The sequence below is a fragment of the Pseudomonas marincola genome (genome assembly GCF_900116605.1).
Lineage (GTDB): Bacteria > Pseudomonadota > Gammaproteobacteria > Pseudomonadales > Pseudomonadaceae > Aquipseudomonas > Aquipseudomonas marincola.
The window spans coordinates 74,121-304,806 of the sequence record NZ_FPBC01000005.1 but is presented as its reverse complement, the minus strand read 5'-3'; the positions used below and the strand labels follow the sequence as shown (position 1 = coordinate 304,806).

General features: G+C 57.3%; 217 protein-coding genes and 6 pseudogenes (2 of these 223 only partly in view). 111 read left to right on the top strand and 112 right to left on the bottom strand.

Going from position 1 to position 230,686, the window contains the following annotated elements; translation table 11 throughout:
- The 6 genes from BM395_RS10905 to BM395_RS10880 all read right to left on the bottom strand — a co-directional run.
- Positions 1-8 carry the start of an IclR family transcriptional regulator domain-containing protein gene (locus BM395_RS10905; RefSeq protein WP_090511690.1) on the bottom strand. Its footprint begins 835 nt before the window's first position, so 8 of the gene's 843 nt are visible here — the first part of the coding sequence; its start codon is at positions 6-8; the stop codon falls past the left edge of the window.
- Positions 9-216: 208 nt separating this feature from the next.
- Positions 217-1,377, bottom strand: a complete 1,161-nt coding sequence (gene zapE / locus BM395_RS10900) for a cell division protein ZapE (RefSeq protein WP_090511687.1) — start codon at positions 1,375-1,377, stop codon at positions 217-219.
- Positions 1,307-1,912: a protocatechuate 3,4-dioxygenase subunit alpha gene (pcaG, locus tag BM395_RS10895; RefSeq protein ID WP_090511685.1), complete on the bottom strand. Its 606-nt coding sequence runs from the start codon at positions 1,910-1,912 to the stop codon at positions 1,307-1,309. Before pcaG ends, zapE begins: the two co-directional genes overlap by 71 nt.
- A 12-nt stretch (positions 1,913-1,924) precedes the next feature.
- Positions 1,925-2,641, bottom strand: a complete 717-nt coding sequence (pcaH, locus tag BM395_RS10890) for a protocatechuate 3,4-dioxygenase subunit beta (protein WP_069899761.1) — start codon at positions 2,639-2,641, stop codon at positions 1,925-1,927.
- A gap of 126 nt (positions 2,642-2,767) precedes the next feature.
- The gene (gene pcaQ / locus BM395_RS10885) at positions 2,768-3,700 is read right to left on the bottom strand and encodes a pca operon transcription factor PcaQ (RefSeq protein ID WP_090511683.1); all 933 of its coding nucleotides are present in this window, start codon (positions 3,698-3,700) and stop codon (positions 2,768-2,770) included.
- A 12-nt stretch (positions 3,701-3,712) separates the two neighbouring features.
- Positions 3,713-4,582 (bottom strand): helix-turn-helix domain-containing protein, encoded by an 870-nt coding sequence (locus BM395_RS10880; RefSeq protein ID WP_069899763.1) that lies wholly within the window; start codon positions 4,580-4,582, stop codon positions 3,713-3,715.
- 140 nt (positions 4,583-4,722) lie between these two features.
- Here BM395_RS10880 and pobA point away from each other — a divergent pair, with 140 nt between their 5' ends.
- Together pobA and BM395_RS10870 are read left to right on the top strand one after the other, a co-directional pair.
- Positions 4,723-5,907 (top strand): 4-hydroxybenzoate 3-monooxygenase, encoded by a 1,185-nt coding sequence (gene pobA / locus BM395_RS10875; RefSeq protein WP_090511681.1) that lies wholly within the window; start codon positions 4,723-4,725, stop codon positions 5,905-5,907.
- Positions 5,908-6,259: 352 nt separating this feature from the next.
- The gene (locus tag BM395_RS10870; RefSeq protein ID WP_090511678.1) at positions 6,260-7,717 is read left to right on the top strand and encodes an MDR family MFS transporter; all 1,458 of its coding nucleotides are present in this window, start codon (positions 6,260-6,262) and stop codon (positions 7,715-7,717) included.
- Between the two features lie 228 nt (positions 7,718-7,945).
- Here BM395_RS10870 and BM395_RS10865 read toward each other — a convergent pair whose 3' ends face one another.
- The 16 genes from BM395_RS10865 to BM395_RS10790 all read right to left on the bottom strand — a co-directional run bounded on the left by BM395_RS10865 (position 7,946) and on the right by BM395_RS10790 (position 26,225).
- The gene (locus BM395_RS10865) at positions 7,946-8,803 is read right to left on the bottom strand and encodes a cache domain-containing protein (RefSeq protein WP_090511675.1); all 858 of its coding nucleotides are present in this window, start codon (positions 8,801-8,803) and stop codon (positions 7,946-7,948) included.
- 75 nt (positions 8,804-8,878) lie between these two features.
- Positions 8,879-10,531, bottom strand: coding sequence for an arylsulfatase (locus BM395_RS10860; protein ID WP_090511673.1), 1,653 nt, complete (start codon positions 10,529-10,531; stop codon positions 8,879-8,881).
- A 50-nt stretch (positions 10,532-10,581) separates the two neighbouring features.
- A complete protein-coding gene (locus BM395_RS10855) occupies positions 10,582-11,367 on the bottom strand; it encodes a cyclase family protein (protein WP_090511670.1) in 786 nt (261 codons plus the stop codon).
- Complete coding sequence (locus BM395_RS10850) at positions 11,354-12,364, bottom strand: NAD-dependent epimerase/dehydratase family protein (protein WP_090511668.1); 1,011 nt, start codon at positions 12,362-12,364, stop codon at positions 11,354-11,356. The genes BM395_RS10855 and BM395_RS10850 overlap by 14 nt, the downstream gene beginning before the upstream one ends.
- Before the next feature lie 10 nt (positions 12,365-12,374).
- A complete protein-coding gene (locus tag BM395_RS10845) occupies positions 12,375-13,355 on the bottom strand; it encodes a fumarylacetoacetate hydrolase family protein (protein WP_090511665.1) in 981 nt (326 codons plus the stop codon).
- Entirely contained in the window at positions 13,352-13,933 is a 582-nt protein-coding gene (locus tag BM395_RS10840) for a cupin domain-containing protein (protein WP_090511662.1), read from the bottom strand. The genes BM395_RS10845 and BM395_RS10840 overlap by 4 nt, the downstream gene beginning before the upstream one ends.
- 14 nt (positions 13,934-13,947) lie before the next feature.
- Entirely contained in the window at positions 13,948-14,724 is a 777-nt protein-coding gene (locus BM395_RS10835; RefSeq protein ID WP_090511660.1) for an SDR family NAD(P)-dependent oxidoreductase, read from the bottom strand.
- Positions 14,721-15,311: a malonic semialdehyde reductase gene (locus tag BM395_RS10830; RefSeq protein ID WP_090511657.1), complete on the bottom strand. Its 591-nt coding sequence runs from the start codon at positions 15,309-15,311 to the stop codon at positions 14,721-14,723. The genes BM395_RS10835 and BM395_RS10830 overlap by 4 nt, the downstream gene beginning before the upstream one ends.
- A 54-nt stretch (positions 15,312-15,365) precedes the next feature.
- Positions 15,366-16,580 carry an MFS transporter gene (locus tag BM395_RS10825; protein ID WP_090511655.1) on the bottom strand — a complete coding sequence of 405 codons (1,215 nt, stop codon included), beginning with the start codon at positions 16,578-16,580 and terminating at the stop codon, positions 15,366-15,368.
- Positions 16,581-16,727: 147 nt separating this feature from the next.
- The gene (locus BM395_RS10820) at positions 16,728-19,205 is read right to left on the bottom strand and encodes an efflux RND transporter permease subunit (protein ID WP_090511653.1); all 2,478 of its coding nucleotides are present in this window, start codon (positions 19,203-19,205) and stop codon (positions 16,728-16,730) included.
- 4 nt (positions 19,206-19,209) lie between these two features.
- Positions 19,210-20,376: a WD40/YVTN/BNR-like repeat-containing protein gene (locus BM395_RS10815; RefSeq protein WP_090511652.1), complete on the bottom strand. Its 1,167-nt coding sequence runs from the start codon at positions 20,374-20,376 to the stop codon at positions 19,210-19,212.
- 69 nt (positions 20,377-20,445) lie between these two features.
- Entirely contained in the window at positions 20,446-21,819 is a 1,374-nt protein-coding gene (locus BM395_RS10810; RefSeq protein ID WP_090511650.1) for a DUF1329 domain-containing protein, read from the bottom strand.
- A 12-nt stretch (positions 21,820-21,831) separates the two neighbouring features.
- Positions 21,832-23,493 carry a DUF1302 domain-containing protein gene (locus BM395_RS10805; protein WP_090511648.1) on the bottom strand — a complete coding sequence of 554 codons (1,662 nt, stop codon included), beginning with the start codon at positions 23,491-23,493 and terminating at the stop codon, positions 21,832-21,834.
- Between the two features lie 120 nt (positions 23,494-23,613).
- A complete protein-coding gene (locus BM395_RS10800; RefSeq protein WP_090511793.1) occupies positions 23,614-24,738 on the bottom strand; it encodes an FAD-dependent oxidoreductase in 1,125 nt (374 codons plus the stop codon).
- A 175-nt stretch (positions 24,739-24,913) separates the two neighbouring features.
- Positions 24,914-25,276 (bottom strand): Rieske (2Fe-2S) protein, encoded by a 363-nt coding sequence (locus BM395_RS10795; protein WP_090511646.1) that lies wholly within the window; start codon positions 25,274-25,276, stop codon positions 24,914-24,916.
- Positions 25,277-25,283: 7 nt separating this feature from the next.
- Positions 25,284-26,225, bottom strand: coding sequence for a VOC family protein (locus tag BM395_RS10790; RefSeq protein WP_090511644.1), 942 nt, complete (start codon positions 26,223-26,225; stop codon positions 25,284-25,286).
- 289 nt (positions 26,226-26,514) lie between these two features.
- Here BM395_RS10790 and BM395_RS10785 point away from each other — a divergent pair, with 289 nt between their 5' ends.
- The gene (locus BM395_RS10785; RefSeq protein WP_090511643.1) at positions 26,515-27,438 is read left to right on the top strand and encodes a LysR family transcriptional regulator; all 924 of its coding nucleotides are present in this window, start codon (positions 26,515-26,517) and stop codon (positions 27,436-27,438) included.
- A 384-nt stretch (positions 27,439-27,822) separates the two neighbouring features.
- Positions 27,823-28,980: an alpha/beta hydrolase family protein gene (locus BM395_RS10780; RefSeq protein ID WP_090511640.1), complete on the top strand. Its 1,158-nt coding sequence runs from the start codon at positions 27,823-27,825 to the stop codon at positions 28,978-28,980.
- Between the two features lie 72 nt (positions 28,981-29,052).
- Here the strand turns inward: BM395_RS10780 and BM395_RS10775 are convergent, their stop codons facing one another.
- Positions 29,053-29,430, bottom strand: coding sequence for a nuclear transport factor 2 family protein (locus tag BM395_RS10775; protein ID WP_090511637.1), 378 nt, complete (start codon positions 29,428-29,430; stop codon positions 29,053-29,055).
- Positions 29,431-29,700: 270 nt separating this feature from the next.
- Here BM395_RS10775 and BM395_RS10770 point away from each other — a divergent pair, with 270 nt between their 5' ends.
- A complete protein-coding gene (locus BM395_RS10770) occupies positions 29,701-31,050 on the top strand; it encodes a metal-dependent hydrolase family protein (protein ID WP_090511635.1) in 1,350 nt (449 codons plus the stop codon).
- An 8-nt stretch (positions 31,051-31,058) separates the two neighbouring features.
- On the top strand, positions 31,059-31,502 hold the full coding sequence (locus tag BM395_RS10765; protein WP_090511791.1) for a GlcG/HbpS family heme-binding protein: 444 nt from the start codon (positions 31,059-31,061) through the stop codon (positions 31,500-31,502).
- Here the strand turns inward: BM395_RS10765 and BM395_RS10760 are convergent.
- A complete protein-coding gene (locus BM395_RS10760; protein WP_090511633.1) occupies positions 31,422-32,423 on the bottom strand; it encodes a LysR family transcriptional regulator in 1,002 nt (333 codons plus the stop codon). The two genes, BM395_RS10765 and BM395_RS10760, sit on opposite strands and share 81 nt — an antisense overlap.
- 482 nt (positions 32,424-32,905) lie before the next feature.
- Between BM395_RS10760 and BM395_RS10755 the strand changes: the two are divergent.
- Both BM395_RS10755 and BM395_RS10750 read left to right on the top strand, forming a co-directional pair.
- Positions 32,906-33,967 (top strand): annotated as a pseudogene (locus tag BM395_RS10755) (HlyD family secretion protein).
- Positions 33,957-35,015, top strand: a complete 1,059-nt coding sequence (locus BM395_RS10750) for a DUF2955 domain-containing protein (RefSeq protein WP_090511630.1) — start codon at positions 33,957-33,959, stop codon at positions 35,013-35,015. The pseudogene BM395_RS10755 and the gene BM395_RS10750 overlap by 11 nt, the downstream one beginning before the upstream one ends.
- Positions 35,016-35,152: 137 nt before the next feature.
- Here BM395_RS10750 and BM395_RS10745 read toward each other — a convergent pair whose 3' ends face one another.
- The gene (locus BM395_RS10745; RefSeq protein WP_244528970.1) at positions 35,153-36,730 is read right to left on the bottom strand and encodes a BCCT family transporter; all 1,578 of its coding nucleotides are present in this window, start codon (positions 36,728-36,730) and stop codon (positions 35,153-35,155) included.
- Between the two features lie 370 nt (positions 36,731-37,100).
- Between BM395_RS10745 and BM395_RS10740 the strand changes: the two genes are divergently transcribed.
- The 8 genes from BM395_RS10740 to BM395_RS10705 all read left to right on the top strand — a co-directional run bounded on the left by BM395_RS10740 (position 37,101) and on the right by BM395_RS10705 (position 43,899).
- The gene (locus BM395_RS10740; protein WP_090511625.1) at positions 37,101-37,691 is read left to right on the top strand and encodes an amino acid synthesis family protein; all 591 of its coding nucleotides are present in this window, start codon (positions 37,101-37,103) and stop codon (positions 37,689-37,691) included.
- A gap of 30 nt (positions 37,692-37,721) precedes the next feature.
- Positions 37,722-38,552, top strand: a complete 831-nt coding sequence (locus BM395_RS10735; protein ID WP_090511622.1) for an alpha/beta fold hydrolase — start codon at positions 37,722-37,724, stop codon at positions 38,550-38,552.
- Positions 38,549-40,030: an aldehyde dehydrogenase gene (locus BM395_RS10730; protein ID WP_090511620.1), complete on the top strand. Its 1,482-nt coding sequence runs from the start codon at positions 38,549-38,551 to the stop codon at positions 40,028-40,030. Before BM395_RS10735 ends, BM395_RS10730 begins: the two co-directional genes overlap by 4 nt.
- 34 nt (positions 40,031-40,064) lie before the next feature.
- Entirely contained in the window at positions 40,065-40,550 is a 486-nt protein-coding gene (locus tag BM395_RS10725; protein ID WP_090511617.1) for a flavin reductase family protein, read from the top strand.
- 72 nt (positions 40,551-40,622) lie between these two features.
- Positions 40,623-42,074 (top strand): NAD-dependent succinate-semialdehyde dehydrogenase, encoded by a 1,452-nt coding sequence (locus BM395_RS10720; protein ID WP_090511615.1) that lies wholly within the window; start codon positions 40,623-40,625, stop codon positions 42,072-42,074.
- Between the two features lie 23 nt (positions 42,075-42,097).
- Positions 42,098-42,487 (top strand): carboxymuconolactone decarboxylase family protein, encoded by a 390-nt coding sequence (locus tag BM395_RS10715; protein ID WP_090511612.1) that lies wholly within the window; start codon positions 42,098-42,100, stop codon positions 42,485-42,487.
- Between the two features lie 91 nt (positions 42,488-42,578).
- Entirely contained in the window at positions 42,579-43,331 is a 753-nt protein-coding gene (locus BM395_RS10710; RefSeq protein ID WP_090511608.1) for a GntR family transcriptional regulator, read from the top strand.
- A gap of 4 nt (positions 43,332-43,335) precedes the next feature.
- Positions 43,336-43,899: an NUDIX hydrolase gene (locus BM395_RS10705; RefSeq protein WP_090511605.1), complete on the top strand. Its 564-nt coding sequence runs from the start codon at positions 43,336-43,338 to the stop codon at positions 43,897-43,899.
- 30 nt (positions 43,900-43,929) lie between these two features.
- Here BM395_RS10705 and BM395_RS10700 read toward each other — a convergent pair whose 3' ends face one another.
- Positions 43,930-44,223, bottom strand: coding sequence for a DUF1330 domain-containing protein (locus BM395_RS10700; protein ID WP_090511601.1), 294 nt, complete (start codon positions 44,221-44,223; stop codon positions 43,930-43,932).
- Positions 44,224-44,314: 91 nt separating this feature from the next.
- On the opposite strand from BM395_RS10700, the gene ribBA reads away from it, so the two are divergent.
- From ribBA to BM395_RS10665, 7 genes and pseudogenes are all read left to right on the top strand, one after another.
- Positions 44,315-45,424 (top strand): bifunctional 3,4-dihydroxy-2-butanone-4-phosphate synthase/GTP cyclohydrolase II, encoded by a 1,110-nt coding sequence (gene ribBA / locus BM395_RS10695; protein ID WP_090511599.1) that lies wholly within the window; start codon positions 44,315-44,317, stop codon positions 45,422-45,424.
- 316 nt (positions 45,425-45,740) lie between these two features.
- Positions 45,741-46,766: an ABC transporter substrate-binding protein gene (locus BM395_RS10690; protein WP_090511595.1), complete on the top strand. Its 1,026-nt coding sequence runs from the start codon at positions 45,741-45,743 to the stop codon at positions 46,764-46,766.
- 70 nt (positions 46,767-46,836) lie between these two features.
- A pseudogene (locus tag BM395_RS10685) lies at positions 46,837-47,670 on the top strand (ABC transporter permease); the annotation flags it as partial.
- Positions 47,671-47,676: 6 nt separating this feature from the next.
- On the top strand, positions 47,677-48,486 hold the full coding sequence (locus BM395_RS10680) for an ABC transporter permease (protein WP_090511593.1): 810 nt from the start codon (positions 47,677-47,679) through the stop codon (positions 48,484-48,486).
- A 17-nt stretch (positions 48,487-48,503) separates the two neighbouring features.
- Entirely contained in the window at positions 48,504-49,658 is a 1,155-nt protein-coding gene (locus tag BM395_RS10675) for an ABC transporter ATP-binding protein (RefSeq protein WP_090511590.1), read from the top strand.
- Between the two features lie 305 nt (positions 49,659-49,963).
- Complete coding sequence (locus BM395_RS10670) at positions 49,964-50,449, top strand: flavin reductase family protein (RefSeq protein WP_090511588.1); 486 nt, start codon at positions 49,964-49,966, stop codon at positions 50,447-50,449.
- Between the two features lie 215 nt (positions 50,450-50,664).
- Positions 50,665-51,708 (top strand): LLM class flavin-dependent oxidoreductase, encoded by a 1,044-nt coding sequence (locus BM395_RS10665; RefSeq protein WP_090511586.1) that lies wholly within the window; start codon positions 50,665-50,667, stop codon positions 51,706-51,708.
- A gap of 68 nt (positions 51,709-51,776) precedes the next feature.
- On the opposite strand, the gene BM395_RS10660 is transcribed toward BM395_RS10665, so the two are convergent.
- The 3 genes from BM395_RS10660 to BM395_RS10650 are packed head-to-tail and all read right to left on the bottom strand — an operon-like array spanning position 51,777 to position 54,339.
- Positions 51,777-52,562 (bottom strand): PAS domain-containing protein, encoded by a 786-nt coding sequence (locus BM395_RS10660; RefSeq protein ID WP_090511583.1) that lies wholly within the window; start codon positions 52,560-52,562, stop codon positions 51,777-51,779.
- Complete coding sequence (locus BM395_RS10655) at positions 52,559-53,227, bottom strand: response regulator (RefSeq protein WP_090511581.1); 669 nt, start codon at positions 53,225-53,227, stop codon at positions 52,559-52,561. The genes BM395_RS10660 and BM395_RS10655 overlap by 4 nt, the downstream gene beginning before the upstream one ends.
- Positions 53,224-54,339: an ATP-binding protein gene (locus BM395_RS10650; protein WP_090511578.1), complete on the bottom strand. Its 1,116-nt coding sequence runs from the start codon at positions 54,337-54,339 to the stop codon at positions 53,224-53,226. Before BM395_RS10650 ends, BM395_RS10655 begins: the two co-directional genes overlap by 4 nt.
- A 334-nt stretch (positions 54,340-54,673) precedes the next feature.
- Here BM395_RS10650 and BM395_RS10645 point away from each other — a divergent pair, with 334 nt between their 5' ends.
- The 7 genes and pseudogenes from BM395_RS10645 to BM395_RS10625 all read left to right on the top strand — a co-directional run bounded on the left by BM395_RS10645 (position 54,674) and on the right by BM395_RS10625 (position 62,013).
- A complete protein-coding gene (locus tag BM395_RS10645; RefSeq protein ID WP_090511576.1) occupies positions 54,674-56,038 on the top strand; it encodes an NAD(P)-binding domain-containing protein in 1,365 nt (454 codons plus the stop codon).
- Between the two features lie 48 nt (positions 56,039-56,086).
- A complete protein-coding gene (locus tag BM395_RS10640; protein ID WP_090511786.1) occupies positions 56,087-58,432 on the top strand; it encodes a trimethylamine N-oxide demethylase in 2,346 nt (781 codons plus the stop codon).
- A gap of 45 nt (positions 58,433-58,477) precedes the next feature.
- Positions 58,478-59,206, top strand: a pseudogene (locus BM395_RS10635) (PAS domain-containing protein); the annotation flags it as partial.
- Positions 59,189-59,452 (top strand): annotated as a pseudogene (locus BM395_RS23720) (methyl-accepting chemotaxis protein); the annotation flags it as partial. The pseudogenes BM395_RS10635 and BM395_RS23720, both read left to right, overlap by 18 nt.
- A 261-nt stretch (positions 59,453-59,713) precedes the next feature.
- Complete coding sequence (locus tag BM395_RS10630) at positions 59,714-61,087, top strand: ammonium transporter (RefSeq protein ID WP_090511571.1); 1,374 nt, start codon at positions 59,714-59,716, stop codon at positions 61,085-61,087.
- Between the two features lie 51 nt (positions 61,088-61,138).
- Entirely contained in the window at positions 61,139-61,312 is a 174-nt protein-coding gene (locus tag BM395_RS23345; RefSeq protein WP_170860584.1) for a hypothetical protein, read from the top strand.
- Between the two features lie 47 nt (positions 61,313-61,359).
- Positions 61,360-62,013, top strand: a complete 654-nt coding sequence (locus BM395_RS10625) for a B3/B4 domain-containing protein (RefSeq protein WP_090511568.1) — start codon at positions 61,360-61,362, stop codon at positions 62,011-62,013.
- Positions 62,014-62,098: 85 nt separating this feature from the next.
- Here BM395_RS10625 and BM395_RS10620 read toward each other — a convergent pair whose 3' ends face one another.
- The 9 genes from BM395_RS10620 to glnT all read right to left on the bottom strand — a co-directional run bounded on the left by BM395_RS10620 (position 62,099) and on the right by glnT (position 71,016).
- Positions 62,099-62,446, bottom strand: a complete 348-nt coding sequence (locus BM395_RS10620; RefSeq protein ID WP_090511565.1) for a DMT family transporter — start codon at positions 62,444-62,446, stop codon at positions 62,099-62,101.
- A 153-nt stretch (positions 62,447-62,599) separates the two neighbouring features.
- Positions 62,600-63,733, bottom strand: coding sequence for an aminomethyl transferase family protein (locus BM395_RS10615; RefSeq protein ID WP_090511563.1), 1,134 nt, complete (start codon positions 63,731-63,733; stop codon positions 62,600-62,602).
- A gap of 57 nt (positions 63,734-63,790) precedes the next feature.
- Complete coding sequence (locus tag BM395_RS10610) at positions 63,791-64,816, bottom strand: heme-dependent oxidative N-demethylase family protein (protein ID WP_090511560.1); 1,026 nt, start codon at positions 64,814-64,816, stop codon at positions 63,791-63,793.
- A gap of 9 nt (positions 64,817-64,825) precedes the next feature.
- On the bottom strand, positions 64,826-65,770 hold the full coding sequence (locus BM395_RS10605) for a PDR/VanB family oxidoreductase (RefSeq protein WP_090511558.1): 945 nt from the start codon (positions 65,768-65,770) through the stop codon (positions 64,826-64,828).
- Complete coding sequence (locus tag BM395_RS10600; protein WP_090511555.1) at positions 65,767-66,327, bottom strand: dimethylamine monooxygenase subunit DmmA family protein; 561 nt, start codon at positions 66,325-66,327, stop codon at positions 65,767-65,769. Before BM395_RS10600 ends, BM395_RS10605 begins: the two co-directional genes overlap by 4 nt.
- Before the next feature lie 357 nt (positions 66,328-66,684).
- Positions 66,685-68,007 (bottom strand): FMN-binding glutamate synthase family protein, encoded by a 1,323-nt coding sequence (locus BM395_RS10595; RefSeq protein WP_090511552.1) that lies wholly within the window; start codon positions 68,005-68,007, stop codon positions 66,685-66,687.
- Positions 68,008-68,017: 10 nt separating this feature from the next.
- Positions 68,018-68,701 (bottom strand): GltB/FmdC/FwdC-like GXGXG domain-containing protein, encoded by a 684-nt coding sequence (locus BM395_RS10590; RefSeq protein WP_090511549.1) that lies wholly within the window; start codon positions 68,699-68,701, stop codon positions 68,018-68,020.
- A 14-nt stretch (positions 68,702-68,715) separates the two neighbouring features.
- Positions 68,716-69,621 carry a class II glutamine amidotransferase gene (locus BM395_RS10585; protein ID WP_090511548.1) on the bottom strand — a complete coding sequence of 302 codons (906 nt, stop codon included), beginning with the start codon at positions 69,619-69,621 and terminating at the stop codon, positions 68,716-68,718.
- 60 nt (positions 69,622-69,681) lie between these two features.
- A complete protein-coding gene (gene glnT, locus BM395_RS10580) occupies positions 69,682-71,016 on the bottom strand; it encodes a type III glutamate--ammonia ligase (protein WP_090511545.1) in 1,335 nt (444 codons plus the stop codon).
- Positions 71,017-71,256: 240 nt separating this feature from the next.
- Between glnT and BM395_RS10575 the strand changes: the two genes are divergently transcribed.
- From BM395_RS10575 to BM395_RS10535, 8 genes are all read left to right on the top strand, one after another.
- Positions 71,257-71,856 (top strand): helix-turn-helix domain-containing protein, encoded by a 600-nt coding sequence (locus BM395_RS10575; RefSeq protein WP_090511543.1) that lies wholly within the window; start codon positions 71,257-71,259, stop codon positions 71,854-71,856.
- A gap of 608 nt (positions 71,857-72,464) precedes the next feature.
- Complete coding sequence (gene purU, locus BM395_RS10565; RefSeq protein WP_090511783.1) at positions 72,465-73,331, top strand: formyltetrahydrofolate deformylase; 867 nt, start codon at positions 72,465-72,467, stop codon at positions 73,329-73,331.
- Positions 73,328-74,251: a bifunctional methylenetetrahydrofolate dehydrogenase/methenyltetrahydrofolate cyclohydrolase FolD gene (folD, locus tag BM395_RS10560; protein WP_090511538.1), complete on the top strand. Its 924-nt coding sequence runs from the start codon at positions 73,328-73,330 to the stop codon at positions 74,249-74,251. Before purU ends, folD begins: the two co-directional genes overlap by 4 nt.
- Positions 74,233-75,474 carry an FAD-dependent oxidoreductase gene (locus BM395_RS10555; RefSeq protein WP_090511535.1) on the top strand — a complete coding sequence of 414 codons (1,242 nt, stop codon included), beginning with the start codon at positions 74,233-74,235 and terminating at the stop codon, positions 75,472-75,474. Before folD ends, BM395_RS10555 begins: the two co-directional genes overlap by 19 nt.
- A gap of 10 nt (positions 75,475-75,484) precedes the next feature.
- Positions 75,485-75,793, top strand: a complete 309-nt coding sequence (locus BM395_RS10550; protein ID WP_090511533.1) for a sarcosine oxidase subunit delta — start codon at positions 75,485-75,487, stop codon at positions 75,791-75,793.
- Positions 75,790-78,696 (top strand): 2Fe-2S iron-sulfur cluster-binding protein, encoded by a 2,907-nt coding sequence (locus BM395_RS10545; protein WP_090511530.1) that lies wholly within the window; start codon positions 75,790-75,792, stop codon positions 78,694-78,696. The genes BM395_RS10550 and BM395_RS10545 overlap by 4 nt, the downstream gene beginning before the upstream one ends.
- Positions 78,697-78,776: 80 nt before the next feature.
- Complete coding sequence (locus tag BM395_RS10540) at positions 78,777-79,379, top strand: sarcosine oxidase subunit gamma (protein WP_483153951.1); 603 nt, start codon at positions 78,777-78,779, stop codon at positions 79,377-79,379.
- A gap of 66 nt (positions 79,380-79,445) precedes the next feature.
- Entirely contained in the window at positions 79,446-80,255 is an 810-nt protein-coding gene (locus tag BM395_RS10535) for an IclR family transcriptional regulator (protein ID WP_090511526.1), read from the top strand.
- Positions 80,256-80,462: 207 nt separating this feature from the next.
- Here BM395_RS10535 and BM395_RS10530 read toward each other — a convergent pair whose 3' ends face one another.
- The 12 genes and pseudogenes from BM395_RS10530 to BM395_RS10480 all read right to left on the bottom strand — a co-directional run bounded on the left by BM395_RS10530 (position 80,463) and on the right by BM395_RS10480 (position 94,455).
- Complete coding sequence (locus tag BM395_RS10530) at positions 80,463-82,016, bottom strand: BCCT family transporter (protein WP_090511524.1); 1,554 nt, start codon at positions 82,014-82,016, stop codon at positions 80,463-80,465.
- Between the two features lie 435 nt (positions 82,017-82,451).
- Positions 82,452-83,699, bottom strand: a complete 1,248-nt coding sequence (locus BM395_RS10525) for a M24 family metallopeptidase (protein WP_090511521.1) — start codon at positions 83,697-83,699, stop codon at positions 82,452-82,454.
- 16 nt (positions 83,700-83,715) lie between these two features.
- Complete coding sequence (locus BM395_RS10520) at positions 83,716-85,005, bottom strand: MFS transporter (protein WP_170860583.1); 1,290 nt, start codon at positions 85,003-85,005, stop codon at positions 83,716-83,718.
- Positions 85,006-85,082: 77 nt separating this feature from the next.
- Positions 85,083-85,469 (bottom strand): cupin domain-containing protein, encoded by a 387-nt coding sequence (locus BM395_RS10515; RefSeq protein WP_069899792.1) that lies wholly within the window; start codon positions 85,467-85,469, stop codon positions 85,083-85,085.
- Positions 85,466-86,797 carry an NAD(P)/FAD-dependent oxidoreductase gene (locus BM395_RS10510; RefSeq protein ID WP_069899793.1) on the bottom strand — a complete coding sequence of 444 codons (1,332 nt, stop codon included), beginning with the start codon at positions 86,795-86,797 and terminating at the stop codon, positions 85,466-85,468. Before BM395_RS10510 ends, BM395_RS10515 begins: the two co-directional genes overlap by 4 nt.
- 10 nt (positions 86,798-86,807) lie before the next feature.
- Positions 86,808-88,040 (bottom strand): FAD-dependent oxidoreductase, encoded by a 1,233-nt coding sequence (locus BM395_RS10505; RefSeq protein ID WP_244528972.1) that lies wholly within the window; start codon positions 88,038-88,040, stop codon positions 86,808-86,810.
- Positions 88,029-88,190 (bottom strand): annotated as a pseudogene (locus BM395_RS23600) (rubredoxin); the annotation flags it as partial. The gene BM395_RS10505 and the pseudogene BM395_RS23600, both read right to left, overlap by 12 nt.
- Before the next feature lie 11 nt (positions 88,191-88,201).
- Positions 88,202-89,647 carry an aldehyde dehydrogenase family protein gene (locus BM395_RS10500; protein ID WP_090511516.1) on the bottom strand — a complete coding sequence of 482 codons (1,446 nt, stop codon included), beginning with the start codon at positions 89,645-89,647 and terminating at the stop codon, positions 88,202-88,204.
- 10 nt (positions 89,648-89,657) lie between these two features.
- Positions 89,658-90,848, bottom strand: coding sequence for an aromatic ring-hydroxylating oxygenase subunit alpha (locus BM395_RS10495; RefSeq protein WP_090511510.1), 1,191 nt, complete (start codon positions 90,846-90,848; stop codon positions 89,658-89,660).
- A gap of 324 nt (positions 90,849-91,172) precedes the next feature.
- On the bottom strand, positions 91,173-92,102 hold the full coding sequence (locus BM395_RS10490) for a LysR substrate-binding domain-containing protein (RefSeq protein ID WP_069899797.1): 930 nt from the start codon (positions 92,100-92,102) through the stop codon (positions 91,173-91,175).
- A gap of 341 nt (positions 92,103-92,443) precedes the next feature.
- The gene (locus BM395_RS10485) at positions 92,444-93,397 is read right to left on the bottom strand and encodes a PDR/VanB family oxidoreductase (RefSeq protein ID WP_090511508.1); all 954 of its coding nucleotides are present in this window, start codon (positions 93,395-93,397) and stop codon (positions 92,444-92,446) included.
- Positions 93,394-94,455: an aromatic ring-hydroxylating oxygenase subunit alpha gene (locus tag BM395_RS10480; protein WP_090511505.1), complete on the bottom strand. Its 1,062-nt coding sequence runs from the start codon at positions 94,453-94,455 to the stop codon at positions 93,394-93,396. The genes BM395_RS10485 and BM395_RS10480 overlap by 4 nt, the downstream gene beginning before the upstream one ends.
- Before the next feature lie 210 nt (positions 94,456-94,665).
- On the opposite strand from BM395_RS10480, the gene BM395_RS10475 reads away from it, so the two are divergent.
- The gene (locus tag BM395_RS10475) at positions 94,666-95,367 is read left to right on the top strand and encodes a GntR family transcriptional regulator (protein ID WP_090511503.1); all 702 of its coding nucleotides are present in this window, start codon (positions 94,666-94,668) and stop codon (positions 95,365-95,367) included.
- A 136-nt stretch (positions 95,368-95,503) separates the two neighbouring features.
- Here BM395_RS10475 and BM395_RS10470 read toward each other — a convergent pair whose 3' ends face one another.
- Together BM395_RS10470 and BM395_RS10465 are read right to left on the bottom strand one after the other, a co-directional pair.
- Entirely contained in the window at positions 95,504-96,850 is a 1,347-nt protein-coding gene (locus tag BM395_RS10470; protein WP_212633020.1) for a glutamine synthetase family protein, read from the bottom strand.
- A gap of 56 nt (positions 96,851-96,906) precedes the next feature.
- A complete protein-coding gene (locus BM395_RS10465) occupies positions 96,907-98,292 on the bottom strand; it encodes an aspartate aminotransferase family protein (protein ID WP_425287603.1) in 1,386 nt (461 codons plus the stop codon).
- 586 nt (positions 98,293-98,878) lie between these two features.
- On the opposite strand from BM395_RS10465, the gene BM395_RS10460 reads away from it, so the two are divergent.
- Positions 98,879-99,565 carry a GntR family transcriptional regulator gene (locus BM395_RS10460; RefSeq protein WP_090511494.1) on the top strand — a complete coding sequence of 229 codons (687 nt, stop codon included), beginning with the start codon at positions 98,879-98,881 and terminating at the stop codon, positions 99,563-99,565.
- A 17-nt stretch (positions 99,566-99,582) separates the two neighbouring features.
- On the opposite strand, the gene BM395_RS10455 is transcribed toward BM395_RS10460, so the two are convergent.
- A complete protein-coding gene (locus BM395_RS10455) occupies positions 99,583-100,563 on the bottom strand; it encodes a GlxA family transcriptional regulator (protein WP_090511491.1) in 981 nt (326 codons plus the stop codon).
- Between the two features lie 102 nt (positions 100,564-100,665).
- Between BM395_RS10455 and BM395_RS10450 the strand changes: the two genes are divergently transcribed.
- A complete protein-coding gene (locus tag BM395_RS10450) occupies positions 100,666-101,214 on the top strand; it encodes a cysteine hydrolase family protein (protein ID WP_069899805.1) in 549 nt (182 codons plus the stop codon).
- Between the two features lie 113 nt (positions 101,215-101,327).
- Here BM395_RS10450 and BM395_RS10445 read toward each other — a convergent pair whose 3' ends face one another.
- The 8 genes from BM395_RS10445 to hpaC form a co-directional block, all read right to left on the bottom strand.
- Positions 101,328-101,972 carry a DUF1826 domain-containing protein gene (locus tag BM395_RS10445; RefSeq protein WP_090511488.1) on the bottom strand — a complete coding sequence of 215 codons (645 nt, stop codon included), beginning with the start codon at positions 101,970-101,972 and terminating at the stop codon, positions 101,328-101,330.
- Positions 101,972-103,180 (bottom strand): zinc metallochaperone GTPase ZigA, encoded by a 1,209-nt coding sequence (gene zigA, locus BM395_RS10440; RefSeq protein ID WP_090511486.1) that lies wholly within the window; start codon positions 103,178-103,180, stop codon positions 101,972-101,974. The genes BM395_RS10445 and zigA overlap by 1 nt, the downstream gene beginning before the upstream one ends.
- Before the next feature lie 451 nt (positions 103,181-103,631).
- Positions 103,632-104,000 carry a cytochrome c3 family protein gene (locus tag BM395_RS10435; RefSeq protein ID WP_090511483.1) on the bottom strand — a complete coding sequence of 123 codons (369 nt, stop codon included), beginning with the start codon at positions 103,998-104,000 and terminating at the stop codon, positions 103,632-103,634.
- Complete coding sequence (locus BM395_RS10430; protein WP_090511480.1) at positions 103,997-104,707, bottom strand: ferric reductase-like transmembrane domain-containing protein; 711 nt, start codon at positions 104,705-104,707, stop codon at positions 103,997-103,999. Before BM395_RS10430 ends, BM395_RS10435 begins: the two co-directional genes overlap by 4 nt.
- Positions 104,708-104,925: 218 nt before the next feature.
- On the bottom strand, positions 104,926-105,858 hold the full coding sequence (catA, locus tag BM395_RS10425) for a catechol 1,2-dioxygenase (protein WP_090511477.1): 933 nt from the start codon (positions 105,856-105,858) through the stop codon (positions 104,926-104,928).
- A gap of 40 nt (positions 105,859-105,898) precedes the next feature.
- Complete coding sequence (gene catC / locus BM395_RS10420; protein ID WP_090511474.1) at positions 105,899-106,189, bottom strand: muconolactone Delta-isomerase; 291 nt, start codon at positions 106,187-106,189, stop codon at positions 105,899-105,901.
- Positions 106,190-106,206: 17 nt separating this feature from the next.
- Positions 106,207-107,328, bottom strand: a complete 1,122-nt coding sequence (locus BM395_RS10415) for a muconate cycloisomerase family protein (RefSeq protein WP_090511472.1) — start codon at positions 107,326-107,328, stop codon at positions 106,207-106,209.
- 20 nt (positions 107,329-107,348) lie between these two features.
- On the bottom strand, positions 107,349-107,870 hold the full coding sequence (gene hpaC, locus BM395_RS10410; protein WP_090511469.1) for a 4-hydroxyphenylacetate 3-monooxygenase, reductase component: 522 nt from the start codon (positions 107,868-107,870) through the stop codon (positions 107,349-107,351).
- Positions 107,871-108,150: 280 nt separating this feature from the next.
- Between hpaC and BM395_RS10405 the strand changes: the two genes are divergently transcribed.
- On the top strand, positions 108,151-108,804 hold the full coding sequence (locus BM395_RS10405; protein ID WP_090511466.1) for a response regulator transcription factor: 654 nt from the start codon (positions 108,151-108,153) through the stop codon (positions 108,802-108,804).
- 110 nt (positions 108,805-108,914) lie between these two features.
- Here BM395_RS10405 and BM395_RS10400 read toward each other — a convergent pair whose 3' ends face one another.
- The 8 genes from BM395_RS10400 to BM395_RS10365 all read right to left on the bottom strand — a co-directional run bounded on the left by BM395_RS10400 (position 108,915) and on the right by BM395_RS10365 (position 115,698).
- Positions 108,915-109,868, bottom strand: a complete 954-nt coding sequence (locus tag BM395_RS10400) for a PDR/VanB family oxidoreductase (protein ID WP_090511463.1) — start codon at positions 109,866-109,868, stop codon at positions 108,915-108,917.
- A 68-nt stretch (positions 109,869-109,936) separates the two neighbouring features.
- A complete protein-coding gene (locus BM395_RS10395; RefSeq protein WP_090511460.1) occupies positions 109,937-110,677 on the bottom strand; it encodes an SDR family NAD(P)-dependent oxidoreductase in 741 nt (246 codons plus the stop codon).
- Positions 110,678-110,687: 10 nt separating this feature from the next.
- Positions 110,688-111,188: an aromatic-ring-hydroxylating dioxygenase subunit beta gene (locus BM395_RS10390; protein WP_090511458.1), complete on the bottom strand. Its 501-nt coding sequence runs from the start codon at positions 111,186-111,188 to the stop codon at positions 110,688-110,690.
- On the bottom strand, positions 111,181-112,467 hold the full coding sequence (locus BM395_RS10385; RefSeq protein WP_090511455.1) for an aromatic ring-hydroxylating oxygenase subunit alpha: 1,287 nt from the start codon (positions 112,465-112,467) through the stop codon (positions 111,181-111,183). Before BM395_RS10385 ends, BM395_RS10390 begins: the two co-directional genes overlap by 8 nt.
- 10 nt (positions 112,468-112,477) lie before the next feature.
- Positions 112,478-113,620, bottom strand: coding sequence for an amidase (locus BM395_RS10380; RefSeq protein WP_090511452.1), 1,143 nt, complete (start codon positions 113,618-113,620; stop codon positions 112,478-112,480).
- On the bottom strand, positions 113,617-114,111 hold the full coding sequence (locus tag BM395_RS10375) for a nuclear transport factor 2 family protein (protein WP_090511449.1): 495 nt from the start codon (positions 114,109-114,111) through the stop codon (positions 113,617-113,619). Before BM395_RS10375 ends, BM395_RS10380 begins: the two co-directional genes overlap by 4 nt.
- Before the next feature lie 3 nt (positions 114,112-114,114).
- Positions 114,115-114,483 (bottom strand): hypothetical protein, encoded by a 369-nt coding sequence (locus tag BM395_RS10370; RefSeq protein WP_090511446.1) that lies wholly within the window; start codon positions 114,481-114,483, stop codon positions 114,115-114,117.
- A gap of 45 nt (positions 114,484-114,528) precedes the next feature.
- Entirely contained in the window at positions 114,529-115,698 is a 1,170-nt protein-coding gene (locus tag BM395_RS10365) for an acyl-CoA dehydrogenase family protein (protein WP_090511443.1), read from the bottom strand.
- Between the two features lie 239 nt (positions 115,699-115,937).
- On the opposite strand from BM395_RS10365, the gene BM395_RS10360 reads away from it, so the two are divergent.
- Together BM395_RS10360 and BM395_RS10355 are read left to right on the top strand one after the other, a co-directional pair.
- Positions 115,938-117,416 (top strand): PAS domain S-box protein, encoded by a 1,479-nt coding sequence (locus BM395_RS10360; RefSeq protein WP_090511441.1) that lies wholly within the window; start codon positions 115,938-115,940, stop codon positions 117,414-117,416.
- A gap of 213 nt (positions 117,417-117,629) precedes the next feature.
- Positions 117,630-118,955: an alginate export family protein gene (locus BM395_RS10355; RefSeq protein WP_090511438.1), complete on the top strand. Its 1,326-nt coding sequence runs from the start codon at positions 117,630-117,632 to the stop codon at positions 118,953-118,955.
- Between the two features lie 158 nt (positions 118,956-119,113).
- Here the strand turns inward: BM395_RS10355 and BM395_RS23340 are convergent, their stop codons facing one another.
- From BM395_RS23340 to BM395_RS10340, 3 genes are all read right to left on the bottom strand, one after another.
- Positions 119,114-119,536 (bottom strand): hypothetical protein, encoded by a 423-nt coding sequence (locus BM395_RS23340; protein ID WP_090511435.1) that lies wholly within the window; start codon positions 119,534-119,536, stop codon positions 119,114-119,116.
- A gap of 96 nt (positions 119,537-119,632) precedes the next feature.
- Positions 119,633-121,192, bottom strand: coding sequence for a sulfatase-like hydrolase/transferase (locus tag BM395_RS10345; protein WP_090511431.1), 1,560 nt, complete (start codon positions 121,190-121,192; stop codon positions 119,633-119,635).
- Between the two features lie 10 nt (positions 121,193-121,202).
- Complete coding sequence (locus BM395_RS10340; RefSeq protein ID WP_090511428.1) at positions 121,203-122,525, bottom strand: OprD family outer membrane porin; 1,323 nt, start codon at positions 122,523-122,525, stop codon at positions 121,203-121,205.
- Between the two features lie 352 nt (positions 122,526-122,877).
- Between BM395_RS10340 and BM395_RS10335 the strand changes: the two genes are divergently transcribed.
- Complete coding sequence (locus BM395_RS10335; protein WP_090511425.1) at positions 122,878-123,378, top strand: MarR family winged helix-turn-helix transcriptional regulator; 501 nt, start codon at positions 122,878-122,880, stop codon at positions 123,376-123,378.
- Positions 123,379-123,402: 24 nt separating this feature from the next.
- Here BM395_RS10335 and BM395_RS10330 read toward each other — a convergent pair whose 3' ends face one another.
- Positions 123,403-124,731, bottom strand: coding sequence for an MFS transporter (locus tag BM395_RS10330; RefSeq protein ID WP_090511421.1), 1,329 nt, complete (start codon positions 124,729-124,731; stop codon positions 123,403-123,405).
- A 414-nt stretch (positions 124,732-125,145) separates the two neighbouring features.
- On the opposite strand from BM395_RS10330, the gene BM395_RS10325 reads away from it, so the two are divergent.
- From BM395_RS10325 to BM395_RS10305, 5 genes are read left to right on the top strand one after another with little or no spacing between them, the layout of a single operon-like run.
- Entirely contained in the window at positions 125,146-126,297 is a 1,152-nt protein-coding gene (locus tag BM395_RS10325; RefSeq protein WP_090511418.1) for an amine dehydrogenase large subunit, read from the top strand.
- An 11-nt stretch (positions 126,298-126,308) separates the two neighbouring features.
- Positions 126,309-126,848 carry a MauE/DoxX family redox-associated membrane protein gene (locus tag BM395_RS10320; protein ID WP_090511415.1) on the top strand — a complete coding sequence of 180 codons (540 nt, stop codon included), beginning with the start codon at positions 126,309-126,311 and terminating at the stop codon, positions 126,846-126,848.
- Positions 126,849-126,851: 3 nt separating this feature from the next.
- Positions 126,852-127,466: a methylamine dehydrogenase accessory protein MauD gene (gene mauD, locus BM395_RS10315; protein WP_090511411.1), complete on the top strand. Its 615-nt coding sequence runs from the start codon at positions 126,852-126,854 to the stop codon at positions 127,464-127,466.
- 18 nt (positions 127,467-127,484) lie between these two features.
- Complete coding sequence (locus BM395_RS10310; RefSeq protein WP_090511406.1) at positions 127,485-128,006, top strand: methylamine dehydrogenase light chain; 522 nt, start codon at positions 127,485-127,487, stop codon at positions 128,004-128,006.
- Positions 128,007-128,013: 7 nt separating this feature from the next.
- Entirely contained in the window at positions 128,014-128,535 is a 522-nt protein-coding gene (locus tag BM395_RS10305) for a cytochrome c family protein (RefSeq protein WP_090511403.1), read from the top strand.
- 298 nt (positions 128,536-128,833) lie between these two features.
- Here the strand turns inward: BM395_RS10305 and BM395_RS10300 are convergent, their stop codons facing one another.
- From BM395_RS10300 to paaN, 6 genes are all read right to left on the bottom strand, one after another.
- Positions 128,834-130,321, bottom strand: coding sequence for an aldehyde dehydrogenase family protein (locus tag BM395_RS10300; protein ID WP_090511400.1), 1,488 nt, complete (start codon positions 130,319-130,321; stop codon positions 128,834-128,836).
- Positions 130,322-130,434: 113 nt separating this feature from the next.
- Positions 130,435-130,833, bottom strand: coding sequence for a c-type cytochrome (locus tag BM395_RS10295; protein ID WP_090511397.1), 399 nt, complete (start codon positions 130,831-130,833; stop codon positions 130,435-130,437).
- 304 nt (positions 130,834-131,137) lie between these two features.
- Positions 131,138-132,055 (bottom strand): transcriptional regulator FeaR, encoded by a 918-nt coding sequence (gene feaR, locus BM395_RS10290; RefSeq protein WP_090511394.1) that lies wholly within the window; start codon positions 132,053-132,055, stop codon positions 131,138-131,140.
- A gap of 107 nt (positions 132,056-132,162) precedes the next feature.
- Positions 132,163-133,086 (bottom strand): phenylacetic acid degradation operon negative regulatory protein PaaX, encoded by a 924-nt coding sequence (gene paaX, locus BM395_RS10285; protein ID WP_090511778.1) that lies wholly within the window; start codon positions 133,084-133,086, stop codon positions 132,163-132,165.
- A gap of 79 nt (positions 133,087-133,165) precedes the next feature.
- Positions 133,166-133,762: a phenylacetic acid degradation protein PaaY gene (gene paaY / locus BM395_RS10280; RefSeq protein ID WP_090511390.1), complete on the bottom strand. Its 597-nt coding sequence runs from the start codon at positions 133,760-133,762 to the stop codon at positions 133,166-133,168.
- The gene (gene paaN, locus BM395_RS10275) at positions 133,749-135,458 is read right to left on the bottom strand and encodes a phenylacetic acid degradation protein PaaN (RefSeq protein WP_090511386.1); all 1,710 of its coding nucleotides are present in this window, start codon (positions 135,456-135,458) and stop codon (positions 133,749-133,751) included. Before paaN ends, paaY begins: the two co-directional genes overlap by 14 nt.
- A gap of 357 nt (positions 135,459-135,815) precedes the next feature.
- Between paaN and paaF the strand changes: the two genes are divergently transcribed.
- The 12 genes from paaF to paaZ all read left to right on the top strand — a co-directional run bounded on the left by paaF (position 135,816) and on the right by paaZ (position 148,098).
- Positions 135,816-136,589 (top strand): 2,3-dehydroadipyl-CoA hydratase PaaF, encoded by a 774-nt coding sequence (gene paaF, locus BM395_RS10265; protein WP_090511381.1) that lies wholly within the window; start codon positions 135,816-135,818, stop codon positions 136,587-136,589.
- A gap of 40 nt (positions 136,590-136,629) precedes the next feature.
- A complete protein-coding gene (paaG, locus tag BM395_RS10260) occupies positions 136,630-137,421 on the top strand; it encodes a 2-(1,2-epoxy-1,2-dihydrophenyl)acetyl-CoA isomerase PaaG (protein WP_090511379.1) in 792 nt (263 codons plus the stop codon).
- A gap of 2 nt (positions 137,422-137,423) precedes the next feature.
- Complete coding sequence (paaH, locus tag BM395_RS10255) at positions 137,424-138,941, top strand: 3-hydroxyacyl-CoA dehydrogenase PaaH (RefSeq protein WP_090511376.1); 1,518 nt, start codon at positions 137,424-137,426, stop codon at positions 138,939-138,941.
- Positions 138,934-139,383: a hydroxyphenylacetyl-CoA thioesterase PaaI gene (gene paaI / locus BM395_RS10250; protein WP_090511371.1), complete on the top strand. Its 450-nt coding sequence runs from the start codon at positions 138,934-138,936 to the stop codon at positions 139,381-139,383. The genes paaH and paaI overlap by 8 nt, the downstream gene beginning before the upstream one ends.
- The gene (gene pcaF / locus BM395_RS10245) at positions 139,376-140,581 is read left to right on the top strand and encodes a 3-oxoadipyl-CoA thiolase (RefSeq protein ID WP_090511368.1); all 1,206 of its coding nucleotides are present in this window, start codon (positions 139,376-139,378) and stop codon (positions 140,579-140,581) included. Before paaI ends, pcaF begins: the two co-directional genes overlap by 8 nt.
- Before the next feature lie 96 nt (positions 140,582-140,677).
- Positions 140,678-141,988, top strand: coding sequence for a phenylacetate--CoA ligase PaaK (gene paaK / locus BM395_RS10240; RefSeq protein WP_090511366.1), 1,311 nt, complete (start codon positions 140,678-140,680; stop codon positions 141,986-141,988).
- A gap of 222 nt (positions 141,989-142,210) precedes the next feature.
- On the top strand, positions 142,211-143,203 hold the full coding sequence (gene paaA / locus BM395_RS10235; protein ID WP_090511363.1) for a 1,2-phenylacetyl-CoA epoxidase subunit PaaA: 993 nt from the start codon (positions 142,211-142,213) through the stop codon (positions 143,201-143,203).
- Positions 143,204-143,226: 23 nt separating this feature from the next.
- Positions 143,227-143,508: a 1,2-phenylacetyl-CoA epoxidase subunit PaaB gene (gene paaB, locus BM395_RS10230; RefSeq protein WP_090511361.1), complete on the top strand. Its 282-nt coding sequence runs from the start codon at positions 143,227-143,229 to the stop codon at positions 143,506-143,508.
- A gap of 8 nt (positions 143,509-143,516) precedes the next feature.
- The gene (gene paaC, locus BM395_RS10225) at positions 143,517-144,272 is read left to right on the top strand and encodes a 1,2-phenylacetyl-CoA epoxidase subunit PaaC (protein ID WP_090511358.1); all 756 of its coding nucleotides are present in this window, start codon (positions 143,517-143,519) and stop codon (positions 144,270-144,272) included.
- Entirely contained in the window at positions 144,259-144,792 is a 534-nt protein-coding gene (gene paaD, locus BM395_RS10220; protein ID WP_090511356.1) for a 1,2-phenylacetyl-CoA epoxidase subunit PaaD, read from the top strand. The genes paaC and paaD overlap by 14 nt, the downstream gene beginning before the upstream one ends.
- 25 nt (positions 144,793-144,817) lie before the next feature.
- Complete coding sequence (gene paaE / locus BM395_RS10215; RefSeq protein WP_090511353.1) at positions 144,818-145,894, top strand: 1,2-phenylacetyl-CoA epoxidase subunit PaaE; 1,077 nt, start codon at positions 144,818-144,820, stop codon at positions 145,892-145,894.
- Between the two features lie 146 nt (positions 145,895-146,040).
- Complete coding sequence (gene paaZ, locus BM395_RS10210; RefSeq protein WP_090511350.1) at positions 146,041-148,098, top strand: phenylacetic acid degradation bifunctional protein PaaZ; 2,058 nt, start codon at positions 146,041-146,043, stop codon at positions 148,096-148,098.
- A 213-nt stretch (positions 148,099-148,311) separates the two neighbouring features.
- On the opposite strand, the gene nirD is transcribed toward paaZ, so the two are convergent.
- From nirD to BM395_RS10185, 5 genes are all read right to left on the bottom strand, one after another.
- Positions 148,312-148,704 (bottom strand): nitrite reductase small subunit NirD, encoded by a 393-nt coding sequence (nirD, locus tag BM395_RS10205; protein WP_090511347.1) that lies wholly within the window; start codon positions 148,702-148,704, stop codon positions 148,312-148,314.
- Positions 148,704-151,265 carry a nitrite reductase large subunit NirB gene (nirB, locus tag BM395_RS10200; RefSeq protein ID WP_090511345.1) on the bottom strand — a complete coding sequence of 854 codons (2,562 nt, stop codon included), beginning with the start codon at positions 151,263-151,265 and terminating at the stop codon, positions 148,704-148,706. The genes nirD and nirB overlap by 1 nt, the downstream gene beginning before the upstream one ends.
- A 382-nt stretch (positions 151,266-151,647) precedes the next feature.
- Complete coding sequence (locus tag BM395_RS10195) at positions 151,648-153,375, bottom strand: bifunctional protein-serine/threonine kinase/phosphatase (RefSeq protein WP_090511342.1); 1,728 nt, start codon at positions 153,373-153,375, stop codon at positions 151,648-151,650.
- A 49-nt stretch (positions 153,376-153,424) separates the two neighbouring features.
- Positions 153,425-154,237, bottom strand: a complete 813-nt coding sequence (locus BM395_RS10190) for a formate/nitrite transporter family protein (protein WP_090511339.1) — start codon at positions 154,235-154,237, stop codon at positions 153,425-153,427.
- 321 nt (positions 154,238-154,558) lie between these two features.
- The gene (locus BM395_RS10185; RefSeq protein WP_090511336.1) at positions 154,559-154,903 is read right to left on the bottom strand and encodes a hypothetical protein; all 345 of its coding nucleotides are present in this window, start codon (positions 154,901-154,903) and stop codon (positions 154,559-154,561) included.
- Positions 154,904-155,144: 241 nt separating this feature from the next.
- Between BM395_RS10185 and BM395_RS10180 the strand changes: the two genes are divergently transcribed.
- Together BM395_RS10180 and BM395_RS10175 are read left to right on the top strand one after the other, a co-directional pair.
- A complete protein-coding gene (locus BM395_RS10180; protein WP_090511333.1) occupies positions 155,145-156,230 on the top strand; it encodes an HNH endonuclease in 1,086 nt (361 codons plus the stop codon).
- 343 nt (positions 156,231-156,573) lie between these two features.
- Positions 156,574-157,278, top strand: a complete 705-nt coding sequence (locus BM395_RS10175) for a hypothetical protein (protein WP_090511330.1) — start codon at positions 156,574-156,576, stop codon at positions 157,276-157,278.
- Between the two features lie 191 nt (positions 157,279-157,469).
- On the opposite strand, the pseudogene BM395_RS23840 reads toward BM395_RS10175, so the two are convergent.
- Positions 157,470-157,604, bottom strand: a pseudogene (locus tag BM395_RS23840) (site-specific integrase); the annotation flags it as partial.
- A 116-nt stretch (positions 157,605-157,720) separates the two neighbouring features.
- On the opposite strand from BM395_RS23840, the gene dusA reads away from it, so the two are divergent.
- Positions 157,721-158,734 carry a tRNA dihydrouridine(20/20a) synthase DusA gene (gene dusA / locus BM395_RS10165; RefSeq protein ID WP_090511325.1) on the top strand — a complete coding sequence of 338 codons (1,014 nt, stop codon included), beginning with the start codon at positions 157,721-157,723 and terminating at the stop codon, positions 158,732-158,734.
- Between the two features lie 54 nt (positions 158,735-158,788).
- On the top strand, positions 158,789-159,709 hold the full coding sequence (gene tal / locus BM395_RS10160) for a transaldolase (protein WP_069899813.1): 921 nt from the start codon (positions 158,789-158,791) through the stop codon (positions 159,707-159,709).
- Positions 159,710-159,756: 47 nt separating this feature from the next.
- On the opposite strand, the gene rssC is transcribed toward tal, so the two are convergent.
- Positions 159,757-160,239, bottom strand: a complete 483-nt coding sequence (rssC, locus tag BM395_RS10155) for an anti-sigma factor antagonist RssC (RefSeq protein ID WP_090511776.1) — start codon at positions 160,237-160,239, stop codon at positions 159,757-159,759.
- An 8-nt stretch (positions 160,240-160,247) separates the two neighbouring features.
- Positions 160,248-161,432: a two-component system response regulator RssB gene (rssB, locus tag BM395_RS10150; protein WP_090511321.1), complete on the bottom strand. Its 1,185-nt coding sequence runs from the start codon at positions 161,430-161,432 to the stop codon at positions 160,248-160,250.
- Positions 161,433-161,660: 228 nt separating this feature from the next.
- Here rssB and BM395_RS10145 point away from each other — a divergent pair, with 228 nt between their 5' ends.
- Entirely contained in the window at positions 161,661-161,960 is a 300-nt protein-coding gene (locus BM395_RS10145; protein ID WP_090511318.1) for a PilZ domain-containing protein, read from the top strand.
- A gap of 22 nt (positions 161,961-161,982) precedes the next feature.
- On the opposite strand, the gene BM395_RS10140 is transcribed toward BM395_RS10145, so the two are convergent.
- Positions 161,983-162,219, bottom strand: a complete 237-nt coding sequence (locus BM395_RS10140; RefSeq protein WP_069899817.1) for a DUF3820 family protein — start codon at positions 162,217-162,219, stop codon at positions 161,983-161,985.
- A gap of 188 nt (positions 162,220-162,407) precedes the next feature.
- Between BM395_RS10140 and BM395_RS10135 the strand changes: the two genes are divergently transcribed.
- Positions 162,408-162,776, top strand: coding sequence for a glutaredoxin domain-containing protein (locus BM395_RS10135; RefSeq protein ID WP_069899818.1), 369 nt, complete (start codon positions 162,408-162,410; stop codon positions 162,774-162,776).
- 104 nt (positions 162,777-162,880) lie between these two features.
- Here the strand turns inward: BM395_RS10135 and BM395_RS10130 are convergent, their stop codons facing one another.
- The gene (locus BM395_RS10130) at positions 162,881-163,408 is read right to left on the bottom strand and encodes a cupredoxin domain-containing protein (protein WP_244528969.1); all 528 of its coding nucleotides are present in this window, start codon (positions 163,406-163,408) and stop codon (positions 162,881-162,883) included.
- A gap of 108 nt (positions 163,409-163,516) precedes the next feature.
- Between BM395_RS10130 and BM395_RS23335 the strand changes: the two genes are divergently transcribed.
- The gene (locus tag BM395_RS23335) at positions 163,517-163,678 is read left to right on the top strand and encodes a hypothetical protein (RefSeq protein ID WP_170860582.1); all 162 of its coding nucleotides are present in this window, start codon (positions 163,517-163,519) and stop codon (positions 163,676-163,678) included.
- 197 nt (positions 163,679-163,875) lie between these two features.
- Here the strand turns inward: BM395_RS23335 and BM395_RS10125 are convergent, their stop codons facing one another.
- Entirely contained in the window at positions 163,876-164,478 is a 603-nt protein-coding gene (locus BM395_RS10125; protein WP_090511315.1) for a glutathione S-transferase family protein, read from the bottom strand.
- A gap of 95 nt (positions 164,479-164,573) precedes the next feature.
- Positions 164,574-165,740, bottom strand: coding sequence for an aminotransferase-like domain-containing protein (locus BM395_RS10120; protein WP_069899820.1), 1,167 nt, complete (start codon positions 165,738-165,740; stop codon positions 164,574-164,576).
- An 82-nt stretch (positions 165,741-165,822) separates the two neighbouring features.
- On the opposite strand from BM395_RS10120, the gene BM395_RS10115 reads away from it, so the two are divergent.
- The 3 genes from BM395_RS10115 to BM395_RS10105 all read left to right on the top strand — a co-directional run bounded on the left by BM395_RS10115 (position 165,823) and on the right by BM395_RS10105 (position 168,192).
- The gene (locus BM395_RS10115; RefSeq protein WP_069899821.1) at positions 165,823-166,257 is read left to right on the top strand and encodes a MarR family winged helix-turn-helix transcriptional regulator; all 435 of its coding nucleotides are present in this window, start codon (positions 165,823-165,825) and stop codon (positions 166,255-166,257) included.
- Positions 166,258-166,378: 121 nt separating this feature from the next.
- On the top strand, positions 166,379-166,993 hold the full coding sequence (locus BM395_RS10110) for a LysE family translocator (RefSeq protein ID WP_090511309.1): 615 nt from the start codon (positions 166,379-166,381) through the stop codon (positions 166,991-166,993).
- Positions 166,993-168,192 carry a benzoate/H(+) symporter BenE family transporter gene (locus tag BM395_RS10105; protein ID WP_090511306.1) on the top strand — a complete coding sequence of 400 codons (1,200 nt, stop codon included), beginning with the start codon at positions 166,993-166,995 and terminating at the stop codon, positions 168,190-168,192. Before BM395_RS10110 ends, BM395_RS10105 begins: the two co-directional genes overlap by 1 nt.
- A gap of 6 nt (positions 168,193-168,198) precedes the next feature.
- Here BM395_RS10105 and BM395_RS10100 read toward each other — a convergent pair whose 3' ends face one another.
- Positions 168,199-169,683, bottom strand: coding sequence for an MltF family protein (locus BM395_RS10100; protein WP_090511302.1), 1,485 nt, complete (start codon positions 169,681-169,683; stop codon positions 168,199-168,201).
- Positions 169,684-169,806: 123 nt separating this feature from the next.
- The gene (locus BM395_RS10095) at positions 169,807-170,568 is read right to left on the bottom strand and encodes an SDR family oxidoreductase (RefSeq protein WP_090511300.1); all 762 of its coding nucleotides are present in this window, start codon (positions 170,566-170,568) and stop codon (positions 169,807-169,809) included.
- 264 nt (positions 170,569-170,832) lie between these two features.
- Between BM395_RS10095 and BM395_RS10090 the strand changes: the two genes are divergently transcribed.
- Positions 170,833-171,837 (top strand): NADP-dependent oxidoreductase, encoded by a 1,005-nt coding sequence (locus BM395_RS10090; RefSeq protein WP_090511297.1) that lies wholly within the window; start codon positions 170,833-170,835, stop codon positions 171,835-171,837.
- Between the two features lie 74 nt (positions 171,838-171,911).
- Here the strand turns inward: BM395_RS10090 and BM395_RS10085 are convergent, their stop codons facing one another.
- The 3 genes from BM395_RS10085 to BM395_RS10075 all read right to left on the bottom strand — a co-directional run bounded on the left by BM395_RS10085 (position 171,912) and on the right by BM395_RS10075 (position 174,536).
- Positions 171,912-172,691 carry an ABC transporter permease gene (locus tag BM395_RS10085; RefSeq protein ID WP_069899883.1) on the bottom strand — a complete coding sequence of 260 codons (780 nt, stop codon included), beginning with the start codon at positions 172,689-172,691 and terminating at the stop codon, positions 171,912-171,914.
- Between the two features lie 11 nt (positions 172,692-172,702).
- Positions 172,703-173,635: an ABC transporter ATP-binding protein gene (locus BM395_RS10080; protein ID WP_090511294.1), complete on the bottom strand. Its 933-nt coding sequence runs from the start codon at positions 173,633-173,635 to the stop codon at positions 172,703-172,705.
- Positions 173,636-173,867: 232 nt separating this feature from the next.
- On the bottom strand, positions 173,868-174,536 hold the full coding sequence (locus tag BM395_RS10075; RefSeq protein WP_090511291.1) for a transglutaminase-like domain-containing protein: 669 nt from the start codon (positions 174,534-174,536) through the stop codon (positions 173,868-173,870).
- 155 nt (positions 174,537-174,691) lie between these two features.
- Between BM395_RS10075 and BM395_RS10070 the strand changes: the two genes are divergently transcribed.
- From BM395_RS10070 to BM395_RS10050, 5 genes are all read left to right on the top strand, one after another.
- Positions 174,692-177,139, top strand: coding sequence for an acyl-CoA dehydrogenase (locus BM395_RS10070; protein WP_090511289.1), 2,448 nt, complete (start codon positions 174,692-174,694; stop codon positions 177,137-177,139).
- 107 nt (positions 177,140-177,246) lie between these two features.
- Entirely contained in the window at positions 177,247-177,657 is a 411-nt protein-coding gene (locus tag BM395_RS10065) for a PA2817 family protein (RefSeq protein WP_069899830.1), read from the top strand.
- 128 nt (positions 177,658-177,785) lie between these two features.
- Entirely contained in the window at positions 177,786-178,469 is a 684-nt protein-coding gene (gene pcrP / locus BM395_RS10060) for an HAD superfamily inactivated hydrolase PcrP (protein WP_425287602.1), read from the top strand.
- On the top strand, positions 178,466-179,029 hold the full coding sequence (locus tag BM395_RS10055) for a phosphonate degradation HD-domain oxygenase (protein ID WP_090511283.1): 564 nt from the start codon (positions 178,466-178,468) through the stop codon (positions 179,027-179,029). The genes pcrP and BM395_RS10055 overlap by 4 nt, the downstream gene beginning before the upstream one ends.
- A gap of 136 nt (positions 179,030-179,165) precedes the next feature.
- Positions 179,166-179,432, top strand: coding sequence for a DUF4404 family protein (locus BM395_RS10050; RefSeq protein ID WP_069899833.1), 267 nt, complete (start codon positions 179,166-179,168; stop codon positions 179,430-179,432).
- 37 nt (positions 179,433-179,469) lie between these two features.
- Here BM395_RS10050 and BM395_RS10045 read toward each other — a convergent pair whose 3' ends face one another.
- A complete protein-coding gene (locus tag BM395_RS10045; RefSeq protein ID WP_244528968.1) occupies positions 179,470-180,177 on the bottom strand; it encodes an alpha/beta family hydrolase in 708 nt (235 codons plus the stop codon).
- 521 nt (positions 180,178-180,698) lie between these two features.
- Here BM395_RS10045 and ccoN point away from each other — a divergent pair.
- The 12 genes from ccoN (at position 180,699) to BM395_RS09985 (ending at position 192,499) form a co-directional block, all read left to right on the top strand.
- Positions 180,699-182,141 (top strand): cytochrome-c oxidase, cbb3-type subunit I, encoded by a 1,443-nt coding sequence (ccoN, locus tag BM395_RS10040; RefSeq protein ID WP_069899835.1) that lies wholly within the window; start codon positions 180,699-180,701, stop codon positions 182,139-182,141.
- Positions 182,141-182,749: a cytochrome-c oxidase, cbb3-type subunit II gene (gene ccoO / locus BM395_RS10035; RefSeq protein ID WP_069899836.1), complete on the top strand. Its 609-nt coding sequence runs from the start codon at positions 182,141-182,143 to the stop codon at positions 182,747-182,749. Before ccoN ends, ccoO begins: the two co-directional genes overlap by 1 nt.
- Before the next feature lie 6 nt (positions 182,750-182,755).
- The gene (locus BM395_RS10030) at positions 182,756-182,944 is read left to right on the top strand and encodes a CcoQ/FixQ family Cbb3-type cytochrome c oxidase assembly chaperone (protein WP_069899837.1); all 189 of its coding nucleotides are present in this window, start codon (positions 182,756-182,758) and stop codon (positions 182,942-182,944) included.
- On the top strand, positions 182,941-183,939 hold the full coding sequence (gene ccoP / locus BM395_RS10025; protein ID WP_090511281.1) for a cytochrome-c oxidase, cbb3-type subunit III: 999 nt from the start codon (positions 182,941-182,943) through the stop codon (positions 183,937-183,939). Before BM395_RS10030 ends, ccoP begins: the two co-directional genes overlap by 4 nt.
- Positions 183,940-184,079: 140 nt before the next feature.
- The gene (gene ccoG, locus BM395_RS10020; protein ID WP_090511768.1) at positions 184,080-185,492 is read left to right on the top strand and encodes a cytochrome c oxidase accessory protein CcoG; all 1,413 of its coding nucleotides are present in this window, start codon (positions 184,080-184,082) and stop codon (positions 185,490-185,492) included.
- A gap of 19 nt (positions 185,493-185,511) precedes the next feature.
- The gene (locus BM395_RS10015; RefSeq protein ID WP_069899839.1) at positions 185,512-186,018 is read left to right on the top strand and encodes a FixH family protein; all 507 of its coding nucleotides are present in this window, start codon (positions 185,512-185,514) and stop codon (positions 186,016-186,018) included.
- Positions 186,019-186,121: 103 nt separating this feature from the next.
- Complete coding sequence (locus BM395_RS10010; protein WP_090511278.1) at positions 186,122-188,521, top strand: heavy metal translocating P-type ATPase; 2,400 nt, start codon at positions 186,122-186,124, stop codon at positions 188,519-188,521.
- Positions 188,522-188,549: 28 nt separating this feature from the next.
- Positions 188,550-188,777: a cbb3-type cytochrome oxidase assembly protein CcoS gene (gene ccoS, locus BM395_RS10005; protein WP_090511276.1), complete on the top strand. Its 228-nt coding sequence runs from the start codon at positions 188,550-188,552 to the stop codon at positions 188,775-188,777.
- Entirely contained in the window at positions 188,770-189,453 is a 684-nt protein-coding gene (locus BM395_RS10000) for a sulfite exporter TauE/SafE family protein (protein ID WP_090511271.1), read from the top strand. The genes ccoS and BM395_RS10000 overlap by 8 nt, the downstream gene beginning before the upstream one ends.
- Positions 189,454-189,571: 118 nt before the next feature.
- Positions 189,572-190,954 (top strand): oxygen-independent coproporphyrinogen III oxidase, encoded by a 1,383-nt coding sequence (gene hemN, locus BM395_RS09995; RefSeq protein WP_069899843.1) that lies wholly within the window; start codon positions 189,572-189,574, stop codon positions 190,952-190,954.
- A gap of 195 nt (positions 190,955-191,149) precedes the next feature.
- Entirely contained in the window at positions 191,150-191,884 is a 735-nt protein-coding gene (fnr, locus tag BM395_RS09990; RefSeq protein ID WP_069899844.1) for a fumarate/nitrate reduction transcriptional regulator Fnr, read from the top strand.
- Positions 191,885-191,950: 66 nt separating this feature from the next.
- Entirely contained in the window at positions 191,951-192,499 is a 549-nt protein-coding gene (locus BM395_RS09985; protein ID WP_090511269.1) for an adenine phosphoribosyltransferase, read from the top strand.
- Between the two features lie 88 nt (positions 192,500-192,587).
- On the opposite strand, the gene BM395_RS09980 is transcribed toward BM395_RS09985, so the two are convergent.
- From BM395_RS09980 to dnaX, 4 genes are all read right to left on the bottom strand, one after another.
- A complete protein-coding gene (locus BM395_RS09980; RefSeq protein ID WP_090511266.1) occupies positions 192,588-193,736 on the bottom strand; it encodes an acyl-CoA dehydrogenase family protein in 1,149 nt (382 codons plus the stop codon).
- Between the two features lie 176 nt (positions 193,737-193,912).
- Positions 193,913-194,512 (bottom strand): recombination mediator RecR, encoded by a 600-nt coding sequence (recR, locus tag BM395_RS09975; RefSeq protein WP_069899847.1) that lies wholly within the window; start codon positions 194,510-194,512, stop codon positions 193,913-193,915.
- 150 nt (positions 194,513-194,662) lie between these two features.
- The gene (locus BM395_RS09970) at positions 194,663-194,989 is read right to left on the bottom strand and encodes a YbaB/EbfC family nucleoid-associated protein (protein WP_069899848.1); all 327 of its coding nucleotides are present in this window, start codon (positions 194,987-194,989) and stop codon (positions 194,663-194,665) included.
- Between the two features lie 16 nt (positions 194,990-195,005).
- Complete coding sequence (gene dnaX, locus BM395_RS09965; protein ID WP_090511264.1) at positions 195,006-197,093, bottom strand: DNA polymerase III subunit gamma/tau; 2,088 nt, start codon at positions 197,091-197,093, stop codon at positions 195,006-195,008.
- A gap of 474 nt (positions 197,094-197,567) precedes the next feature.
- Between dnaX and BM395_RS09960 the strand changes: the two genes are divergently transcribed.
- Together BM395_RS09960 and BM395_RS09955 are read left to right on the top strand one after the other, a co-directional pair.
- Entirely contained in the window at positions 197,568-197,789 is a 222-nt protein-coding gene (locus tag BM395_RS09960; protein WP_069899850.1) for a hypothetical protein, read from the top strand.
- A gap of 69 nt (positions 197,790-197,858) precedes the next feature.
- Positions 197,859-198,146 carry a DUF3509 domain-containing protein gene (locus BM395_RS09955; RefSeq protein ID WP_069899851.1) on the top strand — a complete coding sequence of 96 codons (288 nt, stop codon included), beginning with the start codon at positions 197,859-197,861 and terminating at the stop codon, positions 198,144-198,146.
- A gap of 239 nt (positions 198,147-198,385) precedes the next feature.
- Here the strand turns inward: BM395_RS09955 and BM395_RS09950 are convergent, their stop codons facing one another.
- Positions 198,386-200,065: a DEAD/DEAH box helicase gene (locus tag BM395_RS09950; RefSeq protein ID WP_069899852.1), complete on the bottom strand. Its 1,680-nt coding sequence runs from the start codon at positions 200,063-200,065 to the stop codon at positions 198,386-198,388.
- A gap of 380 nt (positions 200,066-200,445) precedes the next feature.
- On the opposite strand from BM395_RS09950, the gene BM395_RS09945 reads away from it, so the two are divergent.
- Positions 200,446-201,237 carry a crotonase/enoyl-CoA hydratase family protein gene (locus tag BM395_RS09945; protein ID WP_090511262.1) on the top strand — a complete coding sequence of 264 codons (792 nt, stop codon included), beginning with the start codon at positions 200,446-200,448 and terminating at the stop codon, positions 201,235-201,237.
- A gap of 25 nt (positions 201,238-201,262) precedes the next feature.
- Here BM395_RS09945 and BM395_RS09940 read toward each other — a convergent pair whose 3' ends face one another.
- Positions 201,263-202,036 (bottom strand): spermidine synthase, encoded by a 774-nt coding sequence (locus tag BM395_RS09940; RefSeq protein WP_090511261.1) that lies wholly within the window; start codon positions 202,034-202,036, stop codon positions 201,263-201,265.
- 203 nt (positions 202,037-202,239) lie between these two features.
- Between BM395_RS09940 and BM395_RS09935 the strand changes: the two genes are divergently transcribed.
- Genes BM395_RS09935 through BM395_RS09915 form a run of 5 tightly spaced genes read left to right on the top strand, consistent with a single transcriptional unit; the run spans position 202,240 to position 207,833 of the window.
- Positions 202,240-203,574 carry a flavin-containing monooxygenase gene (locus tag BM395_RS09935; RefSeq protein ID WP_090511258.1) on the top strand — a complete coding sequence of 445 codons (1,335 nt, stop codon included), beginning with the start codon at positions 202,240-202,242 and terminating at the stop codon, positions 203,572-203,574.
- Between the two features lie 8 nt (positions 203,575-203,582).
- Positions 203,583-204,518 carry a bile acid:sodium symporter family protein gene (locus BM395_RS09930; protein ID WP_090511255.1) on the top strand — a complete coding sequence of 312 codons (936 nt, stop codon included), beginning with the start codon at positions 203,583-203,585 and terminating at the stop codon, positions 204,516-204,518.
- Positions 204,518-205,300: an SDR family NAD(P)-dependent oxidoreductase gene (locus tag BM395_RS09925; RefSeq protein WP_090511252.1), complete on the top strand. Its 783-nt coding sequence runs from the start codon at positions 204,518-204,520 to the stop codon at positions 205,298-205,300. Before BM395_RS09930 ends, BM395_RS09925 begins: the two co-directional genes overlap by 1 nt.
- A complete protein-coding gene (locus BM395_RS09920; RefSeq protein ID WP_371850767.1) occupies positions 205,297-206,031 on the top strand; it encodes a sulfite exporter TauE/SafE family protein in 735 nt (244 codons plus the stop codon). Before BM395_RS09925 ends, BM395_RS09920 begins: the two co-directional genes overlap by 4 nt.
- 14 nt (positions 206,032-206,045) lie before the next feature.
- Complete coding sequence (locus BM395_RS09915) at positions 206,046-207,833, top strand: N-acyl-D-amino-acid deacylase family protein (protein WP_090511250.1); 1,788 nt, start codon at positions 206,046-206,048, stop codon at positions 207,831-207,833.
- Between the two features lie 59 nt (positions 207,834-207,892).
- On the opposite strand, the gene BM395_RS09910 is transcribed toward BM395_RS09915, so the two are convergent.
- The 3 genes from BM395_RS09910 to BM395_RS09900 all read right to left on the bottom strand — a co-directional run bounded on the left by BM395_RS09910 (position 207,893) and on the right by BM395_RS09900 (position 209,408).
- Positions 207,893-208,537, bottom strand: coding sequence for a DsbA family protein (locus BM395_RS09910; protein WP_090511247.1), 645 nt, complete (start codon positions 208,535-208,537; stop codon positions 207,893-207,895).
- Positions 208,534-208,977 carry a disulfide bond formation protein B gene (locus tag BM395_RS09905; RefSeq protein WP_090511244.1) on the bottom strand — a complete coding sequence of 148 codons (444 nt, stop codon included), beginning with the start codon at positions 208,975-208,977 and terminating at the stop codon, positions 208,534-208,536. Before BM395_RS09905 ends, BM395_RS09910 begins: the two co-directional genes overlap by 4 nt.
- An 83-nt stretch (positions 208,978-209,060) precedes the next feature.
- Complete coding sequence (locus BM395_RS09900; protein ID WP_090511240.1) at positions 209,061-209,408, bottom strand: hypothetical protein; 348 nt, start codon at positions 209,406-209,408, stop codon at positions 209,061-209,063.
- Positions 209,409-209,637: 229 nt separating this feature from the next.
- Between BM395_RS09900 and BM395_RS09895 the strand changes: the two genes are divergently transcribed.
- The 5 genes from BM395_RS09895 to BM395_RS09875 all read left to right on the top strand — a co-directional run bounded on the left by BM395_RS09895 (position 209,638) and on the right by BM395_RS09875 (position 215,224).
- Entirely contained in the window at positions 209,638-210,984 is a 1,347-nt protein-coding gene (locus BM395_RS09895; RefSeq protein WP_069899862.1) for a class II 3-deoxy-7-phosphoheptulonate synthase, read from the top strand.
- 352 nt (positions 210,985-211,336) lie between these two features.
- Complete coding sequence (locus BM395_RS09890; RefSeq protein ID WP_090511237.1) at positions 211,337-212,731, top strand: ethanolamine ammonia-lyase subunit EutB; 1,395 nt, start codon at positions 211,337-211,339, stop codon at positions 212,729-212,731.
- 12 nt (positions 212,732-212,743) lie between these two features.
- Complete coding sequence (eutC, locus tag BM395_RS09885; protein ID WP_090511233.1) at positions 212,744-213,508, top strand: ethanolamine ammonia-lyase subunit EutC; 765 nt, start codon at positions 212,744-212,746, stop codon at positions 213,506-213,508.
- Between the two features lie 92 nt (positions 213,509-213,600).
- Positions 213,601-213,768 (top strand): DUF2897 family protein, encoded by a 168-nt coding sequence (locus BM395_RS09880; RefSeq protein WP_069899864.1) that lies wholly within the window; start codon positions 213,601-213,603, stop codon positions 213,766-213,768.
- On the top strand, positions 213,743-215,224 hold the full coding sequence (locus BM395_RS09875; protein WP_170860580.1) for a hypothetical protein: 1,482 nt from the start codon (positions 213,743-213,745) through the stop codon (positions 215,222-215,224). Before BM395_RS09880 ends, BM395_RS09875 begins: the two co-directional genes overlap by 26 nt.
- Before the next feature lie 7 nt (positions 215,225-215,231).
- Here BM395_RS09875 and BM395_RS09870 read toward each other — a convergent pair whose 3' ends face one another.
- On the bottom strand, positions 215,232-215,828 hold the full coding sequence (locus BM395_RS09870; protein ID WP_170827742.1) for a TetR/AcrR family transcriptional regulator: 597 nt from the start codon (positions 215,826-215,828) through the stop codon (positions 215,232-215,234).
- 323 nt (positions 215,829-216,151) lie between these two features.
- Between BM395_RS09870 and BM395_RS09865 the strand changes: the two genes are divergently transcribed.
- From BM395_RS09865 to BM395_RS09830, 8 genes are all read left to right on the top strand, one after another.
- On the top strand, positions 216,152-217,936 hold the full coding sequence (locus BM395_RS09865; RefSeq protein ID WP_090511228.1) for an acyclic terpene utilization AtuA family protein: 1,785 nt from the start codon (positions 216,152-216,154) through the stop codon (positions 217,934-217,936).
- 79 nt (positions 217,937-218,015) lie between these two features.
- Positions 218,016-218,888: an SDR family oxidoreductase gene (locus BM395_RS09860; protein WP_090511225.1), complete on the top strand. Its 873-nt coding sequence runs from the start codon at positions 218,016-218,018 to the stop codon at positions 218,886-218,888.
- Positions 218,889-218,891: 3 nt separating this feature from the next.
- Complete coding sequence (atuC, locus tag BM395_RS09855) at positions 218,892-220,508, top strand: geranyl-CoA carboxylase subunit beta (RefSeq protein WP_090511223.1); 1,617 nt, start codon at positions 218,892-218,894, stop codon at positions 220,506-220,508.
- A gap of 18 nt (positions 220,509-220,526) precedes the next feature.
- Positions 220,527-221,687 carry a citronellyl-CoA dehydrogenase gene (gene atuD / locus BM395_RS09850; protein WP_090511220.1) on the top strand — a complete coding sequence of 387 codons (1,161 nt, stop codon included), beginning with the start codon at positions 220,527-220,529 and terminating at the stop codon, positions 221,685-221,687.
- Positions 221,688-221,735: 48 nt separating this feature from the next.
- Positions 221,736-222,530, top strand: a complete 795-nt coding sequence (locus BM395_RS09845; protein WP_090511217.1) for an enoyl-CoA hydratase/isomerase family protein — start codon at positions 221,736-221,738, stop codon at positions 222,528-222,530.
- Between the two features lie 15 nt (positions 222,531-222,545).
- The gene (locus tag BM395_RS09840) at positions 222,546-224,558 is read left to right on the top strand and encodes an acetyl/propionyl/methylcrotonyl-CoA carboxylase subunit alpha (protein WP_090511215.1); all 2,013 of its coding nucleotides are present in this window, start codon (positions 222,546-222,548) and stop codon (positions 224,556-224,558) included.
- Between the two features lie 35 nt (positions 224,559-224,593).
- The gene (locus BM395_RS09835) at positions 224,594-225,418 is read left to right on the top strand and encodes an SDR family oxidoreductase (protein ID WP_090511212.1); all 825 of its coding nucleotides are present in this window, start codon (positions 224,594-224,596) and stop codon (positions 225,416-225,418) included.
- 148 nt (positions 225,419-225,566) lie between these two features.
- Positions 225,567-226,121, top strand: a complete 555-nt coding sequence (locus BM395_RS09830) for a UPF0149 family protein (RefSeq protein ID WP_090511210.1) — start codon at positions 225,567-225,569, stop codon at positions 226,119-226,121.
- A 73-nt stretch (positions 226,122-226,194) separates the two neighbouring features.
- On the opposite strand, the gene BM395_RS09825 is transcribed toward BM395_RS09830, so the two are convergent.
- From BM395_RS09825 to BM395_RS09805, 5 genes are all read right to left on the bottom strand, one after another.
- Positions 226,195-227,736: a nucleobase:cation symporter-2 family protein gene (locus BM395_RS09825; protein ID WP_090511207.1), complete on the bottom strand. Its 1,542-nt coding sequence runs from the start codon at positions 227,734-227,736 to the stop codon at positions 226,195-226,197.
- Positions 227,737-227,979: 243 nt separating this feature from the next.
- Positions 227,980-228,444, bottom strand: a complete 465-nt coding sequence (locus BM395_RS09820) for a hypothetical protein (RefSeq protein WP_141124089.1) — start codon at positions 228,442-228,444, stop codon at positions 227,980-227,982.
- 212 nt (positions 228,445-228,656) lie between these two features.
- Positions 228,657-229,343: a hypothetical protein gene (locus BM395_RS09815; protein WP_090511202.1), complete on the bottom strand. Its 687-nt coding sequence runs from the start codon at positions 229,341-229,343 to the stop codon at positions 228,657-228,659.
- Complete coding sequence (locus tag BM395_RS09810; protein ID WP_090511201.1) at positions 229,340-229,927, bottom strand: RNA polymerase sigma factor; 588 nt, start codon at positions 229,925-229,927, stop codon at positions 229,340-229,342. Before BM395_RS09810 ends, BM395_RS09815 begins: the two co-directional genes overlap by 4 nt.
- A 337-nt stretch (positions 229,928-230,264) precedes the next feature.
- On the bottom strand, positions 230,265-230,686 hold the end of the coding sequence (locus tag BM395_RS09805) for an aminotransferase-like domain-containing protein (protein ID WP_069899877.1). It continues 1,018 nt past the right edge of the window; 422 of the gene's 1,440 nt are visible here — the last part of the coding sequence; the start codon falls outside the window, past its right edge; its stop codon occupies positions 230,265-230,267.

Here is a 230,686-nt window from a genome sequence, read left to right as displayed (position 1 = left end):
TCACTCATTGTTATTGTGTCCTGAACAGCTTTGGCAGTTTTGATCGATTATCGAACCAAAGTTCGATAATCGCAATTGACCTGTGCATTGCTTGCCACTATTTTGCGCTGCCGCTGCGCGCAACCGGGTTCTATCAGGCTTTGTTGGGTGGCAGCGGTATAACCCTGCCCACAAGGCATGGCTATTCCCCCACACGCGGCACCCTCCTCCGTCACACTACCCGTGTGACTGGAGGACTGCTTGGGGCGCAGCCGAGTCGACAGTTTCCACTACAGGGCAAGGCTGCAACTGCATCAGGCGGCTGCGGGTGCGATTGAAGTCGACATGGCTGGCGACATTGCACAGCTGATCGAGGCCTGCGCTGCAGCCCAGCAGCAACTCAATACCGCTGTCGTAGGCGATGTCGATGAAATTGAGAAAGCGCTGCTGTACATCAATACCTTCGTTCTCCAGCGTGCTGACTCCGCCCAGCGCAACCTGCCGGAAATGCTCGCACAACCAGAGAAAATCAGCGCTTGAGCGCGGGCTGCGGCACAACTCGGTAAAGTCGACCCAAACCCTTTGCTCTTCGCGATTGCGCAGTTGCAGTGGCCGGTGATTGACCTCAACCCAATGCACGCCCGGCGCTTGCGCAGTGAAGCCCAGCGCGTCGCCCAGTCGCTCGCTGCCCTCCTCCAATGGCCAATACAGGCGGCCCCAGCAATAGTCAGAGGCTTGGCGATAATCCGTAGCGCCGCCTAGCTCCAGCACATCAAAGCGCTTGTTGAGCAGGTCGATCGCCGGCTGGAAGCGGTCGCGATACAAAGGATTGGGGCACAGTTTTGCCGGCGGATAATTGGAGGTGCAGATCAACCCGACACCGGCATCCACCAATGCCTTAAGCATGCGCCCGAGCAGCATGGCGTCGCCAATGTCGTGAACATGGAACTCGTCAAAACACAGCAGGCGTGTTTCGCTGGCAATCTGTTCGGCAACCCGTGCCAACGGATCTCGCTGACCGGCGAAAGCGCGCATGCGCAGTTGCAGCTCTTGCAGGAAGGCGTGGAAATGCACGCGACGTTTTTCTGCCAGCGGTGCCGCATTGAACACCGCATCCAGCACAAAGCTCTTGCCGCGCCCAACGCCGCCCCATAAATACACGCCAGCGGAAGGTCGACGTAACCAGCGTTGACGACCCTCCACAAACGCGCAAAGCCACTGACCGAGATGATCAATGGCTGCTTGTTGCGCTGGGTCCGCGTGATAGCCACGCGTGCCCAGTAACGCTGCAAAGTGCTGCCGGACCAGGCGGTCCGGCGCGGTTGAATCAGAAGTCAAAGAACACCGTTTCGCCTTCACCCTGAATGCGGATATCAAAGCGATAAGCCGTTTTGCCATCGACCTCGCAACGCTGCGCGATCAGAGTTTCACGGCGCTGCGGTTGCTCGATCAGGTTAAGCACCGGATCAATTTGATTGGCCTCGGCCTCATCGGAGAAATACACACGGGTTTGCAAGTGAATATTGATGCCACGGGCAAACAACGACAGATTGATATGCGGCGCCATCGCCACACCCGCCGCGTTATTGACGACGCCCGGCTTGATCGTGTGCATGGTCCATTCGCCCGCATCGAACGTGGTGGCCGTGCGACCAAAACCGTTGAACGGCTTTTCCAGATCGTAGGCGTTGTCGTATCGGCCCTGATGGTCAGCTTGCCACAGCTCGATAAACGAGTCGCGGACCAGATGGCCATTGCCATCATAGACATGGCCAATCAGCACAATGTGCTCACCTTCAGCTTCTGGCTTGGCCATCTGGTTCCAGATTTCCTGCGGGCGCGGCGGATTACCGGCAGCCGCAAGCGCCAGGCCGATATGCACATACGGGCCAGCAGTTTGAGATGGCGTTTCCGGCAGTAATTGAATAGGCATTTGCAGGTATCCTCAACGATTCTCGAAATGGGTCTGGCGCTGGCCACGCAGCACAATATCGAACCGATACGCCAGGCAATCCATGGGATTGGCCGTTGCCATGTCGAGCTTGGCAATCAGGGACTGCACCGCATCGGGGTTGGCAATCGACTTGACGATGGGGCACATCGGAATCAGCGGGTCACCTTCAAAATACAGCTGGGTAATCAGACGGCTCGAAATAGAAGGCCCGCTGATCGACACATGCACATGCGCCGGACGCCAGTCATTCGGGCCATTGCGCCACGGATACGGGCCGGGCTTGATGGTGCGGAAGCTGTAGAAACCGTCGCGGTCAGTCAGAGTTCGTCCGACACCACCAAAATTCGGATCTAGCGGAGCCAGATAACGGTCGTTCTTGTGGCGATAGCGGCCACCCGCATTGGCCTGCCAGATTTCCACCAGGGTATTCGGCACCGGCTTGCCGTACTGATCGCAGACACGACCGGCAAGGATGATGCGCTCGCCAACCGGCAAGCCACCATTATTGAAATTGAGCAGCAAATCGTTGTCGTGCTCGCCACGCTTGAGGTGGCTAAAATCCGGGCCAGTGGTTTCGGAAATCGACTGCGGAATGCTGACCAGCGCCTGGCGGGGAGAACGTGCAATGGAAGTTTTGTAATCCGGGGTCAGCGCCTTGGGGTGCCAGTTACGGTCGCGAATGACGAAGCGGCTTTGCGCGTCAGACATGACGATTTCCTCTTATTGGAATGGATGAATCAATCTGCCGGCCCAATCAGGCCAAGTTCGGCGCAGTGTCCATCAGAACAAGAGGGTTGGATATTGAAAAGTAGGTACTTATCCATAACCAAAAGGTTATGGATAAAAAGCTGCAAGGTACTCAACCGCACTCGCCCGCAGGGCTTCGCGGCACCATTGCGCGGCCAGTGTGTCGGCGGTTGATGGATTGCTGCAGATACCCACGGAGCCGCCGGGCTCTTTAAGGCCCAGATCCAGCAGCACCAGTTGCCCGCGCGCCAGATCCTCGCGGACGGCATCTTGAGGCGCCACCCACACCGCCTCGCTGGACTGCACATAGCGTCGGCTCAGGGCGATAGACAAGGTTTCCAGGCGTTGTTGTGGCAAGCCAATACCACACTGCACATAAAGGCTATCGGCAAAACGGCGAATGGTAGTGCCGGCCAGTGGCAACACCACCGGGTATTCGCCAAGGCGGCTGCGGTCATCCAGATTAACCTGCAATAACGGATGCCCGGGGCTGACCACCAACACCATCGACTCACTGTATAAGTGCTCGAATGTCAGCCCGGCAATTTGTGGGCTGTCGGTCATTCGGCCCACCACCAGATCCAGCGCACCCACACGCAGCTGATCGAGCAAATAGGCGCTGGGACCGGTCTCGACACTGACCACCAACGCCGCGTGTTCTTCGTGCAGCCGCTTAATCACATCGGGCAGCAGCGAACTCTCAACCGTCGACAACACACCAAGGCGTACGGTGCCCGCCTCATGTTCACCGCTGCGCAGGCTGCGTACACCCTCGCGCAGTGCCTGCACACTTGGCCCCGCGTAGCGTTGGAACGCCAAGCCGGCGGATGTGAGTGTCACGCCCTGCTTGCTACGCTCGAACAGACGGGTTTCGAGCATGTCTTCAAGCTCTTTGAGGGTCTTCGACACCGCCGGTTGGCTGATCGCAAGTTCACTTGCAGCGCGCGCGAGACTGCCGCGCCGGGCGACTTCAAGAAAGCACAGCAGGTGACGGTACTTGATCCGGTTATCAATATTCATTTGAACTCGCTGTCAGCGTTGCAGACGGAACACCTTGGGCGTAACCCCGGTGCTGCGCTTGAAGAATCGGGAAAAGTAAGCTGGCTCGGAAAAGCCCAGACTGTCAGACACCTGATTGACCGTCATTGCGCTGTACACCAGGCAACGCTTTGCCTCCAACAGCAGGCGCTGATTGATTATCTGCAGTGCAGATTGACCGGCAAGGCGCCGACACAGGGCATTGAGGTGCGCGGCGCTGATGCCCAACTCGCCGGCATAGTGCTCGATTGAGCGATGCTCGCGATAGTGCGCCTCTAACAGGCGATGAAAGCGCTGCAAATGCTCGCGACCCCGGTCCGGAAGCAGGTTTTCTGCATGCGTGACGGCCTGCTCACGGCGGGCCACCCACACCAGCAGCGCGCTGATCAGCGACTGCAACATCAAATCGCGGCCTAATGCCGGCTGGCTGTATTCAGAAGTAATGGTTTCGAATAACGCATCGAGGTAGTGCTTTTGCCCCCCCACCGGATAGCACGCCGCACGCGCCAACGGCGTCTGCTCAAGCACGCTGCTGAGCTGATCGACCAGAGGCTGCGCCAGACTTAATACATGCCCGCAAATGTCCTCGGAAAAGCGAAAGCCGTGCACGCTGAGCGCCGGTACAACTTGTAATGCAGCCTGCTCAACCACCACCAACTGATCCTCGACCAGCAACTCGGCGCTGCCCGACTGCACGTAGAGCAACTGCACCAGATCGGCGTGACGGTGCGGTTTGATCTCCCAGTCGTGGGGCTTGCTGCGCTCGGGAATCGACTCGCAATGAATCAGGTCCGGCGTCGGCCATGCCGCCGTTTCACCGTACAGTTTAAACACCGGAACCACGCTGCCGGAGGTTTTAGTCATTTGCGCGGCAACCTGCGAAAAGTCCAGAAAATTAAATCAATAGTGCCTTCAAACCCGCGCTTAATCCACCAAAAATACAGAGGACTTCATCACTAAAGCTCGCACGCTCTGACGTTCGGGCAATAACAAGGACAACAATAATGAAGACTCAAGTCGCCATTATCGGCGCTGGCCCTTCGGGTCTGCTGCTCGGTCAACTGCTCACTAAAGCGGGCATTGACAACATCATCATCGAACGTCAAACCCCGGATTATGTACTTGGCCGCATCCGCGCCGGCGTGCTTGAACAAGGCATGGTCGACTTGCTGCGCGAAGCCGGGGTCAGTGAACGCATGGACCGCGAAGGTCTGGTGCACGACGGTTTTGAACTGGCCTTCGACGGACGCCGTGAACGTATCGACCTGAAACAGCTCACCGGCGGCAAAACGGTGATGATCTACGGCCAGACCGAAGTGACCCGCGACCTGATGGCCGCCCGCGAGGCCAGCGGCGGCAAAACCTTTTACGGGGTCACCGACGCTCAGCTGCATGACCTCAAGGGTGAAAGTCCTCACGTCACCTTCACCTACAACAATGAAACCGTGCGCCTGAACTGCGAGTACATTGCCGGCTGCGACGGTTTCCACGGCGTCTCTCGCCAATCGATTCCCGAAGGTGTGCTTAAAGAATTCGAGCGCGTTTACCCATTCGGCTGGCTGGGCATTCTGGCCGACACGCCGCCGGTTAATGAAGAGCTGATTTACGCCAACCACCCACGCGGATTTGCCCTGTGCAGCATGCGCTCGCCTACTCGCACCCGTTACTACGTGCAAGTGGCCAGCGATGAAAAAGTTGAGGACTGGTCGGATCAACGCTTTTGGGATGAGTTGAAGTGCCGCCTGCCAGCGGACACGGCCGATAAGCTGATCACCGGGCCGTCTATTGAAAAAAGCATCGCGCCGCTGCGCAGTTTCGTGGTTGAACCCATGCAATACGGCAACCTGTTTCTGGTCGGCGACGCCGCGCATATCGTTCCGCCAACCGGAGCCAAAGGCCTCAACCTCGCCGCCAGCGATGTCAGCACGCTATACAACATCCTGGTCAAGGTGTACCGCGAAGGCCGCACCGAGCTGCTGGAGAATTACTCGCAGGTGTGCCTGAAGCGCATCTGGAAAGCCGAGCGATTTTCCTGGTGGATGACCTCGATGCTGCACAAGTTTCCCGACACCGATAACTTCAGCCAGCGCATGCAGCAGACCGAACTGGATTACTTCGTCGGCTCCGAGGCCGGGCGCAGAACCATTGCCGAGAACTACGTAGGTTTGCCCTACGAGCCAATCGAATAAGCCGTGCAGCTGACTCTGCACACTCAAACAGTCGCGTGCCTGCTGCCAATTGTGGGCGCTGATCGCACCTGATCGGCCTGCGCAATTGCCACAACGGCAGGCATGCTTCAGGATTCCACGCGGTGGAATTCAGGCTGTCAGCAATCCGCCACAAGCGGGTTGCTGCCTTTATCAAGTTGCGCCCATCAAACGCACGGGGCTATCCGCCTCGTTGTTGATGACCCCGACCCTGGGCAATTCCAGGGTCGGCACCGCGCTTAGCAGCAAACCTTCGACGTTACTTACGGTCAGTTGTAGCAGCGGGCTCTGCGCCCGTGAAGACTGCGCCCATCTTCATAAAAGAAACCCATGCATGAATGACCTAGCCACTGCCGCGCCGCTATCCCCTGCTCAATTACGCCATATTCTGATGGGCCTGATGCTCGGCGTCTTTCTCGCAGCGCTCGATCAAACGGTCGTTGCTGTCGCCCTGCCCACCATCTCCCAGCAATTGCCAGGCAGTGGCCTGCTTGCATGGATCATGTCGGGCTATATGCTTGCGTTGACGGTGACCACACCCATCCTCGGCAAGCTCAGTGACCTGTTTGGCCGCAGACGTTTGCTGATGCTTTCCATCGGGCTTTTTGTGTTGGCCTCTGTACTGTGCGGGCTCGCACAAAGCATGCAGCAACTGGTCGGCGCTCGCGTGCTGCAAGGCATTGGCGCAGGCGGGATGATGGCGATCATTCAGGCGCTGGTCGGGGATCTGATTGCACCGGCCGAACGTGGCCGTTATCAAGCATGGTTCAGCGGCATGTTCGCGCTTGCCAGTCTGCTTGGCCCCTCTCTGGGCGGTTTTCTCAGCAGCCAGTTGTCGTGGCGCTGGGTGTTCTGGATCAACCTGCCGCTGGGCGCTATTGCGATGTGGCTGTGCTGGAACCGGCTCGCCGGCCTGGTCGAGATTCGTCGTCGTGCGCGCATCGACTACTTCGGCTGTGCTCTGCTGATTATCGGCTTGAGCAGCCTGCTATTGCTGATTACCGAATTGGGGGAACAGCCCGTTCAAGTAGAGCCTTCATTGGCTGTTACAGCACTGCTAGCACTGGTTGGCCTGAGTGTTTTCATCTGGCATCAGCGGCGCACAACTGATCCATTGATTCCACCACTGTTGCTGCGCATTGCCGCGATTCGCAGCGGTTGGTCACTGCTGTTTTTCGCTAACTTTCAAGCAATCGGCCTGGCCGTAGTTGTGCCGTTGCAACTGCAAGGCGTGGGCGGCATGGGCGAAAGCGCCAGCCAGTTAATGGCACTCGCGTTTGGTGCCCCAATCGGCGCCTACATCGGCGGTCGCTTAAGTGCTCACCTGGCCCGTTACAAGCCTCCGATCATCAGCGGCGCGCTGTTAGTGCCAGTGGCCCTGACATTGCTCGCGTTCGTCGATCCAGGCTCATTTTTTCTGCGCCTGCCGGTGTTGCTGCTGTGCGGTATTTCACTTGGCCTGCAATTCCCAACTTCACTGGTTGCTGTGCAAAACGCAGCACCGAAAAGCCATCTTGGCGTGGCGACCGGTGTGTGCGGCCTGTTTCGAGGGTTTGGCGGTGCGGTGGGCGCGGCGCTGTTGTCGAGCCTGCTCTGGCATCTGCTGCCGAGCCTGGCGCTTGGTCAAGCAGCCTTCAATGCAGATGACTCCGGGACAGTTGGACTGGCATTCCGGCATCTGTTAATGATTGATGCCGCGATTGCCCTCATACCGCTGGTAATCGCCCTGCGCATGGAAGATCGGCCATTAAGCCTGCACCAAAGCAAACCGGCAGAAAGCCAAGCCACTTGAGCAAGAAACAGTGTGGTTTGCGATTGTTGCATTCAACAATGTTGCAAAACCGGAGGATGCTTAACCCATCAGGTTAACCGTCATGGGGCCAGCGCAATCAGCACATAATTTGGCCATGGTTAAACGCAGAAGCCCACGAAAGCATCGGACTATTGCTGCATTGTCCGATGCTTTCGCAGGCTCCGACGGTTTGTTTTATATCCGAAATATTCCGACTTCAGATGACCGCTAATCACGCGGTTTACGGTAATAACCCACGGCCACCAGATAATTGCCGACCTTGCGAATCAAGGCATGCTTGTCCTCGACTTTCCCGGTCACCGGGTTCTTCCAGCTGTAGTCGTAGCCGCCGCGATCCGCTGTTTCCATGAGCTTCAGAATGGGTACGCCAACCGGCTTTCCTTGCGGGTCCTCAACAGTTGCGAAATCAACGCCAATCAGGCGCTTGTTATAGCCATGGGCAAGATAGCGATGATTGCTTTGATCGACGACAAAGGCGTAGAGATCATCCTCATGAAATTGCGGCGAGAGATCATTGATCGCCCGTAGCGTTGCCTCTGGATCTTTCTCGACAGCCGTCGCCACGCGGTCCAGAAATTTCTCGGCCTGCTCCGGTGTGGCGCGCGGCAAATACAGGCCAACAGCAATCACGCGATCACCTTCACGCTGGAAGTAGACCTTCTTGCGCTCTACCCGCCCGTCACGTGCGTTCATCCAGCGGTACTCGGCGCTATGAATCTGGCCATCGTTCGAACCTGCCAGTGCCTGCGATAATGCATCACGCAACTCAGGCTCCAGCGTGTTGAGTACGTTGCGGCCAATCAGCACAGCAGAGGTGCCGCCACTGGCAAGCATGGTGCCGTCGTCATCAATGACAAACACATAGTGCTCACCATCAATGAATTCACCCTGACGGCTAAACGCTGCAAACGCCGCATCGCCCTGCATCCGGTAATACTCGACAGCATTGCTCAACAGACTTTTGGCAGCGGTTTCCTGCTGTTCGGTTTGCGCGCTGGCGCCTGCGGCACCCAACACGCCCAAGGTCAGCAATAAAGCGCAACTGATCCGGTTAATGATGTGCATGATGTCACTCCTGTAAGCGGCAACAGATTGTCCTGTCGCCGCGCATAACTGGTGCGCGCGCAAGCCCGCAGCACGTTAGTCAGCTTTGGCCTGTGCAGCGGGTGGGAATACAACGCCAACCTGCTTGGTGTAAGCACCCCAGGCCTGTTGCATACGTTTGACCTGCTCTGGCTGAGCGCCGGCAAGATCATTGGTTTCGCCACGGTCCTTGGACAGATCATAGAGCGTCCATTTCGGCGGCTTCGGTGCCTCACCAAATCCTACTTGCGGGCGCATCCCGAGCAATTTCATGTTGCCTTCACGGTAGTAGGCGTTGCCGAACAACTCCCCGGCCATTACCGCTGACTGTGGCTGCTCTTGTTTACCGCTGAGCATCGCCAGCATCGACTTGCCGGTAATGGCGTGCTTGTCAGCATCAGCCGCAGGCAGTGGCAGACCAGCAACCGCCAAGAAGGTAGGCAGTAGATCATCTACCCGCGCGACTTCGCTCAACCGGCCCTGACGCGCCATGGCTTTGGGCATTTTGACGATGGCCGGAACACTGATTCCGCCCTCGGCTGTGGTGCCTTTGAACAGGTGGAATGGAGCGGCACTAACCTCAGCCCAGCGCACACCGTAATCGACTTCCGAGTTAATCCGACCGATATTCGCCAGGCTGTTATCGGTGTGCTTGCCGTTTGGATACCACTGGCTGTGGTTCTCGCCTGCGGCGCCGTTATCCGACATGAACACGATGAGGGTGTTGTCGTACTGGCCACTTTCGCGCAGGTAGTCCAGCAACCGGCCGATGTTATGGTCGAGGTTATCCACCATCGCCGCATAGATTTCCATCTTGCGCGCCTCTGCCTGTTGTTGCTCAGGCGTCAGCTGCTCCCAACCGGGCAGGTGCGGATTGGCCGGAATTGGTCTGGCGGCAGCAAAATCAGCTGGCAGCAAGCCGAGCTTTTTCATCTGCTCAATACGTGCCGTGCGTACGCTGTCATAGCCTTTGTCGTAACGCCCCTTGTACTTGTCCAGATAAGCTTCCGGGGCTTGTAACGGCCAATGTGGCGCCGTGTAGGCTGCGTAGGCGAAGAACGGTTTGCCGTCCTTGCGGGTATTCTTCATGTAGCTGATGAGTTTGTCGGTGTAGAAGTCCGTCGAATAAAAATCATCCGGCACTTCGACCGCCTTGCCGTTCTCAACGTAGTGCACCTGCTCGATCTTGCTTGGCTCATCAGTACGCGGTTTGAAGTGCGATGCGCCGCCTTCAAGCATGCTGAAGGACTGCTGAAAACCACGCGCAGCCGGCCCTTGTTCAGGCGTCAGGCCCAGGTGCCACTTGCCCACCATCATGGTGTCGTAACCGCCGTTTTGCAGCAGTTGCGGCATCGAGTAAACCTGTTGATTCAGATAACCCTCATAGCCCGGATGGCCTTTTTGGAAAGGCATCAAAGCTTCAGCCATGGTGCCCAGCCCGGCCAGATGGTGATCGGTGCCAGACATCAGCATCGAGCGGGTTGGCGAACAGGTCGGCGCGGCGTACATGCTGGTCAATTGCAGGTTGGCCTTGGCCAGCGTATCGAGTTGCGGTGTGTTGATCTCACCACCAAAAGCACCCAGATCGGAATAGCCCAGATCATCGGCGAGAATCAGCAGAATGTTCGGCTGGCTGCTGGTGGCGGCCGCTGCATTGCCAGCAGCCAGGAGCCCAAACAGCAAGGCTTGGGTCAGACGGTTAATACGCATTACAACCTCTCTTGTTCTTGTAAAGCATTGGCACGCCACGCAGGCGCAACTCAATCCTCGAAAATAGCGACAGCGCGCACGAAGCCGGCCGAAGCGTGTTTGATTTTATAGGGGAAGCACGAAACCATAAATCCGTTGGCGGGCAACTGATCGAGGTTGGCGAGCTTTTCCATCTGCCCGTAACCAATGTCACGGCCAGCCTTGTGGCCTTCCCAGATGATCGAAGCGTCGCCGCTTTCAGCAAAGCGCTCGCGGGTGAACTTGAACGGCGCATCCCAGCTCCAGGCATCGGTTCCGACTACCCGCACACCGCGCTCCAGCAGATACAAAGTGGCCTCACGGCCAATACCAACGCCGGCATCGAGATAACCCGGCTGGCCAAATATTTCACCGGCTCGGGTGTTGATCAGAACGATGTCCAGCGGCTGCAACTCATGACCGATGCGCGCCAGTTCAGCTTCAATTTCGGCAGCCGTCACCACATGGCCGTCCGGCAGCGCGCGGAAATCGAGTTTCACACCTGGCTGCAAACACCAGTCCAGCGGCAACTCGTCGATACCGAACGCAGGTTTGCCGCCATCGGTGGTCGAGGCGTAATGCCACGGCGCATCCATGTGGGTGCCGCTGTGCGTAGTGATTTGCAGGCGTTCGGCGGCCCACGACTCATCACCCGGCAATTGATCCTTGGTCAGGCCCGGAAACATCGCCGCCATCTCTGGCCAGCCTTGCTGGTGGTCGGTGTATTCGATCTTTGGCAGCAACGGCGGCGGATCGGTGTACGGGTTGTTCTCAAGCGTGACCGACAGGTCAACCAAACGACGGTTAGACGTTTTCATAAGCAGTAACTCCGGACTTCCTGGCCCCTGCGGATTTGCTTCGCGCAACGGCTTTTGGTTTGAGTGAATTGCGGATCAGTGCAGCGGCCGAGCCGTCATGGCGAAAGCCAAGGGCCCGCGCCTGCGGGGTTTTCATCGGCGGGTAATTGCCGAACAATTCTTCGAGTTGGGCATCGGCAGCAAAGCTGATCAGCTGCCGGCGCTCTTCGCCGTATGTGGCGGCCAGCGCATCAATAATCTGGGCAATGCTCAGGTGCAATACAGGCAGCTGCCAGACCCGCTCGCCGTCCAGATCGGAGCCGTCGAGTTGGGCGGCGTGAATCAGGTTATCGACGCAGCACTGCGCCGACATCCACCAACAACGCGCCTCTGGCGAGACCGGGCAGCAGTAAGGTTTACCCTCAGCGAAGGCACTCAGCAGATCGCTCATGAATGCCGAGCGCAGGCCGTTGGGTTGCTGCGGCCGCGCAACAATTCCCGGCAGGCGCACTGCGCGGGCGTCAACATCGCCGCGCCGGGCAAGGTCGTTAATCGCCGTTTCGACCATCAGTTTGTGCGCACCGTAAGACAATGCCGGACGCTTGGCCGCGGACTCATCCATACGTGTGGCAAAGTCCGGGCTGTAAACGGCAACGCTGCTGGCGTAAACCATGACCGGAACAGCCGACTGCTCGCGTAACTGATCGAGCAGCTCCAGGCTCGCCATGAGGTTGATCTGATAGCCAAGGGAATACTGCGCTTCGGCCGCGCCGCCTGGCAGACTGACCAGATGAAACACCACGTCGATGCCATCGGCCAGCGCACGGCGTAACAAGGCCGGGTCGGTAATGCTGCCAATGTGCCGGCGCAGGCGTGAGTCTTCCGGGAAATCGTTCAGTTCCTGATCCAACAGCAACAACGCCGCTATTTCACGACCGCGCAGTTGCCCTTGCGCCAACAGGCGCTCAACCAGCACACGACCGACAAAACCGTTTGCGCCCGTAACCATTACCCGCATGACCTGCTCCTTAGTCGGCAGCGACTACACGTTGGTCGATGCCGCCAAACAGCGACTGGCCATCGGCACCAATCACGTCCATCTGCACGCGATCACCAAACTGCATGAAACCGGTTTTCGGTTTGCCGTGTTCGATCATCTCGATCGCGCGACGCTCCGAGATGCACGCAGAACCTGCGCTGCGATCGGCATTGGAGACCGTGCCCGAACCGATGATCGTGCCGGCGGATAATTTGCGGGTGAAAGCGGCGTGAGCGATCAGTTCGGCGAAACTGAAGTTCATCTCACGCCCATTCGGATGCCCGAACCATTTGCCGTTCCAGTTCACCTGCAACGGCAGATGCACCCGCTGGTCTTGCCAGGCATCACCGAGTTCATCCGGAGTAATGGCCACAGCGGCAAAACTTGAAGACGATTTGGCCTGGACAAAGCCGAAGCCGGTTTTCATTTCACGAGGTGCCAGCGCACGCAGGCTCATGTCATTGATTTGCACGATCAGTTTGATATGCGCCGCTGCATCAGCTGCGCTGCAGCTCATCGGCACAGCGTCGACGATCACCCCGTACTCGCCCTCAAAGTCGATACCAAGGCTTTCGCTGGGCAAAGGGATATCAGCACGTGAACCGAGAAAGTCGTCGCCTGCGCCCTGATACATCAGCGGCGTGATATCTGCCCCCTCAATCGGGTCAAGATGGAAGGCTTTCTGCATCAATTCGCCGTGATTAAGGAACGCCGAACCATCCAGCCATTGATACGTGCGTGGCAACGGCGCCATCACCGCAGTTGGGTCGAAGGCTAAACTGCCATCAAACTGGCCTGCATTGAGCTGGGTATACAGCGCCTGTAATTGCGGCTCGACACTGCGCCAGTTCTCGATGGCTGCGAGCATATTTACAGCGATATGGCTTACATCGAGGGCACGTTTCAGGTCACGTGAGACCACCAGCAAGCAGCCGTCGCGGGTACCGTTATCAAGGGTTGCCAATTTCATGCGTGTGCTCCGAGTAATGCAGCCAGATCCGGCGCGTACTGGCCGTCCAGAAGAATGAAAACCATGCGCGACATGGCTTCTGTGCGGTTGCTCCATGCGTGATTTGTGCCGCGCTGCACAACCACATCACCGCGTTTGAGGTGCACCTCTTCGCCGTCGAGTACCAGCCACACTTCACCTTCGGTGACGATGCCGTAGTCGAGAGTTTCGGTGCGATGCATCAGTTTGTGCTTCGAGTCCTTGGTGCCCGTGCCCGCATGGGCCTGGCCAATTTCCGCGAAGGTGGCAGCAGCCTCAGCATCACTGACGTTGTTCTGTACGCTGTCTGGTGGAATATCGACGACGCGGATTACGCTGCCCAGCAAACCGGGGCTCAACTGCAATGGTTTGTCAGTCGGGTCATCGCCGTTATCCAGCACTGCCGGGCTGCTCTGGCTGTTCCATACCTCATAAAACACCGTGCCGGGAACAGCCTTGAGGGGAAAGTTGTTCGGCGTCTCGCCGCTTATCGCGACCACTGCTTGGCCGCTGGCATCGTGACCTGTGACCACGCGTTTAAAGCTAGGCAGTTGCTGCATCAATCTATCCTCGATCAGTTACCGTCGCCGATGGTGGTGCCACCATCGACGAGCAAATTTTGTCCTGTGATAAACGCCCCGCCAGGCGCAGCCAGCAACACGGCAAGGGCAGCAATTTCGTCCGGGATACCGACGCGTCGCAGCGGAGTCAGAGCAATGCGTTTGCTCATGACCTCTGGGTTATCGGTGAGTGGGCGGGCAAATTCGGTGGCAATGACGCCTGGACTGATGGCATTGACCCGCACGTTGCGCGGCCCCCACTCCACCGCCAGGTTGCGCGCGAGCTGGGCAAGAGCCGCCTTCGACAAGCCATACAAACCTAACCCCTTGTTGCCGCGAACCCCGGCAATGCTGGCCATCAGCACCACACTGCCACCACCCTGCGCGGCCATGTTTGGCAGCATTGCGCTGGTCAGCCACAGCGCGCTGCGCAAATTGACGGTCATGGTCAACTCCCAATCTGCTGCACTGGCACTGGCCAACGCGCCCATATGTGGCGCTACTCCGGCATTACAAACGAGGGCGTCGACACGTCCAAAGCGTTCCAGCACGGCGCTGGCGAGTGAATCAACCTGGACTTGCTGGCTCAGATCCGCGACCACAGCACTGACTTCAAAGCCCTCATCTGCCAGTAGGCTGACCGCCTGTTGGCAGTGTTCGGCGTTCTCGCTGCTGATTACCACCCGCGCACCAGCTCTGGCGTATTCACGTGCAATGGCCAAACCGATGCCGCGAGTCGCGCCGGTAATCAGCGCGACTTTTCCAGCCAACGAAAAAAGTTGGCTGCTCATGCCAACACGCACGCCTGCTCGAAAGACAAACGCGGGCCAGCCGGCCGCAACTTGCTGGAATCGCCATAGCCCAGGCTGCACAGGAAATTGCTCTTCCAGCGGCCATCCGCGAAGAACGTGTTATCAACCAGGGCATTGTCGAAGCCGGACATCGGCCCGCAATCCAACCCCAGCGCACGCGCTGCGAGCATCAGGTAGGCGCCTTGCAAGCTGCCGTTGCGCAACGCGGCGATGTGCGCCAGTTGAGGATTACCAAGATATGGCGCGGCGGCGTCGTAGATCGGGAACAGCTCAGGCAGGAACTCGAAGAACTGGCTGTCGAAGGCCACAATTGCAGTCACAGGCGCTTGCAGTATCTTCTCGCCGTTGTGGCCTTTCAGTGCCGGTAACAACTGCTGTTTAGCTGCTTCGCTGCGCACAAATACAAAGCGTGCCGGGCTGCAATTATTGCTGGTCGGCCCTTGCTTGAATGTGTTGTAAAGCGTGTGCAGCAACTCATCTGATACCGGCTTATCCAGCCAGGCATTGTGTGAGCGAGCCTCAACAAACAGTTGTGCTAGAACGTCACTGGATAATGCTTGATTCATCAAAAACACCTTATCAATCGAGTAGCGGATGCCCGTACTTGCGGGTGCAAATGCTCAGTGCTGAGCCAGATTCTCAACACTCATCGCGGGGGCTTTAGTGGCCGTCAGTCGCGGCAGAAACAGGCACAGCAATGCGATCAGCAACTGCGCCACGGCGATCACAGCCAGTGCGGTCGGCAGTGTGTCGTTGACCCCGCCAGTGATCGCCAGCACTGCCAGCGGGCTGACAAACTCACCTGCGAACAAGGCGGCAGTGAACATGCCCGCCGCGCGGCCGCGCTGGAAGAAATCGACGTGCGACATAATCCAGGTGATCAGGGTCGGCAGCATCAGACCAATGCCCAGCCCATTGATCAGCACGGCCACCACAACCATGGCGTGGCTGGTGGACAGCGCCATGAGCAGACCGCCGAGCCCTGCGAGCGCAAAGGCCAGCAGCAGTTGGCGATGGCTGGCCAAACCGCTGAGCACGCGGAAGCTCAGTGCCCCCGCCAGTACGCCGAGTTGATTGGCACCCATGGTCATGCCGATTTGCTTGGGCGCATCGACATGCAGCAGGTTAAGCAGATAACCCGCCTGCACCGGTACAATGAACAGGCTCAACCCGGCCAGAAAAGTCAGCACATATAAAGGTGCCAACGTGCCCCACGGAAATGCTTGTTGTGCGGACTTCTCCAGCAGCGCCCCGGCGCCTTGCGCAACCGGCTCCCACAGCAATTTGGCCATCAAAGGTAGAAAAACCAAACCCACCGCATACAGGACAAACGGTGTACGCCAGCCGCTCTCACCCAGCGCGCCACCCAGCCCCATGAAAATGGCAGCCGACAACGAAGTGGCAACCATTTGCAAGGCGAACAGCCGCTCGCGCCGTGCCCCGTCGTAGTAATCACCCATGAGCGTGGTGCAGCAGGTCATGATCGCGGCTTCTGCCAGGCCGATACCGGCGCGACTGACCACGATTGCCTCAAGCGACTCAAGCCACAAGGGCAACACGCCGCACACCGAATACAACAGCATTGCACCCAGCAGCAGGGATTTACGGCCCAGACGGTCGGCAATTACGCCGGCGAATGGGGCCAGTAAAGCGATGACCAGCGCCGGTAATGTCAGGGCAATCGGCACCAGTACCTGAGCGCCCGGGGTTTCGGCAAAATGCGCCTGCATACGCGGCAACACCGGCGCCAACAATACCGCGCCCAACACGGGCAAACAGCTGCCCAACAGCAACAACAATGACTGCGGCAAACCCGCCTGACGCACGCTGCTCATTGGTTTTCCTCTTGCTGGCTGATACCACACACAGCCGCGCCGTAAGCGGCCAAACCAAAAACCAACACGCTCCAGAAACCCTGGCTTAAGGCAATTGCTCGATTCATCTCAGGTTCACTCTTGTTATTGTTGGGTCGTTACACGCAATCAGGTCGGCGAGACGCTGCGCGCCAGTGGCGCAACATCGACCGTGGTCTGTGATTTAGTTGTGGGTTGGCCGTTTACCGACGGTTTATCAGCAGTATTTGCGGCTTGCTCGCTGACCTTGCTCGGCAACAGGAAGTACGCCAGTGCCGGCAGCAGAATCAGTGCTCCTACCATGTTCCAGATGAACATGAAGGCCAGCAGCACGCCCATGTCGGCCTGGAATTTGATCGGCGAAAGAATCCACGTCGCCACACCAATCGCCAGCGTCACACCAGTGAGCATCACCACCTTGCCGGTCGACAGCAACGCGTTGTAGTAAGACTCGGACAGGCTCTCACCACGGCGCAGATGCGCGAGCATGATGCTCATGACATACAGCGCGTAGTCCACGCCAATGCCCACACCGAGTGCGATTACTGGCAAAGTCGCGACCTTGACGCCGATGTTCAGCCAGACCATCAATGCTTCGCACAGAATCGAGGTGAGCATCAGCGGGATTACCGCGCACACCGTGGCGCGCCACGAACGGAAGGTAACCAGGCACAGCAGGATCACCGCGGCGTACACCCAGATCAGCATCTCGCGGTTGGCCTGCTTAACCACGATGTTGGTGGCCGCTTCGATGCCAGCGCTGCCTGCGGCCAACATGAACTGCACTTCATCGGTGTTATTCGCAGCGGAAAAGGCTTCAACATGATCGACCAGGCGCGTCAGCGTCGCGGCTTTGTGGTCGGTCAGGTAGGCGTACAGCGTCAGCAAGCTACAGTTTTCGTTGTACAGACCACGCGGCGCACTGGCGGTGATCATGTTGAGCATCGCCTGGTTGTTCTGCAGCTCGTACCACTTGGCGCTGCCCTCGCTGAAGCCCACCAGCATCCGTCGGTTGAGCAACGCCAGCGAGTTGGTCGAGTCGACACCCGGCAAGCTGCGCAGTTGCCAGTCGAGGTTATCGACCTTGTTGAGAATGTCGTAACGGGCGCACGCACCGGCCGGGGTTTTGACCATGACCGCGAACAGGTCACTGCTGGCCCCGTACTTCTCGGTAAGGAAGGCATCGTCACGGTTGTAACGTGAATCCGGACGCAGTTCCGGCGCACCGGCATCGAGGTCACCGATGCTCAAATGCTCACTAACCATGAAACCGAATACCGCCAGCGCCAGGCTTGCTGCCACACAGATGGACGCCCAGCGACGCTGGGTGAACAGGTCGAGAAAGCGCCAGAACGCATGACGCTGCTGACCGGATTGCTCGGCTTGCTCGCTCTTCAGGCTCAGCTGCGCGGCACGCGGGCTCACGCCTACATACGAAAGCAGAACAGGCAGCAGGATCAGGTTGGTGAAGATCAGCACGGCCACACCGATACTGGCGATCAGCGCCAGATCCTGAATCACCTCAATCTTGATGATCATCAGCACCGCGAAGCCCACGGCATCACACAGCAGTGCAGTCAGACCCGCCAGGAATAAACGGCGGAAGGTGAAGCGCGCAGCGACCACCCGGTGCATGCCGCGACCGATGTCCTGCATGATGCCGTTCATTTTCTGTGCGCCGTGACTCATGCCGATGGCGAACACCAGAAACGGCACCAGTACCGAGTACGGATCGAGTTGGTAGCCGAGAATCGGCAACAAACCGAGCTGCCAGACCACCGCCACCAACGAACAGAACACCACCAACAAGGTGCTGCGAACGCAGCGGGTGTACCAGTACAGCACCACCGTGGTGATCAGGATCGCGACGATGAAGAACAGCACAATTTGCTTGAGGCCGGCGATCAGGTCGCCGACCTTCTTGGCGAAGCCGGTAATGTGGATATCGATCGAGTCGCTTGAATACTTTGCACGCAGCGCTTCGAGTTGCTCGGACAGTACTGAATAGTCGAGCGCTTTGCCGTCCGGCGTTTTCGCCAGCAGCGGCACATAGATAATGCTTGAGCGCTGATCAAACGCGACCAGTTGGCCGATCTCGTTGGACTGCTGCACATTGCGCCGTAACTGGGCGAGGCTTTGCGCCTTGCCGTCGTATTCATCGGGGATGACCGGGCCGCCATCCAGGCCCTCTTCCGTCACCGCGACCCAGCGGGTTGCCGGGGTCCAGAGCGACTTCATGTAAGCGCGGTCAACACCTGGCAGCAGGTAGATCTGATCGCTCAGTTGCTGCAAGGTTTTCAGGTAGTCAGCGTCGTAGATATCACCCTTTTTATTGGCGACAGCAATGCGCAGCGCATTACCCAACCCACTCAACTCACGCTGGTGATCCAGATAGTTGGCAATATAGGGGTGTTGCGTCGGGATCATTTTCTCGAAGCTGGCATTCAGCTCCACGCGGGATGTCTGAAAGCCCAGCACCACCGTGGTGATTAAACACACCAGCAGAACCCAAATCCGGTGGTTGAACAGCGCGCGCTCAAGAACCGAGCCAGAGCGTGGGTCGAAATCGGCCATGTCACTGGCGTTGAAACTGTTTGAGGACTTCATAACCTCACTCCGTCACAGCAGTGGATGGCTGCGCCAAGCGCAACAATCCGGTAAACCCGGCAACAACCACACTGCCATCGGCAGCCTGGACCAAACTCGCGACTGGCTTACCCAGTGGCTTGCCAAACATTTGCAAAGCAGCGCCCGCCTTGGCATCGCTGAAGAACAACCCGCCGGCCTGATTGGCCAGCAAGGTGCGACCGTCTGCCAGTTGCGTGGAGTCGCTGAAAGAAACCGGCATTGGCACAGGCATCAGCTCAAAGGACTGGCCGCTGTCGTGGGAAATAAACGCGTGACCTTTCAGACCGGCCACGACCAGGGCGCCGTCATCCGTAACGTGCGCGGTGAAAAAGCTGCCCTCGTAAGGGCTTTCGAGTTGCACGAATGACTGGCCCGCATCGCTGGAACGGGCCACAAAGCCTTGCTCGCCCGCGAGGTACCAGTCATTACCGTGCTGGGCGATTGCATACAAATGCACCCCCATCGGATTGTCGACATGACCAACCAGCGACTGCCAGCTGGCACCGCCGTCGTTGGTTTGCAGCAACATGCCGTAAGCACCGGCGATCAGCCCATGCTTGGAATCAGTGAAGTGGATAGCCAGAAATGGCTTGTCCGGGCCGTCCGCAATCAAGCGTTCGGCGTTTTGAACGCGCAGATCGGCGTTATCGACTGCGGTTGAGTCCAGCGTTTGTTCATCGACGGCCGTAGCGTCGCTTGTATTCACCGCGGCGGCTGTCGTCACTGCGAGCAAGTCTTTGCGCGCGGCTTCAAGTTCAATATTGGCGGCGTCCAGGCCGCTGAGTTGCAATTTCCAGCTTTCGCCACCATCAACCGTCGCCAACACGACCCCGGCGTGACCGATTGCCCAGCCATGTTTGGCATCGGCAAACTGCACGGCTGTAAGGCTCACCGAAACAGGCACCGGTACTTGTTTCCAGCTCTGGCCATTGTCGTCAGAGACCAGCACCAGACCCCGCTCACCCACCGCAACCAAACGCGAGCCGGCACGTGCCAGATCGATCAGCACGGCTTTTGCCGGGGCAGCCACGTGCATGGCAGCGGTCGTCAACGGTGAACCGGCAGCTGGCATAGCCGCTTGGCAGACCAGGCTATTAGCACACAAAGCCAAGGCCACAATCAGGCCATTGGTGGGCGATTTTATTTTCATTATTGACCTCAAAAAACGCGTCTTGCAGTGGGGCCAGCAAAGGCTGGCCCCGAACATCAAGCAACTGCTTTACCGCACGCCCTGCCCGGCCATCGCGGCTGGCGAGAACTCGGATTTTCTGTAGCGATCAACCACGCCGTACTGCTCTGGCAACCCGGTGTAAACGTTCTGGATAAACCAGGCGCCGGATGTCAGGTCGTAGAAACCCGAAGACAAGGTGGCGTGAGCCGGGATATCCGGCATAACCGCAGGCAGCGCCCACAGGGTTTTGGCCAGCTGGCCGTTAGCATCCCAGCGGTCACCCAACATGGCCTGCCAGGTGTCTTCGTCGAGGTAGTAGCGCCCTTTCGGCAACTGGTGACGTTTGCCCGGTGCCAGATCTGCTTCAACCACCCAAACGCGGTGCAGTTCCCAACGCACGTAATCCGGGTTCATGTGATGCTTGGCAAACAGGTCTTCGGGCTTGGCTGCGGTCTGCACCTTGTTGTCGTTGTAAGGCACATACATCTCTTTCTTGCCGATCAACTTCCAGTTGAAACGATCGATTCGGCCTTGGAACACCGACAATTCGTCGAAGCTCATCACCCCGGCGGTAGCAGGTGTAGGCGTGTCGCAGCAGGCGTTTGGCAGTTTGCGCACGCGGCGCTGGCCAGCCAGATAAACGTGAGCCTGCGACTTGTCACCGTTGAGGTTGGTACGCCCCATGATCTGCTCACCGGCGCGGATTGGCGGGCCGACGTTCAGCAGGCGGAACAGCCAGTAATCACCTTCAAACTTCTCGGCAGACCCTTCCGGGTAGTAGTACGGCATTTCCTGAATGGCTTTACCGTCCGTGGTCATTACCTGAGTACCATCTGCGGTCATCAGGTAGTGACGGAAATGCATCGAAACCGAGGTGCCACGCCAGTTGAGGATGTGGTTCCAGATAGCCTCGGTTCCGTCTTTCGGGATCGGGAATGGCACGCCACCGTAAGCGCCCTGCGGAATTCGCCCAGCGCTGCTGTCAACCAGTGTCGCGTTAACGGCGTTCTTCGCGACGTTGTCATACACCCATTGCGGTGCTGCCGCAGTCCGGTGAGTCGGGTAGACATCGACGCGGTAGGTTTCTGGATACTTGGCAAACATCGCCTTAGTGCCATCGCTCAGCTTGTCGGCGTATTGCGCCATGTTCTGGGCGGTGATGCTGAACAACGGCTTTTCCGCTACGAACGGGTCAAGGCGCTTGCCACCTTGTTTGTAGGCCGGATCAACCTTGGTATAGCCACCATCCCAAGCGGGAATTGTGCCGTCGGCATTACCGGCTTTCTCTGCGCCCATCGGCGTCAAGTTCTTGCCCAGCTGGGCGGCTTCTTCAGCAGTGGCTGCAAAAGCTGGCGAGGCGCTGACGGCCAGGCTGGTCAGCACGGCAAAGCACAAAGCCTTGAGTTTGAACTGGGTAGTCATTCTCACGTCCTCTTAGAAAGTGGTTTTAACGTTGAAGGCGACGTAGTCACGGTCTTTCAGCGACTGCTCAAAATTGAAGTGCGTCTGCCCGTCGAGGTTGGTGTCTTCTGGTCCGTAGTAGTGGGTGTAACTAAGGCCGAAGGTTACGCGGTCGAGATAGGTCGCGGTGACGCCGATGTTCAAATCACCGCCGCGATCAGGCCCAAACGAGCTGACCACCGCCGACTTGCCCATCGGGAAGTAGCTGATGCCCATCGGCACACTCAAATCGATGCCCGGATAGATCTGGCGATAGGTTGGGGTGAACACCAGCTTCATACCAACGCCATCGTCAGTCGCTTTCGGTGAAAGCTGTTCGCGGTTGTCGGTCACGCTGAGCAAACGGTTCCAGGCCAGTTCGCCGACCATTGCCGACTCTTCGGAGATAAACGAAGGACCAAACGTTGCGAGGAAGTTGAGGTTGACGTGCGCCGTGCGGCCGATTGCGTATAGCGCGTCATCGTTGTTGTCTGCGGCTTGCCCTGGCGCGATGGTTACACCGTTGGATACCAGCGGCATGTTCCAGCGCATCGAGGCTTCACCCGCCCAGTTGAACTCGCCGGAAGTTGTCGAGAAGCTGGCGCCCAGGGCTTGGATGTCTTCCGGGTATACCCAGTAGTATTCGCTGAGTTTGCCAGTCTGGAAATTGACAGGGCCGGTGGGTTGCTTGAGGTAAAGCTTCGGGGTTTTGTCGTGGTACTGAATAGCGTAGAAACCGTAGTCCACAGTTTCTGCTGCATAGCGCAGCTGCAAACCGCCCTGCCCTGAACTGCGCGCTTCTTTATCGTTGCTATGCCAAAACGCAACCTTCTGGCCATTAGGCAATACAGCGCCAGTGAGCAGTCGCTCGTTACCTTCACCGATGGTGTCACTCACCGAGAAGTAGCTACCCGAGCCCGGCAGACGGGTCTCTTCCCATTCCAACTGGTAGTAGGCGCCGAGCGATACATCGTCCGTCAACTGATAAGTTGTCGAGAGTTGATTAACCGGGCGAACAATTTCCTTGAACTGGGTGTTAGGCACCGATACCGCTTTCACAACGTCGACCGGGGCCATACCACCGGCAATACCGTTGGCACCGAAGAACAGGCTCTCACCCCAGACCAGGTCATGACGACCGGCGCGAACCGACATAGCGCGTTCGGCAAGCTCGCCATTCCAGTAGACGAATGCATCAAGAATTTCACCATCGCCGCCATGCAAATGACGGGTGTCATCGGTGAACTCGTCATACGCAACAGAGCGCTGGTTGGCCCGCAGGGGATCATCGGCGTCGGTGTCTTTCTGGTATTCGGTGTCGTACCAGGCAGCGCCGCTGATACGCGCACCAAAGTCGCCGAACGACATGTCCAGTTCAGACAACAGATCGAGACGATTGGAGATCAGGCCCTTGTCGAAGTTACGGTCACCGTCGTCCTGGTTCCGCGCAACGGGGCCTTCAGTCAGGCGGCTGCTCTGATCCTTAACACGCCAGGCGGCGCTGTATTTGACGGTGTTGTCCCAGCGCAGGCCAAAATCCGGATTACCGGTATTGATCTGAAACGCCTGAGCAGTGGGCGCGCCAAGCACCAGCATTGCAGCAAGGGACAGGGTGAAGGGTGCGTAGCGAGACGCAGCGATGTTGCGATATGACATCGGTGTAGCCCTCTTTATTGTTTTTATGCGTTGGTTCTTACAGGTTTCCGACTTGAGCGGGGCAAGGAAGGCCCCTACCCAAGCCGGGTATGCACGGTAAAAGCGTTGTTTTGCGGTGGTTTAGATAGGCTCAGCCGTACGGGCAAGCATCTGTTTAACCAGGCCGATGCGATCGAACTCGCGGTCATGCGCAATTTCTTTATCGCCGGCCAGCACCGAGCTCTCTGCGATGTACTTGCAGCGCTCAAAACGGCGCGCCATGAACCGTTGCAGTTGCTGCTCGAGAGAACCGCCTGCAGTCAGTTCCTCGCTGAGAACCACTGCATCTTCGATGGCCATGCCTGCGCCCTGCCCCAGATGTGGCGTGGTGGCGTGAGCCGCATCACCGATCAGCAGAACGCGACCGCGATACCAGGGCTCATCGACAAACACCACTTCGAGCGGTTTGTAGACCACCTGTTCGCCGTCCGTGATCTGCTCACGCAGCTCGCCGATCAAACCTTCGAAGCCGCTCAGGCGCTTGCGCATTTCAGCCGCCAGCACGCTCTTGTCCATCCACGGGTTGTTCGGCTCATGCGAGGTCACGAACATGTACATCAGGTCATCGGCCAGCGGCACCAATCCAGCATTGCCTGCCGGGCCCATGTAATTGGCCAGATGATCGATTTCTGCGGTGCGCGGGAAGTTGTAGCGCCAGACGGACTGGCCGGTGAAACGCGGCTGGTATTTATCGCCAAACAACAGGCCGCGTACTTTCGAGAACAATCCATCAGCGCCCACTACCAGGCTGTAACGACCCTGCGTGCCATCGGTGAATTGCACGTTTACGCCGTCGGCATCCTCGTCGAGGGTTTCAACCGAAAGCCCCAAACGAACCTGAGTGCCGAGTTCAATAGCGGTTTCGCTGAGCACCTTGTGCAGCGCAAGGCGTGAGATGCCCACGTTGGCCGGGTATTCCGGGCCGGCCAGACGCTGGCCGGGAATGCGTGCCAGTTGCTGGCCGGAGGTGGTGTTGATGGTGACGTCTTCGAATGCATAAGCAGCATCGAGATAACCATCGAGAACGCCCAGCTTGGCCATTTCGCGAACAACGTTGCTCTGCTGGATGATGCCGACACCGTAGACAGTCCACTCTGCTTTAAGCTCGACCAGATCGACTGCAACGCCTTTGCGGCGCAGGGCGATTGCGGCGCACAGACCGCCAATGCCACCGCCTACGATTAATACCTTGTTCTCTGCACTCATGATGTTCTCACTCTTGTTCTTATGATCCGGGTTGGACGCCAAGTGCTGACCTTCAGGCGTGGTCATCTGCGCGTACGTGCTCCACCCAAGCTTTGTGGTTGAAGCATCGGGCCTTACCAGCAATTTGACTAATCGCAAGTAAGGATGTGATGTATCGCCAAACGCGATACCTCAATCACGACTCGCAGAAACTCAACTGAGCGGTATCCAGCACCAGCCAACCCTCATCAATCTGGTATTCAAGGGCACTCAACTGCTCACTAAGACACGGCCCGTAAACACACAGGCCGGACTCAGGAAGAAACTGGGCACCGTGGGCGTAACAGATAATTCGCTGGCCATCGGCGGACATGAAACGGTCCTTGCGATACTCCAGACGCACATCCAGATGCGGGCAGCTGTTGCGATAAAGCCGAACCTGGCCCTGATGCAATACCGCGAAAACGCTGTCGCGGCCCTGGCCCAGCGGATCGAATCCACGGGCCTGGCCTTCAGCCAATTCACTCATCAGGCACAGGGCAACGAGCGCTGCACTCATCGCTCAATCAGCCCTGCTTCGGCGGTGGACCACCCGGCGCCCATTTCTCTTTCGAGGTAAACAGGAACAATTGCGAGTTGTCTGCCGAGAGCGGAGCCTGACGGGCGACCCACTCGTCATCGTGCTTGTCCATGTCGGCGTCGTACTCGATGTGGCAACCCAGCGGGCTGTTGAAGTACCAGAACCAGTTGGAGCCAAACAGGTGACGGCCAGGCCCCCAGAAACTGGTCCAGCCGCTTTGCTCGAAACGGCGTCCTGCGAGCAGTACTTCGGTGCCGCTGCCCATGTGGAAGGTGAAGTGCTCGCAGCCCTTCATGTGTGGCGGCGTCTGGATCATGAACAGGCAATGGTGATCGTCAGAGCCGGCTGGACGCATGAACGGGCCAGCGCCGATGAAGGTGTCGGTAGTGCGGAAACCCAGACGCTCGGCGTAGAACGCCTCGGCCTTGGCCACATCCGGAACGAAATACACAACGTGCGACAGCGTGCGTGGAATCGCCGGCATATCGAGGGTGATGCCTGGCTGATTGAGCGGGCGCTGAGGCGCATGGCCTGGCGCGTTGGTCAGATCGGCAGGAGCTGCGAATGTTTTGCGCACGGTGACCTGAAAACCAATCGCAAAGCCCATGTCGTCGACACTGTGTACCGAACCATCGGCGCCACGGGTGACGTCGCGATCACGGCCCAGTTCATCAGCAATGGCTTCAAGGTCGGCCGCGTCAGCTACGCCATAGATGGTTTCGCGGATGGAAGGGGCCGGGCCAATTGCCGCCGGGAGCGAGGCGTCATCGGCTGCCCGAATAACGATTGCAGTGCCGTCCAGCGCTTCGAAACGACCGCCCTTCTCGTCCGCACCCACTGGGGTTAAACCGTAATCACGCAGACAATCTGTACAGGCTTGAATGTCATCGACGCCAAAGACCAGGGCGTCAAGGCCAATAATGTTCATGGCATACCACTCCATTGAAATTATGATCCGCATCCGTGGCTCAGTCGCCAGCGCATACGGTGGTGGAGGCCGGGTAGATCCGACTGGTTGCAAAGATTGCGGGGGCTTAATGAAGTTGACTAATCGCATGTGAGGATGCGACCTATCGACAAACGCGATACCTCACGCCGAACCGATCAGCGCCGGCTGCAGGGATGAATATTGAACACGGATTCACTTTCTTACTTGACGTACAACTGATTGCGCACGAAGGTATCGCAAAAATAAATACTACTCGCAGGACCCTGCCATGCGCTTCAATCACCTGGACTTAAATCTGCTGGTTGCCCTCGACGTTTTGCTTGAGGAGCAAAATATCACCCGTGCGGCCGAGCGCCTGCATATGACGCAGTCCGCAACCAGCGGGGTTCTCGGGCGTTTGCGCACATTTTTCGAAGACGACCTGCTGGTACAGGTCGGCCGCAAGATGCAGCCAACCCCTTACGCACTGGAACTGGCGAAACCGGTGCGCGAAGTGTTGATCACCATTCGCTCTTCAATCACCACCAAGCAGGTATTCGACCCCGGCACCAGCAAACGCCACTTTCGCCTGGTGACGTCCGACTACCTGATCAGCGTGCTGTTTGCCCGCGTTATCCAGCATCTGCAAAAGGAAGCGCCCAACGTCACGTTCGAGATGCTCGGCCCAAGCGACAATTCCGGTGAATTGCTGATTCGCGGCGAGGTTGATCTGATGATCGTGCCCGAACGCTACATCATCGAAGGCCACCCTTCGCAATTGCTCTTCGAGGAAGACCACGTCTGCGTGGTGTGTAAAGACAACACGCAAATAGGCGACAGCCTGTCACTTGAGCAGTACATGCAGATGGGCCATATCTCTGTGGGTTTTGGCCGAACACGGCACATGAGTATCGAGGACTGGTTCATGAGCCAGTACGGTTTCAACCGGCGTATCGAAGTCATCACCAACGACTTCAATACCCTGCCGCAGCTGGTGGTCGGCACCGAACGCATTGCCACCATGCACAAACGGCTTGCCGAACTGTACGCGACCTACCTGCCACTGCGTATTCTGCCAACGCCGGTGCAAGTACCGATCATGCGCGAATACATGCTCTGGCACCGCAGCATGGATGGCGACCCGATGCACCGCTGGATACGCGAACGCATCAGCCAGTGCATCCATAATTTTGAACAAAACAAGGCGGCTTGATGGCCAATCTGGCTGCGCGCTGGTATCTCACAGGCCAGCGCGCGCCAATAGGTCACCGACCGGCTCGGGTATTGGCGATGCGCCTGCCCGCTTCATCAGCACGCAGAGTTGTCATCCAATTAACGGCTAGAAAGTCTCGGCATCTGCAATCCGCGGAATCTGGATCATCAACTTACGCGATGAAACCAGCGCCAGTTAAACCAGAGGTCGCAAACTCGACGCTGTTGCAGATTGCGCTGGCGGGTATCGCGAATGCCGATACCTCGCATCCTTACTCACGATTGGCCAAATACCCGCGTCACTGCTTAACGTAGTTGCCCTGATAGTCCGTATTTGCCTGCCTGGCCGCGGACACTGCCTTTGCTCAGAATAAGGACAACAACAATGTTCCGTTACTTCCCCACCAATTATGTTTGGGACCTTTCTGTAAACCTGGCCATTGAGATGGGCGCGCGCATCGGCGAAATTGAAGAGATGTGCAAGCCGCTGGCTGAAGCGGCCAAGCAACCCGATGCGGCCGGTACTGCAGCGTTTCGTGCAACCTGGTCGAAAATGGCCGACAAACTCTGCAGCCTTGCTGAAGAAGACGAAGCTGCCGGTCGCCTGCTATCTGCCGGTGAGAAATACAACCGTGCATCCACTTATTACCTCACTGGCGAGCGCCTGCAAGCGCACGGCTCGGAAGGCCGCGCCGAATTGTACCAGCGGGTACTGTCAACCTTTGCCCGTGGCATTGAGCTGAGCAAAGAGAACTGCGAGCGCGTTGAAATCCCTTATGAAGGCGCCCACATCAGTGGCCTGCTGGTTCGGGCGGAAGGCGTTGAAGGTCCGGCGCCGCTGCTGGTTCAGGTCAATGGCCTGGATTCAACCAAGGAAATGAAATACCGCGTAGGCCTGCCAGCATGGCTGGCCAAACGTGGCGTCTCTTCGCTGATTATTGATCAGCCAGGCACCGGTGAAGCGCTGCGTCTGCACAACCTCACCGCACGTTATGACACCGAACATTGGGCTAGCCGTGTGGTTGACTGGCTTGAAACCCGTGCTGATGTCGACGCCAAGCGGATTGGCATGGAAGGCGTTTCGCTGGGCGGTTACTACTGCCCGCGCGCGGTGGCCTTCGAACCCCGTTTCGCTTGCGGTGTAGTCTGGGGCGCCAACCACGACTGGCGCGACGTGCAAAAACGCCGCCTGGAAAAAGAAGGCAGCTTCCCGGTTCCGCATTATTGGGCGCATGTGCAGTGGGTGTGGGGCGCCAAGGACATGGACGAGTTCATGACCATCGCCGAAAACGTCCATCTCGATGGCGTACTGGATCGCATCAAGGTGCCGTTCCTGGTCACGCATGGCGAGAAGGACTCGCAAATCCCACTCAAGTGGGCCGAGCGCACGTATGAGCAACTGGTCAACAGCCCTAAGCGCGAGCTGAAAATCTTCACCGAGCGTACCGGTGGCGTTCAACACTCAAGCTTCGACAACAGCATCAACGCCGGTCAGTACATCGCCGACTGGGTTGCAGAAACACTGGGCGGCCGCACCGCATAAGCATTTTCTGCAACGCATAGAAAAGCCGAATCCCTTGGCGGGGATTCGGCTTTTTCGTGTCTGTTACAGCGCTTAGCTGGCGACTTTTGTAGCGTGAAACGAACTCATCTGCCAGCCTTTGGCCGTGCGTACCCACACCTGAGTCGCGAAACCTTCGCCACGCATGGCCTGATCACCGCCACGCTTTTGCAGCGTGTTGCACTGCGGGCCCGTCATGATGGCAAGATCATCGCCATAAAAACGAATATCCAACGGGCCACGTTCGATCGCCAGATACTGCACGGCGCTGCGGGCATATTCCAGATAATCCGCCTTGCCCTGCACCAGCCCGGTGGTGTGCACGTACACCAGATCATCGGCAAACAACTCATTCACCGCCGTATAGTCTTCTTCAACCAATGCACGGCTGCGTTCTTTCTCCAGAGCCAGCAGTTGTTGTTGCGCACTCATTGTTGTTCTCCTTGATAGGTCTCGCCGACATGGCGACGCAGCACCATAGAGGCCCGACACAGGCGCAAAAAAATCGTCTATCAGGATGGCAACTATCGCCACTTACGATACCCATTGCACGGTGACTGCCATCAGCGCGCCCTCCCCGTACCACGGGGCCTGCAGCTGATATTGAGCGGATCAATAGCCACGCATCGATACAATCTGCTGGTCGCACATCGGTTATTTACCTAGCGTGCCGCACATAACAATCAACCGAGCGAAATCGTTATGAGCGCCCTGCACCTGCACTGCCAAACCCTCTTCGCCAGCACCGGCCTGGAAACATGTCAGCAGCAAACCCTGGTCGTGGAAAACGGCCTGTTCAGCTACGTCGGCCCAACCGCCACCGCACCGTCTGTAAAGCCAGGCGATAAGGTAGTCGATGCCGGCGACAACTTCGTCATGCCGGGCCTGATCGACGTTCATACGCACCTGGCATTCGGTAACGCCCAGAGCGAAGAAGACATCGACATCTGGACCACTGACGAATTTCGCGCCCTGCGCGGCATGTTCTTCGCGCAGCACGTTGTCGCCGCTGGCGTGACCAGCATGGTCTGCCCCGGCGACAGCGGCCAGCTGAGTATTGCCGTGCGCAATGCCATCGCCGCCGGCATGTTCGAAGGCCCGCGTATTGCAGCAAGCAGCCGGGTGATCACCAACCGCCAAAGCCTTAACGACTGGTTCCCGAGCCGCGTCGGCGCGCCCGAATACTTCACCGCACGGCTGGTGACGAGCCGCAGTGAGGCGCTGGCAGAGATTCGTCGCCAAGCCAAAGACGGCGTAGACCTGATCAAAATCGCCATGGACGGCACCCATCGTCGCCCTAACGGCGAGATCATCGCGGCGTTCACCGCAGAAGAAACCTATGAAATGGTTGAGGAAGCACATCGCCTCGGGTGCAAGGTGGCAACTCACGCCTACGGCCGCGAAGCCGTGATGTACGCCGCCAAAGCCGGTGTGGATCTGGTATTCCACGCGTTCTATATGGACGATGCCTGCATCGAAGCACTGCTCGAATCCGGCAGCATCCTTGCCCCGACCATGACCTTCCCGCAGAACACCGTGGATTTCTGCCAGCCACACGACCCGGCGATTACCACCGGTTACGCGGGCTACTGCGCCCGCACGCTGGAGGTTGGCAGTGAAGTACTGAAGCGGGCAAAAGCTGCGGGCATCCCGTTCGCCTGTGGCAGCGACAGTGGTTTTGCAGTAACGCCTTACGGCGAGTGGCACGCCCGCGAACTGGAGCTGCTGGTCAAGCGCCTCAACTTCACCCCAGCAGAAGCGCTTTATGCCGCCACAGCTGTCGGCTCGCGCTGTATGCCGCGCGGTGAAACCCTCGGCACTATCGAAGTCGGCAAGCAGGCAGATTTTCTGCTCATCGATGGCTCGCCCCTGCAAGACATCCGCATTCTGCAAGACCGCTCACGCCTCAAGGCCGTGTACAAGGGCGGCCAACTGATGAAGCAGCAGCGCACCCCGTATAACCCCAAGCAAGTCAGCGATTTCAACTCGCTTAAATGGACCGATCTATACACCCGCGACCGCGTCGCTGAACTTGGCAAGTGGAGCCTGTAAGCATGACCATCACCACGCTAGACCTGAAAACCGCCACCCAGTTGGCCAACGCCGCCATTGCCGCCTCGCACGAGTTGGGCGTGAAACCACTGGCCGTTGCCGTGCTCGATGCCGCCGGGCATCCGCTGGCAGTGCTGCGCGATGAGCAGGCGAGTTTCCTGCGCCCGAAAATTGCCACCGGTAAAGCGCGCGGGTGTCTGGGCATGGGCTTCGGCGGGCGTGAACTGGCACGTCGCGCCCAGGCGATGCCGGCCTTCTTCGATGCCATCAACAGCCTCACCGACGGCGAAGTGATTCCCGTGGCCGGTGGCGTGCTGATACGCAATAGCCAGGGAACCCTGCTCGGCGCTGTAGGCATTAGCGGCGACACCTCAGACAACGATGAACGCTGCGCCCTGCAAGGCATTAGTGCAGTCGGTTTGGTTGCCGATACCGGTGACGCTCAGGCCTGACCCAGTTGCGCGGGCCTGCTCAACCAGCAGGTCGCGAAACCAGGCCAGCGCCGGATCGTTATCCTGATACGGATGCCACTGCATCACCTGCACCGCCTCTGGAAAAGCCAGAGGAGCAGGCAAAATTCTCAGCGCATAGCGCTGCGCAAACTGCTCAGCCTGGCGGCGGAACAAAGTCGCCACGCGGGCGGTGCCCACCACAAATTCCGGCATTAACGCAAAGCTCTCTAACGCTACACCAACCTTGCGTTCGATGCCTATTTCACTCAGATGCGCCGCATCGAGTGCGAGATTGCGCCCTTCGGCAAACTCACGTACCACGTGTTCGGCAGCGCAATAAGCGGCCAGCGTCATGCCGCTGGCAAACTGCTGTTGCTCACGGCAGACAATGCAACAGAGCTGATCGCTGAGTAGTGGCGTTTGCGGATAGCCGGGATTCAAGCGTTGCTGCGGCACAATCACCAGATCGCTGCGACGATAATCCAGGGCTTCACTGACCACATCGCCATCGCGTGGCATCGGCAAGTCACGCAGCTTCAAACTCACACCCGGCGCCACGCGGGCAAGTTCACGACTGACTGCAGGCAGCAGCACCGCCGCGACATAATCCGACGCCACCAGGGTGAATTGCCGATTGCACATGGCCGGATCAAAGGTCATTGGCGCATCGACAATCTCACGCGCCAAGGTCAATGCCTCGCGCACTTTAGGCTGCAGTTGCAGCGCCAGCGCTGTCGGCTCAAGGCGTCGTCCGACTTGCACCAGCAACGGATCATTGAAGTGCTCGCGCAAGCGGCGCAATGCGGAACTGGTAGCCGATTGCCCGAGATGCAAACGCTCAGCCGCACGGCTGACATTGCACTCGCTGAGCAGCACATCAAGGGCGACCAACAAGTTAAGGTCAAGGTGGCGATAACGCATGCGGGCTCGGTTCCAGTGGCAGTGGTTGCACAGTGCGGTCGCTATGATTAGCTGATCGAGAAGTGGTTGCAACCATAGATGGCGGGCTTTTTCAGGCGCGTTGCGAAACGACTGTTGCAGCACGCAGACCATTGCGCCTAACACAAACAAAACGGCGGATTGTTACGCCACAGTTAACAGTGATTTACATAAAGCGCTATTTATAGCAGGACGCTGCCCGCCCATGATGCCGCCCGCTGTACAGACAGCCCCGACGTTTAGGCGTGACTGCACTGACGTCTTTATCGGCCACTCTTTCGGGGTGGCCTTTTTTATGGGCTGAAATCACTTACAGATTATTACCTGTAAAGTAAGAGTCATTCAGCCCTTGCGCCCAGTATTCCCCGCTGCGAGCACAGATATACCGGTGGAACTGTTGGGCGTGATCGACACAGTACGGCCCGAAAAAGTCGCTCATACCGGTTGTTTACCTGAGGTTTTTGATGACGCCAGACCAACGTTTTGCACGCTGGGTGCAAATCGCTATTGCAGCCCTGGCTTGCTGCTTTATCTACTTTCTCACCGCTGATTTGTTCATGCCCCTGACGCCGCAAGCTCAGCTCAATCGCTCGGTGCTCAAGCTCGCGCCGCGCATTGCCGGCCAGGTCATAGAAGTGGCCGTGACCAACAACCAACACGTTCAACCGGGGCAACTGCTGTTTCGGCTAGACCCGCAGCCCTTTGAAATTGAAGTGCAGCAGGCCCAACTGCAACTTGAGCAGGCCGAACAAGACAACGCTGAACTGGACGCGCAACTGGAGGCCGCCAAAGCACAGGTAAAGGCAGCGCAAGCACAGTCTGCGGATCTGGCGGCGCAGGCCAAACGTATGTAGCGTTTGATCGCCCGCCAACTGGTGTCGAAACAAAACTACGAAACCCTCGACGCGCAACGCCTGATGGCAGTGGCCGAACTCAGCGCCGCCCGCGCCAGAATTGGCGAACTAAAAGCCCGCCGTGGCAGCAGCGATAACGACAACTTGCACCTGCGTCAGGCCCGCAATGCGCTACGTCGCGCCAAATTGAACCTGCAATACAGTGAGGTACGCGCTGAGCGCAGCGGCGTAGTCAGCAACTTGCAACTCACAGCGGGCACCTTCGTGGCCGCTGGCGCACCAGTTGCCGCCTTGGTGGAAGACAGCGTGGACATCATCGCCGACTTTCGCGAGAAAGCGCTGCGTTATGTCAGCGTCAATACCCCTGCCGTTGTGGTCTTCGATGCGCGGCCGGGCGAGCTTTTCAGCGCTACGGTCAGCCACTTCGATGCGGGAGTTCGCGAAGGGCAGATAGAGGCCAACGGCCAACTGGCAGCGCCAGTGCAATCGGAGCGCTGGGTTCGCGATGCGCAACGCCAGCGTCTGCACCTGCAACTCGACCAAACGCTCGACTTTACATTGCCGACCGGCGCCAAGGCCACAGTACAACTCAAGCCCTTCGACAACCCGCTCGCCAGCGCAGCTGCCGCTATGCAGATTCGCCTGATCAGCTGGCTGCACTATGTCTACTGAGCAAGCCGCTAGCGGCGGCATTGCGCCGGTTAAAACGCTCAACGAAAATGACCTGCGCCAATGCTTGCGGATCGCCACAGGCGGCTGCCTGGCACTGTTGTCCTGCAAGCTGCTCAACCTGGAGTACGGCGCGTTCTTCTGCGTATATCCGATGTTGTTGCTTGGCCTGGCACCCAGAATCAATGCCCACCTGATCCGCCAGTTTTTCGCTCAGGGCTTGCTCGTCAGTGTTGAGATCGCCCTGCTCTACGGACTGTTTGGCGGTCGTCCGCTGGTCATCACGCCGTTGATATTCTTGTCTTTCTGCTACCGCTTTGCGCTCATGGCCAAAGGCAATCACTTCATGTTTGGCGCACTTGGCGCGGTGTTTCTGTCGATCCAGCTGAATTTCGCCAGTTACCCGCAGACCGATGTCATAGACATGCTCGGCTACAACAGTTGGGCAATCCTGCAGGCCACTGCAATTGCCGTACTGATGTTCTATGTATTCCCCGACTCCGAACCCAGGCAAGCACGGACGCCACCGAACAAAGATCTGCCCAGCCGCCGACACGAAGCCTTGCTTGGCGCTACGGTCGCCACGCTGTCGTTTGTTGTATTTCAGTGCATGAACCTGCATGACTCACTGTCCGCGCAGGTCGCGAGCATTCTGCTGCTGTTTCCCATGCACTGGAAAGGTTCGCACTTTGCCGGCAGAGTCCGCGCCAAAGGCACATTACTGGGCTGCGCAATGGCGCTGTTGATCATGCTGCTGCTCTACAACCACTACGATGTGCTGCCGCTGCTGATCATCATGGTATGGATAGCCGCCATGGTTTGCGCACGCTGGCACATGCTCGAAAATGGCGTGCCCGGCGTCGGCTTTGGCGCCCTGACCACCCTGGCCATTCTCTTTGGCCAATCGCTAACCCCTGAACACGACATCATGTACGCCACTCTCTACCGCCTGACTTCAGTGAGCCTGTCGGTACTGCTGACCCTGTTCGCCGTATTTATTGTTCATCGCTTGCTCAACAGGTTTAAGGCGACTCGCCATTTCAGCCATTGACCGTGCAACCTGCATCGAAAACTGATTTAGTAATCCGGATAACCAAACGCCCCGACGGCCCCCTTATTTGTACTGCGCTATATGCAGATGACAAACAGGCTAAGCCGCCGGGGCGTTGCTTTACTAACTGATGACTTTTATGAAGCTCGCGCGACCACTGATGGCGAGCTAACCAAAGCGCGCTCCTCATCATGCAACGCCCTGACCAGGCAGTAGCATATGGTCAGCAGGATGAACGAGAATGGCAGCGCTGCCGCAATAGTTGCAGCCTGCAGCCCCTTGAGCCCGCCAGACAACAGCAGTACACCAGCCAGAGCACCCAGACCCAATCCCCAGATAACCCGGAAGCGCTGAGGTGGATTCTCGTTACCCATAGACAAGATGGTGCAGATCACCAGAGTGGCGGAGTCCGCCGAGGTCACGAACCAACTGACGATCATCAGCGTAGCAAGGCTGGCCATACCCATGGTTGCCCACTGTACGTTCAAGCCTTCAATGGTCTTGTAAAGCACCATGGTCAGATCGTTATTGGCAATTTCACTCAGGTTAACGGTGCCGGCCAGCTGCAGGTAGACACCTGTACCGCCCATGATCACTACCCAGAGGAAAGCACCCAGCGTTGCCGCCAACATACCGCCCAAAACTACCTGGCGCACAGTGCGACCGCGTGAGATGCGCGCAATGAACATGCCTACAAACGGGCCCCACGACAACCACCAGCCCCAATAGAAAATGGTCCACCAGCCCTGCCACTGACGCTCAGGATTGGGATCGGTCCACAGGCCCATCGGGATGAAGTTGGCCAGATAGTCGCCTAGGCTGGTGGCATACAAGCCAAGCAAAAATACAGTCGGCCCTGCCAGCAGCAGAAATAGGAACAGGATACTGCTCAAGCGGATGTTCCACTCGCTTAGCCACAAAATGCCTTTGCGCACGCCGGATACGGCAGACAGCGTGGCAACTACCGAAGTCGCAGCAATCAATAGCAATTGACTGGTTGTGGAGATTTCCATGCCGAACATGTAATTAAGCCCGGCATTCATTTGCGCAACACCCAGTCCCAGCGTTGTAGCCGTACCGAACAGGGTGCTGAAAATTGCCAACAGGTCCACCGCGTGGCCGATTGGGCCATAAATACGCTCACCCAGCAACGGATACAGCGCCGATCGAATGGTCAGTGGCAGGCCGCGCCGGTAAGTGAAGTAAGCCAAAATCAGGCCGACGATAATGTAGATGCACCAGCCGTGCAGCCCCCAATGGAACATGGTCACGCGCAACGCTATCTGCGCAGCTTCCGGGGTGTTGGCAGCCACCCCAGCCATCTCCATGAAAGGATTGCCCTGCATATGCATGACCGGTTCCGCAATGCTCCAGAACAATAGTCCGGTACCGACCGCAGCGCTGAACAGCATCGCAAACCAGGAAAAGTTGCTGAACTCTGGGTGCTCATCATCACGGCCCAGTCGCAAATTGCCGAAGCGACTCAAGCCGACCCAGAACGTGAAGAACAGTACGCCGCTAACAACCGCGATGTAGTACCACCCAAGGGAACTTTCGATCCACTGTTTGGCGCCGGTATACAGGCTGTTGGCAAGGTCACTATAAAGCACGGTGAACAGAACGAAGCCTATAACCATCACCAGAGATGATGTAGCCATCGTTGGGTTAACGCCTGCGAATAGACGTTCGTAGCCTTTCTTAGGATGTCCGCTCACTTGGCGCCTCCTCCTTATTTTTGTAGTTGAAACACAGCAGGTGTCTGTCGCGAACGCCAAATAACTCTTCGTTGCCTGCACCCAACTGCAGCCGCGACTTTATTCGCCAGCCGCACTGTTTACCAGCCAGAACTGACGACATGAAATGCGCATCAGAATTCGCTTGTCATATGGTATACCATGATTGACAAAAGAAAAGCAAAACCCACTTGTCGGTCCACTCAAAAAAGCTAGAAAGCCAGATATAAAGAGGCCTAAGACGATAAATGGCACTTCAATTAGACTTGACCAAAACATAGTGTATTATGGTATACCATTGTACCGAGGCGATATGCGTCGCCACCATTGCCCAATCAAGCAGGAGCATCCAATGAGTTTCGAAATTCGCAAAATCGTCAGCTATGTAGAAGAAACCCTGATCGAAGGCGGCAAGGCCACTGACAAGCCTGTGACCATGGTCGGCCTGGCAGTGGTAATGAAAAACCCTTGGGTGGGCAACGGTTTCGTCGAAGACTTGAAGCCACAGATCAAAGCCAACTGCTCTGAGCTGGGTGCACTGATGGTCAAGCGTCTGACTGATGCCATTGGCGGAGCAGACAAGATTGAAGCGTACGGCAAAGCAGCCGTTGTCGGTGCTGACGGCGAGATCGAACACGCCTCTGCCGTGATCCACACCTTGCGCTTCGGCAATCATTATCGCGAAGCAGTAAAGGCCAAGAGTTACCTGAGCTTCACCAACAAGCGTGGCGGCCCAGGCACTTCGATTCAGATCCCGATGATGCACAAAGATGACGAAGGTCTGCGTTCGCACTACATCACCTTGGAAATGCAGATCGAAGATGCCCCGCGCGCCGACGAAATCGTAGTGGTTCTGGGCGCAGCTAACGGCGGCCGTCTGCACCCGCGAATCGGCAACCGCTACATCGACCTAGAAGAACTGGCTGCTGAGAACGCTCAATAAGCCCCTTGGTCTGCGCAGGAGCGACCCACCATGCTAGTCCCCGCTGAACTCACCCCCGCTGGCACCAGTTATCTGGCGACCGGCAAAGGCCAACCTGTGGTGTTGATCCACGGCGTAGGCCTAAACAAAGAAATGTGGGGCGGCCAGATCGTCGGTCTTGCGCCGCACTACCGTGTTATTGCCTATGACATGCTCGGTCACGGTGCAAGCCCGCGCCCGGCAGAAGGCACCGAGTTGCTGGCCTATGCCAAGCAGCTCGACGAATTACTTGAACACCTGAAAATCCGCAAAGCCACCATTATCGGCTTCTCGATGGGCGGCTTGATCGCCCGTGCCTTTGCCCTGCATTACCCGCAGCACATGCAAGGTCTGGTAGTGCTGAACAGCGTTTTCAATCGCAGCCCGGAACAAAGCTCGGGTGTTATCGAACGCACCCGACAAGTTGCCGAGCATGGCCCAAATGCTAATGCCGAAGCCGCCCTGACCCGCTGGTTCAGCCGCGAGTATCAAGCCGCTAACCCGGCGCAGATTGCAGCCTTGCGCCAAACACTGGCAAGCAACGACCCGCAGGGCTATCTGACCACTTACAGTCTTTTCGCCACTCAGGATATGTATCAGGCCGATCAGTTAGGCACTATCAATGTGCCTACGTTGATCAGCACTGGCGAGTTGGACCCCGGCTCGACACCGCAGATGGCCGAGCAACTCGCCGCCCGAATACCTGGCGCGCAAGTAGCCATACTTGAAGAACAGCGACACATGATGCCGGTAGAGTCACCGCGCCTGGTAAACCAGATGCTGCTCGACTTCCTCACCCGCATCCATACGTCTCAGAGCCCTACAAAGGAGATCGTTGCATGACACTCAGCCACTTTCAGATGTGCATCGGCGGCCAGTGGGTCGATGCGCTTTCCGGCAAGACTTTCGAAAGCCTCAATCCGGCAACTGCCGAGCCTTGGGCACTGCTGCCCGACGCTGATGATTCGGACGTCGAGCGCGCAGTGCAAGCCGCACAGCAAGCTTTCGAGGGCCATGACTGGAAAAGCCTGACAGCTACGGCGCGCGGGAAATTACTGCGCCGGCTGGGCGATCTGATTGCCCAAAACAAGGAAAAGCTGGCGCAACTCGAGAGTCGCGACAACGGTAAGTTAATCCGCGAAACCCGTGGTCAGGTCAACTACCTGCCAGAGTTTTTCCATTACACCGCAGGCCTTGCCGACAAGATCGAAGGCGGCACCCTGCCCCTCGATAAAACTGACATGTTCGGCTACACGGTACTTGAACCGTTGGGTGTTGTGGCCGCGATTATCCCGTGGAACAGTCCGTTGTACCTGACCGCAATCAAACTGGCGCCCGCACTTGCCGCAGGCAATACGATGGTTATCAAACCTTCTGAGCATGCATCTGCAACCTTACTCGAACTGGCCCGTCTCGCGCTCGAAGCAGGGATTCCTGCGGGCGTGGTGAATGTTATTACCGGCTATGGTGCTAGCACTGGCGCAGCGCTTACCCGCCACCCTCTGGTGCGTAAAATCGCCTTCACCGGCGGCGCGGCTACAGCGCGTCACGTGGTGCGCAGCAGCGCGGAGAACTTTGCCAAGCTGTCGCTCGAGCTCGGCGGCAAATCACCCAATATCATTTTCGCCGACGCTGATATCGACAGTGCAGTAAATGGCGCCGTCGCGGGGATCTATGCCGCCTCCGGGCAGAGCTGCGTATCCGGTTCGCGCTTATTGGTTCAAGACGAAATTTACGACCAGTTCGTCGAGCGACTGGTCGCCAGAGCGCAGCGTATTCGTATCGGCAACCCACAAGATGACAGCAGCGAAATGGGCCCGATGGCAACGGCCCAGCAGCTCGCAATTGTTGAGGGTTTAGTAGCCGATGCGCTGGCAGAAGGCGCAACACTGCGCATGGGCGGTAAGCGTCCTGAAATCGAAGGCAACGGTTGGTACTACCAACCCACACTGTTCGAGTGCGACAGCAACTCGATGAAAATCATGCAAGAAGAAGTATTCGGCCCTGTGGCTTCGGTTATCCGATTCAAGGATGAAGCCGAAGCGCTGGCAATTGCCAATGACTCACTGTTTGGCCTGGCAGCCGGTATCTGGACTCGCGATCTCGGTCGTGCGCACCGCCTCGCACGTGACGTGCGCTCTGGCATTATTTGGGTCAACACCTACCGTGCGGTGTCGGCGATGGCGCCAATTGGCGGCTTCAAAAACAGTGGCTACGGACGCGAAAGCGGAATCGACTCGGTGCTGGCCTATACCGAACAAAAGACGGTGTGGATCAATCTTTCGCAAGAGCCGATGGCCGACCCGTTTGTCATGCGCTAAGTCGCAGGCAACTGGCATTCACGAGGTAACGAATATGATAGAACCCGGAATTTACAAAGAGGTGATGGGCTCGTTCCCGTCCGGTGTCACCGTGATCACCTGCCTGGATCACGAAGGCTCAATCGTCGGCATTACTGCCAGCGCCTTCAGCGCATTGTCAATTGACCCGGCACTGGTGCTGTTCTGCCCCAACTACGCTTCAGACTCTTATCCGATCCTGTGCGCCAGCAAGAAATTTGCGATTCACCTGCTGTCCGCGGACCAAACCGCTGTCGCCTATGCCTTCGCCGGCAAAGGTAAAGACAAGGCCAAAGGGATCGACTGGCAGCTCAGCGAGCTGGGCAACCCGTTGCTCAACCACGCAACAGCCATCATCGAGTGCGAGTTGTGGCGTGAATACGATGGCGGTGATCACGCCATCATAGTTGGCGCGGTTAAGAACCTTATTCTTCCAGAGAACGAGGTTACACCAATGATCTATCACCGCGGCAAGCTTGGCGCCCTGCCTGCCATCGTCTGATACCAACCGCCGTACACTTTCTTGGGCCGCATCTCCCCCGATGATGCGGCTCCTTTTTATCCCGGAGCCAGCATGACCCCAGCAGCCGAACAATTATTCCGCCAACAGGCTTTCATTAATGGCCAATGGTGCGATGCAGACAACGCCAGTACGCAGAAGATTTACAACCCGGCCAATGGTGAAGTGATTGGCGCAGTTCCGAACATGGGCAGCAGCGAGGCGCAACACGCAATCCAGACCGCTACCGCCGCCTGGCCGGCGTGGCGCGCCATGACAGCAAAAGAGCGCAGCAACATTCTCAAGAAGTGGCACGCGTTGATGCTTGAAAACGCAGATGCGTTGGCTGAAATCCTGACCTTGGAACAAGGCAAGCCGTTGGCTGAAGCCAAAGGCGAGATTGCCTATGCAGCCAGCTTTATTGAATGGTTTGCCGAAGAAGCCAAGCGTATTTATGGCGATACTATTCCGAGCCACAAAGGCGATGCACGCATTGTTGTGAGCAAAGAGCCGATTGGTTTGGTTGCGGCAATTACTCCCTGGAATTTTCCAGCTGCGATGATCACCCGCAAAGCTGGACCTGCACTGGCTGCTGGCTGCCCGTGCATTGTTAAACCGGCCCCAGAAACGCCTTTCTCTGCATTGGCGATGGCGGCGCTAGCCGAAAAAGCAGGTATTCCTGCTGGTATTTTTAACGTCATTACGGGTGACGCCATTGCGATCGGCGCCGAGCTGACCCAAAGCAGCGACGTGCGTAAATTGTCATTCACCGGTTCCACCGCAATCGGCAAATTGCTGATGGCACAATGCGCACCCACCCTGAAAAAAGTCTCGCTGGAACTTGGTGGTAACGCGCCATTCATCGTCTTCGACGATGCCGACATCGAACGCGCAGTGGACGGTGCGCTGATTGCCAAATTCCGTAACGCTGGACAAACCTGCGTCTGCGTTAACCGATTCCTGGTTCAGGACGGTATCTATGATGCTTTCGTTAGTCGTCTCGGCGAGCGCGTTGGACTATTGCAGGTGGGTGACGGCTTCAGTACCGGCGTCAGTCAGGGCCCGCTGATCAATGACCGCGCTGTCGCCAAAGTTGAAGAACATGTGCAAGACGCTTTGAGCAAGGGCGCACGCCTGATTCAAGGTGGTGAACGTCATGCCCTGGGCCATGGCTTCTTTCAGCCGACCGTACTCGCCGACACCACGCAGCAGATGAAAGTCGCCAAGGAAGAAACCTTTGGCCCGTTGGCCGCTGTATTTCGTTTCAGCAACGAAGCCGAAGCAATCCAGGTTGCCAATGACACCGAGTACGGTCTGGCAGCTTACTGCTACACCCGCGACTTGGGCCGCGCCTGGCGTATGAGCGAGGCGCTCGAGTACGGCATGGTCGGTATCAACGAGGGGCTAATCTCCACCGAGGTCGCCCCGTTTGGCGGCATCAAATCGTCAGGGCTGGGCCGCGAAGGTTCCAAGTACGGCATCGAAGACTACCTTGAGATCAAATACACCCTGATGGGCGGCCTGTAAGCCCGCCTTTAGAGGAGGACAGCATGAGCAGTGAAAAGTACCAAAAAGGCTTGCAGATCCGCACTCAAGTATTGGGTGAAGCATATGTAAGCAAGTCGATAGAAAATGCCGATGACTTCAATCGCCCGCTTCAGGAACTGGTCACAGAATACTGCTGGGGCCATGTGTGGGGCCGTGATGGCTTGTCGTTGGCGCAACGCAGCATGATAAACTTGGCGATGATTTCAGCACTTAACCGACCGCATGAACTAAAGTTGCACATTCGCGGAGCCCTGCGCAACGGCCTTAGCCGTGAGCAAATTCGTGAAATTCTGCTGCAAGTCGGAATTTACTGTGGTGTACCCGCAGCCGTGGACAGTTTCAGAATCGCGCGTGAAGCCTTCGCCGAAGCCGATGCTGAAAACCAGGCTTGAATGCGGGCTATGCCACATTAGCGAAACACCCTGAGTCACTGACTGGGGTGTTTTTGGTTTAATTACGGATAGCCCAACCAGAGCGGAACCCATGAAACGCCTGCCCCTTGACGACAGTTTCAAAGTCAATCGCAACCCCATGACCCTGCGCGAGATTGTGCTCAACAAACTGCGAAGCGCAATCATGAATTTCCAGCTGCTTCCAGGCGACCGCCTGGTCGAGCGTGACCTGTGTGATCGTCTGGGCGTTAGCCGTACTTCGGTGCGTGAAGCCCTGCGCCACCTGGAATCCGAGGGTCTGGTCGAGTTTGCCGACGCCAAAGGCCCACGTGTTGCCATTATCACGCTGGAAGATGCCTGCGATATCTACGAGCTGCGTTGCGTGCTCGAAGGCCTGGTCGTGCAACTGTTTACCCTGAACGCCAAAGCCAAGGATATTCGCGCCCTTGAGCGTGCCCTCGAAGAAAACCGGCGAGTGCTTGAAGAAGGTGAGCTTCCGCAAGTTCTCGACTCGGTCCAAGGCTTCTATGATGTACTGCTGGAAGGCTCAGGTAATCACATTGCTGCCACCCAGCTGCGCCAATTGCAGGCGCGTATCAGCTACCTGCGTGCCACTTCGGTGTCGCAGACCAACCGTCGCAGCACCAGTAATCAAGAAATGGAGCGCATGGTTGAGGCGATCAAAAGCGGTGATCCGCTGGCGGCGCATCAGGCCTCGGTCGACCACGTGCTTTCTGCTGCCAAGGTCGCGTTGGATTACTTGAAATCTAAACAGGACGAAACAGGCACAGCGCGTGAAATCATCACCCCTATCGCGTTGAAAGATCCTCGTATAGGACGTTAACCCCATGCCCATTCCGCGCTTTTGCCCCCAATGCGGTGCCAACTGCCTGAGCCGCCAGCAACCCGCTGGCGATACTCACGCAAGATTGACCTGCGCGGCCTGCAACTACATTCATTATGAAAATCCCAAGATCATTACCGGCTGCATCATCGAACAGGAAGGTAAGTACTTGCTCTGTCAGCGCGCTATAGAGCCGCGTCCTGGTACGTGGACACTGCCTGCAGGATTCATGGAAAACGGTGAAACTACCGAAGAAGCGGCGTTACGAGAAGTGTGGGAAGAAACAGGCGTACGCGCAGACATCGTATCGCCCTACTCGATTTTCAGTGTGCCGAAAATCAGCGAGGTCTACATCATCTTCCGCGCGGTGCCCATTGAGATCACCGGGAGTTTTGGTCCCGAAACGCTCGACTACAAATTCTTCGCGCCGCAGGATATTCCTTGGGAAAACATCTACTACCCTGCCATTCGGCAAATTTTGGAACGCTACATCGAAGAACGCCTAGCTGGGGTATACGGCATTTATGTCGGCAATGACGATACCGGAAAAGTCCACTTTATTCGTTGAAGCAGCTGCAAGCTGCTCCAATTGCAGTTCTCAGGGCGCACAGCCCTCGACAATAATGACCTCGGCGACAGCCGCACCCTGACGGTAACTGCACGCTTGCTGATATTCAGGCGAGTTGTAACAGGCCAAAGCCTGCTGGTATGACTCAAACTCGATAACCACGTTGCGCTGCGGTGTTGCCCGCCCCTCCAATGCCTGTGCGCGGCCACCGCGGGCCAGAAACACACCCCCATACTTTGCAAACGCAGTTGGCGCACGTTCGGTATAGCCGCCGTACTGTTGGCTATCAGTCACGTCTACATGAGCAATCCAATAAGCCTTCATCATCACCTCTATTATTCGCAGAAATAACGTATTATGGTATACCATAAAATCACTTAACAATAATCAACCTGCAACGCGTTGGAGCATCGGCATGCCATTTAACAGCATTGAAGAAATCATCGAAGACTTCCGCCAAGGCAAAATGGTATTGCTGGTTGACGATGAAGACCGAGAAAACGAAGGTGATCTACTGTTGCCTGCTCAGGCCTGCACCCCCGAGGCCATCAACTTCATGGCCCGCGAAGCCCGCGGCCTGATTTGCCTGACCCTCACCGAAGAACATTGCCAGCGCCTGAGCCTTGAACAAATGGTGCCAAGCAATGGCAGCGCTTTCGCCACCGCATTCACCATTTCAATTGAAGCCGCCACTGGCATTACCACCGGCATTTCTGCAGCCGACCGCGCGCGAACCGTCATGGCGGCAGTCGCCGATGGTGCCAAAGCTGAAGACCTGGTCACACCGGGGCACATTTTCCCGCTGCGGGCTCGCGAAGGCGGTGTACTGAATCGCGCCGGTCACACCGAAGCCGGATGTGATCTGGCACGCCTCGCAGGCTTCAATCCGGCTGCAGTGATTGTCGAAGTCATGAATGAAGACGGCAGCATGGCTCGCCGTCCAGACCTTGAAACCTTCTCCGCCAAACACGGGATCAAGATCGGCACCATTGCCGACCTCATCCACTATCGTTTGAGCACCGAACACACGGTTACGCGCATTGGTGAACGCGATCTGCCAACAGTGCATGGCGAATTTCGCCTGATCACCTACGAAGACCGCATTGAAGGCGGTGTGCACATGGCCATGGTGATGGGCGATATAAAACGCGATCAACCCACGCTCGTTCGTGTTCATGTGATCGATCCATTACGTGATCTTGTCGGGGCCGAGTACACAGGCCCCCAGAACTGGACACTATGGGCAGCACTGCAAAAGGTTGCCGAAGAAGGCGCTGGCGTAGTGGTGGTGTTGGCAAACAACGAATCCTCGCAAGCCTTACTAGAGCGTGTTCCGCACCTGACTCAGCCGCGCCAGCAATTCAGCCGGTCGGCCTCGCGCATCTACTCCGAAGTCGGTACCGGAGCGCAAATATTGCAAGATATCGGCGTCGGCAAAATCCGCCATCTGGGTGCGCCGCTAAAGTATGCCGGCCTCACCGGCTACGACCTCGAAGTTGTTGAAACCCTGCCCTTCGTCGACTAATCAGCCGCTACCCGGGCGCCCCCTGATGCCCGGGCTCCCCTCAGTGACACTGCTGCTTCTCCCTTACTCACCAGCGTGAAAACTTAAATTGATTTTTTGCCGGTAAAACTGCGCGTGACCGTCAGTCGCCGCCACGAAATCATGGCGATTTAGTGGCTAAATAGGCTTGCAGATATTCTGGAATACCATAATATGATATTCCATAGACCATTCAGTTTTTGATTGTTCTTGGTCCACTGGCAACCACCCGAGCCACACCACGCTTCACTTCCATGCAAGACGGCTCGAAAAAAAAATATAAATCGAGGAATTCAGCATGTTGCATAGAGCACGGTTAATAACAGCTATCACCGCACTCAGCTTGATCTTGGGTGCCAGCAACGTAACAGCAGGCGAAAGCCTCAACTTTGTTAGCTGGGGCGGCAGTACCCAAGATGCGCAGAAACAAGCCTGGGCTGAGCCTTTCAGCAAAGCCACCAATATTCAGGTAGTGCAAGATGGCCCAACCGACTACGGCAAACTCAAGGCCATGGTTGAAAGCGGCAATGTGCAGTGGGACATCGTTGACGTAGAGGCCGACTTTGCCCTGCGCGCCGCCAGTGAAGGCCTACTTGAGCCGTTGGATTTCAACGTGATCAAGCGCGACGAAATCGATCCCCGTTTCGTCTCCGACTATGGCGTCGGCTCTTTCTACTTCTCTTTCGTACTGGGTTTCAATCAGGGCAAAGTCGGTGGTAAAACCCCGCAAGACTGGTCAGCCTTGTTCGACACCAACACCTACCCGGGCAAACGCGCTCTCTACAAATGGGCAAGCCCTGGCGTATTGGAACTGGCTCTGCTGGCAGACGGCGTGCCAGCTGAAAAGCTCTATCCACTTGACCTGCCACGCGCGTTCAAAAAACTCGATACCATCAAGCAGGACATTGTCTGGTGGGGCGGCGGAGCCCAGTCGCAACAACTGCTGGCATCTGGCGAAGTCAGTCTTGGCCAGTTCTGGAATGGCCGTGTCTATGCCCTGCAACAGGACGGCGCACCGGTCGGCGTAAGCTGGAAGCAAAATCTGGTCATGGCCGATTTTCTGGTCATCCCCAAAGGCGCCAAGAACAAAGATGCGGCAATGAAGTTTCTGGCTAATTCAAGCAGCGCCAAAGGCCAGGCCGATTTTGCCAACCTGACTGCCTATGCACCGATCAACACCGCTAGCGTCAGCCAGTTGAATGCAGACCTGGCACCGAGTCTGCCAACGGCTCACGTTGAAGAACAGGTCAACCTTGATTACGCCTATTGGGCCAAGAATGGCGAAGCCATCTCAGCCCAGTGGAACGAGTGGTTGGTCAAATAACATGACAAGCGCCCAGACCAGTCAATCGACCCTGTCAGCCGGCACAACCGGCATGGCGATCAGCGCCAGAACCCAGCGTTGGCGTGGTTTTCCCAAATTACTGCCCGCGCTAATGTTTCTATCGCTGTTTTTCCTTGCCCCTCTGATCGCCCTGCTCCTGCGTGGTGTACTGGAGCCAAGCCCTGGTTTTGACAATTACGCGCTGCTGTTCGCCAACTCGGCGTACTCGCGGGTACTGCTCAATACGTTCTCGGTTGCCGGGCTGGTCACGTTGATCAGTGTGCTACTGGGCTTTCCCCTGGCCTGGGCCATCACCTTGGTGCCCCGTGGCTGGGGTCGCTGGCTACTCAGCATCGTGCTGCTGTCGATGTGGACCAGTCTGCTAGCACGCACCTACTCCTGGTTGGTGTTACTGCAGGCTTCGGGCGTAATCAACAAAACTCTGATGGCGCTGGGTATCATCGACCAGCCGCTGGAAATGGTGCACAACCTGACAGGCGTAGTGATTGGCATGAGCTACATCATGATCCCGTTCATCGTATTGCCATTGCAAGCAACAATGCAGGCTATTGATCCGATGGTGCTGCAAGCGGGCGCTATTTGCGGTGCCAGCCCGTGGCGCAATTTTTTCCGGGTATTCCTGCCACTTTGCCGGCCGGGGCTGTTTTCTGGTGGTTTGATGGTTTTCGTTATGTCGCTGGGTTACTACGTGACCCCAGCATTGCTCGGGGGAGCACAGAACATGATGCTTCCCGAGTTCATCATTCAACAGGTGCAGTCGTTCCTCAACTGGGGCATCGCCAGCGCCGCTGCTGCATTACTGATCGGCATCACCTTGGTGCTGTTCTACTTCTACCTAAAGCTCCAGCCGGAATCCCCGGTTGGAGCCAGCAATGCGAGGTAGCCGGGCATGTTACTGACTCCCAATGCCATGGGGCCGCGCTTGCGCATTGGTCTTTACCTGACCACCGCGTTGATCGCGTTGTTCCTGTTGCTGCCGATTGTATTCATCGTGCTGCTGTCATTCGGTTCTTCGCAATGGCTGGTATTTCCGCCGCCGGGCTGGACGCTCAAATGGTATGAGCAATTCTTTGCAAACCCTGCGTGGATGGCTGCTGTGCTGGTCAGCTTCAAGGTAGCCCTGCTGACCACCGTATGCGCCGTCACATTAGGCTTACCGACTGCATTTGCACTTGTACGCGGACGTTTCCCCGGCCGCGAACTGCTCTACGCCCTATTTACCATGCCCATGATCGTACCGCTGGTGATTATTGCGGTAGCGGTGTACGCGCTGTTTCTCAAGCTCGGCTACACCGGCACGCTGTTTTCGTTTGTGGTGAGCCACGTGATTGTCGCATTGCCGTTCACCATCATCTCGATCATCAATTCGCTGAAACTGTTCGATCAGTCAATCGAGGATGCAGCCGTCATTTGCGGAGCATCGCGCTTGCAGGCCGTCTTCCGGGTGACCTTCCCGGCTATTCGCCCCGGAATGGTTGCCGGCGCCCTGTTCGCCTTTCTGGTGTCGTGGGATGAGGTGGTACTCAGCGTGATGATGGCCAGCCCGACCCTGCAAACCCTACCGGTAAAAATGTGGACCACCTTGCGTCAGGACCTTACGCCGGTTATTGCAGTCGCCTCGACGCTGCTGATCGGCCTGTCGGTATTGATTATGGTAATCGCCGCTGCCCTGCGCCGGCGCAACGAAACCAGCGCTTAAGCGCCGAGGAGAATGACATGAGTGCTGTGATCAAAGAACGCGCCCAAGCAAGCCAGCAGCCCCTGGTCAGCCTGCGTAATCTGAATAAGTACTATGGTGAATTTGCTGCCGTAGACAACATCTCCCTCGACATCAAGGAAGGCGAATTTCTAACTTTTCTCGGCTCAAGTGGCTCCGGCAAAAGCACCACTTTGTCGATGCTTGCAGGCTTTGACAGCCCGACCTCAGGTGACATTCTGGTCGAAGGCAAATCATTGGTGAATGTGGCGCCGCACAAGCGCGATATCGGCATGGTGTTTCAACGTTATTCATTATTCCCGCACCTCTCGGTCAAAGACAACATTGCCTTCCCGTTAGCCATTCGCAGACGCGATCTGGCAGAGCGCGAGCGTCAGGTCGAAGCCATGCTCAAACTGGTGCAATTAAGTGACTTTGCCCATCGTCGCCCGGCACAACTCTCCGGAGGCCAACAGCAACGCGTGGCGATCGCCAGGGCGCTGGTCTACGAGCCACGCATCCTGCTAATGGACGAACCACTCGGCGCACTCGACAAGAAACTGCGCGAGGAATTACAGGATGAATTGCGCCATCTGCATCGTCGCCTTGGCATCACCATTGTCTATGTGACACACGATCAGGAAGAAGCCATGCGCTTGTCTCAGCGCATCGCCATTTTCAGCCACGGCAAGATTGTCGGGCTCGGCAGCGGCTTCGACCTTTACCAGAATCCTCCGAATGCATTTGTCGCCTCCTTCCTTGGTAATTCTAACTTCCTCAAAGCCAAAGCCTCGGGACAAGCCTGCGCAATGTTTGAGACTGTCGCGCTAGCGATAAGGCCAACGACTGGTTTGGATGAAGCGCAAGATGTATTGCTGATGGTTCGCCCGGAAAAAGCTCAGGCTTTGACTCTCGAGCAAGCCAGAAACAACCCTGTGAGCAATGGTTGGAACGAGATTGACGCGACCGTCAGCGAAGTGGTTTTTCTTGGTGAAAGCCAGACCTACAGCGTACTAACCGCTGGTGGAACCGCAATGACCGTAAAGGCGTTGTCGGGCAATGTACTGCCCTTGCAAACAGGCGATCCGGTGCGCGTGCGCTGGGCGGCAGCCGATGCTTGCGTTTATACCGAGTGGCAAGAAAGTGACTTGAGTAAAACAGCCGGCGCCCACTGATGCGCCCTGTCCGTTCTTAACCTGCATTGGTTAAGAACGGATTCCCCCTGACGGAAGTGACGTAAGCCACAAGTCTTTTGCCGCAGAATTTGCAAATAATCCGGCGCAATAAAGCGCTGGATCGCTCGCACCTGACGATCCGCACCCAGGCCTCTCGACGCGTAAATACGCTTTCGTCGGCTAATCATGCAGCGCATGAAAATTAACACTTGCACAGGTGCAAACTTGGTATACCATAAGACAATCTTAGCCAAAATTGTCCCGCGCTAAGCCGACTAATCGTAGCGTTCGTGAGGTATCCCCAGATGATTGATCATAATGTCTACAAGCAAGTCATGGGCTCCTTTCCCTCTGGCGTTACCGTCATCACGACGCTGGATGATCAGGGCGACATTGTTGGCATGACTGCCAGCGCATTCAGTTCGCTGTCCATGGACCCGCCGCTGGTGTTGTTCTGCCCTAACTACAGCTCGGACTCCTATCCGGCACTGATCAAGAGCAAGCGTTTTGCAATCCATTTGCTGTCTGCAGAGCAGCAGAGCGAAGCCTATGCTTTTGCCAAGAAGGGTAACGACAAAGCCAAGGGCATTGAGTGGGCCCTCAGTGAGTTGGGTAACCCGGTGTTGAGCAATGCCACTGCCATTATCGAATGCGAACTGTGGCGCGAATACGAGGGCGGTGATCACGCCATCCTGGTGGGTGCGGTGAAGAACCTGATAGTGCCTGAGCTAAGCGTTACGCCGATGGTTTATTGCCGCGGAAAGATGGGTGCTCTGCAAGCTTTCGCCTGAGCTTATACATGCGAAAACTCTGTTTGAAGCATGGGTTGAAGCGTGGAAAATCTGAATTAAATCCGTAATACGGTATACCAAATAGCGTGTAGTTACTGACTTGGATTTGGCTCAGATGCGGGGCACTCAATTAGTCTCGGTGCAGTGCCAGACACTCCTACACATCTTGGCCTTCAGAGCGCTGAGGCCAAATAAAAAGATTTGAGGTACGCAACATGAAATTTTCTTTGTTCGTTCATATGGAACGCTACGACGAGCAGGTTAGCCACCGTCAACTTTTCGAAAATCTCACCGAATTGACCTTGATGGCAGAGGCCGGTGGATTCAGCACAGTTTGGATTGGTGAGCATCACTCAATGGAGTACACCATCTCACCGAGCCCAATGCCGCTGTTGTCATACCTCGCAGCAAAGACAACCACAATCCGCCTTGGCGCCGGCACCATCATCGCCCCATTCTGGCATCCCATCCGGGTTGCGGGTGAGTGTGCTTTGCTTGATGTGATTAGCAACGGTCGCATGGAAGTCGGCCTCGCACGAGGTGCTTACCAGTTTGAATTCGACCGCCTCGCTGGCGGCATGCCCGCCTCCACTGGTGGTCAGCACCTGCGAGAGATGATCCCGGCCGTGAAAGCTTTGTGGAAGGGTGATTACGCCCACGATGGCGAGATCTGGAAGTTTCCAACTTCGACCTCTGCGCCTCGCCCGATCCAGCAGCCCGGCCCACCTGTTTGGGTCGCTGCGCGCGACCCGGACTCTCACAACTTTGCGGTCAAGCACGGCTGCAACGTCATGGTCACCCCGCTGATGAAGGGTGATGAAGAAGTGCTGGATCTGAAGATCAAGTTCCAGGCGGCACTCGACAACAACCCGGACGTGCCGCGCCCACAATTGATGGTGCTGCGTCACACCCACGTACACAGCCCGGATGATCCGCAGGGCTGGAAGATCGGAGCAGAAGGCATCTCACGCTTCTACCGCACCTTCGACGCTTGGTTTGGTAACAAGCAGACGCCGGTCAATGGCCTGCTGGCACCAAGCCCAGAGGAAAAGTTCAAGGAACGCCCGGAGTTCGAACTCGATAACATCCGCAAGAACACCATGATAGGCACACCTGAAGAAATCATTGCACGCATCCGGTACTATCAGGAATTGGGCGTGGATGAGTTCAGCTTCTGGGCTGACAACAGCCTGTCGCATGCCGAAAAGAAGAAATCGCTCGAGCTCTTCATCAAGCATGTTGTGCCTGCGTTCAACTGAGTAGCTGCCTCAGATAAGGCCAGGTCAATGGACTCGGCCTTATCTGCTAGGTATCACCGCATACCTCGCTACCCCACACCCTCCAGCACCACCCCTTCCAAGCCCAGCACCTCACCCGCATCGGAATAAATGCCGCAGCCGCGTTCGAGCACCTGACGTTCGCTGCCATCGGCGCACATTAATCTGTAACGCATAACAAATGCGCGGCCTTCGCCAATTCCCTGCTGGACTTCGTGCCACACGCGTTCGCGGTCTTCGCTGTGGATCAGGCTGTTGAAGGTCAGGCTGTTGCTGTCGACCAATTGCTGTGGCGCGAAACCGGTGAGTTGCAGGCAACCGGCGCTGACATATTCCATGCTCCAGTGGCGATTATTGCGGCAGCGATAAACCATCAACGGCAGGCCATCCAGCAGATTGCTCAAGCTTCTGTGCCGGGCTTGAAGCGCTTGGCGCTGGGGCATTTGCGCACTCATATCGCCAAGGCTGGCAACAAAGCCTGAGCCATGGCGGCGCAGCCTGACTTCCGCCCAGCACAGCTCGCCCGAGCGGCGCAAATAGCGCAGCAGCAACACCTGTGCTTCACGGCTGGCGCTGTCCAATGCCTGCTGCCAACGTGGTTGATCTTCAATGTGCAAGAACTCGGTATGGCTGCGCTGCACGCACTCTGCTGCGGGATAACCGCTTAGCTCTTGCCAGCCGCGATTGAGCCGGAGCATTCGCCCGTGACGATCAAGGATTACCAGCGCCAGTGGTAGAGCATCAACGCACTCATCCCATTGCGCGTCGGCCACTTGCGCGGACCACCTGGCCAATCCTTGCTGCCAGACTTGCTGCCAGACCTTAGCGAGATTCATGCCGGCTCTCCGCGTACAACACCCGGCAAGCCATGGCGGTAGACCCAGGCGGCCATTTCCAATCGAGAGTGCAAGCCCAGTTTACCCAGCAGATGCTTGACGTGAATCTTCACAGTGCCGTCGCTGATGCCCAGTTGGCGGGCGATCAATTTGTTGCTCATGCCCTCGGCGATCAATACCAATGTTTGCAGCTCACGGTCGGTCAGCCCCACCGCGGTTGCTGCGGGTAGCGGTTCGGCGTCGCGCAAGCCACTGGCGAGCAGCCCCAGCAGCATTGGGTCCAACGGCGCGCGGCCAGTGCGACACGCCTGCAGGGTGTCGAGCAACACTTCCGGCTCGCGGTCTTTGAGCAAATAACCATCCGCACCGGCATGCAGCGCCGCGAGTAAGTCATCTCGCGCATCCGATGCGGTGAGCACCAGCACGGTGGTATCTGGCAGCTCGGTTTTCAACGCGCCAAGCGTGGCCAATCCACCCAGACCGGGCATGTGCCAATCCAGAAGAATCATGTCTGGCTGCAGTTCACGGGCCAGTTGCAGGCCTGTTTGCCCTTCGCTGGCCATGCCAATCACCTGATAATCACCGTTAGCAGCCAATAATTCGGCTAGCCCGCGACGCATTAATGGATGGTCATCAATCAACAGTACACGCCAGGGTTTATTCATCCTCGCCTCCAGTGCAGTTGAATGCAGGTGCCTTGCGGCTGTTGCGCGAGTATTTGCAACTGCGCGCCGATCGCGGCGGCGCGCTCACGCATGATGCGCAGGCCGAAATGGCCATCAGCGACAATGTTCGTTGGAATGCCGACACCGTCATCACACACCCTCACGTCTATATCCGCGCCGTTGAGCAGGTGCAGGCTGAGCTGAACGTTACGTGCATGCGAGTGGCGCACCACGTTGGCCAGCGCCTCTCGAATAATCTGCAGCACCTGGAGTTCGGCTTCGCTGCCAAGCGCATCGTTGCTCAGCCGGTTGTCGAGAGTGAACACACAACTGCTGCGGCGGGAGAATTCTTCGACGGTCGCCTCAAGCGCCTGGCGCAGGGTTCGTCCGTCCATGGTCAGGCGCGCCGTGCTGATCAGTTCACGTACTTGTCGATGCATCACCTGCAGGGTCTGGCGCAGATCAACCAGCATGGCTTCGGCCTGCTCGCTGGTATCTGCCTGAGCAATAATCGCCTGCAAGCGGCACGCGCGGATTTGCAGGTAACTCAATTGCTGGGCAACGCTGTCGTGCAGCTCGCGGGCCAGCACGCCACGCTCAGCTGCCAGTTCGCGGCGACGTAACTGGCGATCCTGATAAAACGCCCGGAGCACCTGCGCCAACTGCTCAGCCACCGCGGTTGATTGCTGAAAGGTCGAACGCCCCGGCGCACTCGGGTAAGCCAGCACCAGCAAAGCCTCGCGCTCGTCTGCCAGATCCAGTCGACAAACCAGATGAAACCGCTTTTCCTGCAAGCAAATCTGGCACAGCGCTGCAATTGGCCCTGCGTTGCCGCCGCCGGTGGCGCCATGCAGCGGACAGTCTGCCAAGGCGCCAACGCTGCCCAACGCCCGCCAACCGCTCTGCTGCGGTAACAACAGCAATGCATTGCGGCCGCCCAGCACCGCAGGCAGTAACCCAAGTAACTCTTGCAGGGGCGCATCACTGCCCGCCTGCTGCATGAGTCGCAGCGGCAACAGGTGCATCGCGCTTTGCCACTCGAGCCATCGGGTTCTGGCCCGGCCGCGCCAGTCGCTCCAGAAAAAGCCGCGCCTGGGACTTGATAACAACATTCGCACTCCTACGCGTAATGCCCATCACGCTTCGCAAAGCAAGTTCCATGCCCTGCATCCGACACCCTCGCCTCCGCACGACTAGGAAAGAAAAATTCCTTGCAAGAACATTGATTCTTGCCTTTTCACGCCCCGCCGATGCGCAGTAAACGCACCAACAGCAAGCGCCTGTGCCTGTTTTTGTTGCACCGCTGCCATTGCTCCAATGCCGGACTACCCACAACTGGGTATCCCCAAAAGGAGAGTTTCCTTGCAGGCTGATTCGACTAATTTATTTCCCACAGAGAAATTTAGTTTCTCCTAAATCGTTTACACACTCTTCAGGAGAGTCACTATGCCAACACGTATTGCGATCATCGGAGCTGGCCCATGCGGCCTCGCTCAACTGCGTGCTTTTCAATCTGCTGCAGCCAAGGGCGCCGAGATTCCGGAGTTGGTGTGTTTCGAGAAACAGGGGGACTGGGGCGGCCTGTGGAATTACACCTGGCGCACGGGGTTGGATGAGCATGGCGAGCCGGTGCACGGCAGCATGTATCGCTATCTGTGGTCCAACGGACCCAAGGAATGCCTTGAGTTTGCCGACTACACATTTGATGAGCATTTCGGCCGCCCTATTGGCTCCTATCCGCCGCGAGAAGTGCTCTGGGATTACATTCAGGGCCGGGTAGTCAAAGCCGGCGTGCGTCAGTACATCCGCTTCAATACCGCTGCGCGCATGGTTGAATTCGACGAAGCCAGCGGCTTGTTCAACGTCACCGTGCACGATCACAGCAAGGACCTTACCTACAGCGAAAACTTTGATTACGTGATCTGCGCCAACGGCCATTTCTCGACGCCCAACGTTCCCCACTTCGAAGGTTTTGAGCACTTCGGCGGACGTGTTCTGCATGCCCACGATTTTCGCGATGCGCTGGAGTTCAAGAACAAAGACGTATTGATCGTTGGCAGCAGCTATTCCGCCGAAGACATCGGCTCGCAGTGTTACAAATACGGCGCCCGCTCCATCACCAGTTGCTATCGCAGTGCGCCAATGGGCTACAAATGGCCGGCAAACTGGGAAGAGAAACCGTTGCTGCAACGCGTACAAGGCAACACGGCGTACTTCGCCGACGGCAGCCACAAACACATCGACGCGATCATTCTCTGCACCGGTTATCAGCATCACTTTGCCTTCTTGCCTGAGTCGCTGCGCCTGCGCACCAACAACCGTCTGTGGCCGCTGAATCTGTACAAAGGCATCTTCTGGGAGCCCAATCCGAAGCTGCTGTACCTCGGCATGCAAGACCAGTGGTATAGCTTCAACATGTTCGATGCCCAGGCATGGTATGCCCGCGATGTGATTCTGGGGCGCATTGCCTTACCCGATGCAGCCACTCGTTTAGCCGACGATCAGGCTTGGCGCGCCCGTGAAGACCAATTGCAAACCGCACAGGAAATGTTCGAGTTTCAGGGGGCGTATATCGAGCAGTTGATCGATGCAACTGACTATCCGAGCTTTGATATCTCGGCGGTTAACCAGACCTTTCTGGAATGGAAGCACGACAAGTACGAAGACATCATGGGCTACCGCAACAAGTGCTATCGCTCATTGATGACCGGCACCGAAGCCGCGCCGCACCACACGCCATGGCTGGAAGCACTGGACGACTCACTCGCCAGTTATCTGGCTGAGCCCGCCGCCATGAAAAACGTCGGCTGACCCATGCTCATCGCCCAACCGCCAAGCCAGCAAGCACAGGACGGCCCTATGAACATGCCCGCCATTTCACGCCCGTTCGAACCGGCGCTGTTTGCCCGTGAACCTGCGCGCGAACGTCATCGCGTTGCACCGGGCGGACTCACGGTGATCGCGCTGCAAGCGGGTGATCGCTTGCAGGTGATTGATGTTGAGGGCGATCAAGAGGCGCAGCTGCTCGCCTTCGACACTCAGGGTCGCGTGGCGCTCAGGGCGCTGGGGCTTGGCAGTGACCCGGCGGCGAACTACATCGCCACGTTGCTGGCAAACGGCAGCGGCGAGTCGATTCAGATGCGTCTGGGGCTGGCGCGCTACTCGATTGATTGCAGCCAACTGCCAGCAGCCGCAATGCTTTGGCCGGCACAATCGCCCGCCGGTTACAGCCGCCTGTTTACCGCCAGCGATGCATTGGTGGTGCTTATCGCGGCGCCGGGCGGCCTCACAGCGGTCGACAGCCAGCAGCGCCCCAGCGAGCTGCAGTTACTGATTCACCGCAACAATCCACGCAGCATCCTGACGCCACCGCTGCCTGCCCCGTTGGCTGAAGTGGTTGACGAGTTCACCCTGCGGCCCGGCACCGCCAATGCTTATACCGTGACTGCCGGGCAATATATTCAAGTACTCGATGTGGCAGGCCGGCAGTGCTCCGACTTTGTCGCGCTGGATCGCCGTGGCCTCGACCGGGGCCGCGAAATTGAACTCGACCCCACCGTAACCCGCACGCTGAATGGCAACGCTTATCCAGGCCCGGGGCTGTTCAGCAAGTTTTTCGATCGTGATATGCAGCCCATGCTTGAAGTGGTTCGTGACACGGTGGGTCGCCACGATACCTTCGCCCTCGCCTGCACCGCACGCCACTACGAAAACATGGGCTACTTTGGCCACGACAATTGCAGCGACAACATCAGCCGCGCCCTCGCCGCTTATGGCTCACAGCCTCGCGCGGGATGGGCCGCCATCAACTTCTTCTACAACACCGCAGTCGATGCCCACCAGCAGTTGACCTTCGACGAGCCGTGGTCGCGTCCTGGCGATTACGTCTTGCTGCGCGCCATGACCGATCTGGTGTGCGCCAGCAGTTCCTGCCCAGACGACATCGACCCGGCAAATGGCTGGCAGCCAACGGACATTCACATCCGTGTTTACAGCGCAAAGGAGCGTTTTAGTATCGCCATGGCCACTCGAAAAACACCCGACTCCGAACCAGTTCTCACCCGCGAGAGCGGATTCCATGCCTCCACCTCGGCGCTGACCAGCAACTTCATCGACTACCGGGGCTGGTGGACACCGACGCATTACCACGGCTTTGGCGCCATCGAGGAATACCACGGCTGCCGCGAGCGAGTGGCGGTGATGGATCTCTCGGCGCTGCGCAAGTTTGAGGTGATCGGGCCGGATGCCGAAGCGCTGCTCAACTATTGCCTGACCCGTGATGTGCGAAAACTGGCAGTAGGCCAGGTGGTCTATTCAGCCATGTGTTACGAGCACGGCGGCATGCTCGACGACGGCACACTGCTGCGTCTGGGCCCGGATGCGTTCCGCTGGATCTGTGGCGAAGACTACGCCGGCGTCTGGCTGCGCGAACAGGCACAGAAGCTGGGCATGAAGGTCTGGGTCAAATCGGCCAGCGAGCAGATCCATAACGTTGCCGTGCAAGGGCCGAAAAGCCGCGAGCTGCTCAGCCAGATGATCTGGACACCCGCAACCCAGCCAGCCCTCGATGATCTCGGCTGGTTCCGCTTTCTCACGGGTCGCCTAGATGGCTATAACGGCGTGCCACTGATGGTATCCAGAACAGGTTATACCGGCGAACTTGGCTATGAGGTGTGGTGCCATCCGAACGATGCGCAGCAGGTCTGGAGCCGGCTGTGGGAGCTGGGTGAACCACTCGGTCTGGTGCCACTTGGGCTCGACGCACTGGACAGCCTGCGCATCGAGGCCGGGCTGATCTTTGCAGGTTACGAATTCTGTGACCAGACCGACCCCTTTGAAGCCGGCATCGGCTTCTGTGTGCCGCTGAAATCCAAACAGGATGACTTTATCGGCCGCGACGCACTGCTTCGGCGCAGCGCTCACCCGCAACGCAAGTTGGTGGGTTTGATTCTCGAAGGCAACGAACAGGCCCATCACGGCGATTGCGTGCACGTTGGCCGCGCGCAGGTCGGGGTGATCACCAGTGCCACCCGCTCACCGCTGTTGGGCAAGAATATTGCACTGTGCAAGCTGGACGTCGGGTACTGCGAATCTGGCTGCTCAGTGCAGATCGGCAAGCTCGACGGCCAGCAAAAGCGCATCAACGCCACGGTGGCCGCCAGCACAATCGCCTACGACCCGGAGAAAACCCGCGTGCGCAGCTGAGTTGGCGGCGCAGCCATCTTTATATTGCTCAGGGAGTAGCGGTAAATGGTGTTCAGAGATCAATCCAAAGCACTCGCCAATGAGCTTTGTCTGTTCATCGCTCAACTGCAGCGCGATGAACCGGGCACGTTACAAAAACAAGCCACGTTGCAGCGCCACCCTGCACTGCTGACGGCATTGGGCCAGTTGAGCCAACGCTGGCAGCAGCATCAACAACTGCTAAAGGCCAGCGCAGACCAGCCTGCTCCTCCGTGCAATGCAGCTGAGTATCATCAACTGCTTGAGCAGTTGGCTTGCCAACAGCAGAAAACCAGCGAACTTGAACAGCAATTGGCCGAGTGCAACCGTGAGCTTGCGCAGAACGCGGCGTATCAGCGCCAGTGGCAGCAGGACGAACAGGCCTGGTCGCTGACTAAACATACCCTCACCGAGGGTTGCTGGGATCTGCGCGTGGTCAACGGAGACGCTGATCATCCGGACAACCTGATTAGTTGGTCCGAGCAGTTTCGCAGCCTGATCGGTTACAGCAAGGCGGAGTTTGCCGATGGCTGGGACAGTTTCTTTGCCGTGGTAAATCCCGACGACCTGAAACATGTCATGCAGGTGTTTGCCGACTTCATCCGTGACCCCAAAGGCCAGCGCGCTTATGTAGTCGAGTACCGCATGCAACACAAAACCCAAGGTGAAACCTGGTACCGCGAGCGCGGCAGTTGCCTGCATGACGCTAACGGCGTGTTACTCCGGGTGATCGGCGCGGTGCGTGATATCAGCGATGAGAAAGCCGCCGACGCCTTGCGCCAGCGTGAACAGGCGAGCATTCAAAACACTTACGGCCAGATCGCCAAGGTGGCTGGTGCGATCAAGGGCGTAGCAGATCAAACCAATCTGCTGGCACTCAACGCAGCAATCGAGGCCGCCCGCGCTGGGGAGCAGGGTCGCGGTTTTGCCGTGGTGGCAGACGAGGTGCGCAATCTTGCCCGGCGCACCCAGGAGTCGGTCGGTCAGATCCAGAACATGCTGCAACAACAGCAGTGAATGCACAGCGAACCAAGATCAGGCGCGCGCGTACAACAACGATCACAAACAGGGCAGCAGCATCAAGAACCAGCTTCAAGAAAGAATCATAAATCATTGATAAATAGACAATCATAAAAATGGCACAAGCTTTGCAAATTCCCAGTGAGAACTTTTTATAACTCACGGTAAAAGCCTAAGGGCACGCTTACAACTCTCGATCTGCCGAACAAACCTAATCCTAAAAATTGCATCGAGGACTCAGCAATGGAACAAGCAACCCCCACACTGGAAGAGCTGAACACGCTCATACAGATGTCCGGCACCATCAATATGGAGATTTTTTATTGGTGGTGTATTGCCTTGATGGTGATCATTCACGCCGGCTTTCTTTCGTATGAGATTGGTGCATCGCGCCTGAAAAACGTGCTGACCGCCGGGGTCAAAAACATCCTGGCGTTCGCCTTCATCGTTCCCACCTTCTATTTTTTCGGTTGGTTCATCTATAACGGTTTCGCCAACGGTTTCACCCTCGACATGGAAGCTGCCGCAGCTGCCTTGCCGTGGAGTGGTTCGATGGGGCCGAACATCAGCGATAACGCAACGGGGATTTTCTGGGGCGCGTTCGCATTGTTTGCTGCCACTACTGCCTCGATCATGTCTGGGGCGTTGATCGAGCGCACCCGTATGAGCGCGTTCATTGTGCTGGCGATTATTCTGGGCTCGGGCGTTTGGATTCTCGGCGCGGCATGGAGCTGGCATCCAACAGGGTGGCTGACCACTCAGTGGGGCTTCCATGACGTGGGTGCAGCGGGTTGCGTTCACACCATTGCCGGTTTCTTTACTCTGGGTGTAGTGATCAACGTTGGCGCACGCATCGGCCGCTTCAATGCAGACGGCAGCGCCAACGCCATTGCCGGCCACAGTATGCCGATGAGCGTGATTGGCCTGATGTTGGTAATCGTCGGTTTCTTCGGTTTCCTCGGCGGCTGCATCATCTACAACATCGGCGGCCAGTGGACCAACATCTACGGCCAGCCAACCACCCTGTCGGCGTTCGCCTTCAACACACTGATGGGCTTTGCCGGTGGTTTGATCGGTGCTTACCTGACTACGCGTGAACCGTTCTGGATGATGTCGGGCGGCCTCATCGGCATTGTCTCGGTGGCACCAGGCCTCGACGTTTACTACCCGCCGTTGGCTTATGTAATCGGCATGGGCGTGGCAGCAGCTGCTCCGCTGGTTCACAAGTACCTGGTAAAACGTCAGATCGACGATGCAGTGGGCGCTTTCGCCGTACACGGTTTCGGCGGTTTCGCGGGCATCGTCATCAGCGGCATCTTCCTCTCGGGCTACCCAAATATGGGTGAAGGCGTACCGCCGGTGAACTTCCTTGGCCAGGTCGGCGGCGCATTGGTACTCGCCGTACTCGGTTTCGTACCGGGCTACCTGATTTCCCTGGCGATGAAAAAGGCCGGTGTCCTGCGTGTGCCTGCACATGCTGAAGAGCGCGGTCTGGACCTCACCGAAGTACCGGCCGAAGCGTATCCGGAGTGGGCACTTACCGGCGCCAGCACCACTTACATCAGCACCGAAACAGCCGCTCCAAGCGTCATCAGCGCTGAAGCCAAACCTGTTTAAACCACTTAACGCGCGGTGCCAGCACCGCGCAACACACTGAGGAGAACGCCCATGAGCAGTCCTATCACCAGTTGGGAAGGTGCAAGCAGCGTCTTCACCTTCGCCGACAAACCCGGCGTAATGGCTTTAATTCTGGTGGTTGCCGTTGCCGTCACGGTGGCAGCCATCTGGATCACCGTGCGTCACGAGAAGCACAGCTACAACAGCCCCATGACCAAGAAGTAACTCCTCCAGGCCGGCACACATCTGTGCCGGCTCACTCGGACAGCGCTATGTTCAACCCTGTTTTTCGCCTCGAAACACCCCTTGATCTCGGTCTCAAGGCCATCGCCTTCAGCCTGCATGCTTTGAATAATCAGCAATACAGCGCCACGTTGAAGCAGCGCTTGGCTCGCCTGCGCAAGCATTTCGATATGCAGCACTGCCTGCGTCAGACCCAAGGTTTCAATGGCCTGCGCCTGCGCATGGGGCGCTCGCCGAAACGCTACCCCGCCTCACCGCTGGCCCTGCTCGACCAATACCTGCGCAAAGGTTCGCTGCGCGGCGTCTCACCGGTTGTTGATCTGTACAATCAATGGTCCCTCAACAGCGGCTTGTCGATCGGCGCCCATGATCTCAGGCATGTGCAGTTACCCGTCAGCCTCACCCTGAGTCATGGCACTGAGCTGTTTCAGGGGCTTGGCAGCGATACGCAGCAGACGTTACCGGCTGGCGAATACGCATATATCGACGCTAACAATCAGGTGCTGTGCCGCATGGACTATCGCCAGTGCGCCAACACCGCGTTGAGCACAGACAGCACCGATGTGCTGTTTATCGTGCAGGGTAATCCCGACACCTGCCCGGATTACCTCGAGCAAATGGCCTGCGCCCTGAAGGCCGACCTCGCCCTCTGCTGCCAGGGCAATGTCAGCCAGGTAGCCTGAGCTGCGGTCTAGCGCACCATGTGCGGGCAAACAAAAGGCGCTGCATGAGCGCCTTTGAGGTTGAGCCTAAATCGAGCAGAGCGTTCTACACCGCGGTGCTGCTGCTCACCAGCTTGAGCCCAATCACCCCGCCAACAATCAACGCCAGGCAGCCAATACGCGCCAGATGGGCCGGCTCGTTAAGAACTGCAATGCCATAGATCGCCGTACCGACTGCACCAATCCCGACCCATACCGCGTAGGCGGTGCCGATTGGCAGCGTACGGGTGGCCAGCGACAACAGATACAAGCTGATAATGATGAACACTGCGCAATAAACACTGGGCCACAAGCGCGTGAAGCCCTCTGTGCGCGGAATGATGGCGGCATAACAGATTTCACTTAGCCCGGCGCACAACAAAAAAAACCAACCACTGCTGATACTGCTGAACATATCGACTCCCTGCGGATATTGATGCAGATCACGCGCACTCAAGGCCCGGATTTTCACCGTGCAGAGTGTGCTGCGATCGCGGTCTGGGCCTGAAAAACACAAGGCGCACTCACCGAGCACGCCTTGTTGACTTATCGATTAGTGGCTTGCGTTTCAGCCCTTGGCGGTACGCTTGGTTTTCTCCGGGTCATCAAACGGCAGCGTGTGGGCAATCGCATCGACCTGCAGACTGCCTTGGACCTTGAGAGCGCAGCCTTGCTCGGCATAAGGCACGTCCAGTCGCGCAATAGCCATCGATTTGCCGGTGAGGCGTGAATACATCGCACAGGTAATCAAGCCCACCTGTTTGCCGTCTGCCCACAGCGTATCGCCCTCCGCTGCCGCCTGATCACCCTCAAGCAGCACGCCAAAAATCTTCAGCCGTTCTTTGCCTTTCAGGCGTGCGTGCTCAAGCCCGCCGCGGAACTCGCCCTTGGTTGGCGACACGGTGAAATCCAGGCCCAATTCCCACAAGGTGTCGCCCGCCGGTTGATCGGCAAACGGGTATTTCTCCGAATTGTCGTAAGGGAAGAACAGCAGCGAGCTTTCTACACGCAACCAGTCGAGCGTGGTGAATGCGCACGGGATAATTCCCAGTGGCTTGCCTTGTTCGAGAATCGTGTCCCAGATCAGTGGCGCATCGGCCGCTTTGCAGAAGATTTCGTATCCGCGCTCTCCGGTATACCCCGTGCGTGAGATCATCACCGGGCAACCGAAAAGCTTGGTCTGCACATGGTGAAAGTACGCCAGATCGCGAATACCGGGTACGTGCTCGGCGAGGAAGTCGACAGCCAGCGGGCCTTGCAACGACAAGTCGTGCAGGTCATCGTCAAACAGCACCGAGACCTGACGCCCTTGCGCCCAGCGAACCAGCATCTCGTAACCATTTCCAGCGCCATGCACCACCATGAATGCATTCGGGCCGGTGCGATAGATCACGCAGTCATCAACAAATTTGCCGCCTTCACTGAGCAGCGTGGCGTATACCGACTTACCCGGATAGATCTTGGAAATATCGCGGCTGGTGGCGTATTCGAGCAGTGATTCTGCATGCGGCCCGACGTAATGCACCTTGCGCAGGCCGGATACATCCATCAGGCCTGCGCGTGTGCGGATCGCCTCATGTGCGTCTGCCAGATCGACCGCCTCGTAAGTCCATGCGGTGCCCATACCATTCCAGTCTTCAAGCTTGGAACCCAGTGCCCGGTGCCGCTCGGCAAGGGCGGAAATACGCCAGGAATTGGCCATCTTGTTCTCCTTTGACAGTGTGAAGAGCCGCAGCCCAATGACTGCGGCGCAGATGAATCAGGCGACAACGACTTCGGGGTCGTACTGGCTCAGCCAGTCGACCACGAACTGCCGGTACAGGGTCATGCCTTTGTAGTCGGCGATGGCATCCGGCAGATCCCGCAATACCCGATGCAGGCGGCACGCCCAGGCCGGATTAGTGGCTAATTCTTCGAGGCTGATCAGGTAGGTACGGATGCCAAACAGCAAGGCATTACTGCGCGGCAAACGGGGCATGAACTGCAACTCAACCCGCAGGTGCACCATGCTCGCGACGTTCTCGGCGTTGACCAGCGCGCGCTCTTGCCCCCACTCGTGATACGTCTCGGATGAGGTGTCCATGCGCGGGTTGACGGTCAGTGTCCAGTTCAGTCGGCGCACCGGGTGGTCCACCTGAATGTTCAGCAAGTACTTCAATGCCCGCTCGAATACCCCCATCTGATGGGCCATCGGTACCGGGGCGTGCCATTGGGTGAAGCTCATGCCGGCATCAAACTTGATCGACCAGTCCGCCGGACAAGTGACCATGCCGGCATCCATGAACAGGTTACCGTCGCGCTGATCCAGCAGTGCGAAATCACCCTGGGTCTGGCGTGTGATGTACTCCAGCGGCTCGCAGGGCAATGTATCGGCGTCGCCAAAGGTGAACGCTTGCTCAATCCCCAGCGGCCGGTTGATCCAGGTCCAGCGTTCACCTTCGCGGCTGAGACTGAAATGCTCCGGGTAGTCGGCAGCCATGTGCGTCATCAGCATTTCCAGTGTGTCCCAGGCTGCGGTTGCCATGTGCGGCATGACCAGACAACGCTCAGGGTCGCGCTCAAGGACGATGCTGCGCTCAGCCATTTCAGACAAATAGTGCTCGTCTATATCAAACCAGTGACTGAATACCGAGCCCGGCTCCCGGGGCGTGGCCGGCTCGATATTCACCGAGTACATGTAGTTGTCTTCCGGGAATGGAAACGGAAAGCGGCTGATGGCCTGAGCGCTGTTGTGATACGTGAAATCGTCGCGGTAGCTTTCGAGCGGTTTGAATATGACGGACATAACAGGCTCCTAAAGATCAAGCAGCAACGCGCTGCCGCAAAGGCCGCGCGAGACACACGGCATGACGGTGTTGCTGCGCTCGGTTGCAGACAAATAGGCATCGCGGTGTTCAACCGCACCGTCCAGGTAGGCAACGGCGCACTGCCCGCAGACACCGCCGCGACACAGGTTGGGAATTTCCACGCCAGCCTGCTCCAGCGCTTCGAGCAGGCTTGAGTCACTGGCCACCTCGACCGTCAGGCCGCTGCGTGCCAGATTGGCCACGAACGGATGCCCCGGCTCGGGGGCGGCAAAAACCTCCCAATGCACCCGGATTTCGGGCCAGCCCAATTGCTCGGCGTGGACGCGGACGCCATCGATCAGACGTTGCGGCCCGCACACATAAACGTGCGTGCCAAGCGCCTGGCTGGCGAGTAGCGTGGCCAGATCAAGTACCTGGCCTTGTATTGAGTCGTAGGTCTGCAGCTGCGTGCCGAGATTCTCGCGCAGGCTGTCGAGATAGGCATCGGTAAACCCGCCACGGAAGGCGTAATGCAGGCTATAACTGGCATCCCGCGCCTGCAGCTCCGGCAAGTACGAGAGAAATGGCGTAATACCGATGCCACCGGCGATCAACAGGTGATGGCGGGCCTGCGAGTTGGGCGCAAACAGATTTGCCGGTGGCGATACCTGAAGCAGGTCACCCGCCTTCACCTGTTCGTGCATATAACGCGAGCCGCCTCGTGACTCATCCTGCAAGCGCACAGCAATCCGGTAGTGCTGCGTCTGTGCAGGGTTGCTCAATAATGAGTAGGCATTACGCACGCTGCGCTCGCCCACTGGCATGTGCACCACGACGTGGCTGCCAGACGAAAAACCGGGCAATGCGCCGCGCACCGGCTCAAAGGTGAACTCGCGAATCACCGGAGTAATTTGCGTCACCGCGGCGACTCGCACTTCAATCGGTGAGTTCATGGCCGCACCTCCCCGCGCACGTTGTTTGGGTCCAGGCAAACGCCCATGTACGCGCCGAGGCGCTGGGAGAAATGTGCGCGCACCAGAAGGTTGACGCCGCAATTGGCGCAGGCCACCTCGGTCTGATCAGCAATGTCCTGCAGCGCACTGCAATGCACGCAATACAACTGGCGTCGGGAGCCTGCACAGAACAGTTCGATTTCCTCATTGAGCATGCCGGCGTGGCGGGCAATCTCGCGGCACTGCCAGATAAAGGCCTCGTCGCCGCACAGATACAAACGTGTGCCGACCGGCGCACTGCGCAGCGCGGCGTGTAACATCTGTACAAGTTCAGCCTGACTGGCGGCCACTTGCAGTGCATCACTGGCAGTTCCCGTGCCGCCAATAGCCAGCACCTGTAGCGGTTGAGCGTGCGCCTGCAGTTCGCTGATAAGCGCTTCTACCGGCGACTGATCGAGTGCTTGCGCAACCACCAGTCGACGCGTCGCAGCCTTCGAATGGGGCTGGTTCTGGTAGACCGGTGTACTGAACAGCGGCTGTACCGCGTGCGTAGTCATGAAACGCCTCCTTTGCATCGCACCAACGCATTTTCAGGATGAGAATTGGACGGCTATTTAATTCTCAGTAGGAACATATTGTTCTTATTAAGAAAGCATGGAATGTGCCATTGTTTTTCAACTTATTGATTCATAACGATTAGATTTTCAGACCAGATAATTCCGTTCACCCAGCGCCGCCAGCGACCCAGCAACCCTGCACAAAAGTCGTTCATCCTTCGCCAGACCGCGCCTTTAAGGCGCAAAATTGGCCGTTACAGAAGCTGAAAATCTGCTGATTTTTTCCAGCCGCAAAACGCAAAAAGCCGAGCATATGCCCGGCGTTTTGGCCTCAGAATGAGGGGAAATAACTGTCTGTTAGAAACCCTGGCCGGGCACCCAGTTAGTGCCTGCCAGTGGCACCCGCGCCATAGCGGCGGACTCCATGGTCAGGGCCACCAGATCCTCGGGATCAAGATTGAGCAGGTGCGACTTGCCGCACGCGCGCGCCATGGTTTGCGCCTCCAGCACCAGCACACGCAGGTAGTTGGCCAGACGACGACCGCCTTCAATCGGGTCCAGGCGCTTGGCCAGCTCCGGGTCCTGAGTGGTGATACCGGCCGGGTCCTTGCCATTTTGCCAATCGTCATAGAAACCCGCCGCCGAACCGATCTTCTTCAGCTCGTCATCCAGGCTCGGATGGTTATCGCCCAGCGCGATCAGGGCTGCCGTACCGATAGCCACGGCATCAGCCCCCATCGCCATCGCCTTGGCCACATCGGCGCCGGTGCGGATACCGCCAGAGACGATCAACTGCACCTTGCGGTGCATGTCCATTTCCTGCAGCGCCTGCACGGCTTGCGGAATGGCGCAGAGAATCGGGATACCAACGTGTTCAATGAACACTTCCTGCGTTGCCGCAGTACCGCCTTGCATGCCGTCGAGCACGATCACATCGGCGCCGGCTTTAACTGCAAGTTTGACGTCGTAATACGGACGGCTTGCGCCGATTTTTACGTAGATCGGCTTTTCCCAATCGGTGATTTCACGGATCTCGGCGATTTTAATCGCCAGATCGTCCGGGCCAGTCCAGTCCGGATGACGACAGGCGCTGCGCTGATCCACACCGATTGGCAGGGTGCGCATGCCCGCGACACGCTCGGTAATTTTCATGCCCAGCAACATGCCGCCACCGCCCGGCTTGGCGCCCTGCCCCAGAACGATTTCGATGGCATCGGCTTTGCGCAGGTCATCCGGGTTCATGCCGTAACGCGACGGCAAGTACTGATAAACCAGATGTTGCGATTGCCCGCGCTCTTCCGGCGTCATGCCGCCGTCACCGGTGGTGGTGCTGGTGCCGGCGATAGTCGCACCCCGGCCCAGGGCTTCCTTGGCGTTGGCCGACAACGCACCGAAACTCATACCGGCGATGGTGACCGGAATCTTCAGGTGAATCGGTTTTTTGGCGAAGCGGTTGCCGAGAATCACATCGGTGCCGCATTTTTCGCGGTAGCCTTCCAGCGGGTAACGCGACATCGATGCGCCGAGCAGCAGCAGGTCATCGAAGTGCGGCACCTTACGCTTGGTGCCACCGCCGCGAATATCATAAATGCCGGTTTCGGCAGCGCGCTGAATTTCCTGAATGGCCAGGCGATCGAACGTAGCGGACTCGCGCAGGACAGGGGTTTGTTTCTCGCTCATGGTCTGCTCCTTAGTACGCGGACGCGTTATCGACTTTGAAGTTGTACAACTGGCGGGCCGAGCCGTAGCGTTTAAAGCTCGCCGGATCGACATCGAAGCCAGCCTTGTCGAGCAGCACACGGAGCTCTTCAATGTGCTCGGCGCGCATCTCTTTCTCGATGCAATCGGCGCCAAGTGACTTAACCGAGCCCTTCACGTATATGACCGTCTCGTACAGTGAGTCGCCCAGCGCATCGCCCGCATCGCCACAAACCACCAGACGACCGGCCCGGCCCATGAAGCAACTCATGTGACCAATGTTGCCGCCGACCACAATGTCGACACCTTTCATGGAAATACCGCAACGGGCACCGGCATCGCCTTCAATAACCAGTAAGCCGCCGTGTGCGGTTGCACCCGCTGCCTGCGAAGCGCTGCCTTTGACCCGAACGCTGCCAGACATCATGTTTTCTGCCACGCCAACGCCCACGTTGCCGTGCACCGTGATGTTGGCCTGCTGGTTCATGCCCGCGCAGTAGTAACCTGCATGGCCGTCAATCACGATGTCGAGCGGCTGATTCACGCCGACCGCGAGATTGTGCTTGCCGCCACTGTTGCTCACGCGCCACTCGCGCTCTTCGAGTTGCTTGGCCTGGTCGTGCAATGCCTGATTGAATTCGCGCACGCTGGCGCTGGATAGATCGAATGTTTTCATTGTGTGTGCGCTCCTCAGGCGGACTTGCGTTCCCAGATGTACATGGTGGCCGGCTCCGGCTCCCAGACTTTGGCTTTTTCGATACCTGGCAGACTGGCCAGCGCCTGATACTCGGAAGCCATAGCCACGTAGTCGTCGGTTTCGGCGAGAATGGCCGGCTTGCAGGCCACCGGGTCACGGATCACCGCAAAGCCGTCACGTGTGCCAATGGCGAAGGTGTAGAAACCATCCAGATCTTCCAGCGCGTGATCCAGGGCTTGCTTGAGGTTGTCGCCTTGACGCAAGCGCCAGGTCAGATAACCGGCAGCGACTTCGGTGTCGTTCTCAGTTTCGAACTCAATGCCATGACGGCGCAGTTCCTGACGCAGACGGAAGTGATTCGACAACGAACCGTTATGCACCAGACACAGGTCCATGCCGGTAGAAAACGGATGGCTGCCTTCCATGGTCACCGCACTTTCAGTAGCCATGCGGGTGTGGCCGATGATGTGGCTGCCCTTCATTTTGGCCAGTGAAAAGCGTGATGAAATTTCCTCAGGCAAGCCCATGCCTTTAAGAATTTCGATGCTCTGGCCAACACTCATGATGCGCAGGCCCGGCGCCAACTCGGCGAGTGCAGCGCGCACGGCAGCTTCCGCTGCATTAACCTTGAGCACGGCAGCATTAGCGTTCTGAAACCAGTCGAGCGAGCAACCCAGCGCGCCTTCCAGCGCACCCATCAAGGCTGTCCAGTCAAAATCGCTCGCCGTGCTTTGCAGCGTCAGCTTGATCCAGCCAGCGCCCACTTCATCACCGTAAATGGCGAAACCAGCGCTGTCCGGGCCACGATCAGTCATGGCCTGCAACATGGGTTCGAAGAGCTTACCGAGCTGGGATTCCAGCGCCGGGTTCTTCAAGTACAAGCCTACGATTCCACACATATTGATAACTCCTGAAACCTAAGGGTGTTGGTGTTGCCTGCTCACGGGCAGACAACAAAATCAGAAAAATTCGGTGTAACGCTCGATTTCCCAGTCGCTCACGTGGCGGCTGTATTCGACCCATTCCATGCGCTTGAGCTTGATGAACTCATCCACGATCTCGGGGCCAAGCACTTCACGGAACAGCGGGTCGGCTTCGAGTGCATCGCACGCCTCATTCAGGCTCTGCGGCAAGGTTTCGATGCCGCGTGCGGCAATCTCTTCAAGGCTCAGGCTGTAGAGGTTTTCGTTGCAGGCCTTGCCCGCGTCGAGCTGACGGTCGATGCCATCGAGGCCGGCGGCGATAATCGCGGCGCTGACCAAATAGGGATTGCAGCCGGCGTCCGGCAGGCGGAACTCGATGCGTCCGTACGGGATGCGCAACATGGCTGAGCGGTTGTTGTCGCCATAAGCGATGAACGCCGGCGCCCAGGTCGCCCCTGACAGCGAACGGCCGACAACCAGACGCTTGTAGGAGTTAACGGTTGGCGCTGCGAACGCGCACAACGCCGGGCCATGCGCCAGCAGGCCCGCGAGGAAGTGATAAGCCAGTTTCGACAAGCCCATGCCGCTGGAATCACTGGCGTCATGGAACAGGTTCTTGTTGGTGGCGCTGGCCAGCGACAGGTGAAAGTGCATGCCATTGCCGGCACGCTTCGGGTCTGGCTTGGGCATGAACGAGCAGATCATGCCCAGGTCGTTGGCAATTTCACCGGCAGCCATGCGGAAGAATGTAAAACGGTCAGCCGACTCCAGCGCATCGCTGTAGGTGTAATTGATTTCGAACTGGCCGCAGGCGTCTTCATGGTCGATCTGATAAATATCAAAACCCACCGGCTGCAGCGACTCGGTCAAACGCTCAAGAAACTCGCGTGAGCGTGAGAGGCCTTTATAGTCGTAGCATGGCTTCTCCAGTTTATCGCTGGCGTCCACCGCCTTGAGTTTGCCGTCTGCATCGCGGCGAAACAGGCTGAACTCTGGTTCCAGACCGGTGTTCAGCGACCAGCCGCGATCACTCAGGCGCTGAACTTGCTGCTGCAACACATAGCGACTGTCATAAGGATGCGGTTGACCGTTAACATGCCCCACGCACACGACACGGCCATAACCCGGTTGCCACGGCACAGGAATCAGAGTCGAGAGATCACCACGAGCCATGAAGTCCGGACCGTGTGGCTCCATGCCCATGCCCCAGATGGCGAACCCGGCAAAACCGGCGCCTTCTTCGGCCACGGCTTGCAGACCGCTTACCGGCACTGATTTGGTTTTGGCTGCACCGTGGATGTCTACAAACTGTGCCAGCACATATTTGATACCGTGCTGGTCGATGACTCGCTGGGTTTCGCTAGGCAACATGCTCTGCCTCCTGTGGGGTCTTTGATTTATTCCGCTTAGGAATTTAACTTTCCCCAAAAGAAATGCAAACAGCTTGCCAACCTGTGAAGTAAATAGCGCAAGACCAGTAAAACCGGCGATTGCTACTATTCAGATAAGAAAAATGTTTTCATATGCGGAATATCTTAGTATTCCAAAGAAACAAACCGCACATTACTAGTGCGAATTTTTTATTCCTGTACTTAAAAGGTGCAAGAGAACATGCGCAACACTGACGAATCCCATCCGCGTTTGAAGCTTGAACAATATCTGGGCATGCAGATCCGCCGGCAGCGCCAGGCTCAGGAACTCAAGATTGCCGACGTGGCACGCATCGCCAACATCAGTCAGGGCATGTTGAGCAAGATAGAGAACGCCCAGGTATCTACCAGCCTGGAAACCCTCAGCCGCCTGTGCGATGTACTCGGCATGCCCATGTCGAAACTGTTCAGCCAGTATGACCAGCAAGGCAGCGGTGCGCTGCTGGTCAAAGGCGATGAGGGTCTTGAGGTGGTGCGCCGCGGCACCGAGAAAGGCCACACTTATCACCTGCTCAACCACACCCGCGGCCCGAAGAAGACCTTCGAGGCGTATATGGTGACCATGGATGATGCCAGCGAAGAATTCCCGACGTTCTCGCACCCGGGCACAGAATTTTTGCACTTGCTTGAAGGTGAACTGGTTTACCGCCACGGTGATCAGCTCTACACCATGACGCCAGGCGATAGCCTGACCTTTGATGGCGAAGTTCCGCATGGCCCGGAAAAACTGGTGACTGTGCCCATTCGCCTGCTGTCGATCATGAACTACGGCAAGGAATAATCCGCCGGGGTGTTCGCCCCCTGCTACCTGACTGCTGCCAATCTACTGCGCCGGCCCCGAGCTTACGGGGCCTGTTCAGCGCGCCATGCGCCTGCTCTCCCGTCTCGTTTATAGCCGCCTCTGGCCAGCCTGCAGACCTTTAATACCCTGGCAACACTCAGACGTTTGATACCCGCAAGACTCGCCGCGATCAGATCAGCATCCCGCCATATCCACCCGCAATCAGCGACGTCGCGATCCTCACCGGCGCATCGCCCCGCCATGCCCATTATTGTTCCTGCCAAGCCACCGCCGAGGGGCCATTTCGCGCGACTGATTATTTCGGGCACGCGTTTGGCATCGCTTCTGCAACACCTTGCCTGACTGCTGAGTAAAGGCCTGACCCGCTGACGCTTTATGCGCTTGTGAACCTGCGAAGCATCATGTCTGGCCGCCTTTATAAATATTCCTGACAGGACAAAATATTTCCTAATAGGTATAGACAGGCAAGCTTCATTCGCTTATAAAAATCCCCACAAGAATTATATATTCCTTTCGGTTAATTTTATTCGCGGATGAATTTCTCTTTTGCCAGCGAGAAAACCGCCCAGGCTTTTAGCGAGGACTCCATGCACCAAGCCCCGAATCAATACATCATCAAAGTCAGTTGCCCGGCTACCTCGGGCATTGTTTCTGCGGTCAGTACCTTTCTGGCCGATCAACAGTGCTACATCAGCGAGATGGCGCAATTTGACGACGAGTTCAGCGGGCGCTTCTTCATGCGCGCGGTGTTTCGCTTCAACGCGGGCGTGCAAGGTGACATCAAGGAAGTCGAGCAAGGTTTTCTGCAGGTGGCAGCGGGCTTTGACATGGACTGGGAACTGCACAGCAGCGTAACCCCCATGCGCGTATTGCTGATGGTGAGCAAGTACGACCATTGCCTGTCCGACCTGCTGTATCGCTTCCAGAAAGGTGAGATGCACATGCATATCACCGCTGTGGTTTCCAACCATCTGGATCTGCGCCCGATGGCCGAGCGCATGGGCATTCGCTTTATTTACTTGCCGGTGAGCAAAGACACCAAAGCACAACAAGAGGCCGAGTTGCTGCGCATCATCGAGGAAACCGGTACCGAGTTGGTGGTGCTTGCCCGTTACATGCAAATCCTCTCGGATGAGCTGTGCCAGAAACTCTCCGGCCGCGCCATCAACATCCACCACTCGTTTCTGCCTGGCTTCAAAGGCGCTAAACCCTATCACCAGGCCTATGACCGCGGCGTGAAGCTGATCGGTGCAACGGCTCACTACGTTACCGGTGATCTCGACGAAGGCCCGATTATCGAGCAGGAAATTCAGCGCGTTGATCACAGTTACCTGCCGGATGATCTGGTGGCGACCGGCCGCGACACCGAAACCGTGGCGCTGTCAAAAGCGGTCAAGTACCACATCGAACACCGTGTGTTCCTCAACCACGACAAAACGGTGATTTTCAGATGAACAACCCAGTTCACGGCGACCTGATAGACGGCAAAGCCATTTCGGCGCTGGTGCTCAGTGAAGTGGGCGCGGCTGTTTCAGCATTACGCGCACAGGGAGTACACCCCGCACTCGCAGTAGTGCTGGTCGGCGACGATCCGGCCAGCCACGTTTATGTGCGCAATAAGGTGCTGCGTGCCGAGGAAACCGGTATCCGCTCGATCGAGCACCGTCTGCCAGCCGAAACCACACAAAGTGTGTTGCTCGATTTAATCGGCCAACTGAACGCCGACCCAGCTATCAACGGCATTCTGGTGCAGTTGCCGTTGCCAGCACATATCGATGAGACCCGCGTGCTCGAAGCCATCAATCCGGCCAAGGATGTCGATGGTTTTCACAGCAGCAACGTCGGTGGTCTGAGCCAGGGCCGCGCAGTACTCACACCGTGCACGCCGGCAGGTTGCATGCGCCTGCTTGAGCAAACCTGCGGCACGCTCGCCGGCAAGCACGCGGTGGTGATTGGTCGCTCGAACATCGTCGGCAAACCCATGGCCGCGCTGCTGCTGCAAGCCGACTGCACGGTGACCGTGGTGCATTCGCGAAGCATCGATGCGCCTGCACTGTGCCGCCAAGCCGACATCGTGATTGCCGCTGTCGGTCGCCCACGGATGATCAATGCCCGCTGGCTCAAACCTAGCGCTGTGGTGATCGATGTCGGCATCAACCGCATTGAGGAAGACGGCAAGTCACGATTGGTCGGTGATGTCGATTTTGCCAGTGCATTACCCCTGGTTTCAGCCATCACCCCAGTGCCCGGCGGTGTTGGCCCCATGACGATTGCCATGCTGATGAGCAATACCGTCAGCGCTGCACGTCAGCAACACATCAGCCATACGCAAGCGGTGTCCGCTATGGAGCAAGCATGCCTTACAACCTCCTGAAATACGGGCTTTCCTCGGACTATCCGATAGAAGCCGACCTGCCGCCTCCCCGTGAACTCAAGTCCAGTTACGACGTGGTGATTATTGGCGGTGGCGGCCACGGCCTGGCAACTGCCTATTACCTGGCCAAGTACCACGGTGTAACCAATGTTGCTGTGCTTGAAAAGTCCTACCTGGGCAGTGGCAATACGGCGCGTAACACCGCGGTGATCCGCTCCAACTACCTGACGTCGGAAGGCGTTCGCTTCTATGCCGAGTCGGTAAAGTTGTTCCAGAATCTGTCCAACGAGTTCGACTTCAACATCATGTATTCCGAGCGCGGTCAGTTAACCCTGGCTCACACGGATGCAACCGTGCGCGCGTTCCGCCAGCGCGCCGAAGTGAACAAGCATTTCGGTGGCCGTACCGAAATGATCGACCGCCAGCAGATCCGCGAGCTGGTCCCAAGCCTCAACCTTGACCCCGGCCATTTGCCGGTTATTGCCGGGCTCTGGCATATCGACGGTGCCACCGCTCGCCACGACGCAGTGGCCTGGGGATATGCCAAGCAGGCGGCCAAGCTGGGTGTCGAGATTCACCAGCTCACCGAGGTTGAGGATCTGCAAGTCGAGCACGGCAAAATTGTCGCGGTGAAGACCAATCGCGGCACCGTCAAATGTGGTTGCGCGGTACAAGCGGTGGCCGGTCACAGCTCACTGATGATGGCCAAGGCCGGAATCAAGGCACCCATTCACAGTTACCCGCTGCAAGCGATGGTGACTCAGCCTTTCAAACCATTCCTCGACCCGCTGGTAAGTTCCAGCGCCCTGCACTGCTACGTTCAGCAAACCAGCCGTGGCGAAATGGTCTTTGGCGGCGGCTCTGATCCCTACCCGCTGTACAACACCCGCTCGACCCTGGAGCTGAAAGAGAGCCTGTTGGCGCATGCCATCGAGATGTTCCCTTTCCTGGCCAACGCCCGTTTGATGCGCCAATGGGCCGGCATTACCGACATGACGCCCGACTACAGCCCGATCATGGGTTTATCGCCGGTCGAAAACTATTACCTCGACGCTGGCTGGGGGACCTGGGGCTTCAAGGCCACGCCGATCTGCGGCAAGACCATGGCTGAGCTGGTGGCAAGTGGCGGCAAGACTCCCGATCTGATCAAACCGTTTGCACTGGACCGCTTCTCGACCTTCCAGCAGGTCAACGAGATGGGCGCGACAGCGGCCAGCCACTAAGGAACATCCGATGAAAATCATGCCCTGCCCGTTGAACGGCCCGCGCAATATCAGCGAATTCACCTACGGCGGCGAACTTAAAGCCATGCCCGATCCCAGCCACTGCAGCGATGCCGAATGGGCCGCTTATGTGTTCAACAGCGACAACCTCGCCGGGGTCGTTACAGAGTGGTGGATGCATAACGCCTCAAGCTACTGGTTTCTGGCCGAGCGCCATACGGTGAGCGACGAAATTATCCGCACCTTTGATCCGCAAGAACTGTTCAAGCAGCGTGTCGACTTTGCTGTACCGGCCAAAGTTGAGGAGGCCACCGTATGACGTCTTTCAACCGCCTGCCCGCGCCAATGGGTTTACTGATCAACCGCAATCAACCGCTTGATTTCGAGTTCGACGGTAAGTCTTACCAAGGTTTTATGGGCGACAGCATCGCCAGCGCCCTCGTCGCCAATGGCCGTTGGTTGCTCTCGCGCTCATTCAAATACCATCGCCCGCGCGGCCCGTTGACCATGGCCGGCCAAGACGCCAACAGCCTGGTGCAATTACCGGACGAACCGAATGTGCTGGCAGACATGCACCCGCTCAGCCATGGCCTTAACGTTACGGGTCAGAATTATTCCGGCTCGCTGGATAAAGACCGCGACGCAGTGCTTGGCCACTTCTCGAAATTTATGCCGGTGGGTTTTTACTACCGTTCGTTCTACAAGCCAAAAGGTATGTGGAAGGTCTGGGAGCCGCTGATTCGCAAGAAAGCCGGCCTCGGTGTGCTCGACCTGAATTTCCAGCCGCAATACCACGACAAGGCCTTTCTGTTCACCGATATAACCGTGGTCGGCGCGGGCCCCGCTGGCCTGCAGGCAGCGCTTAGCGCAGCCAACGCCGGCGCCAAGGTCCTGCTGGTTGAACAGCAACCCTTGCTCGGCGGCTCACTGATATGGGCGCGCTTCGATGTAGAAGGCAATCAGACCCAGCAAGCTGGTATGGAGTTGATCAAGGCGGTCGAGCAGCACGCCAATATTCGTATTCTCACCCAGGCGACCTGCAATGCGTGGTTCACCGATAACTTCCTGCCCGTGATTCAGGGCAATCGCCTGTACAAGGTGCGCACCAAGGAGTGCATCGTCGCAGCCGGTGCATTTGATCAGCCGGTGGTATTTCGCAACAACGACCTGCCCGGCATCATGCTCACCAGCGCCGCCCAGCGGCTGATGAAACTCTATGCGGTCAAGCCTGGCAATCGTGCAGTTGTATTAACCGGCAATGACGACGGCTACCTCGCCGCACTCGACCTGCATGAGCAAGGCGTGACTGTCGCAGCGCTGGTCGACATGCGCCCACAACCAGACAACGGCGCGCTGGTCACCGCCTTGCAAAGTCGCGGCATCAACTGCCAACTGGCGAGCACGGTGTATGAAGCCCTGCATGGGAAAGGCATGCGCCATATCAGCGGCGTCGATGTGCGCCGCATAACCGGCCAGGGCCTGGTGGGTAAGGAGGCGCAGCACATCGACTGTGATTTGTTGTGCATGTCCGCCGGCTACATGCCTGTATATCAACTGCTCTGCCAGGCTGGCGGCAAGCTCAGCTACAGCGACAAGGACGCCGCATTTGCCCTCACCGGCCTGCCAGAAAACCTTGGCGTGGCCGGTTCGGTTAATGGCCATCACCGCCTTGAGAACGTTTTTGCCGACGCACGTAAAGCCGCCGCTGCCGCACTGAGCCGTCTTGGCTTGCAAGCCGAGCTGGCCGGTACAGCATTGCTCGAAGAGCCGCGCGTTAACTTTGAGTGGCCGATTTTTGCCCACCCGAAAGGCAAGGAGTTCGTCGATTTTGACGAAGACCTGCAAGTGCGCGACATCATCAACGCGACCCGCTACGGCTACCGCGACGTGCAACTGGTAAAACGCTTCTCGACCGTGGGCATGGGGCCGTCGCAAGGCCGCCATTCTGCCCTGCCAACGGCGCGTTTGGTGGCGCAGGCCACCGGTCGCAGCGTCAGCGAAACCGGCGTTACCACCGCACGCCCGCCGTTTGTGGCTGAGAAGCTGGCGCATGTTGCCGGACGTGGCTTTGATCCCGCCAGACAAACACCCATGCATCAACGCCACCTGGAAGCAGGCGCGAAGATGATGCCCGCAGGTATCTGGCAGCGCCCGGCGTATTACGGCAGCAGCGCCGAGCGCGACGCCTGCATGCAAGCCGAGGCCCGCCATGTACGTGAGAAAGTCGGCTTGATCGACGTCTCCACCCTCGGCGGTCTTGATGTGCGCGGCCCGGATGCTGCCGAACTGCTCAACCGCATCTACACCTTCGCCTTCCTCAAGCAGCCCGTGGGGCGTTCACGCTACGCCCTGATGACGGCAGAAGATGGCGTGGTGATTGACGACGGGGTTTGCGCGCGCTTCAGCGAAAACCACTTTTACGTGTCGGCCACCACCAGCGGCGTCGACCGTATCTACCAGCAAATGCTCAAGTGGAACGCCCAATGGCGTCTCAACGTGGACATCACCAACGTGACCGCGGCGCTGGCTGCCGTCAATCTGGCAGGCCCGGATTCGCGCAAAGTCCTGGAAAAACTCTGCACCGACGTAGATCTTTGCGCAGAAGGCTTCCCGTATCTGGGCGTACGCCTGGGCACTGTGGCAGGCATTCCGGCGCGCTTGCTGCGAGTCGGTTTCGTGGGCGAGCTTGGCTATGAAATGCACGTACCGGCGCGCTACGGCGAAGCCTTGTGGGACGCCTTGATGGAGGCCGGCAAAGCATTCGACATTCGCCCGTTTGGCGTCGAAACCCAGCGCCTGCTGCGCCTTGAAAAAGGCCACGTAATTATCAGCCAGGACACTGACGGCATGACCCATCCGGGTGAAATCGACATGAGTTGGGCAGTAGCTCGCAGCAAGCCGTTTTTCGTTGGCAAGCGATCGGTCGAAATCCTCGCGGCGCAACCGCTCAAGCGCAAGTTGGTGGGCTTCACCCTGCCCGCCACTTCCAGCAAACCTTTGGAAGGCCATCTGGTTCTCAAGGGCGCAGATATCAGCGGTAACGTCACCTCGTGCGAGTACTCGCAAACACTTGGGCAGATCATTGGCCTGGCTTACTGTGCAGCCGATCAGGCCACGCCGGGCGCGCAGATTCCTATCCGCGTGGAAGGCGCAGAAATGGTTCACGCCACGGTGGTCAAATTGCCGTTCTACGATCCAGAAACCTTGCGGCAGGAGCTTTGAACATGGCCTCACTACAAGCCCGTAACTTCAATCAGCGCAGCCCGCTGGCGCATCGTCATGTCGGCGCAACACTCGGCCCGATGGGCGACAGCGTAATCGTTGCCCGTTACGGGCAGCACGACGAAAAAGCCCAGTTGCAGCGCTGTGCCCTGCTCGACCTGAGCAATCTGCCGCGCGTGGGTTTTCGCGGCGCACACACGGCTGAATACCTGCGCCAACGTGGCTACCAACTGCCTGCCCAGCCCAATCAGGCCGTGGTGCAGGCGGATGGCAGCCGTGTAGCGCGGCTCTCGCAGAATGAATATCTGCTGCTCGGCAGCCTGTTGGATGGCGGCAGCCGCATCGCACTTGAGGAGGCGCAATGGCAATACGACGACACGCCGAACTACCTGCTGCCGCGACAGGACAGCCACGCCTGGTTGCTGCTGACGGGCGAGCACATCAGCGAAGTCATGGCCAAGCTGTGCGGCGTCGACCTCAGCGCGCAAGCCTTCCCGCCAGGCTCTGTGGCACAAACCTCGGCAGCGCGGATCAACGTGATCGTGATCAATCTGGCCGAGGGCGACTTGCCAGCCTTGCAGATTCTCTGCGACCGCGCCTCGGCTGACTATTTCTGGGACGCGCTGCTGGATGCAATGGCCGAGTTCGCCGGCGCGCCAGCCGGCATCGACGAACTGCTGTAACCCCCGGATGCGCCCTGCTTACTCAGGGCGCATTAACTCCTCTATCTCTCGGCAAGGGAGCCTGCAATGACCACCGGCGAACAACTCGAGCGCGACACCGATTACAGGGTCCCGGCGCTCCAACGCGGCTTGAGCATTTTGCAAATGTTTGGCGCGGCGCAGCGCACGCTGAGCATGAACGACATCGCCGAAAATCTGGGAGTCAGCGTCTCCGCTGTCTACCGAATCGTGCACACACTGTGTGAGATGGATTATCTGCGCAAGCTCGGCAAAAACAGCTACGAACTGGGCCCGCAAGTCGTCAGCGACGGCTTCAGTTACCTGACCAGCCGCGATCTGGTCGATGTCAGCTTGCCGTACTTAAATGCCCTGCGTGATCGCACCTCGTTATCGTGTCACTTGTCGATTCGCGAACAGACCGACAGCCTGTATCTGTACCGCGCATTTGCAGCTCAACGGCTATCAGTCAACATCCCGATTGGCACACGCATTCCCTGCCACTGCACGGCCATGGGCCGCATGTTGCTGACCGGATTGGATGCCAGCGAACTGAACAACCTGTATCAACATGCACGGCTGGACGACTATCCACCTCCCGCCCCGAAAACCCTGCCCGAGTTGCGCCAACTGGTCGAAGGCGACCGTGAGCGTGGCTGGGTCCTGCATCGCTCAGACTACTCCACAGCCATTGCCTGCGCGGTGTACAACCACCTTGGCGCCGTAGTCGCCGCCATCAATCTGTCTGGCCCGGAAGCGGTGATGGATAACGACAACGCACTGCAGAGCTACCTCGAAGCCCTCCAGCAATGCGCCCGCGAAATATCCCGAGAACTGGGCGCCAGCGCGCGGCATGGCGTCGCCTCAAATTATCGGTAGCGGCTGCTGGTGGCTTGCTTCGACTGACTCAGAAACCCCCAATAGCAGCCCTCATGTGCCGGCCCAGGCTTGGCACGGCCTTCTCGTTTACGCTGCTGAAACACAGGCTTCGGGCTTAGGTAGCATTTCAGTTTTTGCGCGAGGGAAAAAACAAAGCCGCTGACAATCTCGCGTCAGCGGCTTTGGGGTTTGCATAGCCCGTCTGAATCAGGTGCGACTTTCAGTCGCCAGTGCTTTGATAAAACCGAGCATTAACAGCAGCATGATAAACATGAACGGTAGCCCCATCGCTACGGCACCTGCCTGAATCCCTTTCAGCGCTGTGTCGCCACCAATCACGAACAACGTAATGGTGACCAGCGCCACCAGCAGGAGCCAGAGCACGCGTTGGCCTGCATGCGTATTGGGTTCTCCGCCGGCGGCCAGGTTATCAACGACCAATGCACCAGAGTCCATTGAAGTCACCATGAAGATCACCAAAAGCACAACCACCAGCCCCGAGGTGATTGCAGACATGGGCAGCACTTCCAGAAACTGGAACAACGCCATGTTGATATCGCTAAGGCCAGCCACCAACGTTCCTTCACCAGCAGCAATCTGATTGATCGAGCCGAGACCAAACGCCGCGAACCAGAAAATGCTCGCCACAGTTGGGAACAGCATTGCCGCGCAAACCAATTGTCGCAGGGTACGGCCTCGGGAAACCCGAGCGACGAATACGCCAACAATCGGTCCCCATGTGCACCACCAAGCCCAATAAAACACGGTCCAGCCCTGGAACCAGTCCTGATCAGGACGATCAATCCAGTTACTTAATGGCAGAAAATATTCGGCGTAGTCGACAGCCGTGGTCGCAACCGAACTGAAGAAGCTGCCCGCGCCCACCGCGACGGCAACCACCACAAACAATGCCAACGCCAGGAGCATGTTGATGTTGCTTAACAGCTTCACCCCGGAGTGCATGCCGCGCCACAAGGAAAAACCAGCGAGGCCCGTCACGGTTAAAATGAACATCAATTGGAAGGTAAACGAGTTGGCAATGCCCAGTACATGGGTAATACCCGCAGTTGCTTGCATGGCGCCCAAGCCCAGGGATGTCGCCAGACCAAACACCGTCAGTACCACGGTAAAAATATCGACGATCTGACCCGGCAAACCCTTATAAGCATCCCCGATGAGCGGTTTCAGCCCAGAGCTAAGGGAAAATGGCATGCCTTTGTTAAACGCGAAATAACCGATTACCAAGGCGCTGGTAAGATAAATCGCCCACGGGTGAAATCCCCAGTGAAACATGGTGGCGCCCATTGCGGCGTGAGCTGCCTCCGGTGTTTCTTTGAGTACATTCAAGGGCGTTTTCCACCACTCGGTATACTGCGCTACAGGTTCGGCAACGCCCCAGTAAAGCAGCCCGACGCCCATGCCAGCGGCAAACATCATGGAGAACCAGGAAAGCACGCTGAATTCAGGTTTGGCATCCTTGCCGCCCAGACGAATTTTTCCGTACGGAGACACTGCAATTCCGGCGCAGAACAGTACCGCCAGATTGCCCATGATCATGATGAACCCATCGCAGTTTTTCAGAATCCAACCTTTCGTGGCTTCCAGCGTCTGACCAAACGCAACCGGGTCGTATAGGGCTGCCAATATGAGTGACAACACGATGAAGAAGGACACGGGAAAGATTACCCGGTGGAAATTCAACCCCATGAACTGAATGTTCAAGGCCGGCGGTTGAGCAGCGTCTACAGCAATGTCTTTCATAACGGGGGCCTCGCTATTGTTTTTGTATTTAAGTCAATTCTGGAGCGTGTTTCGTCGCCGCGAAATCACTACAAGGCAGTTTTCCAGAACTGTGCCTGATACCGATATTCAGTGAGTCCAAACCGCAGGACAAACTATTTTATTGCGCCGATTTATGACTTTTAATCACTTCTGTAAAAGGCCAAAAATCGTCAACCAGCAAGCGTCGATCAACCTGCTTCAAGACCGATAAAGTCTCAGTCTATGTTTCGCAATCGCACGCTGGTCGTGCACGCCCAGGCGTGTACCCGGCGCAATATTCCATGCACGCCATGACGCAGCATCGCGTCCGTTTCAGCGATGCCTATTCATGACTTTTTGGCGACTAACGCAGGATGCAAATGGACTTGAATTGACCAGGCTTCATGCAAAAACACGCGCCGCGCCAAAGCCCCATCAAAGCCAATCCGTCTGCCAGGGGTAAGTCGATAACGCCTGGCAACCCTGGGCTGTAATCAGCACCTGTTGCTCAAGCTTGATACCTTCTTTACCGTCCTGCTCGCCGATGTAGCTTTCAACGCACACCACCATGTTTTCTGCGAACACGCCGTCGTAGCCCGCACCCTCCCAGTCCGCGCCTTTATGCGCCAACGCCGGATATTCATCGGCAAGCCCGACACCGTGGGCAATGCAGCAGTAGCGATTGGGTTGATAGACTGACGGGATATCCCATGCCTGCTCAGAAAAATCGCGATAACTCAGGCCTGGGCGCAGCAGGTCCATGTTGAAATGTATTTGCTCATACGCGAGTGCATAGAGCCTGCGCTGATTATCCGTTGGTGCAACATGGCCAACCGTCCAGGCCCGGGAGATATCGGCGCAATAACCGTATGGGCCTATCAAATCGGTGTCGAACGAGACAACTTCACCCGCCTGCATAACCCGGTCACTGGACTCCTGCATCCAAGGGTTAGTCCGCGGGCCTGAAGCGAGCAGCCGGGTCTCTATCCACTCACCGCCATGACGAATGTTTTCATAATGCAGCCAGGCCCAGAGCTGGTTCTCAGTCATTCCGGGGTGTTGTTCGTCGTGCATGCGCTGGATGCCTTGTTGGCAGACGCTGATCGTCCAACGCATCAACTCGAGCTCATCAGCCGATTTGATCATCCTCGCGCGTTCCATCAGGCTGTGGCCTTCATAGAGAGACAGCCCTTTTGACTGGAGTAGCTCAAGCCCTTCGAAGTCTGCGCGATCCACTGCAAGCCTTGCATCAGCACCGGCATGGTGTTTGACCGTAGCGACGATCTCATCCGCCCATTGCGCTGCCTTCTCGCTAATGCGTGAGCCGGCGCCGAAATAGCTCCAGTTCAGCGCGGGGCGAATTTCATCCAGCAAACTGTTGCCGGCATGCAAGTGCTCACAGTTATGAAACTCCCAGAGAATCACCGGGCCATCGGCAAACACCAGGGCGTAGCGTGCGTAGTTATGCAGCGTCCAGATCTGCATGTTCGAGGTATCAGTGGCATAGCGAATATTCACCGGGTCATATAGCAGCACCGCAGCACATTGCTCTTTGCTCAACTGCTGACGAACCCGCTGCAACCGGAAGGCGCAGGCAGCGCGATAGGTGGCGGCTGAGACAGGGTTTTTCAACACCTGCTGGTTTGACTGGCCCGTTGGATACTTATTTTTATTTTCAAACATGGCTATTTTCCGTCATTCATATTTGCGCTTGCACAGCCCCAGGCGCTGCTGCATGCCTGTCATCGTGATCTGCATCTGGGATAACCGGCTCAACCTGAGCAGCCAGCGTCGAACTGGCCAGACCGCTTGGCGTCGCCTGATGTTGCAAGGGCGCATCGTCTTGCAGATAAACACCCGTTACCTTGCGCTGCGTCACCAGCACTGCCAGAAAGGCGGCGCAACCGGTGAAGAAGTAGTACAGACTGGAAGCACCAAAACTGGCCATCACCACGCCAGCAATCAGCGGACCGACTGCTGAACCCAGGCCAAAGGTAATCAGCAATATGCCGGCGAGTGAGACACGCAGATGCGCCTCGATGTTGTCATTTGCCAGGGCCACGCCCAGTGGATACAGACAGAACTGCAGGCAGCCAATCAGAATGCCCAGGCCAATCAAAGCAGTCATTGAGAGTTCATGGATAATGGCCATCGGCAAACAGGCCAGGGTCAGCATAACCGCGACCAGCCTGATCAGGCTGGCACGAGGGAATCGATCAGAAAGAAGGCCCAACGGCAGCTGAGCCAACAACCCGGCACCGATGGTCAATGCCATGAACAGCCCGATTTGTGCAGTATCCAACCCTTGTTCGCTGGCATAAATAGCGGCCAGCCCATAAAAGCTTCCATTGATCATGCCGGACACCAGCACGGTTGCCAGCGACTGCGGCACGCGGTGCAAAAAGTGCCTGATAACAACCGGCGCGGGTGGATGCGGTGTAGGGTGAATACTGCCGGTGAGTGCAACTGGCACCAGGCATAACGCGAATGCCATCGCCACGCCCAGCAGCGCATTAATGCCCAGATCGCCATTGATGCTCAATGCCAGCTGGCCCAGCATCATACCGACATAGGTCGACAGCATATAAATGGCCATAACACTGCCGCGCTGATGATTTTGCGAGCACTCGTTCAGCCAGCTTTCGAGCACCATCAGCTGACACATCATGGCCACGCCCACCAACAATCGCAGCATCAGCCAGACGCCCATGTTCTCGCTGAATGCATGGGCCAGGACTCCGGCTGCAATCACACCCGCACAGGCGACATAGGTACGGATATGTCCCACGCGATCGATCAGCGTATGACCAAGCCTTGCCCCCAGAACCATACCGAGCGCATTAGCGGCCATCAAAGCCCCGCTCCAGACCGCAGCACCACCACTGGCATTAAGACGCAGCGCCAGATAAGTCATCAGGAGGCTGGAACCCAATTGCATCAGCATGCACGCCAGATATAACGCACCAAATGCCCGAGTCAGCCCCAGCATGTGTGTTCTCCAACCCGCTATAAACAGGCTGCGCCCAGCCAGTGCCGGGCGCAGCGATCATTTGAGGTGACTGCGACTCATGCCAGGCCGTGGCGTTGTTTCCAGTCACCCGGATGCACCACATAACCGAACAGCGCGTGACCGCCATAGACCAGCTCGGTGCCTTCGGGTATCCATAACATCTGACCGGGTTCAACCCGATACAGCTGACCATTCGCCTGCAACTCGAAGCAGCCTTCAATGACGAAAATCACTTCGTCATACAACAGCGTCCAGGCCACTTCTGCCCCTTCCCAGCGAGCAAAGCCGATTCCGATATTGGGCGAGACCTCATTGCTGATCGCGCGCGCGACAAAGGCTTGCCCATTGCCATCCCCGGCGGCGCTTCTTAGCGCAAAATCCAGATCGCGGTGATCGACCAGCAACACCGGACCTTTACCAGTAGTGGCGACTAAAACACTCATAATTCACTCCGACTGTTCCAGGCCGCCAAACGTATACGCGAGCGCACGCCAATTCCGAGGAATGGCTCAGGGGGATTTAACGAAGGCATGCCGGTTACCGCCTGAATGTCACGCAGCTGGTTTGAATCTGCGCCAATCGCCAAGTCGGCCAGCAGGGTCCCGGAAATGGTGCCCCAAGCGGCACCTACGCCGTTGTCGCAGGCTGAGGCGTATACATTGTCCTGCAGCTCACCGAAGAAGTTGGTGAAGTTACGCGAAATCGCGTACACACCGCCCCACGTATGCGTGAACGGCACATCGGCCAACTGCGGATAACGCGCCAGAAAAGCCTTGCGATGATCATTACGTACGCCTTCGCGCATCGCATCACTGGTGCTACGACCATACTTGGGCACGTGCTTGTAGGTATTACGGATGATCAACCGACGATCTTGAGTCATGCGCACGGTGGTGCCCGCATGATCGGCAGGGGTTAGACCCCAATCGAGCTGGCCGCCGAACCGTGCCAGCTCGGCATCACTCAGCGGTCGCGTCCAGCTGGCAAACGTCATCACCGGCAGCAGGCGATTGCGCAAAAAGCCAAATTCCTGGGTGAATATACTGGTGCCCAAGAGCAATTTGGGTGTGGTTATCTGGCCATTGCTGCCGTGCAGAATCCATCCACCATTGGGGTCACGCTCCAGACGCTGAATGGGCGATTCTTCGAGTAGCTCTACATTCTCGGGCAAGCTAAGCCCCAGGCCATTGACCAGTGCTGCCGGTTGCATCAAATAGCATCCGGGTGTGTAGATTGCCTGGCTGTAATGCTGACTGCCGATGACGTCGGCTAATGCCTCGCCATTGACCCACTTGAATGGCTCGCCCAACTCGTCCATCAATTTCGCAAAGTGCTCGAGATGCGCCTGCCCACGAGGGCCGACTGCACCTTGATACTTGCCGGCATGAGACCACTGACAATCAATCCCATGCTTAGTGACCAACCCCTGTAACTGGCTGATGGCTGATCGGTTCAGCGACAACAGGCGTTGCTTGTGGGCCGGATCCGGGTGTTCCAGCGCAAACTTGTGCGGCAGATCAATCACAAACCCCGAATTGCGGCCCGAGGCGCCATACCCAACACGCTGGGCATCGACAAGAATGATCCGCGCTTGTGGCAATTGCTCAGCCAAACGCCGCGCCGCAGCAAGGCCGGCAAAGCCTGCGCCGATAACTGCAAAATCAGCCCGCTGCATCCCCTGTAAACGCTTCGCCGCAGGGAGGTCGTTCAGCGCGCTGTACCAACCGCAAGTTGAATCATCCAAAGGCAAATTAACGCTTTTATTATTCATGATGCGGCCCTCAGGCTACGGCTTGTTGCGCGGTTTGGCAGGATTGCATCCAGCTATTGCGTTGCAGCTGCGCTTGGCGCCCCAGCAGGACAAAACCGCAAAGCTTGCCTTCTGCGCTGTAGAACCCTGCACTCATGCCATCGTCGGTTGGCGTGCAACGCCACTCACCTGCTGTGCCCATTCCGGGCGGTAGCAGGCACAGAGGCGCGGCCGGGGTTTTAACCATGACCGGCATCAGCGGGTAGCTGACTGGGCTCGCGTGTCCTAGCAAGGTTTTACTCAGCGCCTGAATGCCCTGGTTGATTGGTGCCAGATACGGCAACAGTTGCCCGTCAATCTCGATGCAGTCACCCAAAGCAAAGATCCCGGCAACCGAAGTCTGCAAATGAGCGTCGACCTTTATCCCACGATCGGTGGCAATACCACTGCGCTGCGCCAGTTCCAGATTGGGCCGCAATCCAACAGCGGACAGCACCAGATCAGCTTGCAGTTGCTGGCCGTTGGTAAGGCTAAGGTTGTACCCATGTTCGTTACGCTGAACCCGTTCAAGTGAATTGCGCAGATACCAGCTAACGCCCTGCTCGCTCAATGCACGCTGTAAATGCTGGCCGGCATCCGCCGGAAGAAGACGCTCCATCGGCCATTGGCCCAAACCGATAACACTCACATCAAAACCATTGCTGGCAAGGTCATTGGCAAACTCGCAGCCAATCAGCCCATCACCCAGAATTGCCACACGCTTAATGCCCACCAGACGCTCACGAAAACGCTGATAATCGTTGAGGTTGTTAACGCTGAGCAGCGCTTCATTGTCTCCGGAAATAGGCAGGCGAATTGGCGATGCACCGCTGGCCAGAACCAGTTGGCCGTACTCCATCTCACCTAAATTGGTGTGCAGTACACGCTTGTTGCTGTCGATTTTATCTACCTTGCAGTGCGCATAAACTCGCAAGCCCAGACGCTTTTCGATTGCCATTGCTGACTCACCTGTCAGCCCCTCAGCGGTCTTGCCCTGAGCCAGGCCGATAGACAATGCAGGCTTTGAATACAGATGTCCGGAATCCTGAGTCAGCACGCGAATTTCAACATTGGCGTCACTGCGACGCAGTGCCTGAGCCAAGCCATAACCTGCATAACCACTGCCGATGATGACGATAGGCTGACGCGGCAGAGCCGCTGCAACAGGAGCCGGCTTAACCGGCGCAGCCGCCACAGCAATAACCGGCTCATTGATTTCGAGCATTTCAAAATCACTTTTACCAACCCCACACTCCGGGCATACCCAATCTTCGGGTACGTCTTCCCAGCGAGTACCTGCGGCAATTCCGTCTTTAGGCCAGCCTTCGGCCTCGTCGTAAATCAGGCCGCACACCACACAGAGCCACTTTTTCATGATTGCCTCCGTCACTCGCCAGTCACACGAATCGCGACGTTTTTAGTCCGCACATAGCTGTACAGCGCCTCCTGGCCTTTCTCACGCCCGAAGCCAGACAAGCCCACGCCACCAAAGGGGGTTTCGATGCCGCCCGCGTACCACTCATTAATGAATACCTGGCCTGCTTTCAGTCGCCGGGTACAGCGCATGGCGCGGCTGATATCCTGGGTGAACACACCGGCCACCAAGCCGAAATCGGTGCCATTGGCGATGCTCAGCGCTTGCTCTTCGGTGTCGAACGGAATCACCGCCAAGACCGGCCCGAACACTTCTTCCTGAGCGATGCCCATTTGCGGCGTTACATCGCGCAATACCGTGGGCCGCATGAAGTGGCCATGGCGATCACTGAAGGCTTCGCCACCGGTTGCCACAATTGCACCTTCCTCGACGGCGCGGCGGCAAAGCTTCTCGATACCGGACAACTGCGCCGCGCTGATTACCGGCGTGAGATCCGGATTATGCTCACCCGCTCCGACCGTCAGACCCTGGGCAAGCTGAACCACTGACTCAACCACTTCTTCGTAGATTTCACGTTGCACCAACAGCCGCGACATGGCTGAACAGACTTGGCCTGCGTTGAAGAAAATCCCACCCTTGACGCTCGACAACACTTGCTCACGGTCGGCATCGGCAAACACCAATGCCGCCGATTTACCGCCCAATTCCATAACGCTTGGGGTGGCATTCTCAGCAGCAGCACGCAAGATAGACTGTCCGGTTGGCACCGAGCCGGTAAATACAATCTGATCAACCTGTTTGCTGCTGACCAGATAATTGCCCACTTCACGTCCGCGCCCACAGATGAGGTTGACCGCACCTTTGGGCAAATCGACTTTGGCGATGGCCTTGATCAATACACACATTCCCAGCGGCGACAGTTCTGGCGACTTAATCACCACCGCGTTCCCTGCTGCCAAAGCGGGGGCCAGAGAGCGTGCGCAGATTGACACAGGGAAATTCCACGGCACAATTTGCGCCGAGACGCCCATTGGATCGTATTGGGTAAAATCCATGTAGCCATTACCCAACGGAATCGAAGTGCCTTCGATCTTGTCCGCCATGCCAGCGTAGTATTCGAAGTAGCGTGCGGCCTCGGTGAACTCATCACGCGCATCGTTCAGGCTTTTGCCATTTTCCTGGCAAAGGACCCAGGCGCCCTCTTCGGCTACTGCACGAATCTCGGCGGCTATTTGCAACAGCCAGGTCACTCGTTGCGCCGGACGCACCCGGCTCATTGCTTGGCTGTCAGCACAACGCCGTGCTGCCTCGAGGGCGCGCTGAGCATCTGCAACCGAAGCCTGAGCAATGGTTGCCAGCGGCTCGCCTGTGGCAGGTTGATTGACGCTGAGACGGCTGGAGCTGTCGACCCATTCGCCGTCGATAAAATTAAGCCAGTGATTAGCAATTGCACTCATGACTCTCTCCTCAGGCCAACTGGTCGGTGGACAAGAATTGACGCGCCGCCCAGGTGTGGAAAAAGTGGGTCGGGATGTCCATCTCGGGCGAGAATGCGCCGCCCTTGTAGCCAGGTGAGTAACGGCCTTTCTGCATGCCTTCTACCGAGCTGATGTCTTCAGCGAAAACCACCTTCCAAGATTCAAGAATCGAGTTGCGGCAGGCGGCATACTCGTCGTTAAGCGCCTCATCACCGACATAGAACAAGCGCAGATGCTCAATGGTGCGCCCAGGTGCAACCGGCTCGAGTTGCATGGCAAAAGCGTGATCCGCCTGAATGCCAAGCAGCACGTTAGGGAAAAACGCCACGTATTCGGCATTGCGCAGACGATCCTGTGGCCAGCTCGGGAACATTGGCAGGTGCGTACCGGCCACGTCAGACAGGTTGTAGGCGTAGCTGCCTTGCCCGGCAAAGCTGTCACCGAACATGATGTTGTAGTGATCTTCAAGTCGCGAATAGGTGTTCAGGCTCGGGTGAACCCACGGCAGGTGGTAAGCCTCGCAATAATTCTCGACGGCCAGTTTCCAGTTGCAATTGATGTCCAGCGTGGTGGCATCAAAACCAGGGCGACGGCGCAGCAAATCCATGCCGTCGGCACCGAGGAACTGGGTCCAGCGATCGGTCAGCGGGGCGAGCATGTCCTCCAGCGGCTGTGCGTCGCCGGACAGGTTGATGAACACCATGTCCATCCAGATAGCACTGCGCAAAGCCTTGAGGCCATGCTTCTCGCAAGCGAAACGGTCATCTTTGTGCTTGTCGATACCGCCAACATGCGGTGTACCGCGCAAGCTGCCATTAAGGTCATACGTCCAGGAATGGTATGGGCAGCGAATAACACCCTGCACTTCGCCTTCTTCTTGCACCAGTTTCATGCCGCGATGGCTGCACACGTTGTGAAAGACCTGGACTAGGCCTTCGCGATTGCGCATCAACAGCAACGGCAAACCCATGAAATCGATCGGCTTGACCGAACCATTCTTGGTCAAGTCACTGGCAAAGCCGACACACGCCCAGGTTTTACCCATCACCTCATCGCGCTCCAGCTCAAAATAGCGCTGCTCGGTATAGAACTCGTTACCAAGACCAGTGGCTTGATGGATTGGATTGAGGACACTTTCCAGTTGCTGAACGGGAATGCGTTGAGAGATGGAATTGTTCATTGTTTTTCTCCCCTGCTGGGCACGTTAGGTCAGGTTCGGCAGGCGCATTGGCCACTCTCCGTTGACCGCGAGTTTCGAGAAAAACAGGGATTAGCGACAAACGATTATTTTCGTCAGCATTTATGACTTTTTATCACAGGTAATTAGCCAGCCACCGCTATTGGCGGACTTTAGTGATAAACCCAGCATACATATGACAAACGCTCATCAATCCATGCGTAAAAATAGCGCATCAGCTGGGCAATACGCGCGCGCGAAGAACCGCCGGTGTGCTCATTGCGTTACATGCAATGAGCACACCGGCGCATCTGCTGAAAACGCGGATCAGAGACCAACGTCAACAGCATCGGGAAGGGTTGGAAGTTGCGAGATTAACCAGGAGCGAAACTGCTTGACGCTCTGACGGGAAGACGTCCGGTTGCTGGGCTCAAGCAGGCAGAACTGACCCTCGGTGAGCAAGGTTGACTGAACAGGACGCACCAACGCACCAGTTTGCAGATGGTTATCAACCAGATTCGACCAGGCCAGGGCTATACCCTGCCCGCTGATCGCGGACTGCAACAGCATCGAGTAGCTGTTGATGTTGATCCGGTGCTTGGGCTCGACCATCTTCCGGCCGAGGCGCAAGAACCACTCGGACCAGCCGATCCAATCGCGCTGCGGATCCTCAAGCCATAGCAAGGTGCAGGTAGAAAATTGTTCGACGCTCACAAGCTCTGGGTGCTTGGCCAAATAACCCGGGCTGCACACCGGGAATACTTCTTCGGAAAACAACGGCGTAACCTGCATGCCTTTGGGCGCAGTTCGGCAATAGTAAAGCGCCAGATCGCAGTCCAGTCGCGAGTAGTCCTTGACGTGATCGTAGGCGATTATGCGCAGGTCGATGTCTTCGTTGTCACGCTGAAACTCGGCAACTTTTGGTAGTAACCACAGCGACGCCATTGCCGTGCTGGTGGCCACCGTGACTTGCTGGGCGCCGCGCCAATGGCGGATCTCGCCGGTGGCACTGGCGAGTTGCAGCAAAGACTCACGCACAACCTCGTAATACTGATTGCCCGTTGGGGTCAGGCTCATGGCTCGGGTTGTACGCTCGAACAGCGCCTTTCCCAGATAGTCCTCTAGCAGACGCACTTGGCGACTGATCGCTCCCTGCGTCACGTTGAGCTCGTTCGCGGCGAAGGTGAAACTCAAATGTCGCGCGGCGCTCTCAAAGGCAACCAGGCTATTGAGTGGCGGCAGTGGATTAATTTTCATCAGGCAATCCGTAATTCTTTGTTTTTATATCGACCCGCTGCCGCGCTCCAACTCAATCAACCAGTGAATTGTTGAGAGAAATGACTGGCGAGTCGCGAATATCGAGCCCGCCTTTTACGCCATCCGAGATTCACTCCGCCAGTGTTTTCTGCAAATCGACTGCATCAATTTGTGAGAAAACGACCACCGGTAAGTCGCTGCAATAAAAGCAAAAAGCCTGCACTCAGGCAGACTTTTCTTGAGTCGATTTCAGACTTGAGAATGCCCTCCTAATATCAGAAACGCATGTTATATGGATCGCACGAAAAGTCTCTGCTTTTCAGACGATTGCCGACGTTCGCCTAAATATCCAACACCAGACAAGCACTTTTAGCCCGTGAGCAACAGGGTGTGAACTGGTCGTTCATAGCGTGTTCAGCGGGTGTCATAAAGGCATCGCGGTGGTCGGGCTGGCCGTCGATCACGCGAGTCAGGCAAGTGCCGCATATGCCCTGCTCGCACGACACAGGAATGATCACGCCAGCTTCATCGAGAACTTGTACCACCGTTTTGTCTGCCGGAATTTGCAACACCAGACCGCTGCTGTTCAACCGGACTTCAAAACTAGTGTCATCAGCCGTAACTGTAGGCGCAGCGCTGAAGTATTCGCGGTGCAGGCGATTTTCCGACCAGCCCAATGCTCGCGCACTCTCAAGTACAAAGTCCATGTAGCCCGTTGGCCCGCAGACGTACAAGTGGGTTTGCGTGCATTGCCTGGCCAGAACAGCTGTAATGTCGAGCCGTTGTTGCTCATCACCATCATCAAGGTGAACATGAACATTGGCGGCAAATTCGAGCTGCTGCAGGCGCCTGACAAACGCCGCTTGCTGCGCAGAGCGACTCGAATAGTGCAGTTCAAACGCAGCCCCATTTGAAGCCAGGCGTTGCGCCATGCAGATGATCGGCGTGATACCAATCCCCCCGGCGAACAACACACTTCGCGGTGCGCTTTCATCCAGCGCAAACAGATTGCGTGGCTCGCTGATCCATATTCTCTGGCCGACGCGCAGTGCTTCGTGCACAGCGCTCGAGCCACCTCGCGAAGCTGGGTCTTTGAGGACAGCAATGCAGTAACGAGTGCGTTCTTGCGGATTATTGAACAGCGAGTACTGACGGACCAGCCCGTTGGGTAGGTGCACATCGATGTGCGAACCGGCAGCAAATGCTGGCAAGTCACTGCCATCAGGATTAACCAACTCAACGCTGACAATGTCTCTGGCGACCAGGCGCATGGCCGAGATCAATACGTCCATCACGATGCACTCCGGGCGAAAACTGCATCATCCGCCTGTTTTTCTGCTGCAATGATGCGTTCGATAATTCGGCGCGACTGCACCCCGCCAGCATCGATATTGAGTTTGAGCAGATTGCGTTCGGGATGCGCCAACAAGTTGCGTTGCTGACGTTCGAGCATTTCCAGATCCTCCGAGAAGATCTTGCCTTGACCCGCGCGAATGGTCTCGGTCAACTCAGCGTCTTGCGCCTTGAAGTTGCGCGCCATGCCCCAGAAATACCAGATGGATGTGTCGGTCTCCGGGGTAATGAAATCCACCACGATACTGCCGGCCTTGTGCTCTGGCGCGGCGTCATAACCGCCGTTGCCCGCATGCGCTACACCCACTTCAATCATTACATGGCTTGGTGGTGAGAAGCGGCAGATCTGCCAGCGATCCACCGACACATCATCGGCCAAACCATTCCCGCGCAATGCCGCACGCCAGAACGGTGGCGGCATGACACCTTCCATGAAGCGACTGGTGATCACGTTCTGGCCGTCAACTTTAGTGGTCACCGGCGCTTCATCGATCTCTTTCTGACCAATGCTGGAAGCATGCACATAGGTTTCATGGGTCAGATCCATGAGGTTGTCGACCATCAGCCGATAATCGCAATTGATGTGGAACAAGCCACCGCCGTACGCCCACTCAGGATTCTGAGCCCATTCAAGATGAGGAATCAGGTCGGCACTGGCTTGCTTGGGATCACCCGGCCACACCCAGATAAAGCCATAACGCTCCTCTACCGGGAAACTGCGAATTGCCGGAAAACCCTGCACACGCTGATTCGGCATGCCGGCCACCTTGCCATTACATTCCATCACCAGCCCGTGGTAGCCGCACACCAGTTGACCGTTCTGCACATAACCAAGGGACAACGGCGCTCCACGATGCGGGCAAAAATCCTCAACGGCCGCGACCCGGCCTTCGTGGCCACGGTAGAACACAATGCTCTCGTTACAGACCTTGCGCCCCAATGGCTTATCCGCAATTTCATCCGGGGTGCAGGCAACGTACCAGGCGTTTTTCGGGAACATGCTCAGCTCTCGCTTATTGTTATCAATGGATCCAACTTAAGCAAAATCTACTCATAACACTGAGCTTAATCTAGCCATTGGATCCAGCGAGTGTGCGATTAACGAACACAATAAGCTCCGATAACTCGCCAAATCCAACACTGGAACCAGGGACTGGTTCAAGAGTACATTGGCAACCTATAAATCTAATTGGATCCAATAGAGGCTTTAATGAGCGGTTCAGGCCAGCGCGTACTCAATCTGTTACGCAAGATGATCATCGACGGCGAGTTCCCTGCCGGTGAGCGGCTCGCAGAGATTCCCACAGCCGAACGGCTGGGCGTGTCGCGGATGCCTGTGCGCATGGCTTTTCGCGCTTTGGAACAGGAAGGCCTGCTGATTCGGCTCGGCGCCCGTGGCTTCACGGTTAAACAGATGACCGCCGATGATCTTGCCGGAGCGGTTGAAGTCCGTGGCGTTCTTGAGGGGCTGGCCGCGCGCCAGGCAGCAGAACGCGGGATACCAACCGGGATTCGTGAGGTGTTGCTGTCCTGCCTTGAACAAGGCGATCAGTTATTCGCCAAGGGCTACGTCAGCGAGGAGGATCTGGCTGAATATCACGACATCAATAAGCGCTTTCATCAGGCAATTATCGACGCCAGCAATAACATGGCCATCGCCGAGGCGCTTGCCCGCAATGAGCACCTGCCCTTCGCGTCCGTCAGCTCATTAGCCGTCGACCGCAACGACCTGGCTCTGGAGTACCGCCGCTTCAACTTTGCCCATATGCAACATCACACCGTCGTAGATGCGCTGTTAAGCGGCCAGGGCGCACGTGCCGAGATGATCATGCGTGAGCACGCCAATGCCACATTGCGCTACGCACATCTTTTCGGCTCCACGCCGAGGGACGGGCTCAAAATCATTCAGTGATGGCTGAATCAAGGCTGCACGAGAATCCGCACAGAGCAATAGACCGTGTTCGAAACTTGGCAGATCTGAGCAAACGCAGCGGCCTGCCCCGTCGCCAAAGCAGCCCTGCTGCTTGGCGAGGGGCAGCAATTAGGGCTTACACCACAAACCCGTAAAGGTCCCACTCGGCTTCAGATATGTCCAGCTCCAGGCGTTGCAACTCGGCCCGTTTAATCGCTACAAACGACTCGTGCAAACACTGCCCGAATACCTCTTGCATGAAAGCGGATTGCTCAAAGCGATCAATTGCGCCTTTCCAGCTGGTCGGCAAATCCGCCACATGCTCCTTGCTGTAGCCATTGCCCTCTACCGCAGGGCCCGGGTCGGTTTCTTCGCGAATACCTTTCATGGCCCCGGCTAATGTCACTGCGGCCACCAGATACGCGTTGGCATCAACGCCGGCTACGCGGTGCTCGAAGTGACGGGTCTGGGCTGAACCGTCAGGTACGCGCAATGCCACTGTGCGGTTTTCAAAGCCCCAGGTATCCGATGCTGGCGAGTAGACCGCCGAGGCAAACCGCCGCCACGAGTTGAGGAACGGCGCCAGAATCAGCGCCGTGTCGCCTACTGTTTTGCGGATGCCGCCGATGGACTGCAGCATCAGCGGGCTCAATTCACCCGAAGGCTGATCAGCGTACAAGTTGCTGCCGCCTTCATCGTTCAATGACAGATGCAGGTGCATACCCGAACCGGCTTCTTGCCCGAACGGTTTGGCCATGAAGCAGGCCTCCACGCCGAAGCGACGGGCCACCGAGCGAATCAGGCGCTTGGCCAATATCACATCATCCGCGGCGCGCAGCAGGTCCCGGTAGCGGATGGTCAGCTCGTACTGACCTACCGCGTATTCCGAAATAACCGACTCCATGGGAATGCCCAGATGCTCGGCACCGGCGTAGATCATCTCGAACAAGGGCGACATTTCATCCAGTTCATCAACCGCCATGGTGTTGCGATTAAGCGAGCGGCGGCCCGACAGTAAGTAGCGCGCCGGCTGATACCGTCCGTTGGCATCACGTTCTTTGTCGATCAGGTAAAACTCAAGCTCAAACGCGCCCATGGGTGCGTAGCCGGCCTTGTTGGCGGCCTCGACCTGCCGGACCAGAACTGCACGCGGATCGGCATTAAAGGGCGTGCCATCGGCGTTGTACATGCTCACCAGCACCACGCCCCGCCCTGAATGGGGTTGCAAACCGAGCGTTCCCGGCACTGGCCAGCAGCGTTTGTCGCCACCGCCATCGTGCAATACCAGTGAACAGTCGACGTCATCACCCGCAACATCCTGTCCAAACAGCGAGGTCGGCATGGCGCGTCCCGACTCATACAGCGACTCCAGCTCATGCCGGCGAATGGTCTTGCCACGCCCGATGCCGTGGCAATCGGTCATGACAATGTCGACGCCTTTAACGTCCGGATACTTGGCCAGAAACTGATTCAGCTCTTCCATCGTGGCCCCTGAGGGCGATTTAGCATTCATATCGGTGACCAATAGTGGGCAGGGAGTTAGTCAATCAAACCCAGATTACGGGCGTGAGCATAGGTCAGCTCAATGACTTTTTGCGTCTTGGCGATCAGCTCATCGGCTTCGGCGTGCGTCAGGCTGAACGGCGGCGCGATGACCATCCGATCGCCAACCGCGCGCATGACCAGGCCATTGTTGAACGAGTGTTCACGGGCGATCATGCCGATCCTGGCCTCGGCCGGGAAGCTGCTGCGTTTGGCCTTGTTCGAACTGAACTGAAAGGCGCCAATCAGGCCGGCCATAACCGCTTCACCCACCATCGGATGCTCAGCCAGTGCCTTCCATTTCTGCTGCAGATAAGGGCCTATGTCATCGCGCACGCGCGTGACCATTTGCTCTGACTCGAGAATCTCAAGGTTGGCAATCGCCGCCGCACACGCAGCCGGGTGGCCGGAATAGGTAAAACCGTGGGCAAACTCATCCCCGCGCTCAAGCAACACTTGGGCGATGCGATCGGACACGGCCACAGCGCCCATAGGCACATAGCCCGAGGTGATGCCCTTGGCCATAGTCATGAAATCGGGCTCGGTGCCCATCAACTCGCAGCCAAACCACTCACCTGTGCGCCCGAAGCCGCAGATAACCTCATCGGAAATCAGCAGAATGTCACGCGCTTTGAGGCCCGCCGAGAGTGCCGGCCAGTAGGTAGAAGGTGGAATGATGACCCCACCAGCGCCCTGAATCGGCTCGGCAATCATCGCGGCAACTTCGTCGGCACCGATTTCGTCGATCATGTCGAGGGTTTGTTGTGCCACATGCAGGCCGAAGGCTTCCGGGGTCATGTCGCCGCCATTCGCCCACCAGAACGGTTGAGGCGCGTGCACCACATCGGGAATCAGCATGCCGCCCTGTGCGTGCATACCGCCAAAGCCGCCCAATGAGGCCGCCGCGACTGTAGAGCCGTGATAGCCATTGGTGCGACCCACCATGATGCGTTTCTCGGGCTTGCCTTGCAGCTCCCAAAAGTAGCGGGCCAGACGGAAAATCGTGTCGTTGGATTCAGAGCCGGAACCGGTATAGAAAAAGTGGTTGAACTGCGCTGGCGTGACTGCTGCCAACTTGCGCGACAACTCGATAACCGGCGGGTGCGAGGTATTGAAGAAGGTGTTGTAGAACGTCAGTTCGCTGAGCTGACGGGACACCGCGTCAATAATCTCCTGACGACCATGCCCAACGGACACACACCACAGCCCGCTCATGCCATCAAGCAACTGGTTGCCTTCGGTGTCGGTGAGATACACCCCTTTGGCCGAGCTGATCACGCGCACGCCACGGTCATTCAATTCGCGGGAATTGGTAAACGGGTGCAGGTGGTGCTGCGCATCGGTGTGTTGCAATGCCAAGGTTTGTTTCGACAAGCTCATGATTTCCTCTCTATTGCTTGGGCACGAAGGCCCTGCTGTTATTGGGTTGCGACGCTGCGGTCGGTCAACCGGGAAAAATTAAGTCGCGGCTTTGTAATTGAGTGTTCACCGCTACCAGGCTTACCCGGCGAGCGGCTTTTCTTGATCATTTATGCGGCGTAGATCCCAACCAATTCAGGCCTATGAACCCGCCGGCAACGCATCCAGTTCCGGCATCGCCACCTGCAGCGCCTTGGCGCACAGCTGCACGGCCTGATCGATATCGCGCTTGGTAGCGCCTGACATCTGCGCTGGATGCTTACAGCAATAAATTTCATAACTTTTTGCGATCGCAGATCACACGATATAGGCTTAACGAGAGATTTCGCAAGCCCATCGAATAGATATATTTTTGTGCCCTGCTGCGGCTGACTTTTGCGGAAAAATCGGCGTTCAAGCGCCCTTCTGACGTGATACCGCCGGGTTAGGCGTCATCAATGTGCCAATTTTTTCTGGCCCGACGTGCCGCTGCAGAATAAGATTCCACAGGCGCACAAGCTTGTAGAACTGTTTGGCGAGCACCACCGCAGAGTCCTCACATGGAGAACACGTGAAAGATAAAAGCCCGATAGGCCTTGAAACCATTGAAGTGGCCCCGCTCCATGAAGTCGTCTATCAACGGCTGACGCATGCGCTGATGTCGGGCCAGATCAAGCCCGGTCAAAAACTCACTTCACGCAAGATTGCCCATGAGTTGGGCACCAGCGACATGCCGGTTCGCGCCGCGCTGATGAAGCTGCAATCGCTCAAGGCGCTGGACCAATTGCCCAATGGCTCGCTCACGTTGCCAGTCATGACCCGTCAGCGCTTTGCCGATCTGATGAGCACGCGATTGGTGTGTGAAGTTGCAGCGGCTCGGGCGGCAGCCGATGCGTTCAAAAAGGCTGAGCTCAAAGCAATTCAAAACGCCTCCTCTGCCCTGACTCAAGCCGCCAAGAACAAGGACATCGACGATTACCTGCTGCGCAATTACGAATTCAAATTCATGATCTATCGCGCCTGCCATTCAGAGTCGTTGATCTTTCTGATCGAGACACTCTGGCTGCAAGTCGGCCCGTTCCTGCGCCAGTTTGGCAGCAGTTACGCGGGCAATCTGGAGGCCATTCTCGACATCGATTACCACGAGGAAATCGTCGAAGCACTCGGCCGTGGCGATGGTGATGCAGCCGCTGAGGCGTTGCGCAAAGACATCGCCGACGGCATGGCTTTTCTGTTGGAGCATGGCGAGTTTCAGTGACGGTGAGCCCGGTTGAACTAAGCCGGTTGCGCTTTGAAGCGGCTCCGGTATTCACTGGGGGACAGCCCGACAATGCGCGTGAAAACCTTACGAAAGGCACTGGGGTCGGAGTAGCCAACGGCCCACGCCACGCGCTCCACCGACAGGTGGCCCAGTTGCAGCGCTGATCGCGCCTTGCTGACCCTGAGTTGCTGGCAATATTCTGATGAAGTCATGCCGGTGGCTTTTTGAAAGCGCCGCAAGAACGTGCGCTCTTCGAGGTTGGCCAATGCTGCCAGCTGGGCAAGCGACACATCCTTGCCTTCTACCGTTTGCAGCCAGTGCTGGACTTTAAGGATGGCACTGTCGCCATGCGCCAGTCGCGGCGCAAACATGCTGTAGTAGCGCTGCTCCCTTCCCGGCACATCAATCAGCAACACTTGCGCGGTCTGCAGCATCACATTCGGCCCGAGAAAACGCTCGACCAACCGCAGGCCCAAATCTGTCCAGCTCATCAGGCCGCTGCTGGTAATGATGTCTACGTCATCGATCAATAGTTGGTCGGTGTCTACGCAAATATCCGGAAAACGCGCCTCGAACGCCTCGGCTAGTGCCCAGTGCGCGGTAACCGTGCGCTGGTTAAGCAGCCCGGTTTCGGCCAGCACAAAAGTACCTGCACAAACAGAGGCCAGGATGCCGCCATTGGCATGCACGCCTTGCAGCCATGTAACGGTCGTGGCAACGCGGTGTGGATCAATCGGATCACCGAGCTTTGGCGGCACAATCACCACGGCCAGCTCGCAGGGCAAGTCTGGCGAGCTGTCGAACACCCGCACGGGTGGCGTTTTCTCAGAGCTTGCCTGCCAGTGCGTTACACGTACGGGATTGTGCTCGAGGCCTGCATGTTCAGCCGCAATTCCTCCTGCCATCAGCAGTAAATCAGTCACGCCAAGCACGGCCGCCTGCTGCGCTGACGGGTATAAAACTACACCGATTTCGATTGGCTGCATGGTTGTCATGTGTCGTTTTTTACCCGAATTATGTCGATATGGCCACTCGATACTCTAGCACATCCCCGTGAGAATGGAACCGTCATCCATTCAATATCGCTGGAGTGAAGCATGAGCAAGCACGCAGTTATTGTCGTCGACCTGCAAAACGAATACCTGCCAACCGGCAACCTGCCTTTGCACCGCATCGAGCAAACCATCAGCACTGCACTGGCGGTCGTAACCAAGGCGCGTAAAGCCGGTGATCTGATCATTAACATCAGGCATGAATCGGCTGAGCCTGATGCCCCGCTGTTCACTAAGAACACGCCAGCGGTTCAGTTCATCGAAGCAATGGCGGCGCAGGATGATGAGCCGGTGATTGTCAAAAATTTCCCCAACTCATTTCGCGAAACCGAACTCAAATCGATCCTGCAGGCGCACGCCATCGACACGCTCACAGTGGTCGGCGCAATGAGCCACATGTGCATCGACGCCACCGTGCGTGCGGCAGCTGACTTTGGCTACCCGGTGACAGTTGTAGAAGATGCCTGCACCACCCTCGACCTGGAATTTGCAGGCCGTAAAGTACCGGCTCCGGACGTACACGCCGCGTTCATGGCAGGCCTGGCGTTCGCCTATGCGAACGTGGTTAACAGTGCTGAATACCTGAAGGGCTGAACCCTAGCACTCGCTGCATGATCCGTTTGCAGGGGCGCTGAAATGCCCCTGCAAACCTCACATACCAACTGGCTGATTATCGACGGAAGCCCCTCGCGCAATCGGAGCGTCCCTCACGCCAGCCAGTCCAGCGTCAGTAACAACCGGGGCACACCGTAAGAAGCCTGCGGTGAGCGGTGGATCAAACCCTGCCCCTCATTACCCACCCAACGCTCTCCCTTGGCCAGTAACACATGGCCCGTTTGGGCGCGATTGATCAGCCCGTCATCTACTGGCTCCGCAGCTGTCTGGCCGAGCAATCGGCGGTCCATTGCATCCTCAGTGAGCCACTCACTGCCCGGCCCGGCATAACTAGTAATCAGTCTTAGCGGCACATGGTCGACGTGAAAGCGCGGGCACATGGCTTGGTCCAATACCCGCATGCGCACGCCAATGCGCTTTGCGTCGACCAGGCAGACAAACGCACTGACCAGCCAGCGCACATCACCGAGCAAAGCCTCATGGCCGGGCAAATGGCTGTATCGCGCGAGGAAACCTGCAAGGTCGGGCTGTTTATCTGCATCATTCAGATCGAGCGTGATCGATTGAGCTAAGGTTCGATCATGGGCGACGACATCTGCTGCGAAATCGGTGATGTGAGCCGGTAAATGCCGCTGCCAAACGGCCAGATTAACTTGCTCTCTGAGCACCTGCGCCAAAACATCTACACGTTCGCCAGTAACCTGTTGCACAGCGTGTTTGATATTCAGAGCCAGCATCAGGCAACTTCCTGCTCGGTCCATGGGCCGAATGGGTCTGGCAGTGCTTGCCAGGCAGCCGCACCCTGAGCCATTTCCTGATCATCCAACAAGCAGGCATCCAGTTCTGCAGTCAGCCGCGTGAAGTCGATGTTCTGGCCGATAAAGACCAATTCCTGACGACAGTCGCCGACCTCTTCCTGCCAGTGCTTCTTAATTATTTGTAAGCCTTGCTCATCCTGCGGCCATTGATCTTGCGGCACAAACCGCCACCAGCGCCCAGCAAAACCGTGGCGCATCAACCCACCCGCCTGCGACCAACTGCCGGCCTCGCGGTACTTGCTCGCCAACCAGAAAAAACCCTTGGAGCGAAGCAGGCGGCCATTGGTCCATTCACGGTTAATGAAGTTGAAAAAGCGCTGAGGATGCAGCGGCCGGCGCGCCCTGTAGGCACCAGAGGCGATTCCGTATTCCTGAGTTTCCGGCACGTGCTCGCCGCGCAACTCCTTGAGCCAACCCGGCGCCTGAGCGGCACGCTCAAAGTCAAAGCGCCCCGTGTTGAGGATTTTTTCCAGCGGCACTGCGCCCATCACCATCGGCACGATTTCGGCATGGGTATTGAGCCCCCGCAGAATAGCCATCAACTCATCGCGTTCATGACTGCTGATCAAGTCTGCCTTGCTCACCAACAGCACATCGGCAAACTCGACCTGCTCGATCAGCAGATCGGTGATCGAACGTTCATCCTCATCACCAAGGGTTTCGCCGCGGCTGGCAAGGCTCTCAGCCTCATGAAAGTCCCGCAGAAAGTTAACCCCGTCGACCACCGTGACCATGGTATCCAGACGTGCGAGATCAGCCAGGCTCAGGCCATCTTCACCGCGAAAAGTAAAGGTTTCCGCCACTGGAAGCGGCTCAGAAATACCGGTGGACTCAATCAGCAAGTAGTCAAAGCGGCCTTCGCGGGCGAGCCGCCCTACTTCTTCCAACAGGTCTTCACGCAAGGTGCAGCATATGCAGCCGTTGCTCATTTCCACCAGTTTCTCTTCGGCGCGATTGAGGCTGACATCGCGCTGAACCTCGCTACCATCAATATTGATTTCGCTCATATCGTTGACGATTACCGCCACCTTCAAATTCTGTCGATTCTTCAAAATGGCGTTGAGCAACGTGCTTTTTCCTGCCCCGAGAAAGCCGGACAACACGGTGACAGGAAGGCGGTTTTTCATGTTTTGAACTCCATCAGTATTCGGTTTGCTGCATCGGTAGGTGTTTGTGCGAGCGGTTCAAGTGCGGGCGTCGCATTGATCGCCTCTAGTCGCCGCATGTTATAACATAACAGAACACATGCAATAGGCGAGCAAAACATCAGCAGCAATGGTGCGGGTCGCATCTCATGATTGAGCGCACTTCTATAAAACGTGCGCCGGCCTCTTAAGCAGCAACCTGCGGGCTCACTTAAGCCTTGTGAGCATACAAAAGCCGTTTCCTAAAGAGGGTTTGGGCGAGCCGAAAGATTGAAAATGATCAGTTAGTTTCCGTGGCAAAGCACATTTCATGGCGTGGTGCCTGGGTTACTAAGCAGCCGTGTAGCAGTTTTAACGGAAGCTACTTCGGGGAATCAGTCTAAAAAAACGTCTTTTGTTTTCCCGACTTCAGCCTCCTTTGACGCGCCCTAGCCTATTGCGGCGGTGTGGTGTGGCACGCCTTGCACGAACGCACCGGCCCGCTCTTGTGAAATGCTTGCAAACTTTGCAAATGACAGCTCACGCAGAGGTTATGGAAGTCGTGCTCAATATTGACCGCCAGCCGGGGCGTTTCTTTATGGCAAAGCACGCAGGTGCGACTGCCGGTGGCTGAGACTGCCGATGACTTATCACTAAAATCATGGTGGCAAACCACGCAGTTAACCGAGCCGTGATTATTGTGCTCGAAGTTGATCGGCAGCACTGGGTGCTGGCGTGCAAGATTGTCGTGACCGGCACGTATTCCAACCGCAAAGGCAATCACCAGCGGGATCGTCAGCAGCAGCCCCCAACGTCCATTCATAGCGGCAAATCCACGCTGCCCAGTACTGAATACACGGCTGCAAGCAAAAGCCCGGCAAACAACACACCCAGACTCAGGCACGTTGCCAGATACGCCGTGTGGCGGCGGCGCCCGCCGGGGCCTGTGTGTGCTCTACCGTGCATGAACAAGGGGTATGCCAGCGCCAGACCAGTGAGCAGCGACCAAAATGCGGCCTTGACCGGCACTGTGCTGTAGTAACCGATGCAGATCATGTGCACTGCTGTAAGTATTACGACTAGTGCACTTGCAGCGTAATGCCAACGCCTGAAGTGTTGATGGGTCGCCCAGATGCGTTTGCGCACCGCCGTAAGGCTCAGTGGCACCAACAATAGCAGAATCAAGGTGGCCAGATTGCCGGCAACCATTGGCCAGGGCGCACCGGGCGAAAGCTGATCAAACACCAGCGGCTCATCCACCAGCATCACGACAATATGTACCGCCAGCATCAACGCGGCGACAAAACCCAGGTCACGGTGCAGCGCCATGAAGAATTTGCCGTCGTGGCGCGGCTGAGCCAAAGGCCGACCGGTGTAGGCAAATAACAAGAGAAATAAAACCCCGGCGATAAAGCCGCTGGCATTGGAGAAATCCCAGATAAGGTTGACACCAGGCATCGCGCCCAGCAGAAATATTGCACCAAACGGCAGTAACAGACACAGCGCAATGCGCAGGCTGAGCACAAACATACGGCATTACCCAATAAGACTGTCGCGCAGCAATTCAACCGCTATAGCCTGCGCTTTATGCTCGATTCATGGCTCTTCAGCATTGCAGTGCGAAGCCGAAGAAGGATGCAAGCTTAACCTTACTGATCAATCCGCTAACGGGTCTTGGTTTGCCTGCCAATCATATTGTTGTGCTTGCCATTGCCCATCCCGCAGCACGCGGAATGGGCAATTGAGGTTTATGCAGACAGTTCTACACGTGGGCGTTGGCTTGGCTTTTCAGCTTCTGGCGCTTGTGCGGGCTGTAGCTGGAAATCGAATTCAATTTCAGCAAAGCCGGGTTCAACCTGCAGTTTTTTGGCCGCTTCCGGGTCACTGTTGAAACGCACTTCTGCAACCAGGCCATCGCGGGTTGCGAAGGCAAAGTCATCCCACAGGTACTTGTCGCCCGCGAGGTTGATCTGGGTTGTCAGATGGCGATAGCCGGGCGCACTGATAAAGAAGTGGATATGCGCAGGACGATTACCGTGACGGCCCAGTTGGTCGAGCACCTCTTGAGTGGTGCCGGTTGGCGGGCAACCGTAACCGCTCGGTACGATGCTGCGAGCACGATAGCGACCTTCGCTGTCAGTCACGATACGCCGACGCAGATTGAATGCCGACTGGCTGCCATCAAAATACGAATAGGTGCCTTTGGTGTTGGCGTGCCACAGATCAACAATGGCACCCGCTACAGGCTGCCCTTCGCTATCGACCACACGCCCCTGCAGGAACATCGTCGCGCCCGGGTCATTGCCGTCGTCCATGCGTGCCTCGCCGTGACTCAGCGGCGCTCCCGCCACATACAGCGGGCCTTCAATGGTTCTTGGTGTTCCGCCGGTAATACCCACCTGCTGATCACGGGCGTCTTGCAGCAAGTCCAGGAAATGCTCAAGGCCAAGGCCTGCGATCAGCAGTCCGGCTTCCTGATTACTGCCCATGCGGTTGAGGTAATCGACGGCCTTCCAGAACTCGTCGTCGGTGATATTGAGGTCTTCAATGACCTTGGCGCTGTCCTGCAGAATACGCAGGATGATGGACTTCAGACGCGAACTGCCAGCGTCGTTGCTGAAGCCACTGGCCTGTTTGAAGAACGCCTGAAGTTCGGCAGTTTGGGAAATGCGAGTGGTCATGCTCAGCTACCTCTACTTATTATTGTTTCAGGAACAGTGATCAACGGTCGTCGCTATGGATCGACGAGGGATGCCGGCACAACCCGTCCACCTCGATATCCATGTAAGGGAACAGCGGCAATTGCATGAGCGTGTCATGCAGCGCCTCGACACTCGGTACATCGAATACGCTGTAATTGGCGTAATGCCCGGCAATTCGCCACAAGTGTCGCCACACGCCACTTTCCTGCAGGCTCTGGGCCAGTGCTTTTTCATCGGCTTTGAGCTGATTGGCTTTGGCCGGGTCCATGTCCTGCGGCAGCTTCACGGTCATTTTTACGTGGAACAACATGCTGCAATCTCCTTCGATCAGTGACGGCTGAAGAACGCCAGACGCTCTTCATCAAGGGTTAATCCGAGGCCTGGGGTACGCGGCACATGCAGCGCAAAATCGCGGTACTGCGGCGCTTCAGTGACGATCTCTTCGGTGAGCAGCAGCGGGCCAAACAACTCTGTATGCCAGGTCAGCTCTTTGAGGGTGATAAACGCATGCGCCGAGGCCAGCGTGCCAATTGCACCCTCAAGCATGGTGCCGCCATACAGCGAAATACCCGCTGCCTGAGCGATCTGGGCCGTGCGCAGCACTGCGCGGGGGCCACCGTTCTTGGCAATTTTCAGGGCAAACACACTGGCGGCGCCGTCAGCGGCAAGGCTGAAAGCTTCCTCGACACTTTCAATCGACTCATCGGCCATGATTGCCGCCGGGCTGCGTTGATTGAGACGGACCTGACCGCTGCGGTTGATCCGCGCAATCGGTTGCTCGATCAGATCGACGCCGTTCTCACCCAGCTCCTGACACGCACGCAGTGCGACCGATTCGGGCCAGTACTGGTTAACGTCGACACGCACACTGGCGCGATCACCCAGCGCCTTTTTAATCGCAATAACGTGGGCCAGATCCTGCGACACAGGGTTTGCCCCAATTTTCAGTTTGAACAGGCGATGGCGGCGCTGATCGAGCATTTGCTCGGCTTCGGCGATGTCGCGTGCAGTGTCGCCACTGGCCAGTGTCCAGGCCACTTCCAGGCTGTCCCGCACACGGCCGCCCAGCAGCTCACTGACCGGCAACCCAAGGCGCTTGCCCTGCGCGTCGAGCAGTGCTGACTCGATACCGGATTTGGCAAAGGTATTGCCGGTGATGTGCTTATCGAGGCGCAGCATTGCCGCATTGATGTTGTTGGCATCCTGAGCCTGTAGCAATGGGGCGAAATGCGCGTCGATGTTGCACTTGATGCTTTCAGGGCTCTCATTGCCGTACGCAAGGCCGCCAATAGTGGTGGACTCACCGATGCCCTCAATGCCGTCACTGCAAAGAATGCGGATGATCACCAGCGTTTGCTTCTGCATCGTGTGCATGGCGAGCTTGTGCGGGCGAATGGTGGGCAGATCAACAATGGTGGCGCTGACGCGTTCAATAACAGGCTGATTCATGGAGCGGTCCCTAGCCATAATTAATGGGCGCATGCCGAGGCGGCAACGCGTTCGACGCGATGAAACAGTCGGTTGAAATAGACCAGACTGTCGCCTTCATCGCGGGTCGATACCTGGTCCAGTTCAACAAACAGCACCGAGTGCGAGCCCACAGATTTGTAATCGCTGATGCGCCCTTCCAGGCTGACCAGCGCGCTGCGCAATACCGGCAAATCGTGCTGGCCAGAATTCCAGATATCCCAGCTAAAACGCTCCTCCATCGACACTTTGGTCATACCGGCGAAGTGCTTGGCGAGGTCTTCCTGATCACTGCACAGCACGTTGATGCACAGTTTGCCGTTGCCCTTGAACACATCGTGCATGGCGCTGTTGCGGTTGATACAAACCAGCACGGTGGGCGGCGAATCGGTGACCGAGCAAACAGCGCTGGCAGTAATCCCGCAACGCCCCGCCGGGCCGTTACTGGTGATGATGTTGACGGCTGCCGGCAATTGCGCCATGGCATTACGAAAGTCGATTTGCGTCTGCTCGAGATTGCTCATGCTGTCGCCCTTTTATTAGAGTGGGCTGTGCGCCTGTGTGCTTGCGCTAACGCATGCGTCGCAGAAACAGCAGCCGATGACTTGATGGGCACAGATTAGGACGCGGCAATCGCCGGGTATATCCAGACGGTCCCCATCGCATGGAGGGCTTTCCGCTAGTCGACTACGTAGTTTCTTTATCGTCATAGCGGCCCGCAGTGAGTAAGCTGCTGTGAACGCCACATGCGCATGACGCTCAGGGACTCAACCTGATAGATGGCCGCCGGATGAGAACAATAAGATGCACGCCTTGCAGACCGATAAAACCAAACCGATTGTTTACATCGTTGACGACGATCAGGCCCTGCGCACCTCGCTGGCCTGGCTGCTGGAGACTGTGAGTATTGACTCACAATGCTTCGCTGGCGCCGATGAGTTTTTGCGCCACTACGACGCCTCACTCCCCGCCTGTCTGGTACTGGATGTGCGCATGCCTGAGACCAGTGGCTTCCAGCTGCAGGAAATACTCAACGCACGCAGCATTCAAATGCCGACCATTTTTGTCTCCGCGCATGGCGACATCCCGATGACGGTCAAAGCCATGCAGAACGGCGCCATCGACTTTGTCGAGAAACCGTACAACCCCCAGCAAATGCTCGACCGCATCCAAAGCGCACTGAAATCGGCAGTGCACAGCCATGCGCAACAGCAACAGCGCCAGCAACTCAAAGACAAACTGGCTCTGCTGACCGATCGTGAACGCGAAGTGCTGATGATGGTGATTGACGGCAAGGCCAGCAAAGTGATCGCCCGAGAGCTCAACATCAGCGTCAAGACCGTTGATGTGCACCGCACCAAGATCAAGGACAAGATGGAAGTCGGCAGCATTGCCATGCTGGTCAGGGAAGTGCTGAGCCTCAACAGCGAAGAATCGCTGAGCGAAACCCGCCATTAATGAAAAGGGCCGGATGAGTCTGCACCCATCCGGCCCTTTCAAGACAAGCCTTACGTTGCCCGCACCAGCTTTCACTGGCGCAAAGCAACTGCGTGCAACAAGGCCCGTTCTTAAAGGTCAAGCACCAGCCGCGCACTCTTGGCCCGCGACACACAAGCACATATCTGCTTGTTGGAGGCTTTCTCCATGTTCGACAAGCAATTGTCGCGATGCTCAGGCTCGCCTTCGAGCACCTCGACGATGCACGTACCGCAGATGCCTTCACGGCACTCGGTGTCGATATCACAGCCGTGCGCCTGCAAAACATCGACCAGTGAGCTTTCTTGCGGCACCTGCAGCACCACACCGGAGCTGGCAAGTTCGACCTCGAAACTTCCTGCAGCCGCGCCAAGTACCGCCGGATCGGCCTGGAAGTGTTCCAGGTGAATGGCTTCTTCGCTGCGCGTGCGCGATGCAACTTCGACCACTTTGGCCATGAATGGCGCGGGGCCGCAGGTGTAAACGTGCGCCTGATCATCGGCTTGTTGCAGGCAGGCGCTCAGCGCTTCATCCAATGCCTCGGGCTCCACACCAAAGTGAAACTCAACATGATCAGCAAACGGCGGTGCCTGCAACAGGCTGGCAAATGCCGCAAACTCGGGGCCACGGGCAAAATAATGCAAGCGATAGGGTTGGCCACTGGCTTGCAGCCGATACGCCATGCTCAGTATGGGCGTAACACCAATGCCGGCAGCGACCAGAACGTGCGAAGCCGCGTTGGCATCCAGGCGAAACAAACAGCGTGGCGCGCCAATCTCGAGTTCGGCGCCCTCTTCCACCAGCTCATGCAGTGCCTGCGAGCCACCGCGAGATTGCACCTCCCGCTTAACCGCAACTAGGTAGGCCGAACCGTCATCCGGTGGGCTGCATAATGAGTACTGGCGGGTTACCCCGGTTGGCCCGGTAATGTCGACATGTGCGCCCGGCTCGTAGGCATCGAAGGGTTGCCCATCGACCCGCACCAGCCGCAATGAACGGATGTCTCGCGCCTCTTCGGCAATTTTTTCTATTCTGACTTTGATCATGGCATCACCCGCCGAAAACTACGCGCAGGGCCCATTCGCCCTGCGCAAATGGAGGTTGTCCACGCGCTTCAGCGCATGAACAAGCCACCGTTGATATCCCAACAAGCACCGGTTACCGAGCTGGCGTTATCCGCTGCCAAAAGCAACACGGTGTCGGCGATGTAGTCGGCCGAACCCAGCGCCCCGACTGGGATCAGCTGCTTCATTTGTTCAATGCGCTCCGGTGCGACGATCTCGTAAACCACCGGCAGATCCAACGGGCCCGGTGAAATGCTGTTGACCGTCACGCCCTTGCTCGCCAACTCGCGGGCAAACACCTTGGTCAGCGTGGCCACTCCGCCCTTGGCTGCGGCGTAATGAGCGCCCGTAGCAGCACCGCCGTTTTGCCCGGCCAACGAGGCAATATTGATGATGCGACCAAAGCCCCGGTCGGCAAAATGCTGACCAAATACTTGGCAACCAACAAAGGTGCCGCGCAGGTTGATGGCCATCGACTCATCAAACTCTTCAGGGGTGATATCCATCAGCGCGGCAACCTTGGACTTGCCGGCGTTGTTGACCAACACATCGGTGCCGCCCCAACGCTCGGCCAGCACCTTGCACGCCAGTTGAAAGTCACTTTTCTCACGCACATCCAATTGCACGGCAAGCGCACGTTCACCACTGGGATCAAGCTGGTCGGCCAAAGCCTGTACCGCGTCCAGTTGCACGTCTGCCAGGGCCACGCGGTAACCCGCTGCGTGCATTCGCTGGGCAATGCTCGCGCCCAAACCACGCGCCGCACCGGTAATCAACGCTACTCGATTCATCTGTTAATCCTCAGAGCAGAAAGCCGAGCGCGCTCAAGCTGTCGGTGGAATTGATCAGGCGGACCACCTTTTGCTCCAGCTTGGCCGTGCCATTGCTGAAGCGGATACGGTGCGTCAGCTCCGCCGCCATCGGCGTATGCACGCCACGCTTGTAAGCGAACAACAACTGCGCGGAGGTCACCTCAACCACATCGCCACTGCACTCAACCAGATTGAACCGCGAGACTGTACGCAGCGTACGGGCCGCATCTACCGCCGACGGCGAATGCCCGGCACTGAGACGCTCGATACGCAGCGCGCGCATGCGCGCGTCGTCGTACACATTGTTGAGGCTGCTGGCGAAGTCGCGGGTATCCGGGTCAATCGGAATCACGTATACCCCATCCTCGCTCCACAGCTGGGACCAGGCGGCGTAGTCCTTGTTGTCGAGCAGCGCGGCTTCATTCCAGATAAATTCGATGGCCTTGGCCAGAGGCGCATTAAGGCCTGCAAGTGTGTTGTGCTCAGTCATTGCTCATCATCCTTTTCCACATGGCATACGCTTCACGCATACCGGTCTCATCAGTGGCGTGTGAAACCTTGTCGCCGTTGTCCGCCAGCACTTCGCGGTTGAGGCCGCGGTTCACCAGAATCGGCACCTGCGGGCCAGCTTCGGCACCGCGCTGAACGCGCTCCCACGCCTCAGCATCATCCGGGCTGCCAAAACCGAACGGGCCCTGGAAGTGCTCGTGAATACGCAGACGCTCGCGGTTGGCGATTTCCGGGCCGCCCTCCATGCCCAGCGCCACATGGCGAATCTCGGTCTGTTTGACCGAAAGCGGATTGAGCACACGGAAGAACGACATCGACATCGCGACGTTGGGGAACAGGTTCAGGTTAAAGCCGGCGCCATGCAGCGAACGCACGATACGACGCACCTGGGCTGGCTCCATGGTTTTCGACAACTCTTCGGTTACGTGGGCAAAGCGTTCCTGCAGCTGCTCGCTGCCATCATCGAACTCCAGGTCGACATGCTCAGGCACCATCACCATTACGCTGTGGCCGTTGCCAAGCGCATGGGTGACCGCTTGCGGATCGGTCATGAACGAGAGCATTTCCGAGGTTTCTTCATCCACCGACGACATGAACGACTTGTGCACGATCGGGAAGTGATAACCGTCAGTGGTGTTTTCCAGCTGGATTTTCCAGTTACCGTTGAAAGTGAACTTGTGTTCGCCCTGCGTCTTGATCGGATAACCAGCGCCCTGCTTCATGAACAGGTCCATCCAGTGTTTTGCGCCGCCGAGGAAGTCTTCAAGCGGCTCAACGTCATCATTAAAACTGGCAAAAATCATCCCGGCGTAGCTGTCTACGCGCAGGCTGTTGAGTGGCAATTCACTCTTGTCGAGAATGTCTTCGTAGCCGTCTGGATACGGCAGCGCACGCAGCTTGCCATCCAGCGCATAAGACCAACTGTGATACGGGCAGGTAAAGCCGGTAGCGTTGCCCTTGTGCTTTTCACACACCGTTGCACCACGGTGGCGGCAACGGTTTTCCAATACGTTGATTGCGCCCTTCTTGTCCCGCACGACAATAACCGGACGACGGCCGATCGTGGTCGTGCGGAAATCACCGGCATTGCGCACTTCACTTTCATGGCCGACCCACACCCAGGTGCGGTAAAAAATCTTCTCAAGCTCCTGCTCATACAAGTCAGGGTCGTGGTACAGCGACACATCAACGCGATCATCCTGTACCAGTTGGTCCAGGCTTGAGCTCTTGGCGATCAGCCCGAGTTCGTGGCTACTCATTGGATTGTCCTCATACAAGGTTGTTATAAGCAGGCTGGGTATTCAAGGCGCGTTCGAGTTGCGCACCGAAGGCGCAAACCTGAGCGTCAGCCCCTTTACGCCCGACGATTTGCAGGCCAACGCTGAGGCTGCCATCGGCAAGTTTCACGGGGACCGACAGCGCCGGATGGCCACTCAAATTGAACGGTCGGGCCAGCGCAGTCATGCTGCCGACCATCTGGCTGCTGCCGGCCTCACTGAGTAATGGCGGCAGGCACGGCATGCTGGGCAACACCAGCACATCAGCCGACTGCAAGGCTGAATCAATGGCCTGGCTGAATTGATGACGCATACCCTCGGCGTCGGCGACTTCGGCGTCTGTGGTTTTGCTGGCATTGAGCAGCCGCGCCTGAACGTCAGCGCCGATCAGACCACTGCGGGTCAAATGACCAAATGCAGCCCAGGTTTCCTGATTGATAATCGCAACGCCGGCACTGAATGCTTCGTTGAAATACTCGGCTGCAAGCGTGCGACGCTGCCAGCCAACGGTGTCGAGTGCGCCTCGCAACGTTGCTTTGACCAACGGATCACAGGCCACATCAAGCCAGCCGACACGCACATCGTGTTCGGCTACCTGCTCGGCAACGAAACCGGGGCAAATGATCTGCATGGTCGCGGTAATGTTGGCCATGTTGGCGGCAAACGGCCCTACGCAATCGAGCGTGGTATGGGCCGGATAAACCCCCGCACGACTGACCCGCGCAAACGTTGGCTTGAGACCAAAGACCCCGCAGCACGCCGCAGGCACGCGCACCGAACCGCCGGTATCAGTGCCCAACGCAACATCCGCCAAGCCAGCGGCAACGGCCACTGCCGAACCGCTGGACGAGCCGCCTGGCACCCGCAGTGGCGCTTGCGGGTTAACGGCGGTTCCGGCCCAGTTATTGATTCCGGTGACGCCGAACGCCAGCTCATGCATGGTGGTTTTACCGACAATATGCCAACCAGCCGCCAGAATGGCCTCGACCACCGCAGCATGTTTGCGCGCCGGCGCAGCATCTTCCAGCGCCCGGCTGCCAGCTTTAGTCGGCTGGCCGGCGATGTCTATCGAATCCTTGATGGCGACGCGCAATCCGCCTTTGCCGACTTCGAGGGTGTTGACGAACGCATTCATCGAGCTGCCTCTCCAAGCGGTGAATGGAACAACCGACACGTGCGAAAGTGGGCGATATACCACTGGCCATCGACACAGACGAAGTCGATATTCAGGCGCGCACTGATAAGCTCACTGCCGCCTTCGGTGTAGCTCGAAATCTGCTGCATGATCCATTGCCCGCTGGCGCGACTGGCGCTCTCATCGACCTGCAACAACTCACTGGTGAGAAAGTGCAGGTTCAGTGAAAAGTGACTTGCCGGCGGCAGATAGCTGGCGACAAATTCGGCAACGGCCTGGCGACCCTGTTGACGACCAAAAGTCTGCTCGGCATCAGCGCCAACGCCTTCCCAGATAGCGTCCGCAGCAAACAACGCAGCCAGATCCGCTACCTGAGTCGGAGCATGAGGCACATCGCAGAAGTCCATGTACCGCGCCAACAGGCGGCGAATATCACTCTGCGCCTCAAGCACGGCAAGGCGCTGCTGTAGCGACTCGATTGCGCTGTTCATGGCTTAGCGCGCCGCTTCTGGAATGGTCAGCGGGCGGCCGATACGCGCTTCAACCTTGGCGTATTTCCACAGGCTGTATTCGCCAACCGGCGTGGTGCGGAACAGGTTGCAGGCGTCGATCACGCTCTGGTGGCAATCGACATCGGCCATGATGTAAACGGTCCATGGCGAGGTGGTCGACGGGCCAACCATCAAGCGGTCATCATCCAACGCGCCGAGTACATTAATTCCTGGCATCGCGCCCAACGAGCCCATCATGGCGCTGAAGCCCTTCCACACATCCAGCCCCTGGCCGGTTGGCAGGTCGAAGAAGTTTTGGGTGATGCCAATGCAAAACATTACGCGTAGCGGCTCTTGAGTGGTCTGAGTCATGATCAATCCTTAGCTGAATAGAGTGTTTGCTGAGCGCTTAACGGCTCACAGGAATCCGGGGAATGGATCGACGCCGAGCATCACCGAACCGGCGCCGTCGTATATGCCTTCGCCGAGAAAGGCGTGCTGGGTGACAACCATCGAGTCGCGCAGATAGCGCTGCAGCGGATGGCGCGAATAAATCGCCACGATGCCCGCCAGGGTGTAAGCACGCTGCACTACGTTGGCCCCGACGCGCGCCATGTGCGCCGCCGACAAACGCAACAGTGAAACCTGCTCGTTGGTTACTGGATGACCCGCGAGGATCGAGTCCCAAACCTGAGTGGTGGACTCATAAAAGAAACCACGGGCGGCGCGCAGATCCGCTTCGATCTTGGCGGTCTCTACGCGAAAATATGCGCGATCTGCCAGCTTCGGCGCGCCAGTGGCTCCGGTGCGGCCAGAAGCCATTTGATTGAGTTCATCAAGCGCAGCGCGGGCCAGACCCAGGTTGACAACGGCGAGCACCTGCGCGGCATAGGCGATGGTTGGATAGCGATACAGTGGCTCGTCGATTGTCGGTTTGCCGCCGCGAATAAAGGTCCACTCGTCGCTGACTACCTGGCCTTGAATACGCAGGTCGTGGCTGCCAGTACCTTTGAGGCCGACAACATCCCAGTTCTCGACAATTTCTACCTGATCCGCCGGAAACAAGGCGGTACGGGGTTTGCCACCTTGACCACCACCGATGCCAACACCGAGCACGTCTGCCCCTTTGCAACCACTGGCGAACTTCCAGTTGCCACTGACCTTCCACCCACCCTCGACCGCTTCTGCCGGCTGAATCGGAAACAAGCCACCAGCAAACACCAGATCGGGGCTGTTGGCATAAAGTTTGGATTGACTCTCTACCGGCAGCGCCGCCAGATACGTACTGGCACTGCCGAAGCTTGCAACCCAGCCAGCAGAGCCGTCGGCCTCAGCGATCAACTCGATCATCTGCAGAAAATCTGCCGGTGGAATCGCATCCCCGCCGAAGCACTTTGGGGTCGCCGCGCGGTAGATACCCACGGCCTTGAAACGCTCGATAATGTCGGCCGGCACGTGGCCCAATGCGTCGAACTCCTCGCGGCGCTGGCGCACCTCTTCAAGCACAGCCTTGAAAGCTGGTGAATCGATACCGCTGCTGACATCAGCCAGAACAGTGCTCTGTTCGGCAACTGCTGAGTGCGACATGGCGTCTTCTCCATTTGTTGTTGTAGTGCCCGCCACACGCTCAACGGTGTCTGGGCCAGGAATGGAGCCAGTCTATGAACCCTCGCGGGGGGTGCTCAATTGGGGCGTGCAGCCGAGAATTAGTGACTACACCGGGGCTCGCTAAAGAAATCCCCTAGCGCGCAACGGGTTACTTCTAGGCGCGCCCGCGTTAGGCTGAAGGTATAACTCAGACTCCAGTGCCCACGACGAGAGCAACCATGTTCACCCCAGGATCAGCGGATTTTCAGACCTTGCTGGAGACGATGCCGATGTGCACGATCCTGCATGATGCCATGACCAAAGATATTCTCTGGGCCAATACGGCCGCGCTGACCGTACTGGGGTTTACTCTCGAAGAGCTGGTGCCGCTGAAAGCGCCCGACATGAGTGGCCCGCGCTACCCGCGCGCCGATGGCTTGCGCTGGCTCGAAGGCGCGGTCAAAAGCGGCCAGCAAGTTACTGAGTGGGGCTATCGCTCAAAGCAGGGTGTCGAAATTCTGTGCGAGGCTGTTGCCACGCTGGTGCATCTCAATCAACGCGATGTGCTGATGGTGCAGTTCCGTGACATATCCAGGGAAGAGCAAGTTAAGCGCGACCTGCGACGCTTCGAGAGCCGCCTCAATGCATTCATGCAGGACCTTGCTGAAGGCGTTGCCGTGCTCGATGCGCAAGGCAATATCCAGTTCATCAGCGACTCAGGGCAGCGCTTGCTCGGCGATGCAAATGCCATGCAGGTGGGTGACTGCTTCGTTGCAGCTTGTGATGAAGACTCACGCTTGCGCCTTTTGCAGAACCTTAAAGACGCGCAACAGAGCCGCGAACCCTACAGTGTTAAATACCGCATTCAGCACAGCGATAAAAGCTGGCACTGGCATCACGCAACGTGCCGGCAGATTGATATTGAAGACGACCTCAGCGGTCACCTGTTGTTGTTCCGCGACGTTACCGAGCAGGTCAATATCGAAGAAGCCAGACGCCTCAGCGAACGCAAGCTGGAATATCTGGCGCGGCATAACGCGATGGGTGAGATGGCGTTGGCTATTGCCCATGAGCTGAGCCAACCGCTGGCAGCTACACGCAACTTCATTGAAGGCACACTCATGCGCCTCAACCAGCTGGACCCGACGCAAAGCAGCGCCGCGTGGGGACTGGATAATGCCGTGCGGCAAATCGAACACGCCTCGGTGATCATCAAGAGCGTGCGTGAATACGTGGTTAAACTCGATCAGGCCGAGCAAGTGGCAGATCTCAACGAGATTCTTGCGGAGACCCAATACTTTATCAGCCTGAGAGCCCAGCCAAGCGCTATCGACATTGAGTTTGCACCGTGTCAGGAGCGACTGCTGATCAGTTGTGAGCGCGTATTAATCGGCCAGGTCATTCTCAATCTGGCGTTCAACGCCATTGAGGAACTCGCCGGCCTGCCGCAACACCAACGCAAGTTGCGCCTGTATACCTACAGCCATGAAGGCAAGGTAATGCTCTGCGTTGAAGATCAGGGACGCGGCATCGGCGCTGGCCAGCAAGAGAAACTCTTTGACGAGTTCTTCTCAACCAAGGTCAGCGGCAACGGTATTGGCCTGGCCCTGTGCAAGAGCATTATTGCCCGTCATCGCGGCGATATCTGGGCGCAGAACATCAGCCCGAGCGGCGCGATGTTTTGCTTCACCCTGCCGCGTCTTTGCGAGAACGCATAACTGGCGTCACCCGCAAGAGCCTCTTAGCCACCGTTGTTCGCAACCGCGAACGGCGGTTTTTCGGCTGCCTGCAGGAAAGCCTCGCCACGCAGTTTGGCAGGCAAAAACATAACGATGGCAGAGCCACACAAAAGTACGTTGATTGCTTCGACTTAGTATCGGGAAGGCCTACGCGAGCCTACTCGCCAATACCAATAAAAACGGAAGTCACCCATGAAACAGTCGAACGCATTTCGCTTGAGTCTGATCGCCACACTCGTTGCCTTCGCCAGCCAGGCCAGTGCTTACGAGCTCTATGCAGACGAAGACACTCACCTCAACGCCAACCTTGAAGCCATGTTCGGGGCTTTCCACAGTCAGGAGAACTACGCGCTTTCGGGTCGGCTCGACCAGGGTTCGTCCTCCTGGCAGGAAGGTTATATCAAGTACGGTTTGAGCTTTGATCAGGGCCTTGCAGGTGTCGGCACCGCTTATGGCGCAGCGTCTCTGCTCAGTTCTGCGACATGGGGCGATGGTGACGCAGCTGGTTTCACCGATGGTTCGGAACGCACTACAAAATTTGAAGACGCGTATCTGGGCTGGAAATCCGCCGGGCTGTTTCCGGTGCTGGGCGAAGATGGCGTCGATATCTCCTTCGGCCGGCAGAACGTAATGGTCGGCGACGGCTTCCTGATCAATGGCGATGCCCTCAATCTGGGTAACGGCTTGGCCGATGGCAGCTTCAACCGCGGCGGAGCCTACTACTTGGCGGCGCGTAAAGCTTTCGACGAAACCGCGATCCTGCGCTTAGGCGGGCAAAAAGGCTGGCGCAGTGATTTGATGTGGTTGAAATCGGATAACCCAGCTCAGGCAAAAACCGAAATGTATGTCGGAACTCTTGAGCATGTTGCCGAAGAAGGCACTGTGGGCCTGACTTACATCGACGGCAAGGATGTCGATGAAGAATTTGCATCCCCAGCCCAGCTTGAACGCGACGGCATGCGCACTTACAGCCTGCGCGGGCAAGGCAATGCCGGGGTTGAAAACCTGTTCCTGTCGGGTGAATACGCCAGACAAGACAAGCCGCACAGCGATAACGAAGACGCCTGGTATCTGGAAGCTGGCTGGACCTTCGCCGATCTGCCGGCAAGCCCTTACCTGAGCTATCGCTACAGCCGCTTTTCGGAAAACTTCGATCCGCTGTTCTATGGCATGAGCCGGGGTTTCGGTACCTGGTTTCAGGGCGAAGTGGCGGGCAACTACGCCGGTCCGTTCAACACCAATTCGCGCATCCAGAATGTCAGCATGAAGATTTCGCCGCTGGAGAATCTGAGCATCGGCGCCCTCTGGTTCGACTACGACACCATCGACCGCAGCCTCGGCAATACCGATGGCAACGAGTTTGATGTGTACGCCGAGTGGGCCGTGACCGACAACGTGGTGATCATGCCGCTGGTGGGCTGGTATCAGCCGGACAAGAGCGCAGATCAGGGCGGTACTCAGCTGGGCGGCAATGACACCAATCTGTACAGCCAGTTGATGGTTTTCACTGCGTTCTAAATCATCACGCTGGATTAACAACCCCAGAGCTGCGCAGCACCATTGCCGATGCTGCAATGGGAATACGCAATTCTTGAGTGGTTTTTTCAGTCGCAACACAGCGCCCTGCTCCGCCTCATTCGACCGGAGCAGGAAAGCTGAGGCACTCGCGCTCATAATCAACTTGCCCGAGCCCAATGCATGAGTGGTCTGGTTGCACCGATGGCTTTATGTATTTGCACGACCCTGTGCAAACGGCCAATCGGCAGCGTGGCGATGTGGCTCCTTGCGACAACATCTGTATATAGCCATGATCCAGGCGTTTGAGCACGCAGAGCACTGACTGTAACTGCACTGGGCGCATTTGCACTGGAGACAGGCACCGGGGTGCTGGGCACCGAAGTGTCGGGCACTGGATTGCCGGCCACCGGGATGCCGGCCACCGGGATGCCGGCCACCGGGATGCCGGCCACCGGATTGCCGGCCACAACGATCACAGCCAACGGTTTACCTTCCAACGCTATTGCTACCCGCGTATTTAGGCGGGCTTCACAGCGTGCGCAAGCCAATAAGGTGGCGTTTTCCAGTATCAGCATATTCATCAGCACTTCTTAATAGTTCTAAAAAGTGCACGCACCCTCGCTACAAGAGCACGTGCAGCATGCAAGTAATGAACGCTTAAATCGCTTTAACAGACCTCACATCTGTTCAGAAAACGCCGGTTTAATAGCGGTTTCCAGCTTCCAGGACTTACCGTAGCGCTTTTCAAACTGATCCGGATGAGACAGCGACCCCTTGGCTGTACCGCCTTTCCACAGGTCGTATTGAGGGTCAGAATACTTGTCGAAGAACGCCACTAAACGGCTGTCCAGCTCCTTGACTTGCGCGGCGTAGGCCGGATCTGCGATGAGGTTTTTACGTTGTTCAGGGTCGTTGACCATGTCGTAGAGCTCGCTTTCACCAAAGTCCTTGTCCAGACGCTTCCAATACGCGAACTCATGGGTACGAATGCCACGCGTCTCGGTCTGCTCGTAGAACACCGCATCATGCAACTCGCCAACCTTGTTGCCTTCAAGCAGATCAGCGAAGTTTTTACCCGGCGAGTTTTCCAACGGTTGGTTGATTCCGGCCAATGCCAAAATGGTGCCTGGAATATCGTACTGACCGATCAACGCGTCGACCTGTTTGCCCTCTGCTGCGCCGGGTTTGCGGACGATCAGCGGAATATGCAGCGCGGTTTCCTGCAATGTTGCAGGGCTGCTCAACACCGTGTGGGTCCAGAGACCGTGCTGTCCGTAGTAAGTACCCTGGTCGGAGGTAAAAATTACAATGGTGTCATCAGCCAGCCCCTTATCTTCGAGGGTTTTCAGCAAACGCCCGACATTGTCATCCACCAGGGTATTTTGCGACGCCATGTTTGCACGCGTGGCATGGTCACCTTCCATGTTACCGATCACCATTTTGATGATGCGGTTGAGGAACAAGTCGTCGCGCCCTTCCTTGGAGTATTCAACCAACTGATCGATGTAGTTCTTGCTCACCGGCTCACTCGGAAATGAGTTCAGCGGATTGCCAGCATAATCTTTGTAGAAACGGTTCTTCGCCGGTCCCATATTGGTTGGCGGGTTCATGTATGGGCCATCGAAAGAGACTTCGAGAAAGAACGGCTTATCTGACTTATAGTTATTCAGGTAATCGACCGCCCTGTCGCCGAAATAATCGACCATGTGCTGGCCCTGAATATCTTTGACTTTACCGTTCTCAATCACCGTGTTCTTCCAGAAATCGACCGTATGCCCGCTGGTAAAGGTCATCCAGTAGTCGAAGCCCAACGACGGTTTCCAAGGCTGGCCAAGGTGCCACTTTCCAATCATCGCGGTTTGGTAGCCATTCTGTTTGAGCGTGTAAGGCACACTGCGAAACTCCGCTACTGCCGACCAACTCTTTGGCCAATCCTTCATCTCTTCATCGTTAAGCCAGTCGTGCAAACCATGCTGTGAAGGCATCAGGCCCGTCATCAAGGTCGCACGAGTCGGCGAACACATCCCGTTAACTGCAAAGGCATTAGTGAATTTGATTCCCTGATCGGCCAGCCGATCAATATTCGGGGTTTTAATATCTGGATTGCCATACGTGCCGATCAGCCCAGCACTCTGGTTGTCGGTGAGGATAAAGAGAATATTTGGCTGCTTGGCCGCCACTGCTGAGCCTGCCATGGTCATAGCCAATAACCCGCCCGCAAATAGATATTTATGCATGGTTGAACCCTCAGAATTTAACGATGTAATTCATGTAAACGCGATCAGCAATGCCCTGGGCCAACGCTGCCGGGCCCGCTACCGTGCCTGTGCGACGAACACCGTCAGGGGTGCCCTCGGCGCGGTGATCGATGTGTAGCCAGGCGATGCTTAAACCTTTGAGTATCGCGCTCTGGAACTGGTAAACGGCGATAGTTCGCCACTCCTGGCGCGAAAAGCCGTCGAAGCCATCGGCATCATTGGAGCGCGCGCCGATTACTGTGAATGAAAATCCGGGGAGCCCATACCGAGCGAAGTCCTGTGTGGCGCTCAAGCCATAGGCGGTTTCCCCTTCAAGCGCGAACCATTGCCACAGGCGGCTATCCGAATCCCACCAGCCATGATCCTCTTTGAAAAGTAAACGGTTGAAATCACCACCGCTGACGTCCGAACGCCAAACGCCGCCTGTAACGCCCAGGCGGGCGTTTTTGTAGGTAAGCGCCAGTTGATTGAATGAGGCATCGAGGCCGTCGGGATCATTGGCATATTGTCCCAATGAATCACGCTCGAATAATGAGCCGGCATCATTCATGGTGCCGTAACGGGCATCCCAGATAAGTGATTGTTCGGGCGAGATCGGCGTCAGGTAATTAACACCGAAAAAGCTGCGGCGGATGTAATCTTTAGCCTCCAGATACTCGGCATCCAGACGCAAGTTATCGGTGGGTTTGAAGCTACCGCCTGCAAGCCCGATGTAATCAATTTTTTCGCCCTGAAAGGTCTCGAGATCATTACCGAAATCATCCTGATTACGCTGGCTGGCTTTGTTGAAAAATGTGCTGTAAGCGTTCCACGACTTTCCGGAAAAACTGACATCTGCACCCACTGTAGTGGCGTCGATAATTCGCGTATTGGAGTCGTCATACAAATGCGAGGTTCGACGTTTCTTGCCGTAGCCTGCGTTGAAACTAACGCCGGCCACTTGCCATTTCGCCTTCAGGTAAAGGTTATTCAGCCCGCCGTAGCCGTCGTCATCCTCGTCCTGAATATTCTGAAAACGCGTGGCATCGTCTTTGGTCGCCAGGGTATCAACACCATAGGCGCCCACATCGAAACCAATGAAGTCCTTCAAGTAACCTGAGCTGTACTTCAGTTCAAGGGCATGGGTCCACTCACCCTCTTTGTAACTGGGTACATTTTCAGCTTCATCTAGGGTGTCACCAATCCAGGGATAGTTGGCGTAACGGAGCGTAGCCTGCCCCTCGTCAAACAGTCCTGCGGTGGCGGCTTGAGAAGCCAAAACACTACTTGCACACAAGGTCAGGGCAAAACGCCCAATGGTTCTTGAGACCATGTCATCGTACTCCGCGAGTTTATTTTTCTTATCTCGGCGAGATATGCGTATCTCACACGTATTCGTATGACGTCAAACGATGTGAGTGAACGTAAACCAGTCTTGGTTGAAGATCAATAGGTAGTTTTAGAGAATCTTCGATTAAGCTTTTGCGATTGTGCGCAAGCTCTGTAAACCCCTGCACCGTTATGCAGCAGGGCTATTGGCGTAGTTCAATGGATGCACTAGAACAGCTCAGGCATACTCCTTTAAGGGGCCGAAACTGTGCTGTAAATTTCTCTAGCAGCTGAATTTTTATATCCTTGAAAGCCCAACTTCTTGCCCACGTCCGCCTACTAAAGTGACCCGACAAATGAATGTCTCCAGCGTCGATAACAACGAAGAACTGATTATTCAACAACTACTTACGCGTCCAGGATTCATGATGCGACGGGGCTTTCACGAAGTGCGTAATTACTTTGAAACAGCCTGCAGTGAAACCGGCCTCACCGCGCAACAGTACGATGTGCTGTATGTCCTGAGCTTCGTACCGCACATGTTGCAAACGAGCATCGGGCACTTTCTTACGTTGGACAAATCGACCACGGCGCTGGTTATCAAAAAACTTGAAACCAAGGGCCATATCGAACGCAAAACGCTGGCCTCCGATTCTCGTCAGCGTGTCGTCAGGTTAACCGCTCAGGGCCATGAAGTTCTTGAGCAGGCCGCTGATGCCGCGCAAGGATCGCAGCAAGTGGTGAAGGATATCCTCGGTGACAGGGACTATCGTCAGTTGCTGAAACTGCTGGCAAAATTGGTCAACGCACTCGACTACCAGCGCAACCTGGCCGCCGACCCTTGGGATGAAGACTGAACACAGTAGCTCGCGTGTGAGTGGCTAACGCTCGCACATTGTCTGACGACAAGACTTAAGCCCAAAGCCGAGGCATAGCGCACCAGCCAGAGCAGATATAGAGGCAACACAGGCCATCGCGTAGCCCACTGAGGCGCTGTTCTCGAATAGGTTGTCTGTCAACAACGCGACCAGCGTGGTTCCGCCAGTGAAGGCAAAAATATTAATGCCAACAAAGAACACCGCGCTGATCTGCGCGCGCATCTGATTCGGTACTAATCGCTGCAAGGCCGAGGTCGAGATGGCCAACGGGAAACTGGCGAAAAACATCGCCAGCGCGTATATCAGCACCGCCCCTTCCAGGCTTGGCATATGAGCGAAGAGCATCACCGGCGGCAAGGTACCCAGCGCACCAATAATTCCTGCGCGGAAGGCACCGTCGCTGTGCCCACGGTTAATTAGCCAATCGCTCAGCCAGCCACCAGTCACCGCACCAAAACAATTTGCCCCCAGGGTCACAAGCCCCAAGATCAGACCGACCTCACGCGTGCTCAGATCAAAGTTGCGCAGGAAGAATGCAGGTGCCCATGACATCAGCGAAAAGAGTGTGGCTGCCAATAGTGAAAAGCCGCCCATATGCGCAATGAAAGTACCGCGATGCAGGGCTAGATATTCCATCACCTGACGTACGCTGTATCCTCGGGTCTTACCCCGCCCCAAGCGCTTGGGGTCTGCGACAGTCAGCAAGAACAGCACCCCCAACAACAACCCGGGCAATCCCACCAGCATGAATGTCGCCCGCCAGGGTTTGACTTCACCCAGCAACGGCAGATGAAGTGCCCCTTGCTCAGTCAGAACCTCGATGGCGGTACCTCCGGCTATGAACGCAGCAGCAGCGCCAATGAATGCACCCGATGAATAAAGCCCAAGGGCGAAACCCAGACGTCTTCGCGGTACGATGTCGCTGATAATCGAATAAGCTGCTGGCGACAATGCGGCCTCACCGCAACCAACAGCCACTCGGGCGATGAACAGCTCGGCAAAACTGCGTGCCAATCCGCAAACAGAGGTAGCGAGACTCCAGACCAGCATCCCGCAAGCAATAATCCTCGGCCGGTTTTTGGTGTCGGCCAAACGCGCAATAGGCAGGCCAAGCAAGACATAGAACAGTGAGAAAGCCAGTCCGTGCAGCAGGCTGAACTGAGTATCTGTGAGCGCTAGATCAGCCTGTATCTGCTCCACCAGCAGCGAGGTTATCTGACGATCAAGGTAGGCAAAAACATAACCTAGTGTGCACAGCGCGACAACATAGGCCGAATGCAGCGATAAACGCGACTTTGTAGCGTCACTAGGTGTACTCGCGTGTGCCTGCATCGTTACTGAGCTCCCCGGATTCTTAGCGCCTGTTAAAACGACACGCAAATCAACCCATTGCAAACCAATAGTGTTTTGGGTTGAACACTCTGTTCTCAGTCACTTCAGCCAACCCACTTGAATACTCCAATGGACTACCCCGTAGCCTGCACTTGTACTGAGTGTTGGCCAAATTTATGCGCTCGGCATCCTGCTCTGCCCTCTGACTAAGGTGATTCACTTTCAGGTCATAGCCGCTCTACTATGTCATTACTAACAACCAATTGAGCGCTGAACCAGCAGATCTGGCACAGCCACACAACAGCTTGGCAGCCACAACAATGTGTTTGGCAGCGCAGCAAGGCACACTCGGACTGCAGGCGTGTATTCATACTCCGCGATCCAGTAGACCAATAATATTAAGGGAGCTCCCCTATGCGAATAACCAGGATCCTTGCTCAGTCAACCCTGGCGCTCGGCGTAACACTTGCGAGCATCAGCGGCGCGTTCGCCGAACTACCTGCGGACAAGGGCGTTGGCTCGACGGTGCTGGACTTTCCACCCAGCCCTCACCGCGCCTATATGATCGATGTCGAGTTCGATAACTTTGTCACCGGCCGTGTAATGGTCATCGACCCCGATCAGAAGAAAATGCTTGGCATGGTCAGCACCGGTTTCGCTGCTCCATCGACCCTGAGCCACGATCAGAAGTACCTTTACAGCGCCGACCTGTATTACTCGCGTGGCGTTCGCGGCACCCGTACCGACGTGCTCACAGCCTGGAACACCTCGACGCTGGCACCCGATTGGGAAGTGGTTATTCCATCCAAACGCTCCGAAGCCCTGACTCAGCGCTACAGCATCGCGCCGAGCGGCGATGATCGCTTTGTGTATGTCTACAACTTCACCCCATCGACCTCGGTCACTGTGGTTAACACGCAGAGCAAAGCAGTGGCCGGAGAGATTTCGATTCCCGGTTGTGTGCTCAACTATCCCGTCGGCAAGCGCGGATTTGCATCGCTGTGTGGTGACGGCAGCATTCAAGTCGTTACCCTTGACGATGAAGGCAAAGAAGCCAAGCGCACCCGCACGCCGTTCTTTGACCCGAACCAGGTCAAGCTGGTGGAGCGCGCAATCAACCAGGGCGAGACTTACTACTTCGTGACCACGCTGGGCACTGTGTATCCGGTCGACTTCTCAAGCGGCGAGCCCAAGGTGCTTGAGCAATGGTCACTGGTGACCGACGAAGAGAAGAAAGCCGGCTGGGCACCTGGCGGCTGGCAGATGATGGCCATCGCACCGAAGCTCAATCGTCTGTACGTGCTGATGCACGATGCGCACGAGCCACTCAAGTGGGAAGACCCAAGCCCGCTGGTGTGGGTCTATGATCTAAAAACCAAGAAAAAAATCGGCACCATGGAATCTCCAAACCTGATTTGGAGCATGAAGGCCACTACCGACGACAAGCCCCTGCTGCTGGGTGCGAATATTGACGGCGGATTGGATATCTTCGATCTCACCACCGGTAAATACTCCAGCACCATGGACAAGCTTGCCAAGACAACCACCCAAGTCTTGAGCCATTAAGAGGCATAGCCATGCAACCCGATCCAATTTTTGTCATTGCTTGCGCGCTCACCATTGCGGTGATTCTCGCCAGTGCAGCGACTCATAAATTGCGAGCGCCGAGCAAATTTGCCGATCAAGTCGAGGATTATCAGTTGCTGCCCAAAGCACTGGTGAAACCCCTCTCGCGACTGATACCGGTGTTTGAACTGGCGATCGCGCTGGGCCTACTGATCCCGGCCAGTCGTGCCATTGCGGCCCCGGCTGCGGCTGCATTGCTACTCGGTTACGCTGCGGCCATTGCGATCAACCTGTGGCGTGGCCGCAGCGACATCGACTGTGGCTGTTCAGGCCCGGACCAAGCGCAGCCACTGCGCCCGGTTCTACTGGCCCGGAACGGCACCCTGGCTGCGTTGGCAGTTATCGCCAGCCTCACCGGACACGCGCGTGACATGGGCGCATTTGATGCCTTTGTGGTCATTGCGGCGGCCGCTGTTGCCCTGCTTATTTATTCTGCTGCCGAAGGCCTGCTCGCCAACGGTCCTCGTCTCGCTAAACTTATTGGAAGGTGAAATATGGAAGGCCTAATCGTCTCCAACATTCTGCTCTGGGCTCTGCTGATCGCACTGGCTTTTGCCATCATGGGCTTAGTTCGTCAAATTGGCATACTGCATTCGCGTCTTGCTCCGGCTGGCGCACTGATGGTTGATAAAGGTGTTTCGGTCAACGAACCTGCACCACAAGTCACCGCAGCCGACCGCAATGGCCGTCCGGTCAACTTCGGCTACGCCGGTGAGAAAGGTCAGTTGTTGTTCTTCCTCTCGCCGACCTGCCCTATCTGCAAATCGTTGCTGCCGGCCATCAAATCAATTGCCAAAGATCAGGCAGATCGTCTGGACGTCGTGTTCATCAGCGACGGCGACATGGAAGCCCAGCAAAAGCTCATCACCGAACACAAGCTTGAAGACGCTACCTACGTGGTAGGGCCAGAAGTCGGCATGACCTACCAAATCGGCAAGCTGCCCTACGCAGCCCTGATCGACAAGGCTGGCGTATTGCGCTCAAAAGGTCTGGTCAATTCCCGCGAACATCTCGACAGCCTGTTTGAGGCCGAGCACTTGGGCAGCGCCACGTTGCAGCAATACCTGCACGGGCAAACTCAGACTCAACCTCACACTCACGCCCACTAATAAGGAAAGGAGATCCCCATGAAACTAATCGACCTCCTGTTTGAGCGCTCTTCCCGCCACGTGGCAGACACCACTTCGCGCCGCAAATTACTCTCGCGCATGGGCAATCTGCTGGTAGCGGGTGCTGCTCTGCCGCTGCTGCTGCCTATCGACCGTACCGGTAAAGCGCTCGCTGCCGAAGCGCCGAAAGCGGGTGATCCGGGTGATCCGAACAGCTGTGATTACTGGCGCTATTGCTCAGTCGACGGCTTCCTCTGCAGCTGCTGCGGCGGTAGCGTGACTTCATGCCCGCCCGGCACTGAAGCCTCGCAAGTGAGCTGGATCGGTACCTGCCGCAACCCTGCCGATGGCAAGGACTACATCATCTCCTACAACGACTGCTGCGGTAAGCACAGCTGCAACCAGTGTGCCTGTACCCGCAACGACAGTGAGGAACCTGCCTACCGTCCGTTCAACAACAACGACGTTAACTGGTGCCTGGCTTCGAAGTCGCACATCTATCACTGCACTGTTTCGGTTATTCGTGGTGTTACGGTTTAACCGGCCTGTGCGCGGCCTGCTGATTGCCGGTTTGGCGTGCGCCCTGGTTGCTCCTGCAGCCATGGCGCGCTCCATCCCGACCTCCAATCAACGCCCCGCACCCGGCAATGAAGAGCCGCAGACGCCCATTGCCTTGGCCGGCTACAACGACCACGTTAATTACGAACTGCAATGCGCGGGCTGTCATCTCGGTGATGGCACTGGCGCAAAAGTCAGTGACGTGCCGAAGATGAAAGACTTCGTCGGCAACTTCCTCAAGGTTGAAGGGGGGCGCGAATTCCTGATTCGCGTTCCGGGCATGTCGATGTCAGCGCTTAACGACGCACAATTGGCCAGCCTGATTAACTGGATGATGAGCCCGGACGGCATGGCAGGCGCCAGCGTACCGGAGCACTTCAAACCGTTTACCACCGAAGAAGTTGCAGCGATCCGCCACAAGGCAATGCTCAACCTGCCTGGCACACGTACCGAGTTGATTGCCAAGATGCGCGACCAGGGCATCGAAATCAACGACGGCATGGGTGACTGAATACACGCATTGTTGCTCCTTTTACGCCCTGCGCAGCTCAGCTTCGCAGGGCGTTTTTGTATGAGCTGAGCCACCCGCCGCGCAACACCGTTACACACTCGACTTCTGCCATGCGCCCTTCTCGTGCTGCTGGCTGAACCACATCCATTCACCAGCGCCGTTACGCGAACGTGGTTGCTGTGAGCGTTAGTGCAAACCCTCAAACCAGCCTTGAGCTGCCACTAAACATCTGGCGACAAAACAGCAGGCGTAAAAAACCCGCCAACCGCTTATGCGGATGGCGGGTTCTTAGCACTACTTAGTGAGCGATACAGACCGATTTAAGCTCGGTGTAAGACTCGATAACGGCGCGACCAAATTCACGACCCATGCCCGATTGCTTGACCCCGCCAAACGGCATGTTTGGGTCGAGCAACACATGTGCGTTAACCCAGACTGTACCGGCGTGAATCTTTGGCACCAAGTTCATGGCCTTCGTCAGGTCATTGGTCCACAAGCTGGCCGCCAACCCGTATTCGCTGTCGTTGGCCATGCGAATAGCCTCCTCGTCGGTCTCGAACGGGATCACCGAAAGAACCGGGCCGAACACCTCGGCCTTGGACACAGCCATCGCCTGAGTCACATCAGCCAATACGGTTGGACGCACGAAGAAACCTGCGCCCTCAACTGGTGTGCCGCCGGTTACCACGCGAGCACCATCGGCACGGGCCTGCTCAATGTGCTTGAGCACGCTTTGCTGTTGTTTGTGCGATACCAACGGGTTGATTGCCGCATTCTGATCGAGGCCTGCACCAATTGGCATGCCGGAGACAGCTTGCGCCAGCCCTTCAACAAACTCATCGTAACGCGAGCTGTGCACGTAGAAACGCGAAGCAGCCGCACAGACCTGACCGTTGTTGAGCAGGCCGCCAAGCAAGGCGCCCTGAATGGCCTTGGCAATATCGGCATCTTGCAGGATAACCATCGGGTTCTTGCCGCCCAGCTCCAGAGCAAAGCGGGTCATGTTCTGCACGGCCGCCACACCTACACTTTTACCGACGGCGGTGGAGCCGGTGAACGAGACCTTATCAATCCCCGTATGGGCAGCCAGCGCCGCGCCAATGTTGCCGCCACCGGTCACCACGTTGAACACACCAGCAGGAATACCGGCCTCATAGGCCAGCTCAACCAGACGCAGGGCTGTAAGTGGTGTTTCTGTCGAAGGCTTGATAACAACTGTGCAGCCGCATGCCAGGGCCGGCATCAACTTCCACGAAGCGATCATCAACGGGAAGTTCCAGGGCACTATACCGGCAACTACACCGACCGGCTCACGACGTGCGAAAGCGGTGAACTTGGCGCCCTCAGGAATAGGGATCGAGACGTCAATCGACTGGCCTTCGATCTTGGTCGCCCAGCCCGACATGTAGCGCATGAATTCGACGGTCGCATTGACGTCGAGCATGCGTGACATGTTGATCGACTTACCCTGGCTGATGGTTTCCAGCTGAGCCAACTCTTCAGCGTGCTGGTCAACCAGGCCAGTGAAGTTCATCAGAATGCGCTCACGATCAGCCGGGCGCAGGCCCGACCAAACGCCCGCTTCGTGCGCTTGACGTGCAGCAGCAACAGCCTGATCCAGAACGTCCAGCGTGGCATCAGCCACGGTCGCAATGGTTTCGCCGGTGGCTGGGTTCAATACGGCAGAAGTCGGGCCCTCAGGCACAACCCACTGTCCATTGATGAAGCAACCGTGTTGGCGCGCAAGGAAGGCTTTTACTTCTGGCAGTAATTCAACATTGCTCATGTTATGACCTCATTATTCTTGACTGGTTGGATGCGTGGCGTGCAGTGAAATCACGGTGCCAGCCCCCGACGCGGAGTGAATCTGAATACCCGGTAACGCTGAGCCACAGCCAGTTACTTTTGCTGGCTGAGATAGCAGGCAACAGCCGCCCGGCCTTCGGCGCTGTCCATACCCATATACGGCATATAGGTGCCCGGTACGTAGGCTTGCGGCTGCGCAATGAACGCTTGGATGCTCTCGCTATCCCAAGGTTTGGCCCGGTCTTTCATGGCTTTGGAATAGCTAAAGCCCTCCAGAGAGCCAGCGGCGCGGCCGACCACACCGAACAGGTTGGGGCCCATCATGCCGACAACGCCTTTTTGCACGGAGTGGCAAACGGTGCAGTCGGTGTCGAACAAGGTGTTGCCCTGCTGTATTTGCTCTGCCGAACAATTCATCGCTGCTTGTGCGCCTTGCGCTGCAAGCAGAAGAACAAGCCCGGCCAAACTCAGGCTGATTCCAGTTTTTTGCATAATCCCAACACCTCGACGCTGACACTGGCAACGTGCGCCAGCATAAAATTCAACAACTGGTCTCAACCGCACAGTTGGCCCGATAGCGCACGCGGATTGAGAGCAATGACCCTCTGATTTTCACTGCTGTCAGCGAGACGCGGTTTGTCCTGCCTGCCATTCATGTTGGCAGGTGTGCCAATCCTTGAAACGCAGACGCACGAAGGCCCGCGCAAATGCGTCGGGCGCGTAGGGATTGAGAACTAGCAGAGGAAAAGGCGCGTAGTAATCCCTGTAACCCGAGCCGGATTACAGGGCAATCAACTCAGTGGTGATAACGCTTGCGGTATTCGCCGGGAGAGACGCCGAAGCGGTTTTTGAATGCGGTGGAGAAATAACTGGAATCCGAGAAGCCCCACGCATAACCCAGAGCCGAAAGCTTTTGCTCGGCAGCACTGTGGCGCAATGACTCGGCGCAGAAGTCCAACCGTCGGTTCTTGATGTACTGCGCAACGACCAGGCCCTTTTTGGAGAACAGGCGGTACAAGCCGCGAACTGAAACCCCAACTTCACGTGCCAGTAATTCGGGGCACAACGCGTCACTGCATATGTGCTCATCAATAAAGCCGATGCACTTGCGGAACATCCGCTCATGCGCGTCAACATCCGCCTCATCGCCACCGATCACCGGACGCAGCAGACTGACAATCGCATCCAGTGTGGCTTCGCTTTCGCAAAGGCTCAGGCCGTCCTGCTGAGAAGCATCAAGCACCAGACGGTTAGCCAAGGTGGCGATGGGTGAGTTGCCGGATATTTTCTGCGCACACTGCACGCGGCCGTAGCGCATGCTTTGTTCGACCATTCGCCGCGGCAAAATCAGCGAGAGCTGACGCGAGTTGTTTTCGTAAGTGAATTCGCTGGGCAACGTAGCATCGATCAGGGTGATGTCGCCGGGCCGCATGACCACGCGACTGCCCTCTTGCTCCATGTGTGCCTGGCCGTGCAGCTGAAACGCTGCATAGAAGTGGGAGCCTTCACTTTGCTCAACTTCGAGCCCCGTGCGAAATAGCTTGGCCTGCGCGACATCGACAAAACTGAGTTTGATTGCCCCGGCCTTATGCTCACGCACAGCCCCCGAGAACTCGCCGCCCAATGTCTTGGCGCGAAAGTTCCCGCACACCTGATTGATGTGGGTTAACCATTGATCAAAGTTATCAGCTCGTTGTGCGTATGCAGTCGCCATCACGCTTAGCCTCACATTTTTATTCTTGTTAGAACGATCTGCGTCGCTCTAAGGGTACTCAACGGCGCTTAAGGATTAAGCACCGTTATTATTAACACATTTCAGGGTTATTTCAGTCCGCCAAACCGTTGATAAAAGCCTTCTCCGACCTCTGGTAACGGGCCATCGGCAGTTTCAAGGTTGCTGTTCAGCCATTCTTCGGCCTTCGTGTAGATAAGCCGGTAGATGTTTCGACACAACTGACGCGCCGCACGCCCTTCCCAGTCACCCGGAAGCAACTCATGGGGAAGCTGTGGGTCACGCAGGAGCAATTTGCGGTACTCGTGTATGAGCAAAGTTCGGGCCAGAAAGCAGTCCGACGGTTCAAGTGTTTCCAGCTCACGCAACACTTGCCACAACGGCCGGAACATTTGAATGAACTCGCTGTAGTGCGCCGCCAGCTCACCCATATCCCAACTCTCGCGAACCTGCTTGCGCAGTGCCTTTGAGGCCAGTACGTCCTGCGCTGTGGTCTCGAACATGATGGTGTCTTCCAGCACGCCAAGTTCCTGCAAGCTGGCGACAACATCACTGCGGTCACTGCTCGGACAGGCCAGTAACAGAGGCGAGATTGCACCAAAACCCTGCCACTCTAATTCTTCGCGCACTAGTTTGCGCTTTTCCGGGTCAACCTGGGTCAGCAGCAGCAAACACCAGGAACCATCCCAAGCCGGCAAACTGGCGCTGTAGACCCGTTTAAAGGCTTTCTCGAACCGCCGCCGACCCGCGCCAGTGAGGCTGTAATAGCTGCGTCGCCCGACCTTTTCAGCGGACAACCAGCCATCTTTGGCCAACCGGAATATCGAGGTGCGGATCAGACGCTCATTGATCCCCATTGGCTCAAGCAACTGAATCAGGCTGCCAAGCCAGACAGTACCGCCGTGCGGCTCGATTGCATCACCGTACAAGGTGATGATCAACGAACTGGCACGTATCGGCGTCTGCTCCTGAAAGCGCGTGATCAGTTGTTGCAGCGGGGGTAATGACGTCATACAGAGCCGACCTTGAAAAATGATGCCGAATATACCCGCTTGGCTAACGACCTGACTATCGTCAACCGCGCGCAACTGCTCACAGGCTCTCTCCTTTGGGCCGGTATGCGCCCGGCTGCAGGCGGGGACGATTTGCCTCAACCTCGGTCAGCGGTTCGCACTCGACCATTTGCTCAAGGCAACGTTGCGCGAGCTGTTGATACTCACGGGTGCCAGCCAGTTTCCAGGCCACCTCTTCATCGCTCAGGCGTCGCTTAGTTTGCGCAGGCGCGCCCATGACCAGAGATTGCGGCTCGCAACTGAAGCCTGCTTTGACAAAGGCGGTCGCCGAAACAAATGAATTGGCAGCGATCACCGCGCCATCCATGACCACCGCATTCATGCCCACCAGAGCATTTTCACCAATACGGCAACCATGCAGCACAGCGCCGTGGCCGACATGACCATTGCGCTCAATAACCGTGTCGCTGTCGGGAAAACCGTGCATCACGCAGGTGTCCTGAATATTTGCGCCCTGCTCCAGCAAAATTCGGCCGAAATCGCCACGCAGACTGGCCAGAGGGCCGACATAACATTCAGGTCCAATCACCACATCGCCAATCAGCACAGCGGTTGGATGAACATAGGCACTGGGATGCACCACCGGCGTCAAGCCGTTAAGGCTATAGCTGGGCATCGCCTGCCCCTTCAATCTGAGCATGACGGCGGCTTTGCACCGTAACAAAACGCTGGGCGACAAAAGCACTGTCGGTAATACAGGCGTTAGCTGCCGGGTTGCCGCCGGTGGCGTGGAAATCACTGAATGCAGCCGACTGATTAACGTAAACTGATGAGTCGAAGTTAACCGACAAGGCGACCGCGCAGTCGATTGCCAATTGCTCGGCCCGCTCAAGCATCGCCTCATCGGTTGAATAAAAGCCCAGCGTCATTGCGCCCTTTTCGGCAATCACCTCAGCGGCCACTTGCAGGCTGTGCGCGGTATTGTCGGTTGCAATCAGGAAACTGATTGGACCGAAGCGTTCCTCACTGAAGGCTGCACGGTCAGCCGCATCCACCTTGAGCAACAGCGGCGTATGGATACGCGCGCCGGCAAAATCCGGATGCTCGCGACTCTCACTCTCAAGCACCACTGTGCCCAACGCACGGCACGCCTCAATGCGCTCGGCAGTCGCTTGCGACTGGATGGCGCCGATAAACTGGCAGGCACGTGCGTTGTCCGCCAGCAACGTTTGAACAGCGTCGGCCAGCGTTGCTGCGACTTCATCGAAACTCAAGTGCTGCTCACCGCTGCGGATACCGTCGCGCGGGATATAGATCGCCTGAGTGGTGGTGCACATCTGGCCTGAATACAGGCTCAGCGAGAACGCAAGATTCTTAGCCGTGGCGCGAATGTCAGCAACGCTGTCGATGATGACGCTATTGATCCCGGCCTTCTCAGTGAATACCCGGGCCTGGCGTGCATTGGCTTCCAGCCAGTTGCCGAACTGGCTGGAACCTGTGAAGTCGACCAGTTTGACCCGTGCATCAAGTGCCAGCACCTGACTGACAGGTGCTTCGACGGTGTCAACCACCAGGCTGACGAGCGCCGGATCAAAGCCCGCCACCTCAAGCACGTCCTGAAGCACTTTAACGCTCATGGCGACAGGCAAGATAGCGCCCGGATGCGCCTTCACCAGCACCGGGTTACCGGTAGCCAGGCTGGCAAACAAACCCGGATAGGTGTTCCAGGTCGGGAAAGTCGAGCAGGCGATCACCAGTGAAATTCCGCGCGGCACGATGTGCCAGCGCTTATCGAGTTGCAGCGCCGGCTGTTTGCCCTGCGGCTTGGTCCAGCAGGCACTGCCGGGCACCTCAGACATGGCGCGCCAGGCGTAGGCAACTGCCTCCAGGCCGCGATCCTGTGCATGCGGCCCGCCTGCCTGGAACGCCATCATGCAGGCCTGCCCGCTGGTATGCATCACCGCATGGGCCATTGTCGGGCTCAAGGCATTGAGACGCTGCAGCGCTTCCAGACACACGCCCACCCGCGCCTCGGCACCCGCATCACGCCAAGCCGGCAATGCTTGCTGCTGACGCGTCATCAGTTGGTCGGCGTCGTACTGGTCGTAACTCACCCCTAAAGCGAAACCATAGGGCGATTGCTCCGCGCCCGCACGCCCCACCGCAGCTGTACCCGCCAATGTGAAATGGCAGTTAAGCAGTGCATCAAAGTTGACCTTGGCCTCACTCACCGCCTCTGGCGGATATTGCTTGAGGCTTTCGCTGTAGGCAGACCAGTAATCACGTTGGGTGATGGCCTGCAAGGCGCGATCGAGCGTATTGCGGTGCTCATCGAAGAGCGCCTGCGCTGTGGTTGCAGTGGCGGGATGCATGGGCAGATTCCTTGTTATGAAAGCAACAAGCTATTTGATGCTTTTTTTCAATTCTTGTATCAAATCAAACTGAAAGCAAAAAGACAATCTTTGTGTATCGCTTTGCCCCTCATCAATCGTTCATAAGAGCGGTTATGAACCCTCATGAGTAGGCATATACAGCACCTGCTCCGCTGCTCTATACGAGTTATTGCCAGTACTGCGCCTTAACCATAAGACACAAAAATAATACTTGAACGTATTGTTTTGTATCGCTTCATACGTATACTCGAAAAAGCTCACGGGCAGCACCCTCGCCGCCAGAGCCATAAAACCAATAATCAATCGGCTACTGCCGTGCACCATGAGGGCACCCACATGCCTCAAACGTTGAAAGTCGCGCCAGCCGAACACGGCGTAAGGCTTATCACCCTGCAACGTCCGCAGGCGCTTAACGCGCTCAATACCCAACTGCTGGGTGAGCTTGCAGCGGAACTGGCAGAAGCCGAGCAAGATCCCAACACCCGCGTAGTGGTCTTGACCGGCAGCCGTAAGGCATTCGCCGCCGGGGCCGACATTAACGAGATGGCCGAGCGCAACATCGTTGGCATCCTTAACGACCCACGCGTCGGTCACTGGCAATCCATCAGCTCGTTCAGCAAACCCCTGATCGCTGCAGTGAACGGCTTTGCCCTCGGTGGCGGCTGCGAACTGGTGATGCACGCCGACATCGTTATTGCCGGCGAAGACGCACGCTTCGGCCAGCCAGAAATCAATCTCGGCATCATGCCGGGCGCCGGCGGCACCCAACGCCTGCTGCGCGCTGTTGGCAAATCGCTGGCCATGCAAATGGTGCTTTCCGGCGTTGCCATTGATGCACGCCACGCACAACGCGCAGGCCTGGTCAGTGAAGTCACCCAGCCTGAGCTAACCGTCGAACGCGCACTTGAGCTTGCCCGCGTCATCGCCCAAAAGGCGCCGTTGGCAGTGCGCATGGCCAAGGAAGCCCTGCTTAAAGCGCAGGACACAGACTTGGCCAGCGGCCTGCGCTTTGAGCGCCATGCGTTCACCGTACTGGCCGGCACCCAGGACCGCGAAGAAGGCATTCGCGCCTTCCAGGAAAAACGCCGGGCAAATTTCACCGGCCAATAGCTGCAGCCCTCCCCCAAGGTTTCCAGAGAGCGTTAATGCCATGAGTTTCGAACATATTCTGTTTTCCATTGAGAATGGCGTTGCCATGCTCAGCCTTAACCGCCCGGAGCAGCTCAACAGCTTCAATGAAAAAATGCACCTTGAAGTGCGCGAGGCGTTGAAGCAGGTGCGCACCAGTGATGAAGCCCGCGTACTCCTGCTGACCGCAGAAGGCCGGGGATTTTGTGCAGGGCAAGACCTCAGCGACCGCAATGTCGCGCCGGGCAGCGCCATGCCGGACCTGGGTGAATCGATCGAGAAGTACTACAACCCCATGATTCGCGCACTGCGCGATCTGCCCATGCCGGTCATCTGCGCTATTAACGGTGTGGCGGCGGGTGCAGGTGCGAACATCCCACTGGCGTGCGACCTGACGATTGCCGCGCGCTCGGCCAGCTTCATCCAGGCGTTCTGCAAAATTGGCCTGGTACCTGACTCTGGTGGTACCTGGAGCTTGCCGCGACTGGTCGGCATGGCTAAGGCCAAGGCTTTGGCTCTGCTTGGCGAGCGCATCAGCGCCGAACAGGCCGAGCAACTGGGGCTTATATACCGCGTGATTGATGACAGTGAACTTCGCGATGAGGCCCTCAAGCTGGCTCGCCATCTGGCCACCCAACCGACATACGGCCTGGCCCTGATCAAGCGTGCGCTGAATGCGAGCATGCACAACAGCTTCGATGAGCAGCTCGAACTTGAGCGTGATCTCCAGCGACTGGCTGGGCGCAGTGAAGATTACCGCGAAGGCGTGAGCGCCTTCATGAACAAACGCACACCGCAGTTCAAGGGTAAATAAGCATGCAAGCACTCAACTCTCAGGCGCGCGTAGCCGTTATCGGCGCCGGTGCAATGGGCGCCGGCATTGCTCAGGTTGCAGCGCAGGCGGGGCATGCCGTCATGCTCTTCGACATGCGTGAAGGTGCAGCCGCTGAGGCGATCAGCAGCATCGACCGGCAACTGGCCAAGCGCGTAGAAAAGGGCAAACTCGACGCCCAAACCCGCACAGCCGTGGTTGCCCGCCTGCAACCGGCCGCGTCCATCGAGGCGCTGGCCGACGCTCATCTGGTGATTGAGGCAATTGTCGAAAACCTCGAAGTCAAACGCGCCCTGTTCAGCCAGCTAGAAACCCTATGCAGTGCTGATTGCATACTGGCCAGCAACACCTCGTCACTCTCGGTGACAGCGCTGGCGGCAGGCATGCAACACCCGCAGCGGATTGTTGGCATGCACTTCTTCAATCCGGCGCCGGTCATGGCGCTGGTCGAAGTGGTGAGCGGGCTGGCAACAGACCCGGCAATCGCCCAGTGCATCCATCGCACAGCAGCTGCATGGGGCAAAAAACCAGTACATACGCGTTCAACGCCTGGCTTCATCGTCAACCGCGTTGCCCGCCCGTTCTACGCTGAAAACCTGCGCGCCCTGCAGGAAGGCGCCGCCAGCTGCGCAACACTGGATGCGTTGATGCGTGAAGCCGGTGCATTTCGTATGGGCGCGTTCGAACTGACAGATTTGATCGGCCACGACGTTAACTATGCAGTGACCTGTTCGGTATTTAACGCCTATTACAACGACATGCGCTTTCAGCCTTCGCTGATGCAGAAAGATCTGGTCGACGCCGGACACCTGGGACGCAAAAGCGGTCAGGGCTTCTATAGCTATGCCGCTGATGCAGCCAAACCCCTGGCAGATGAACTAACCGCTTCCACACACGTAGACACCTGTGTAGTCGAAGGCTCACTGGGCGCTGCACAGGGACTGATTGAGCGCATCAAAGCCGCCGGCATCAAGGTTATCGAACGCGACGGCAGTGGCCTGTTGCGCGTTGGCGACGCCGTTGTTGCTCTCTCGGACGGGCGTATGGCTGCTGAGCGCAGCCAACAGGACGGCCATCGCAATCTGGTGTTGCTCGATTTAGCCAAGGACTACAGCAAAGCCAGCCGCATCGGCCTGAGTTGCGCTAAAGGCACCCGCCGCGAAGCACTGGACCAAGTGGTTAGCCTGCTGGCGCAGTGTGAAATCAAAGCCAGCCTGCTGGAAGATATTCCGGGCTTGGCCGTGTTGCGTACCGTCGCGATGCTGGCTAACGAGGCCGCCGATGCAGCGTTGCACAATGTTGGCACGCCTGCGGACATCGATCTGGCCATGTGTGCAGGCGTCAACTATCCAGTCGGGCCGCTGGCCTGGGCAGATGTCATCGGCCTGCCAGCCGTGCTGCAGACGCTAGACAACCTGCAGCGCGCGTACGGCGAAGAACGCTACCGGCCATCCTTGTTGTTGCGCCGTAAAGTGGCTGAGGGGAGCACTTTCCATGACTGATCACAGCGCAACCTCATTGGCTCAGGCCTGCACCGAAAGCCTGTTCAACCGCGATATCGCCAGCCAGCGCATGGGCATGCAAGTGCTGGCAAGCGGTCCGGGCACGGCCGTGGTCAGCATGGTGGTACGTGAAGACATGATTCAGGGCGTTGGCTCTTGTCACGGCGGCTATCTGTTCGCCTTGGCCGACTCAGCCTTCGCCATGGCCTGCAACACCTACAACGAAACCACTGTGGCGCTGGGTTGCAGCATTGATTACATCGCCCCGGGCTTCGTTGGCGACACGCTCATGGCGCATGCCGTCGAGCAAAGCCGCGGCGGACGCACCGGCAACTATGACGTGCGAATCGAAAACCAGAACGGCGAGCTAATCGCCCTCTTCCACGGAAAATCCTACAAAGTGCGCGGCACGGTACTCGCACCGGAGATGACACATGACTGACGCCCTGATTATTGATGCTGTGCGTACCCCGATCGGACGCTACGCAGGCGCCCTGTCCAGCGTGCGCGCCGATGACCTCGGCGCCATTCCGATCCGCGCGCTCATGGAGCGCAATGCGCAGCTCGACTGGTCGAAAATTGACGACGTGATCTATGGTTGCGCTAACCAGGCCGGCGAAGACAACCGCAACGTTGCGCGCATGTCTTCGCTGCTTGCAGGCTTACCGATCACCGTGCCTGGCACCACGCTCAATCGCCTCTGCGGCTCGGGCATGGATGCCATTGGCAACGCGGCGCGAGCATTGCGCTGCAACGAGGCGGGCCTGATGATCGCCGGCGGCGTCGAGTCAATGTCGCGCGCACCGTTTGTCATGGGCAAGTCCGAACAGGCTTTCGGCCGTGCTGCCGAGCTGTTTGATACCACCATTGGCTGGCGCTTTATAAACCCGCAACTGCAAGCGCAGTTCGGCACCGACTCAATGCCTGAAACCGCCGAGAATGTGGCTGAGCAATTTGCCATCTCCCGCGCAGATCAGGACGCCTTTGCCCTGCGCAGTCAGCAACGCGCAGCCGCCGCCCAAACCAATGGCCGCCTTGCACGCGAAATCGTGCCGGTTCGCATTGCCCAGCGCAAAGGTCCGGAGAAGGTAGTCGAGCAGGACGAGCATCCACGGGGCGACACCACCCTTGAACAACTGGCGAAGCTGCGCGCCCCATTCCGCGAAGGCGGCAGCATTACGGCTGGTAATGCCTCCGGCGTCAATGATGGTGCGTGTGCCTTGCTGCTCGCCAGCAGCGCCGCCGCCGAACGTCACGGTCTCAAGGCCCGCGGCCGTATTGTCGGCATGGCAACAGCTGGCGTAGAACCGCGCATCATGGGCATTGGCCCAGTACCCGCGACGCGCAAGGTATTGGAACTGACCGGCCTGACCCTGGACGATATGGACATTATCGAGCTCAACGAAGCCTTTGCCGCACAAGGTCTGGCGGTGCTTCGCGAGCTTGGCCTGGCCGATGATGACGCCCGGGTTAACCCCAACGGCGGCGCCATTGCCCTGGGCCACCCGCTGGGCATGAGCGGCGCTCGCCTGGTAACCACTGCACTGAACGAACTTGAACAGCGACAGGCCCGCTATGCCCTTTGCACCATGTGCATTGGCGTCGGTCAGGGCATTGCCATGGTCATTGAACGCCTGTGATCCGTAAGGCCTAGCCCAACTATCCCGATGCGGCTACGCTGCGCCAAGTTTCAGTAGCGTGGCCTGCTGTCACACAAAAATAAATAGAGTGATGTCATGAATGTGAATGCCCAACCTGCCCAGCTTGATCCGGTTGAAACCTACAGCATTGATGCGTTGCGCCAGCACCAGCTCGAACGCATGCGCTGGAGCCTCAAGCACGCCTATGAGAATGTCCCGCTTTATCGTCAGCGTTTTGATGCGCAAGGTGTACACCCGGACGACCTGAAAACACTGGAAGATCTGGCCAAGTTTCCATTCACAGGCAAATGTGATCTGCGCGACAACTACCCGTTCGGCATGTTCGCCGTGCCGCAATCCGAGATTGTCCGCGTGCATGCATCCAGCGGCACCACGGGCAAGCCCACCGTGGTTGGCTACACCCAGAACGACATCGACACCTGGGCCAATGTAGTCGCCCGCTCGATTCGCGCTGCCGGTGGTCGTCGTGGCGACAAGGTGCATATTTCTTATGGTTACGGCCTGTTCACAGGCGGACTGGGCGCGCACTACGGTGCCGAGCGCCTGGGCTGCACGGTTATTCCAATGTCGGGCGGACAGACTGAAAAACAAGTCCAACTGATTCGCGACTTCCAGCCAGACATCATCATGGTCACGCCTTCGTACATGCTCAATCTGGCTGACGAGATAGAACGCCAGGGCCTTGATCCGCATAAACTGGCATTGCGTCTGGGTATTTTTGGTGCCGAGCCATGGACCGATGAACTGCGCCGCTCGATTGAACAGCGCCTCGGTATTACCGCGCTGGACATTTACGGCCTATCCGAAATTATGGGTCCGGGCGTGGCAATGGAATGTGCCGAAACCAAAGACGGCCCAACTATCTGGGAAGACCACTTCTACCCAGAAATCATCGACCCAGTCACCGGCGAGGTGCTACCCGACGGGCAAATGGGTGAGCTGGTTTTCACCTCCCTGAGCAAAGAAGCGCTGCCGATGATCCGCTACCGCACGCGTGATCTGACCCGCCTGCTGCCCGGCACTGCCCGGCCAATGCGGCGGATGGACAAGATCACCGGCCGCAGTGATGACATGCTGATCATCCGGGGCGTTAACGTATTCCCGACCCAGGTTGAAGAGCAAGTACTAAAAATAAAACAGCTTTCTGAGTTTTATGAGATGCACTTGTATCGTAATGGCAACCTGGACAGCGTCGATGTGCTGGTTGAATTACGTCATGAACTCGAAGGTATGGATGAAGCCCAGCAGAAGCTCATCGGCAATGAACTGGCCAAGCAGATCAAGACCCATATCGGCATCAGCACACGCGTCATGATCAAGCCGTTCAACACGCTGAAGCGCTCGGAAGGCAAAGCCTGCCACGTAGTCGACAAGCGCAACGGCTAATTCTCAACAGTTCCCCGGCCCCGCTTTCGCGGGGCTTTTTTTTGCCCGGGAAAAACCGCTACAGGTGCCTTATTGCGGCCAGCACCGGTCGGCTAAAGGCGACTGCAAGGCAAAAATCAATTACGACACAGCATTTAGTATTTGATATTTATTTGTGTATCATTTAAAAATACACCCACGGTCACAGCCCCACTCATAACAAGTCATAGCTGGAGGCACAGCATGTACGCACAACTCGTTGAGACAGGCGTTAAACGTCTCAAATCACTGGATGAAATGGAGCCTCAGGAGCGCGCCTTTCAGGAGCGCATTGATGCCGAGATCAAGATCGAAGCAAAAAACTGGATGCCCGACGCCTACCGGCAAACTCTGATCCGCCAGATATCCCAGCACGCCCACTCCGAAATTGTCGGCATGCTGCCGGAAGGCAATTGGGTTACACGTGCGCCCTCACTCAAGCGCAAGCTGCAACTGATGGCGAAGATCCAGGATGAAGCCGGCCACGGCCTCTACCTGTACAGCGCCATGGAAACGCTGGGTGCTGACCGCGATGAAGAAATCGCCAAGATGCACAACGGCAAAGCCAAATACTCGAGCATCTTCAACTATCCGACGCTGAGCTGGGCCGACATGGGCGCAGTTGGCTGGCTGGTAGATGGCGCCGCCATCGTCAATCAGGTGGTCCTGCAGCGCACGTCTTACGGCCCCTACTCACGGGCGATGGTGCGCATTTGCAAGGAAGAGAGCTTCCACCAGCGTCAGGGCTACCAAATGCTTCTGACGATGATGCAAGAAGGCACTCAAGCACAGAAAGACATGGTTCAGGATTCGATCAACCGCCTGTGGTGGCCGTCGCTGATGATGTTTGGCCCAAGCGATGAGCACTCCCCGAACAGCGCGCAATCAATGGCCTGGAAGATCAAACGCCAGAGCAACGACGAACTGCGCCAGCGTTTCGTTGACCAGACCGTGCCGCAACTCGAGCTACTCGGCTGCACCGCGCCAGACCCGGATCTGAAGTGGAACGAGGAACGCGGCCACTACGACTTCGGCGAGATTCAGTGGGATGAGTTCTACGAAGTGCTCAAGGGCAACGGCCCATGTAACCAGGAGCGCGTCAGCAAACGCCGCAACGCCATTGAAAGTGGTGCCTGGGTTCGCGAAGCCGCTGTTGCCTATGCCCGTAAACAACAACTAAAGCGCGACGTCGCCTGATCGCGCGCAAGGAGATTACTGCCATGTCTGACTGGACCCTTTTTGAAGTTTTCGTGCGCAGCAAGCACGGTCTCAACCACAAACATGTGGGCAGCGTGCATGCCGCCGACGCCTCCATGGCGCTGGAAAACGCGCGTGAGTTGTACACCCGTCGCAACGAAGGGGTAAGCCTGTGGGTTGTGCCTTCTGCTGCGATCACTGCCTCAGCGCCCGACGAGAAAGAGCCGCTGTTTGATCCATCGAACGACAAAATCTATCGCCACGCCAGCTTCTACGAGTTGCCGGCCGAAGTCGGCCACATGTGAGGTTGTAGATGAACGATGATCTGATCCAATACCTGCTGCGCCTCGGTGACACAGCCCTGATCCAGGGCCAGCGGTTGTGCGAGTGGTGCGGTAATGCACCGGCTCTTGAAGAAGAACTGGCGCTGATGAACGTAGGCCTCGACCTTGTTGGTCAGGCGCGTAACTGGCTCGAATATGCCGCCGAATTGCTCAACGACGGCCGCACGGCTGACGATCTTGCCTTCGGCCGTGATGAGCGCAGCTTCCGTAACCTGCTCTTGGTCGAACAGCCTAATGGTGATTACGCCGTCACCATGACCAAGCAATTTCTCTACGATGCGTGGCACTTTGATGTATTGCAGCAGCTGTGCAATTCGAGCGACGAGCGCATTGCCGGGATTGCCGCCAAAGCGCTGAAAGAGGTGACTTATCACCTGCGCCGTTCGGGTGAGTGGATTCAACGCCTGGGCGATGGCACTGAAGAGAGCCATGCCCGCATGTTGGCCGCTATCGAGCAAGTCTGGCGCTTCACCGTGGAACTGGGTGCAGCCGATGAAACCGAGCAGCGTCTGGCTGCAGCAGGTATTGCTGCCGACCACGACAAAGCCGCTAACGCCTGGCTGGCCGAAGTGACGCAGATCTTCACGCTCGCGACCCTGCCAGTTCCAAGCCCGGCAAACTATTTCTACCTGAGTGGTCGTAAAGGCCTGCACACCGAGCACCTGGGTTTCATTCTGGCAGAGATGCAGTACCTGCCGCGGACGTATCCAAATGCAACCTGGTGATCTGATTGCCAGCGATCAGGGCGCTCGCCCGGGATCGGCCAGCGACATTGCCGAAGCCTGGGCAGTACTGGCTGAGGTCATGGACCCCGAAGTGCCGGTGGTCAGCGTGGTCGATTTGGGCATCGTGCGCGAGGTGGACTGGCAACAGGGCCACGTCCACCTTGTTGTAACCCCGACCTACTCCGGCTGCCCCGCCACCGAGGTGATTGAGGACGATATCCGTCAGGCGCTGGAACAAGCCGGTTTTGCCACGCCCAACCTGGAACGCCGCCTCACCCCGGCCTGGAATACCGATCTGATTACAGCGCAAGGGCGCGAACGTCTGCGTGCTTACGGGATTGCCCCGCCAGTTGGCAGCAGCAGTAAACGCAGCCTGCTCGGTGAAAGCACTGCCATCTGCTGCCCACAGTGCAACAGCTCCAACACAGAACTGCTCAGCCAGTTCGGCTCGACCGCCTGCAAGGCGCTGTACCGTTGCCGTGACTGCCTGGAACCTTTTGATTATTTCAAGTGCATCTGAGCGCAGCTATCGCCGGAGAACAATAATGAGCAAATTTCACAACCTCAAGATCAAAGACGTACGCGCCGAGACGCGTGACGCGGTCTCGATCTCTTTCGATATTCCCAGCGAGCTGCGCGACGAGTTTCGCTTCACGCAAGGCCAGCACCTGGTCATGCGCACTCAGATCAATGGCGAAGAAGTGCGCCGCTCCTACTCCATTTGTACCGGCGTTAACGACAACGACCTGCGCGTTGCCATCAAGCGCGTGAGCGGCGGTGTTTTTTCGGGTTTTGCCAATGACGCGCTCAAGGCAGGCCACAGCCTTGAAGTGATGCCGCCGAGCGGCTCATTTCATGTCGAGCTTGATCCTGCACGCCACGGCAACTACCTCGCCGTAGCGGCGGGCAGTGGTATCACGCCGATTCTGTCGATCATCAAGACGACCCTCGAAACCGAACCGCACAGCCGCATCACCCTGCTCTACGGCAACCGCTCAAGCAATTCGACGTTGTTCCGCGACCAGCTGAGCGACCTGAAGAATGTGTACCTGCAGCGCCTCAACATTATCTATCTGTTCAGCCGTGAGCAGCAGGACGTTGACCTCTACAACGGTCATATCGACGCCGATAAGTGCGCGCAGTTCTTCAAGCAATGGCTCGATGTTAGCACCCTCGATGCGGCCTTCATCTGTGGCCCGCAAGCCATGACCGAAACCGTGCGCGACCAACTCAAGATCAATGGGCTGGCCAGTGAACGTATCCATTTCGAGCTGTTCGCCGCCGTGGGCAGCGAGCAAAAACGTCAGGCCCGCCAAGCAGCCGCAACCGTCGACAGCGCCCTGTGTCAGATCACCGTCACCAGCGATGGGCATAGCAAGACGTACGAGTTGGCGCGTAACAGCCTGAGCATTCTCGATGCGGGCAACGCCCAAGGCGCGGAACTGCCCTACTCGTGTAAAGCAGGCGTGTGCTCAACCTGCAAATGCAAAGTCATTGAAGGCGAGGTCGAGATGGACAGTAACTTGGCTCTCGAAGACTACGAAGTCGCCGCAGGTTACGTTTTGTCCTGCCAGAGCTACCCGATCAGCGAAAAAGTGGTTCTCGACTTCGACGAACTGTAAGCACTTCGACACCTGTGCACACCTAACACTGCACAGCCACGCAGACGCCAATGCGCCTGCTGCCAATTCGATGCAACTGCTCAGCGTACTGCGAGCAGTTGCACCCCGCCTGACAATACAGGCCGTCATGAATTCGGAGAGATCAAATGTATCAACAAAGCATCTTGCAAAGCTTTATTGGTGAACGCTGGGTCGGCCAGCACGCCGCACAGTCATTACGCAGTGCCATCAACGGCCAGACCATCGCCCATACTCACGAAGAAGCGCTGGATTTTGCAGAGGCGGTAGCGCATGCCCGTCAACGTGGCATCACTGAACTGATGGCAATGGACTTCCAGCAGCGCGCGCAGCGCCTCAAAGCGTTGGCTAAATACCTGCTGGAGCGTAAGGAAGAGCTGTACGCACTGTCCCATCACAGTGGCGCAACCCGTGCTGACAGCTGGATCGACATTGAGGGTGGCGCGGGAACGCTGTTCACCTATTCGGGCATTGGTGCCCGTGAAATGCCATCCGGCAATGTCGTCCACGAAGGCCCGGCAATGCCGTTGGGCAAACTCAACACCTTTGCCGGCAGCCATATTCTGGTACCACGTGGCGGTGTTGCCGTGCACATCAACGCCTTCAACTTCCCGATTTGGGGAATGCTCGAAAAGTTTGCCCCCAGCTTTCTCGCCGGCATGCCGTGCATTGTCAAACCCGCCACGGCCACCAGCTACCTGACCGAAGCCACCGTGCGCATGATGCACGAATCCGGCCTGCTCCCAGCTGGCAGCCTGCAATTGATCATCGGCAGCACCGGCGATTTGCTCGACCGCATGCAAGGTCAGGATGTAGTGACCTTCACCGGCTCTGCCGACACCGCAGCAAAACTGCGGGTCAATCCCAACCTGATTCGTAATTCGGTGCCATTCAATGCCGAAGCCGACTCGTTGAACTGTGCCATTCTCGCGCCTGAAATCACCCCGGATGATCCGGAATTCGGTCTTTTCGTCAAAGAAGTTGCGCGCGAAATGACCGTCAAAGCCGGCCAAAAGTGCACAGCTATCCGCCGCGCCATTGTCCCAGCTAAACACATTGACGCAGTTGCAGAGCGCCTGCGCGCCCGCCTTGCCAAAGTAGTCGCCGGCGATCCGTCTGTTGAAGGCGTGCGCATGGGCCCACTGGCTTCGCACTCGCAGCAGGCCGACGTGGCTGAACGCATTCAGGCACTGCTGCAAAGCAGCGAACTTTTGCTCGGCGCAAATGACGGTTTCGAACCGCTGGGTGAAGGCGTAGCCGAAGGTGCGTTCTGCGCCCCGACCCTGCTCCTTGCCCGCGACCCGCACGCCGAGGGTGGCGCGCATGATATCGAGGCCTTCGGCCCTGTCAGTACCCTGATGGCGTACGACGATATCGACGAAGCCATCGCCCTCGCTGCTCGCGGCAAAGGCAGCCTTGTTGCCAGCCTCATCACCAAAGACCCGCAAGTTGCCGCGCGCGTTGTTCCTGCTGCCGCCGCACTGCACGGTCGCTTGCACATTCTGGATCGCGAATCTGCCGCTGAATCCACTGGCCACGGCTCACCGTTGCCCGTACTCAAGCACGGCGGCCCTGGCCGTGCAGGTGGCGGCGAAGAACTGGGCGGCCTGCGCGCCGTCAAACATTACCTGCAGCGCACCGCCGTGCAGGGTTCGCCAAGCATGCTGATGGCCGTAACCGGCGAATACGTGTGCGGCGCTAAAGTCTACGAAACCGAAGTTCATCCGTTCCGCCGCTACTTCGAAGAGCTGAAAATCGGCGAGTCGTTGCTGACTCATCGCCGCACCGTAACAGAAGCGGACCTGGTCAACTTTGGCTGCTTGTCGGGCGATCACTTCTACATGCACTTCGACGATATTGCCGCTAAGGAATCGCAATTCGGCAAGCGCATCGCACACGGCTACTTTGTGCTCTCGGCCGCAGCAGGCCTGTTTGTATCGCCAGGCGTCGGCCCGGTACTGGCCAACTATGGCCTGGACACACTGCGTTTCATCAACCCGGTCGGGATTGGTGACACCATTCAGGCGCGCCTGACCTGCAAGCGCAAGATCGATCAGGGCAAAACCAGCCCGAAAGGCGAGCCGCAGGGTGTAGTGGCATGGGACGTGGAAGTGACCAATCAAGACGGCGAGCTGGTCGCCAGCTACGACATCCTGACATTGGTGCTAAAGCGTAACGAAGCCTGATCGGCAGGCGCTGAGAATCCGGACGCGTAAAACGCACTGCCCCTCGACTCATTGGGGCAGCCCAGTCCGGATTTTTCCGTCAGCAGATACCTAACACGAAAAATCTTGAGGCCGATGGTAATGAACGCATCACCATCGCCCTTAATTTGGAAGGGATCTCGGCAGGCCCAATCAGTTGCCTTCGCTAACAACCCTCAGTCCGGCAATGCGAACTCATATCGAGCCCAGTTCACTGAGCCCGATCTCTACACCATCGCCCTGCAACCGCACCGGCCATGTGCGCAGTTGTTGCTCTGGGTATTCCAGGCACGTGCCATCTTCTAAGCGAAAATGTTGTTTGTAGAGTGGCGCCGCGATCACCAGATCACCGGCCAAATTGCCAACGATTCCGCGACCTATTACGTTAGCGCCTGACTTGGGGTCGCGATTATCAATGGCGTAAAGCTGTTTACCGCTCTCCTCGCCGGGCAGGTAGAACAGCGCGATTTGGGCGCCATCAACCCATGCCACCACTCCTGAGTTGGCGACCAGATCAGTACGGCTGCACAGCGATTGCCATTGCAGGGTCAGTTGTTGCTCAAGCAGGGTTGCACTTGATGGGCTCATCAAACCACCTCCTCATATAACGGGATCAGGGAAAGTTCGGCGTCGCGTACGGGCCGGCGTTGCTGGCGTTCTTTAACGAAGTGGATATCCGGATCGCTGCGCTTGTCGTTGACGAACGTCCGGAAGCGTTTGAGTTTCTCGGGGTCGTTGAGGGCGTTTTTCCACTCGCACTCATAACGGTCGACGACTAATTGCATCTGCGCTTCCAGTTCAGCCGCAAGCCCCAGGCTGTCATCGATAATCACCGCCTTGAGATAATCCAGCCCGCCCTCCAACGACTCGCGCCACACCGAGGTGCGCTGCAGGCGATCGGCAGTCTGCACGTAGAACATCAAGAAGCGATCGATGTAACGGATGAGCGTGGCGTCATCCAGATCTGTCGCAAACAGCTCGGCATGCCGTGGACGCATACCGCCATTACCACTGACGTAGAGGTTCCAGCCGTTCTCAGTGGCAATCACGCCGACGTCTTTGCTTTGCGCTTCCGCGCATTCGCGGGTACAGCCCGAAACTGCAAACTTGATCTTGTGCGGTGAGCGCAAACCTTTGTAGCGATCTTCAAGGCGCAGCGCCATGCCGACACTGTCTTGCACGCCGTAGCGGCACCAATTACTGCCGACACAGGATTTCACCGTACGCAGCGATTTGCCGTAGGCGTGCCCTGTCTCGAAGCCTGCAGCAATCAGCTCACTCCAGATATCGGGCAGCTCGTGTAGCTGCGCACCGAACAGATCAATACGCTGGCCGCCAGTGATCTTGGTGTAGAGGTCGTATTTTTTCGCCACAGCGCCAATGGCGATGAGCCCATCAGGGGTAATTTCACCCCCTGGAATGCGCGGCACCACCGAGTAGGCGCCGTTCTTCTGCATGTTGGCCATGAAGGTGTCGTTAGTGTCTTGCAACGGCACCAGCGACGGATCGGTAATCGAGCGGTTCCAGCAGGATGCCAGCACTGAGCCCACCGCGGGTTTGCAGATGTCGCAACCGAGATGACCCTTGCCATGCTTGGCCAGCAGCTCTTCAAAGTTTTCAATGCCCTCGACCCGCACAATCGCGTACAGCTCTTGGCGGGTATAGGCGAAATGCTCACACAAGCTTTTGTCGACCACTACGCCGCGCGCTGTCAGCTCATGTTCAAAAACCTGCTTGAGCAGTGCCGAGCAACCGCCACAACCCGTTGCAGCCTTGGTGCATGATTTAAGACCGGCAAGGTCGCTGCAACCGCCATCGATAGCTGCACACACAGCCGCTTTGCTGACGTTATGGCACGAGCAAATGGTAGCCGTCGCAGGTAATGCATCAGCCCCTAATGCCGGCGCACCTTCACCTTGCGACAAGATCAGGCAAGACGGATCTGCCGGTAATTTGATGTCGTTTTGTACGTACTGCAACAGGGTGTCGTAGTAACTGTTGTCACCTACCAGCACTGCACCGATGGCGTGTTTGCCATCAGCCGAAACCACTAAGCGGCGATAGCTGGCAGTGGCTTCGTCGATGAAGCGATAGCTGCGTGAACCGGCAGTGGCACCGTGTGCATCGCCGATAGAACCGACGTCGACGCCAAGCAATTTAAGCTTGGTCGACATATCGGCGCCCATGAATGGCTCGCTGTCTTCACCGCATAATTGTGCGGCAACTGCACGGGCCATTTGATAGCCGGGAGCGACCAAGCCGTACACTCCGCCGTTCCAGGCGGCGCACTCACCAATGGCATAAATATTCGGATCGTTAGTACGGCACTGGCTGTCGATCGCCACCCCACCGCGAGGCCCAAGCTCCAGATTACATTGCCGGGCCAATGCATCCTGCGGACGAATACCAGCAGAGAAGACAATCAGGTCGGTTTCGAGGAACTCATCACCGCTGAAGTTCATGCGATAGCGGAATTCGCGGCCGGCGCTGATTGACTGGGTAGCTCGCGACAAATGCACGCTGACGCCCAGCGCTTCTATTTGAGCTTTCAGTGCTAAGCCGCCGTGATCATCCAGTTGCACCGGCATCAAACGTGGCGCGAACTCGACAACGTGCGCTTCAAGGCCCAGCGACTTCAGTGCATTGGCTGCCTCTAATCCCAGCAACCCGCCGCCGACCACTACCCCACGAGTCGCCTGCTTGGCCGCCAAGCGAATAGTGTCGAGATCCGCCAGTGTGCGATACACCAAGCGCGAATGTCCTTCAGCGCCTTCAATAGGCGGCACGAACGGGTAAGAACCTGTCGCCAGCACCAACTTGTCGAAGCTAAAACAGCCTTGGGCAGTGATCACCTCACAGCGCTCGCGATCAATCTCCAGCACGGGAATCCCCAGATGCAACGTAACGCCCGGCTGTTGATACAGTTCAGCGCCGCTGAGTGCCAACGACTCGGCGTCACGCCCGCCAAAGTACTCGGAGAGGTGCACACGGTCGTATGCGCGCAGCGGCTCTACGCTGAATACCTGAATCTGGTACTGAGCCAACGCGCCGCGCTCAATCAGCTGCTCTACGCAGTGATGACCGACCATGCCATTGCCGATAACGATCAGCGTTGGCAGATTATTTGAGGTTGCGACAGTGGAGTTCATAGAGCACCCGTTCGAGCTGATCACATTTTCAAAAGCAAAAAAAAGGCGCCTGGAACCTCACGGTCCCAGGCGCCATTGCCTGTTCGTTTGCGGTGCTACTGCGGCCGTCATGCCGAGCTCACCGTCTGTGCCCTAGTTCTTTATAGAACGCTCGATCGCCATTGACCGATTGGGCTGCTCTCAAAAGAGAGAGCACTGATTGAGTATTAGCAAGGCCTATGCCAGATAGCTGAAATGGCTGGTTTGAGGGCCTGCGCTGCGCATATAACCAACTCAGCAGTCATCCGCAGAACGGGTTTGGAACTCAATTGGTGCGCCTTGAATGAAAATTGCACCGCGCTGATGCCAAACCCCAGCGCTCAGCATTCGAATGTTCAGGGTGTTAAGAGCCGGTGCTTAACAGCCAGATAATCACGGCGCCCAGAATCGCGGAAAGTCCCTTCCAGAACATCAGGGGATTTCGCTCAAGCAGCGGTGGGCGATGCTTATTGAGCAGCGACTGATTGGGCTGACGCAACTCGAAAATAAATTCCGAGAGTGCGGCATAACGCTTTAACGGATCGGGTTGCAGCGCCTTGCGCAGCACATCATCAATCCACACGGGAAGCTCACGGTCGTTGTCACGCAACGGCTGATAGACCAGGCGATTCTGCGCTGTACGGCTTTTGCACTTGGCCACTTCAGCGCCATACGGCAAGCGCCCGCTGAGCATTTGGTAAATGATGACCGCCAGCGAGAATTGATCGGAGCGTGGCGAGCCCGCCTCACCCAGAAAATATTCGGGTGCGGTGTATTGCGCGGTTCCCAGCAGTTGGTTGCGCGCAAATGGCGCGGTGATTTCAACCAACCCTGCGACCTGCGCAGAACCAAAATCGATCAGTTTCAACGTACCGCTGGCATCAATCATGATGTTGTCGGGGCGCAAGTCCTGATGGAGCATTTCCAGGCGATGGAATGCTTGCAAGCCTTTGCCAATCTGCTCGGCCATGCTGCGTACTTTCTCCAGCGGCGCTTGCGGATGGTCGATAATCCACTGACGCAACGTCTGCCCCTCAATGTATTCACTGACGCTGTAGAGAAAGTTGCGTTTACGGGTTGGCACAGGCGCTTTGAGCACTTGCGGGCTGTCGATACGCCGCGCGACCCACTCCTCGCTCAGCAAACGCTCCAGATGCTGCAAATCATGCTGCAGGTCAACCGATGGAATTTTCAGTACCACCTGCGCGCCGCTGTCGATATCTTCAGCCAAGTAAAGATGGCTGCGGCTGCTGGCGTGCAATTCGCGAATTACCCGAAAGCCTTCAAACTCCATGCGTGGGTGCAGCAACGGTGCGAATGCCAGTTCAGCAACTTGCTGCTGCAACTCACTCGCCTCGTTCAGCGGCAAGCTGTCGACTCGAACAATCTGTACGGTGAGATTGTCATCACTGCCTTGTGTATAGGCATGTTCAACAATTGCCCGGGCGGCGTCATCGAGGTCAGTATTCTGCGTCGTAATCAACTCAACCATGCGCGCATCGCTGGCGAACTCGTAAACGCCGTCGGTGGCAAACAAAAAGCAGTCGCCCTGCTCTACCTGAAATGTACGGTAATCGAGCTCAAGGTGAGTATTGATACCCATCGCACGGCTTAGATAGCTTTTGTCTTGCGATACCCAAAGCCGATGGTCTTCAGTCAACTGCTCCAAGCGGCCATCGCGCAATCGGTAGATTCGCGTGTCACCCGCATGAAAAATATGCGCGGTCGTCGACTTGATAACCATCGCGCTGAGCGTGCAGACGTAGCCGCGGTCGAGGTCATAGCGGAACTGGCTCTGACGGGTTTGTGCGTACAACCACGAGTTGGTCGCCATCAACACCCGCTGCGCGGACTTCTTCACTGACCACGCATCAGAGGTGCAGAAATAATCGCCAAGAAAACTGCCTACCGCCGACTCACTGGCAATGTGGCTCACCGCGCTACTACTTATGCCATCAGCCAAGGCAATGGCGATGCCTTTGGCGGTTAGCTGCGGTTCCTGCGGGATATAAACCCCATGAAAGTCTTGATTGGCAGCCTTGCGTCCCTTGTCGGAGTGCTGCCCTACGGTCACCTTGAGCTGGCTGGCCATGTCGCTCCTGACACGGCCCGACAGATTAGCTGCCGGACCGTGATTGCATTTAGCTGAACGTACGCTTCGGCGCCGTCTTCACATGGGTGGTGTAAAGCGTCAGGCCGGTGAAGGCTAAACCGCCCACCAGATTACCTAATGCAGTCGGGATCTCGTTCCAGAGCATATAGTCCATGACCGAGAAATTACCGCCCATGATCATCGCCGACGGGAACAGGAACATGTTCACTACTGAGTGCTCAAACCCCATGTAGAAAAACAGCATGATCGGCATCCACATGGCGATGGTTTTACCGCTGACAGTGGTCGAAATCATCGCGCCAACCACGCCCATAGAAACCATCCAGTTGCACAGCATGCCGCGCAAGAAAATCGTCATCCAGCCCGCCAGACCGTACTCGGCATAACCCAACGTACGCGCCTCACCGATGTGCGAGATCTTCTCACCGATAACGCCCGGGCTCGCAGAGAAGCCATAGGTAAAGACGAAAGCCATCATCACCGCCACCGTCAATGCGCCGCCAAAATTACCAAGGAATACCAGCCCCCAGTTACGCAGCACACCGTTCACCGTCACACCTGGGCGCCGGTCCAGCAATGCCAATGGCGTCAATACAAACACCCCGGTGAGCAGATCAAAGCCCATCAGATAGAGCATCACGAAACCCACCGGGAACAACATTGCACCCACCAGCGGCATACCTGTTTGCACGGTGATGGTAATCGCAAACACAGCAGCCAGCGCCAGGATCGCACCTGCCATAAAGGCGCGGATCAAGGTGTCGCGAGTGGACATGAAAATTTTCGATTCGCCGGAATCCACCATCTTGGTGACGAACTCAGCAGGAGCTAGATAGGACATATATTTTCCCCAAGTGTCAGTATCGCAACGCAAAAAAAAACGCCTGAAGCCTCTCAGCTCCAGGCGCCTTTGCCTGTTAATTCTTTGCCTAGTTAGTTGTGCGTTACACCGGGCGCAATGGCCCCAACTTATCGCAATCAGCAGTGTTTTTTTTGAGCTGCCTGATCGCCGTTGATCATTGGCTGCCACACGCGTGATTGCGATGGTGTCACCGATGATTAGCAAGTAGCGCGCCAAGCACCCTGAATCTGCGCGGACATCGCGCCAGCGGGGACTTCGCGGGCTGTTGGCAGAGAGCGACTAAGTGATACTCACAGCGGCTTACGCGACATTCGGAACCAAAACAGCGCACACAACCGGAGAAACGCCCCACCCTGAGCCGCGACTGAGACGGCTGGCGCTGACGTATGTTGCTTGAGCCATTGTTGTGCCGGGATTGAAAGCCATAGGTTTGCTCGCTTGGCAGAGTACGCTGACGTCAATGTAGGTGAGCGCACGAGCGTGGAATATCAAGTCTTCAACATAGGTAAAGCTCACACCAACGAATGGTGGCGTGAACAGGTGCAGCGTGGGGTGAATACTGCAGGCTTTGATGCTGAGCCGGGTGAACGCGGCGAAGTCATATTTGCACGCATTGGTTTTCGTTAGCTTTTTGTGCGCTGGCATCAGTCAGCTCTAAGTACATCAAACCAGCCTCGGTGTCACAGGACACGCACAGTACCCACTCGCCCTACCCAACGATCCAGGGTCAGCTTTGATCGGCCCAACTTAAATTGGTTAAAACAGCAAAAAATCAGTAGTTAGCGCTTCAAAGTAATGGCCATTGGCCGCTACTATGCCGAATATTTTGTGATGCTCGCCTATTGGCAAAGTATCTGAGTGGACAAAAAAAACGGTTAGGATGTAAATGACAAACAGATTATCGAACACCATTACGCTGGATGCTCAAGGCCAGCGTTTACTCCAATTTCTTGTATCGAAGCTTTTAAGTATCAAGCCAAATGACCCTCGGACTTTCAGCAGCTATAAGCAAGTGCATGATGAGTTAAATCTCTCGCAAGAAGGCGACACCTATGGCACAAGCCTTCAGCACCAAGGCCTAAATACATTAGCGCAATGGACGTTAGAGCAGGGGCTACCCGGCATCACAGGTTTGATCATTCACAAGGAGAAACTAAGCCCAGGTCCTGGCTACTACAAGCTCTTCGGCCGCAATCAAGATGACTTTCAATGGTGGTTAGGTGAGATTCAAAAATCTAAAAATTTTGATTGGGCGCCCTATTTACCCACATCCCAACCATCAGAAGAACACACAGCGGGCAGAGACTGGACTACCGAGGAGCTACGCGCCGCTGTAGTCGCCTATCTAGAAATGCAACGACTAAACCGGGCATCTACTCCCTTCATCAAAACAAAATACTACCAAGCACTTGCCACACAATTCGGGCGCACGGCGAAGTCATTTGAGTTCAGGATGCAGAACATTTCCTATGTGCTCACGCTAATGGGCCGCGACTGGTTATCGGGGCTAAAACCTGCCAAAAACGTCGGCGCTAACATCGCAGAACAGATCGAGCAGCTCATTGCCGAAGTCGAGCATAAACCTGTCGTACCAGTTGTAACTTTCGAGCTTGAAGTCCGCGAGAGCATCAAGAAACCGTACCTGCCTCAGCCCAAAGGCAGCCAAACCCCTGAGAGCTGCGTAACCTCAGTCACGCAGTATCAGCGCGACCCGGAAGTGAAAGCTTGGGTGTTGAAAGAGGCCAATGGTGTGTGTGAATGCTGCAAGCAGCCTGCACCATTCAAGAACGTTGAAGGCATGCCATTTCTCGAAGTTCATCACGTTAGAAAACTCGCAGAAAACGGCTCAGATACTATCAACAATGCGGTTGCAACCTGTCCGAATTGCCACCGCGCCCTGCACTACGGCGTTAATGCAAAAGACCTAGTTGAAAGGCTTTACTCAAGCGTGAAGCGACTGATTAGAGAGTGAGTTTTCAAACCGCGAACTAACTAGAATATATGGCTACTAAGGCAGTAAAGCTCCAATCTTTAATAAAAGAGACCTTCGACAAAGCTTCATATATTTAACCTTAAGGGCTAGATGAAATCGCGCTCAGTGATCGCTACTCCGTAAAGGCTATTGCTTTTGGCTGGATTAAGGTTGTTTTCCAACACACTATTACTCCTTCCTTAAGTTCGGGCCATAAGCAATTTATTTGCACGTAAAAACTCGTCCATAACTGCTATGGCCTAAACACTTGCGCGTGCGTGATGCGGGTAAATCGACGTGCGTGATATTCTAGGGCTTCCTACAAAAAACAAGGACGTATCAGGTGGAAACCGAAGCCATAACCACTCTTCTGAGTGGTAACTCATTTGTCGTGTCTATCGTTGCCGCAGTAAGCCTTGGCAATCTTCTGATTAAGTTATTTACGGGTGCATTTATCCTACACAACGATTATTTCGTCAGCAGACAGGTCAATCGTATCGTAAAGCTGCGGTCAGCCATTGAGGACAATCCATCGCTAAAGCTATTCATAAACACGATGGCAGATGATGAAATTTTTCGTGTGGCAACAGGCATCAAAGCCACGCCAGACAGAGCCAATGCCCTGATGCAGCTTTATCAAACTGCAAAAGTCAGCAAGGCCCAACTCAAAGCGTATTCTTCATTTCTGCAATTGAATGACGCAGGTGAATTAAAAATCAGCAATGACAACTTTGATAAATTCACCGTTTATTACTCATTATTTGCAGGCGTGCTTATCTTCAGTTGCACTCTATGGATAGCAATTACCATTGTTTCTAATTGGACGGTTTCTACTACCCTTTCTGGAGCACTGATCATTCTAATTGGTGTATTTGCCACGAGTTTTATGCTGAGGGACTTTACCGTATTCCGGCAGTTACAAAAGCTGCAAAAGCAACTGCCGCAACTCGCGGTAGATGCGACAACGCCAAAAGCAAGTAGCACTACTTCAGCACCTCTCCCGCCTGCGCAGCAACCAGCTCCGACTAATACGGTAGAGATACCTTAAGCATCTTGTGACTATGCTCAAGGTGACGCCAACAGCCTCAAGAGGTAGCAGTTGAGATATCTGGCGCTCTACTCGTTCTGGCCACAGGCTGCTTATCTACTCTCCCGACCCAGAACTGCATTGCCCGTTTTGCAACCAGATGACAGCGAAGGCCGGAACATATGGGGGCCGAGTCCGCGAACAAGCCAGCCATCAAGTTGAGCTTCAAGCTTTCGAGCCCAAGCTTGCGCTCCCTGTTTCCGAGCGAAGGTCTGAGTCTCTTGATAGAATTGCACCCCATCACGTTTGAGCGATCTTAACCGTGTGGTGACAGTTCCATTCACCACTTTTTTGCTCTGATAGCAGCTATATCGAAAGCGACACGAGTCAGTCTATGAGTGGTAAGTCGTACCACTCATATCCAGAAAAGCGCCCTAAAATGCACCGAAACACGCAGAGCCCAATGATCCAGAAATCAGCCTCAACCCCAGTAACCACGCCGCCTGCCCTGTCCCGTCGCTTCAGCGTTGCACCCATGATGGACTGGACAGACCGTCATTGCCGGTTCTTCTTGCGCCAGCTTTCGCGCAATGCGCTGCTGTATACGGAAATGGTCACCACCGGGGCGTTGCTGCATGGCGATACGGCGCGGTTTTTGCGCCATGACGAGGCGGAGTATCCGTTGGCGTTGCAGTTGGGCGGCAGCACGCCTGCGGATTTGGCAGCCTGCGCCAAGCTTGCCGAGGCGGCGGGTTATGACGAGGTGAATCTGAATGTCGGCTGCCCGAGCGATCGGGTGCAGAATAATATGATCGGCGCCTGCCTGATGGCGCATCCGGCATTAGTGGCTGATTGCGTGAAGGCGATGCGCGATGCGGTGAGCATTCCGGTCACGGTCAAGCATCGCATCGGCATTGATGGGCGTGACAGCTATGCAGAGCTGAGTGACTTTGTCGGCACGGTACGCGATGCGGGTTGCGAGAGTTTCACTGTGCATGCGCGTATCGCGATTCTTTCGGGTTTGTCGCCGAAAGAGAACCGCGAAGTACCGCCGCTGCGTTATGAAGTGGCTGCGCAGATCAAGCAGGACTTCCCGGACCTTGAGATCATTCTCAATGGCGGCATCAAGACCCTTGAGGACTGCAAGACTCACCTCGAAACCTTCGATGGCGTGATGCTCGGCCGCGAGGCTTACCACAATCCTTATTTACTGGCGCAGGTCGATCAACAGTTGTTTGGTTGCGACAAGCCGGTGCTCAGCCGCTATGAAGCGATGCTGAGCATGCGCGGCTATATCGAGCAACATTTGCAGGAAGAGCGCGCGGCTATGCACCACGTGACTCGTCATATGCTCGGTTTGGCGCAAGGTTTCAAGGGTGCGCGGCGCTTCCGCCAATTGCTTTCGGTGGACATTCACAAGGCCCCTAATCCAATGGAACTGTTTGATCAGGCGGCTCTTTTGCTCGAAGGACATTGAGCCGGCAATCGCCCTCGGGTAATGTCATGGCATCTGCAACGACAAGGCACTGTCATGACTTCCAAGCTGGATCAACTCAAGCAGTTCACTACCGTGGTCGCCGACACCGGCGATCTCGACGCGATCGTCCGGTTAAAGCCGGTAGACGCGACCACCAACCCTTCCCTGCTGCTTAAAGCGGCCGCCATGCCGCGCTATAGCGAATTGCTCAAGCATGCCGTAAGCGCCAGCAACGGTGATCTGGGCATGGCTTGCGACCGCTTTGGTGTGGCGGTTGGCCAGGAAATTCTCAAGGTTATTCCGGGCCGTATTTCGACTGAAGTCGATGCGCGCCTTTCTTTCGACACCGAGGCCACGCTTGAGCGAGCTCATCGCCTGATTGATCTGTATCAGCAGGCCGGTATTGGTCGCGAGCGCGTACTGATCAAAATCGCTTCGACGTGGGAAGGGATTCGCGCTGCCGAGCAGCTTGAGAAAGACGGTATTCAGACCAACCTGACGCTGCTGTTCTCCTTTGCTCAGGCGCAAGCGTGCGCGGATGCCGGGGTCTTTTTGATCTCGCCTTTTGTGGGGCGGATTTACGACTGGTACAAGAAAGCCGAAGGCTGCGATTACGTGGGCGCGGCAGATCCTGGCGTGCAATCGGTGAGCCGGATTTACAAGTACTACAAGGCCAACGGCTACAAGACTGTTGTGATGGGTGCGAGCTTCCGCAACCTCAGCCAGATCGAGCAACTGGCCGGCTGTGATCGCCTGACCATCAGCCCTGAACTGCTGCAATCGCTGGCTGACGACAACGGCAAGCTTGAGCGCAAGCTCGACGTCAATGCACAAGGCGAAGCCCGTCAGAGCCTCAACCAGAGCCAATTCCGCTGGGCAATGAATGAAGACCCGATGGCAACTGAAAAGCTTGCCGAAGGCATTCGCCAGTTCGCCCGCGATCAGGAGAAGCTCGAGAAACTGCTGATCAGCTAAACGCAAACGGGGCGCCTAAGCGCCCCGTCATGCTGTAATTTCAAGACTCAGGAATGCTCAAGCGCATTGACCAGGTCATGGAAAGCTTCACGATTGGACTCGTTTAGGCCCATCAGAATCCGGTGCGCTTCCAGCACTTTAGCCCGCACCACTTCTTCCGACTGATCCTGTGACGGCAAATCGTCTAATGCCTGCGGACACGGCACCGGCTGGTCGACGATGTTGAACACCTGATCGAAACCCATCGATTGCAGCAATCGTGTGATGTCCGCGTGCGTGGTGACGACCGTGGGCAACAGGCCGATCTTCTGCCGCGACAAGATCGACAGCTTCGCCAGCAAGCCCAAGGTGGTGCTGTCGATGCTGCGCGTTTCCGTCAGATCGATGACGATCGCGGAAAAATTGAGCGCCGTGAAGATTTTTTCAATGGTCGAGTCCAGCGCGGAACAGAGCGTCAGGCGCACTTCTCCCACGAACTTAAGAACAAATGTGCCGTCAAGTTCAGCGAATTGGATTCTTCCGGGACCGATCCCAGGATTCATGCAAGGTTCCTGCATAACACCATCAATGCGATATCATCCGGCATATCAGCGAGGTTGGCCAGCCCCAAAGCTGTGCTCAACCCCTCTAAAGAGCCGCCTGCCGAGCTAACTAGCTGAGGCAGTTGGGTTTCTTTTTCCTGCAGAGTATCGCCCGGCAACAAATCGAGAATGCCGTCAGACAACAGCGTCAGGCTGAACGATTGCGGCAACTCGATCTCGTGATCCGAATATTCGGCCTCATCAAACAGACCGACCGGCAAGCCACGCCCCTGCAGATATTGTGCATCACCATTGCTATACATCACCGGCAGCGGCAAATGCCCGCCAATGCTGTACGTCAGGCGATTGGTTTGTTCATCAATCACGCCGCCAAGCATGGTCACATGCTTACCCAGTTTGCAATTGATGAGCCCGCGATTGATGTGCCCAAGCACTTCAGACGGTTTGAACTTCGGCAACGTGCCATTGCGCTTCGACTCGAAGAGCAGGCGCGTGGTCATGAACTTGAGCAATACGGTGATGAACGCCGAGGATGCACCATGGCCAGACACGTCAGCCAGATAGAATGCCACACGGTGCTCATCAACACGAAAGTAGTCGACGAAATCACCCGACAGATACAGCGACGGGATGATTCTGTGTGAGAACTGCAAATCTGCAACCTGCCAGGGTGTTTCCGGCAGCATGTTCATCTGCACCTGGCGCCCGGCATTCTGGTCTTCCTGCAACAGGTGCAAGCTGGCCTGCAGCTCACGGTTGGCAACCTCGAGTTGCTCGCCGTAACGTTTGTTTTCAAGGCGCAGATTGACCCGATCCAGCGCCCGGCGAATCGAGTGTTCAAGAACAGCCAGGTCTTCCAACGGCTTGATCAGATAATCCACCGCACCGAGGCGCAGCGCTTCGACCACATCGCCCATCACACCGGCACCGGAAACCACGATGACCGGAGCCTCGACCTCAAGCGCATTGATGCGCCGGATCAGCTCAAGTCCATCGACTTGGGGCATACGTAGATCGCATATCACCAGATCGGGGTTCTCACGCTGGAATACTTCCAGACCTTGTAGACCGTTACTGGCTTGCAAAACGTTAAAGCCGCTGTCTTCCAAGTAGGCCGCAAGGCTTGCGCGCACTACTTCGTCGTCATCAATAATCAGCAGCGTGGCACTGGTTTTGTGCATGGGATATCCAGGCAAACTACGCCGGAGATGGGTTGGCGTAAACACTGATCACCAACCCTTTCAGGCGAGCTATCAGTTCGTATTAAGGCGCAGACGGTACTCCCATCCGATTCCTGATTCAAGGGTGTGACGATCCGCAAAAGATCCACTGAATATGACTTTACACCTCAAATAGCTGGAGGCTATAACAACTGCAAACAAGTCGAGCTTATCTTTGAGGATAGCCCCATGTCTCAGGATGAACGTAATTTTACCGAAAAGCGCGATTTCCTGCGTATGCGCCTCAACTCGAACGCCACCCTTGTGTTCAACGATAACGAGTTCCCGGCCGTTTGCCGCGACCTCTCAAGCTCCGGCATGCAACTCGAAACCGAATGCGCTTTATCCTTGGGCGACCGCGTGTTGGTGCACATTGCCTCCGGGCTGGACAGCTTTGAAGACCTACAAGCAGAGGCCGAGGTTGTGCGTGTCAACGAACTGCCTGCCGGCACCAGACTGGTCGGTGTCTCGGTCATCCGGATGATCTGAGTCCGATACAACGCGTAACAAATCAGCTTTGGCGATAGTTCTTGCGCGGGCCGCTACGCAAGGGATCGAGCAAGCCAGACAAACCGTTGTGATCAATCTCCTGCATCAGCTCAAGCAATCGCCCCGTCTCGTTCTTCGGAAACCCTTCGCGGGCAAACCAGTTCAGGTAATGGCCAGGCAAGTCGGCGAATAACCGGCCCTTGTACTTGCCATAAGGCATTTCGCGGGTCACCAGTAACAACAGGTCTTCAGGTTTCATGGGCACACTTTGAAGATTTGGGCTTGGCTGCGAAGGTTAAGCCCGCGCAGCCACGCTCGCAAGCCAAAGGCTGGCATGGCTGACCTGATGCATACAGAGGTTGCCGCTCGTGAAGTTGCGCAGGCCAAGCCATTAAAACTCCGGTAAGCTGCGCACCTTGTTAGACTCAACGCAGGTTTTAAACGGCAATGCTTATCAAAGCCCTCAGAAATGGCCTCGGCCAAATCATCATCTTTCTCGACTTTATTACCCGTCCGCGCAAGATGAAACGCACCCCGCAAGCTCAGGCTGCAGTCGAGCAAAGCGCCGCCAATCTTGCCCTTTATCAGTTCAAGGCTTGCCCTTTCTGCGTTAAAACCCGCCGCACCCTGCACAAACTCAACGTGCCTGTTGTGCTGCGCGATGCCAAAAACAACGAGCAAGACCGTCAGGCGCTGCTCGAACAAGGCGGCAAGATTCAGGTGCCGTGCCTGCGCATTGAAGAGAATGGCGAGAGCAAATGGCTGTACGAATCCAAAGCCATCAATGCCTACCTTGAAGAGCGCTTTGCTGCCTGAGCAATAACCCTCACGGCGACTCAGGTCGCCAGATCGCACAATAAAAAGGGCCACTGCGTTTTACCGCAGCGGCCCTTTTTAGTTAACGCAGATTTGCCTGAACGCTACTGGGACGCAGCAACCACGTTGACCTTGCCGACCATGCCAGCCTGATAATGCCCGGCTATCAAGCAGGCAAAATCAAATACTCCGGTGCGGTTGAAGTTCCAGATCATCTCTCCAGTCTCACCCGGCGCTACATGCACCATGTACGGCTGGTGATGCTCCATTTGCACATTGCTGGCCATCATGGCCGCATGCGCATCCAGTTCGGCCTGCGTGCCCAGTACATATTCGTGCACGACCTTGCCGTCGTTATGCAGCACCACGCGGATGGTTTCACCCTCTTGCACGTCGAACTTGGCGGGCACAAACATCATCTGATCATTCATGCGCAGCTCGACAGTGCGCGTGACCAGCGCTTCATTGCCGGCAATACCCCACGGCTTTTGCTGGTTCACCTGGGTGTGCTCACCTTGCATATCGTGATGCATCGCGTGGGAATCGTCGTGACCTTGGGCGGCCATTGCGGAGCTGGCCATGCTGATTACAGTCGCGACTGCAACCATGGAAAAAGTCATGCTGGTAAACATATTCAATCCTCAATAACTGATAAAAACTCGGCACAGGCGGGAGTTGATCAGACGCGTGGAGGCGGTAAGGCAATCTCTGGAATATGTTGACTAAACAAGCTGTCGGGTATGACGACAGGTTTGGCTGCCTGCAACGGCGCCACCCCTGTCAGCGATGCGCTTTGCAGCAATGTACCGGTGCACACCTGGCAATGGCTGCACGGTGTAAGTGATGAGTCAGGGCAATGTTCAGCCGCTGAACTGGCAGACGGCGACAAGCTCTGGCAGTGAGCATTCGTACTCGCAGCATTACTCATTACCGGCAGGCAAAGGGCAAATACAACCAGCAGTACGAAACGAACAAAGCTCGACATTGGCGCTCTGGCGAAGAAGTTTAAGGGCGGCATTATCCGCTATTTAGTGCCCACACGGGATGACTTGTCCGAGGCATTTTGTCATCCCGTGTTGCGCAGCTAGCGCTGAGACTATCAGCCGAACATAGTGACATGTTTGGGATGGCTGGCAACGCGCTCGAGCCAACCACGGATCGCCGGAAACTCGGCCAGATCAAAGCCGCCTTCATCGGCGACATGGGTGTAGGCATACAGCGCGATATCGGCGATTGAGTATTGCGAACCCACCAGATATTCGGTTTGCTGCAATTGCTTTTCCATCACCCGCAGCGCCTTGTAGCCAAGCTTCTGGCAGCGCTGATACTCATCCATGCGCTCGGCAGGCATGCCTTGATAGAGCTGGATAAAGCGCGCGACTGCCACATTCGGCTCGTGGCTATATTGCTCGAAGAACTGCCACTGCAGCACCTGAGTGCGCAGGCGCGGCTCGACGGGCAAAAACCCGCTGCCATCGGCGAGGAAGTTCAGAATCGCGTTGGATTCCCACAAGCAGGTGCCATCTTCAAGCTCAAGCACCGGAATCTTGCCGTTAGGGTTCTTGGCCAGAAACGCTTCGCCCTGAGTCTCGCCCTTGAGAATATCGATTGCGATCCACTCGTATGGCAAGCCCAGCAGGTGCAGCATCAGCTTGACCTTGTAGCAGTTGCCCGAACGCAGATCACCGTAAACCTTCAACATAACCAGCCTCCTCTACTGTGCAGCACTGAGAAATCAGCCCTGACGCTCCCTATCATTCAAACCCGGAGCAGGCATCACAGCCCGCCCCGCCCGCCTCACGCTGCCAGACTGGCCTGCGCTTCACGGATTACCTGTGCAAGACGCTTAAGACCTTCACCCAGGCGCTCTGGCGCCACGTGACTGAAGTTCAAGCGTAGATGACCCGGATTCTGCTCGGGATCAATAAAGAACGGTTCGCCCGGCATGAACGCAACATTCTGCGCCAACGCCGGTGCCAGCAATGTACGGGTATCAAGTGGCTGCTTGAGTGTCAGCCAGAAGAACAACCCGCCTTGCGGCACTTGCCAGTCGGCCAGATCAGCGAAATGCTCTTCCAGGCACGCCTGCATCGCATCACGACGCTGACGATAGAAGTCGCGCAATTGCGCCAGATGATCGCGATGCTGCTGGCTTCCCAGCCACTGCAGCGCCTGCCACTGACCTACACGGTTAGTGTGCAGGTCTGCCGACTGTTTCAGGCGCAGCAAGTATGGATACAGGTCCGGCGTGGCAATCAGGTAGCCCACACGCAAACCGGGCAACAAGGTTTTCGACACAGTGCCGGTGTAGATCCAGCTGGCTTTTTTCAGACGGCTGACGATCGGTGTAGCGCTGCCCGCATCAAATACCAGATCACGGTACGGCTCATCTTCAATCAAGGTCACGCCGAACTCATCGAGCAACGCCGCCACAGCATCACGCTTGGCTTCGCTGTAACGCACCGCGGATGGGTTCTGGAAAGTAGGAATCAGGTAGGCGAATGCCGGCTTGTGCGCCTCTAGACGCTGGCGCAAGGCATCGAGCATCGGGCCATCCGACTCTTGCGGCACGGCAATGCAATCTGCGCCAAACAACTGGAATGCCTGCAAAGCGGCCAGATAGGTCGGCGCTTCAACCAACACTTCGGTGCCCGGATCAATGAACAGTTTGCTCGCCAGATCGAGGGTCTGCTGTGAGCCGCTGACGATCAAAACCTGGCTGGCATCGCAAGGAACGCCCAGCGCACGAGCCTCGGCGGCGATCACTTCACGCAGTGCCGGCTCGCCTTCGCTCATGCCGTACTGGCCCATGCTGGTGGGCATGTCGGCCCACTCGACTTTCGGCAACATGGGTTCTGCCGGCAAGCCGCCAGCAAATGACATGACTTCCGGGCGCTGCGCTGCCGCCAGAATTTCGCGGATCAGGGAGCTTTTGAGGCGAGCAACACGTTCAGAGAAAGCCATTCATATCACCAGTAGCACGAGTCGGGGGAAATAGGTCAAACTGCTTGACTGAAACTACGCTGACTTGAGTAGATACGTCAATATGCTTGACCTTAAAAATCCGACCGCTCAGCAAGCTGCGATGGAAGCATTTTTCTTTGGTTATCAGGCGTTCACCGCCAAAGCCGATGAAATGCTGGCGCGTCGTGGGCTTTCACGCGTGCATCATCGCATCCTGTTTTTCATCGCCCGCCATCCCGGCTTGAGCGTAAAAGAATTGCTCGGCTATCTGGGCGTCAGCAAGCAGGCACTGAGTACTCCGCTGCGCCAATTGCTGGAAATGCATCTGGTGCAAAGCGTCACCGCCAACGACGACAAGCGTAAGCGTTTGCTCGACTTCACCGCTGAAGGGGCAAAACTGGAAAAAGCCCTGCGCCGCGAACAGACCCGGCTGCTGCAAAAGGCTTTTGGCGAAACAGGTGAAGCCGCCGCGCAAAGCTGGATACAAGTGAATCTGGCATTGGGTAAAAGCCGCTAGAACAGCTTTAGGGTTACAGCAATAAAGCTGAAACTGTATCGGTCGATTTACTCCATGGCTGTACGGCGACGAAGGCTCAAACAGCGCTTAGGCTCTGTATTCGTCTCCCGAGGCCATCATCATGACCGCTGAATTACTCGTCGCCTTTATCGCGTTCGCCTTCGTTACTTCTGTGACCCCCGGCCCCAACAACATGATGCTGCTGACCTCGGGCGTGAACTTCGGCCTGCGTCGCAGCGTGCCGCACATGCTGGGGATCAGCCTCGGTTTTATGGTGCTGGTGATCGCCGTCGGCCTTGGGCTTGGCGAACTGTTCACTCAATTCCCGCCCCTGTATGAAGTGCTGCGTTATCTCGGCGCCGCCTATCTTTTGTATCTGGCCTGGAAAATCTCAGGCTCGGGCGCTCCGAACAGTGACGTCACCGCCAATGCAAATCCCTTTACCTTCTTGCAAGCGGCGGCGTTTCAATGGGTAAATCCCAAGGCCTGGGTAATGGCCATTGGCGCGATTACCACTTACACCCCGCACGAGAACTTTCTGTTCAATGTGCTGCTGATTGCCGGCCTGTTTGCGCTGGTAAACTGCCCAAGCGTGGCCATCTGGACCGTTGCCGGCAGCATGTTGCGCAAGTGGCTGAGCAACCCGCGGGTTTTGCGGGTTTTCAATATCGGCATGGCGTTGCTGCTGGTGGCATCGCTCTACCCGATTCTGGTTGATGTGAAAGGAACAATTTGATGGCTGAAGCTGCACAAACCCCGCTGCGACCACTCGCTGACAGTTCTGCCTCTGCCGTAGTGGCAGGCTTCATCGCAATGCTCACCGGCTACACCAGTTCCCTGGTACTGATGTTTCAGGCAGGCCAGGCCGCCGGTTTGAGCAATGGCCAGATATCCTCATGGATCTGGGCACTGTCAATTGGCATGGCCATCACCTGCATCGGCTTGTCTTTGCGTTATCGGGCGCCCGTGATGATCGCGTGGTCGACGCCTGGTGCCGCACTGCTCATCAGCAGCCTGCCGGGCGTGCCATACAGCGAGGCGATTGGCGCGTACATCATCTGTTCAGGCTTGATCGTGATATGCGGCATTACGGGCAGCTTCGACCGTTTCATGCGCCACATACCGGCCTCTATCGCGGCGGCGCTGCTGGCGGGTGTGCTGTTCAAAATCGGCCTCGAAATTTGCGTCGCCGCCGAGCAGCAACCGGTTCTGGTGGTGAGCATGTTGCTCGCCTATCTGCTCGGCAAGCGCCTGATGCCACGTTATGCGGTGCTGGCGGCGCTGGTTGTCGGCTGCGTGCTTGCGGGTATTTTCGGCCTGCTCAACTTCGAGAATTTTCATCTGGAATTGGCGACACCGGTCTGGACTACGCCGAGTTTCTCGCTGGCCGCGACCATCAGCATCGGCATCCCGTTGTTCATTGTGGCCATGACTTCGCAGAACCTGCCTGGCATGGCGGTCTTGCGCGCTAACGGTTATCAGGTGCCGGCTTCGCCACTGCTCAACACCACCGGGATTTTCTCGATTCTGCTGGCACCATTCGGCTCGCACGGCATTCACATGGCCGCCATCAGCGCCGCGATTTGCGCGGGCCCGGAAGCCCATGAAGACCCGAACAAACGCTACACAGCTGCCGTCTGGTGCGGAGTGTTTTACGGCATTGCCGGTATCTTCGGCGCAACCATGGCGGCGCTGTTTGCAGCTCTGCCGAAAGCCTTGATCCTGTCGATTGCCGCGCTGGCGCTGTTCGCCTCGATCATCGGCGGCCTGACCCAGGCCATGAGCGTGCCCAAAGAACGTGAAGCGGCGCTGATCACCTTTCTGGTGACGGCTTCGGGGATGACGCTGTTCTCGGTAGGCTCAGCATTCTGGGGGATCGTCGCGGGCCTGCTGACGCTGGTGATTCTCAACGCCGGCAAGAAAGACGCCGCCTAAGCCGGCTCAGGGATTGGTCGTGGCGTCTTGCAAAAGCTGGCGCTGCTGCGCCAATTTGTAAGCTACGTAGTACTTATAGATATTGCCGACGTAGTCCACGGTTTCGCGGCCGACAATGCGCGCGGCGCCATGTTCGACGTTGCCAAACCAGACATCGCGGTCAAGCCCGGACTTTTCCGCGAGCCGGCGAAATTTGCGTAAATTGGTTGGCCCCGCGTTGTATGCAGCGAAGGCCATCAGCACCTTGTTGGTCGGTGAGATACCGGGCTCATCGAGGTACTTCTGTTCCAGTAAACGTAAATACTTAGCGCCCGCCTCCACGTTATTGTCCGCACTCTTGGCAACATTCTTGATGCCAACTTGCGGGTCTGCTGCCGTGCTTGGCAGGATCTGCATAACCCCGACTGCCCCGTTCGGGCTGCGCGCCTGCTGATCCAGCCGCGATTCTTGGTATCCCTGCGCCATGAGCATCAGGTAATCGAAATCGTAGGTTTGCGCATGCTTCTTGAATATCTCGACCAGCGACTTGAATTTGGCCAACTCGCGCGCAGAAGTCGGGTCCACGATAGAGGTCTGCTCAAGGTAATCTTTGCGCAGGCTGTTACCGAACAAGGTGCCGACTTTGTGCGCCTCTACAAACTTGTCTAATTGCTTTTTAAGCTGCGGATTGTCCGGGCGAATCGCCCAGGCAAAAGCAGAACCCTCATGCACTTTTACCGCCTCGTTGATCTGCATGTCCGGATACAGCCCAGCCCATGCCTCGGCGATATAGTGGTCGGCAACCGTCGCCGGAATAACCCCGACGTTGACCATTTCCAGCAGGTCTTCGGTTTCCAGATTCTCATCGACCAACTGAATGTCAATCGGCTTGAGCCCTTGCGCCTGAAAGGTTTTATTGAGTTCGGTAAGGTGCTCAAAATAACTGCTGGAGCGGCGCACCATCACCTGGCGCCCCGCCAACTGCGCCACTTCGGTTACCGGTTCAGTGCCTGGCGCACTGACCCAGAGCTCGCCAACGCTGACTGTAAACGGCGCGGTGAAGGCGACTTGTGCAGAGCGCTTGTCGGTGATGACCAAACCACCAGCAGCAATGTCGCCCTGACCCTTGAGCAGTTGGCTGATCAGTTCATCACGCGCCACCGGAATCAGCATCACCTGCCAGCGCACAGCAGCTTTGGGATCAGCATGATTTTTATTCAACCAGGCCGCCAGCGCTACGCTGAGGTCGTAGCTGATGCCGGCTTGCTGGCCGCGATCGACGCTGTAAAAGCTCTTGCTGTAGGGCACCAGCACCCGGACTATATGGCGTTTTTGCATGCCGGCAAAATCACCCGTCCAGAGCTTGGGCAAAGGCAGCACCAAGGCATCGACTTCGGCCTCTTCGGCCACACTCAACTCATCATCCTCAGTCGTTGAGAGCGCCACGCCAACAGCGAATGTAACGCAAAAAACGATGCCCACTGCCCACAATGCAAGGCGCTTGATTTGCATGCTCGTCACTCGTTTACCGGGATATTGATTAAAGCTCAAATCCACCCAACTGACGAACCAATCCTTCGGATTTGCAGGGGCTCGCGCGAGCCTGAGAGCACCGCTCGCGCCCTGCTCACGGGATCAAATCGCCGTTGCGCCGCCATCAACCGCCAGCGCATGCCCGGTGGTGAACGCAGCTTCATCGCTGCACAGGTACATTACGGCTGCGGCAATTTCCTCAACCCGGCCAATGCGGCCGACCGGATGCATGGCAGCGGCAAACTCCGCCATGCGCGGGTCTGCTTCATAGGCGCGGCGGAACATGTCGGTATCGATCACCGCCGGGCATACAGCATTAACCCGAATTTTCTTCTTGGCGTACTCGACAGCCGCCGACTTGGTCAGGCCGATTACCGCGTGCTTGGAAGCACTGTAAATACTCATCTTCGGTGCAGCGCCCAGACCGGCAACCGACGCTGTATTGACGATGGCACCCGCGCCTTGAGCCAGCAAAAGCGGCAATTGATGCTTCATGCACAACCACACGCCTTTAACGTTGACGTTCATGATCGCATCGAACTCGGACTCGTTACCGTCGGCCAGCTTGCCTTGCTCGATTTCGATGCCGGCATTGTTGAAGGCATAGTCGAGACGCCCAAAAGCGGCGATGGTTTGCTGCATCAGCGCCTGCACCTCGGCATCACGGGTCACGTCGCAAGGTACAAACACCGCTTCACCGCCGGCGGCCTGAATCAGCCCAACGGTGGCCTCACCGCCAGCGCTATCGAGATCAGACACCACAACTTTAAGCCCCGCCTCAGCGAACGCCAAAGCAGTTGCACGACCAATACCGGCTGCCCCGCCTGTTACCAACGCAACCTCTCCCGAATAGCTCAAGCCCATGGGTGTATCCTCTGTTTGAATAGTTATGCGCCGAGTCTAGGCTGATCAGTTATCGGCGCCCCAGCACTATCAGAAAGGCGTTTATTGCTTGATCGACTTGAGTGATTAACACCCCAATCCAATCATCACTCAAATGTATCAGTCAGCATTCTGCGCCCAGCCAACACTTGCCGATAGCACGCAGGACGGCTATCACCTATGCATCGCACTCTGCGCAATTTTTGCGTGGGCAAAATCCGCTGCCGTACAACAAGAGATCTCACCATGTCCGCTTCAATCAATCGCCAATTCCTGCTTGCTCAGCGCCCTGTCGGCCTGCCTTCGCGCGAAACCTTCGAGTTTGTTGAAACGCCGCTGGGTGAACCTGCCGACGGTCAGATCCTGGTCAAGAACGCCTATCTGTCGCTCGACCCGGCCATGCGCGGCTGGATGAACGACGCCAAGTCGTACATCCCACCAGTAGGTTTGGGTGATGTAATGCGTGCACTGGGCGTGGGCGAAGTGGTTGCCTCCAAGCACCCTGATTACGCCGTGGGCGACTTTGTAAACGGTGCGCTCGGTGTTCAGGATTATTACCTTGGCGCGCCGAGCGGTTTCTACAAGGTAGACCCCAAACGCGCTCCGCTGCCGCTGTATCTCTCGGCACTGGGCATGACCGGCATGACCGCCTACTTCGCCCTGCTGGATGTAGGCGCCCCCAAGGCCGGTGACACCGTGGTTATTTCTGGCGCAGCCGGTGCTGTCGGCAGCGTTGCCGGGCAGATCGCCAAGATCAAGGGCTGCCGTGTGATCGGCATTGCCGGTGGCGCCGAGAAGAGCAAGTTCCTGATTGACGAACTGGGCTTTGACGGCGCCATCGATTACAAGAACGAAGACCTCAACGAGGCGTTGAAGCGCGAGTGCCCGAAAGGCATCAATGTCTACTTCGATAACGTCGGTGGCGACATTCTCGATACCGTGCTCACCCGCATCGCCCCGAAGGCCCGCATCGTGATCTGCGGCGCTATCAGCCAGTACAACAACAAGGAAGCGGTAAAAGGCCCTTCCAACTACCTGTCACTGCTGGTTAACCGCGCACGCATGGAAGGCTTCGTGGTGATGGATTACGTCTCGCAGTATCAGGCAGCCGCCGCTGAAATGGCCGGCTGGCTGGCCGACGGCAAACTCAAATCCAAAGAGGATGTTGTCAGCGGTCTGGAGACTTTCCCCGAGACGCTGCTGAAACTGTTCAGCGGGGAAAACTTCGGCAAACTGGTGCTCAAGGTCTGACTATCCAGCCCGACTGACGCCGCATAAAAAAGGCCAGAGCAATTGCTCTGGCCTTTTACGTTGCACCGAGACGATTACTGGCGCATACCGCGACCGCTAACCAGCAGGCGCACGCAGGCGAAGTACAGCACGATGGTCGCCACCAACATGAAGCCAATGGCAACGCCGATGCTGATATCCGACACCCCGAGAATGCCGTAACGGAAGGCATTGACCATGTGCAGAACCGGGTTGGCCATCGACACCGTTTGCCAGAACGGCGGCAACAGCGAGATCGAGTAAAACACCCCGCCGAGATAGGTCAGCGGCGTCAGCACGAAGGTCGGAATAATCGAAATATCGTCGAAATTACGCGCGAACACTGCGTTGATGAATCCGCACAGCGAGAAGATTGTCGCCGTCATCAACACCACCAGAACGGTCAGGCCCAGATGATGAACCTGCAGGTGAGTGAAGAACAGGGACAGCAGCGTGACGATCAAGCCGACCAGCAAACCACGCGCAACGCCGCCGATGACATAACCGATAAGAATGATGTGCGGCGACACCGGCGACACCATCAGCTCTTCGATTGAACGCTGGAACTTGCTGCCGAAGAAGCTCGACACCACGTTGCCGTACGAGTTGGTAATCACCGACATCATGATCAGCCCCGGAACGATGTATTCCATGTAGCTGAAGCCGCCCATGTCACCGATCTGACGGCCGATCAAATTACCAAAGATCACAAAATACAGGACCATGGTGATCGCCGGCGGCAGCAGTGTCTGCGGCCAGATGCGGGTGAAACGGCGTATCTCGCGCACGACAATTGTGCGCAGCGCCACCATATTGGCGGCCAGTTCCGAGGTCATTTGCGGAGCACTCATTTAGGGGCCTTTACCAGATTTTTCTCTACCAGAGAAACGAACAGCTCCTCCAGGCGATTGGTTTTGTTGCGCAGGCTGCAAACATCGATATTCAGCGCGGAGAGCTGCTGGAACAGATCGGTCATGCCCTGGGTTTTCTCAACCTGAACTTCGAGGGTGTGATCATCAATCAGACGGGTCGGATAACCCTGCAACTGCGGCGCGGCTTGCAACGTTGTGGTCAGGTCGAGCAGGAAGGTCTCGACATGCAGCTTTTGTAGCAGTTCACGCATGCTGGTGTTTTCGACGATACGGCCGTGGTCGATGATGCCGATGTTGCGGCACAGCTGTTCGGCTTCTTCGAGGTAATGTGTGGTCAGAATGATGGTAATGCCACGCTCATTAAGCCCGGTCAGAAACGACCACATGGAACGGCGCAACTCGATGTCGACGCCCGCAGTGGGCTCATCGAGAATCAGCAGGCGCGGCTCATGGACCAGCGCACGGGCAATCATCAAACGGCGCTTCATGCCGCCCGAAAGTTCACGAGAAGCCACGTTGCGTTTGTCCCACAAGCCCAGCTGCTTGAGGTACTGCTCAGCGCGCTCCTTTGCCAGACGCGGTGGAATGCCGTAGTAACCCGCCTGGGTCACGACAATGTCGAAGACCTTTTCAAACTGGTTAAAGTTGAACTCTTGCGGCACAACGCCAATGCTGCGCTTGAGTTGCGCGGGATTGATGTCCAGGTCATTGCCGAAGATTTTCACGCTGCCGCTGGTTTTATTAACCAGGGTCGAGAGAATCCCGATGGTGGTGGATTTACCGGCGCCATTGGGGCCGAGCAATGCGAAAAAATCGCCTTCGGCAACATCCAGATCCAGGCCATGCAGGGCTTGGAATCCATTGCCGTAGGTTTTGGTCAACTGCCGGATGGACAGAGCGGTAGTCATAAAAAATGTGCACGCCTGATAAGAAGGAAAACATCGGCTGCCATGCAATGCGCAGCAACAAAACCAGCCAAGTCTAGCGCTAAGCAAACCTGAACGCAGTGATTGCTGAACATGAGTCGAGTCTGATTGGCACTGCACGTGCAATCATCAAGCAACCTTTGGAGGGTTGCCAGACTAGCACTGCCAGCGAAATAGTGAAGGCCTTGAAGCTGATGTTATCCATCACCGAGATTCATGGAACGCCCGCAAGGCTCGCCTCTTGGGCGAAGTCTCCGCGCATGTTCAACGTCTCGCCGTTGAACAAATGCGGGTAGATCTTGCGCAAATGCGCATAGAACAAATCCACCGGCAAGTCAGCGAATTGGCCGTGGTCGGTCAGGTACTCCATGTAGCGCTGGCCCTGAGCGTTGAACGGGTGAAACACGCTGTCATTGACGCCGTCGAACTCAAGCGCGGCCACCCCAAAAATCTCGCACAGCTCGCGGTTAAACGTGGGCGTGGCCTTGACCCAGCGGCCATGCAAATACAACTCGGTGTAGCCATGCATGGCAAACACCTCGGTGCGCAACGCCTCAAGCAGACGTGCAGTCGCCAGATGATTACGCACATCAGCCAGGCCAATGCGCGAGGGGATGTTGCAGTGGCGCGCGCATGCCGCAAGCAAAATCGCCTTGGGCACACAGTAATTTTCGGGCTGGTTTACCGCGCAGCTGGCAGTCAGGCTTTGAGGGTCAAGGCTCAGCACGTAGGGGTTATAACGAATACCATCGCGTACAGCGTTGTACAGATTAATCGCCACCTGCACAGGGTCACGAGTGGCACCGCGTACTCGTTCAGCGAACTCAACCACGGCTGGGTGGTCACTATTAATGAATCGGCCGGGCAGTAAATAGTCGTTCATGGCATTCACTCTGGTTTTTATAGAGTTTACCCATGGCATATTCGCCGTTAAAACGGCAAACCGGCCAAGTTCGCCGCGCTTATCGCCACACCGGCGCTGATGAGGGCTAAGCTCGTAGAGCACAGTACGCATTGCGCCATCATGGAGGAGTCAGAATGCTTGTAGTCTGGTTGATAGTTTTAGTCGTAGGTGTGGCTTATATCGCCCACCGGCGCACCCCACCCTTAATTGCTCTGGCAATTGTCGCGGCCTATCTATTGGCCATGGCGACATGGAGCCACGCACCTACTTTGCTGATGGCAGTGTTCTGGGTGCTCTGGCTGGTGGTTGCCCTGCCCTTGGCGTTGCCCGAACAACGCCGCCAGTGGCTGACCAAGCCGCTGTTCAAATGGTTCAAGAAAGTTCTCCCACCCATGTCCGCCACCGAGCGCGAGGCTATCGAAGCCGGCACGGTGTGGTGGGATGGCCAACTATTCAGCGGTCGTCCGGACTGGGACACACTGCTGTCTTACCCGAAGGCCAAGCTGACTGAAGAGGAACAAGCGTTTCTTGATGGCCCGACTGAAGAGTTGTGCGCCATGGTCACTGACTGGGAGATCGGCCAGCAGATGGACCTGCCGGAAAAAGCCTGGCAACACATCAAGCAGCACGGCTTCTTCGCCCTGATCATTCCTAAAGAATATGGCGGCAAGGGCTTCTCGGCCTACGCACACTCGCAAGTGGCAATGAAGCTTGCGACCCGCAGCGGTGACCTCGCCTCCACTGTTATGGTGCCAAACTCACTCGGCCCCGGCGAACTGTTGCTGCATTACGGCACTGAAGAGCAGCGCAACCATTACCTGCCACGTCTGGCCAGCGGTGAAGATATTCCCTGCTTCGGTCTTACTGGCCCCCTCGCCGGCTCCGATGCGGGCGCGATGCCGGATGTCGGCATCATCTGCAAGGGTGAATGGGAAGGTAAAGAAGTCATCGGCATGCGCCTGACCTGGGAGAAGCGCTACATCACTCTCGGGCCGGTCGCGACCCTGCTTGGCCTCGCGTTCAAGGCACTCGACCCGGATCACTTGCTTGGCGACAAGGAAGACCTGGGCATCAGCCTTGCGCTGATTCCGACCGAAACGCCGGGCGTGGAAATTGGTCGCCGTCACCTGCCATTGGGCGCCGCCTTCATGAACGGGCCGAACTCGGGCAAGGATGTTTTCCTGCCGCTCGAATACCTGATTGGTGGCCCGGAGTATCTGGGTAAAGGCTGGATGATGTTGATGAACTGCCTGTCTGTCGGGCGTTCGATCTCGCTGCCTGCTGTCGGCACTGGTGCGGCCAAGTTCACCAGCATGGTGACGGGCCAGTACTCCGAGATTCGCGAGCAGTTCAATGTGCCGATCAGCGCATTTGAAGGTATTCAGGAAGCTCTGGCGCGCATTGGCGGCAACGCCTGGATGATGGACAGCGCCCGTATCCTGACCGCCAACGCAGTGGATCTTGGCGAGAAGCCGTCCGTTCTCTCGGCCATCCTCAAGTATCACCTGACTGAGCGCGGCCGCGAATGCATCAGCCACGCAATGGATGTGCACGGCGGTAAAGGCATCATCATGGGGCCGAATAATTATCTGGGCCGTTCATGGCAAGGTGCGCCGATTTTCATCACGGTTGAAGGGGCTAACATTCTCTCGCGCAACCTGATGATCTTCGGTCAGGGCGCCATTCGCTGCCATCCGTTTGTACTCAAGGAAATGCAGCTGGCCAATGAACCGGATCAAGACCAGGCCTTGGTCGAGTTCGATGAATTGCTCATGCAGCACATTGGGTTTGCAGTCGGCAACTTTGCCAGCACGCTGGTGTTGGGCCTCAAGCTTGACGCCCTGAAAACCCAGCCGGGCGATGGCCTCAGCGCCAGGTATTTCCGCTCACTGGATCGTCTGTCGGCCGCATTCGCCATGCTCGCAGACATGAGCATGATGCTGCTGGGTGGTGAGCTGAAACGCCGCGAGCGTTTGTCAGCACGTCTTGGCGATGTACTCAGCCATCTGTATCTGGCATCGGCATCACTCAAGCGTTACCACGATCTGGATTATCCGGAGCATTCCCGCGTATTCGTAACCTGGGCACTGGAAGAGAGCCTGAGCAAAGCCGAAGAAGCACTCGACGGCATACTCAGCAACTTCCCGAACAAGTGGCTGGGCTGCGCACTGCGGATCATCGTGTTCCCACTGGGTCGCCAGCACAAAGGCCCAAGCGATGCACTGGACGCTGAGATTGCCGAGATTCTGGGTCGCAACAAAGGTGATCCGGCGCTAGAGGAAGTGCTAGAGGGTTGCTTCCGCCCACAGGACAACAAGGATGCAGTCGGCGCCCTGCAATTTGCACTCGACCAACTGGAAGCGGCCAAGCCGTTGCACAAGCAACTGCACAAAGCGCTGAAAGCGGGCGAAGTCGAAGAAGTCCCCGGGCAGAACCTGATTGCAGCAGCTGTTTCGGCCGGGGTTTTCACCGAGGAGCAAGCCGAGCAGTTGCAACAAGCTGAGAACGCCCGACGCGTGGTGATCGATGTCGATGACTTCAGCAAAGACGAACTGAAACTCAGCCGCAGCAAGGTGCGTTAATACTGCACCGGTAGCAGCCACTAACGGCTAATTTGATCAACAGCACGACAGCGGGCGCCGCGAGCTTTATACTCCGGCGCCCGTTTTTTGTTTTCAGGATCCAACCCATGGCCAACACAAACCTCGATCACCACCTTGCCCTGCTCGATCATCTGCGCAAGATTTTGGTTGCCCTGGGTGAAGCTGAACAGATTCTCGACTCCAGCCACGCCCTGTTTCTGGAGCGCTTTGATGAACTGGTCGCCGCTCTGCCGGTAGATCAGGAAGGCAGCCTGTATCTGGGCCAGGATTTGATCAGTCAGATTTTCCAGCGCTACCCGCAGATTGCCCACTTGGTCCCGCGTGACCTGCTGTGGTTCTTCGGCGGCGACTGCCTGCACTTTATGCCGGATGAAGAAATCGCAATTTACCAGCGACTCGATGAGCGTCGCTTTGAAGCCGAGGAGAACGGCGAGCCGTTTGACTGGAATCAAGAGCGTCAATTGCTGAGCATGCCGGACGAAGGCAGCAAACACTAATCACCCAAGCCCGCACAGGGCCTCTGCGCCCTGTTAGCTGCAAGTCATCAGCTGTTCAGAAGCTGTTCAGAAGCTGTCATTTCACGGTCATTGTTTGGTCATGTTTAGCCCCTATGTTGGACTAGACCATACCAAGGATGACCGTTATGCCAACCCCGCCCTCAAACTTCACAGCGGTTCTTTTGGGACTCTCCGGATGCCTTGTAGATTTTGGCGCGCGCGGTAAAACCGCAACACCCGCATCCGTTCATCCTTTCAGTCACGGCGCCGCTGCTACCCGCCTTGAGCCAGATTGGGCTGAAACTCAGCCGATAAGCAGCGAGCAAGCCCAACCAACACCCGGCGCGCTTGAGCTACTGTTTGCATTGCAACGCAAAAACATCACCTGCGCCTGGATTGATGATATAGCCCCGCAAACAGCGAGCGCCTTGACTCAGGAACTACCTGACTGGCTCGACGGCTGCCTGGCTAAACGCGCATGGCCGGCGCCGGATGCGTGCTGGCAGGCCCTGATCGACTTGCAGGCTGAACAACACTCGGGCTGCATTCTGATTGGCAGTGATCCGCAAATGCTCCAGGCCGCATTAAATGCGGGCTTCTGGACAGTGGGGCTGGCTGCCTGTGGCGCAGCCTGTGGGAAGAGCCTTGCAGAGTGGCAACGCCTCGACGCGCAAACCCGTGAAAAACTGCGCGCCGACGCAACCTTGCAGCTCTATCGGCTGGGCGTGCACTCAGTGATAGACGACCTGACCGACGCGCAATCGTGTCTGGCTGAACTTTATAAACGCTACAGCAAAGGTGAAAGACCATGACCCTGAGCCGCACCGACTTTATCGCCCAGGTGGAGCAACTGTTTGCCAACCAAGGCCTGGCGCAATACGGTGAAGATATCAGCCAGACCCAGCACGCACTGCAATGCGCGACCCTTGCGCAGCGATCAGGCTGCAGTGAAAGCCTGATAGTTGCAGCGCTGCTGCACGACATCGGGCATTTATACGAGTCACCCGAAGCAAGTGCCGCACACGACCTGCGCCACGAAGAACAGGCGGCCAATCTGCTGCGACATGTATTACCCGAGAGCGTATGGCAGCCCATTCGTTTGCATGTAGCCGCTAAACGCTATTTTTGCGCCGTCGACCCGGCCTATCACGCGGATCTTTCCAAAGCCTCAAGGGACAGCCTGGCCTTACAGGGCGGCCCCTTTGACCCGAGCGCCGCCAACGCTTTCTTACGCGCACCGTTTGCGAAGGACGCCTTGACCCTCAGACGCCTCGACGACCTGGGTAAAGATCCACACATGCAAACGCCACAGTTGAGCCATTTCTATCCCCTGATAGAAAACCTGTTAGTGGCTCACGAGCAGTCTGCATAAGCGGCAGTCAAAAGCGGCGCGCGCATAGCGATAAAACAGGCAAAAGACGCATCCATGGATTAATCTTTAATCAGGCAGGGATTTTTGCGGCCTGCCGAGGGTCAATCTATTTGTGTATCTATTAAGGGAGCGTCTCATGCCTGCAAACGAACTGCGGCAGCAATTGGAAGACCTGCGTGCGCAACTGGCGCAAAAACCTGCGCTGACTGAAGAAGATCGCGCGTCGCTGTACATCCTCACTCAGGAAATCGAGCTGCAACTGGCGCAAGACGCTGCAGCTGCTCCCGATGCAACCTTGGTAGACGGCGTCAACCTCGCGGTTGAACGTTTTGAAGTGAGCCACCCGACCCTCGCCGGAAGCTTGCGCAACATTCTGCAGAGCTTGGCCAATATGGGTATTTAAGCGCCCAGCCAAGCATACTCGCCTGACCCAAACCCAGCTACGGCTGGGTTTTTTGTGCCTGCGCCAATTCATCAACCAGGTCACTGATTGCCTGCGCGGCGCCAAGCATATGATCGGCATGGCTGAAGCCAGAGCTTTTCAACGGTTTCAAATCATGGTCGCCCGCTTTCAGCCAATTCAGGCGTATCGAATCAGATAAAGAGTAACCCGCAACAGCCTCAGAGTTGCCCATGATGTCGCGCTCGCCCTGAACGATCAGGGTTGGGGTACGCAAATCGGCAAGGTGTGCGGTACGTGGCTTGTCTTGCTTACCCGCGGCATAAAACGGATAACCCAGACAAACCAAACCATCTGCGCCCAATTCGTCTGCCAGCAAACTGGCCATGCGTCCGCCCATTGATTTACCACCGATCAACAGCGGCCCGGAAACCTGCTCCCGAACCTGACGATAGACATCGCGCCACTGTTCCAGCAGTCGCGCTTGCGGATTAGGCGGGCGCTTTTTGCCGTCGGTGCGCCGCGCAGCCATATAGGCAAACTCGAAGCGAACCACCTGAATACCACGCTGAGCCAGCAACGCCGCCATGCTTTGCATGAATTCGCTGTCCATTGGCGCACCGGCACCGTGCGCCAGAATGAATGTGGCGCGTGCAGGGCCGACGGGGTTATCAGTTAATAAAGAAACCGCCGGCTGAGGCAGCGCCTGTTGATCCTGATCAAGTTCTTGAGTTTTGCGACTGCTCATACTGGCTCTCGTAAAGTTATGTCCGCACTATTGTGAGTGGACAAACTGGAGCATGCCAAACAATAACAGCGAAAGGAGTCGTCAGGTGTTGCAATGCGCCAACGCCAACCCAGCCCAAAAACCTGCAAACCCAACCATTGAAGATCAGGCACACACGTGACGCGCTGATAGGATTTCTTGTGCATTTGAAGGCCCGAAGACCTGCAAACTAGAGCGAGGCTTGAGGTGTGCGACCCAAAGTCGCACCCCGCCGACAAACGGCTTTCATCCTGCTCCAGTTGAGCTAATCTTGTCTGCAGTCGCCACTGTCCACACTCTAAGGCGATTCCCGTCTTCGTCGTGCCGGTTCGTGCATGGTGATGTTTGCGTTCAAAGGCCCTTCGGCGTGCACCCGAAAGGCACTGAAATGCCCTTGAAAGCTTGATCGCGTTGGCATGTATCGTTGCAATGGTTATCCGCTTTATACATACTTGCCGCCGATTTTTATCCCTAAAAAATCCATTAACCGTGGAACCCCAGCAATGAGCACAGCAATCAGTCCGACTGCTTATAACTACAAGGTGGTCCGCCAATTCGCCGTCATGACGGTAATTTGGGGGGTCATAGGCATGGGCCTAGGCGTTTTCATCGCTTCACAACTTGTGTGGCCTGAACTCAACTTTGGCTTGGAATGGACGACTTTCGGTCGTTTACGTCCACTGCACACCAACGCAGTGATCTTCGCTTTCGGCGGATGCGCGCTGATGGCAACCTCACTCTATGTGGTGCAGCGCACCAGTCAGGCGCGTCTGATTTCTGACTCTCTGGCATCATTCGTTTTCTGGGGCTGGCAGCTTGTCATCGTCCTGGCCGTCATCACCCTGCCTTTGGGTATGACCAGCTCGAAAGAGTACGCAGAACTGGAATGGCCGATCGACATTCTGCTCGGCGTAGTCTGGGTTTGTTACGCAGTGCTGTTCTTCGGCACCATCGTCAAGCGTCAAACCAAGCACATTTATGTCGGTAACTGGTTCTTCGGTGGCTTCATTCTGGTTACGGCCATGCTGCACATCGTCAACAGTGCCGAAATGCCAGTCACCCTGTTCAAGTCGTACTCGATGTACTCCGGTGCAACCGATGCGATGATCCAGTGGTGGTACGGTCACAACGCCGTAGGTTTCTTCCTGACCACCGGCTTCCTCGGCATGATGTACTACTTCGTACCGAAGCAGGCAGAGCGTCCGATCTACTCGTATCGTCTGTCTATCGTGCACTTCTGGGCACTGATCACCCTGTACATCTGGGCTGGTCCTCACCACCTGCACTACACCGCTCTGCCGGACTGGGCTCAGTCGCTCGGTATGGCCATGTCGATCATTCTGCTGGCTCCAAGCTGGGGCGGCATGATCAACGGCATGATGAGCCTGTCTGGCGCATGGCATAAGCTGCGCACCGACCCTATCCTGCGCTTCCTGGTGGTATCGCTGGCGTTCTACGGCATGTCGACCTTCGAAGGCCCGATGATGGCCATCAAGACCGTCAACGCCCTGTCTCACTACACTGACTGGACTATCGGCCACGTACACGCCGGTGCTCTTGGCTGGGTTGCGATGATCTCCATTGGTTCGCTCTATCACCTGATTCCGAAGGTGTTTGGTCGCGAGCAGATGCACAGCGTCACACTGATCAACACTCACTTCTGGCTGGCTACTATCGGTACCGTTCTGTACATCGCTTCGATGTGGGTTAACGGCATCACTCAGGGCCTGATGTGGCGTGCAGTGAACGAAGACGGCACGCTGACCTACTCGTTCGTTGAAGCCCTCGAAGCCAGCCACCCTGGCTACGTTGTGCGTGCACTCGGTGGTGCATTCTTCGTCCTCGGCATGCTGCTGATGGCTTACAACACCTACCGCACAGTACGTGCCGCCAAAGCTTCTGAATACGATGCAGCTGCACAGATTCCCGTTGGAGTAGCTCACTGATGAAACACGAAATCATCGAGAAGAATATTGGCCTGATGGCGTTGCTGATGGTGCTTTGCGTCAGCATCGGTGGCCTGACTCAGATCGTCCCGCTGTTTTTCCAGGATGTGACCAACGATCCGGTTGAGGGCCTCAAGCCTTACACCGCGCTTGAGTTGGAAGGCCGTGACGTTTACATCGCCAACGGTTGTGTCGGCTGCCACTCGCAGATGATCCGCCCGTTCCGTGCTGAAACCGAGCGCTACGGACACTACTCCGTAGCCGGTGAAAGCGTTTGGGATCACCCATTCCTGTGGGGCTCCAAGCGTACTGGCCCGGATCTGGCCCGCGTAGGCGGCCGCTACTCGGACGAGTGGCAGCGTGCTCACCTGTACAACCCACGCAACGTGGTGCCTGAGTCGATCATGCCGGCATTCCCGTTCCTGGTTGAGAAGAAACTGGACGGTAAGGACACCGCGAGGAAGATGGAAGTTATGCGCGGCTTTGGCGTGCCATACACCGATGAAGACATCGCTGGCGCACGCGAAGCAGTTAAAGGCAAAACCGAAATGGACGCGATCGTTGCGTACCTGCAGGTTCTTGGCACCTCTATCACGAGCAAACGGTAACGCACGATGGAAATCGGGACTATTCGCGGTATAGGTACAGCACTGGTATTCGTTGCCTTCATCGGCTTGCTGCTGTGGGCATTCAGCAGCAAGCGCAAATCGGAGTTTGACGACGCTGCCAATCTGCCTTTTGCCGACGAACCCAAAAAAACCAGCGAGCGCGACGAGCAATCTTCCAGGAGCAATAACCAATGACCACTTTCTGGAGTTGGTACGTAACAATTCTTTCACTCGGCACGATTTTCGCGCTGACGTGGCTTATTTTTGGTACCCGTAAAAGCCAGCCTAACGATGAAGTGACCAACGAAACTGTTGGCCACTCCTTCGACGGCATCGAGGAATATGACAACCCGCTGCCAAAGTGGTGGTTCATGTTGTTCGTAGGCACCATCATTTTCGCACTCGGCTACCTCGTCCTTTACCCGGGTCTGGGTAACTGGAAAGGCCTGCTGCCAGGTTATGACTACCTGGACAACGAGGCCAAAACGCCTTTTGCAACCAACGTCGACATTGCCAATGGCAAAGAGCGTAATGGTGGCTGGACTGGCGTTCACGAGTGGGAAAAGGAAATGGCCAAGGCCGACGCCAAATATGGCCCGATCTACGCCAAGTACGCTGCTATGCCAATCGTGGAAGTGGCCAAGGACGAGCAAGCATTGAAAATGGGCGGCCGCCTGTTTGCTTCGAACTGCTCGGTTTGCCACGGTTCTGATGCCAAGGGCGCTTATGGCTTCCCTAACCTGACGGACAACGAATGGCGCTGGGGCGGTGATCCGGAAACTGAAATCAAGAAGACCATTCTTGCCGGTCGTGAAGGCGCTATGCCAGCTCACGGTCCGATCATCGGCGAAGACGGCGTCAAGAACGTAGCTGCTTACGTCCTCACCGAACTGGCGGGTCGCAAGCTGCCGGAAGGCACTGAAGCGGATATTGCTGCAGGCCAGAAAGTTTTCAGCACCACCTGCTTCGCTTGCCACGGGGCTGACGGCAAGGGTACCCATGCAATGGGTGCACCGAACCTGACCAACCCTGCAGCATTTATCTACGGCACCAGCTACGCTCAGCTACAGCAGACTATTCGTTATGGCCGTCATGGCCGTATGCCAGCTCAGGAAGCCTTCCTGGGCAACGATAAAGTCCACCTGCTGGCCGCTTACGTGTACAGCCTGTCGCACAAGACTGCGGAGTAACTAGCTCTCCGCCAATCAGGGCGCGACTCACAGTCGCACCCTGATTTGCAACCTCAGGCGTAACATAGCGGTATAGAGAAATGACTTTGGCTGGCACGTATCAGCCAAAGCACCCAATCCAACCGCTGTGGTACAAACTGATGAGCCAACAGATACCGGTAAAAAACGTTACCCCGAACATCCCCAAAGGCCAGTCAACTGACCTTTACGCAAGTTCTGAAAAAATCTACACCCGTGCCTTCTCTGGCGTTTTCCGCAATCTGCGCAGAATGGGTGGCGCCCTTCTCTTTCTTCTCTATTTCGGCACCGTCTGGCTCAATTACGACGGCCGCCAAGCTGTCTGGTGGAACCTGCCAGAACGCAAATTTTATATTTTTGGCTCAACCTTCTGGCCTCAGGACTTCGTCCTGCTATCAGCGCTGCTGATCATCTGCGCCTTCGGTTTATTTTTTATTACGGTGTTTGCCGGTCGCGTCTGGTGCGGGTACACCTGCCCCCAGAGCGTATTTACCTGGGTATTCATGTGGGGCGAAAAAGTCACTGAAGGTGATCGCAACCAACGCATGAAGCTCGACAAAGCGCCCATGAGCGCCAACAAGTTCATGCGCAAGCTTGCCAAGCACGGCATCTGGATTGGCGTTTCACTGGCTACCGCCATCACCTTTGTTGGCTACTTCAGCCCGATCCGCGAGCTTATCCCGGACCTCTTCACCCTGAGTGCCAGCGGCTGGGCATTGTTCTGGGTTGGTTTCCTGACCCTCGCGACTTACGGCAACGCGGGCTGGCTGCGCGAGCAGGTGTGCATTTACATGTGCCCCTACGCACGCTTCCAGAGCGTAATGTTCGACGCCGACACCCTGATCGTGTCTTACGATCCGCGCCGTGGTGAAGCTCGCGGACCGCGTAAAAAGGATGCCGATTACAAAGCCCAGGGTCTGGGCGACTGCATCGACTGCAAAATGTGTGTACAGGTATGTCCGACCGGCATCGACATTCGTGATGGCCTGCAACTTGAGTGTATTGGCTGCGCGGCCTGTATTGACGCGTGTGACAGCATCATGGAGAAGATGGATTACCCCAAAGGTCTGATCAGTTACACCACTGAACACAACCTGACCGGACACAAAACACACCTTATTCGCCCACGCCTGATTGGGTATGCTATCGCGCTGATCGCCATGATGAGTGTATTTGTCTGGGCCGTGAGCTCGCGCTCGCTGGTCGGTCTCGACGTGATCAAGGATCGGGTCATGTACCGTGAAAATCAGGATGGCCACATCGAAAACGTCTACACCCTGAAGATCATGAACAAAGCCCAGCACGACATGACCGTGGTGATCAGTGCCGACGGCATTGAAGGCCTTGAGTTTGAGGGCAACACTGAGATCAAAGCCGCTGCGGGTGAAGTGCTTTCGGTGCCGGTGGAGTTGTCCATCCCGCCTGAGAAGCTGCCATCAAGCGCGAACAAGATCATGTTCCACGTCAAATCCATGGATGATCCGAGCATAAACTCTGACGCTGACAGCCGTTTCAATGGCCCAAGCATCCGCTAACATTTAGGCAAAACATAGAATGACCGAACAACCTGTAGTCTCGCCTTGGTACAAGCAATTCTGGCCGTGGTTCATCATTGGCTTGCTTGGCTTGTCTGTTGTCCAAGGCAGTTCGATGCTGATTTTTGCCACGCTCAACCCACCAGGTCTGATCTCCGATGACTACTACGAAGTAGGCAAAGGCATTAACCAGTCGCTGGATCGCGAGAACCTGGCCAAGCAACTTAAGATCAATGCCAAGGTGACCTTCAACAACGAGACCGGTGTTGCAGACATGCAGCTTTCCGGTTTCAGTGGCCCTGCAACGCTCAAACTCAACGTGATCTCCCCTACCCAACCGGAGCGTGACCGGCGCATCACCATGCAGAAGGTTGGTGACGGCCACTACACCGGCCAAATGGAAGACGCAGTAGAGGGTCGCCGTTTTGTTGAGCTGATCGGTCAGGAAGGTGGCAAGGACTGGCGTTTGTTTGACGAAGAAGTGCTCGCATCCGGCAGCGTTATTCGTCTTGGCGATGCCAAGTAAATCCGACTTACTTTTGCGGCGCGGCTACCGCGCCTTTCTGCCAAGCTGGCCTGCCGGCACTCCCGCCCCAGGCCACACGCACACGGCACAAGATCTTTGATCCATGGCTAGCCCTACCCCCTGTTATCACTGCGGTCTGCCGGTACCCACTGGCGGCCACTTCCACGCCAACGTTTTAGGCCAGGAGCGCGAAATGTGCTGCCCTGGCTGCCAGGCTGTGGCCGAAGCTATCGTGGCTGGCGGGCTTGAACACTATTACAAGCACCGCACCGAAACCGCAGCCAACCCGGATAATCTTCCGCAATTACTGCCCGATGAACTGGCGCTCTACGACCGCGAAGAAATCCAGCAGCCGTTCGTTGAGCATCAGGGTGAACTCAGCGAAACCTGCCTGCTGATCGAAGGCATCAGCTGCGCCGCCTGTGGCTGGCTGATCGAAAAGCACCTGCGCAGCATGCCTGGCGTTGCTTCAGCCGGCCTTAACCTGTCGAACCATCGCTTACAGGTCCGCTGGGCGGATAGCCAATTGCCGCTCAGCGACATCCTCAAAGAACTGCGAAGCATTGGTTATGCCGGCCACCCGTGGCAAGCCGACAGCGCCGCGCAGCAACTGGCCAAGGAAAATCGTCGGGCAATGCGCGAACTCGGTGTAGCCGGGTTGCTGTGGATGCAGGTCATGATGGCTGCTATGGCGACATGGCCCGAGTTCAACATTGACCTGACGCCTGAGCTGGACAAGATTCTGCGCTGGGTCAGTTTGTTTATGACCACGCCCATTGTTTTCTACTGCTGCGGTCAGTTCTTCCGTGGCGCGCTGCGTGATATCCGCACCCGTCACCTGAGCATGGACATCTCGGTGTCACTGGCGATTGGCGGTGCTTACATCGCGGGCATCTGGTCGACCGTCACCGGCACTGGCGAACTCTACTTCGATGCCGTGGGCATGTTCGCGCTGTTCCTGCTTGCCGGGCGTTACCTTGAGCGCCGTGCCCGGGAACGCACCGCTGCGGCAACGGCGCAGTTGGTGAACCTGCTGCCAGCCTCATGTTTGCGCCTGGAGCCCGATGGCCAGACCGTGCGCATCCTGCTCAAGGAACTCAAGTGCGGTGATCGCGTGCAAGTGCCGCCTGGCGCGTTATTACCTGCAGACGGGCGCATCGTCAGCGGTCAGTCCAGCGTCGACGAGTCTGTCCTCACCGGCGAGTATCTGCCGCAAGCACGCGCGGTGGGCGACAGCGTCACCGCCGGCACATTGAACGTCGAAGGCCCGCTCACCGTTGAGGTTGAAGCGCTGGGCGATGCCACCCGCCTCTCGGCCATTGTGCGACTGCTGGAACGCGCGCAAACCGACAAGCCACGCCTGGCCGAGCTTGCCGATAAAGTCTCGCAATGGTTTCTGCTTTTCGTACTGATTGCAGCCGCGGTGGTCGGCATCATCTGGCTGGAAATCGACCCGTCTCGCGCCTTCTGGGTCGTTCTCGCGCTGCTGGTCGCCACCTGTCCCTGCGCACTGGCGCTGGCAACGCCGACAGCGCTTACAGCCGCCACCGGCACGTTGCATGGCCTGGGCCTACTGTTAACCCGCGGGCATGTTCTCGAAGGCCTGAACCAGATAGACACGGTCATTTTTGACAAGACTGGCACCCTCACCGAAGGCAAGCTGACTCTCAGTGAGATCCGCCCGCTGGCAGACCTGAGCAGCGACGAATGCCTGATGCTTGCCGCCGCGCTGGAGAACCGCTCCGAGCACCCGATCGCAAAAGCTTTTGGCCGCGCCACGATTGCTGCCGAGGAAGTCGAGAGCACACCGGGTCATGGCCTGCAGGGTCGGGTCAATGGCCGCCTGCTGCGCATCGGGCAAGCCGCCTATGTCTGTCAGCTAAGCCAGCAACCCTGCCCGGCAATCCCCGGTACTAACGGCCAATGGCTGCTTTTGGGCGATGAGCAAGGTCCGCTGGCCTGGTTTGTCCTCAACGACCGACTGCGCGAAGATGCGCCGGAGCTGGTTGCCGCTTGCCAACAGCGCGGCTGGCAGGTCATGTTGCTCTCGGGTGATACCTCGCCGATGGTTGGCGAAATTGCCCAAACCCTTAAAATCGACACCTATCAGGGCGGCATGTCGCCGGCGGATAAACTCGCGCAACTGCAACAGCTGCATGATCAGGGCAAGCGCGTGCTGATGCTCGGTGATGGAGTGAATGACGTGCCAGTGCTGGCGGGTGCAGACATCAGCGTGGCGATGGGCAGCGCAACCGATCTGGCCAAAACCAGTGCAGACGCCGTGCTCCTGTCCAATCGTTTGAGCAGCCTGGTGCAAGCATTCAAGCTGGCTCGCCGCACCCGGCGTATCATTATCGAGAACCTGGTCTGGGCCGGTCTCTACAACAGCTCGATTCTGCCGTTTGCGGCACTTGGCCTGATCACCCCATTATGGGCAGCGCTGGGCATGTCCCTGAGCTCGCTGCTGGTCGTACTCAATGCCCTGCGCCTCACCCGCGCATGAGGCTAAACCGACTTAATCAGGAATCAGCATGCCTGCACTGTATATCCTAATCCCCGTGGCGCTGGCCCTTGTTGCACTGGCCATCTGGGTGTTTTTCTGGGCGGTAGACAGCGGCCAGTACGATGACCTCGACGGCCCTGCCCACAGCATCCTGTTCGACGACGAAGACCCGATGCACAAAGCCGGCATCGACGAGGCGCAACACTCCAGCGACGACGCGCCAGATGCCGATGATGAGGGCAAGCGCGATGCTTGAGCTGGCTCCACTGCTGGCGTCGGCGTTGATTCTTGGCCTGTTGGGCGGCGGACACTGCCTTGGCATGTGTGGCGGCCTGATGGGCGCCCTGACCCTGGCAATACCACCCGAGCAGCGCGGCAAGCGCTTGCAGTTGCTCATCGCCTACAACGCCGGGCGCATTTTCAGTTATACCTGCGCGGGCCTGATCATTGGCCTTGCCGGTTTTGCCGTCGCCAACAGCCCTGGCGCCATGATTTTGCGGGTGATTGCCGCCTGCCTGTTGATTGCCATGGGCTTGTATCTGGCCGGGATCTGGAGCGGCCTGACGCGCATTGAAGCGCTGGGACGCGGGCTGTGGCGCTACATCCAGCCCCTCACCAAACGCTTTATGCCGGTCACCAGCCTGCCTCGCGCCGTCATTCTGGGTGCACTCTGGGGCTGGCTGCCGTGCGGTCTGGTCTACAGCACCCTGCTGTGGGCCGCCAGCCAGGGCAATGCGCTCGACAGCGCGGCACTGATGCTGGCCTTTGGGCTTGGCACCATACCGGTGCTGCTGGCGACAGGGCTCGCTGCCGAGAGGCTCAACGGCTTTCTGCGTAACCGTGGCGTGCGTATTGCTGCCGGCATCATGGTCATGCTGTTTGGCCTGTGGACGCTGCCCGGCCCGCACCAACACTGGCTGATGGGTCACTGAGCAAGCCTAAAGTTGTAGCTGAGTCATTCAAAGCGTCCAGACTGATCTGTGTCAAGGAGATGCTGGCGTATCGCCAATAGACTGTCTGTTACTGATTTAACAGACCGTGGAACAGCCAATGCTCGACAGCATCCAGTGGGATACAGCCTTGATCCAGCGCTACGATCAGGCTGGTCCACGTTACACCTCCTACCCGACAGCCGTGCAATTCAACGACTCGGTAGGCCCGCTTAACGTGCTCGCGGCTGCGCGTGAGAGCGCCAAACATAGCCGCGCACTGTCGCTGTATGTGCACATTCCGTTCTGCGCCAACATTTGCTACTACTGCGCCTGCAACAAGGTCATCACCAAAGACCGCAGCCGTGCGGCGGCCTATCTGGTGGCCCTTGAACAGGAAATGGCGATCATCAGCCGGCATTTGCATCCAGATCAGGTGATCGAGCAACTGCATTTCGGTGGCGGCACACCGACCTTTCTCAGCCACAGCCAACTGCGCGAGCTGATGGCAATGATCGGCAAATACTTCAACCTGCTCGATGATGACAGCGGCGACTACAGCATCGAGATCGACCCACGTGAGGCAGACTGGGCGACCATGGGCTTGCTTCGCGAGCTGGGCTTCAACCGGGTCAGCCTTGGCGTACAGGATCTCGACCCGCAGGTGCAGCGCGCTATCAACCGGATGCAGAGCCTCGAAGAAACCGAGGCAATCATCGACGCAGCGCACACCCTGCAGTTTCGCTCAGTCAATATCGACCTGATTTACGGCCTGCCGCTGCAAACCCCCGAGCGATTTGCCGAAAGCGTGGCCGCGGTGATTGCCTTGCAGCCGGATCGCCTGTCGCTGTTCAACTACGCGCACCTGCCGGAACGGTTCAAACCGCAACGGCGCATCAACACTCAGGATCTGCCCTCGCCCGCCACCAAGCTGGCCATGTTGCAGGGCAGCATCGAACAGCTGCTAGCCGCCGGCTACCGCTACATCGGCATGGACCATTTCGCCCTGCCGGATGATGAGCTGGCGATCGCGCAGGAAGATGGCAGCCTGCACCGCAACTTTCAGGGCTATACCACGCACGGCCATTGCGACCTGATCGGCCTCGGCGTTTCAGCCATCAGCCAGATCGGCACGCTTTACAGCCAGAACAACAGCGACCTCAACGAGTATCAGCAAAGTCTCGCTCTGGGCCAGCTCGCGACCAAACGCGGGCTCACCAGCAGCGACGATGATCATATTCGCCAGGCGGTTATCCAACAGATCATTTGTCACTTCGAGCTGCAATTTGCCGACATCGAGCAACGCTTCGGCATCAACGTACTCGACTACTTCAGCGATTGCCTGCCAGCACTGCACGACATGCATGAAGACGGCCTGATCCGCTTTGACGATAAAGCCATCGAAGTCTTGCCGGCTGGGCGACTATTGGTGCGCTCGGTGTGCATGGTCTTTGACCACTACCTGCATTCGACCAACACGCAACGTTATTCGCGCGTCATCTGACGCGCAGCAACACTTTACCGAGTACCGGGCATTTAAAGTTTCACAGGGTGTATGCCCATGGATACGGGCTAAACCGACCGAGTCCGCCAGTTGCTGTAACCCGTTCTGCGCGCGGGCTGCAGTAATCCCGCTGGCCGAGATTGCACGCGTGATGTAACCTTACGTTATCTGCGTGTATTCCCGGGAACCGACTCGATGTCTGATAGCCTCAAGCTACGCACACCTCATCAGGTGCACTGCAAGGATTGCAGCCTGGCTGCACTTTGTTTGCCTTTGTCACTCGACTTTGAAGATATGGACGCGCTCGACAACATCGTCAAGCGCGGGCGTCCGCTCAAGCGTGGCGAGTTTTTATATCGTCAGGGCGATGCCTTTCAATCAGTATACGCCGTGCGTTCCGGGGCGCTTAAATCGTTCAGCGTGAGCGACAGCGGAGAAGAGCAGATTACTGGCTTCCACTTACCGAGCGAGCTGGTTGGCTTGTCGGGCATGGATACGTCAACCTACATGTCCTCTGCGCAAGCGCTGGAAACCACTTCGATTTGCGAGATACCGTTCGAGCGCCTCGATGATCTGGCCCTGCAACTGCCACAGTTACGTCGTCAGTTGATGCGCATCATGAGCCGCGAGATTCGTGACGATAAGCAAATGCTGATGCTCCTGTCGAAGAAGACTGCAGACGAGCGCATCGCCACCTTTCTGGTCAACTTGTCTTCGAGATTCAGTGCACGTGGCTTCTCGGCGAATCAATTTCGACTGGCTATGTCGCGCAACGACATCGGTAACTTCCTGGGTTTGGCGGTTGAAACAGTTTCGCGAGTATTTACCCGCTTTCAACACAACAACCTGATTGAAGCGGAAGGCAAGGAAATCAACATTATCGACCCTATCGAGTTGTGCGCCTTGGCCGGTGGCCAAATCAACAACTGATCCCCCGCGCCGCCGGTCATGGCGGCGCAGCTTTACCCCTAAACGCTTACATGCAGGATCCTTGCAATGATTTTCGACGAATTCAGCGTTAAAACGCTGATCCGCCCGGTTATAGATTTCCCCAAGCCGGGCGTGGTTTTCCGTGACATTACGCCACTGTTCCAAGCACCGCGCGCACTGCGCATGGTCATCGACAGCTTTATCCAACGCTACATCGACGCCGACTTCAGTCACATCGGGGTAATGGATGCACGTGGCTTTCTGATCGGATCGATCATCGCCTATGAGCTGAACAAACCACTGGTGTTGTTCCGCAAGCAAGGCAAACTGCCGGCCGACGTTGTCACCGAAGGCTACCAGACCGAATACGGCGAAGCGTTCCTGGAAATTCACGCAGACAGCCTGAAACAAGGCGACAAAGTGCTGATCGTCGATGACCTGATCGCCACTGGCGGCACGCTGCTCGCAGCCGTGCAACTGGTCAAGCGACTGGGCGCCAGCGTTATTGAAGCCGCAGCCATTATCGACCTGCCAGAGCTTGGCGGTTCGCAAAAACTGCAGGACAGCGGCGTGCCGACATTCGCCCTGACAGCCTTCGCCCTGGATGAGCGCTGATTGCTCGACTTATGCGTTTGCTGCTCATAAAAAACCGGCCTTGTGCCGGTTTTTTAATGCGTCAGTGATCTGTGCAGACGCGTCTGCGCTAGAGCCCCATCTGCTTGCTGATGATCTCGTTCATGATCTCGCGTGAGCCGCCGCCAATCGAGAGAATCCGATTGTCACGGTACAAACGTTCGACCAGGCTCTCGCGCATGTAACCCATGCCGCCGAGAATCTGCACGGCGTCATAAGTAATCTTGTCGGCAATATCAGTGGCAAAGTTCTTCGCCATCGAGATCTCCTTGACCACGCTTTGCCCCGCCGCCATTTTCGCCGCTTGCCGGTAAGTGAACTCGCGTGACACCTCAAGCTGAGTGGCCATCTCTGCCAGCCGATGCTTGAGCACCTGAAACTTGCCGATCGGCTTACCAAACGCTTGCCGCTCGCGCGCCCACGCCATCGACTCTTCAAACGCCAGTTGCGCGGTCATGTTGGCCATGATCGCCAGTGAAAGGCGCTCGCTCTGAAAATTCGCCATGATACCGGCAAAGCCCATGTTCTCGGCTCCGATCAGGTTGTCGACCGGCACCCTGCAATCATCGAAGAACAGCTCTGCCGTATCAGACGCCCACCACCCCATCTTTTTCAACTGGCGGCCCACGGTGAAACCTGGCGTGCCCTTCTCGATCAATAACAGGCTGACACCTGAAAATCCCTCACCCCCGGTGCGCACCGCGACAGTGTAATAGTCGGCGCGCACACCACTGGTAATGAAGGTCTTGCTGCCGCTGACCCGATAAAACTCACCGTCACGCACGGCGCGGGTTTTCAGGTTTGCCACATCAGAGCCGCCAGAGGGTTCGGTCACCGCCAGCGCCATGATTTTCTCACCCGCCAGCACCTGCGGCACCACCTGATCACGAATGGCCGGCTTGGCCCACTTGAGTACGGGCGGCAAGCCGATATCCAGAGATCCCAGGCCCGCAACCAGCCCACCCGAACCTGAACGCATCAGCTCCTCACTGGCGGCCACCTTGGCAAAAATATCGCCTTCGTGGCTGCCGCCGAAGCGCTCGGGGTAACCAATACCCAAAATCCCTGCTGCACCCGCCTTGCGATAAAGCTCACGGGGGAAGCCACCGGCCTCCTCCCAATCGTCTACGTGCGGCAGGATTTCACGCTCAACAAAGCGGCGTACCGAGTCGCGCACGAGGGTGTGGGAGTCATCGAAATAATCTTGCAAGGCTGACATGGCGGCTGCTCGCTGAGGTTTTCCAGACCATACCTAGCGCTTGCTTGGTTAGCAAGATGATAAAACGGCCAGATGCCCCGCTGTTTTTTACAGACACAGCCTGACTGAACGCCCGTTTAAACGCAGGTTTCAGTGGCGCAATTGCCAAGCTGGCGAAAGCAAATGCCGGGTTTTGGTTACAGAACGATTGGGCGGCGACCAGAGAATGCATGGGCAAGCGTACCGCCATCGACCAATTCAAGCTCGCCACCGAGCGGCATGCCATGGGCAATACGCGAAGTGACAAGGCCCTTATTGGCCAGCAACTGTGCAATGTAATGCGCGGTAGCCTCGCCTTCCACTGTCGGGTTAGTGGCCAGAATAATCTCGACGAAAGTGCCTTGCTCGATACGCGCCAGTAACTCGGGGATGCCAATGGCTTCAGGCCCAAGACCGTCCAGCGGCGACAAATGCCCTTTGAGGACAAAATAGCGCCCGCGAAACCCTGTTTGATCAACGGCGTAGACATCCATCGGGCCTTGCACAACGCACAACAGATTGTCGTCGCGGCGCGGATCGAGGCAGATTTCGCAGACCTCGTCTTCGCTAAGCGTACGACAACGTTTGCAGTGCCCTACGCCTTCCATCGCCTGCGTCAGCGCCTGAGCAAGGCGTAAGCCGCCACTGCGGTCACGCTCGAGCATCTGCAAGGCCATGCGCTGGGCCGTTTTCTGGCCAACGCCGGGCAGAATGCGCAGTGAATCGATCAGGTGACGAATCAGGGGACTGAAGCTCATGCAGTTTCTCGGTCGCAGGGGAAGTATGAAAATCGCGTTGCAGCATCGTTCGTGTCAGGGCGACACGCTGCACAAGTGGTCGGCGTGAATCCGCCGCCCTTGTGCCAGATACAGGTACGGCTGCCGTGGCAGCCACACCCGTAGCACTTTTTAGAACGGCATTTTGAAACCGGGTGGCAGTTGCATGCCTTCGGTCATGCCGCCCATTTTCTCTTTGCTGTTGGCTTCAACTTTGCGCACGGCATCGTTGACTGCAGCGGCGATCAGGTCTTCAAGGATTTCCTTGTCTTCCTGCATCAAGCTGTCATCCAGGCTCACGCGCTTGATGTCGTGACGACCAGTCATAACAACGCTGACCAGGCCGGCGCCGGATTGACCGGTGACTTCGGCGTTAGCAAGTTCTTCCTGCATCTTCGCCATTTTTTCTTGCATCTGCTGCGCCTGCTTCATCAGGCCGGCCATGCCACCTTTCATCATGGTGTTGTCCTCGTAATCAGGGGGTAATAATAGGGTCTATGGGTTCAATACTATCGGCACGAATGACCGCAGTGAACTGCTCAATCATTTGCTGGACGAGCGGATCGTTATGGATCGACTCCTCAGCTTCGCGCTGGCGATTGGCACGTTTGCGCGAAGCCGCCTGAGCAGGTGTTTCCTGTTCAGGCTTAATCAATTCGATGTGCAGCTTGAGCTCGCGCCCCTGCTGCTGGTTGAGCGCGTCATTCAGGCGGCGTTGCTGGGTCGGATTAAACAACGCGCTGTGCGCAGGATCCAGGTGCAACAGCCAGTTGTCGCCTTCAACCGAAATCAGCGTGCAGTTAGCGCCAATGCTGCCGGTCATGCCGGCCAGGCCCAACTTGGGGAACAGCTCCAGCCACTCAGCGGCAAGACCAGTGGCGGGCACCGCAGCCGCTGATGGCTCAGGCGCCTCGATCACTTCGGGTTCAATCGCGCCGAAGTCATAATCCATTGATTCTGCGTCCATCTCGACGTAGTCGTAATCACCCAACGGCGGCTCGTCATCCGCATCGTTGTCTGGCAATTGTGCAGCCTCGATCACCACGGCTTCTTCGGTGACAACCGCGACAGTCTCGACGTGCAGCTCTTCAACAGGCTCGCTCGCAGCCTCAGCGACGATCTCCGGCGTTTTCACTGCAACGCCATCATCTGCAGGCGCTGGATCAGAAACGCTCTCCTGAACAGCCTCTGCTGGCGTTGGAATAACAGGCGCTGCAACCGCTGCCGGCTCTTCCCAAGGCAAATCAACCACTGGCGCAGACGCTTCTGGCAGGGGTTGCGGCGCCGCCACGGTTGGCGCCGGCGCTACAGCCGCCACGCTCGCAGCAGCAACGGGCTCAGGCTCAGCAACTGCTGGCTGAGGCGGTACGGCAGCCGGCGCCGCAATAGCAGCGCCGGCCACTGAGTCGCTTGGGGGATTAGCAGTGGCCTGGCTAATCCCGAGCGGCTTTAGCGAAAGCCTGGGTGCGTCCGCTGAATCAGCGGGCCTGAAAGCGAGCATTCGCAGCAGGACCATCTCAAACCCGCTGCGCGGGTCCGGCGCCAAGGGCAGGTCACGGCGACCGATAAGGCCCATCTGGTAGTAAAACTGAATATCTTCGGCCGGTAATGCACCCGCCAGCTCAAGCACCCGATCGCGGTCGCCGTAGCCATTGTCGACCGCATCCGGCAGCGCCTGAGCGATTGCTACGCGGTGCAAGACGTTGAGAATCTCGCTGAGTACGCCATTCCAGTCCGGCCCCTGTTCAGCCAGATGCCGAACCGCGTCAATAACGCCGCGCGCATCGCCCTCAAGCAATGCATGCAACACGCCATACACCTGACCGTGGTCGAGAGTGCCGAGCATGGCCCGCACATCAGCAGCCAGCACCTTGCCCTCACCAAAGGCAATTGCCTGATCGGTGAGGCTCATGGCGTCACGCATCGAGCCATCGGCAGCACGGCCGAGCAACCACAGCGCGTCTTCTTCGAACGGAATGGTTTCAGCCGTCAATACATGGCTCAAGTGCTCGACCACACGCTCGGGCGGCATGTTCTTCAACGAGAACTGCAGGCAGCGCGACAGGATGGTGACCGGCAGTTTTTGCGGATCGGTCGTCGCCAGCAGGAATTTAACGTGCGGCGGCGGCTCTTCCAGGGTTTTCAGCAGCGCATTGAACGAGTGCGACGACAGCATGTGCACTTCGTCGATCAGGTAGACCTTGAAGCGCCCACGGCTCGGCGAGTACTGCACGTTGTCGAGCAACTCACGGGTGTCTTCAACTTTGGTCCGGCTCGCGGCGTCGACTTCGATCAGATCAACAAAGCGGCCCTCGTCAATCTCTTTGCAGATCGAGCAGGTTCCGCACGGCGTGGAGCTGATACCGGTTTCGCAGTTCAGGCATTTGGCGATAATCCGCGCAATCGTGGTTTTACCCACCCCGCGGGTGCCCGTGAAAAGATAGGCGTGGTGCAACCGCTGGCTATCCAGGGCATTGATCAGTGCTTTGAGCACATGCGTCTGGCCAACCATTTCGCGGAAGGAGCGCGGACGCCACTTGCGTGCAAGAACCTGATAACTCATCGAAACCCGTCATGAGATGAAAGCAAAAGTGGGCTAATCCTAACGGAGCGACCCGCAAATTGCATCCAATCAGCCGCTTCTTGATTCACAGAAAATACAACTGGCTATTTTTTACACAGACACGTACAATCCGCCTGTTCGTACCAAGCTGTAAGTCAATAAGGCACCGGATACTGCTGTTGGAACTCAACAACACTGTCCACCCCCTCCGATGGAACCCTGGTAAAAAGCGCATACGCCTATCAAGCGATGCCGCACAGCTTTCTACCTGACCCAATCTGATGACTATTCAGGATGTCTCGCCTCAGCGACGACGCAAACCTGCATCCGAAGTACTGACCCGATCCCGGCGATTTCGCCCAATGGTCGTGTAACTTCGCTCCATATGAAAAAAAGTATCTGACCAGAAACCGTCAGTGCTCTGGAGCTTTACTCTGCGCACGAAGCGCTTTTGCTTTAGGAAACACCCAAAAAATGAATACACAAACTCAAATTCAGGTTGCCATTAGCACCCTAGCCAGCGCATTTGCGCCACTCGACTGCCATATCCTTGCTGCACGCAAAGGCAGTTTCAGCTTCACCATTGTCGACAATGCCGGCATTGCCAAGCACAGCCAGCGCCTGTACCCGGGCCAGTACTCGGCTGACTCGCTGGAGCAGGTAATTGCCAAGGCGCGCCAGTCACTCAGCGCCTAAATTATGGCCTGCTGAACTTTAGGCGTAGACTGGGGGTCTGTTTGTTACCCCCAGGATGGAGCCCAGTGAATGGACAGCACCAAACGCGAATTTGTCGAACAACTGTTTTCACCCCTCAAGGCCAATTTCAGCTTGCCACGACCCGATAGCAGCATTGTGCTATCGCTCATCGATGACAGCGAAACCACTGTTTACAGCCGCGTACTGGGTGCAGCTCAATTGAATGACACACAGGCTTTCGCCCAGAGCCTCGAAGAGATCCGCCTGGAACTGGCCGTACGTTCCGGCAACATTCCGGCAGATCTGCGTAAATCCTTGAAAGAGCAAGACAGCGTTCTCAGCTATCACATAGCCTGATTCCGCCAGCCAAAAGCCACAACAGTTCGCTGTTGTGGCTTTTTTATTGCCCGCAGGAAAGCGCAAGCTGATAGCGGCCAACCGCCCTGCTTCGCACAGACAATCCCAAGTGCGTCGCGCCAACCCCAACCTGCGGCGCCTTTCATGCAGCCATAAAAAAACCCGAACCTTTCGATTCGGGTTTTCTCGTTAGCTTACGCGGGCCTGATTAGCTGGCCCTGCGCGAGGACTGAACTGAATCAGTCTTCGCGGTAACGGCGCAGCTTCAATGGCTTACCAGCAACACGGGTGTCCTTGAGCTTGGCCAGCAAGCGCTCCAGGCCGTCTTCCGGCAGTTCAACGAGACTGAAGCTCTCGCGGATCTGGATGCGACCGATTGCGTCACGCGCAAGGCCGCCTTCGTTGAGGATTGCGCCCAGCAGGTTCTTGGCAGCAATACCGTCACGCGCACCCAGCGCGGTACGGCAACGTGCACGGCCTTCGCCCAGCGGCATTGGCGCACGACGCTCGCGATCGGAACGAACCGGACGCTCGCCACGCTCACCGCCACGATCGCTGCGCTCACGCGGACCGCTGTTTGGAACCAATGGCTGCTCTTTCTCGACGTCAGCCAAAGTCAGCGCCTGACCATTGGTGGCCTTGCGCAGCAATGCGGCAGCCAGAGCACGCGGCGAGCAACCGATGTCTGCAGTCAGACGATCAAGCAAATCACCGTGGCTGGCCTCAGCGTCAGCAACCAGAGGTGCCAGGCTGGTGGTCAGCTTCTTGATGCGTGCATCGAGAACTTGCTGAGCGTTCGGCAGCTTGACTTCGCCAACTTTCTGCCCGGTAACACGCTCGATAACCTGCAGCATGCGACGCTCACGCGGCGTTACCAGCAGCAATGCGCGACCTTCGCGACCGGCACGGCCAGTACGGCCGATACGGTGAACGTAAGACTCTGGGTCGTACGGCATGTCTACGTTGAAAACGTGAGTGATGCGCGGCACGTCGAGGCCACGAGCAGCTACGTCGGTTGCGACTACGATGTCCAGACGACCGTCTTTCAGCGAGTCGATAACGCGCTCACGCTGGTTCTGGGCGATGTCACCGTTCAGTGCAGCAGCCTTGTAGCCTTTGGCTTCCAGCGCGCTTGCCAGATCCAGAGTGGCTTGCTTGGTACGCACGAATGCGATCAGCGCATCAAACTCTTCAACTTCGAGCAAACGCAGTACGGCGTTAACCTTCTGGTCAGCGTGGATCAACAGGTGAGCCTGCTCGATACGCGCAACGGTTTGGGTCTTGGCCGCGATTTTGATGTGCTGCGGATTGCGCAGGTGCTTTTCAGCAATGGCGCGAATCGAGTGCGGCAGAGTGGCCGAGAACAATACTGTCTGACGAGTTGCTGGCATGGCCTGGAAGATAACTTCCAGATCGTCCATGAAGCCCAGCTTGAGCATTTCGTCGGCTTCATCGAGCACCAGGTGCTGAATAGTCGAGAGTACTTTCTCGTCGCGGCGCAGGTGGTCAACCAGACGACCCGGCGTTGCCACGATAACCTGGGCACCCTGACGAATTGCTTTCAACTGCGGGCCCATCGGGGCGCCACCGTAAACAGCAACAACGTTAAGGCCAGGCAATTGCTTGGAATAGGTTTCGAAAGCCGTTGCAACCTGCAGAGCCAGTTCGCGGGTCGGCGCCAGAATCAGAGCCTGTGGCTCACGCTTGCTGATGTCGATACGGCTGAGCAGCGGCAAAGCGAATGCGGCTGTTTTACCGGTACCCGTCTGCGCCTGACCGATCATGTCCTGGCCGGCGAGAATAACTGGGATGGCTTGTTGCTGAATTGGCGATGGCTCTTCGTAGCCCACTGCAGTCAGTGCTGCAAGAATACTTGGGTGAAGTCCGAGCGCGGCGAAGCCGCCGATTTCCTGGGTCATGGGTCTGCCTCTAAGTGCATCCGCAAAGACCCATGTTCCAAAGCTGCGCATGCCGTGTAAGACCGTGAAGTCACCCTGGCAGCCCTGTCGGCGGGGATTTGCGAAAACGTAATGATTAAAGTGAATCGTCTAGGATAGCCCGCACTTTGCGGACTGGCTGCCGAAGATAGCCTTCGGGCGCGTTGCACTACCTGAACGTGGCCATAAATTGACCGGCGCGCACTATACCGGAAAAGCTGATCAATGTGATGATTTTCGTCTATTTATTAATAAGCTACCGCTAAACGGTCATAACTTGATCAATCCCCGCCTGCGTTTGGACAAGGCTTGCCAGTGACGCTATACCGTTTGCAGGACCTTTACCCGCCGAGAGCCCGCCAATGAATGCCAGCAGCAAAGGCCGAGTCAGTCGCGAAAGTCGTGGTGCCGTCATGCTTATCGGGCTGGATCGCGCCAGCAAACGCAATGCATTTGACCTTGAGATGCTCAACGACCTCTGCCTCGCCTATGGAGAGTTCGAGCGCGATGCTGCGCTGCGGGTTGCCCTGGTATTTGCTCACGGCGAACATTTCACGGCAGGGCTGGATCTGGCCAAGGTCGCCGCGACATTTGCCGCTGGCTGGCAAATACCGCCAGGCGGTTGTGATCCGTGGGGCGTATTCGGCGGGCCACGGGTCAGCAAACCGGTAATCGTCGCCGTACAGGGCTACTGCTACACCATCGGCATCGAACTGATGCTGGCCTCCGACATTAATCTCTGCGCGAGCAACACGCGCTTCGCCCAGCTTGAAGTGCAACGCGGGATCTTCCCTTTTGGCGGCGCCACGTTGCGCATGCACCGCGTTGCCGGCTGGGGCAACGCCATGCGCTGGCTGCTGACCGGTGACGAATTCGATGCTCACGAAGCTCAGCGCTGTAATCTGGTGCAGGAGGTCATGGCCTCGGAAGACTTATTACCGCGCGCCTTGTGGTTAGCCGAGCGAATCGCCAAGCAGGCGCCGCTCGGTGTTCAGGCAACGCTGGCGTCAGCGCGTCAGGCGCTCAAAGAAGGTGAAGCCGCAGCGGCCGCTGACTTGCACCCTACGGCAGCCAAATTAATGGCCAGCGAGGATGCCCGCGAAGGCTTGAATTCGATGCTGGAGCGGCGCGAAGGCCAGTTCACCGGCAAGTAGCGCACGGTTATTAGAAAGAACAGGCTCAGGTCGCCGGGCGAATCTGCTCGATCAGTGACTGCAATGAATAGCCGAGCGTTGGCGCAAGCATTTCGGCGCGCCACTGCAACTCGCCGAAATCCAGCGTTTGCTCAAGATCGGCCGGCACCAGCAGCACGACATTGCCCTCTTTCACCGGGCACTCCCAGTAATGACGGTTATACAGCCCGCGCAGCAAGGCAGCGCCAAGCGGTTTACCATCGTCACCGGCCCACTGATTGATCACCAGCCAACCGCCCGGGTTGAGTTTGCGCTGACAGTCCTCCAGAAAGCGCCATGCCAGATGCGCTACGCCGGGGCCGTGATCGGTATACAGGTCGACAAAGATCAAATCGGCCGTCTCGGCACTCGGCAACAAATCCAACGCATCTCCCACGCGCACAGTCAGACGCGGGTCATCTTCAAGGCCGAGATATTCCATGGCCAGGCGCGGCACATCGGGACGCAACTCGATGGTTTCGACATCATCCAGCGGCAAGTACTTGAGGCAGGCCTGGGTCAGGTTACCGGCGCCCAACCCCAGAAACAGCGCGCTTTCTGGCTGCGGATGGCACAACGCGCCAATAAACATGGCGCGCGTATAGTCGTACTCAAGCCAGCTGGGGTCTGCCATGAATACACAGCTTTGCTCGATTGCATCGCCAAATTCCAGAAAACGGTAGGCACCGATCTCAACCACGCGAATGGTTCCAAACGCGTCCTTGACCTCGGCAAGCAACACCTCATCCTGCATTTCTTCGACTGGGGGCAAACCCGGCATTGCATTGACTCCACCGTGACAAAGGCGACCACAGGTCACCCGGGAAAGGCGTCAATTGTCATTGAACCGAACCCCCAAGGTCACGCAATAATTAACCATCGACGACTGGCCCCAAAACCAGCGTGCCAAAATAACAATAAGCGCCCTGTTTGAATGCCGCGCAATGCGCCGCAAACACTGCGCAATGATCAATGAGGAAAGTTATGTACGCCATTATCGGCGCAGGCCCAATGGGGCTGTGCACAGCCCGTCAGCTAAAGAAGCACGGCATCGACTTTGTCGGTTTCGAGCTGAACAGTGATGTCGGCGGCTTGTGGGACATCGATAATCCGCACAGCACCATGTACGACTCTGCTCATCTGATCTCCTCCAAATCGACTACCCAGTTCAGCGAATTTCCGATGCGTGACGAGGTAGCGCCCTACCCGCACCACAGCGAAATGCGCCGCTATTTCCGTGATTACGCCGATCACTTCCAACTCAAGACGCACTACCAATTCAACACCCGCGTGGTTGAGGTAAACCGTCTGGAGCGTGGCTGGCAGTTGATCAGCGAGCAGAACGGCGTGCGCCGCAACTGGCAGTTTGACGGGGTGCTGATCGCCAATGGCACGCTGCACAAACCCAACAGCGTCAGCCTGCCCGGCGACTTCGACGGCCAGGTCATGCATTCCAGCGAATACCGCAGCGCCGCCGTATTCGAAGGCAAGCGTGTATTGGTTGTCGGTTGTGGTAACTCTGCCTGCGACATTGCCGTAGATGCCGTGCACCGCGCTGCCTCAGTCGATATCTCGGTTCGTCGTGGCTACTACTTCCTGCCCAAGTTCATTCTGGGCAAACCCACCGACACCTTTGGCGGCGCAATCAAATTGCCGCGCCCCCTCAAACAGCGCCTCGACGGCCTGCTGGTGCGTGCGCTGGTAGGCAAGCCATCGAGCTATGGCTTGCCCGATCCGGATTACAAACTCTATGAATCGCACCCGGTGATGAACTCACTGGTGTTGCATTACTTAGGTCATGGCGACATCAAGGCACGCCGCGACATCAGTAAGGTCGACGGCAAACAGGTGACCTTCACCGACGGCGAACAGGGCGAATATGACCTGATCCTGCAAGGCACAGGCTATAAGCTCGACTACCCGTTTATTGACCGCGCCCATCTAAACTGGCCGGAAAAGGCCGGGGCGCCGCAGCTTTACCTCAACGTGTTCCACCCGCAATACGATGACCTGTTCATGATGGGCATGGTTGAGGCCTCAAGCCTGGGCTGGCAAGGTCGCGATGAACAGGCCGAATTGGTGGCCCTGTATATACGACAGTTGCAGCAAGGCGCGGCGTCAGCCAAGGCACTGCAACAGACCAAGCGCGAGCGCGCCAGTATTCGCCTCGACGGCGGCTACAACTATCTGGACCTGGAACGCATGGCCTACTACGTGCACAAAGACACCTATCGCGCCAGCATTGCCGAACACACAGCGCAACTCAACGCTGATCTCGACCACAATGGCGCTACCTACGCCACCCGTAGCGCGGTGTAAGGATCAGCATGGAAACGGTGAACATTCAATTCGACCCATCGAGCCTGGTGCTGCTCAATCTGATCCTCGCGGTGATGATGTTCGGGGTCTCGCTGGAACTGCGCGCAGATGACTTCAAAAGCATTCTGCGCTCGCCCAAGGCTCCGGCAATCGGCCTGATTGCGCAGTTCATTCTGCTGCCTGCCCTGACCTGTCTGGGATGCTGGGCATTCAATGTCGAGCCGATGTTGGCGCTGGGCATGGCGCTTGTCGCCGCCTGCCCCGGCGGTAGCTTTTCAAACATCATGACGTGGATGGCCCGCGGCAACGTCGCGGTCTCGGTGAGCATGACCGCTGTGTCCAGCGTGGCGGCAAGCGTGCTGACGCCGATCAACTTCGGTTTATACGCCTGGCTAAATCCACACACCCGACCGCTGCTCACTGAAATCTCGATGGACCCACTGAGCCTGCTGCTCATGGTGTTGATGGTTTTGGGCTTGCCCCTGTTGGTCGGTATGTACGTTGGCAAACGCTATCCGGGCTTGTCGAAACGCATCGAAAAACCGCTGCGGGTCTTTGCCTTGCTGGTCATGCTCAGTTTTGTCGGCCTGGCCTTTGGTAAGAACTACGCGCAATTCATTGCACACTTCCATCTGTTCTTCTGGCTGGTGGTTATTCATAACGCGCTGGCATTGAGTACCGGCTACCTAAGCGCGCGCCTCAGCGGCCTGCCCGCCGCCGATCGCCGAGCGATTACCCTTGAAGTCGGCATCCAGAACTCGGCGCTGGGGCTGGTAATTATCTTCACCTTCTTCCCGCAGGCGACCGGAATGCTGCTGATTGCAGCCTTCTGGGGTTGCTGGCATCTGGTCACCGGCCTGGGCCTGGCGTTTTTCTGGTCACGGCGTCCGCCGCCCACCCCGAGCATAACCCTGCAACCGTTGAGCCCAATCGGAGAGAAATGATGAATGTGGTACTGATTACCGGGGCTGCCAGCGGCCTCGGCTGGGAGCTTGCGCGCGCGTGTCACGCCCGTGGCGATGCATTGGTCCTCACCGATATCAATGCGGCGGGGCTGCACGAGCGCATGGCTGAACTGGGTAACGAGCAGATCATCGGCATTGCCGGCGACATTACCGACCCGCAATTGCACCAGCAGCTCATCGCCGCCTGCAGCGAGCGCTTTGGCAAACTCGACGTACTGATCAACAACGCCGGGATTACCCATCGTTCGCCCACGGTCAAAACCGATCCTGCGGTATTTCGCAAAGTCATGGCGGTTGATTATCACGCGCCGCTGGAACTGACCCTCAGCGCTCTGCCGCTGCTGCGCAAGGCCGGCGGGCAAATTGCTGCAATCGGCTCAATGGCTGGCTGGATGCCTGTGTTGGGGCGCGCCGGTTACTGCGCGGCAAAAAGTGCACTGAGCCAGAGTTTCGAAGTGCTGCGCGCAGAAGTGGCCCGCGACGGAATCGGCATGCTCATGGTCTACCCGAGCTTTCTCGACACCCCGATTGATCGCAATGCACTCGGCGCCGATGGCAAGCCGGCCAACCATGCCCGCTCAACTATCGGCAATATTCGCGGTGCCGACTGGATGGCCAGCCAAATCATCGAGGCGTTGGATAAACGCCAGCAACGCCTGTTTCCCGACCGTGGCAGTTGGCTGGCCAGCTTGCTCTGGCGCATCGCCCCGGCGTTTTACTACCGCAAGATGAGTGCACGCTTCGCTGGAGAAATGGCTTGATCGACTTTATCTGGTTGGCGCTCGGCGCTTTCATTCTGCTGGCGTACACCCTTGAGGCCATTACCGGTTTTGGCAGCATTGTTATCGCGCTGTCGCTGGGCGCCCTGCTGTTGCCGATTGAACAACTGCTGCCGGTACTGGTGCCGCTGAACATCTGCATGACCGGCTACATGACGCTGCGCTACCGCAAACTGATCGACCGCGGTTTGCTGTTCGGCATGATCCTGCCCGGCATGGCCGCCGGCACGCTAATCGGTTACTTCCTGCTGCCGTGGCTCGACGCCAATCTGGCCAAACAACTATTTGGTGTTTTCGTGCTGTTGTTCGCCAGCCGCGAACTCTGGCGCATGCGCCACAGCGCAGTTGCGCGCCCGCGTCCGCTCTGGGTCAACCGCCTGATCACCCTGGCTGCTGGCGTAACCCACGGCCTGTTCGCCTCGGGCGGCCCGCTGTTGGTGCATGCACTAGCAGGCACCAATCTGGATAAATCACGCTTTCGCGCAACCTTGATCAGTGTCTGGTTCAGCATGAACAGCCTGCTGACTGTTGCATTCCTGCTGGATGGCCGACTGCTACCCGCGCTACCGCAAGTTCTCAGCTATGCACCTTTGTTGTTGGTGGGTGTCTGGCTGGGCGAACGCTTGCATAAACGGGTCGACGAAAAACATTTTCGCATCGCCATCTACCTCCTCCTTCTGACCACCGGCGCGCTGCTCAGCTTCCCGCGCTAGCACTGGAGATTGTTATGCCGTATCAAATAATCATAAAAAATGCAGCGTACTTCGACGGTTCCGCCCATGGCGGAGAGATTCGTCATGTCGGAATCAACGATGGCCGCATCGACGCCGTGAGCCTCAGCCCGCTGGACGAAACCGGTTGCCCCGAAGTCATCGACGCGAGCGGCAAGTGGCTGACGCCCGGCTTCATTGAAATCCACTCGCACTACGATGCCGAAGTGATCGCCGCACCCGCGCTCAAAGAGTCCGTGCGCCACGGCGTAACCACGGTGACAGTCGGCTCCTGCTCGATCAGCATGGTGCTGGCCGATGCCGAAGACTGCTCAGACCTGTTCACCCGCGTAGAAGCCGTGCCGCGCGAATACGTGCTGCCGATTCTTCAAGAACGCAAAACCTGGAACGATGCCGCCGGTTATCGCGCCTTCTACAATAAGCATCCGCTGGGCCCGAACCTCTGCTCGTTCCTTGGCCACTCCGAACTGCGTGTCGCGGTGATGGGGCTTGAGCGCGCGACCAGCAAGGTAACCCCGACCGAGGCGGAATTGCAGCGCATGGAGCAGCTGCTCGAAGAAGCCTTGGACGCCGGTTGCCTGGGTTTGTCGGTAATGACCACACGCCTCGACAAAATGGACGGCGACCGGGCCTGGTCCAGCCCGTTGCCCTCGACTTTCGCTAACTGGAAAGAGTTCTCGCGCCTGTTTGCCGTGCTGCGCAAACGCAACGCAATCATGCAGGGCGCGCCGGACGCGGTCACCAAGGTCAACGTATTTGCATTCTTGTGGCAGGCTCACGGCTGGTTCCGCCGTCCGCTGAAGAGCACCATGCTCACTGCGCTAGACCTTAAATCGCAGCCGATGCTGCATCGCTTCACGCGTTTCTCCGGCTGGATCGCTAACAAACTGCTGCGCGGCAACTTCCGCTGGCAGACCCTGCCGGCACCGTTCCTGCTCAACCTTGAAGGGCTTAACGTCAACGCCTTCGAGGAGTTTGGCGCTGGGGAGATCCTGCGTAATCTGAAAGACCCGGACGAAATCTATGCCAAGGTCAACGACCCGCAATTCCGTGCGCTGTTCAAGAAGCACGTCAAAGCGATTTTCACCATCGGCCTGTGGCACCGCGACTTCTCGGACTGCTGGGTAACGGCCTGCCCCGATGCGAGCATGGTCGGCAAGAACTTCGAACAGCTCGGCCGCGAACGCGGCGTCGACGCAGTGGATGCCTACTTTGATATCGCCAGCGAATACCGCGACGCGCTGAAGTGGCAAACCTGCTACGGCAATCATCGCCCGGAAGTGATGCACAAGCTCTTGGCCAGTGAATGGACCCATCCGGGCTTTGCCGATTCGGGCGCGCACCTGCGCTCGATTGCCCAATACAACTTTCCACTGCGCCTGCTCAAATATGTGCGTGATGCACAAATCGCTGGCAAGCCGTTCATGTCCACTGCACGCGGTGTGCATCGGGTCAGCGGCGAGTTGGGCGACTGGCTGGGGATTGATGCCGGGCACATTCGCGTCGGCGACCGTGCAGATGTGGTGATCATCAACCCAGAAGGGCTGACTGCGGCGGTGGATGAATTCACTGAAGCGCCGATGGACGTGCTCGGCTTGCAGCGCGTGGTCAAGCGCAATGATGACGCCGTGGAAGCGACCATTATCAATGGCCGCGTGGCTTACCGGCGCGGCAGTGAGTTCGTCGCTGCACTCGGCAAGGAACAAGGCTTTGGCCAGTTCCTGGAGAGCCGCGAAGTGCTTGAACGCGAACAGGCGCAGGGTTTCAATCCGGCCGTTGCCTAAGCCCGCAACTACACCGCACCTGCAGGCATTGCGCCTGAAGGTGCGAGAATTGCGTAAGCCTACTGGGCTTGAGTCACTTGCTGGTTGACCAGATCAATCAGCTGCTTGGCGCCAAAACTCTCCAGCGGCTGACCATTGACAAAGAACGTCGGCGTCTGACGGATGCCGATAGCCTTGGCATCGGCAGCATCCTTCTCCAGCGTTGCGCTGATGTCTGCGGACATCAACTCAGCATGCGCCTTGTCCAGATCCAGCCCGGCACGTTCTGCAGCGGCCCAAGCCTGCAACACTTGCGGATCATCATGCCACTGCGGCTGCGCCGCCATTACGGCCTCTAAAACCTGCGGATAAATACCCTGCTTACGCGCGGTCTCGAGAATTCGCGCGGCGGTTTCCGAACCGTCATGGAACAGTACATAACGCAGGACCAGGCGCACATCGTCGGGGTTGTCGGCCATCAGTTTTTTCACCAGCGGAAAGAACGCGCGGCACGCCTCGCACGACGGGTCGAAGAACTCGACAATCGTCACCGGCGCATTGGCAACACCAATTACCGGTGAGTGAAAACGCACCAGCGAACTCGATTTCGGAACCTCTGCCGTGCTGGGTTCTGGCGCTTTGGTTGAGTTGTAGAAAATCGCCGCACCGGCAAAACCGAGCAGCACAACGATCGCGATGACGAGCACAGTTAAACGTTTGCTCATTGACTGGATCTCCGGGAAATAATCAAAAGAAGTGCGCTGATCAGGCTAAAAATAATCAGCGAAAGAACGGGCAACGGCACAACGCCGAAAATAGTCATGTTGCTGCCGGAACACGAGCCACCCGCGCCACAGGGCTGGATGCTGTCGCCGAACACGCCGACATAGAGCAGGCTGTGATACAGCGCGATAAGCCCGCCAACGCCGGCAACGGGCAGCGCATAACGCCACACGGCGAAATCCGAACGATAGCTGGCCACTGCCAGAATAATCACCAGCGGGAACATGAATGCGCGCTGAAACCAGCACAGATTACAGGGCGCCTGCCCCATGACCTCGCCGATAAACAGCGCACTCAATGTGGCCACCAGCGCCAGCAGCCAGGCTGCAAGCAGCAGGCACCAGCTACTGAACGCGTGAGCGCTTGTGTCGGACGCGCTCATGACGCCGCGCCCTGCGAAAGGGAAAACGATTGCATAGATTGATCCTTAATTGCACAAGTCCGGAGCCGCAAAGCGGCCAAGGGTTAGCTCGGCAACAAGAACCGTGGCGGGCGTTCGATGTGATAAACCGGCCGTAGCGGCTCACCCACGACCCGTTTGCTGTCAGGCATTGCAGTGCCTGGCTGTGCTGGCAGCAGCAGAGCGCTCACCAGCGATGGCGGCTCGTGTGCATGATCGGCTGTGGCGGATGCCTGATTCTCGGCGGTGCAGAGCATGCAGCTCAGCGTCACCGCACCTTTAGCGGCGCCACTGTGCAGGCTTACTGGCGCTTCAATGCCGGTGAGCAAGGCACTGGTCTGCCAAAGCCAGACTGTTAAAAAAGCCAGGCTCAGCGCGCGAAGCAATTTCTGGGTGAACAGGCGGCCGGGCATTCAGGGCAAACCGAGGGAGCGCAGAAGATTTGGCATTCCAGCACAGGCGCTCGGCGAGGGGCAAGCTTGAGCGCTTTGCTGGCACAGGCAATTGTTTACTGATTGCTACAACCAACGGCCGGTGCAGCACGGCCGTCGATATAGTCCGCCTATCAAAGCGATGCTTTTGAAGCCTTATGCCAATCGGTTACCATTCAGGTCTGCCCAAACTGAAGAGCCGAGAGCCACCATGTCGCAACCCTGGAGCCCTACCAGCTGGAGAAGCAAACCCATCCAGCAACAGCCGCAATACCCGGACGCCGCCAAACTGGCCAGCGTCGAACAAACGCTGGCGGGCTATCCACCACTGGTATTTGCAGGCGAAGCCCGTGAGCTGCGTCGCCAGTTTGCCGAGGTCACTCAGGGTCGCGCATTTCTGCTGCAAGGTGGCGACTGCGCCGAAAGCTTTGCCGAGTTCAGCGCCGGCAAGATCCGCGACACGTTCAAAGTGCTGCTGCAAATGGCCATCGTCATGACCTTCGCGGCCGGTTGCCCGGTAGTCAAAGTCGGGCGTATGGCGGGCCAGTTCGCCAAGCCGCGCTCCGCCAATGACGAAACCCTCGACGGCGTTACCCTGCCCGCTTACCGCGGAGATATCGTCAACGGCATCAACTTCGATGCTGCCAGCCGTGTGCCAGACCCGGAGCGCTTGCTGCAGGCCTATCACCAGTCAACGGCCTCGCTGAACCTGCTGCGCGCTTTTGCTCAGGGCGGTTTTGCCGACCTGCATGAGGTACACCAGTGGAACCTCGACTTCATCGCCAACGCCTCGCTGGCCGAGAAGTACAGCGCACTAGCCAGCCGCATCGATGAAACCCTCGCCTTTATGCGCGCTTGCGGCATGGATGGCTCATCGCAAGTTCGCGAAACCAGCTTCTTCACCGCTCACGAAGCCTTGCTGCTCAACTACGAGCAAGCCTTTGTACGCACCGACAGCCTGACGGGGCGTGACTACGCCTGTTCCGCGCACATGCTCTGGATCGGCGACCGCACGCGCCAGCTTGACGGCGCGCATGTCGAGTTCTTACGCGGCGTGCAAAACCCAATCGGGGTCAAGGTTGGCCCAAGCATGAACAGCGAAGAGCTGATCCGCTTGATCGACATTCTCAACCCGGATAACGATCCGGGCCGCCTCAACCTCATCGTGCGTATGGGCGCCGGCAAGGTTGAAGAAGGCCTGCCGCGCCTGATCCAGACGGTTCAGGGCGAAGGCCGCCAGGTGCTGTGGAGTTGCGACCCGATGCACGGCAACACTATCAAGGCGTCCAACGGCTACAAGACCCGTGATTTCGCGCAGATTCTAGCTGAGGTCAAACAGTTCTTCGCCGTGCATCAGGCTGAAGGCAGCTACGCCGGTGGCATCCACATCGAGATGACCGGACAGAACGTCACCGAATGCATCGGCGGCTCGCGCCCTGTCACCGAAGCCGGCCTGTCTGACCGTTATCACACCCACTGTGACCCACGCATGAATGCCGACCAGTCGCTGGAGCTGGCCTTCATGATCGCGGAAACCCTTAAGCAAGTACGCCGTTAATTACTGACGGCGAATAGCGCCCTGCTATTCGCCGTCACGTCCGCCTCTCTGCATCCTCACTTGTTGATTGTGCTCGCCAACCGCCCCGCTCCGGGCGTAGCGTAGCCATGAACGCCATTTACCTGTAGCGCCATGCACTGCTGCTGCACGACGTGCACCAGCACGCAGCATTAACACCGATTTCAACCTGCGCCTTAACTGCAGCAGGCTGGCAATCGCTGGCTTGCAGCGCTGTGGCATGCTGGCTGCAGGTAATTGCAACAACGCGGCGCCCCAACATCGGCGCGCTATTGATTACGCCGGTTGCTGACAGACATTACAGCCGCAACCGCTCGCAATTGGAGTGCAGGCTTTGCTTTATCAAACCGCTGTAGGTGCGCTGCAATACCGCTTTGTCGACCTCAAGACCTTACTCGCCAAGGCGAGCCCGGCGCGCTCCGGGGATTATCTGGCAGGTCTGGCTGCGGCCACGTACGAGGAACGCATGGCGGCGAAAATCATCCTCGCCGATGTGCCGCTCAAGCAGTTCTTGCAGGAGGCGCTGATTCCTTATGAGCTGGACGAAGTCAGCCGCCTGATCATCGACACTCACGACAAGGCCGCGTTTGCCCCGATCAGCCATCTTACCGTCGGCGACTTGCGCGACTGGATGCTGCTCGACAGCACCGACAGCCAGGCATTGGCCGCTGTTACTGCCGGCATTACCCCGGAAATGGCCGCTGCCGTGAGCAAGCTGATGCGCAATCAGGATTTGATTCTGGTGGCCAAAAAGTGCCGCGTGGTCACTGCGTTTCGCAACACCATCGGTCTGCCCGGTCATCTGTCGGTGCGCCTGCAACCCAATCATCCCACCGACGATGTGCGCGGTATTGCAGCCAGCCTGCTCGACGGCCTGCTCTACGGCTCGGGCGATGCCACGGTCGGCATCAACCCTGCCAGCGACTCGTTATCGACGCTGATGCGCCTGTGGCAGATGCTCGATGAGGTGCGCGAGCACTTCGATATCCCCATGCAGAGTTGCGTACTCACCCATGTCACCACCCAGATACAGGCGATTGCAGCCGGGGCGCCAATTGATCTGGTGTTCCAGTCCATCGCCGGCACCGAGAAGACCAACAGCAGTTTCGGCGTGAATCTGGCGCTATTGCGTGAAGCCCACGACGCCGCGCAGTCGCTCAAGCGCGGCACAGTGGGCAACAACCTCATGTACTTTGAGACCGGCCAGGGCAGCGCGCTCTCGGCAGGCGGCCACCACGATGTCGACCAGCAAACCTGCGAGGCGCGTGCCTATGCCGTGGCCCGTGAGTTCAAGCCATTACTGGTCAACACGGTGGTCGGCTTTATCGGCCCGGAATACCTGTACGACGGCAAACAGATCATCCGCGCCGGACTTGAAGATCACTTCTGCGGCAAATTGCTGGGCCTGCCAATGGGCTGCGACGTCTGTTACACCAACCACGCCGAAGCCGACCAGGACGACATGGACACCTTGCTGACGCTGTTCGGCGCGGCAGGCATCAACTTCATCATGGGCATTCCCGGCGCAGACGACATCATGCTCAACTACCAGAGCACCTCGTTCCACGACGCCCTGTATCTGCGCAGCGTGCTCGGCCTCAAACGCGCCCCCGAGTTCGATGCCTGGCTGGCCAAAATGGCCATTACCGACACCACCGGCCAACTGCGCGAAATTGGCCGGGGCCATCACCTGCTCCAGCAATTGCCTTTTATTTCCGGTGCCGCCTGAGGAGTCGTACGCATGCACAATGACGATAAAACCCTGATTCAGGCCAATCCGTGGGATGAGCTGCGCAGCCACACCAATGCCCGCATCGCACTGGGCCGCGTCGGCTCAAGCCTGCCGACCCGCGAAGTGCTAAAATTTGGCCTGGCCCATGCGCAGGCGCGCGATGCCGTGCACCGGCCACTGGACTTCACCCACCTCAAGCACGAATTGCATGCCGAAGGCTTTCGCACATTGCACGTGCACAGCAATGCGCAGGATCGCCAAACCTATTTGCTGCGCCCGGATTACGGCCGGCAGCTACACGATGAAAGCCGCATTTATCTGGAACACGCGCTGCCCGCACCCGAACTGGCTGTAGTCATCTGCGATGGCCTGTCCTCAATTGCCGCCCAGCGTCATTCGCTGCCGTTGCTCAAGGCCTTTCGCGAACGCTTCAGCACCGACTGGGCCAACACACCTGTGGTCATCGCCGAACAAGGCCGCGTTGCCATTGGCGATGGCATTGCCGTGGCATTACGCGCGCGTCTGTTGATCGTGTTAATTGGAGAGCGGCCGGGCCTGAGTTCGCCCGACAGCTTGGGAATTTATCTGACCTATCAACCTGCGCACGGCAGCATGGACAGCCAACGCAACTGCATCTCCAACGTGCGCCCCGAAGGCTTGCCGTATGCGCAGGCCGCGCTAAAACTCGACTATCTGGCCCGCGAGTCGCTGCGCCTGCAACTTTCCGGCGTGTCACTCAAGGATGACAGCAACCAGCTTAAAATCAGTCCCTGAGGCGCGCTTGCTGCAACTTGCACATGCGAACAACCTGACAGCCCGCCAGCGCCGGAGTAAGCTGCAGACTCAAGCCTAAAGGGAGTTTTTGTATGCCTTGGTATATCTGGCTGTTAATCATCGTGGTGCTCGGCTCCATTGTTGGCGGTTTGATGGTGTTGCGTGACACCGCCAAACCCCTGCCACTCGATGAAGAGCAACTGAAACGGATACACGAGCGTAATGCCGAACAAGATGCCAAGGACCAGCGCGACGCCTGAGCGCATCTTGGTTTCTAGGCAGCCCGGCCAATGCGCAGCGTTTCTGGCAATAACGCCTGCCAGCCTGCGCATCGCGCTCACATCACTGTTGCTGCTGACAGGGGCTGGCTGCAGCCAGCAACCTGTCTCGTCCGAACAATCCTGCGAGCAACTGTTTGCCACGCGCGATCAGCTTACGGCGGCCACGCGCGATGGCCAGTTTTCGCAGATTGACGGCTATTACGGCCTGCGCAGCAGTCGCCTCGATGCGCTGCTCGCAAGCCAGGCAATAAGCCCGGAGCAACAGCGGCTGTGGCTGCAGCGACTGGCAGCCAATGACATTGCCGCCAGTGCCATTGAAAAACGCAACCTGCCCGCCTCTGCACGCAACGGGCTGGATAATCCGGCCTTCCAAGCGCGATTGAATGCCTGCCGCAACAATCAGATTCAACAGCTTGTGAGCGATCCATCGACGCTGGATCAACTGCGCAGCGCCAGCGCAGTTGCCGATGACTATTCGCAATGGGCGCGCGCATTGGGCCTCTACCCTCTGCTCAAACCCTTGTACCGCAAAGGTATTGCCCAGTGGCAAACTGAGGCCGCCACCACGACCGCGCCGCAAGACTCTGCCCGCTGGCTGAATTACCAGCCGGTGGCCACAGATACCTCAATGCTTCCGACTAAGTTCTCGTTTGACGCACTGGGCTTGCCGCAAGTTGACGCTGAGCAATTGCAGGCGCTATTTGCCAGGCACGCACCACTGATAAACGTTGAACAAGCAAGCCCGGCGGATCGTATCGGCCAACCGCGTTTTAATGCGCAAGGCGAGCGCCAGTTCAGCCCGTTGCCGGTGATATATCAGCATACGGGCTGGAGCCGGATTGACGGGCGCTGGCATCTGCAACTGATCTACCAGATGTGGTTTCGCGAGCGCCCCAAATCCAATCCGCTGGACATGCTCGGCGGCGATCTCGACGGGCTGATCTGGCGCGTAACTCTTGATGATCAAAGCGCTGCCATGTTGTACGACAGCATTCACCCCTGTGGCTGCTGGCACAGTTTCTTTGTGCCGCAAAGCTCTGCCCTACGCTTCAGCCAAGCGCAGGATGAAGAAAGCCGTCCACATCGGCTGGTGGCTGTTGACACCAGCAAGCCCGCGACATTGTGGTTAAGCGCCAGAGAGCACGCGCTGGTCTGGGTGGACCAGCGAACCAGCGCCAGCGTGCCGATCACCTATCAGCAAGCCTCGCTGGATCAGTTGCGCCAGCTTGACCACGGCCAAGGCACTAAGAGCCTCTATCAACCAGACGGCTTGATCAGCGGCACTGAGCGACTGGAGCGCTGGGTACTCTGGCCATCCGGCGTACACGCGCCAGGCAGCATGCGCCAATGGGGCCGGCATGCGACAGCCTTCATCGGCCGTGCGCATTTCGATGATCCGTTGTTGATCGAGCGCTATTTCAGCGCGGCGCCATAAGCGGGGCTTACGCCGGTTTAATCACCAAGGTAAGCGCTTGTTCGGCTAACTGATCAAGGCTCATCGGGCCTTCTGAACGGAACCAAGTGTTGGTCCAGCTCAACGCGCCGGTGAGAAAGCGGCGAATGATGAACGGGTCGCCACTGAACTCGCCCTGCACGCGCGCCTCTTCGAGCACATCGAGCCAGATCTGCTCGTACTCGTCACGCAAGGCCAGAATGAATTGCTGGCCATCGTCCGACAGCGAACGCCATTCATACACAAGCACCGCCATCGCCTCGCCGGTGCCGCCCATAATCGACTGCAACTCGCAACGAATCAGCGCCAGCATGCGTTCACGGGTGCTCGCGGCCTGCCCCAACGCATCGCGCATCAAGGCGGTGTTATAACGAATGGTTTCCTCCATCACCGAGCGCAGAATCTCATCCTTGCTCTTGAAGTGATGAAAGATACTTCCTGATTGAATCCCTACAGCGCCCGCCAGATCACGCACTGTGGTGCGATCAAAACCCTTGCTGCGAAACAGATGCGCAGCCATTTGCAGCAATTTACCGCGAGCACTTTCAGGGTCTGTGACCTGACCACTGGCGACCAATTGCTGCATAACTGCATGGGCTTGTTGTTCATTCACGCGACATTCTCTCCACCGGCTCACTGCTGCATGACCTGCAGCGCCTTCTCAGCCCAACAGTTGTAAGGCAGGAATTTATTCTGCACAGGCCCACCAAGCAAGCGCTTGGCTAAATTTTCTGAAATTTGCGCACAAAGACTTTTCAACCAAGCGCTTGCTTGGTAGTGTTGAAGCCATTGCAAAACGCTAACGCACAGCCGGTATTTGCAACCGCAAATCCGCTGGCAATAACAACAAAGCTGAAGACGCCAGCGTCAACCAGCAACTTTTAGCGCAATTGTTTCAGGGGCCTGAGCATGAGTAAAACCATCCGCATTGGCTGTGCCTCGGCATTTTGGGGCGACACCTCCACCGCCGCTGCGCAGTTGGTCAACGGTAGCGAACTGGATTATCTGGTTTTCGATTACCTGGCCGAGGTGACCATGTCGATCATGGCCGGCGCACGCATGAAACAGCCCGACGCAGGCTACGCGCGAGATTTTGTCGAGGTGCTCGAGCCGCTGCTACCAACACTGGCGGCCAAACAGATCAAGGTCATCAGCAATGCTGGCGGGGTTAATCCACAAGCCTGTGCGCAGGCGCTGGCAGCGGCCTGTGAAAAGGCCGGGGTCAACCTGAAAATTGCCGTTGTGCATGGCGACAACCTGCAACCCAAACACAGCGAACTGCGTAACAGTGATGTTCGCGAGATGTTCAGCGGCGAGCCTTTACCGCCGTTCTGCGTCTCGATCAACGCCTATCTGGGCGCGCTGGGCATTGTTGAGGCGCTAAAGCATGGCGCAGACATCGTCATCACCGGCCGCGTGGTCGACAGCGCCGTGGTCAGCGCCGCGCTGGTGCACGAATTCCATTGGCCTTGGGACGCTTACGACAAACTCGCCCAAGCCGCCCTGGCTGGCCACATCATCGAATGCGGCGCGCAGTGCACCGGTGGCAATTTCACCGACTGGCAAAGCGTGCCTGATTACGCCCACATCGGCTTCCCTGTGGTCGAGGTCGCCGCCAATGGCGATTTCACCGTTAGCAAACCTCAAGGCAGCGGCGGGCTGGTGACGCCCTGGACAGTCGGCGAGCAGATGCTCTATGAAATCGGCGATCCACAGGCCTACTTACTGCCTGATGTCATCTGCGACTTCTCGCAGGTCACGCTTGAGCAAACAGCCGAGAACGTGGTGTCCGTGCGTGGCGCCAAAGGTCTGCCGCCGACGGACCAATATAAAGTCAGCGCGACCTATCCAGACGGCTTCCGCTGCACCGCCAGCTGCCTGATGGCAGGCATTGATGCGGTCAAGAAAGCCCAGCGAGTCAGTCAAGCGATTATCGACAAGACCAGTGAAATGTTCGCCGAGCGCGGCTGGGGCGACTATTCGCAGGTGTGCATCGAATTGCTCGGCAGCGAAGCCACGTACGGCAGCCACGCCCTGCGCGACGACACGCGTGAGGTGGTGATAAAGATCGGCGTGCGTCACGCCAAGAAAGAAGCGCTGGTGTTGTTTTCACGTGAGATTGCCCAAGCCGCAACCGGTATGGCGCCGGGCCTGACCGGGATTGTCGGGGGCCGCCCGACGGTGTATCCGGTGATCCGCCTGTTCTCATTCTTGGCCGATAAAAAGCTGTGCCAACTGCACGTGGCCATCGGCGATCAGCAGCACGCCGTGCAGCTGCCAGACCGCGCAACGCCCGCCCAGCCAGCAACACCGGCCACCGCGCCGTTGCCGAAAGAAACCGGCAGCTCACGCGTGCCGCTGGTGCGTCTCGCCGTCGCCCGCTCCGGCGACAAGGGTGACCACAGCAATATTGGTGTCATGGCCAGAAAGCCCGAATACCTGGCATGGATAGCGGCTGCTCTCACCCCGGAAGCCGTGGCTCAATGGTTCTCACATGTACTCGACAGCCCGCACAGCAAAGTATCGCGCTGGTATTTACCTGGCACCCATAGTTTGAATTTCCTGCTTGAAAACAGCCTCGGTGGCGGCGGCGTTGCCAGCCTGCGGATCGACCCGCAGGGCAAGGCGTTTGCCCAGCAACTGCTGGAGATTCCAATACCGGTGCCAGCAGAACTGGCCGCTGAGCTAGCTTGAAGCCAAGCCCTGCCAATTACCGATTAACCCGTTGCCCGCTCGCAGCTTGTCGCGCGCAAAACACAGGATATTTGTCAGCATGAGTTATCAATCAGTCTTCTCAGCAGGGTTGTTCGCCGGGCAAACCATCATGGTTACCGGTGGCGGCAGTGGCATCGGGCGCTGCACCGCGCATGAACTGGCGGCGCTCGGCGCACATGTGGTGTTGGTCGGGCGCAACCTTGAAAAGCTTGAAAAGACCGCGGGCGAGATCAGTCAGGACGGTGGCAGCGTCAGCCTGCACACCTGCGACATTCGCGATGAGGAGTCGGTCAAGGCGATGGTCGCGGCGACAATCGCCGAGCACGGCGCCATCCATCATCTGGTCAACAATGCCGGTGGCCAATACCCGGCGCCACTGGCTTCAATCACCCTCAAAGGCTTTGAGGCCGTGGTGAAGACCAATCTGGTCGGCGGTTTCTTGGTGGCCCGTGAGGTGTTCAATCAGAGCATGAATAAAACCGGCGGCAGCATCGTCAACATGCTCGCCGACATGTGGGGCGGCATGCCCGGTATGGGCCATTCGGGCGCGGCACGGGCGGGCATGGAAAACTTCACCAAAACCGCCGCCTTCGAGTGGGCGCATGCGGGCGTGCGGGTGAATGCCGTCGCGCCGGGCTGGATTGCTTCCAGCGGCATGGACACCTACGACGGCGCCTTCAAGGCCGCGATTCCGCTGCTGCGCGAGCATGTTCCGCTAAAACGCATCGGCACTGAATCTGAGGTTTCGGCCGCCATTGTCTTCCTGCTTAGCCCAGGCGCTTCATTCATCAGCGGCACCACCGTGCGCATCGACGGCGCCGCCAGCCAGGGCGGCCGGGCGTTCCCGCTGAGCAAAGCCAAAGCAGGGCAAAGCCATCCTTTCAATGGTTTCCATCGCGCCTACATGCCTGACGTTCTCAAAGGGGAATAACCGATGCCGGTGATCCAGTCCGAAATAGACCCGCACAGCGAAGACTTTGCGAGCAATCGCGAGGCCATGCTCAGCGCCATTGCCAGTTTTCGCGATGTCGAACGCAATTGTCTGGAGAAAGCCTGCGAGGCCAAGGCCAAGTTCGAAAAGCGCGGCCAGCTGCTGCCCCGTGAACGGCTCAATCTGCTGCTTGATCCGGGCGCACCGTTTCTCGAGCTGGCCTCTCTGGCCGGCTATAAACTGCATGACGATAAAGATGGCAGCCAGGCAGGCGGAGGGATTATTTCCGGGATTGGTTACATCGCCGGCATCCGCTGCCTGATCACGGCCAGCAACAGCGCGATCAAAGGCGGCACCATCTCGCCAACCGGCCTGAAGAAAACCCTGCGTCTGCAGCAGATCGCAATGGAAAACAAATTGCCGGTAGTCGCCCTCACCGAAAGCGGCGGCGCCAACCTCAATTATGCCGCCGAGATTTTCATCGAAGGCGCGCGGGGCTTTGCCAATCAGGCGCGGATGTCCGCCATGGGGTTGCCACAGATCACCGTCGTGCACGGTTCCAGTACGGCGGGCGGTGCGTATCAGCCGGGGTTGTCTGACTACGTGGTGGTGATTCGCGGCAAGGCCAAGATGTTTCTGGCCGGCCCACCGCTGCTCAAGGCCGCCACCGGCGAGATTGCCACCGACGAAGAGCTCGGCGGCGCGCAAATGCACGCCGAGGTAGCGGGCACGGCCGAGTATCTGGCGGAAAGCGACGCCGACGGCTTGCGCATTACCCGCGAGATCATGGCCATGCTGCCGTGGAACCAGCAATTGCCGGTGCGCCCGCAACGCACCTATCGCGAGCCGCTGTACCCGCCAGAAGAGCTGCTGGGTGTAGTCCCATCCGATGCCAAGAAGCCCTACGACGTGCGCGAGATTATTGCGCGCATTGCCGATGGCTCGGAGTTTCTCGACTTCAAGCACAACTACGACAACCAGACCATTTGCGGCCACCTGAGCATCGCCGGCCAGCCCTGCGGCGTGATTGGCAATAACGGCCCGATTACCCCGCAAGGCGCCAGCAAGGCCGCGCAGTTCATCCAACTGTGCGAGCAAAGCAACACGCCGTTGTTGTTCTTGCAGAACACCACAGGGTTCATGGTTGGCAGCGAATCCGAGCAGCTCGGGGTGATCAAGCACGGCTCAAAAATGATCCAGGCTGTCGCCAACGCCACGGTGCCCAAGCTGACGCTTGTCGTCGGTGGCTCGTACGGCGCCGGTAACTACGCGATGTGCGGCCGCGGCCTCGATCCACGCTTTATCTTTGGCTGGCCCAACTGCAAAACTGCGGTCATGGGCGGCGCGCAGGCCGGCAAGGTACTGCGCATTGTCACCGAGGCCAAACACGCCAAGGACGGCAAGGAAGCAGACCCGAAGATGCTCGACATGCTGGAACAGGTCACCGCGCAAAAGCTCGACAGCCAGTCGACAGCCTTGTTCGGCACCGCCAGTTTGTGGGATGACGGCCTGATCGACCCACGCGACACCCGCACCCTTTTGAGTTTCTTGCTGGATATCTGCGCCGAAGCGCAGGTGCGCCCGCTCAAATCCAACACCTTTGGCGTCGCCCGCCTCTGATCCGGAGAATAATAAAAAATGATTTTCACTCAAGAACATCAGGAACTGCGCCGCACCGTACGCAACTTCGTCGACAAGGAAATCAACCCGCACGTTGAGGAGTGGGAAAAGGACGGGCGTTTCCCGATCAAGGAAATCTTCAAGAAAGCCGGTGATCTTGGCTTGCTGGGTATTTCCAAACCGGAAAAATTTGGCGGCATGGGCCTCGATTACAGCTACTCGATTGTTGCCTCTGAAGAGTTCGGCACCATTCACTGCGGTGGCATCCCGATGGCCTTTGGCGTGCAGACCGACATGTGCACGCCCGCCCTCGCCCGCTTTGGCTCGGACGAGCTGCGTGACGAATTTTTGCGCCCGGCCATCAGCGGCGACATGGTCGGCTGCATTGGTGTCTCCGAAGTGGGCGCAGGCTCTGACGTGGCCGGTTTGAAAACCACCGCACGCAAGGACGGAGAAGACTATGTGATCAATGGTAGCAAGATGTGGATCACCAACTCGCCCAGCGCCGACTTCATTTGCCTGCTGGCCAACACCTCGGACGACAAGCCGCACGTCAACAAGTCGCTGATTATGGTGCCGATGAATACGCCGGGAATTTCCCTGAGCCCGCACCTCGACAAACTGGGCATGCGCAGCTCGGAGACCGCTCAGGTGTTCTTCGACGAGGTGCGTGTACCGCAGCGCTATCGCATCGGCCACGAAGGCGCGGGTTTCATGATGCAGATGCTGCAGTTTCAGGAGGAACGCCTGTTCGGTGCGGCCAACATGATCAAGGGGCTGGAGCACTGCGTAGACGCCACCATCGAGTACTGCAAAGAGCGCAAAACCTTCGGCAATCCGCTGATCGACAATCAGGTCATTCACTTTCGCATGGCCGAACTGGCCTCTGAAATCGAAGCCCTGCGCGCCCTCGTCTACCACGCCACAGAGCTGTATGTGAGCGGCAAGGATGTCACCAAGCTGGCATCGATGGCCAAGCTCAAGGCCGGCCGCCTGGGCCGTGAAGTGACCGACAGCTGTCTGCAGTATTGGGGCGGCATGGGCTTTATGTGGGACAACCCGGTGTCGCGCGCCTATCGCGACGTGCGTCTGGTTTCGATTGGCGGCGGCGCCGACGAAATCATGCTCGGCATCATCTGCAAGCTAATGGGTATTTTGCCCGGCAAGAAAAAGGCTTGAGTCGATGATGACTCAATCACGGCAAACACCTCTGTCAAAGGAACGCCCATGAAGCTGCCGAGTACCAACACGCTATTGCTTGAGGTCTGCGACTTCAGCCTGCGCATTACCCTTAACCGCCCCGCCAGCCGCAACGCCATGAGTCTGGAAATGGTCACCGAGTTGCGCGAGGTGTTCAGCCTGCTGCGCCAGCAGACAGCAATACGCGCAGTGGTGATTCGCGGCGCAGACGGGCACTTCTGCGCCGGTGGCGATATCAAGGACATGGCGGCAGCACGCAGCGTTGGTGTAAATGCCTACCGCGAGCTGAACCGGGCGTTCGGCAGCATGCTTGAAGAAGCCCAGCAGTTGGCGCAGGTGGTGATTGCCGTGCTTGAAGGCGCGGTACTCGGCGGGGGTTTCGGCTTGGCGTGCGTCTCGGACATCGCCATTGCCAGCCACGCGGCGAAGTTCGGCTTGCCCGAAACCACACTGGGAATCCTGCCCGCGCAAATCGCCCCGTTCGTGGCCAAGCGTATCGGCCTGACGCAAGCGCGGCGGCTGGCCCTAACAGCCGCCCGGTTTGGCGGCGAAGAAGCCGTCAGCCTGGGGCTGGTGCATTTCAGCGAACCCGACACCGCGGCATTGGAACAGCGTTTGGCGGCAACACTGGCGAATATTCAGCGTTGCGCACCGGCAGCCAATGCAGCAACCAAAGCCTTGCTGCTGCGCACCGAGCAAGAGCCACTGAATGAGTTGCTGGATGCGGCAGCAGAGCAATTCGCCGAGTCGGTGGTGAGCGCTGAAGGTGCCGAAGGAACCCTGGCATTCGTCCAGAAACGCGCGCCGAGTTGGGCGCAATAAGCAGGAGCCGCACGCATGCCCGCTTTCAATAAAATTCTCATCGCCAACCGTGGCGAAATCGCCTGCCGGGTCATCCATACCGCTCAGGCATTAGGCTATCGCACGGTCGCGGTTTACAGCAGCAGCGATGCCGACTCACGCCACGTTGAGCTGGCCGATGAAGCGGTATGTATCGGCCCCGCGCAAGTCAGTCAGTCTTACCTGAAAATCGACGCGATCATCAGTGCCGCCCAACAAACCGGCGCCGATGCCATTCATCCGGGCTACGGCTTTCTCTCGGAAAACGCGGCATTTGCCGAGGCCTGCAAGGCTGCAAACATCGTGTTCATCGGCCCGAGCGTCGAGTCGATTCATCTGATGGGCAGCAAACGCTTGTCGAAAATCGCCATGCTCGAAGCCGGTGTGCCGTGCATTCCCGGCTACGAGGGTGCCGCGCAGGATGATGCCACGCTGGCGCGCGAGGCCGAGGCAATTGGCTATCCGCTGATGATCAAGGCCAGCGCCGGTGGCGGCGGTCGTGGCATGCGCCTCGTCGAATCTGCGGCGCATCTCGGCGAGCAGCTGCGCACCGCTCGCTCCGAGGCGCTGAACGCGTTTGGCAGTGATGAGCTGATTCTGGAGAAAGCCGTGATTCGCCCGCGCCATGTCGAGGTGCAGGTGTTTGGCGATCAGCACGGTAATCTGGTGTACCTCGGTGAGCGTGACTGCTCGGTGCAGCGCCGCCACCAGAAGGTGGTCGAGGAAGCGCCCTGCCCGGTCATGACCGAAATGCTGCGCAACGCCATGGGCGCAGCCGCGATCAAAGCTGCTGGCTGGGTGGACTACGTCGGCGCTGGCACGGTCGAGTTCCTGCTCGACAGCAGCAATGGCGAATTTTACTTTCTGGAGATGAACACCCGTTTGCAAGTTGAGCATCCGGTCACCGAGCTGATCACCGGGCAGGATCTGGTGGCGTGGCAAATCATGGTCGCCGAAGGTCAGGCACTGCCGCTGCAACAAGAGCAGATCCAGCTCAACGGCCACGCCATGGAAGTGCGCCTGTACGCCGAGGACTCTACGCATAACTTCATGCCGCAAACCGGCGCGGTATTGCAGTGGTCGCCGGAGCTGCTGGACGGCATCCGCATCGATCACGGCCTGCGCGAAGGCCAGCAAATCTCGGCGTTCTACGACCCTATGCTGGCGAAAATTATCGCTTATGGCGCAACCCGTGAAGAGGCGCGGCGCAAGCTGGTGCGTGCGGTCGAGCAATGCGTGTTGCTTGGCGTTAATGCCAATCAGCGGTTCCTTGCTAATTTACTCAAGCATCCGGAATTTGCAGCCGGCAATGCCACCACCGCATTTATTGCCGAGCATTTTCAACAGGACCCAAGCCTGAGCCCGGCGGCACCTGACAACGATGAAATTGCGCTGGCTGGCGCGCTGTTGTTTCAAGCAGGTGCGCAGCAACCTGTCGGCGCTAATAGTTTGTCCGGCTGGCGCAATGTTGCAAGCTCACCGCTGCAACTGAAACTGCAGGTGCTGGAGCAAAGGGTGGGCTTGCAAGTGGCCGTTAAGCAAGCCGGCAATCAGGCGCAGTTGGCTGTCACCGTCAATGACCAACAGCTGGAAATCCAGTTGCTGGAACTGCATCAGGGACGCGCAACCGTGGTGATCGACGGCGTGCGCAAACGTATTGCCTTTCATCTGCAGGGCGGCAGCCTGTGGCTTTACGGGCACAGCGGCAACCTGCATTTCACCGACGTCACCCACGCCCAAGTCACCGCAGCGGCCAGCGCCACCACTGGCACCGTCAAGGCGCCCATGGATGGTGCGATCGTCGATGTGCAGGTTGAGATAGGCAGTCGCGTCAGCAAGGGCCAGCTGTTGTTGGTGCTGGAAGCGATGAAAATGGAACACCCGCTCAAGGCCAGCATCGACGGAATCATCAGCAGTGTTCAGGTGCGCCAAGGGGATCAGGTGCGCAATCGCCAGATACTGATTGAGATCGAGCCCGAACATGCAGACGCCGAGGCCGTTACCGGCTGAAACGCATCACTTCATCTACTGAACGGAATGCCGCTATGTCACTGAATAACAAGACCCTGTTCATCACCGGCGCCAGCCGCGGTATCGGCCGCGAAATTGCCCTGCGTGCGGCCCGCGATGGCGCCAATATTGTGATTGCAGCCAAGAGCGCCGAAGCCCACGCCAAGCTCCCGGGCACCATCCACAGTGTTGCCGAGGAAGTGATCGCAGCCGGTGGCCAGGCTCTGGCCTTGCAACTCGATGTGCGCGATGAAAATGCGGTGGCAGTGGCCATGGCCAAAGCCGCTGAGCACTTTGGCGGCATCGATGCGCTGATCAACAATGCCGGCGCAATCAAGCTGATGGGCGTCGAGCATCTGCCGGCTAAACGCTTCGACCTGATGTACCAGATCAACACCCGGGCCGTAATGGTTTGCAGTCAGGCCGCGCTGCCGTACCTGAAGAAAAGCAGCAACGGGCACATCATCAACCTCTCGCCGCCGTTGAGTCTCGACGAAAAATGGTTTGCCCAACACGGCCCCTACACCGTGACCAAATATGGCATGAGCATGCTCACATTGGGCATGAGCGCCGAGTTCAAGAAGTATGCCATCAGCGTCAACTCGTTGTGGCCGAAAACCATGATCGCCACCGCCGCCATTGAGTTCGAACTGGGCAGTCGTGACGCCTTCAAACGTGCGCGCTCGCCGCTGATCATGGCCGACGCCGCCTACGCCATTCTTAACAGCAAGCAACGCAGCATCAGCGGCCGCCTGCTGATCGACGAAGAGATTTTGCGCGAGCACGGGCAGACCGAGTTCGCGCACTATCGCTTTGATCCAGAAGGCGGCGACCTGATCCCTGATTTGTTTGTCGACTGATTTCAGTTGAGCCAAAAGCCGGCATTGCAGGCAGATATATTTGCCCTATCCAACCTGCAGCGCTGGCTAAAATTCCGAGCAAGCGCCATCCTTGGCTCTTTAGCGGCGCGCAGTTTTTTCGCCGCCCGATAAGTTAAGGATCATTGCTATGCAAAATGCACCTCTGGCTGCCAACGATTACGAGTTCCTCGAAGATGCACTGCTGAAATACGGCGACGACAACTCCGTACTCAACGTCTCCGAACTCGATGGCTACCTGACCGCACTCGCGTCTGGCCCGGTTCAGGTGGATATTGCCGAGTGGTTCCCGGCTATCTGGGGCGGAGAGAATCCGGACTGGCAAAGCCCGGACGAAGCCAAGCAATTCATCGACCTCAGCGTACGTCACCTCAACACTCTGGCCGCACAACTGGGTACTGATGTGCAGGCGTTCGAACCGCGCTTCGAGACCACCGACCATCATGGCCAGAGCGTAACGCTGGCTGAAGAATGGTGCTTCGGTTACCTGCGCGGAATCAGCGTCAGCAACTGGCCTGAATTGCCGGCGCAACAGGCCGCGCAACTTGAGCTGATTGCCCAGTGCGCCGAAGAAGACAATTTCGAGTTGCCAGCCAATTTCGATGCTGATCAGCATAACCAGCAGTTGGCAGCAATCAAGCCGGCCGCGATTGCCCTGCATGATTACTGGGTAACTCAGCGCTAAGCCTGCTGCAATTTAAAAGGGCGGCCCAGTTGAACTGGAGCCGCCCTTTTCATTTCTAGCTCAGGCCAGTCACTCAGGCATGGTCTGTTCGCACGGCAGCCGGAGCCTTGGCTTGCGCGGGTGGTGTCGCAGCGCCGTGATCGTCTTCGGCAATCACCGGCACCTCGTTACCTTCACAGTCGTACAGTTTGCCATCGACGAAGTGATCGCCGTCGTTAAGGCAGGCAATGTCGGTGAAACGTAGCGAACGTTCAGTACCCGCGACAAACACCGACTGCTGATCGGAGTTACCGGTGGTGAAGTGGTTGAACGCCAGATTGAGGATGATCGCCATGATGGCCGACGAGCTGATGCCCGAATGGAAGATGGTGGCGAACCAGTCTGGGAAAGCGTGATAGAAAGTCGGCGCAGCAATCGGGATCATGCCGAAGCCGATTGAGGTGGCAACGATGATCAGGTTCATGTTGTTGCGGTAATCAACCTTGGAGAGCGTGCGGATGCCGCTCGCCGCCACAGTACCAAACAGCACGATACCCGCCCCGCCCAGCACCGAAGTCGGCACAGCGGCGATAATGCGGCCCATGATCGGCAGCAGGCCCAGAGTAACCAGAATCAAACCGCCGGTGGCAACCACGAAACGGCTCTTAACGCCGGTAACGGCAACCAAACCCACGTTCTGCGCAAATGCGCTCTGGGTGAATGAACCGAAGACAGGGGCGAGCATGCTCGACAGCATGTCGGCGCGCAGGCCATTGCCGAGGCGTTTGGAGTCAACCTTGGTGCCGATGATTTCACCAACTGCAAGGATGTCGGCGGAGGTTTCGACCAGCGTCACCATGATCACGATGCACATCGAGATGATCGCTGCGATATGAAAGGTTGGCATGCCGAAGTGAAACGGCGTCGGGAAGGCGACTATCGAGCCTTCAGCGACTTTCGAGAAGTCCGCCATGCCCAGCGCCATGGCGATTAATGTACCGATGACCATGGCCAGCAAAATCGACAGACGCGAGATCGTCGCGCTGCCGATTTTGCTCAGCAGCAGCACGATAACCAGGGTGATGGCTGCAAGGCCGATGTTGCCCATGCTGCCAAAGTCTTCCGCACGGCTGTTGCCGCCCATTGCCCAGCGCGCCGCGACCGGCATCAGCGTCAGGCCAATGGTGGTAATCACGATTCCGGTGACCAGTGGCGGGAAGAACCGGGTTATTCGGGAGAAAACCGGGGTTATCAATAAGCCGATTAACGAGGCGGCTATGACCGCACCAAAGATCGCCTGGATGCCGCCACTACCCCCTGTGGTAACAATCGCAACCATGGTCGCGACACCGGCGAATGAAACGCCCTGTACCAGCGGTAACTGGCAGCCGAAGAACGGCAGCCCAAGGGTTTGCAGCATGGTCGCCAGACCACCGGCGAACAGTGACGCGGCAATCAGCAGACCGATATCACTGGGAGACAAGCCGGCGGCCTGACCGACAATCAGCGGCACGGCAACGATGCCGCCGTACATGGTGAGTACGTGTTGCAGGCCGTAGGCCATATTGGCCGGGGCTCCGAGGTTCTCATCTTCCGGGCGTGGCGCTGAAGTACTGCTATCTACAGACGTAGTCATAGGGAGTCTCTCGCTTTTTATTGTATTCACGACGCTGGCAATAATATGCGTCGATTTTTTCCACTTGTATACAATAAATATTGAGAGCCAAACCTAAGTAGAGCCAGCGCCAAATACATCCAGCGTGACTTATCAGTCAAATCAGATATTTAGACGCGAAAAGGCAGAAGAAACGCAAAGAAAAGTGTGCACAATTAATTGCAAACAACAGCACAAAACTCTGCGAAAGCTGGGCTTAAAGCGTTACTGCTTGAACTCGATTTGCAGTTCAGCACCGTCAATCGAGTGCAAATACTCATCGTCATCATCGTTGGTGTGCAGCTTGCCGCTTAGCTGATATTTGCTCGGCTGATCGTCTTCGGGCACGAACAACGGTGGCAGCAGTGGATCGGCGGTAGGTTCATCGACTGCGGCCTCATTGAGCTCCTTGAGCAGGCCTTTAGGCAAACTCAGGTCGAGTTTGGGCTTTTCCGGCTCTTTGGGCTTGATCGGCGCTTTCGGTTTGGGTTTGACGGGCGGCTGATAGGTGCTTTCGGGGGAATCCGCCGCCTCGACTGGTTCCAGCGGCTCGCTGACCTCGGGCTCGATGGCACCTGCTGGGTCTGGCAGCGCCTCAGGCACCAGCTCTGCCTCTTCAGGCACCGGTGGCTGGACGACTACAGTTTGCTCTGGCGGCTTTTCAGCTGGAACAGACGCGACCGGTTTCACCACCTTTTTCGGCGCTGAATCTTGCTCGCAGGCAACGAGTAAGGGGGCCAAAAGTGCCAAAAGGAGCAAACGCTGCGTAGTCATAGTCGATCTGAAGAAGAGATAACCTGCACCCTCGCCCAGCATTGCTGCTGCGAGGATGTCATTCAATAGCACTATGCTCGCGTACTGCCCGCTAACTGACAAGCTGGATTTTGTCGCAGGCGCCGGCTTTAGCGCTCCTTGGCGAGGCGCTTCAGCTGTTGCTCGATATCCAGCGCGGGTAAACGCTGTTGCAAGCGCTGAATACGGGCATTGGCGGCAGCTGTGTCACCCGCCTTGCGCAAGTCGAGAATTTCAAGCAACTGCGCATGCGTCTGCTCATCAACTGCAAGCTGCAGATTGTCTGGTTTGCTCTCGGCGCTCGACGCCATGGAGGCGACCGAAGCTGGAGCCATCGGCGCTGGCGCTGCGGCTTCCATTTCAGGTTTGGCAGATGGGGCGCTGAGCTGCGGAGTCTGCTGAGCCTGACTGCGCTCCAGCACTTTCTTGCTGGCCTGTTGTTCGTGCATCGCTGGCGCCGCGTACTGGCGGGCAGCCGGGCCATCGTAGTTGGTTGGCTCTGGCTCGACTGTATTGAACACCAGGCCCACGGCGACGCCGATCACCATTACGCTGGCCAGCGCCACAGGCCAACGCCCCCCGCGCTCACCGGCAAACAGCCAGGCATGCAGACGCGACAATGCGGATGAACTCGCCGCCGGTTTTTTCGCCGCTCTGGCCGCCGCACTAGCCGCCGCACTCGCCGCCTGCATGATGCTGGCATCGGTGACAGCCGATGGTTGCAGATCATGATGGGTTCGGTAGTGCTCAATCAGTTGCTGCTCACTGGCATCCAGCGGGTTGGGTTGCTTACTCATACGTTGACCTCTTCAGCTGCCGGATCGGCCAGCAGCCGACGTAACTTTTGCAATGCGTAGCGCAGGCGACTCTTGACTGTTTCAGCTGGCGTTTGGGTGATGTCTGCAATTTCGTGCAACTCAAGGTCAGCGTGCGTGCGCAATAAAAACACTTCGCGTTGATCCAGCGGCAAATCCGCCAGTGCGGCGTCCAGACGCTGCCGGTCCTGACTCAGGCTCAATTGCTGTTCCGGCGTCGCCTCGCCGGCCGGTTGCGCGTGCAGCTGATCATCGTACTGATCTTCGCGACTCGCACGCGTGCCGTGTTTGCGCCAATAGTCGATCAGCCGGTTGCGGCCGATCTGGTACAGCCAGGTTTTAAACTGCACCGCTTCGCGCTGCAACGACTGGCTGCGGATCAGGCTCAACCAGGTTTCCTGAAACACCTCTTCAGCCACAACCGGGTCATTGCACAGGCCATGCAAAAATCGCAAAAGCCCGAGGCGATGGCGCTGGTACAGTTGGCCGAAAGCGTCCTCATCGCCCAGACGATAGCGGCGTAACAGTTCGCTATCGTCAATTTGGGCATCGCCAGGTTGCGTCACTCAATCAATCCTTGCTGTTGGTGAAATAGTTTCCTGAGTCGAGGTTTGCAGACTGTGCGCAAGCTCGACCATCTGCACACTCTGCGCGCAACCCCAGTCCATCGCGGACCTTGCTCCTGCGCGGCAATCTCGCAGTGGCAGCCATATCGAACGCGCCGGTGAACTTACCGCCTTTAGCTGTTGGGCGAATGCGCCGACTGCAGCTGATGATATTCGCAAGCGGTAATCAGGCTGGCAGAAAAGCCCAGCGGCAATGCATGGCAGGCAATAATCGTGGCGCATCTCCTTGGCGATCAGTCCCGATGCCAAGGTAGACGCAGCCGAGTGCAGATCCGGGTTAATAGCCTGGGCTGACTTCCTGGCACAGCTGATTGGCCAACATGCCCAGTGTCATCAGCGCCCGCTCTGTTTCGCGGGTTAACGGGATGCCACAGTTCAGCCGAACACAGTGATTAAACTGCTCGGTATTACTGAAAATTAGTCCCGGTGCGATGCTGATGCCCTGCTGCAACGCGCTGACGTGAAGGTCTTTGGTGTTCACCCGTGCCGGCAAACTCACCCACAAAATGAAGCCGCCATTGGGCCGGGTCATTTGCGTGCCTTCCGGGAAATAGCGCTGCACCGCCAACTGGAACACGCTGAGATTCTTGCGGTATTCCTGACGGATGTAGCGCAGATGGCGGTCATAACCACCATTTTCCAAGTAGGCGGCCACCGCCATTTGCGTCACGCTGCAAGCCGAGTGCGTGCTGAATGTCT

Bases quoted from the DNA above. Each gene is read 5' to 3' on its own strand.
- zapE (WP_090511687.1), bottom strand. From the start codon at position 1,377: ATGGCAAAACGGCTTATCGCTTTGATATCCGCATTCAGGGTGAAGGCG.
- pcaG (WP_090511685.1), bottom strand. From the start codon at position 1,912: ATGCCTATTCAATTACTGCCGGAAACGCCATCTCAAACTGCTGGCCCG.
- pcaH (WP_069899761.1), bottom strand. From the start codon at position 2,641: ATGTCTGACGCGCAAAGCCGCTTCGTCATTCGCGACCGTAACTGGCAC.
- pcaQ (WP_090511683.1), bottom strand. From the start codon at position 3,700: ATGAATATTGATAACCGGATCAAGTACCGTCACCTGCTGTGCTTTCTT.
- BM395_RS10880 (WP_069899763.1), bottom strand. From the start codon at position 4,582: ATGACTAAAACCTCCGGCAGCGTGGTTCCGGTGTTTAAACTGTACGGT.
- pobA (WP_090511681.1), top strand. From the start codon at position 4,723: ATGAAGACTCAAGTCGCCATTATCGGCGCTGGCCCTTCGGGTCTGCTG.
- BM395_RS10870 (WP_090511678.1), top strand. From the start codon at position 6,260: ATGAATGACCTAGCCACTGCCGCGCCGCTATCCCCTGCTCAATTACGC.
- BM395_RS10865 (WP_090511675.1), bottom strand. From the start codon at position 8,803: ATGCACATCATTAACCGGATCAGTTGCGCTTTATTGCTGACCTTGGGC.
- BM395_RS10860 (WP_090511673.1), bottom strand. From the start codon at position 10,531: ATGCGTATTAACCGTCTGACCCAAGCCTTGCTGTTTGGGCTCCTGGCT.
- BM395_RS10855 (WP_090511670.1), bottom strand. From the start codon at position 11,367: ATGAAAACGTCTAACCGTCGTTTGGTTGACCTGTCGGTCACGCTTGAG.
- BM395_RS10850 (WP_090511668.1), bottom strand. From the start codon at position 12,364: ATGCGGGTAATGGTTACGGGCGCAAACGGTTTTGTCGGTCGTGTGCTG.
- BM395_RS10845 (WP_090511665.1), bottom strand. From the start codon at position 13,355: ATGAAATTGGCAACCCTTGATAACGGTACCCGCGACGGCTGCTTGCTG.
- BM395_RS10840 (WP_090511662.1), bottom strand. From the start codon at position 13,933: ATGCAGCAACTGCCTAGCTTTAAACGCGTGGTCACAGGTCACGATGCC.
- BM395_RS10835 (WP_090511660.1), bottom strand. From the start codon at position 14,724: ATGAGCAGCCAACTTTTTTCGTTGGCTGGAAAAGTCGCGCTGATTACC.
- BM395_RS10830 (WP_090511657.1), bottom strand. From the start codon at position 15,311: ATGAATCAAGCATTATCCAGTGACGTTCTAGCACAACTGTTTGTTGAG.
- BM395_RS10825 (WP_090511655.1), bottom strand. From the start codon at position 16,580: ATGAGCAGCGTGCGTCAGGCGGGTTTGCCGCAGTCATTGTTGTTGCTG.
- BM395_RS10820 (WP_090511653.1), bottom strand. From the start codon at position 19,205: ATGAAGTCCTCAAACAGTTTCAACGCCAGTGACATGGCCGATTTCGAC.
- BM395_RS10815 (WP_090511652.1), bottom strand. From the start codon at position 20,376: ATGAAAATAAAATCGCCCACCAATGGCCTGATTGTGGCCTTGGCTTTG.
- BM395_RS10810 (WP_090511650.1), bottom strand. From the start codon at position 21,819: ATGACTACCCAGTTCAAACTCAAGGCTTTGTGCTTTGCCGTGCTGACC.
- BM395_RS10805 (WP_090511648.1), bottom strand. From the start codon at position 23,493: ATGTCATATCGCAACATCGCTGCGTCTCGCTACGCACCCTTCACCCTG.
- BM395_RS10800 (WP_090511793.1), bottom strand. From the start codon at position 24,738: ATGAGTGCAGAGAACAAGGTATTAATCGTAGGCGGTGGCATTGGCGGT.
- BM395_RS10795 (WP_090511646.1), bottom strand. From the start codon at position 25,276: ATGAGTGCAGCGCTCGTTGCCCTGTGCCTGATGAGTGAATTGGCTGAA.
- BM395_RS10790 (WP_090511644.1), bottom strand. From the start codon at position 26,225: ATGAACATTATTGGCCTTGACGCCCTGGTCTTTGGCGTCGATGACATT.
- BM395_RS10785 (WP_090511643.1), top strand. From the start codon at position 26,515: ATGCGCTTCAATCACCTGGACTTAAATCTGCTGGTTGCCCTCGACGTT.
- BM395_RS10780 (WP_090511640.1), top strand. From the start codon at position 27,823: ATGTTCCGTTACTTCCCCACCAATTATGTTTGGGACCTTTCTGTAAAC.
- BM395_RS10775 (WP_090511637.1), bottom strand. From the start codon at position 29,430: ATGAGTGCGCAACAACAACTGCTGGCTCTGGAGAAAGAACGCAGCCGT.
- BM395_RS10770 (WP_090511635.1), top strand. From the start codon at position 29,701: ATGAGCGCCCTGCACCTGCACTGCCAAACCCTCTTCGCCAGCACCGGC.
- BM395_RS10760 (WP_090511633.1), bottom strand. From the start codon at position 32,423: ATGCGTTATCGCCACCTTGACCTTAACTTGTTGGTCGCCCTTGATGTG.
- BM395_RS10750 (WP_090511630.1), top strand. From the start codon at position 33,957: ATGTCTACTGAGCAAGCCGCTAGCGGCGGCATTGCGCCGGTTAAAACG.
- BM395_RS10740 (WP_090511625.1), top strand. From the start codon at position 37,101: ATGAGTTTCGAAATTCGCAAAATCGTCAGCTATGTAGAAGAAACCCTG.
- BM395_RS10735 (WP_090511622.1), top strand. From the start codon at position 37,722: ATGCTAGTCCCCGCTGAACTCACCCCCGCTGGCACCAGTTATCTGGCG.
- BM395_RS10730 (WP_090511620.1), top strand. From the start codon at position 38,549: ATGACACTCAGCCACTTTCAGATGTGCATCGGCGGCCAGTGGGTCGAT.
- BM395_RS10725 (WP_090511617.1), top strand. From the start codon at position 40,065: ATGATAGAACCCGGAATTTACAAAGAGGTGATGGGCTCGTTCCCGTCC.
- BM395_RS10720 (WP_090511615.1), top strand. From the start codon at position 40,623: ATGACCCCAGCAGCCGAACAATTATTCCGCCAACAGGCTTTCATTAAT.
- BM395_RS10715 (WP_090511612.1), top strand. From the start codon at position 42,098: ATGAGCAGTGAAAAGTACCAAAAAGGCTTGCAGATCCGCACTCAAGTA.
- BM395_RS10710 (WP_090511608.1), top strand. From the start codon at position 42,579: ATGAAACGCCTGCCCCTTGACGACAGTTTCAAAGTCAATCGCAACCCC.
- BM395_RS10705 (WP_090511605.1), top strand. From the start codon at position 43,336: ATGCCCATTCCGCGCTTTTGCCCCCAATGCGGTGCCAACTGCCTGAGC.
- BM395_RS10700 (WP_090511601.1), bottom strand. From the start codon at position 44,223: ATGAAGGCTTATTGGATTGCTCATGTAGACGTGACTGATAGCCAACAG.
- ribBA (WP_090511599.1), top strand. From the start codon at position 44,315: ATGCCATTTAACAGCATTGAAGAAATCATCGAAGACTTCCGCCAAGGC.
- BM395_RS10690 (WP_090511595.1), top strand. From the start codon at position 45,741: ATGTTGCATAGAGCACGGTTAATAACAGCTATCACCGCACTCAGCTTG.
- BM395_RS10680 (WP_090511593.1), top strand. From the start codon at position 47,677: ATGTTACTGACTCCCAATGCCATGGGGCCGCGCTTGCGCATTGGTCTT.
- BM395_RS10675 (WP_090511590.1), top strand. From the start codon at position 48,504: ATGAGTGCTGTGATCAAAGAACGCGCCCAAGCAAGCCAGCAGCCCCTG.
- BM395_RS10670 (WP_090511588.1), top strand. From the start codon at position 49,964: ATGATTGATCATAATGTCTACAAGCAAGTCATGGGCTCCTTTCCCTCT.
- BM395_RS10665 (WP_090511586.1), top strand. From the start codon at position 50,665: ATGAAATTTTCTTTGTTCGTTCATATGGAACGCTACGACGAGCAGGTT.
- BM395_RS10660 (WP_090511583.1), bottom strand. From the start codon at position 52,562: ATGAATCTCGCTAAGGTCTGGCAGCAAGTCTGGCAGCAAGGATTGGCC.
- BM395_RS10655 (WP_090511581.1), bottom strand. From the start codon at position 53,227: ATGAATAAACCCTGGCGTGTACTGTTGATTGATGACCATCCATTAATG.
- BM395_RS10650 (WP_090511578.1), bottom strand. From the start codon at position 54,339: ATGTTGTTATCAAGTCCCAGGCGCGGCTTTTTCTGGAGCGACTGGCGC.
- BM395_RS10645 (WP_090511576.1), top strand. From the start codon at position 54,674: ATGCCAACACGTATTGCGATCATCGGAGCTGGCCCATGCGGCCTCGCT.
- BM395_RS10640 (WP_090511786.1), top strand. From the start codon at position 56,087: ATGAACATGCCCGCCATTTCACGCCCGTTCGAACCGGCGCTGTTTGCC.
- BM395_RS10630 (WP_090511571.1), top strand. From the start codon at position 59,714: ATGGAACAAGCAACCCCCACACTGGAAGAGCTGAACACGCTCATACAG.
- BM395_RS23345 (WP_170860584.1), top strand. From the start codon at position 61,139: ATGAGCAGTCCTATCACCAGTTGGGAAGGTGCAAGCAGCGTCTTCACC.
- BM395_RS10625 (WP_090511568.1), top strand. From the start codon at position 61,360: ATGTTCAACCCTGTTTTTCGCCTCGAAACACCCCTTGATCTCGGTCTC.
- BM395_RS10620 (WP_090511565.1), bottom strand. From the start codon at position 62,446: ATGTTCAGCAGTATCAGCAGTGGTTGGTTTTTTTTGTTGTGCGCCGGG.
- BM395_RS10615 (WP_090511563.1), bottom strand. From the start codon at position 63,733: ATGGCCAATTCCTGGCGTATTTCCGCCCTTGCCGAGCGGCACCGGGCA.
- BM395_RS10610 (WP_090511560.1), bottom strand. From the start codon at position 64,816: ATGTCCGTCATATTCAAACCGCTCGAAAGCTACCGCGACGATTTCACG.
- BM395_RS10605 (WP_090511558.1), bottom strand. From the start codon at position 65,770: ATGAACTCACCGATTGAAGTGCGAGTCGCCGCGGTGACGCAAATTACT.
- BM395_RS10600 (WP_090511555.1), bottom strand. From the start codon at position 66,327: ATGACTACGCACGCGGTACAGCCGCTGTTCAGTACACCGGTCTACCAG.
- BM395_RS10595 (WP_090511552.1), bottom strand. From the start codon at position 68,007: ATGAGCGAGAAACAAACCCCTGTCCTGCGCGAGTCCGCTACGTTCGAT.
- BM395_RS10590 (WP_090511549.1), bottom strand. From the start codon at position 68,701: ATGAAAACATTCGATCTATCCAGCGCCAGCGTGCGCGAATTCAATCAG.
- BM395_RS10585 (WP_090511548.1), bottom strand. From the start codon at position 69,621: ATGTGTGGAATCGTAGGCTTGTACTTGAAGAACCCGGCGCTGGAATCC.
- glnT (WP_090511545.1), bottom strand. From the start codon at position 71,016: ATGTTGCCTAGCGAAACCCAGCGAGTCATCGACCAGCACGGTATCAAA.
- BM395_RS10575 (WP_090511543.1), top strand. From the start codon at position 71,257: ATGCGCAACACTGACGAATCCCATCCGCGTTTGAAGCTTGAACAATAT.
- purU (WP_090511783.1), top strand. From the start codon at position 72,465: ATGCACCAAGCCCCGAATCAATACATCATCAAAGTCAGTTGCCCGGCT.
- folD (WP_090511538.1), top strand. From the start codon at position 73,328: ATGAACAACCCAGTTCACGGCGACCTGATAGACGGCAAAGCCATTTCG.
- BM395_RS10555 (WP_090511535.1), top strand. From the start codon at position 74,233: ATGCCTTACAACCTCCTGAAATACGGGCTTTCCTCGGACTATCCGATA.
- BM395_RS10550 (WP_090511533.1), top strand. From the start codon at position 75,485: ATGAAAATCATGCCCTGCCCGTTGAACGGCCCGCGCAATATCAGCGAA.
- BM395_RS10545 (WP_090511530.1), top strand. From the start codon at position 75,790: ATGACGTCTTTCAACCGCCTGCCCGCGCCAATGGGTTTACTGATCAAC.
- BM395_RS10540 (WP_483153951.1), top strand. From the start codon at position 78,777: ATGGGCGACAGCGTAATCGTTGCCCGTTACGGGCAGCACGACGAAAAA.
- BM395_RS10535 (WP_090511526.1), top strand. From the start codon at position 79,446: ATGACCACCGGCGAACAACTCGAGCGCGACACCGATTACAGGGTCCCG.
- BM395_RS10530 (WP_090511524.1), bottom strand. From the start codon at position 82,016: ATGAAAGACATTGCTGTAGACGCTGCTCAACCGCCGGCCTTGAACATT.
- BM395_RS10525 (WP_090511521.1), bottom strand. From the start codon at position 83,699: ATGTTTGAAAATAAAAATAAGTATCCAACGGGCCAGTCAAACCAGCAG.
- BM395_RS10520 (WP_170860583.1), bottom strand. From the start codon at position 85,005: ATGCTGGGGCTGACTCGGGCATTTGGTGCGTTATATCTGGCGTGCATG.
- BM395_RS10515 (WP_069899792.1), bottom strand. From the start codon at position 85,469: ATGAGTGTTTTAGTCGCCACTACTGGTAAAGGTCCGGTGTTGCTGGTC.
- BM395_RS10510 (WP_069899793.1), bottom strand. From the start codon at position 86,797: ATGAATAATAAAAGCGTTAATTTGCCTTTGGATGATTCAACTTGCGGT.
- BM395_RS10505 (WP_244528972.1), bottom strand. From the start codon at position 88,040: ATGCTCGAAATCAATGAGCCGGTTATTGCTGTGGCGGCTGCGCCGGTT.
- BM395_RS10500 (WP_090511516.1), bottom strand. From the start codon at position 89,647: ATGAGTGCAATTGCTAATCACTGGCTTAATTTTATCGACGGCGAATGG.
- BM395_RS10495 (WP_090511510.1), bottom strand. From the start codon at position 90,848: ATGAACAATTCCATCTCTCAACGCATTCCCGTTCAGCAACTGGAAAGT.
- BM395_RS10490 (WP_069899797.1), bottom strand. From the start codon at position 92,102: ATGAAAATTAATCCACTGCCGCCACTCAATAGCCTGGTTGCCTTTGAG.
- BM395_RS10480 (WP_090511505.1), bottom strand. From the start codon at position 94,455: ATGTTCCCGAAAAACGCCTGGTACGTTGCCTGCACCCCGGATGAAATT.
- BM395_RS10475 (WP_090511503.1), top strand. From the start codon at position 94,666: ATGAGCGGTTCAGGCCAGCGCGTACTCAATCTGTTACGCAAGATGATC.
- BM395_RS10470 (WP_212633020.1), bottom strand. From the start codon at position 96,850: ATGGAAGAGCTGAATCAGTTTCTGGCCAAGTATCCGGACGTTAAAGGC.
- BM395_RS10455 (WP_090511491.1), bottom strand. From the start codon at position 100,563: ATGACAACCATGCAGCCAATCGAAATCGGTGTAGTTTTATACCCGTCA.
- BM395_RS10450 (WP_069899805.1), top strand. From the start codon at position 100,666: ATGAGCAAGCACGCAGTTATTGTCGTCGACCTGCAAAACGAATACCTG.
- BM395_RS10445 (WP_090511488.1), bottom strand. From the start codon at position 101,972: ATGCTGGCTCTGAATATCAAACACGCTGTGCAACAGGTTACTGGCGAA.
- zigA (WP_090511486.1), bottom strand. From the start codon at position 103,180: ATGAAAAACCGCCTTCCTGTCACCGTGTTGTCCGGCTTTCTCGGGGCA.
- BM395_RS10435 (WP_090511483.1), bottom strand. From the start codon at position 104,000: ATGAATGGACGTTGGGGGCTGCTGCTGACGATCCCGCTGGTGATTGCC.
- BM395_RS10430 (WP_090511480.1), bottom strand. From the start codon at position 104,707: ATGTTTGTGCTCAGCCTGCGCATTGCGCTGTGTCTGTTACTGCCGTTT.
- catA (WP_090511477.1), bottom strand. From the start codon at position 105,858: ATGACCACTCGCATTTCCCAAACTGCCGAACTTCAGGCGTTCTTCAAA.
- catC (WP_090511474.1), bottom strand. From the start codon at position 106,189: ATGTTGTTCCACGTAAAAATGACCGTGAAGCTGCCGCAGGACATGGAC.
- BM395_RS10415 (WP_090511472.1), bottom strand. From the start codon at position 107,328: ATGAATCAGCCTGTTATTGAACGCGTCAGCGCCACCATTGTTGATCTG.
- hpaC (WP_090511469.1), bottom strand. From the start codon at position 107,870: ATGAGCAATCTCGAGCAGACGCAAATCGACTTTCGTAATGCCATGGCG.
- BM395_RS10405 (WP_090511466.1), top strand. From the start codon at position 108,151: ATGCACGCCTTGCAGACCGATAAAACCAAACCGATTGTTTACATCGTT.
- BM395_RS10400 (WP_090511463.1), bottom strand. From the start codon at position 109,868: ATGATCAAAGTCAGAATAGAAAAAATTGCCGAAGAGGCGCGAGACATC.
- BM395_RS10395 (WP_090511460.1), bottom strand. From the start codon at position 110,677: ATGAATCGAGTAGCGTTGATTACCGGTGCGGCGCGTGGTTTGGGCGCG.
- BM395_RS10390 (WP_090511458.1), bottom strand. From the start codon at position 111,188: ATGACTGAGCACAACACACTTGCAGGCCTTAATGCGCCTCTGGCCAAG.
- BM395_RS10385 (WP_090511455.1), bottom strand. From the start codon at position 112,467: ATGAGTAGCCACGAACTCGGGCTGATCGCCAAGAGCTCAAGCCTGGAC.
- BM395_RS10380 (WP_090511452.1), bottom strand. From the start codon at position 113,620: ATGAATGCGTTCGTCAACACCCTCGAAGTCGGCAAAGGCGGATTGCGC.
- BM395_RS10375 (WP_090511449.1), bottom strand. From the start codon at position 114,111: ATGAACAGCGCAATCGAGTCGCTACAGCAGCGCCTTGCCGTGCTTGAG.
- BM395_RS10370 (WP_090511446.1), bottom strand. From the start codon at position 114,483: ATGACTCAGACCACTCAAGAGCCGCTACGCGTAATGTTTTGCATTGGC.
- BM395_RS10365 (WP_090511443.1), bottom strand. From the start codon at position 115,698: ATGTCGCACTCAGCAGTTGCCGAACAGAGCACTGTTCTGGCTGATGTC.
- BM395_RS10360 (WP_090511441.1), top strand. From the start codon at position 115,938: ATGTTCACCCCAGGATCAGCGGATTTTCAGACCTTGCTGGAGACGATG.
- BM395_RS10355 (WP_090511438.1), top strand. From the start codon at position 117,630: ATGAAACAGTCGAACGCATTTCGCTTGAGTCTGATCGCCACACTCGTT.
- BM395_RS23340 (WP_090511435.1), bottom strand. From the start codon at position 119,536: ATGAATATGCTGATACTGGAAAACGCCACCTTATTGGCTTGCGCACGC.
- BM395_RS10345 (WP_090511431.1), bottom strand. From the start codon at position 121,192: ATGCATAAATATCTATTTGCGGGCGGGTTATTGGCTATGACCATGGCA.
- BM395_RS10340 (WP_090511428.1), bottom strand. From the start codon at position 122,525: ATGGTCTCAAGAACCATTGGGCGTTTTGCCCTGACCTTGTGTGCAAGT.
- BM395_RS10335 (WP_090511425.1), top strand. From the start codon at position 122,878: ATGAATGTCTCCAGCGTCGATAACAACGAAGAACTGATTATTCAACAA.
- BM395_RS10330 (WP_090511421.1), bottom strand. From the start codon at position 124,731: ATGCAGGCACACGCGAGTACACCTAGTGACGCTACAAAGTCGCGTTTA.
- BM395_RS10325 (WP_090511418.1), top strand. From the start codon at position 125,146: ATGCGAATAACCAGGATCCTTGCTCAGTCAACCCTGGCGCTCGGCGTA.
- BM395_RS10320 (WP_090511415.1), top strand. From the start codon at position 126,309: ATGCAACCCGATCCAATTTTTGTCATTGCTTGCGCGCTCACCATTGCG.
- mauD (WP_090511411.1), top strand. From the start codon at position 126,852: ATGGAAGGCCTAATCGTCTCCAACATTCTGCTCTGGGCTCTGCTGATC.
- BM395_RS10310 (WP_090511406.1), top strand. From the start codon at position 127,485: ATGAAACTAATCGACCTCCTGTTTGAGCGCTCTTCCCGCCACGTGGCA.
- BM395_RS10300 (WP_090511400.1), bottom strand. From the start codon at position 130,321: ATGAGCAATGTTGAATTACTGCCAGAAGTAAAAGCCTTCCTTGCGCGC.
- BM395_RS10295 (WP_090511397.1), bottom strand. From the start codon at position 130,833: ATGCAAAAAACTGGAATCAGCCTGAGTTTGGCCGGGCTTGTTCTTCTG.
- feaR (WP_090511394.1), bottom strand. From the start codon at position 132,055: ATGGCGACTGCATACGCACAACGAGCTGATAACTTTGATCAATGGTTA.
- paaX (WP_090511778.1), bottom strand. From the start codon at position 133,086: ATGACGTCATTACCCCCGCTGCAACAACTGATCACGCGCTTTCAGGAG.
- paaY (WP_090511390.1), bottom strand. From the start codon at position 133,762: ATGCCCAGCTATAGCCTTAACGGCTTGACGCCGGTGGTGCATCCCAGT.
- paaN (WP_090511386.1), bottom strand. From the start codon at position 135,458: ATGCATCCCGCCACTGCAACCACAGCGCAGGCGCTCTTCGATGAGCAC.
- paaF (WP_090511381.1), top strand. From the start codon at position 135,816: ATGCCTCAAACGTTGAAAGTCGCGCCAGCCGAACACGGCGTAAGGCTT.
- paaG (WP_090511379.1), top strand. From the start codon at position 136,630: ATGAGTTTCGAACATATTCTGTTTTCCATTGAGAATGGCGTTGCCATG.
- paaH (WP_090511376.1), top strand. From the start codon at position 137,424: ATGCAAGCACTCAACTCTCAGGCGCGCGTAGCCGTTATCGGCGCCGGT.
- paaI (WP_090511371.1), top strand. From the start codon at position 138,934: ATGACTGATCACAGCGCAACCTCATTGGCTCAGGCCTGCACCGAAAGC.
- pcaF (WP_090511368.1), top strand. From the start codon at position 139,376: ATGACTGACGCCCTGATTATTGATGCTGTGCGTACCCCGATCGGACGC.
- paaK (WP_090511366.1), top strand. From the start codon at position 140,678: ATGAATGTGAATGCCCAACCTGCCCAGCTTGATCCGGTTGAAACCTAC.
- paaA (WP_090511363.1), top strand. From the start codon at position 142,211: ATGTACGCACAACTCGTTGAGACAGGCGTTAAACGTCTCAAATCACTG.
- paaB (WP_090511361.1), top strand. From the start codon at position 143,227: ATGTCTGACTGGACCCTTTTTGAAGTTTTCGTGCGCAGCAAGCACGGT.
- paaC (WP_090511358.1), top strand. From the start codon at position 143,517: ATGAACGATGATCTGATCCAATACCTGCTGCGCCTCGGTGACACAGCC.
- paaD (WP_090511356.1), top strand. From the start codon at position 144,259: ATGCAACCTGGTGATCTGATTGCCAGCGATCAGGGCGCTCGCCCGGGA.
- paaE (WP_090511353.1), top strand. From the start codon at position 144,818: ATGAGCAAATTTCACAACCTCAAGATCAAAGACGTACGCGCCGAGACG.
- paaZ (WP_090511350.1), top strand. From the start codon at position 146,041: ATGTATCAACAAAGCATCTTGCAAAGCTTTATTGGTGAACGCTGGGTC.
- nirD (WP_090511347.1), bottom strand. From the start codon at position 148,704: ATGAGCCCATCAAGTGCAACCCTGCTTGAGCAACAACTGACCCTGCAA.
- nirB (WP_090511345.1), bottom strand. From the start codon at position 151,265: ATGAACTCCACTGTCGCAACCTCAAATAATCTGCCAACGCTGATCGTT.
- BM395_RS10195 (WP_090511342.1), bottom strand. From the start codon at position 153,375: ATGGCCAGCCAGCTCAAGGTGACCGTAGGGCAGCACTCCGACAAGGGA.
- BM395_RS10190 (WP_090511339.1), bottom strand. From the start codon at position 154,237: ATGTCCTATCTAGCTCCTGCTGAGTTCGTCACCAAGATGGTGGATTCC.
- BM395_RS10185 (WP_090511336.1), bottom strand. From the start codon at position 154,903: ATGCCAGCGCACAAAAAGCTAACGAAAACCAATGCGTGCAAATATGAC.
- BM395_RS10180 (WP_090511333.1), top strand. From the start codon at position 155,145: ATGACAAACAGATTATCGAACACCATTACGCTGGATGCTCAAGGCCAG.
- dusA (WP_090511325.1), top strand. From the start codon at position 157,721: ATGATCCAGAAATCAGCCTCAACCCCAGTAACCACGCCGCCTGCCCTG.
- tal (WP_069899813.1), top strand. From the start codon at position 158,789: ATGACTTCCAAGCTGGATCAACTCAAGCAGTTCACTACCGTGGTCGCC.
- rssB (WP_090511321.1), bottom strand. From the start codon at position 161,432: ATGCACAAAACCAGTGCCACGCTGCTGATTATTGATGACGACGAAGTA.
- BM395_RS10145 (WP_090511318.1), top strand. From the start codon at position 161,661: ATGTCTCAGGATGAACGTAATTTTACCGAAAAGCGCGATTTCCTGCGT.
- BM395_RS10140 (WP_069899817.1), bottom strand. From the start codon at position 162,219: ATGAAACCTGAAGACCTGTTGTTACTGGTGACCCGCGAAATGCCTTAT.
- BM395_RS10135 (WP_069899818.1), top strand. From the start codon at position 162,408: ATGCTTATCAAAGCCCTCAGAAATGGCCTCGGCCAAATCATCATCTTT.
- BM395_RS10130 (WP_244528969.1), bottom strand. From the start codon at position 163,408: ATGTTTACCAGCATGACTTTTTCCATGGTTGCAGTCGCGACTGTAATC.
- BM395_RS23335 (WP_170860582.1), top strand. From the start codon at position 163,517: ATGACGACAGGTTTGGCTGCCTGCAACGGCGCCACCCCTGTCAGCGAT.
- BM395_RS10125 (WP_090511315.1), bottom strand. From the start codon at position 164,478: ATGTTGAAGGTTTACGGTGATCTGCGTTCGGGCAACTGCTACAAGGTC.
- BM395_RS10120 (WP_069899820.1), bottom strand. From the start codon at position 165,740: ATGGCTTTCTCTGAACGTGTTGCTCGCCTCAAAAGCTCCCTGATCCGC.
- BM395_RS10115 (WP_069899821.1), top strand. From the start codon at position 165,823: ATGCTTGACCTTAAAAATCCGACCGCTCAGCAAGCTGCGATGGAAGCA.
- BM395_RS10110 (WP_090511309.1), top strand. From the start codon at position 166,379: ATGACCGCTGAATTACTCGTCGCCTTTATCGCGTTCGCCTTCGTTACT.
- BM395_RS10105 (WP_090511306.1), top strand. From the start codon at position 166,993: ATGGCTGAAGCTGCACAAACCCCGCTGCGACCACTCGCTGACAGTTCT.
- BM395_RS10100 (WP_090511302.1), bottom strand. From the start codon at position 169,683: ATGCAAATCAAGCGCCTTGCATTGTGGGCAGTGGGCATCGTTTTTTGC.
- BM395_RS10095 (WP_090511300.1), bottom strand. From the start codon at position 170,568: ATGGGCTTGAGCTATTCGGGAGAGGTTGCGTTGGTAACAGGCGGGGCA.
- BM395_RS10090 (WP_090511297.1), top strand. From the start codon at position 170,833: ATGTCCGCTTCAATCAATCGCCAATTCCTGCTTGCTCAGCGCCCTGTC.
- BM395_RS10085 (WP_069899883.1), bottom strand. From the start codon at position 172,691: ATGACCTCGGAACTGGCCGCCAATATGGTGGCGCTGCGCACAATTGTC.
- BM395_RS10080 (WP_090511294.1), bottom strand. From the start codon at position 173,635: ATGACTACCGCTCTGTCCATCCGGCAGTTGACCAAAACCTACGGCAAT.
- BM395_RS10075 (WP_090511291.1), bottom strand. From the start codon at position 174,536: ATGAACGACTATTTACTGCCCGGCCGATTCATTAATAGTGACCACCCA.
- BM395_RS10070 (WP_090511289.1), top strand. From the start codon at position 174,692: ATGCTTGTAGTCTGGTTGATAGTTTTAGTCGTAGGTGTGGCTTATATC.
- BM395_RS10065 (WP_069899830.1), top strand. From the start codon at position 177,247: ATGGCCAACACAAACCTCGATCACCACCTTGCCCTGCTCGATCATCTG.
- BM395_RS10055 (WP_090511283.1), top strand. From the start codon at position 178,466: ATGACCCTGAGCCGCACCGACTTTATCGCCCAGGTGGAGCAACTGTTT.
- BM395_RS10050 (WP_069899833.1), top strand. From the start codon at position 179,166: ATGCCTGCAAACGAACTGCGGCAGCAATTGGAAGACCTGCGTGCGCAA.
- BM395_RS10045 (WP_244528968.1), bottom strand. From the start codon at position 180,177: ATGAGCAGTCGCAAAACTCAAGAACTTGATCAGGATCAACAGGCGCTG.
- ccoN (WP_069899835.1), top strand. From the start codon at position 180,699: ATGAGCACAGCAATCAGTCCGACTGCTTATAACTACAAGGTGGTCCGC.
- ccoO (WP_069899836.1), top strand. From the start codon at position 182,141: ATGAAACACGAAATCATCGAGAAGAATATTGGCCTGATGGCGTTGCTG.
- BM395_RS10030 (WP_069899837.1), top strand. From the start codon at position 182,756: ATGGAAATCGGGACTATTCGCGGTATAGGTACAGCACTGGTATTCGTT.
- ccoP (WP_090511281.1), top strand. From the start codon at position 182,941: ATGACCACTTTCTGGAGTTGGTACGTAACAATTCTTTCACTCGGCACG.
- ccoG (WP_090511768.1), top strand. From the start codon at position 184,080: ATGAGCCAACAGATACCGGTAAAAAACGTTACCCCGAACATCCCCAAA.
- BM395_RS10015 (WP_069899839.1), top strand. From the start codon at position 185,512: ATGACCGAACAACCTGTAGTCTCGCCTTGGTACAAGCAATTCTGGCCG.
- BM395_RS10010 (WP_090511278.1), top strand. From the start codon at position 186,122: ATGGCTAGCCCTACCCCCTGTTATCACTGCGGTCTGCCGGTACCCACT.
- ccoS (WP_090511276.1), top strand. From the start codon at position 188,550: ATGCCTGCACTGTATATCCTAATCCCCGTGGCGCTGGCCCTTGTTGCA.
- BM395_RS10000 (WP_090511271.1), top strand. From the start codon at position 188,770: ATGCTTGAGCTGGCTCCACTGCTGGCGTCGGCGTTGATTCTTGGCCTG.
- hemN (WP_069899843.1), top strand. From the start codon at position 189,572: ATGCTCGACAGCATCCAGTGGGATACAGCCTTGATCCAGCGCTACGAT.
- fnr (WP_069899844.1), top strand. From the start codon at position 191,150: ATGTCTGATAGCCTCAAGCTACGCACACCTCATCAGGTGCACTGCAAG.
- BM395_RS09985 (WP_090511269.1), top strand. From the start codon at position 191,951: ATGATTTTCGACGAATTCAGCGTTAAAACGCTGATCCGCCCGGTTATA.
- BM395_RS09980 (WP_090511266.1), bottom strand. From the start codon at position 193,736: ATGTCAGCCTTGCAAGATTATTTCGATGACTCCCACACCCTCGTGCGC.
- recR (WP_069899847.1), bottom strand. From the start codon at position 194,512: ATGAGCTTCAGTCCCCTGATTCGTCACCTGATCGATTCACTGCGCATT.
- BM395_RS09970 (WP_069899848.1), bottom strand. From the start codon at position 194,989: ATGATGAAAGGTGGCATGGCCGGCCTGATGAAGCAGGCGCAGCAGATG.
- dnaX (WP_090511264.1), bottom strand. From the start codon at position 197,093: ATGAGTTATCAGGTTCTTGCACGCAAGTGGCGTCCGCGCTCCTTCCGC.
- BM395_RS09960 (WP_069899850.1), top strand. From the start codon at position 197,568: ATGAATACACAAACTCAAATTCAGGTTGCCATTAGCACCCTAGCCAGC.
- BM395_RS09955 (WP_069899851.1), top strand. From the start codon at position 197,859: ATGGACAGCACCAAACGCGAATTTGTCGAACAACTGTTTTCACCCCTC.
- BM395_RS09950 (WP_069899852.1), bottom strand. From the start codon at position 200,065: ATGACCCAGGAAATCGGCGGCTTCGCCGCGCTCGGACTTCACCCAAGT.
- BM395_RS09945 (WP_090511262.1), top strand. From the start codon at position 200,446: ATGAATGCCAGCAGCAAAGGCCGAGTCAGTCGCGAAAGTCGTGGTGCC.
- BM395_RS09940 (WP_090511261.1), bottom strand. From the start codon at position 202,036: ATGCCGGGTTTGCCCCCAGTCGAAGAAATGCAGGATGAGGTGTTGCTT.
- BM395_RS09935 (WP_090511258.1), top strand. From the start codon at position 202,240: ATGTACGCCATTATCGGCGCAGGCCCAATGGGGCTGTGCACAGCCCGT.
- BM395_RS09930 (WP_090511255.1), top strand. From the start codon at position 203,583: ATGGAAACGGTGAACATTCAATTCGACCCATCGAGCCTGGTGCTGCTC.
- BM395_RS09925 (WP_090511252.1), top strand. From the start codon at position 204,518: ATGAATGTGGTACTGATTACCGGGGCTGCCAGCGGCCTCGGCTGGGAG.
- BM395_RS09915 (WP_090511250.1), top strand. From the start codon at position 206,046: ATGCCGTATCAAATAATCATAAAAAATGCAGCGTACTTCGACGGTTCC.
- BM395_RS09910 (WP_090511247.1), bottom strand. From the start codon at position 208,537: ATGAGCAAACGTTTAACTGTGCTCGTCATCGCGATCGTTGTGCTGCTC.
- BM395_RS09905 (WP_090511244.1), bottom strand. From the start codon at position 208,977: ATGAGCGCGTCCGACACAAGCGCTCACGCGTTCAGTAGCTGGTGCCTG.
- BM395_RS09900 (WP_090511240.1), bottom strand. From the start codon at position 209,408: ATGCCCGGCCGCCTGTTCACCCAGAAATTGCTTCGCGCGCTGAGCCTG.
- BM395_RS09895 (WP_069899862.1), top strand. From the start codon at position 209,638: ATGTCGCAACCCTGGAGCCCTACCAGCTGGAGAAGCAAACCCATCCAG.
- eutC (WP_090511233.1), top strand. From the start codon at position 212,744: ATGCACAATGACGATAAAACCCTGATTCAGGCCAATCCGTGGGATGAG.
- BM395_RS09880 (WP_069899864.1), top strand. From the start codon at position 213,601: ATGCCTTGGTATATCTGGCTGTTAATCATCGTGGTGCTCGGCTCCATT.
- BM395_RS09875 (WP_170860580.1), top strand. From the start codon at position 213,743: ATGCCAAGGACCAGCGCGACGCCTGAGCGCATCTTGGTTTCTAGGCAG.
- BM395_RS09870 (WP_170827742.1), bottom strand. From the start codon at position 215,828: ATGCAGCAATTGGTCGCCAGTGGTCAGGTCACAGACCCTGAAAGTGCT.
- BM395_RS09865 (WP_090511228.1), top strand. From the start codon at position 216,152: ATGAGTAAAACCATCCGCATTGGCTGTGCCTCGGCATTTTGGGGCGAC.
- BM395_RS09860 (WP_090511225.1), top strand. From the start codon at position 218,016: ATGAGTTATCAATCAGTCTTCTCAGCAGGGTTGTTCGCCGGGCAAACC.
- atuC (WP_090511223.1), top strand. From the start codon at position 218,892: ATGCCGGTGATCCAGTCCGAAATAGACCCGCACAGCGAAGACTTTGCG.
- atuD (WP_090511220.1), top strand. From the start codon at position 220,527: ATGATTTTCACTCAAGAACATCAGGAACTGCGCCGCACCGTACGCAAC.
- BM395_RS09845 (WP_090511217.1), top strand. From the start codon at position 221,736: ATGAAGCTGCCGAGTACCAACACGCTATTGCTTGAGGTCTGCGACTTC.
- BM395_RS09840 (WP_090511215.1), top strand. From the start codon at position 222,546: ATGCCCGCTTTCAATAAAATTCTCATCGCCAACCGTGGCGAAATCGCC.
- BM395_RS09835 (WP_090511212.1), top strand. From the start codon at position 224,594: ATGTCACTGAATAACAAGACCCTGTTCATCACCGGCGCCAGCCGCGGT.
- BM395_RS09830 (WP_090511210.1), top strand. From the start codon at position 225,567: ATGCAAAATGCACCTCTGGCTGCCAACGATTACGAGTTCCTCGAAGAT.
- BM395_RS09825 (WP_090511207.1), bottom strand. From the start codon at position 227,736: ATGACTACGTCTGTAGATAGCAGTACTTCAGCGCCACGCCCGGAAGAT.
- BM395_RS09815 (WP_090511202.1), bottom strand. From the start codon at position 229,343: ATGAGTAAGCAACCCAACCCGCTGGATGCCAGTGAGCAGCAACTGATT.